This window comes from Lysinibacillus sp. BNK-21, assembly GCF_048684915.1.
GTDB lineage: Bacteria > Bacillota > Bacilli > Bacillales_A > Planococcaceae > Lysinibacillus > Lysinibacillus capsici.
The window spans coordinates 2,758,236-2,988,921 of the sequence record NZ_JBLQTS010000001.1 but is presented as its reverse complement, the minus strand read 5'-3'; the positions used below and the strand labels follow the sequence as shown (position 1 = coordinate 2,988,921).

General features: G+C 38.7%; 216 protein-coding genes, 1 other RNA gene, 1 pseudogene and 3 riboswitches (2 of these 221 only partly in view). Of the genes and pseudogenes, 155 read left to right on the top strand and 63 right to left on the bottom strand.

What is annotated here, in order from left to right:
• Positions 1-1,342, top strand: the 3' end of a protein-coding gene (dinG, locus tag ACMGGO_RS15340; RefSeq protein WP_259950041.1) for an ATP-dependent DNA helicase DinG. It extends 1,430 nt beyond the left edge of the window; only the last 1,342 of its 2,772 coding nucleotides appear in the window; its start codon lies beyond the left edge, outside the window; the stop codon is at positions 1,340-1,342.
• Positions 1,343-1,424: 82 nt separating this feature from the next.
• Here dinG and ACMGGO_RS15335 read toward each other — a convergent pair whose 3' ends face one another.
• On the bottom strand, positions 1,425-2,075 hold the full coding sequence (locus ACMGGO_RS15335; RefSeq protein ID WP_054550961.1) for a TetR/AcrR family transcriptional regulator: 651 nt from the start codon (positions 2,073-2,075) through the stop codon (positions 1,425-1,427).
• 323 nt (positions 2,076-2,398) lie between these two features.
• Between ACMGGO_RS15335 and ACMGGO_RS15330 the strand changes: the two genes are divergently transcribed.
• Both ACMGGO_RS15330 and ACMGGO_RS15325 read left to right on the top strand, forming a co-directional pair.
• Positions 2,399-4,432 carry a CocE/NonD family hydrolase gene (locus ACMGGO_RS15330; protein WP_420282022.1) on the top strand — a complete coding sequence of 678 codons (2,034 nt, stop codon included), beginning with the start codon at positions 2,399-2,401 and terminating at the stop codon, positions 4,430-4,432.
• Between the two features lie 22 nt (positions 4,433-4,454).
• Positions 4,455-5,753, top strand: coding sequence for an MFS transporter (locus ACMGGO_RS15325; RefSeq protein WP_279494477.1), 1,299 nt, complete (start codon positions 4,455-4,457; stop codon positions 5,751-5,753).
• A gap of 146 nt (positions 5,754-5,899) precedes the next feature.
• Here the strand turns inward: ACMGGO_RS15325 and ACMGGO_RS15320 are convergent, their stop codons facing one another.
• Entirely contained in the window at positions 5,900-6,037 is a 138-nt protein-coding gene (locus ACMGGO_RS15320; protein WP_404804231.1) for a hypothetical protein, read from the bottom strand.
• 469 nt (positions 6,038-6,506) lie between these two features.
• On the opposite strand from ACMGGO_RS15320, the gene ACMGGO_RS15315 reads away from it, so the two are divergent.
• The 5 genes from ACMGGO_RS15315 to ACMGGO_RS15295 all read left to right on the top strand — a co-directional run bounded on the left by ACMGGO_RS15315 (position 6,507) and on the right by ACMGGO_RS15295 (position 9,758).
• On the top strand, positions 6,507-7,274 hold the full coding sequence (locus ACMGGO_RS15315; protein ID WP_048389871.1) for an isocitrate lyase/PEP mutase family protein: 768 nt from the start codon (positions 6,507-6,509) through the stop codon (positions 7,272-7,274).
• 25 nt (positions 7,275-7,299) lie between these two features.
• Positions 7,300-7,875, top strand: coding sequence for a bifunctional transcriptional activator/DNA repair enzyme AdaA (locus tag ACMGGO_RS15310; protein ID WP_420282021.1), 576 nt, complete (start codon positions 7,300-7,302; stop codon positions 7,873-7,875).
• Positions 7,872-8,786: a DNA-3-methyladenine glycosylase gene (locus tag ACMGGO_RS15305; protein WP_319840126.1), complete on the top strand. Its 915-nt coding sequence runs from the start codon at positions 7,872-7,874 to the stop codon at positions 8,784-8,786. Before ACMGGO_RS15310 ends, ACMGGO_RS15305 begins: the two co-directional genes overlap by 4 nt.
• On the top strand, positions 8,773-9,258 hold the full coding sequence (locus tag ACMGGO_RS15300; protein WP_420282020.1) for a methylated-DNA--[protein]-cysteine S-methyltransferase: 486 nt from the start codon (positions 8,773-8,775) through the stop codon (positions 9,256-9,258). Before ACMGGO_RS15305 ends, ACMGGO_RS15300 begins: the two co-directional genes overlap by 14 nt.
• Before the next feature lie 182 nt (positions 9,259-9,440).
• Positions 9,441-9,758: a DUF378 domain-containing protein gene (locus tag ACMGGO_RS15295; RefSeq protein ID WP_048389879.1), complete on the top strand. Its 318-nt coding sequence runs from the start codon at positions 9,441-9,443 to the stop codon at positions 9,756-9,758.
• Between the two features lie 92 nt (positions 9,759-9,850).
• Here ACMGGO_RS15295 and ACMGGO_RS15290 read toward each other — a convergent pair whose 3' ends face one another.
• From ACMGGO_RS15290 to ACMGGO_RS15280, 3 genes are all read right to left on the bottom strand, one after another.
• On the bottom strand, positions 9,851-11,371 hold the full coding sequence (locus ACMGGO_RS15290) for a CoA-acylating methylmalonate-semialdehyde dehydrogenase (RefSeq protein WP_420282019.1): 1,521 nt from the start codon (positions 11,369-11,371) through the stop codon (positions 9,851-9,853).
• 13 nt (positions 11,372-11,384) lie between these two features.
• Positions 11,385-12,746, bottom strand: a complete 1,362-nt coding sequence (locus ACMGGO_RS15285) for an aspartate aminotransferase family protein (protein ID WP_279494481.1) — start codon at positions 12,744-12,746, stop codon at positions 11,385-11,387.
• 172 nt (positions 12,747-12,918) lie between these two features.
• Positions 12,919-14,088 carry a PucR family transcriptional regulator gene (locus ACMGGO_RS15280; RefSeq protein WP_048389885.1) on the bottom strand — a complete coding sequence of 390 codons (1,170 nt, stop codon included), beginning with the start codon at positions 14,086-14,088 and terminating at the stop codon, positions 12,919-12,921.
• A gap of 140 nt (positions 14,089-14,228) precedes the next feature.
• Here ACMGGO_RS15280 and ACMGGO_RS15275 point away from each other — a divergent pair, with 140 nt between their 5' ends.
• From ACMGGO_RS15275 to ACMGGO_RS15230, 10 genes are all read left to right on the top strand, one after another.
• Positions 14,229-15,473: a Zn-dependent hydrolase gene (locus tag ACMGGO_RS15275; protein WP_259419173.1), complete on the top strand. Its 1,245-nt coding sequence runs from the start codon at positions 14,229-14,231 to the stop codon at positions 15,471-15,473.
• A gap of 44 nt (positions 15,474-15,517) precedes the next feature.
• Positions 15,518-16,921 carry a dihydropyrimidinase gene (hydA, locus tag ACMGGO_RS15270; RefSeq protein ID WP_279494484.1) on the top strand — a complete coding sequence of 468 codons (1,404 nt, stop codon included), beginning with the start codon at positions 15,518-15,520 and terminating at the stop codon, positions 16,919-16,921.
• A gap of 99 nt (positions 16,922-17,020) precedes the next feature.
• Complete coding sequence (locus ACMGGO_RS15265) at positions 17,021-18,388, top strand: NAD(P)-dependent oxidoreductase (protein ID WP_259950056.1); 1,368 nt, start codon at positions 17,021-17,023, stop codon at positions 18,386-18,388.
• Between the two features lie 193 nt (positions 18,389-18,581).
• Positions 18,582-19,844 (top strand): NAD-dependent dihydropyrimidine dehydrogenase subunit PreA, encoded by a 1,263-nt coding sequence (gene preA, locus ACMGGO_RS15260; protein ID WP_048389894.1) that lies wholly within the window; start codon positions 18,582-18,584, stop codon positions 19,842-19,844.
• Between the two features lie 124 nt (positions 19,845-19,968).
• On the top strand, positions 19,969-21,483 hold the full coding sequence (locus tag ACMGGO_RS15255) for an NCS1 family transporter (RefSeq protein ID WP_319840132.1): 1,515 nt from the start codon (positions 19,969-19,971) through the stop codon (positions 21,481-21,483).
• 45 nt (positions 21,484-21,528) lie between these two features.
• The gene (locus ACMGGO_RS15250) at positions 21,529-21,738 is read left to right on the top strand and encodes a hypothetical protein (protein ID WP_016995612.1); all 210 of its coding nucleotides are present in this window, start codon (positions 21,529-21,531) and stop codon (positions 21,736-21,738) included.
• Between the two features lie 256 nt (positions 21,739-21,994).
• The gene (locus ACMGGO_RS15245) at positions 21,995-23,368 is read left to right on the top strand and encodes an amino acid permease (protein WP_257961404.1); all 1,374 of its coding nucleotides are present in this window, start codon (positions 21,995-21,997) and stop codon (positions 23,366-23,368) included.
• Positions 23,369-23,521: 153 nt separating this feature from the next.
• Complete coding sequence (locus tag ACMGGO_RS15240) at positions 23,522-24,916, top strand: spore germination protein (RefSeq protein WP_053075663.1); 1,395 nt, start codon at positions 23,522-23,524, stop codon at positions 24,914-24,916.
• 28 nt (positions 24,917-24,944) lie between these two features.
• Entirely contained in the window at positions 24,945-26,027 is a 1,083-nt protein-coding gene (locus ACMGGO_RS15235) for a GerAB/ArcD/ProY family transporter (protein ID WP_054550732.1), read from the top strand.
• A complete protein-coding gene (locus tag ACMGGO_RS15230; protein ID WP_420282018.1) occupies positions 26,024-27,136 on the top strand; it encodes a Ger(x)C family spore germination protein in 1,113 nt (370 codons plus the stop codon). The genes ACMGGO_RS15235 and ACMGGO_RS15230 overlap by 4 nt, the downstream gene beginning before the upstream one ends.
• A gap of 36 nt (positions 27,137-27,172) precedes the next feature.
• Here ACMGGO_RS15230 and pgeF read toward each other — a convergent pair whose 3' ends face one another.
• Positions 27,173-27,937, bottom strand: coding sequence for a peptidoglycan editing factor PgeF (gene pgeF / locus ACMGGO_RS15225; protein ID WP_048389906.1), 765 nt, complete (start codon positions 27,935-27,937; stop codon positions 27,173-27,175).
• A 157-nt stretch (positions 27,938-28,094) separates the two neighbouring features.
• Here pgeF and ACMGGO_RS15220 point away from each other — a divergent pair, with 157 nt between their 5' ends.
• The 4 genes from ACMGGO_RS15220 (at position 28,095) to ACMGGO_RS15205 (ending at position 31,768) form a co-directional block, all read left to right on the top strand.
• Positions 28,095-28,724 (top strand): hypothetical protein, encoded by a 630-nt coding sequence (locus tag ACMGGO_RS15220; protein ID WP_016995451.1) that lies wholly within the window; start codon positions 28,095-28,097, stop codon positions 28,722-28,724.
• A 231-nt stretch (positions 28,725-28,955) separates the two neighbouring features.
• On the top strand, positions 28,956-29,564 hold the full coding sequence (locus ACMGGO_RS15215) for a CAP domain-containing protein (protein WP_281216728.1): 609 nt from the start codon (positions 28,956-28,958) through the stop codon (positions 29,562-29,564).
• Positions 29,565-29,864: 300 nt separating this feature from the next.
• Positions 29,865-30,845, top strand: a complete 981-nt coding sequence (locus ACMGGO_RS15210; RefSeq protein WP_112117692.1) for a VanW family protein — start codon at positions 29,865-29,867, stop codon at positions 30,843-30,845.
• A 98-nt stretch (positions 30,846-30,943) separates the two neighbouring features.
• On the top strand, positions 30,944-31,768 hold the full coding sequence (locus tag ACMGGO_RS15205; protein ID WP_048389914.1) for a methyl-accepting chemotaxis protein: 825 nt from the start codon (positions 30,944-30,946) through the stop codon (positions 31,766-31,768).
• A 46-nt stretch (positions 31,769-31,814) separates the two neighbouring features.
• On the opposite strand, the gene ACMGGO_RS15200 is transcribed toward ACMGGO_RS15205, so the two are convergent.
• The 3 genes from ACMGGO_RS15200 to ACMGGO_RS15190 form a co-directional block, all read right to left on the bottom strand.
• Complete coding sequence (locus tag ACMGGO_RS15200) at positions 31,815-32,432, bottom strand: HAD-IA family hydrolase (RefSeq protein WP_420282017.1); 618 nt, start codon at positions 32,430-32,432, stop codon at positions 31,815-31,817.
• 241 nt (positions 32,433-32,673) lie between these two features.
• Entirely contained in the window at positions 32,674-33,450 is a 777-nt protein-coding gene (locus ACMGGO_RS15195) for a YibE/F family protein (RefSeq protein ID WP_054550737.1), read from the bottom strand.
• Positions 33,447-34,571, bottom strand: a complete 1,125-nt coding sequence (locus ACMGGO_RS15190) for a YibE/F family protein (RefSeq protein ID WP_054550738.1) — start codon at positions 34,569-34,571, stop codon at positions 33,447-33,449. The genes ACMGGO_RS15195 and ACMGGO_RS15190 overlap by 4 nt, the downstream gene beginning before the upstream one ends.
• Positions 34,572-34,791: 220 nt before the next feature.
• A riboswitch (FMN riboswitch) is annotated at positions 34,792-34,917 on the top strand.
• Between the two features lie 116 nt (positions 34,918-35,033).
• A riboswitch (FMN riboswitch) is annotated at positions 35,034-35,159 on the top strand.
• Between the two features lie 199 nt (positions 35,160-35,358).
• On the opposite strand from ACMGGO_RS15190, the gene ribE (ACMGGO_RS15185) reads away from it, so the two are divergent.
• The 4 genes from ribE (ACMGGO_RS15185) (at position 35,359) to ACMGGO_RS15170 (ending at position 38,727) form a co-directional block, all read left to right on the top strand.
• The gene (gene ribE, locus ACMGGO_RS15185) at positions 35,359-35,997 is read left to right on the top strand and encodes a riboflavin synthase (RefSeq protein WP_257961396.1); all 639 of its coding nucleotides are present in this window, start codon (positions 35,359-35,361) and stop codon (positions 35,995-35,997) included.
• Positions 35,998-36,021: 24 nt separating this feature from the next.
• On the top strand, positions 36,022-36,651 hold the full coding sequence (gene ribB / locus ACMGGO_RS15180) for a 3,4-dihydroxy-2-butanone-4-phosphate synthase (protein WP_420282016.1): 630 nt from the start codon (positions 36,022-36,024) through the stop codon (positions 36,649-36,651).
• 15 nt (positions 36,652-36,666) lie between these two features.
• A complete protein-coding gene (gene ribE, locus ACMGGO_RS15175) occupies positions 36,667-37,149 on the top strand; it encodes a 6,7-dimethyl-8-ribityllumazine synthase (protein ID WP_131519707.1) in 483 nt (160 codons plus the stop codon).
• Between the two features lie 138 nt (positions 37,150-37,287).
• On the top strand, positions 37,288-38,727 hold the full coding sequence (locus tag ACMGGO_RS15170) for a spore germination protein (protein WP_066037652.1): 1,440 nt from the start codon (positions 37,288-37,290) through the stop codon (positions 38,725-38,727).
• 169 nt (positions 38,728-38,896) lie between these two features.
• Here ACMGGO_RS15170 and ACMGGO_RS15165 read toward each other — a convergent pair whose 3' ends face one another.
• Positions 38,897-40,246 (bottom strand): IS1182 family transposase, encoded by a 1,350-nt coding sequence (locus ACMGGO_RS15165; protein WP_420281576.1) that lies wholly within the window; start codon positions 40,244-40,246, stop codon positions 38,897-38,899.
• A gap of 561 nt (positions 40,247-40,807) precedes the next feature.
• Here ACMGGO_RS15165 and ACMGGO_RS15160 point away from each other — a divergent pair.
• From ACMGGO_RS15160 to ACMGGO_RS15150, 3 genes are all read left to right on the top strand, one after another.
• Positions 40,808-42,115: an ATP-binding protein gene (locus tag ACMGGO_RS15160; RefSeq protein ID WP_420282015.1), complete on the top strand. Its 1,308-nt coding sequence runs from the start codon at positions 40,808-40,810 to the stop codon at positions 42,113-42,115.
• Between the two features lie 99 nt (positions 42,116-42,214).
• On the top strand, positions 42,215-42,763 hold the full coding sequence (locus ACMGGO_RS15155; RefSeq protein ID WP_420282014.1) for a histidine phosphatase family protein: 549 nt from the start codon (positions 42,215-42,217) through the stop codon (positions 42,761-42,763).
• Positions 42,764-42,776: 13 nt separating this feature from the next.
• On the top strand, positions 42,777-43,622 hold the full coding sequence (locus ACMGGO_RS15150; protein WP_420282013.1) for a GNAT family N-acetyltransferase: 846 nt from the start codon (positions 42,777-42,779) through the stop codon (positions 43,620-43,622).
• Positions 43,623-43,798: 176 nt separating this feature from the next.
• Here the strand turns inward: ACMGGO_RS15150 and ACMGGO_RS15145 are convergent, their stop codons facing one another.
• The gene (locus ACMGGO_RS15145; protein ID WP_420282012.1) at positions 43,799-46,900 is read right to left on the bottom strand and encodes a copper amine oxidase N-terminal domain-containing protein; all 3,102 of its coding nucleotides are present in this window, start codon (positions 46,898-46,900) and stop codon (positions 43,799-43,801) included.
• A gap of 371 nt (positions 46,901-47,271) precedes the next feature.
• On the opposite strand from ACMGGO_RS15145, the gene ACMGGO_RS15140 reads away from it, so the two are divergent.
• Together ACMGGO_RS15140 and splB are read left to right on the top strand one after the other, a co-directional pair.
• Entirely contained in the window at positions 47,272-47,496 is a 225-nt protein-coding gene (locus ACMGGO_RS15140) for a transcriptional regulator SplA domain-containing protein (RefSeq protein ID WP_004232790.1), read from the top strand.
• A gap of 12 nt (positions 47,497-47,508) precedes the next feature.
• A complete protein-coding gene (splB, locus tag ACMGGO_RS15135; RefSeq protein WP_048389930.1) occupies positions 47,509-48,537 on the top strand; it encodes a spore photoproduct lyase in 1,029 nt (342 codons plus the stop codon).
• Between the two features lie 30 nt (positions 48,538-48,567).
• On the opposite strand, the gene ACMGGO_RS15130 is transcribed toward splB, so the two are convergent.
• Positions 48,568-49,011 carry an NUDIX hydrolase gene (locus ACMGGO_RS15130; RefSeq protein WP_103117744.1) on the bottom strand — a complete coding sequence of 148 codons (444 nt, stop codon included), beginning with the start codon at positions 49,009-49,011 and terminating at the stop codon, positions 48,568-48,570.
• Between the two features lie 123 nt (positions 49,012-49,134).
• Between ACMGGO_RS15130 and ACMGGO_RS15125 the strand changes: the two genes are divergently transcribed.
• Complete coding sequence (locus tag ACMGGO_RS15125) at positions 49,135-50,070, top strand: arginine deiminase family protein (RefSeq protein WP_048389934.1); 936 nt, start codon at positions 49,135-49,137, stop codon at positions 50,068-50,070.
• 17 nt (positions 50,071-50,087) lie between these two features.
• The gene (locus ACMGGO_RS15120; RefSeq protein ID WP_420282011.1) at positions 50,088-51,401 is read left to right on the top strand and encodes an amino acid permease; all 1,314 of its coding nucleotides are present in this window, start codon (positions 50,088-50,090) and stop codon (positions 51,399-51,401) included.
• On the opposite strand, the gene ACMGGO_RS15115 is transcribed toward ACMGGO_RS15120, so the two are convergent.
• Both ACMGGO_RS15115 and ACMGGO_RS15110 read right to left on the bottom strand, forming a co-directional pair.
• Entirely contained in the window at positions 51,348-52,151 is an 804-nt protein-coding gene (locus ACMGGO_RS15115) for a YqcI/YcgG family protein (protein WP_420282010.1), read from the bottom strand. The two genes, ACMGGO_RS15120 and ACMGGO_RS15115, sit on opposite strands and share 54 nt — an antisense overlap.
• A gap of 524 nt (positions 52,152-52,675) precedes the next feature.
• Positions 52,676-53,113 (bottom strand): MarR family winged helix-turn-helix transcriptional regulator, encoded by a 438-nt coding sequence (locus ACMGGO_RS15110; RefSeq protein WP_016994314.1) that lies wholly within the window; start codon positions 53,111-53,113, stop codon positions 52,676-52,678.
• A gap of 121 nt (positions 53,114-53,234) precedes the next feature.
• Between ACMGGO_RS15110 and ACMGGO_RS15105 the strand changes: the two genes are divergently transcribed.
• A complete protein-coding gene (locus ACMGGO_RS15105) occupies positions 53,235-53,822 on the top strand; it encodes an NAD(P)H-dependent oxidoreductase (RefSeq protein WP_054550751.1) in 588 nt (195 codons plus the stop codon).
• Between the two features lie 24 nt (positions 53,823-53,846).
• Here ACMGGO_RS15105 and ACMGGO_RS15100 read toward each other — a convergent pair whose 3' ends face one another.
• From ACMGGO_RS15100 to ACMGGO_RS15085, 4 genes are all read right to left on the bottom strand, one after another.
• A complete protein-coding gene (locus tag ACMGGO_RS15100; RefSeq protein ID WP_420282009.1) occupies positions 53,847-54,920 on the bottom strand; it encodes a sensor histidine kinase in 1,074 nt (357 codons plus the stop codon).
• Positions 54,917-55,594: a response regulator transcription factor gene (locus ACMGGO_RS15095; protein WP_420282008.1), complete on the bottom strand. Its 678-nt coding sequence runs from the start codon at positions 55,592-55,594 to the stop codon at positions 54,917-54,919. The genes ACMGGO_RS15100 and ACMGGO_RS15095 overlap by 4 nt, the downstream gene beginning before the upstream one ends.
• A 14-nt stretch (positions 55,595-55,608) precedes the next feature.
• Positions 55,609-57,366 (bottom strand): ABC transporter ATP-binding protein, encoded by a 1,758-nt coding sequence (locus ACMGGO_RS15090; protein WP_115673419.1) that lies wholly within the window; start codon positions 57,364-57,366, stop codon positions 55,609-55,611.
• A gap of 131 nt (positions 57,367-57,497) precedes the next feature.
• Complete coding sequence (locus ACMGGO_RS15085) at positions 57,498-59,216, bottom strand: PucR family transcriptional regulator (protein ID WP_054550754.1); 1,719 nt, start codon at positions 59,214-59,216, stop codon at positions 57,498-57,500.
• A gap of 214 nt (positions 59,217-59,430) precedes the next feature.
• Between ACMGGO_RS15085 and ACMGGO_RS15080 the strand changes: the two genes are divergently transcribed.
• The 8 genes from ACMGGO_RS15080 (at position 59,431) to ACMGGO_RS15045 (ending at position 68,263) form a co-directional block, all read left to right on the top strand.
• On the top strand, positions 59,431-60,039 hold the full coding sequence (locus tag ACMGGO_RS15080; RefSeq protein WP_081011059.1) for an ankyrin repeat domain-containing protein: 609 nt from the start codon (positions 59,431-59,433) through the stop codon (positions 60,037-60,039).
• Between the two features lie 31 nt (positions 60,040-60,070).
• Entirely contained in the window at positions 60,071-60,946 is an 876-nt protein-coding gene (locus ACMGGO_RS15075) for a DUF2877 domain-containing protein (protein ID WP_420282007.1), read from the top strand.
• Between the two features lie 2 nt (positions 60,947-60,948).
• Positions 60,949-62,502, top strand: a complete 1,554-nt coding sequence (gene fdrA, locus ACMGGO_RS15070) for an acyl-CoA synthetase FdrA (RefSeq protein WP_416141504.1) — start codon at positions 60,949-60,951, stop codon at positions 62,500-62,502.
• Positions 62,495-63,922, top strand: a complete 1,428-nt coding sequence (locus ACMGGO_RS15065; RefSeq protein WP_328011998.1) for a DUF1116 domain-containing protein — start codon at positions 62,495-62,497, stop codon at positions 63,920-63,922. Before fdrA ends, ACMGGO_RS15065 begins: the two co-directional genes overlap by 8 nt.
• A gap of 31 nt (positions 63,923-63,953) precedes the next feature.
• Complete coding sequence (locus tag ACMGGO_RS15060) at positions 63,954-65,432, top strand: cytosine permease (protein WP_054550758.1); 1,479 nt, start codon at positions 63,954-63,956, stop codon at positions 65,430-65,432.
• A 2-nt stretch (positions 65,433-65,434) separates the two neighbouring features.
• Positions 65,435-66,385, top strand: a complete 951-nt coding sequence (arcC, locus tag ACMGGO_RS15055; protein WP_048389956.1) for a carbamate kinase — start codon at positions 65,435-65,437, stop codon at positions 66,383-66,385.
• A 13-nt stretch (positions 66,386-66,398) separates the two neighbouring features.
• On the top strand, positions 66,399-66,857 hold the full coding sequence (locus tag ACMGGO_RS15050) for a nucleoside deaminase (RefSeq protein WP_054550759.1): 459 nt from the start codon (positions 66,399-66,401) through the stop codon (positions 66,855-66,857).
• 170 nt (positions 66,858-67,027) lie between these two features.
• Positions 67,028-68,263 carry a Zn-dependent hydrolase gene (locus tag ACMGGO_RS15045; protein WP_420282006.1) on the top strand — a complete coding sequence of 412 codons (1,236 nt, stop codon included), beginning with the start codon at positions 67,028-67,030 and terminating at the stop codon, positions 68,261-68,263.
• 108 nt (positions 68,264-68,371) lie between these two features.
• On the opposite strand, the gene ACMGGO_RS15040 is transcribed toward ACMGGO_RS15045, so the two are convergent.
• Entirely contained in the window at positions 68,372-69,574 is a 1,203-nt protein-coding gene (locus ACMGGO_RS15040) for a CynX/NimT family MFS transporter (protein ID WP_115673415.1), read from the bottom strand.
• A gap of 129 nt (positions 69,575-69,703) precedes the next feature.
• On the opposite strand from ACMGGO_RS15040, the gene ACMGGO_RS15035 reads away from it, so the two are divergent.
• Together ACMGGO_RS15035 and ACMGGO_RS15030 are read left to right on the top strand one after the other, a co-directional pair.
• Positions 69,704-70,585, top strand: a complete 882-nt coding sequence (locus ACMGGO_RS15035) for a LysR family transcriptional regulator (protein WP_048389964.1) — start codon at positions 69,704-69,706, stop codon at positions 70,583-70,585.
• Between the two features lie 178 nt (positions 70,586-70,763).
• Positions 70,764-72,014 carry an MFS transporter gene (locus ACMGGO_RS15030; protein WP_319840148.1) on the top strand — a complete coding sequence of 417 codons (1,251 nt, stop codon included), beginning with the start codon at positions 70,764-70,766 and terminating at the stop codon, positions 72,012-72,014.
• Positions 72,015-72,074: 60 nt separating this feature from the next.
• Here the strand turns inward: ACMGGO_RS15030 and ACMGGO_RS15025 are convergent, their stop codons facing one another.
• Positions 72,075-73,922, bottom strand: a complete 1,848-nt coding sequence (locus tag ACMGGO_RS15025; protein ID WP_326140566.1) for a multicopper oxidase — start codon at positions 73,920-73,922, stop codon at positions 72,075-72,077.
• A 322-nt stretch (positions 73,923-74,244) separates the two neighbouring features.
• On the opposite strand from ACMGGO_RS15025, the gene ACMGGO_RS15020 reads away from it, so the two are divergent.
• The 7 genes from ACMGGO_RS15020 (at position 74,245) to ACMGGO_RS14990 (ending at position 80,795) form a co-directional block, all read left to right on the top strand.
• Complete coding sequence (locus ACMGGO_RS15020; RefSeq protein WP_420282005.1) at positions 74,245-75,669, top strand: GGDEF domain-containing protein; 1,425 nt, start codon at positions 74,245-74,247, stop codon at positions 75,667-75,669.
• 317 nt (positions 75,670-75,986) lie between these two features.
• The gene (locus ACMGGO_RS15015; RefSeq protein ID WP_048389969.1) at positions 75,987-76,469 is read left to right on the top strand and encodes a DUF5590 domain-containing protein; all 483 of its coding nucleotides are present in this window, start codon (positions 75,987-75,989) and stop codon (positions 76,467-76,469) included.
• Positions 76,470-76,485: 16 nt separating this feature from the next.
• Complete coding sequence (locus tag ACMGGO_RS15010) at positions 76,486-77,679, top strand: pyridoxal phosphate-dependent aminotransferase (protein WP_048389971.1); 1,194 nt, start codon at positions 76,486-76,488, stop codon at positions 77,677-77,679.
• A gap of 28 nt (positions 77,680-77,707) precedes the next feature.
• On the top strand, positions 77,708-79,003 hold the full coding sequence (gene asnS, locus ACMGGO_RS15005) for an asparagine--tRNA ligase (RefSeq protein WP_420282004.1): 1,296 nt from the start codon (positions 77,708-77,710) through the stop codon (positions 79,001-79,003).
• A gap of 77 nt (positions 79,004-79,080) precedes the next feature.
• Positions 79,081-79,809: a DnaD domain-containing protein gene (locus ACMGGO_RS15000; protein ID WP_016994290.1), complete on the top strand. Its 729-nt coding sequence runs from the start codon at positions 79,081-79,083 to the stop codon at positions 79,807-79,809.
• A 12-nt stretch (positions 79,810-79,821) separates the two neighbouring features.
• A complete protein-coding gene (nth, locus tag ACMGGO_RS14995) occupies positions 79,822-80,484 on the top strand; it encodes an endonuclease III (RefSeq protein ID WP_048389975.1) in 663 nt (220 codons plus the stop codon).
• The gene (locus tag ACMGGO_RS14990) at positions 80,481-80,795 is read left to right on the top strand and encodes a YpoC family protein (RefSeq protein ID WP_066037666.1); all 315 of its coding nucleotides are present in this window, start codon (positions 80,481-80,483) and stop codon (positions 80,793-80,795) included. Before nth ends, ACMGGO_RS14990 begins: the two co-directional genes overlap by 4 nt.
• Before the next feature lie 184 nt (positions 80,796-80,979).
• Here ACMGGO_RS14990 and ACMGGO_RS14985 read toward each other — a convergent pair whose 3' ends face one another.
• Positions 80,980-83,658, bottom strand: coding sequence for a penicillin-binding protein 1A (locus ACMGGO_RS14985; RefSeq protein WP_288583722.1), 2,679 nt, complete (start codon positions 83,656-83,658; stop codon positions 80,980-80,982).
• A gap of 2 nt (positions 83,659-83,660) precedes the next feature.
• Positions 83,661-84,305: a Holliday junction resolvase RecU gene (gene recU / locus ACMGGO_RS14980; RefSeq protein ID WP_048389981.1), complete on the bottom strand. Its 645-nt coding sequence runs from the start codon at positions 84,303-84,305 to the stop codon at positions 83,661-83,663.
• Between the two features lie 380 nt (positions 84,306-84,685).
• On the opposite strand from recU, the gene ACMGGO_RS14975 reads away from it, so the two are divergent.
• The 28 genes from ACMGGO_RS14975 to ACMGGO_RS14840 all read left to right on the top strand — a co-directional run bounded on the left by ACMGGO_RS14975 (position 84,686) and on the right by ACMGGO_RS14840 (position 112,900).
• Entirely contained in the window at positions 84,686-84,883 is a 198-nt protein-coding gene (locus ACMGGO_RS14975; RefSeq protein ID WP_004225568.1) for a hypothetical protein, read from the top strand.
• Positions 84,884-85,090: 207 nt separating this feature from the next.
• Complete coding sequence (locus ACMGGO_RS14970; protein ID WP_054550767.1) at positions 85,091-85,474, top strand: YppE family protein; 384 nt, start codon at positions 85,091-85,093, stop codon at positions 85,472-85,474.
• A complete protein-coding gene (locus tag ACMGGO_RS14965; protein WP_257961385.1) occupies positions 85,449-87,716 on the top strand; it encodes a DEAD/DEAH box helicase in 2,268 nt (755 codons plus the stop codon). Before ACMGGO_RS14970 ends, ACMGGO_RS14965 begins: the two co-directional genes overlap by 26 nt.
• Positions 87,717-87,873: 157 nt before the next feature.
• Entirely contained in the window at positions 87,874-89,121 is a 1,248-nt protein-coding gene (locus tag ACMGGO_RS14960) for a ribonuclease H-like domain-containing protein (RefSeq protein WP_420282003.1), read from the top strand.
• Positions 89,122-89,242: 121 nt separating this feature from the next.
• On the top strand, positions 89,243-89,539 hold the full coding sequence (gene gpsB, locus ACMGGO_RS14955; RefSeq protein ID WP_004269307.1) for a cell division regulator GpsB: 297 nt from the start codon (positions 89,243-89,245) through the stop codon (positions 89,537-89,539).
• 60 nt (positions 89,540-89,599) lie between these two features.
• An RNA gene (gene rnpB / locus ACMGGO_RS14950) (RNase P RNA component class B) lies at positions 89,600-89,980 on the top strand.
• A 483-nt stretch (positions 89,981-90,463) separates the two neighbouring features.
• Positions 90,464-92,209, top strand: coding sequence for a GGDEF domain-containing phosphodiesterase (locus ACMGGO_RS14945; RefSeq protein ID WP_054550770.1), 1,746 nt, complete (start codon positions 90,464-90,466; stop codon positions 92,207-92,209).
• Between the two features lie 3 nt (positions 92,210-92,212).
• Positions 92,213-93,349 (top strand): THUMP domain-containing class I SAM-dependent RNA methyltransferase, encoded by a 1,137-nt coding sequence (locus ACMGGO_RS14940; RefSeq protein ID WP_048389991.1) that lies wholly within the window; start codon positions 92,213-92,215, stop codon positions 93,347-93,349.
• Between the two features lie 85 nt (positions 93,350-93,434).
• Positions 93,435-95,342: an ATP-dependent DNA helicase gene (locus ACMGGO_RS14935; protein ID WP_066037672.1), complete on the top strand. Its 1,908-nt coding sequence runs from the start codon at positions 93,435-93,437 to the stop codon at positions 95,340-95,342.
• A 226-nt stretch (positions 95,343-95,568) separates the two neighbouring features.
• On the top strand, positions 95,569-97,029 hold the full coding sequence (locus ACMGGO_RS14930; protein WP_026023345.1) for a sensor histidine kinase: 1,461 nt from the start codon (positions 95,569-95,571) through the stop codon (positions 97,027-97,029).
• Positions 97,022-97,600: an ANTAR domain-containing response regulator gene (locus ACMGGO_RS14925; protein ID WP_004269312.1), complete on the top strand. Its 579-nt coding sequence runs from the start codon at positions 97,022-97,024 to the stop codon at positions 97,598-97,600. The genes ACMGGO_RS14930 and ACMGGO_RS14925 overlap by 8 nt, the downstream gene beginning before the upstream one ends.
• A gap of 83 nt (positions 97,601-97,683) precedes the next feature.
• On the top strand, positions 97,684-98,928 hold the full coding sequence (gene eutH / locus ACMGGO_RS14920; RefSeq protein ID WP_054550774.1) for an ethanolamine utilization protein EutH: 1,245 nt from the start codon (positions 97,684-97,686) through the stop codon (positions 98,926-98,928).
• Between the two features lie 26 nt (positions 98,929-98,954).
• A complete protein-coding gene (gene eutS / locus ACMGGO_RS14915; RefSeq protein WP_004269314.1) occupies positions 98,955-99,296 on the top strand; it encodes an ethanolamine utilization microcompartment protein EutS in 342 nt (113 codons plus the stop codon).
• A gap of 10 nt (positions 99,297-99,306) precedes the next feature.
• Positions 99,307-99,807 (top strand): EutP/PduV family microcompartment system protein, encoded by a 501-nt coding sequence (locus ACMGGO_RS14910; protein ID WP_048389997.1) that lies wholly within the window; start codon positions 99,307-99,309, stop codon positions 99,805-99,807.
• Between the two features lie 17 nt (positions 99,808-99,824).
• Complete coding sequence (locus ACMGGO_RS14905) at positions 99,825-101,246, top strand: ethanolamine ammonia-lyase reactivating factor EutA (RefSeq protein WP_281216700.1); 1,422 nt, start codon at positions 99,825-99,827, stop codon at positions 101,244-101,246.
• Positions 101,247-101,251: 5 nt separating this feature from the next.
• Positions 101,252-102,622 carry an ethanolamine ammonia-lyase subunit EutB gene (locus ACMGGO_RS14900; protein ID WP_008176446.1) on the top strand — a complete coding sequence of 457 codons (1,371 nt, stop codon included), beginning with the start codon at positions 101,252-101,254 and terminating at the stop codon, positions 102,620-102,622.
• A 9-nt stretch (positions 102,623-102,631) separates the two neighbouring features.
• Entirely contained in the window at positions 102,632-103,642 is a 1,011-nt protein-coding gene (gene eutC, locus ACMGGO_RS14895) for an ethanolamine ammonia-lyase subunit EutC (RefSeq protein WP_054550777.1), read from the top strand.
• Positions 103,643-103,653: 11 nt separating this feature from the next.
• A complete protein-coding gene (eutL, locus tag ACMGGO_RS14890) occupies positions 103,654-104,304 on the top strand; it encodes an ethanolamine utilization microcompartment protein EutL (RefSeq protein ID WP_420282002.1) in 651 nt (216 codons plus the stop codon).
• A 15-nt stretch (positions 104,305-104,319) separates the two neighbouring features.
• Positions 104,320-105,810 (top strand): aldehyde dehydrogenase family protein, encoded by a 1,491-nt coding sequence (locus ACMGGO_RS14885; RefSeq protein WP_420282001.1) that lies wholly within the window; start codon positions 104,320-104,322, stop codon positions 105,808-105,810.
• Positions 105,811-105,830: 20 nt separating this feature from the next.
• Complete coding sequence (locus ACMGGO_RS14880) at positions 105,831-106,109, top strand: BMC domain-containing protein (protein WP_004269321.1); 279 nt, start codon at positions 105,831-105,833, stop codon at positions 106,107-106,109.
• Positions 106,110-106,237: 128 nt separating this feature from the next.
• Positions 106,238-106,828, top strand: a complete 591-nt coding sequence (locus tag ACMGGO_RS14875; protein ID WP_420282000.1) for a phosphate propanoyltransferase — start codon at positions 106,238-106,240, stop codon at positions 106,826-106,828.
• Between the two features lie 12 nt (positions 106,829-106,840).
• Positions 106,841-107,710: a phosphate propanoyltransferase gene (locus tag ACMGGO_RS14870; RefSeq protein WP_131519737.1), complete on the top strand. Its 870-nt coding sequence runs from the start codon at positions 106,841-106,843 to the stop codon at positions 107,708-107,710.
• 36 nt (positions 107,711-107,746) lie between these two features.
• Positions 107,747-108,031: a EutN/CcmL family microcompartment protein gene (locus ACMGGO_RS14865; protein WP_054550780.1), complete on the top strand. Its 285-nt coding sequence runs from the start codon at positions 107,747-107,749 to the stop codon at positions 108,029-108,031.
• A complete protein-coding gene (locus ACMGGO_RS14860) occupies positions 108,024-108,392 on the top strand; it encodes a BMC domain-containing protein (protein ID WP_016991930.1) in 369 nt (122 codons plus the stop codon). The genes ACMGGO_RS14865 and ACMGGO_RS14860 overlap by 8 nt, the downstream gene beginning before the upstream one ends.
• Entirely contained in the window at positions 108,392-109,339 is a 948-nt protein-coding gene (gene mdh, locus ACMGGO_RS14855) for a malate dehydrogenase (protein WP_016991928.1), read from the top strand. The genes ACMGGO_RS14860 and mdh overlap by 1 nt, the downstream gene beginning before the upstream one ends.
• Positions 109,340-109,604: 265 nt before the next feature.
• Complete coding sequence (locus tag ACMGGO_RS14850) at positions 109,605-110,699, top strand: helix-turn-helix domain-containing protein (RefSeq protein ID WP_420281999.1); 1,095 nt, start codon at positions 109,605-109,607, stop codon at positions 110,697-110,699.
• Positions 110,700-110,775: 76 nt separating this feature from the next.
• The gene (locus ACMGGO_RS14845) at positions 110,776-112,272 is read left to right on the top strand and encodes a carboxypeptidase M32 (protein WP_420281998.1); all 1,497 of its coding nucleotides are present in this window, start codon (positions 110,776-110,778) and stop codon (positions 112,270-112,272) included.
• A 361-nt stretch (positions 112,273-112,633) separates the two neighbouring features.
• Positions 112,634-112,900: a hypothetical protein gene (locus ACMGGO_RS14840; protein ID WP_054550783.1), complete on the top strand. Its 267-nt coding sequence runs from the start codon at positions 112,634-112,636 to the stop codon at positions 112,898-112,900.
• A 174-nt stretch (positions 112,901-113,074) separates the two neighbouring features.
• Here ACMGGO_RS14840 and ACMGGO_RS14835 read toward each other — a convergent pair whose 3' ends face one another.
• From ACMGGO_RS14835 to ACMGGO_RS14820, 4 genes are all read right to left on the bottom strand, one after another.
• Positions 113,075-114,736, bottom strand: a complete 1,662-nt coding sequence (locus ACMGGO_RS14835; RefSeq protein ID WP_048390013.1) for a b(o/a)3-type cytochrome-c oxidase subunit 1 — start codon at positions 114,734-114,736, stop codon at positions 113,075-113,077.
• A complete protein-coding gene (locus ACMGGO_RS14830) occupies positions 114,723-115,214 on the bottom strand; it encodes a cytochrome b5 (RefSeq protein WP_004269330.1) in 492 nt (163 codons plus the stop codon). Before ACMGGO_RS14830 ends, ACMGGO_RS14835 begins: the two co-directional genes overlap by 14 nt.
• 24 nt (positions 115,215-115,238) lie before the next feature.
• Positions 115,239-115,361: a hypothetical protein gene (locus tag ACMGGO_RS14825; RefSeq protein ID WP_009370491.1), complete on the bottom strand. Its 123-nt coding sequence runs from the start codon at positions 115,359-115,361 to the stop codon at positions 115,239-115,241.
• 320 nt (positions 115,362-115,681) lie between these two features.
• Entirely contained in the window at positions 115,682-116,140 is a 459-nt protein-coding gene (locus tag ACMGGO_RS14820; RefSeq protein ID WP_259948590.1) for a chemotaxis protein CheX, read from the bottom strand.
• 622 nt (positions 116,141-116,762) lie between these two features.
• Between ACMGGO_RS14820 and pcp the strand changes: the two genes are divergently transcribed.
• Genes pcp through ACMGGO_RS14800 form a run of 4 tightly spaced genes read left to right on the top strand, consistent with a single transcriptional unit; the run spans position 116,763 to position 119,657 of the window.
• Complete coding sequence (gene pcp / locus ACMGGO_RS14815) at positions 116,763-117,377, top strand: pyroglutamyl-peptidase I (protein WP_054550784.1); 615 nt, start codon at positions 116,763-116,765, stop codon at positions 117,375-117,377.
• The gene (pxpB, locus tag ACMGGO_RS14810; RefSeq protein ID WP_420281997.1) at positions 117,361-118,056 is read left to right on the top strand and encodes a 5-oxoprolinase subunit PxpB; all 696 of its coding nucleotides are present in this window, start codon (positions 117,361-117,363) and stop codon (positions 118,054-118,056) included. Before pcp ends, pxpB begins: the two co-directional genes overlap by 17 nt.
• A 3-nt stretch (positions 118,057-118,059) precedes the next feature.
• Positions 118,060-118,923 carry a biotin-dependent carboxyltransferase family protein gene (locus tag ACMGGO_RS14805; protein ID WP_420281996.1) on the top strand — a complete coding sequence of 288 codons (864 nt, stop codon included), beginning with the start codon at positions 118,060-118,062 and terminating at the stop codon, positions 118,921-118,923.
• A complete protein-coding gene (locus ACMGGO_RS14800; RefSeq protein WP_103117770.1) occupies positions 118,923-119,657 on the top strand; it encodes a 5-oxoprolinase subunit PxpA in 735 nt (244 codons plus the stop codon). The genes ACMGGO_RS14805 and ACMGGO_RS14800 overlap by 1 nt, the downstream gene beginning before the upstream one ends.
• Positions 119,658-119,697: 40 nt before the next feature.
• On the opposite strand, the gene ACMGGO_RS14795 is transcribed toward ACMGGO_RS14800, so the two are convergent.
• Entirely contained in the window at positions 119,698-120,018 is a 321-nt protein-coding gene (locus tag ACMGGO_RS14795; RefSeq protein WP_048390025.1) for a DUF4183 domain-containing protein, read from the bottom strand.
• A 24-nt stretch (positions 120,019-120,042) separates the two neighbouring features.
• Positions 120,043-120,465, bottom strand: a complete 423-nt coding sequence (locus ACMGGO_RS14790) for a DUF4183 domain-containing protein (RefSeq protein ID WP_420281995.1) — start codon at positions 120,463-120,465, stop codon at positions 120,043-120,045.
• 242 nt (positions 120,466-120,707) lie between these two features.
• Here ACMGGO_RS14790 and ACMGGO_RS14785 point away from each other — a divergent pair, with 242 nt between their 5' ends.
• The 9 genes from ACMGGO_RS14785 to ACMGGO_RS14745 all read left to right on the top strand — a co-directional run bounded on the left by ACMGGO_RS14785 (position 120,708) and on the right by ACMGGO_RS14745 (position 132,095).
• The gene (locus ACMGGO_RS14785; RefSeq protein ID WP_420281994.1) at positions 120,708-124,319 is read left to right on the top strand and encodes a dynamin family protein; all 3,612 of its coding nucleotides are present in this window, start codon (positions 120,708-120,710) and stop codon (positions 124,317-124,319) included.
• A gap of 10 nt (positions 124,320-124,329) precedes the next feature.
• Positions 124,330-125,139, top strand: coding sequence for a sulfurtransferase (locus ACMGGO_RS14780; protein WP_103117771.1), 810 nt, complete (start codon positions 124,330-124,332; stop codon positions 125,137-125,139).
• 401 nt (positions 125,140-125,540) lie between these two features.
• Positions 125,541-125,912, top strand: a complete 372-nt coding sequence (locus ACMGGO_RS14775; RefSeq protein WP_259949169.1) for an RNA polymerase sigma factor — start codon at positions 125,541-125,543, stop codon at positions 125,910-125,912.
• Between the two features lie 37 nt (positions 125,913-125,949).
• On the top strand, positions 125,950-127,068 hold the full coding sequence (locus ACMGGO_RS14770; protein ID WP_259948609.1) for a hypothetical protein: 1,119 nt from the start codon (positions 125,950-125,952) through the stop codon (positions 127,066-127,068).
• On the top strand, positions 127,061-127,615 hold the full coding sequence (locus ACMGGO_RS14765) for a hypothetical protein (RefSeq protein ID WP_066037692.1): 555 nt from the start codon (positions 127,061-127,063) through the stop codon (positions 127,613-127,615). The genes ACMGGO_RS14770 and ACMGGO_RS14765 overlap by 8 nt, the downstream gene beginning before the upstream one ends.
• 54 nt (positions 127,616-127,669) lie before the next feature.
• Positions 127,670-127,855 (top strand): hypothetical protein, encoded by a 186-nt coding sequence (locus tag ACMGGO_RS14760; protein ID WP_420281993.1) that lies wholly within the window; start codon positions 127,670-127,672, stop codon positions 127,853-127,855.
• 5 nt (positions 127,856-127,860) lie between these two features.
• A complete protein-coding gene (locus tag ACMGGO_RS14755) occupies positions 127,861-128,499 on the top strand; it encodes an MBL fold metallo-hydrolase (protein WP_420281992.1) in 639 nt (212 codons plus the stop codon).
• A gap of 406 nt (positions 128,500-128,905) precedes the next feature.
• Positions 128,906-130,108: an NAD(P)-dependent malic enzyme gene (locus ACMGGO_RS14750; RefSeq protein ID WP_048390037.1), complete on the top strand. Its 1,203-nt coding sequence runs from the start codon at positions 128,906-128,908 to the stop codon at positions 130,106-130,108.
• A 238-nt stretch (positions 130,109-130,346) separates the two neighbouring features.
• On the top strand, positions 130,347-132,095 hold the full coding sequence (locus ACMGGO_RS14745; RefSeq protein WP_259948616.1) for a methyl-accepting chemotaxis protein: 1,749 nt from the start codon (positions 130,347-130,349) through the stop codon (positions 132,093-132,095).
• A 40-nt stretch (positions 132,096-132,135) separates the two neighbouring features.
• Here the strand turns inward: ACMGGO_RS14745 and ACMGGO_RS14740 are convergent, their stop codons facing one another.
• The 3 genes from ACMGGO_RS14740 to gdhA all read right to left on the bottom strand — a co-directional run bounded on the left by ACMGGO_RS14740 (position 132,136) and on the right by gdhA (position 135,213).
• On the bottom strand, positions 132,136-132,789 hold the full coding sequence (locus tag ACMGGO_RS14740; RefSeq protein WP_112117739.1) for a YIP1 family protein: 654 nt from the start codon (positions 132,787-132,789) through the stop codon (positions 132,136-132,138).
• A gap of 146 nt (positions 132,790-132,935) precedes the next feature.
• Positions 132,936-133,622, bottom strand: coding sequence for a phosphoribosylaminoimidazolesuccinocarboxamide synthase (locus ACMGGO_RS14735; RefSeq protein ID WP_004269355.1), 687 nt, complete (start codon positions 133,620-133,622; stop codon positions 132,936-132,938).
• Positions 133,623-133,839: 217 nt separating this feature from the next.
• Positions 133,840-135,213 (bottom strand): NADP-specific glutamate dehydrogenase, encoded by a 1,374-nt coding sequence (gene gdhA, locus ACMGGO_RS14730; protein ID WP_004269356.1) that lies wholly within the window; start codon positions 135,211-135,213, stop codon positions 133,840-133,842.
• A gap of 175 nt (positions 135,214-135,388) precedes the next feature.
• Between gdhA and ACMGGO_RS14725 the strand changes: the two genes are divergently transcribed.
• A complete protein-coding gene (locus ACMGGO_RS14725) occupies positions 135,389-135,862 on the top strand; it encodes a YaiI/YqxD family protein (protein WP_004269357.1) in 474 nt (157 codons plus the stop codon).
• Entirely contained in the window at positions 135,852-137,180 is a 1,329-nt protein-coding gene (locus tag ACMGGO_RS14720; protein WP_066037695.1) for a D-serine ammonia-lyase, read from the top strand. The genes ACMGGO_RS14725 and ACMGGO_RS14720 overlap by 11 nt, the downstream gene beginning before the upstream one ends.
• 284 nt (positions 137,181-137,464) lie before the next feature.
• Here ACMGGO_RS14720 and ACMGGO_RS14715 read toward each other — a convergent pair whose 3' ends face one another.
• Positions 137,465-138,634 (bottom strand): pyridoxal-phosphate-dependent aminotransferase family protein, encoded by a 1,170-nt coding sequence (locus ACMGGO_RS14715; protein WP_066037696.1) that lies wholly within the window; start codon positions 138,632-138,634, stop codon positions 137,465-137,467.
• Between the two features lie 141 nt (positions 138,635-138,775).
• On the opposite strand from ACMGGO_RS14715, the gene ACMGGO_RS14710 reads away from it, so the two are divergent.
• Positions 138,776-139,720: a DUF1835 domain-containing protein gene (locus tag ACMGGO_RS14710; RefSeq protein ID WP_420281991.1), complete on the top strand. Its 945-nt coding sequence runs from the start codon at positions 138,776-138,778 to the stop codon at positions 139,718-139,720.
• On the top strand, positions 139,666-139,824 hold the full coding sequence (locus tag ACMGGO_RS14705; protein ID WP_420282328.1) for a DUF3658 domain-containing protein: 159 nt from the start codon (positions 139,666-139,668) through the stop codon (positions 139,822-139,824). The genes ACMGGO_RS14710 and ACMGGO_RS14705 overlap by 55 nt, the downstream gene beginning before the upstream one ends.
• 28 nt (positions 139,825-139,852) lie before the next feature.
• Here ACMGGO_RS14705 and ACMGGO_RS14700 read toward each other — a convergent pair whose 3' ends face one another.
• Both ACMGGO_RS14700 and ACMGGO_RS14695 read right to left on the bottom strand, forming a co-directional pair.
• Positions 139,853-140,350, bottom strand: coding sequence for a hypothetical protein (locus tag ACMGGO_RS14700; protein ID WP_004269361.1), 498 nt, complete (start codon positions 140,348-140,350; stop codon positions 139,853-139,855).
• Positions 140,351-140,700: 350 nt separating this feature from the next.
• The gene (locus ACMGGO_RS14695) at positions 140,701-141,327 is read right to left on the bottom strand and encodes a nitroreductase family protein (RefSeq protein ID WP_016992492.1); all 627 of its coding nucleotides are present in this window, start codon (positions 141,325-141,327) and stop codon (positions 140,701-140,703) included.
• Positions 141,328-141,521: 194 nt separating this feature from the next.
• Between ACMGGO_RS14695 and ACMGGO_RS14690 the strand changes: the two genes are divergently transcribed.
• Positions 141,522-143,552: a methyl-accepting chemotaxis protein gene (locus ACMGGO_RS14690; RefSeq protein ID WP_420281990.1), complete on the top strand. Its 2,031-nt coding sequence runs from the start codon at positions 141,522-141,524 to the stop codon at positions 143,550-143,552.
• Between the two features lie 36 nt (positions 143,553-143,588).
• Here the strand turns inward: ACMGGO_RS14690 and ACMGGO_RS14685 are convergent, their stop codons facing one another.
• Positions 143,589-144,821 (bottom strand): ferric reductase-like transmembrane domain-containing protein, encoded by a 1,233-nt coding sequence (locus tag ACMGGO_RS14685; protein WP_420281989.1) that lies wholly within the window; start codon positions 144,819-144,821, stop codon positions 143,589-143,591.
• Between the two features lie 156 nt (positions 144,822-144,977).
• On the opposite strand from ACMGGO_RS14685, the gene ACMGGO_RS14680 reads away from it, so the two are divergent.
• Complete coding sequence (locus tag ACMGGO_RS14680) at positions 144,978-145,466, top strand: metal-dependent hydrolase (RefSeq protein WP_420281988.1); 489 nt, start codon at positions 144,978-144,980, stop codon at positions 145,464-145,466.
• 41 nt (positions 145,467-145,507) lie between these two features.
• On the opposite strand, the gene ACMGGO_RS14675 is transcribed toward ACMGGO_RS14680, so the two are convergent.
• Positions 145,508-146,329, bottom strand: coding sequence for a squalene/phytoene synthase family protein (locus ACMGGO_RS14675; RefSeq protein WP_081977460.1), 822 nt, complete (start codon positions 146,327-146,329; stop codon positions 145,508-145,510).
• A gap of 214 nt (positions 146,330-146,543) precedes the next feature.
• Here ACMGGO_RS14675 and ACMGGO_RS14670 point away from each other — a divergent pair, with 214 nt between their 5' ends.
• The 5 genes from ACMGGO_RS14670 (at position 146,544) to ACMGGO_RS14650 (ending at position 149,639) form a co-directional block, all read left to right on the top strand.
• Positions 146,544-147,278 carry an SDR family NAD(P)-dependent oxidoreductase gene (locus ACMGGO_RS14670; protein ID WP_420281987.1) on the top strand — a complete coding sequence of 245 codons (735 nt, stop codon included), beginning with the start codon at positions 146,544-146,546 and terminating at the stop codon, positions 147,276-147,278.
• Between the two features lie 642 nt (positions 147,279-147,920).
• Entirely contained in the window at positions 147,921-148,757 is an 837-nt protein-coding gene (coaW, locus tag ACMGGO_RS14665; protein WP_036076313.1) for a type II pantothenate kinase, read from the top strand.
• Positions 148,758-148,883: 126 nt separating this feature from the next.
• Positions 148,884-149,108, top strand: a complete 225-nt coding sequence (locus tag ACMGGO_RS14660) for a hypothetical protein (protein WP_004269369.1) — start codon at positions 148,884-148,886, stop codon at positions 149,106-149,108.
• A gap of 14 nt (positions 149,109-149,122) precedes the next feature.
• A complete protein-coding gene (locus ACMGGO_RS14655) occupies positions 149,123-149,254 on the top strand; it encodes a hypothetical protein (RefSeq protein WP_004269370.1) in 132 nt (43 codons plus the stop codon).
• 55 nt (positions 149,255-149,309) lie between these two features.
• Entirely contained in the window at positions 149,310-149,639 is a 330-nt protein-coding gene (locus tag ACMGGO_RS14650; RefSeq protein WP_054550802.1) for a DUF3889 domain-containing protein, read from the top strand.
• A 35-nt stretch (positions 149,640-149,674) separates the two neighbouring features.
• On the opposite strand, the gene ACMGGO_RS14645 is transcribed toward ACMGGO_RS14650, so the two are convergent.
• A complete protein-coding gene (locus ACMGGO_RS14645) occupies positions 149,675-150,229 on the bottom strand; it encodes a DJ-1/PfpI family protein (protein ID WP_054550803.1) in 555 nt (184 codons plus the stop codon).
• Between the two features lie 167 nt (positions 150,230-150,396).
• Between ACMGGO_RS14645 and ACMGGO_RS14640 the strand changes: the two genes are divergently transcribed.
• From ACMGGO_RS14640 to ACMGGO_RS14620, 5 genes and pseudogenes are all read left to right on the top strand, one after another.
• Positions 150,397-150,795 (top strand): MarR family winged helix-turn-helix transcriptional regulator, encoded by a 399-nt coding sequence (locus tag ACMGGO_RS14640; protein WP_004269373.1) that lies wholly within the window; start codon positions 150,397-150,399, stop codon positions 150,793-150,795.
• A gap of 5 nt (positions 150,796-150,800) precedes the next feature.
• The gene (locus tag ACMGGO_RS14635; RefSeq protein WP_373275171.1) at positions 150,801-151,991 is read left to right on the top strand and encodes an MFS transporter; all 1,191 of its coding nucleotides are present in this window, start codon (positions 150,801-150,803) and stop codon (positions 151,989-151,991) included.
• Between the two features lie 495 nt (positions 151,992-152,486).
• Positions 152,487-153,104 (top strand): annotated as a pseudogene (locus ACMGGO_RS14630) (NUDIX hydrolase).
• A 254-nt stretch (positions 153,105-153,358) separates the two neighbouring features.
• Positions 153,359-154,054 (top strand): response regulator transcription factor, encoded by a 696-nt coding sequence (locus ACMGGO_RS14625; RefSeq protein ID WP_048390068.1) that lies wholly within the window; start codon positions 153,359-153,361, stop codon positions 154,052-154,054.
• Complete coding sequence (locus ACMGGO_RS14620; protein ID WP_420281986.1) at positions 154,032-156,092, top strand: HAMP domain-containing sensor histidine kinase; 2,061 nt, start codon at positions 154,032-154,034, stop codon at positions 156,090-156,092. The genes ACMGGO_RS14625 and ACMGGO_RS14620 overlap by 23 nt, the downstream gene beginning before the upstream one ends.
• A 95-nt stretch (positions 156,093-156,187) precedes the next feature.
• On the opposite strand, the gene ACMGGO_RS14615 is transcribed toward ACMGGO_RS14620, so the two are convergent.
• The 4 genes from ACMGGO_RS14615 to ACMGGO_RS14600 all read right to left on the bottom strand — a co-directional run bounded on the left by ACMGGO_RS14615 (position 156,188) and on the right by ACMGGO_RS14600 (position 159,092).
• A complete protein-coding gene (locus ACMGGO_RS14615) occupies positions 156,188-156,934 on the bottom strand; it encodes an amino acid ABC transporter ATP-binding protein (protein WP_369580509.1) in 747 nt (248 codons plus the stop codon).
• 11 nt (positions 156,935-156,945) lie between these two features.
• Positions 156,946-157,602, bottom strand: a complete 657-nt coding sequence (locus ACMGGO_RS14610; RefSeq protein ID WP_066037703.1) for an amino acid ABC transporter permease — start codon at positions 157,600-157,602, stop codon at positions 156,946-156,948.
• Between the two features lie 67 nt (positions 157,603-157,669).
• Complete coding sequence (locus tag ACMGGO_RS14605) at positions 157,670-158,467, bottom strand: amino acid ABC transporter substrate-binding protein (protein ID WP_054550807.1); 798 nt, start codon at positions 158,465-158,467, stop codon at positions 157,670-157,672.
• 232 nt (positions 158,468-158,699) lie between these two features.
• Positions 158,700-159,092, bottom strand: a complete 393-nt coding sequence (locus tag ACMGGO_RS14600; RefSeq protein WP_420281985.1) for a ribonuclease HI family protein — start codon at positions 159,090-159,092, stop codon at positions 158,700-158,702.
• A 187-nt stretch (positions 159,093-159,279) separates the two neighbouring features.
• Between ACMGGO_RS14600 and ACMGGO_RS14595 the strand changes: the two genes are divergently transcribed.
• The gene (locus ACMGGO_RS14595; protein ID WP_004269383.1) at positions 159,280-159,471 is read left to right on the top strand and encodes a zinc-finger domain-containing protein; all 192 of its coding nucleotides are present in this window, start codon (positions 159,280-159,282) and stop codon (positions 159,469-159,471) included.
• 66 nt (positions 159,472-159,537) lie between these two features.
• Here ACMGGO_RS14595 and ACMGGO_RS14590 read toward each other — a convergent pair whose 3' ends face one another.
• Positions 159,538-160,521: an SEC-C domain-containing protein gene (locus ACMGGO_RS14590; protein WP_004269384.1), complete on the bottom strand. Its 984-nt coding sequence runs from the start codon at positions 160,519-160,521 to the stop codon at positions 159,538-159,540.
• A gap of 227 nt (positions 160,522-160,748) precedes the next feature.
• The gene (gene pepF / locus ACMGGO_RS14585) at positions 160,749-162,563 is read right to left on the bottom strand and encodes an oligoendopeptidase F (protein WP_259948656.1); all 1,815 of its coding nucleotides are present in this window, start codon (positions 162,561-162,563) and stop codon (positions 160,749-160,751) included.
• A gap of 217 nt (positions 162,564-162,780) precedes the next feature.
• On the opposite strand from pepF, the gene ACMGGO_RS14580 reads away from it, so the two are divergent.
• Both ACMGGO_RS14580 and ACMGGO_RS14575 read left to right on the top strand, forming a co-directional pair.
• A complete protein-coding gene (locus ACMGGO_RS14580; RefSeq protein WP_054550810.1) occupies positions 162,781-163,221 on the top strand; it encodes a Dps family protein in 441 nt (146 codons plus the stop codon).
• A 190-nt stretch (positions 163,222-163,411) separates the two neighbouring features.
• Positions 163,412-163,849: a general stress protein gene (locus ACMGGO_RS14575; protein ID WP_048390084.1), complete on the top strand. Its 438-nt coding sequence runs from the start codon at positions 163,412-163,414 to the stop codon at positions 163,847-163,849.
• 115 nt (positions 163,850-163,964) lie between these two features.
• Here ACMGGO_RS14575 and ACMGGO_RS14570 read toward each other — a convergent pair whose 3' ends face one another.
• Together ACMGGO_RS14570 and ACMGGO_RS14565 are read right to left on the bottom strand one after the other, a co-directional pair.
• The gene (locus tag ACMGGO_RS14570; protein WP_420281984.1) at positions 163,965-164,111 is read right to left on the bottom strand and encodes a hypothetical protein; all 147 of its coding nucleotides are present in this window, start codon (positions 164,109-164,111) and stop codon (positions 163,965-163,967) included.
• 345 nt (positions 164,112-164,456) lie between these two features.
• A complete protein-coding gene (locus tag ACMGGO_RS14565) occupies positions 164,457-165,356 on the bottom strand; it encodes a DMT family transporter (protein WP_004269389.1) in 900 nt (299 codons plus the stop codon).
• A 133-nt stretch (positions 165,357-165,489) separates the two neighbouring features.
• Between ACMGGO_RS14565 and ACMGGO_RS14560 the strand changes: the two genes are divergently transcribed.
• From ACMGGO_RS14560 to ACMGGO_RS14540, 5 genes are all read left to right on the top strand, one after another.
• Entirely contained in the window at positions 165,490-166,371 is an 882-nt protein-coding gene (locus tag ACMGGO_RS14560; RefSeq protein ID WP_048390089.1) for a LysR family transcriptional regulator, read from the top strand.
• 71 nt (positions 166,372-166,442) lie between these two features.
• Entirely contained in the window at positions 166,443-167,117 is a 675-nt protein-coding gene (locus tag ACMGGO_RS14555; RefSeq protein ID WP_048390090.1) for a phosphopantothenoylcysteine decarboxylase, read from the top strand.
• Positions 167,118-167,219: 102 nt separating this feature from the next.
• Positions 167,220-167,822 carry a TetR/AcrR family transcriptional regulator gene (locus tag ACMGGO_RS14550; RefSeq protein WP_420281983.1) on the top strand — a complete coding sequence of 201 codons (603 nt, stop codon included), beginning with the start codon at positions 167,220-167,222 and terminating at the stop codon, positions 167,820-167,822.
• On the top strand, positions 167,806-168,900 hold the full coding sequence (locus ACMGGO_RS14545; protein WP_420281982.1) for a DUF418 domain-containing protein: 1,095 nt from the start codon (positions 167,806-167,808) through the stop codon (positions 168,898-168,900). Before ACMGGO_RS14550 ends, ACMGGO_RS14545 begins: the two co-directional genes overlap by 17 nt.
• A gap of 170 nt (positions 168,901-169,070) precedes the next feature.
• Positions 169,071-169,166, top strand: a riboswitch (SAM riboswitch).
• 70 nt (positions 169,167-169,236) lie between these two features.
• Positions 169,237-169,392, top strand: coding sequence for a YezD family protein (locus ACMGGO_RS14540; protein ID WP_004269393.1), 156 nt, complete (start codon positions 169,237-169,239; stop codon positions 169,390-169,392).
• Between the two features lie 90 nt (positions 169,393-169,482).
• On the opposite strand, the gene ACMGGO_RS14535 is transcribed toward ACMGGO_RS14540, so the two are convergent.
• Entirely contained in the window at positions 169,483-169,968 is a 486-nt protein-coding gene (locus ACMGGO_RS14535) for a flavin reductase family protein (protein WP_048390098.1), read from the bottom strand.
• A gap of 149 nt (positions 169,969-170,117) precedes the next feature.
• Between ACMGGO_RS14535 and ACMGGO_RS14530 the strand changes: the two genes are divergently transcribed.
• Positions 170,118-170,903, top strand: a complete 786-nt coding sequence (locus ACMGGO_RS14530) for a VOC family protein (protein ID WP_048390099.1) — start codon at positions 170,118-170,120, stop codon at positions 170,901-170,903.
• Positions 170,904-171,275: 372 nt separating this feature from the next.
• On the opposite strand, the gene ACMGGO_RS14525 is transcribed toward ACMGGO_RS14530, so the two are convergent.
• Together ACMGGO_RS14525 and ACMGGO_RS14520 are read right to left on the bottom strand one after the other, a co-directional pair.
• Positions 171,276-171,554, bottom strand: coding sequence for an amphi-Trp domain-containing protein (locus tag ACMGGO_RS14525; RefSeq protein WP_048390101.1), 279 nt, complete (start codon positions 171,552-171,554; stop codon positions 171,276-171,278).
• A gap of 145 nt (positions 171,555-171,699) precedes the next feature.
• Positions 171,700-171,900 carry a cold-shock protein gene (locus ACMGGO_RS14520; RefSeq protein WP_004269397.1) on the bottom strand — a complete coding sequence of 67 codons (201 nt, stop codon included), beginning with the start codon at positions 171,898-171,900 and terminating at the stop codon, positions 171,700-171,702.
• Positions 171,901-172,113: 213 nt separating this feature from the next.
• Here ACMGGO_RS14520 and ACMGGO_RS14515 point away from each other — a divergent pair, with 213 nt between their 5' ends.
• The 7 genes from ACMGGO_RS14515 to ACMGGO_RS14485 all read left to right on the top strand — a co-directional run bounded on the left by ACMGGO_RS14515 (position 172,114) and on the right by ACMGGO_RS14485 (position 182,703).
• Positions 172,114-173,793: a formate--tetrahydrofolate ligase gene (locus ACMGGO_RS14515; RefSeq protein ID WP_048390103.1), complete on the top strand. Its 1,680-nt coding sequence runs from the start codon at positions 172,114-172,116 to the stop codon at positions 173,791-173,793.
• A gap of 450 nt (positions 173,794-174,243) precedes the next feature.
• Positions 174,244-176,280 carry a hydantoinase/oxoprolinase family protein gene (locus ACMGGO_RS14510; RefSeq protein ID WP_103117789.1) on the top strand — a complete coding sequence of 679 codons (2,037 nt, stop codon included), beginning with the start codon at positions 174,244-174,246 and terminating at the stop codon, positions 176,278-176,280.
• Positions 176,281-176,283: 3 nt separating this feature from the next.
• The gene (locus tag ACMGGO_RS14505) at positions 176,284-177,963 is read left to right on the top strand and encodes a hydantoinase B/oxoprolinase family protein (protein ID WP_066037711.1); all 1,680 of its coding nucleotides are present in this window, start codon (positions 176,284-176,286) and stop codon (positions 177,961-177,963) included.
• 12 nt (positions 177,964-177,975) lie between these two features.
• The gene (locus ACMGGO_RS14500; protein WP_054550817.1) at positions 177,976-178,728 is read left to right on the top strand and encodes an IclR family transcriptional regulator; all 753 of its coding nucleotides are present in this window, start codon (positions 177,976-177,978) and stop codon (positions 178,726-178,728) included.
• A gap of 22 nt (positions 178,729-178,750) precedes the next feature.
• Positions 178,751-180,325, top strand: coding sequence for an OPT/YSL family transporter (locus ACMGGO_RS14495; RefSeq protein ID WP_048390111.1), 1,575 nt, complete (start codon positions 178,751-178,753; stop codon positions 180,323-180,325).
• Between the two features lie 16 nt (positions 180,326-180,341).
• Positions 180,342-181,385 carry a DUF917 family protein gene (locus ACMGGO_RS14490; protein ID WP_066037712.1) on the top strand — a complete coding sequence of 348 codons (1,044 nt, stop codon included), beginning with the start codon at positions 180,342-180,344 and terminating at the stop codon, positions 181,383-181,385.
• Between the two features lie 703 nt (positions 181,386-182,088).
• The gene (locus ACMGGO_RS14485) at positions 182,089-182,703 is read left to right on the top strand and encodes an HD domain-containing protein (protein WP_420281981.1); all 615 of its coding nucleotides are present in this window, start codon (positions 182,089-182,091) and stop codon (positions 182,701-182,703) included.
• A gap of 193 nt (positions 182,704-182,896) precedes the next feature.
• Here ACMGGO_RS14485 and ACMGGO_RS14480 read toward each other — a convergent pair whose 3' ends face one another.
• Complete coding sequence (locus ACMGGO_RS14480) at positions 182,897-184,300, bottom strand: pyridoxal phosphate-dependent decarboxylase family protein (RefSeq protein WP_420281980.1); 1,404 nt, start codon at positions 184,298-184,300, stop codon at positions 182,897-182,899.
• Positions 184,301-184,404: 104 nt separating this feature from the next.
• On the opposite strand from ACMGGO_RS14480, the gene ACMGGO_RS14475 reads away from it, so the two are divergent.
• From ACMGGO_RS14475 to ACMGGO_RS14415, 13 genes are all read left to right on the top strand, one after another.
• Complete coding sequence (locus ACMGGO_RS14475; RefSeq protein ID WP_420281979.1) at positions 184,405-185,868, top strand: PLP-dependent aminotransferase family protein; 1,464 nt, start codon at positions 184,405-184,407, stop codon at positions 185,866-185,868.
• Between the two features lie 124 nt (positions 185,869-185,992).
• Positions 185,993-187,879 (top strand): ABC-F family ATP-binding cassette domain-containing protein, encoded by a 1,887-nt coding sequence (locus tag ACMGGO_RS14470; RefSeq protein ID WP_103117794.1) that lies wholly within the window; start codon positions 185,993-185,995, stop codon positions 187,877-187,879.
• A 12-nt stretch (positions 187,880-187,891) separates the two neighbouring features.
• Complete coding sequence (locus ACMGGO_RS14465; RefSeq protein ID WP_328023258.1) at positions 187,892-189,019, top strand: conserved virulence factor C family protein; 1,128 nt, start codon at positions 187,892-187,894, stop codon at positions 189,017-189,019.
• Between the two features lie 461 nt (positions 189,020-189,480).
• The gene (locus ACMGGO_RS14460) at positions 189,481-190,713 is read left to right on the top strand and encodes a M20 family metallopeptidase (RefSeq protein ID WP_279494549.1); all 1,233 of its coding nucleotides are present in this window, start codon (positions 189,481-189,483) and stop codon (positions 190,711-190,713) included.
• Complete coding sequence (locus ACMGGO_RS14455; RefSeq protein WP_004229600.1) at positions 190,710-191,798, top strand: tartrate dehydrogenase; 1,089 nt, start codon at positions 190,710-190,712, stop codon at positions 191,796-191,798. Before ACMGGO_RS14460 ends, ACMGGO_RS14455 begins: the two co-directional genes overlap by 4 nt.
• Position 191,799: 1 nt before the next feature.
• Positions 191,800-192,546 carry an SDR family NAD(P)-dependent oxidoreductase gene (locus tag ACMGGO_RS14450; protein WP_221680754.1) on the top strand — a complete coding sequence of 249 codons (747 nt, stop codon included), beginning with the start codon at positions 191,800-191,802 and terminating at the stop codon, positions 192,544-192,546.
• 10 nt (positions 192,547-192,556) lie between these two features.
• Positions 192,557-194,011: an aldehyde dehydrogenase family protein gene (locus ACMGGO_RS14445; protein ID WP_066037718.1), complete on the top strand. Its 1,455-nt coding sequence runs from the start codon at positions 192,557-192,559 to the stop codon at positions 194,009-194,011.
• Between the two features lie 15 nt (positions 194,012-194,026).
• A complete protein-coding gene (locus tag ACMGGO_RS14440; protein ID WP_004229594.1) occupies positions 194,027-195,061 on the top strand; it encodes an ABC transporter ATP-binding protein in 1,035 nt (344 codons plus the stop codon).
• Positions 195,030-196,043, top strand: coding sequence for an ABC transporter ATP-binding protein (locus ACMGGO_RS14435; RefSeq protein ID WP_066037719.1), 1,014 nt, complete (start codon positions 195,030-195,032; stop codon positions 196,041-196,043). The genes ACMGGO_RS14440 and ACMGGO_RS14435 overlap by 32 nt, the downstream gene beginning before the upstream one ends.
• Before the next feature lie 3 nt (positions 196,044-196,046).
• The gene (locus ACMGGO_RS14430; protein ID WP_279494554.1) at positions 196,047-197,018 is read left to right on the top strand and encodes a P1 family peptidase; all 972 of its coding nucleotides are present in this window, start codon (positions 196,047-196,049) and stop codon (positions 197,016-197,018) included.
• A gap of 17 nt (positions 197,019-197,035) precedes the next feature.
• Positions 197,036-198,592 (top strand): ABC transporter substrate-binding protein, encoded by a 1,557-nt coding sequence (locus ACMGGO_RS14425; protein ID WP_009374229.1) that lies wholly within the window; start codon positions 197,036-197,038, stop codon positions 198,590-198,592.
• A 16-nt stretch (positions 198,593-198,608) separates the two neighbouring features.
• Positions 198,609-199,550, top strand: a complete 942-nt coding sequence (locus ACMGGO_RS14420; protein WP_009374228.1) for an ABC transporter permease — start codon at positions 198,609-198,611, stop codon at positions 199,548-199,550.
• Positions 199,551-199,562: 12 nt separating this feature from the next.
• Positions 199,563-200,390 (top strand): ABC transporter permease, encoded by an 828-nt coding sequence (locus ACMGGO_RS14415; RefSeq protein ID WP_004229583.1) that lies wholly within the window; start codon positions 199,563-199,565, stop codon positions 200,388-200,390.
• Here ACMGGO_RS14415 and ACMGGO_RS14410 read toward each other — a convergent pair.
• Positions 200,379-202,016: a PucR family transcriptional regulator gene (locus ACMGGO_RS14410; RefSeq protein WP_004229580.1), complete on the bottom strand. Its 1,638-nt coding sequence runs from the start codon at positions 202,014-202,016 to the stop codon at positions 200,379-200,381. The two genes, ACMGGO_RS14415 and ACMGGO_RS14410, sit on opposite strands and share 12 nt — an antisense overlap.
• Before the next feature lie 140 nt (positions 202,017-202,156).
• Between ACMGGO_RS14410 and ACMGGO_RS14405 the strand changes: the two genes are divergently transcribed.
• The gene (locus tag ACMGGO_RS14405) at positions 202,157-203,512 is read left to right on the top strand and encodes an aspartate aminotransferase family protein (protein WP_420281978.1); all 1,356 of its coding nucleotides are present in this window, start codon (positions 202,157-202,159) and stop codon (positions 203,510-203,512) included.
• Between the two features lie 43 nt (positions 203,513-203,555).
• On the opposite strand, the gene ACMGGO_RS14400 is transcribed toward ACMGGO_RS14405, so the two are convergent.
• Entirely contained in the window at positions 203,556-204,008 is a 453-nt protein-coding gene (locus ACMGGO_RS14400; protein WP_004229576.1) for a MarR family winged helix-turn-helix transcriptional regulator, read from the bottom strand.
• Positions 204,009-204,133: 125 nt separating this feature from the next.
• On the opposite strand from ACMGGO_RS14400, the gene ACMGGO_RS14395 reads away from it, so the two are divergent.
• Together ACMGGO_RS14395 and ACMGGO_RS14390 are read left to right on the top strand one after the other, a co-directional pair.
• Positions 204,134-204,565, top strand: coding sequence for a GNAT family N-acetyltransferase (locus ACMGGO_RS14395; protein ID WP_066037722.1), 432 nt, complete (start codon positions 204,134-204,136; stop codon positions 204,563-204,565).
• Between the two features lie 100 nt (positions 204,566-204,665).
• Entirely contained in the window at positions 204,666-205,343 is a 678-nt protein-coding gene (locus ACMGGO_RS14390; protein WP_328011923.1) for a hypothetical protein, read from the top strand.
• A 129-nt stretch (positions 205,344-205,472) separates the two neighbouring features.
• On the opposite strand, the gene ACMGGO_RS14385 is transcribed toward ACMGGO_RS14390, so the two are convergent.
• The 6 genes from ACMGGO_RS14385 to ACMGGO_RS14360 all read right to left on the bottom strand — a co-directional run bounded on the left by ACMGGO_RS14385 (position 205,473) and on the right by ACMGGO_RS14360 (position 210,939).
• Positions 205,473-205,862 carry an RDD family protein gene (locus ACMGGO_RS14385; RefSeq protein ID WP_112117780.1) on the bottom strand — a complete coding sequence of 130 codons (390 nt, stop codon included), beginning with the start codon at positions 205,860-205,862 and terminating at the stop codon, positions 205,473-205,475.
• A 63-nt stretch (positions 205,863-205,925) separates the two neighbouring features.
• Positions 205,926-206,888: a carbohydrate kinase family protein gene (locus tag ACMGGO_RS14380; protein WP_420281977.1), complete on the bottom strand. Its 963-nt coding sequence runs from the start codon at positions 206,886-206,888 to the stop codon at positions 205,926-205,928.
• Positions 206,888-207,772, bottom strand: a complete 885-nt coding sequence (locus ACMGGO_RS14375; protein WP_420281976.1) for a DMT family transporter — start codon at positions 207,770-207,772, stop codon at positions 206,888-206,890. The genes ACMGGO_RS14380 and ACMGGO_RS14375 overlap by 1 nt, the downstream gene beginning before the upstream one ends.
• 39 nt (positions 207,773-207,811) lie before the next feature.
• Complete coding sequence (locus tag ACMGGO_RS14370; RefSeq protein WP_054550833.1) at positions 207,812-209,062, bottom strand: glutamate-5-semialdehyde dehydrogenase; 1,251 nt, start codon at positions 209,060-209,062, stop codon at positions 207,812-207,814.
• 13 nt (positions 209,063-209,075) lie between these two features.
• Positions 209,076-210,170: a glutamate 5-kinase gene (proB, locus tag ACMGGO_RS14365; RefSeq protein WP_420281975.1), complete on the bottom strand. Its 1,095-nt coding sequence runs from the start codon at positions 210,168-210,170 to the stop codon at positions 209,076-209,078.
• 385 nt (positions 210,171-210,555) lie between these two features.
• The gene (locus ACMGGO_RS14360) at positions 210,556-210,939 is read right to left on the bottom strand and encodes a hypothetical protein (RefSeq protein ID WP_004229554.1); all 384 of its coding nucleotides are present in this window, start codon (positions 210,937-210,939) and stop codon (positions 210,556-210,558) included.
• 215 nt (positions 210,940-211,154) lie between these two features.
• Here ACMGGO_RS14360 and ACMGGO_RS14355 point away from each other — a divergent pair, with 215 nt between their 5' ends.
• Together ACMGGO_RS14355 and ACMGGO_RS14350 are read left to right on the top strand one after the other, a co-directional pair.
• Positions 211,155-211,778: a LysE family translocator gene (locus ACMGGO_RS14355; RefSeq protein WP_279494566.1), complete on the top strand. Its 624-nt coding sequence runs from the start codon at positions 211,155-211,157 to the stop codon at positions 211,776-211,778.
• Between the two features lie 12 nt (positions 211,779-211,790).
• The gene (locus ACMGGO_RS14350; RefSeq protein WP_279494567.1) at positions 211,791-212,579 is read left to right on the top strand and encodes a DUF1835 domain-containing protein; all 789 of its coding nucleotides are present in this window, start codon (positions 211,791-211,793) and stop codon (positions 212,577-212,579) included.
• A gap of 141 nt (positions 212,580-212,720) precedes the next feature.
• Here the strand turns inward: ACMGGO_RS14350 and ACMGGO_RS14345 are convergent, their stop codons facing one another.
• Both ACMGGO_RS14345 and ACMGGO_RS14340 read right to left on the bottom strand, forming a co-directional pair.
• Positions 212,721-213,287, bottom strand: coding sequence for a DUF5412 family protein (locus ACMGGO_RS14345; RefSeq protein ID WP_054550836.1), 567 nt, complete (start codon positions 213,285-213,287; stop codon positions 212,721-212,723).
• A gap of 90 nt (positions 213,288-213,377) precedes the next feature.
• Positions 213,378-214,259 carry a LysR family transcriptional regulator gene (locus ACMGGO_RS14340; protein WP_048390154.1) on the bottom strand — a complete coding sequence of 294 codons (882 nt, stop codon included), beginning with the start codon at positions 214,257-214,259 and terminating at the stop codon, positions 213,378-213,380.
• Positions 214,260-214,544: 285 nt separating this feature from the next.
• Here ACMGGO_RS14340 and ACMGGO_RS14335 point away from each other — a divergent pair, with 285 nt between their 5' ends.
• Together ACMGGO_RS14335 and brnQ are read left to right on the top strand one after the other, a co-directional pair.
• Positions 214,545-215,297 (top strand): alpha/beta hydrolase, encoded by a 753-nt coding sequence (locus tag ACMGGO_RS14335; RefSeq protein WP_048390156.1) that lies wholly within the window; start codon positions 214,545-214,547, stop codon positions 215,295-215,297.
• Between the two features lie 166 nt (positions 215,298-215,463).
• Positions 215,464-216,804 (top strand): branched-chain amino acid transport system II carrier protein, encoded by a 1,341-nt coding sequence (gene brnQ / locus ACMGGO_RS14330; RefSeq protein ID WP_054550837.1) that lies wholly within the window; start codon positions 215,464-215,466, stop codon positions 216,802-216,804.
• Between the two features lie 48 nt (positions 216,805-216,852).
• Here the strand turns inward: brnQ and ACMGGO_RS14325 are convergent, their stop codons facing one another.
• Positions 216,853-217,611, bottom strand: coding sequence for an SDR family oxidoreductase (locus tag ACMGGO_RS14325; protein WP_066037728.1), 759 nt, complete (start codon positions 217,609-217,611; stop codon positions 216,853-216,855).
• 155 nt (positions 217,612-217,766) lie between these two features.
• Between ACMGGO_RS14325 and ACMGGO_RS14320 the strand changes: the two genes are divergently transcribed.
• On the top strand, positions 217,767-218,348 hold the full coding sequence (locus tag ACMGGO_RS14320) for a TetR/AcrR family transcriptional regulator (protein WP_048390162.1): 582 nt from the start codon (positions 217,767-217,769) through the stop codon (positions 218,346-218,348).
• 383 nt (positions 218,349-218,731) lie between these two features.
• Here the strand turns inward: ACMGGO_RS14320 and ACMGGO_RS14315 are convergent, their stop codons facing one another.
• Positions 218,732-219,904 carry a YhgE/Pip domain-containing protein gene (locus ACMGGO_RS14315; RefSeq protein WP_259948706.1) on the bottom strand — a complete coding sequence of 391 codons (1,173 nt, stop codon included), beginning with the start codon at positions 219,902-219,904 and terminating at the stop codon, positions 218,732-218,734.
• A 58-nt stretch (positions 219,905-219,962) separates the two neighbouring features.
• Positions 219,963-220,550 (bottom strand): TetR/AcrR family transcriptional regulator, encoded by a 588-nt coding sequence (locus tag ACMGGO_RS14310; RefSeq protein WP_244205671.1) that lies wholly within the window; start codon positions 220,548-220,550, stop codon positions 219,963-219,965.
• A 153-nt stretch (positions 220,551-220,703) separates the two neighbouring features.
• Between ACMGGO_RS14310 and ACMGGO_RS14305 the strand changes: the two genes are divergently transcribed.
• The 10 genes from ACMGGO_RS14305 to ACMGGO_RS14260 all read left to right on the top strand — a co-directional run bounded on the left by ACMGGO_RS14305 (position 220,704) and on the right by ACMGGO_RS14260 (position 230,455).
• Positions 220,704-221,018, top strand: a complete 315-nt coding sequence (locus ACMGGO_RS14305) for a PadR family transcriptional regulator (RefSeq protein WP_326141523.1) — start codon at positions 220,704-220,706, stop codon at positions 221,016-221,018.
• A 1-nt stretch (position 221,019) separates the two neighbouring features.
• Positions 221,020-221,556 carry a DUF2812 domain-containing protein gene (locus ACMGGO_RS14300; RefSeq protein ID WP_374806214.1) on the top strand — a complete coding sequence of 179 codons (537 nt, stop codon included), beginning with the start codon at positions 221,020-221,022 and terminating at the stop codon, positions 221,554-221,556.
• Positions 221,557-221,633: 77 nt separating this feature from the next.
• Positions 221,634-222,164, top strand: a complete 531-nt coding sequence (locus tag ACMGGO_RS14295; protein ID WP_066037731.1) for a DUF2812 domain-containing protein — start codon at positions 221,634-221,636, stop codon at positions 222,162-222,164.
• Positions 222,165-222,177: 13 nt separating this feature from the next.
• Positions 222,178-223,083, top strand: coding sequence for an ABC transporter ATP-binding protein (locus ACMGGO_RS14290; protein ID WP_048390175.1), 906 nt, complete (start codon positions 222,178-222,180; stop codon positions 223,081-223,083).
• Positions 223,067-224,311 (top strand): ABC transporter permease, encoded by a 1,245-nt coding sequence (locus tag ACMGGO_RS14285; protein ID WP_081011063.1) that lies wholly within the window; start codon positions 223,067-223,069, stop codon positions 224,309-224,311. Before ACMGGO_RS14290 ends, ACMGGO_RS14285 begins: the two co-directional genes overlap by 17 nt.
• 139 nt (positions 224,312-224,450) lie before the next feature.
• Complete coding sequence (locus ACMGGO_RS14280; protein WP_048390179.1) at positions 224,451-224,708, top strand: hypothetical protein; 258 nt, start codon at positions 224,451-224,453, stop codon at positions 224,706-224,708.
• A 67-nt stretch (positions 224,709-224,775) separates the two neighbouring features.
• Positions 224,776-225,945: a toxic anion resistance protein gene (locus tag ACMGGO_RS14275; protein ID WP_048390185.1), complete on the top strand. Its 1,170-nt coding sequence runs from the start codon at positions 224,776-224,778 to the stop codon at positions 225,943-225,945.
• 223 nt (positions 225,946-226,168) lie between these two features.
• A complete protein-coding gene (locus ACMGGO_RS14270) occupies positions 226,169-226,705 on the top strand; it encodes a hypothetical protein (protein ID WP_048390186.1) in 537 nt (178 codons plus the stop codon).
• Between the two features lie 134 nt (positions 226,706-226,839).
• A complete protein-coding gene (gene rarD, locus ACMGGO_RS14265) occupies positions 226,840-227,748 on the top strand; it encodes an EamA family transporter RarD (RefSeq protein ID WP_048390187.1) in 909 nt (302 codons plus the stop codon).
• Positions 227,749-228,550: 802 nt separating this feature from the next.
• Positions 228,551-230,455, top strand: coding sequence for an endonuclease MutS2 (locus ACMGGO_RS14260; RefSeq protein WP_420281974.1), 1,905 nt, complete (start codon positions 228,551-228,553; stop codon positions 230,453-230,455).
• Positions 230,456-230,495: 40 nt separating this feature from the next.
• On the opposite strand, the gene ACMGGO_RS14255 is transcribed toward ACMGGO_RS14260, so the two are convergent.
• Positions 230,496-230,686 carry the final stretch of a helix-turn-helix domain-containing protein gene (locus tag ACMGGO_RS14255; protein ID WP_103117812.1) on the bottom strand. It continues 1,063 nt past the right edge of the window, so only the last 191 of its 1,254 coding nucleotides appear in the window; its start codon lies off the right edge, out of view; its stop codon occupies positions 230,496-230,498.

The window sequence follows — 230,686 nt, the reverse complement described above, 5'->3', positions numbered from 1 at the left end:
ACAATGGAAGTATATTTTTGGACAAATTGGTACGATGGAGGACACGGCTCTATTTCAACAGTTTTGCCAGGCAGCGAAGAAAAAACAGCGAGTAGCCATGCAAAATTTACAGCATCTTGATGCACAATTCATACGTTTGCAGCGGACATTTGATGAAACAATCCAGAGAACTATTCAAAAATTGCAACAGCAAATGAAAGGGAAACAAGCAGGTAGTAAATGTACCTTGTTTTTAGAGGATGTTTCATTTGCGAAAGAAACGTTTGCACAAGTAAGCAAACTAACCCAGCAATGGCTGGATCTCGCTACTAGCATTACACAGTCGTTCGAAAATGCGATTGAGCAGCTAGATAAAAACGATCAATATGTATTATCTGAATGGCAATATTGGATTCGAGAAGTGAAGATAAAAATTGCTGAATGGGACGATATTTTTCTGTCACCACAGGAAGGCAATTCTGTTTGGTTAGAATTTGATGTACGGAGTGTCCCTGGCAGTCTCCATGTTTTTAAGAAGCCTGTCAATGTGACGCCGATAATTGAACAAGTATTAGCACCATTACGTCAGCAAGCAAGTATTGTTTGGACATCAGGCACATTAACGGTACCAGGCAATGAGCGCTTTGTTACACGCCAGTTAGGCATTTCTGATAATGTTGAAGTCTTGAAACTACAAGCTCCACCAGCCTACTATGCTGGGGCTAAGGCATTTATCGTCACCGATATGCCAGATATTCAGCATGTCAGCCAAGAAGAATACATTGAGGCTGTTGCCCATGCAATTACGCGGACTGTTCGAATGACAGAAGGGCGTTGCTTTGTACTCTTTACAGCACAGGATATGCTACGAAAAACAGTTGAGCTTATCCAAGATAGTGAACTATTAGATGATTACATGCTATTTGCACAAGGTGTTACAGGCGGTAGCCGTATGCGCATTCTAAAATCCTTCCAAAAATTTAGTCATGCCGTTCTATTTGGCACAAACAGTTTTTGGGAGGGGGTAGATGTTCCAGGAGATGCACTTGCCTCTGTTATTGTCGTACGATTACCATTTTCTTCACCAGAAGAGCCTGTTTTTAAGGCGAGGGCAAAGCATCTAACTACTCTAGGCCGCAATTCCTTTACGGAGCTTTCCTTACCAGAAGCGATCATGAGGTTTAAGCAAGGCTTTGGTCGATTAATACGTTCTTCGCAGGATAAAGGAGCTTTTATTGTCCTAGACCGACGAATTACTAGTAAGTCATATGGGAAAGAGTTTATTAAGGCATTACCACCTATCGATGTAAAGAAATTGCAGCTACCCGAATTGTTAAAGGAACTAAATCATTGGCAAAAATAGCAGAAACCCCTTTTAGCATTGCTAGAAGGGGTTTTTACGTATTGTATAAGCGTTTAAAGAAAGGCAATTGCTAGTATGATTCTCATTGCTTGTTTTTAGTTTGCTCATCAAAAAGGTTAGCATTACGAACGATTTCTGTAATATATTTCATAGTGATTGCCGTTGCTTGGTTGGCATCATAACTTTTGCGATTATTCAATAGGTTTGTAAACATACCTTGCCAAATTAATAGTGTAATTTCATTGATGGCATCAACATTGCCTTCAGTTAAGTAGCCTTCTTTTAAAGCGATCTCTAACATAGAACGCCCTCGTTTCGTTAGGCTGTGTTGAAATAAAATGGTCTTTAAATCATCAGGGATATTGATTAAATCATTGGGGTAAAAATTATAATAATTTTCCAATAGTGCTTCTGGTGTTTCCCCTAAATCCATGATAAAGACTGCGTGAAAAATCTGAGGTTGTTTGAAGGAATATTGACAAAAGCACTCCCAAGCCAATAAGTATTTTTCAATAGGATCTTTGCCTCTTTCTATGTAGCGAGCAACTTCGTTGGTATAGTCTTGCATGCATCTCATCGATGCAAAAAATAGAAGATGCGAGACTTCTGAAAAATAATTGTAGATAGTAGCACTGTTGTAACCTGCTTTATCAGCAACCTTTCGGATTGTGACATTTTCCAGCCCTTCTTCTTCGATGATTTCCGCAGTGGCATCTACAAAGTATTTCCACATACGACTCCTTTGTATTTCCTTTTTCTTCAAAGTAATATCCCCCTAACAAACAATTAATTACTGTAAAATCATTAATTAAATGTATATATTTACCTTCTTGTAGCTAATTTAAACTTATTATAGCATAGCAATTTTATTTATCTTCTTTCATTATAGCATTAGCTTTTGTCATTTTCAGAGTTGTGCATTAGAATTTCAGGTGATATACTAATCACAATTATTTTATAATCATGATTACTAAATAATCAAGATTCGGAATAATTAGACGAAGAGGATGTTATAACTAGGAGTCTTGCACTTAGACACAAGGGGAGGATTATACAATGAGTAAAAAAATTGTGACACAATTTGAGTGTACATATGAAACGATTGAAAACACATGGATCGAGTTAGCAGACGGCACAAGGCTTTCAAGTCGTATCTGGCTACCAAATGTAAAATTGGGAGAGAAAGTACCAGCCATTTTAGAGTATATTCCTTATCGTAAAACAGATGGGACAAGAGCAAGAGATGAGCCTATGCACGGTTATTTTGCAGGACATGGTTATGCTGTTGTGCGAGTGGATATGCGAGGTTCAGGTGAGTCAGATGGTTTATTAAAGGACGAATATCTAAAGCAAGAGCAGGATGATGCCCTTGAAGTCATTGAATGGATTGCTAACCAAAGCTGGTGTGATGGCAATATCGGGATGATGGGGAAATCGTGGGGCGGATTTAATTCTCTACAAGTAGCAGCTCGTCGACCAAAGGCGTTAAAGGCGATTATTACCGTAGGCTTCACGGATGATCGCTATAACAATGACATTCACTATAAGGGTGGTTGTTTATTAAATGATAACTTCTGGTGGGGCGCTATTATGTTAGCCTACCAGTTACGTCCAATTGATCCACATATTGTTGGCGATAGCTGGCGTGATAAGTGGATGGAACGATTAGAAAATATGCCTTTATGGATGGCACAATGGATGGAGCATCAAACAAGAGACGATTATTGGAAACATGGTTCAGTTTGTGAGAATTATCAAGACATAGAAATCCCAGTTTTTGCGCTAGATGGCTGGGAAGATTCCTATACAAACACAGTCTTAAGTTTAATGGAAGGGCTTTCTGTTCCGAGAAAAGGCATCATTGGCCCATGGGCACATGTTTATCCCCACGATGGAGTGCCGGGTCCAGCAATGGGCTTTCTACAAGAAGCTGTGAAATGGTGGGATCATTGGTTAAAAGGAATAGACAACGATGTAATGGATGGACCAATGGTGAATGTCTGGGTAGAAGAGAGCATGGAGCCATCCGTTAAGAAACCAATCAGCAAAGGCTATTGGGTTGGTTTAGAATCGTGGCCAGCAGCGGAATCGATACAAACTAAGGTGTATCAACTGACACATGGAAAACTAGTAGAAAACCGCAGTGAGCAACAAGAGCAAGTCCTACTAAAAACTCCTCAAAATCATGGACTTTTATCTGGTGAATGGATGGGCGCTGGCGTACTAGGTGAAAGTCCAGCAGACCAACGATTAGATGATGGAATGGCCATGGTTTTTGAAACGGATAGGCTAGAGAAAGCCTTAGAGATTGTGGGCTATCCAAAATTTGAAGTGGAATTAATGAGTGACAAACCACATGCAATGCTATTTGCACAGCTATCAGACGTAGCACCCGATGGAGCTGTCACTCGTGTATCCTATGGCGTGATGAACCTGACACACTTAAATGGGCATGATCATGTTGACCTGTTAACACCTGGTGAAAAAGTGAAGGCCTTTGTTCAGTTAGATTGCTGTGGCCATCAATTTAAAGCGGGGCATCGTTTACGCCTATCCTTAGCTACAACGTTTTGGCCGATGTTTTGGCCAATGCCAGAAGACGCTACATTGACATTAAATCTAGAAACGGCTACCTTATCATTGCCAACCTTCCATGGTCAGCAGGTAGTAGGACCTAATATGAATGCTGAAAGTGCACCATTAACGCCAATCACAACACTGCAAGAAGGCAGAGTCGATCGTTCGATATCCTATGATATTTTAACAGATACATGGACATGTATTACAGATGGGGTTGGAGGCGTATTTGGAGAAGGTATTTATCGCTTTGATGATATTGATGTTACTGTAGAACATAATTTAAAACGAGAATTAACCTTAACGAATGCTGATCCACTGTCAGCTCAGTATACAATCTATCAAAAAATGAAAATTGGTCGTGAAGGCTGGTGGATTGACGCTGATATTACGGTTACCAAAACATCCGATCAGGAAAACTTCCAAATTGTTGGGGAAATGGCCATCAAAGAAAATGACAAACAAGTCTTCCATAAGGAATGGAATCAAAAAATTAAACGTCATGGCTTGTAAATAACATATAAGGGGTAAACATATGGAGGCTAAGTTAAAAAAGAATACAGCTACTTTAGTTATTTTAGCTGTTTCAGGTGCATTAATTTACGCATTGCCTTATTTTAGAAACTACTATTATGATGTCTTTCTGGATGCATTTCATTTAACCAATACACAAATGGGGACACTTGGTAGTGCGTATGGTGTTTGTTGTTTAATTTCCTATATTTTTGGAGGATTTTGTGCAGATCGTTGGAAAACGAAATATTTATTAACCATTTCTTTAGTAGCCACAGGATTATTAGGGTTTACATTATTATTGTATCCACCCTATCCAGTTCTTCTACTGATTCATGCTGCTTGGGGAATCACGTCCATTATGACGTTCTGGGGAGCATTAGTAAAAGCGGTTCGTTCTTTAGGCTCTGAAAATGAACAAGGAAAAGCTTTTGGATTTTTTGAAGGCGGACGTGGTGTAACCAACATTATTCAATCTGCTGTGATTTTAGGGATCTTTGCTTTTTTTGCAAAACATATGAGTGATAAAATGGCTCTTTCAGCAGTTATTACGGTGTATTCTGTGATTTGTCTTTTGTTGGGCCTCATGATTATGATGCTGTATAAAGATCCAGATCAAGCAACTGTCAGTCCAGAAGATAGAGAGAGCAGTAAAACGTTTGATTGGGCAGTCCTTTGGAAAGTGTTGAAGATGCCAACTACCTGGCTTGCGACTATACTTATCTTTACGTCCTACGCGATGATTATTAGCTATTATTACATTACACCTTATGCAACGGCCGCATTTGGTGCGTCTACGTTAATTGCTGCGGCTTTGGGCTACTTCTCGCAATATTGTCGTCCAATTGGTAGTTTTAGTGCAGGAATCATAGGAGACCGGATTGGTGTGTCGAATATGGTGTTAATCGGCTATATTTTATTAGCACTTGGTTTAGTAGGGCTCATTTTATTACCAGGAAAAGCTTCTTTTATCCTTATGCTTTTAGTGTTCATTGGGATTATCTATACATCTATGTATGCTTTGCAAGCGATGCATTTTGCAATTCTAGTAGAAGGCGATTATCCAGTAGAATCAACAGGAACTGTGTCCATGCCACTGATGATAATTGGTTATAGTGGTGAAATCTTTATGCCAATTATTGCAGGTGCTTGTTTAGATTACTGGGGTGGCACAGCGGGCTATAAAGTATTCTTTGGTATTTTATTAGGCTTAGCTATTATTGGATTCATTACAGTAGTCATTTGGCAGCGTGTGACGAAAGAAAAACGCCGAGAAATTGCTTTACAACGAAAGCTTTCCAAGGAACAGGCACTTACTTAATTTAGTTTAGAACTAACATTGGTTTCTTCCAAAGCCAGCTTTTTTTAAACATAATGATGAATAGCTAAAAAGGCTGCGAATAGTTTTTTACTATTTATACAAGTTGATTATTCACAAATCAATATGTAAACAGGGAAACAGAGGCGTCAAGATAATGACGCCTCTATTTTCGTCTCCGGTTTTGTATGATCCAGTAAAAATTCCACACGATTTCTACCATGGTGTTTGGCCTGATATAAAGCCTTGTCACATCTAGATAATAAGGAATGAATTGTATCGCCCATCACAAAGCAAGTCACTCCAATAATGATATACATATCAATGCTATCTAGTTTATCTGTTACCTCTAGCCAATGGGATTCATTTTTATCTATTCAAATATTATCCATGGTTAAACGTAACCAAATAGTATCTCTCGTATGCCAGAAGAATGGATACGATTGATTTCTAGCCACAAAAGAATGATCATGGACATCACTCAATATATCTTCGATGGAGACCATTTTGGAATTAAATGCTGTCCTAACACAATAGGATCTAGCAGCTTATCTGTTGGGCTATTGCGCTAACAGGGGGGATGAGAGCGAACATAACTAGGATAATAAGTGTGAATAAATTTATTTTTCTGACTATTGTATTTTCCATGTTATTTGCTAAAACATTATTATAGACCATAATAGCAAGATTGAGGACGAAATAAAAGGATAGTTCCTGATAATATAAGGTCTAACAAACAGCATGGAGGCTTATATTATGTCAAAAATTCAGCAATTTTATGATTTACATTTTTCACAAGAGCTATTATTTATTGGGAATGCTTGGGATGTTATATCAGCATTAACATTAGAAAAGGCAGGCTTTCAAGCAATCGGTACAACAAGCTGGGGCATAGCGAACTCACTTGGCTATGCAGACGGTGAACAAATCGATTTTCAACGACATCTAACAATTATTCAATCCATTACAGAGCAAGTCAAGATACCCGTATCAGCAGATATAGAAGCGGGGTATGGCCATGATGAACAAAGTATTATCGACAATGTTTTGAGAACGGCAGATGTAGGAGTAGCAGGGATTAACATTGAAGATTCCCTTAAACATCAAACAGGCTTAAGGAGCATAATTGAACACTGTTATTTATTAACAAACATGAGGAAAGAATTAGATAATCATGGCTATAAAGATTTCTTTATTAATGCTCGAACAGATACGTATTTTCAATTAGAGCAACCATTTGAAGAAACAATAACAAGAGCAAAAGCTTATATTGAGAGCGGAGCAAGTGGTATATTTATCCCAGGCTTAACAGATGCCAATGAAATAAGCGCGATGACTCGTAATATAAATGCGCCCATTAATCTTCTTTCATTACCTAGTTTAACGAATGTCAAGCTACTAAAAGAATTAGGGGTGAAACGCTTTAGCTTTGGAAATGCACTTTCAGATAAAATAATTGCGCATTTAACACAGCATGCTGCACAATTATTAAAAGACCAAGATACTTCTGCGTTATATATATAGTCGATGGGAATGGGGTGAGATAATCGTGGACAATGCCATCAATTTATCTTTTGAGGAAAAGTGGGGAAAGATTATAACATGTGATCAAACCTATGATGGGCTTTTTTATACAGCGGTTAAAACTACTAAGATTTATTGCCGTCCTTCCTGTAAATCCAGAAAGCCGAAAAAGATGAATGTTGAATTTTATGAAGATATCCAAAAGGTAGAGGCGGCTGGCTATCGGGCATGTAAACGATGTCAGCCTGAAATCGAACATTCCCCACACACGCAATTGATTAAAAATGTCACGACTTTTATTATGAACGCATATAAACAAAGAGTGACTTTACAGGATATGGCGGAGCATGTTGGCCTCAGTCCCTTTCACCTTGAACGACTATTTAAACAAGAGACTGCTGAGACGCCTCGAACGTATTTAGAGAAAATCAGAATTGATAAGGCTGCCCATCTATTAAAACATACCGACTTTACAAATTTAGAAATATGTTATGAAGCTGGCTTTCAAAGCCCATCTAATTTTTATAAAGTTTTTCGACGGCTGAAAAATTGTTCGCCTACAGAATACCGTAACCTATCGTTGCAGGGGGACATGATATGAAATGGACAAACGATGTTGGCTATTTAGTTATCGAGTTACCACAAGCATTTAATTATAGAGAGTGTTTGCAGTTCTTAAAGCGCTCACATCACGAAATACTTCACCATATAAAGGATGATGTGCTCTACAAATTATTGAAGATTGATGAACAATTTATTTTATGTGAAATAACTGAACAAGCACATAAAATAATAGTAATATTTCCAATGCAACAGCCAGCTAGCCATGAACAGGCGATCATCGCACAATATATCGCAGAGTGGTTTGATTTAACAAAGGATTTGCAGGGGTATTACCAGATGGCTGAAAACGATCAAATCCTAAAGCCACTTGTGAAGAAATATAACGGATTACGGTTAATCGGGATTCCTGATTTATTTGAAGCATTAGTTTGGGCAATTATTGGTCAACAAATAAATTTAACTTTTGCCTATATGTTAAAAAAGAGATTTGTCGAGCATTTTGGAGAATATGTTTACTTTGAGGGGCAAAGCTACTGGCTGTTTCCAACGCCAGAGAGAATAGCCGTTATTGAGGTAGATGATTTAATCCACCTCCAATTTACACGGAGGAAATCAGAATACATTATTGAAATTGCCAAAATTATCGCAAGCGGACAATTGACAAAAAATTTGCTGTGGCAACAAGAGGACTACGAAGCCATGAAAAAACGATTAATGGACATTCGAGGAATTGGTGCATGGACAGCAGATTATGTGCTTATGAAATGTCTGCAACAACCGACAGCATTTCCTATAGCAGATGTAGGTCTACATAATGCTTTAAAAATACAACTAGCATTAGAACGAAAACCAACAATTGAAGAATTAAAGAACTATGCGGAACATTGGCAAGGCTGGCAAGCTTATGCCACCTTTTATTTATGGAGGTCACTGTATGAAACGGTATAAATTAGATTATTCATCACCAATTGGGATTATAGAAGTTGAGGGAAGTGATACAGCAATTGATACCATTAACTTTGCAGAGCGAGCGCAGGTCGTCAATGCTCCTCAGCAAGACACACCTGAAGTTTTACTAGAATGTGTTAAGCAATTGCATGAGTATTTTCTAGGTGATCGTCAGGAGTTCTCGTTTCCTTATGTTTTTCGAGGTACAGATTTTCAACAAGCTGTTTGGCATGTTTTACCGAGTGTAGGATTTGGTGAAACGGCTTCATACAAGGATATCGCCATTGCTATTAACAATGAAAAAGCTGTAAGGGCTGTTGGTAGTGCGAATGGTAAAAATAATATCAGCATTGTTGTGCCATGTCATCGAATTATCGGCTCCAATGGAACGCTGACAGGTTATGGAGGCGGGATGTGGCGCAAAGAATGGCTGCTTCAGCATGAGCAGACACATAAAAATTTATCCAAGTAACGCCATTCATCAGAGTACGTCATTTCGCCATTTGTACACAGTATAAAAAAGAGGTTATTGCAAAAAATAAGACCGTCAAAATGGCGGTTGTAATGACTAGTCTTTGTCATTTTATCGCTTCTTATGACACCTCCCTGCTAAGAAATATAGCTTGGAGTATTGAAAATAAAGGAGGTGTACACATGAGCGTGCTTTATAGAATCGCCTTAGTACTAGTTATTATAGGTGCAATCAACTGGGGACTCATTGGATTCTTTAGATTTGATTTAGTGGCTTATTTATTTGGTGGACAAACGGCGGTCTTATCTCGTTGGGTTTATGCACTCGTTGGTCTTGCTGGGCTAATTTCGATTCCAATTCTTGTAAAGCGATTTGAAGACGAGGATGATGTAGATACATTTACTCGTATGGATAGAAATCCTAGCTATGGCATGGAGGCTGGAGAAGAAACAGATTTCTCAGAAGTAAGAAAAACGGAAGAGAAAAAAGAGAACAAATAGTTAAACTGTAAAAACTAGTGACCATGTTTTTGCGTCAGTTTTTTCAAAATATTCGCGTAGCTATTGACTACGCGAATATTTATTTTTTAGGATTAGTCCTGATTACTTGGAAATGCAAAGGAAGAGGTAACGTCATTCCCTTGTTCTATCCATTTTTCTGAAATGGTTTTCGCTTTTGTGAAGAAACGTACTTGGTCAGGTCCAAACATATGCCCCTCACCAAATCTTGAACGTTTCCAGCCACCAAAGTTATGATAGCCTACTGGAATAGGAATGGGTACATTGACACCTACCATACCTACTTCAATTTCAGTGGTAAACTTTCGAGCTGCTGCACCATTGTTCGTAAAGATGGTTACACCATTTCCTAATTCATGGGCATTAATAAGGGCTATAGCTTCCTCTAATGATGCCACGCGGACGACATTACGTGCAGGTCCAAAAACCTCTTGTTCATAAATTTCCATTCCAGGCTTTACATGATCGAGTAATGTAGGTCCAAGATAGAAACCGTTCGATTGTTTGGAAATTTCCGGATTTCGCCCATCGCAGACCAGTGTTGCGCCTTCTTCTAGGCTACGATCGATATAGCCAATGATGGCATCCTTTGATTGCTGAGTAATGACTGGTCCAAAATCAACTTCGGCATCTGTATAGGGACCCACTTTTAATTTGGCAATTTTATCGGCAAGAATACCCACTAATTTATTGGCTGTATCCTCCCCAACAGGAATAATGGTTGACAGTGCCATACAACGCTGGGAGGCAGCTCCATAGGCAGCACCTAAAAAGGCATTTGCTACATGCTCTAGGTCAGCATCTGGCATAACCACCATATTATTTTTACCTCCCCCAAGTGCTGTAACACGCTTCCCATGTTTAGAGGCTGTAGCATAAATGGCTTCTGCAACTGGCGTAGAGCCTACAAAGGAAATCGCTTCAATGGCAGGATGGCATAACAGCTCATTAACAGCATCTTTGTCTCCATTAATAACAGTCCAAACCCCATCTGGTAAGCCTGCCTCTTTCCACAGCTCTGATAAAAATAATGCTGAGCAAGGAACCCGCTCTGACGGCTTGAGAATCACACAGTTTCCTACAGCCACCGCCATACTTGTAATTGCTAGCGGTACCATGACAGGGAAATTAAATGGTGAAATAGCCGCTACAATGCCTAATGGTTCTTTCAGAGAGTAGGCATTGATATGACCACCAACATTCACCGAATACTCTCCTTTAAGTAAATGGGGGGCATTGATAGCTAAATCAACAGATTCTAAACCGCGAGTAATTTCGCCCTTGGCATCCTCAATCGTTTTGCCACTCTCTGTACAAATCATATCAATTAGTTCATCGATATTTTCTGTTATGAGTTGGCGGAATCTAAGGATAATTTCAGCTCGTTTACCAACTGATAAGGCACGCCAAGCAGGAAAAGCCGCTTGGGCAGCAGCAATCGCTTCCTGTACCTCTTGTTTTGTTGCTAAAGGTACACGAGCAATGACAGTACCTGTGCTTGGATTGTAAACATCTGAAAACTGACCGCTTTTCCCTAGAACTGTTTGTCCATTGATAAAATGACCTAAATCCTGTATGTCTGTATTTGTTACCATCTAGCTATTCCTCCTACAGTTTAATAGAATGTAAGGCTTGTACAAATTTTTCAACAATGAAATTCTTCTCGTCTGAGGAAATAATCAGAGGAGGAGATAAGGTTAACACATTATTGAAACCTGCCACGGTTACCCCATTTTTCCCAATGAGTAACCCTTGTTCCTTACATTGTGTGATCACTTTGTTCACAAGTGTAATGTCGAGGGGTGTTTTGCTATCTTTATCTTGTACTAGCTCTACGCCAATTAATAAGCCTTTCCCACGAATATCCCCAACATTCGGGTGCTCCTTTAATTGCTCCTGTAATGTAGTGAGTAATGTAGCACCTAGTGCAGCCGAGTGGGCAAATAAATTTTCCTTTTCCATTATTTCAATATTTTTTAATGCGACGGCACATGCTGCTGGTGATCCACCGAATGTGTTGACATGACGGAAAAAGTCATATTCCTCAGTTCCAGCAAACGCCTCATAAATTTCACGACGAACAGCTGTAGCAGACAGTGGCATATAAGCGCTGGTTAAGCCTTTTGCCATAGTCACAATATCAGGCTGGATGCCGTAGTTTTGGAATCCAAAAGCTTTGCCTGTACGACCAAAACCACAAATGACTTCATCGACAATGAGTAGTGCGCCATGCTTCTCACAAACAGCTTTAACTCCCTGTAAGTAGCTGTCGTGGGGCATAATTACACCACCGCCAGTAATAATAGGCTCCATAATGACTGCTGCTATGGAATCTGACATTTCCCAAGTCATGACATGATCGATTGCTTGGACGGATGGTAATGCACAAGGGTCCTTACTTTGAATATGGTCTTCATTGGCACGATAAGCGTCAGGTGGAGAGACATGTAAAAAACCTGGTGCCAGTGGCTCATATTTATACTTTCGTTGAGCTTGTCCAGTTGCTGCAAGAGCACCCATCGAGCTACCATGATAGGCCCGGTAACGAGAAATAATTTTCGTTCGATTGACGTGACCTTTTTGTTGATGATATTGTCTAGCTATTTTGAAGGCTGCCTCATTTGCCTCGGAGCCACTATTGGAGAAGAAGACGACATAATCATCCCCTAAAAGCTCATTAATTTTTTCACTTAATTGAATAGCAGGGATATGCCCAACAGATAATGGGGTATACGTATTTTCTAGCAATTGCTCATAGGCAGCTTTGGCAATCTCCTCACGTCCATAGCCAACGTTCACACACCATAAACCTGCCATTGCATCTAAATAACGCTTGCCTTCAATGTCAGTAATCCATGCCCCTTTAGAGGATTGGACGATCATTGTTGCATTTGGATTGTAGGGCTTCATAGAATGCCATACGAATTGTTCATCTTTTACTTGCCAATTGGGACTTGTTACATTTGTCACGAAGCTTCACTCCTTCTAAACAGGTAGTTGATTAGCATGCATATGTTTTCCTCAGATGTGGACAACAAAAATGCGCAGTCGCCCCCATTTGTACTTTATATGTATGCTTCAAGAATTTTAGAAGGAGTATTTAATGAGAAAGATAATTCAGTTAATTTAATGTTGTGACAGGCTATTGATGCATTAAGACATCCTCAATTAAAAAGGCAATATACAAATTAGTCTTCGTAAAGGGATTGCTTAAGTCCATATCTAATAGCATTTCAATTTTCTTAATTTTATAGAGGACGGTGTTTCGATGTATAAATTGACGTTCACTAATCCTGCTTGTACTGCCATTTTCCTCAACAAAAATACGTAAAAAAGGTACATAGTCTGTCCCATGTAGTTCATCATAGCGGTAAAGTTGTCCTAAAATATCCTGACTAAACGATTTCATTAGGGGCTGATTTTTCACAGCCATCAATATTTTATAGGCACCGATTTCTTTGTATTTATACAAATAACGATTGTTATGAAGCTGTGCTAAATGGATGACGGTTAAAGACTCATCATAGCTTTGGCGAACATTTTCTAGCTCTTTATGAAAGTTACCTTTACCGATAATAATATCCAAGTAACCATTTTTTAGCGTGATTTTTTCATAGATTTCTTCCACAACTTTTGAGAAGGGTATATTAGGTGTATTGATTTGTGCTTTATCAATTAAAAAGATGAGGTGATTTTTATGCTTTAATTTTAAGAAGCGTTGATAGCGATTTTGAAAAGCGAATTGGATCATGACCTCATAACGGTCAATAGCTGCTTTGGAGCCAATGGTTGTACAAGTTATGATCGCTAATTCTCTTCCTTGAGGAAATCCTAGCTGTGCTAGTTGATCTTTCATTGTGTTAGTGTTTTGTTTGTAATGAAATAGTAGATTGAAAAGAACCTTTTCTTCGATAGAAAGCTCTTGATGGTGATTGGCAATAAATTGAAAGGTAGTTTTTAATAGATCAGCAATGCGATAATTCCATGGCATTTGAAAAATTGGGAAATCATGTTGATTGGCAAAAGAGATGACGGCTTCTGGAATGCTAGGAATGAATGGTCCTGTATTAATGATAAAGCCAGCTACTTTTTTCGTGTATGCCTGTTTGACAAGATGTTCCAAGGAGTCTTGCTGCGCATCTAAATTAATACCTGTTGTGACGACTAATTCATTGGGTCTACAAAACATGATTAAATCACTGCTTTCCACAACATTAATACCAGTAACTCTGCGATACGTACCACTATGTCCAGCGACTAATGTGAGCATTGGGAAATGAACTCCCTCTACAATTTTACGAATCGTCCCCATACGTTCCCCCCTTAATTATGAACATAACTTACCATATATGATGTGCAGTTGCACATATTTTTTTAGTTTACTATCCATATCTCACAAATTTTATCTATTTTAGAATGTTTATTAACTACTGTGAAAGAGAGGACTTGCATATGTATAAATGTAATAGTAGACGATTGCAAGAGTTAATTGAACAATTTAGTCAATTTGGGGCCACCGAAAATGGTGGTGTCACACGTTTGTCTCTTTCGAATGAGGATGTATTAGCAAGAAACTATTTTTGTGAGTGTTGCAAAGCGTTAGGAATGGATATTCAGGTGGACGATATGGGCAACATTTACGCCACTCTTCCTGGTAAAAAGAATGTGCCACCCATTGTCATGGGTTCCCATCTAGATTCAGTAGAAAAAGGTGGAAGATTTGATGGTGTGTTAGGTGTACTAACAGCGATCGAGGCCATTCGAACAATAAAGGAAAATGATATCGAAGTGGACATTCCTCTTACGATTATCAATTTCACGAATGAAGAAGGGGCACGTTTTGATCCAGCCATGATGAGTTCAGGCGTCATTACCTCAAAATTTGACAAAGAAAAAATGCTCCAATCTACGGATAAAAACGGCATTCGTTTTCAACAAGCTTTACAAGCAAGTGGCTATGAGGGAGAGCAAACCAATCGTCTGAAGGAGGCACTTGCTTATATCGAATTGCATATTGAACAAGGGCCAGTATTAGAAGCAAAACAGCAGGAAATTGGTGTGGTTGAAGGTGTGCTAGGCATGGTCTGCTATGAAATTACAATTAGTGGGCAATCAAACCATGCAGGTACAACCCCAATGTCAATGCGTAAAGACCCAATGATTGTGGCATCAACCATCATTAAAGAGCTATATGAACAATTAGGAAAAATTGACGAACAACTTGTTTTTACTTTTGGTCGTATGAATGTTTCCCCGAATATTCATACCGTTATCCCAAATAAGGTGACATTTACAATTGATTCACGTCATCAAAAGCCAGAGGTCATGCAACAGGTTGAGGATATTCTCAACGCGCTTCCTGAGACAGCGGGCGGATGCCATATTCAGCCTGTCAAGTTATGGGGCAGAGATACCGTGTATTTTGATAGTGCGATTTGCAATGAAGTAGAAAGAGCTTGTCAAAGCTTTGGCTATTCATCTCATCGTATGTTTAGTGGCGCTGGGCATGATGCACAGTATATGGCAAGTATGGTTCCTTCCGCGATGATTTTTGTTCCAAGCATTCAAGGCAAGAGTCATTGTGAAGAAGAGGAAACAGCCTTTGAAGATTGTGCAAAGGGCGCAGATATTTTATTGGAAACGGTGTTAACGCTACAAACGAAGTTTAGTATGGGCGAAACATATACACTGCATTAACTATCAAGCATTCTCTAATTTTGTGATGAAGGGTGAGAGGCATAGTGAAAAAAATTATTAAAGGTGGACGAGTAGCAACTGCTGCTGATGTATTTGAGGCAGATATTTTAATTGAGAACGGTAAAATTGTTCAAATTGGACAAAATTTAACGGATGCTGGCGCTGAAATAATTGATGCTACAGGCAAGTACGTATTGCCTGGTGGCATTGATCCCCATACGCATTTAGACATGCCATTCAATAACACGGTGACGGATGATGACTGGAAATCAGGCACTATTGCAGCGGCTTTTGGTGGGACAACTACTATTTTAGATTTCTGTTTAACAGCAGGAGAAGAAAAATTATCGACAGCCGTAGAGAAATGGCACGACAAGGCAAAAGGAAAGTCTGCTATTGACTATGGCTTCCACTTGATGATTGGTGATCTAACACCTGAAACCGAAGCTGAATTACCACAATTATTAGAGCAAGAGGGCATTACTTCTGTCAAGGTCTTCATGGCTTATGCAAAAGAATTCCAAGCGACAGATCGTACACTATTTAAAGCCTTTAAAATCGCTAAGGATCTTGGTGCGATAGTGATGGTCCATTGTGAAAATGGCTCTGTTATAGATGAGCTAGTAGAGGAGGCAAGACGTGCTGGACATAAGGAACCGATCTATCATGCACTAACTCGTCCAGCGGAATTGGAAGGAGAGGCAACAAAGCGTGCTATCGAATTAGCGCATATAGCTGGTGCGAAGCTCTATGTGGTGCATGTGACATGTAAAGAAGCGGTAGATGAAATTATTGCCGCTCGTGAAAAGGGCTATGATGTTTATGGTGAAACTTGTCCACCGTATTTAACGCTCGATCAATCCGCATTATCGCAACCAGGCTTTGAAGGAGCCAAATATGTTTGGTCACCGCCACTTCGTCCTAAATATCATCAAGAACATTTATGGAATGCCTTAAAGGCAAAACAGCTACAGACGATTGGCTCAGACCAATGCTCCTTTAGCTTTAAAGGTAAAAAGCAATTAGGCTTAAATGATTTCTCGAAAATTCCAAATGGCGGACCATTCATTGAAGACCGCTTCAGTATTTTATACTCTGAGGGCGTGGCAAAAGGCAGAATTTCCATCAATGAATTTGTTGATATGATCTCTACTAGTGCCGCAAAAATATTTGGCTTATTCCCGCAAAAAGGAACGATTGCAATTGGTTCAGATGCGGATATCGTCATTTTTGACCCAGAGGCGCAGCGTCAAATTTCAGCTAAAACACATCATATGAATGTGGACTATAACCCATATGAAGGCTGGGAGGTAACAGGTGAGCCTGTTAGTGTACTCGTACGTGGGGAATATGTCATTAAAAATAAAGAATTTGTAGGTGTACTTGGCAGTGGACGATACATTAAACGTCCATTAAAAACAGTAACTGCGGAAGCTCTAAACATTTAGCTTCCTACAGGATAGGACCGATTGTTTTGACTGGAGAGCAAAACAATCGGTTTCGTAATTAGGGTACGGAAAAAATGAACACATGAGGGGGATGTGGAAATGGTTCCGATTCAAGAAAATGCAATGACCGTGCAGCTTAGACGTAATTTTGTGGAATTAAAAGGTAAGATGACAAAGAATGAGGCTATTGAGGAAGCCAATCGTTGTTTGTATTGCTATGACGCACCATGTATTAAAGCATGTCCAACAAGTATTCAAATACCAAATTTCATAAAAAAAATTGCATCTGGTAATATGAAGGGTTCTGCTACGACTATATTAGAAGCAAACCCAATTGGTGCAAGCTGTGCAAGAGTTTGTCCAACGGAAGAACTGTGTGAAGGGGCGTGTGTCTTAAATTCTTCAACAAAGCCAATTAAAATTGGTGAGTTACAACGTTATGCAACGGATTGGGCAATGGAAACCAATGCTCAGCTATTTAAGGCAGGTCCACATAATGGACAGAAAATAGCCATTGTAGGGGCAGGTCCTGCTGGTTTGTCGGCAGCTCGTGAGCTCAGTCGTTTAGGCTATCAAGTAACTATTTATGAGGCTGAAGCGAAGGCAGGGGGCTTAGGAAGCTATGGGATTGTAGCATTCCGATTACCAAATGATGTCGTAGATTGGGAAGTAGAGCAGATTGAACAGCTCGGTGTGGACATTCAAACGAATACAGCTGTAGGTGTGGATATTTCTGCTGATGAAATTTTGGCTCAGTATGACAGTGTGATTTTAGCTGTCGGTATGGGTGCTGTCCCAAATTTGGGCATTGATGGGGAAGAATTAGAAGGGGTACATGATGCTATTGAGTTTATTCGAAAAACAAAAATGGGACCGCTTACAAATGATATTGTAGGGAAACGAGTAGCCGTAATCGGTGCTGGAAACACGGCGATAGACGGTGCTACAAGTGCGGTGCGTTTAGGCGCAGATAATGTACAAATTCTCTATCGTAGAACAGAAAAAGAAATGACAGCATACAAATTTGAATATGAATTTGCCAAGCAGGATGGTGTGGAATTTAAATGGCTAACTGCACCTAAAAAAATTATTGGCAATGAAGCAGGAAAGGTGACAGGCATTGAATGTGTGAAAATGAAGCTTGGTGAGGCAGGTCCTGATGGTCGACAACGCCCTGAAGAAGTAAAGGGCTCCAATTTTATCATTGAAGTGGATGCTGTTATTAAAGCCATCGGGCAAACTCGTTTTGTATCGTTAATTGAAGCCTTTGGTTTAGCTCATACAAATGGTGTCGTAGACATTGATGAGACAACAATGCAAACGTCCAATGACAAAGTATTTGCATGTGGAGATGTTGTCTTTGGTAATGGACAGGGTGAAGCGATGGTAGTGACCGCTGTACAGCAAGGAAAAGATGCAGCATATAAGATTCATGAACGTTTAAGAAAACCAAGTGAGATTGCATAAAGTGAACCTTCAATCAGTGGAGGCTCTTTCTCCACTGATTGTTAGATTCACCAATCGGGTTTATACAGGCTGTTAATCCCCCATCTGAATATTACATTAGCCTATGTTTTGAAATGGTGGTCATACAGCCTGTATCTGGCACTATGCTTTCAGTTGACAAAAGATTGTTAGTACGGATAGAGGGGGAACTTATATGGCAGACTTACGCATTAATTTAGCGGGCATCAAATCGCCGAATCCATTTTGGCTAGCATCTGCTCCACCAACGAATTCAGGCTATCAAGTCCAACGTGCATTTGAAGCGGGCTGGGGTGGCGCAGTTTGGAAAACGTTAGGAGAACCGATTTTAAATGTGTCTTCCCGTTTTGCGGCAGTTAGCTATAATGGCCAACGTGTGGCAGGCTTTAACAATATTGAATTAATTACGGATCGACCATTAGAAGTGAATTTACAAGAAATTTATGAGACGAAAAAGAAATTTCCTAATCACGCAATTATTGCCTCGTTAATGGTGGAACCAAAGCAAGAAAAATGGCATGAAATTGTGAAACGAGTAGAAGATGTGGGGGTTGATGGTCTTGAGCTTAACTTTGGTTGTCCACATGGGATGGCAGAACGAGGCATGGGTTCTGCCTCTGGTCAAGTCCCTGAATTGGTGGAAAAACAAACGTACTGGGTAAAGGAAGCGGCGCGTACACCTGTTATTGTTAAACTAACGCCCAACATTACGGATATTACCGTGACGGCGGAAGCGGCAACACGAGGTGGAGCAGATGCTGTGAGTATGATTAATACGATTAACAGTTTAGCTGGTGTTGATTTAGATTCTTGGAATACAGTACCACATGTGGCTGGAAAAGGAGCTCATGGGGGCTATTGTGGTCCAGCAGTTAAACCAATTGCACTGAACATGGTTGCAGAATGTGCTCGTAATCCATTAGTCAATGTACCGATTTCGGGCATTGGGGGGATCTCCAATTGGCAAGATGCAGCGGAATTTATTTTAATGGGTGCGACAGGCGTACAGGTATGTACAGCAGCAATGCATCATGGCTTTAGTATTGTGGAGGATATGATTGATGGGCTGAATAACTACTTAGATGATAAAGGTTTAGCTTCAGTCATGGATTTAGTTGGTCGCTCTGTACAAAGGTATTCAAACTGGGGTGATTTAGATTTAAATTATAAAATTGTCGCAGAAATTAATAATGATGTTTGTATTAATTGCAATAAGTGTCATATTGCTTGCGAGGATACATCCCATCAATGTATTGACCTTTATACGGAGGATGGTCGCCCAATGCTAAAGGTTCGTGAGGAAGACTGCGTAGGCTGTAATTTATGCTCAATTGTTTGTCCTGTCGATGGAGCCATTTCAATGGTTGAACGCCCATCTACAATTCCGCCAATGACATGGAATGAACGCCAATCACTTCTTAGCAGTCTATCAAAATAAAGGACCGTTGTTCATTTTTGAATAAAGATTAAAATCGAAATTCCACCTTCCTTCAGCATTTTGGGTGAAGGAAGGCACTTCAAGTAGGTTGTCACGGAAATTAGAAAAAAAGGAGAGAAACATTATGGAACGTGAAGGGAATTATTTAAAATCCCCAGATTTACTTCCAGTGACACATCAACAAAGAAATATTGGAACATTTGGTTTTGCGGTGATTTGGATAGGAATGGCAATTGTATTAGCGGCTTTTGCCATTGGTGGTTCGGCTATCATGAATTTATCCTTACCAATGGTGATTGTGGCAACATTGGTAGGTTCTTGTTTAATTGGCGTCTTTATGACGTTAATTGGTGACATCGGAATAGAGCATGGATTATCTTTCCCTGTTTATATGCGTGCACCATTTGGCACATTCGGTACTCATATACCTTCTCTTGTACGTGGTGTTACAGCTGCCTGTTGGTTTGGTTTGAATACGTATTTTGGTGCATTAGCGATAAACGGAATTTTAAATTTATTGTTTGGCTTTGATAATTGGTTTATCTGCTTCCTTGTGTTTGCAGCGCTTCAACTCTTTAATACATCTCTTGGTATTAAATCCATTGAGCGTTTTGCTGATTTAGCAGCCCCTGTCATTATTTTAATTTCTTGTTGGATGTATTACACATTGGCAGATAATGCAACATCTCAGGGAAAAAATATTTGGACGTGGGTGGAAACCCCAACAACAGGCTTCGCTGCTTTTACCGCCTTTATGGTAGTGGTGATGGCAAATATGGGCTTTTGGGCAACCTTAGCAGCAGATATGCCATCCTTGTCCCGTTTCTTTAAAGCACCCAAAAATGAGCGTAATTGGTTCAAGCGTAATAAAACACAGCTTGTAGGCTCTTTAATTGTCATGCCCATTACAAACACATTCATTGTTACGATTGGTGCAGTTTGCTATATGGCAGTTGCCTCGGCAGACCCAATTAATGCCTTACAGCAAAGTGCAAGCGGCTTTATTCTTGGGATTCTATTGCTGATGATTGTATTAGCACAATGGTCGACAAATACCTCTGCCAACGTTGTACCAGCAGCTACTATTTTCTCTAATATCGGTGGACCGAAAGTGCCATTCTGGGTAGGGGTAGTTATTGCAGGGATTATTGGTATTCTTGCACAGCCTTGGAGTCTATTTGATGTCATGGTCAATGTCCTATTAATCATTGGCGGTATTTTAACAGCGATTGTAGGTATTTTATTTGCTGATTACTACCTGATTCGTAAACGGCGCGTACATGTAAAAGAGCTTTATGAATTAGATGGGCAATTTAAATATTATAAGGGCTTTAATATGGCTGGGTTAATCGCCTGGGTAATCGGTGGTGCAGTTGCCAATATATTTTCAACTTACTCTTCTTTAGTAGGGTTCGCTGTAGGCGCGATTGTATATTATGTATTAGCGAAGTATTGGTGGTTTAAAAAGTATCCTCAAGCTGAGCTAGATGATCCAAGTGATGCCAAATATTTAGGTATTACTGTCGGACATAATTTAGACGAAATATTTGGCCAAACAACAGCTCCAACGGCGACTCCGGATGAAGATGAACTGGTGGAGCAACCAGATCCTCTGTTAGAGATGAAGGGTGCCGAGTAAGTGAGACAACATCAAGACATTTTCAAAAGAAGGTGAGGTGATGGCATGTCTGAATTCCAACAAAGCACAGAGGAAATTCAAAAAGTAGATCATTATTTAGATAGTGGCTTTAAAATCAAATATGTCTACGAGAATTTAAGTGGGATGTTTGTAGAATTTGCTCGTCAAGAAGAAGTGACTTTGCTACAAATTCTAACAGCAGATGCACGTAAATACTTCTCTGCAAAATTACAGGAACAAACTTTATTACAATAACGAAGTAAACTCTATTCCTTTCGACTTGAACGGAATAGAGTTTTTTTGAATTTTCTGATTTAAATTATGTTGAAGTAACATCATATTTCGTACAAACATCAATTAAATCGTCGTTATTACCTATTTTTGTTATTCTATTAAAATAGCAATATTTTTTGTTTTTCCTAAAAATACATTTGTCTTTTTTAGAAAAATTGATTATTATTTTAAAGTAAAAACATCGTAGAAAGAACAACAGGAAAAGAGGCGTTATGGAGTGGCCAATAAGGAATTGAAAAGAGGATTAGAAGCACGTCATATTCAAATGATTGCACTTGGCGGTACGATTGGTGTTGGGCTATTTATGGGCTCAGCAAGTGCTATTCAATGGACAGGACCTTCTGTACTCCTTGCCTATGGTATTGCAGGTATTTTTATTTTTTTCATTATGAGGGCAATGGGTGAGATGCTTTATATGGAGCCAAGTACAGGCTCTTTTGCCACATTTGGCTATAAATATATTCATCCTTTAGCAGGGTATTTAACAGCGTGGAGTAACTGGTTCCAATGGGTTATTGTTGGGATGTCTGAAATTATAGCAGTAGGAACGTATATGCAATATTGGTATCCAGAATTACCAGCTTGGATACCTGGTCTAATTGCAATGGTGATTTTGGGTGTGGCAAACTTCATTTCTGTCAAATCGTTTGGAGAATTTGAATTCTGGTTTGCGATGATTAAAATTGTTACGATTATTTTAATGATTATTGCAGGGGTCGGACTCATCTTCTTTGGCTTTGGCAATGATGGAATAGCAATCGGCTTATCCAATCTTTGGAGTCACGGTGGCTTCTTTACAGGTGGCTGGACAGGATTTTTCTTTGCCTTATCTTTAGTCGTTGCTGCCTATCAAGGGGTGGAGCTCATTGGGATTACAGCAGGAGAAGCAAAAAATCCTCAACAAACGATTACGAATGCCATCCAAAGCATTATTTGGCGTATTTTAATTTTCTATATCGGTGCAATCTTTGTCATTGTTACAGTGTATCCTTGGGATGAGCTTGGCACAATTGGTAGTCCTTTCGTTGCGACATTTGCTAAGGTAGGTATCACAGCTGCTGCAGGTATTATTAATTTCGTCGTCATCACAGCTGCAATGTCAGGGTGTAACAGTGGAATCTATAGTGCTGGACGTATGTTATATACACTTGCTATGAATGGACAAGCACCAAAATTTTTCGCAAAGCTTTCTAGTAATGGTGTGCCTTTATTTGGAACAGCGGGCGTATTAGTTGGCTTAGTCGTTGGTGTTATTCTAAGTTATATTGCCCCTGAAAACTTATTTGTTTATGTGTATAGTGCAAGTGTTTTACCAGGGATGATTCCATGGTTTATCATTTTAATCAGTCAAATTCGTTTTAGAAAAGTAAAGGGAGCGCAGCTAGCAAAGCATCCTTTTAAAATGCCGTTCGCACCGATTACAAACTATGTAACAATCATCTTTTTAATCATGGTACTAGTCGGCATGTGGTTCAATGATGATACACGCGTGTCATTAATAGTGGGCATTATTTTCTTGATCCTCGTAACCATTAGCTACTACGTATTTGGTATTGGTAAAAACCGATACAGCAAAGATTCTATAGAATAACCTTTAAGGATGTATCTCTAATTGGGATGCATCCTTTTTGTATGGCTATTTTTGCTAGCACAATTTTTACATAATTAAATGAAAAAAAGACAAACTACTAAAAAATGAATGATATGGACTGGTATTTATCGGAACAAAAGGGGTGGAGCAAAAATGAACGAGATACCCGAGCAGATTGTCGCTAAATTAAAGCAGGAGATTAACGAAGTCGATGACGTAAAACTGAAAATGATCGCTACAGAAGAAGGGGATGTGACGGTCATTTATTTCTCCTCACTCATCGAAAAAATGACCTTACAAACCATGGTGACGATTCCACTAGCTAATAATTTGAAACAAATTCATCAAATGGCTCAATATGTGGACCCGAAAGATGTGAAAGGTGTCGTTAAAAAATTGAATGCTGGGCAAACCCTTCTTTTTTTTCACGAAACCAACGCCTTATTAAGTGTCGATACGTATAGTGCGCCTACAAGGGCCATTACGGATACGGAAACAGAGTCGACTGTAATTGGTCCACAAGATGCATTTACAGAATCACTGGAAACGAATATATCGTTAGTGAGAAGACGGATTCAAAGCTCCATGCTAAAAAATGAAAACCGAATTGTTGGGTCAGAAGCCAATATTAAAATATCGATTATGTATATGGATAATATCGTGAGCCATGAAAATTTAGATGATTTAAGAAACCGTATTGACCAGGTAGATTATCCGTTATTTACGGATATATCCGTGTTGAAGCAATTAATTGAGGATAATCCATTATCGCCCTTTCCTCAATATTACATGACAGTCCGTCCAGATAGTATTTGCCGTTATCTTCTGGATGGTAGAATCGTCGTTTTTATGGATAATAGTCAACTAGCCATTGTCTGTCCCACTTCTTTTTTTGAAATGTTCGTGTCGATTGAGGATTACTACAACCGTTGGACAACAGCATCTTTATTAAGGATGCTGCGCTTTTTTGGTTTTTTCTTAACGATCATGATTACACCCATGTATATATCAGCCTTAACCTTTCATCCAGAAATTTTGCCATACGAATTATTACTAAATCTTCAAGAATCAAGAAGTAAGGTACCATTTCCACCACTGATTGAGGTATTATTTATCGAGCTTATTATTGAAGTGTTGCGAGAAGCGGGCTCTCGAATGCCTGCCAAAGTCGGACAAACAATTGGTATCGTAGGAGGTATTGTAATTGGTACAGCGGCCGTAGAAGCTGGATTACTCAGTAATATACTCATTGTATTAGTCGCTACCTCAGCACTACTTTCCTTCTTACCGCCCATTTTCTTAATGAGTAATACTAGCCGATTTATCCGTTATATTTTTATCTTATCAGCAGGTTTATTTGGCTTGTTTGGACAGATGCTCGCCTTTGCGTGGTTAATCCACCATTTATTAAGTCTCAAATCTTTAGGAACGCATTATATGACACCTGCTATTCCAAGAAAGCCAAGCGATTTATTGGATAGTGTCATCCGATTTCCAACTAAATATATAAGAAGTAAGACTGGTATTTCAAAAGTACAGAAAAAATAGTGTCAGAATGAGAATGAGGTGGTTAACTTTGAATACAACAAAAGGAAAGGTGTTAAATCGTTATCATGTCATCTTCTTAGCGCAAAGTATTATGATTGGTACCGGTATCCTTTCGCTCCCTCAGAAATTAAGTCCTATGGGCTACACACAATCATTTATGCCTCTTCTCTTTGGTGTGATTGCTAGCCTGACACTATTTGCGATGGTATGGCTTTGTTCGAAGTTTCCCAATGATGATTTATTTCGAATGAATGAAATATTATTGGGAAAATGGCTCGGAAAATTTATAAATCTACTCGTCATTATTCAATTTATTGTTTTTAGTGCAGGGATTATTAGTAATTATATGCACTTAATTCAAAGTACTGCATTGCAGGAACAAACCATCACCATGCCTGTCCTTTGCTTTTTACTGCTACTTATTTATATTGTAAGTGGGGGTATTAAATCTATTGCACGATTTTGTATAATGACATTTTTTATTACCATTGGATTATTCTATTTTACGCGCTGGGCCATTGAAAAAGGTGATCCAAGTCATTTTTTGCCTCTCTTTAATTTTACGCCTAAGGAATTTTATGAAGCGTTAAAGCAAGGATATTTTTCTATCCTTGGTTACGAATTAATTCTATTTTATTTTCCATATATCATCGATCAAAAAAAGGCATTTCGTCATTCCTTAATCGGTATTTGGATTAGTATATTTTTATGCTTTATCACAACAGCTATTAGCGTCATGTATTATTCAGAGTGGCAATTAAAAAATGTAGAGTTTTCAGTATTAAACCTATTTAAGGCAGGAGAATTTACCTTTATTGAGCGAATCGATATCATTGGCATTACGCTTTGGGTTTTTCTAATCTTATCCTCGATTACAGCCTATGTATGGTGTGCAAAAAGGGGTATGGATACCTTCCTTAAAAAGAAAAAGCAAAGTTATCAGTTGTATATCATCGCCTTGATTATTTTCTTTATTGTAAAAATGCCCTTTTCGCGTGAATTCCAAGAAAAATTATTTATGGCAAGTAACTATGTAGGCTATGTGCTGGTAAGCTGGCCAGTGTTTTTAATCCTGATATATGTTATTCGAAAAAAGCAGGTGCAGGTATGAAAAATAAACATCTATGCATCATTTCTTTTTTGATTTTCGTTTTACTTACAGGCTGTTCTAAAAAAGAAATAAAAGTTCCTCTAGAAGATGTTGGGATGGTAGACTCGATGGCTTTTGACTATATCGATGAGAACCAGATGAGGCTCACAGTAGCGATCCCCCAATATTCTCCAGACGCAGAAAAAGACACACAAACTTTTTCTATCACAACAGATTTAGTATCAAGCGGCATCGTGGAAATAGAAAAGCAATCCGATAAGAAAATAGTCTTCAATCAATTGCGAGTTGTCTTAGTAAACGAAGATTTTGCGCGGAAAGGGAATGTTCGAAAAATTGTTCAGCACTTATATCGCAATGCGGAAGTAGGTAATAAAGTATTGATAGCTGTTGTGAAGGATAATGCGGAAGCGATTTTAAAAGGAGATTATCCTGATAAGCCAAGTATTAATTTTTATTTGAACAATCTATTAGAGCCGAGTATCAATACTGCTTTTAACCCCAATACCAATATTCATGATTTTATGTACTCGATTACAAATCCTGTAGTGGATACAGTATTACCCTATGTTGAAAAACGAGGGGAGAAATTAGAGATTAAAGGCGTTGCCATATTTAAAGGGAATCAGATGCATGAATTAATTAAACCTGAGGAAGCACTAGTTATTCAAGCTTTAAGTGGACAGAAAAATCTTGCTCCTTTGCACCTTGATTTAAATGCGGGACATGGAGAAGAAAAGGTAATGATTGATTTAATCGAGAGCAGTGTGAAAAAAGAGAGTAATAAAAATATGGAATCACCCAAATTAACGATTTTCTTAAAAATAAAGGGTACTTTAAGCGAATATAAGGGAGAAAGAGAATCACATTTATTTACAGTTGAAAGTATAAGTGATTTGGAAAAAGATGTGAATAAACAGCTGGAACAGGATATTAGTGAATTTTTAGCGCGATTAAATAAAACAGAGGTAGATCCAGCTGGCTTAAGTGAAGAATTTAGAATGTATCATCATGGAAAATGGACATCGAAAAAAACAAGAGAGCTTATTAGAAAATTAGACGTGAAGGTCCATGTAGAAACGTCCATTATTAGTACAGGTACTTTAAAATAACAGCAAAGACCCATTCGATAAGAAGGGTCTTTGCTGTTATTGTGTTTTTCGCATAATAAAGCTTAAATGTCTTCCAGCTTGTTTATCTTGACGATAAGAAAAGCCATCGGGACTAAGGAATGTACAGGTTTCATCAATTTGTATTTGATTCACTGGAATACCCGCAAGCTCACATTGCTTTTTGACTGTCTGCTGATTATCAATATGGTATTTTTTCGTTTCTGCATTGTAATACATAAATTCTTCGGCATAACCAAGACTGTGGAATTTTTCATATACATCTGCGTCTACCTCAAATTTCTGCTGACTCAGTGCCATACCGATTTGAACATGAAAGTCCTCAGGTCGACACTGTTCTTCATTCATAAGATGCTGAAACAGTTTGGGTGTTATTTCTTTGACTGTTCCTTGCCATCCCGAATGAATCACACCGACGAGTCCATTCACAGCATTATAAAAAATAACGGGCACGCAATCTGCTGTAAAACTACATAATAGTAAGTTAGGCTCAAGTGTATAAAGCGCGTCTGTATTCTTCACCGCTGTATCCATTTGCGCAGCTCCTCGTCCTTGATCGGCTAATGTGACTTTATGAAAGTTCGCACTATGTGTTTGCTCTGTACAAATAAAATTTTGTAAATCACAGTTCAATGTCGCAGCTAAATGCTGACGATTGTTAATGATAGCTTGAACATCATGGCAACTATGCAAAGCCATATTATTGTGTTCAATCTCCATCTCATCTTTTAAGGTCGTTCCTGCGATAAATTGCTCATTATCTATATACATTTTTATTTTCATTTAATCACCTCGTTTTACTATATAGGATCGCTTGTGGAATGTATAGGTTGCCGTTTTTTACTATTTAGCTACTCCTTTACCCGTCTATCAAACTTTTAGACATAAAGAATCGATTTCCTCATATAGTAGAAGGAATGCTAGAAAGGGGGGAGCGTGAATGTTGAGTGAACAAGACATATTATTAATTTGCCAAGTAGGAATGGGTCTTTTTTGGATTTTTACATATATACTTGTTATTTACAAAGGATGGCAAGATAAAACCTATGGCATGCCTATGGTCGCTATTTGTGCCAATATTTCATGGGAATTTATCTTTGCCTTTTTCTACCCACAAAATGACCTGCAACGCTATATTACGCTGATTTGGTTTGTATTGGATGTCTTTATTTTGATGCAATTTTTACGTTATGCTCCAAATGAATATCGAAAGATGCTATCAAAAAAGCTATTGTATTTCTCCTTTTTGATCACGTTAATCTTTAGCATGCTGATCATTTTAGGTATAGTCTATGAATTTCAAGATTTCGAAGGAAAGTACGTAGCATTCTTTCAAAATCTTATGATGTCAGGTCTATTTATTGCTTTACTCTTGCAAAGAGGGAATTTAGCTGGTCAATCCATGGGGATTGCAGTTTGTAAGATGGTGGGTACATTATTTGCAGCGGTTGGCTTTTATCTATACTTCCGCACACCTTTAATTACCATTATTTCTGTAGCAACGCTCTTTTATGATTGGCTCTATATTCTCTTAATTTATCGATTACAGCGTAAGCAATTAGCAAAATAGGATATTTTGTGCAGCAATTGATCACTGAATCTATTAGTAATGTATGCCAATTACAAACATATTGCAACTTGATGACAATTCCAATGGGAAAGAATAGCGAGAGAAAGGGCTTTAACTAAACATATGGCGAGCTTGTCATACAATTGTAAAAATCCTTCCAAATATTTTGTGATGATTATGGCTCAGAAACTATTTACGATAATGGTAGAGCAATTAGGAAGGGTGATTAACATGTTTAAAAAAATAAAAAAAGTAGCACTAGCTTCAGTAGTAGCAACTTCATTATTAGTGCCAGTTGCGGCACTGGCCGCCGAATCCTATACAGTGACATCTGGTGATACTCTATGGAAAATAGCATTAAAAACAGAAACGGGTGTACAGGAATTAATTGATGCCAACCCACAACTCGCTAACCCAAATCAAATTTCTCCAGGTCAAAAAATTAACGTCCCTGTAAAAGAACAGGCAACAGTTGAACAAGAGGTTGTGAAACTTGTCAATGCAGAACGGGCAAAAGCAGGTCTTCCAGCATTGCAAGAAGATTGGGAGCTATCAAGGGTTGCTAAATATAAGTCGCAAGATATGCAGGATAAAAATTACTTTGACCACACAAGTCCAACATATGGTACACCTTTTACCATGATGAAAAACTTCGGTATTACGTATAAATCTGCTGGTGAAAATATCGCGAAGGGCCAACGCTCTGCACAGGAAGTTGTAACGGCCTGGATGAACAGTGAAGGACACCGTGCCAATATCCTTAATAAAAGCTACACACATATTGGTGTAGGCTATGTACAGGAAGGTAATTACTGGACACAAATGTTTATTCAAAAATAAAAAAGAAAGAGTATCTATTGGCTTTTGTGATAGCTAGTAGATGCTCTTTTTCGCGTTAAATTCTAAAGTATACCGTATTGGAAGCGTATATTACTTCTTCTAGAATTAATCCCCCTAAATCATTAAAAGGTTAATTAAGTACAAGAATACACATCAAACTATCTTTAGATATGTCAGGCTAAGGATAATGTAGCGTGTTTTTGCTATCTTGACAAATAAAAATAACCAAAAAACAACACACTATGAGCAATAGACGAATAAGATGTCTCTGTAGTATGAAGATAGAGGTGGTGTTTATGGTTGAAAAAGAAGTGGTTAGCTACATGTTGCGTTATCTGTATGACGGGTCTCGTAGGTTGTGAAAAAACAGCAGTCCCTGATAACAAGCTAGAACAAGAAATTCAACAACGTGAGGAAATACAGCAACCTGTTACATATGAACAAGAACAAATGATTGATCCTATTGTAGAGGTTGTTGATCCAACTACGAGTAAGGTATTTAAAACAATATCTCCAAAGGAATTTGGCTTCGATACGGACCCACAAGCCTATCAAAAGCATATCGAACAATTAGCAAGGGAATGGGCGAGAGGAACGGACACATCAAATGGCTATGATCAGCGTATGATGCTTGATCGATTGGATGAAAACGGGCAAGTGATCAAAGGGAAGCCGCAAATCATTTTAAAGGAAAGTGAGCTAGTGGAGCGTATTATCGAAGCTTCTGCGACTGGCGGTCAGGTAGAAATGCCGCTCTATATAACAGAAAGTGGCTATTATTTTGAGGATCTTCCTTTATTAGAGGAAGTGGTTGTTGCATCTTATACAACTTATTTCAATCGTGCTGATTTAGGAAGAAATAAAAATATTGAGCTCTCTGCTAGAGCCATTCATAATGTGATTGTAGGCAGTGGCGATTATTTTTCTTTTAATACAATTGTAGGTCCAAGAGATGAGGCAAATGGCTATCAACCCGCACCTGAAATTATTAATAAGAAGGTAGTCATGGGAATTGGTGGTGGAATTTGTCAAACTTCTTCAACCTTGTTTAATGCAGTAGACCAAATTCCCGTCAAATATGTTGAGCGCCATCATCATTCGTTAGATGTAGGATATGTCCCAAAAGGAAGAGATGCTACGGTTTCTTATGATACGTTAGATTTTAGGTTTCAAAACTCAAATGATGTACCATTTTTAATTAAGGCAAGTTATGGAGAGAATTCTCTAACAATTGAAATTCGAACGGCAGAAAAATATGTAGAATTATTGAAAAAATCATAATGTTGTAAGGAGACACCACTGGACGTTGGTGTCTTTTTTCGGATCGCATGCTATAGTTAAATTGATACAGTTCAGAAAATTTTAGGGGGAAAAAGACAATGCATCCTAAACTACAAGCAACTATTGATTCGATTGATTTATACCAAGCAACTTACCCAGAGGATGCTTGTGTCATCGTGGCAGATACGGAAAAAGTGCTTGCCTACAAACCAGGAAAAAAGGTTGACTTAAAAGTTGGGGTTGGTGACCCAGTACATAAATATCGAGGTACAGCAACAGAAATAGCGTTAAGTTCAGGGAAATTTGTGAAAGAGGAGCGTAGCGCAGAAGGTTTTGGTATGGCCTATATCGCCTCTGCCCAGCCTATTTTTGAAGGAGGACGTATTATTGGCGTAGTAAGTGCCATTATTTCCAACGAAAAAATGGATAGTATGCGTCTATTGGCAACTGAGCTTTCGAGTGCTGTAGAAGAAATGACAGCTACAAATGAAGGATTAGCCACTGCCAGTAAGGATGTATCCAATCGTTTGGAAGAGCTATCTAATTTCGCGGAATCGATGACAGGCGATATTGAACAAATTAATGTGATTGTCCATTTAGTAAAAGATTTAGCTATGAAATCGAGAATTCTTGGTCTAAACGCATCGATAGAAGCAGCACGTTCAGGTGAGCATGGGCGTGGCTTTGCGGTGGTCGCTTCTGAAATACAAAAAATGTCCCAGAGTAGTACAGAAAGTGCTGATAGCATAACTGTGCAACTAGAAAATATTAAACAATCCATCGATCAGGTCAATGCATCAACAAATCAAATTGCTGCGTTTACACAGCAGTTTGCTGCGAGTATGCATGAATTAACAGATGCCTACAAAGGGGTTAATAGTACAGCAGAAAAGCTAATGCAAATTAGTGACATCAAAGGATAGGCATATAAAAAGGATAATAGACAAGTGCTATTATCCTTTTTCATGATTAAATGATCTCTAAAATTTCCTGTGGTGTTGAGACACTGTATTCAGGTTCGTCATTTTGCACGACTTCTTTGGCATCATAACCCCATTCCACCCAAATAATTGGTATACCGGCTTTCTTACAAGCAACAATATCCCTTTGCTCGTCTCCAATGTATACGACGTTAGACGAGTCGACATTTGCTTCCTTTAAAAACTTTTTCATTACTTTGTCCTTACCAAAAATGCGGTTGGAGCAAAGTACATCTGTTACACAATAAATACCGTTCATTTTAAGAAATTCTAAAATATTCTCTTTAGAGTTTGAGGAAATAATCAGGATTTTATAGCCTCTTTTATCAATCTCTATTAATAGTTCCTTCATTCCTTCAAAAAGATGAACATCATTTAATGATTGACGATACAATTTATAAAATTGCGGTAAAATCATAGGCAACTTATACATTGGAAAGTCGAATAATTTACTGCGTTCTGAAATTGATAATTTTTTTAATGTATCAATTTCCTTTAATTCAATGCCTTTAAATTTATATTTTTGGGCTAAAGTATTCCATGCTGAGGCAAACACAGCAGTAGAATCTGCAAGCGTCCCATCAAAATCAAAGATAATATGCTTCATTGCAAACTTTCTCCTTTTTCATCTCGTTGTATTGACGTTCTATGCTAAAAAAATGTTACATGGAATGGGCATCTAGTATTCTTGAAATAACAACCATTTTGAGCGTACGTAAACATCTTATGGTAAATATTATCAGAAAATACGGCGATTGCAATGAAAATAGTACAACAAAAGGAGGTGTCTCAAAAATCCATTGAGACACCTCGACATTATTGTGTTTTATGATAGGTACTGGTAATTTTTATAAAAGTTTTTCTGTTTTTTCGCGTGTTCGAATTAAATAAAAGGCATTGATGCAGGCGGCAATCGGAATAATCAATGCAATGCCGATTCCTGCACAAAAAATGGTTGTCATTTCGGCACTAAAAACCTTGGAGTTAACAATTTCCCCAATCGAATAGGAGAGGTCCTTGAACCAGATTAATAAGCTTAAATAGCCACCAAAGAAAGCAAAAAATAACGTATTGGTATCGGTTCCTAATATATCTCTTCCTATGCTTAAGCCAGCTGTAAATAATTTTTTTCTACTAATCGAAGGATTGCGATAAAAAATCTCATGCATAGAGGTAGCGATGGAAATGGCTACATCCATAATGGCACCTATCGTACTCATAATGATGACTGATGCACCAATCTGCACAAAATTAACACCAATGTAGAGAGAAAAGATGCTGATTTCTTCAGTTGATTCTTCGCCAAACCCTTGGATCATCGACTTTTCCGTTACAAAGGTAATAAAGAGTAGTAACACACCTATCGTCACCATCGTCGAGATAAAGGCTGTAATGGTTTTACTGTTTGTTTTATTGATATAGAAAAGACTAATACAGCTAATGACCGTACAGGCAATAAACGTCAAGATGATGGGGCTATTTTTAGGGTTTGTCATTAAAAAAATGGTGACAAAGAGCACACCAAAGTTTAGGAATAAAGAAAGAAATGAGCGTATCCCCTGTCTACCGCCGACAAGTACCATTAACACGAATAATATAACTGCTAATAAGACGACAACATTCATCCTTGAACCCTCTTTCGATTAATGAAAAATATAGCGGTATACTGACTGATAGGAATCGTAAGGACAACACCAATACCCCCTGCTAAGGCACGGGCTAATTCTAAAGAAAGATTTAAGGACAATGTAAGCCCTAATGTGGAAGAATTTTTTAAATAGAGAATAATCATAGGTATGGAGCCGCAAAGGTAGGCAAAGAATAAGATACTTGTAATGGTACCCATAATATCTTTACCGATTTCATGTCCCGAAGATTTCAGAGCCTTGACAGAGATTGTAGGATCTTGCTCGTATAAAGCAAAAATTGAGGAAGCCATTGTAATAGAAACATCCATTACTGCCCCAAGTGAGCCAATAAATAAACCTGCCATAAAGACAGTACGATAAGGACGTGTTAAAAATTGCATTTCTTCATAACGAAGACCATTTTCACCTGTCAACCACATTACAATAGAGCTTATGATAAGCGCTATAACAGTGCCTAAAAGTGTGGACACGATGGCTACATATGTTTTTGTATGCAATCCACTAATAAGTAGTAGCGAAATAATCGTAAATAGCAGGGCGCAAATGCCGCTGACTAATAACAGGCTTACGCCCCCATGCTTCACATAAAGATCTAATGCGAATGATAAAATCACAGCATTGACACTCAAACTAATGATAGAAAATAAGCCTTGTCTTTTACCTACAATAAGTAGGGCAAAAATAAAAATCCATGCAATCATTACCATGGTTTGATCTCGTTTTAAATCGAGAATGGTTCCTGTTAAAACAGATTGTGTTGTGCGATCATCTAGCGTGACAAAGATTTCATTGCCTACATGGTATTCTTGATCAAAAGCACCAGACGAAGAATAGTCATTCGTCAAATGAATGGATTGCCCCTTATGCTGACCATTTTTGATAATGGCCATAATCTCCTGTGTAAACAAAAAATCCTCATTTTCATACATATCTGTCATCGGTTCTGATGCTGTTACATCCACTTGCGTTATTTCCGCTATCGGTCGATCATAAAATTGTTCGTTATGATGTACGAAAACGATCGAAACCCCACAACAGAGTGCTAATAGGGCATAGAAAATAGCTTGTTTAAAAGGTATATTTTTAAAAAATGTCAAGTAAATGACCTCCAAACTGCTAGACTGAATAGTCACTTGTAAAGGAACGTTTTTTTGATTAAGAAGTTCCATAAACAGGTTAAATGTCATCATTTTAATAACATCTTTTACATTTTTCAAGTCGAGTCAAAGCTGTTTAAAATTTATGCTTCGAAAAAAATTTAAAAAGAAGGATGGATAATATAATAAAATAGTGTTATCGTAAGATTAGCTAAATAAAAATATTCTTCGGGGTAGGGTGAAATTCCCGATCGGCGGTGATGAAGCAATTCAAAGTCCGTGAGCGCAAGCTGATTTGGTGCAAATCCAAAACCGACAGTTACAGTCTGGATGGGAGAAGGGTAAAAATGCGAACTTTTTAAATTGATTCTAATTTAGAAGGTTTATTTGACTATGCATTTATTACAAAACTTCCCAATCATCTTGTGGGAAGTTTTTTTATTTAGCCACAATCGAATAGAAGATGTTCTTCGGGGTAGGGTGAAATTCCCAATCGGCGGTGATGAAGCAATTCAAAGTCCGTGAGCGCAAGCTGATTTGGTGCAAATCCAAAACCGACAGTGATAGTCTGGATGGGAGAAGAACGAGTGAGATGACAGTCTATGAAAAAATTGTTTTCAAATAGGCTTATTTGTTGATGTCTTATACTCCCAAAACCCCTTTGATGTAAAGGGGTTTTTATTTTTTATTGCTAACGAGAGAAGGGAGAAGGATAAGGCACAAAAACAGGTGGATCAACTTTAAAAGTTAAGGATAGAAGTGCTAATAAAGTAGAGTAGGTGATGGAATGTTTACAGGACTTGTAGAGGATATTGGTATCATAAAAGCCGTGCAAAGCGATCGGGACAGTATGAAAATTACGGTTCAATCAGCCAAGATAACGGAGGATGTCAAGCTTGGTGACAGTATAGCGGTCAATGGAGTTTGTTTAACGGTGACAAATTTCACACAACAGCAGCTTACGATGGATGTTATGCCTGAAACAGTCAAAGCAACAAATCTACAGCAGCTGGCAATAGGCGATTCTGTTAATTTGGAGCGTGCCATGCCTGCTAATGGACGATTTGGTGGCCATTTTGTTGCTGGTCATGTTGATGGAGTCGGCAAAATTTTGCGAAAACGTCCAGTAGCAAACGCCGTTTATATTGATATCGAAATGTCAGAGGAACTAACCAACTTTTGTATTCCAAAGGGTTCCATAACAATTGATGGCACAAGCTTAACCCTTTTTCATGTTGAAGCCAAGAGTGTCACAATTTCACTTATTCCTCATACTTACAAAGAAACCGTTTTAGGTATGAAGAGGGTTGGAGCAATCGTTAATATCGAAACCGATTTAGTTGGAAAATACATTATAGGGCAATTAAAAAAGGGGCAAACAACGCCAGCTATTACAAGAGATTATTTAGCACAACATGGTTTTTAAATCACAGAATAGGAGTTGATCATCGTGCTACATTCAATTGAAGAAGCCATAGAGGATTTAAGGCAGGGCAATATGATTGTGGTGGTTGATGATGAGGATCGAGAAAATGAAGGAGATCTTCTGGCACTCGCTGAATTCATCACACCAGCAACAATCAACTTTATGGCAACCAATGGTAGAGGTTTAATTTGTACGCCGATTTCGCAGCAGCTTGCACAAAAGCTAGATTTATATCCAATGGTTCAGCACAATACAGATAACCATCAAACCGCATTTACGGTAAGTATCGATCATGTAGAAACAACGACAGGGATTAGCGCCTTTGAGCGTGCGCTAACGATACAAAGAATGATAGAAAAGCAAGCTAAGCCAACTGATTTTCGTCGACCAGGCCATATTTTTCCGTTGATTGCGAAAGAGCAAGGCGTGCTGGAACGGAGAGGGCACACGGAGGCCACTATTGATCTAGCGAAGCTTTGTCATAGCGTACCTGCAGGTGTTATTTGCGAAATTATGGGTGATGATGGGCACATGCTTCGGTTTGAAGAACTAACAAAGTTTGCTGCACATCATGGCTTAAAAATGATCTCGATAGAAGCATTGGTTGCTTATCGTAAACAATTATCCACTAATAAAACTAAAATTTCTATGTAAAAAGGAGAAGGAACAATGGGTCAAACATTTGAAGCACAATTAATTGGAACGGATTTGAAAATTGCAGTAGTAGTGGGTCGTTTTAATGAGTTTATTACTAGCAAATTATTGGATGGGGCAATGGATGGTTTAACTCGTCATGGGGTTAATTCTGCATCTATTGATGTTGCATGGGTGCCAGGAGCTTTTGAAGTTCCTTTTATAGCCAAACAACTGGCAGAAACGAAGAAATATGATGCTATTATTGGTTTAGGTACTGTTATTCGTGGCTCTACAACACACTATGACTATGTTTGTAATGAATCGGCAAAAGGCATTGCCAATGTGTCATTGTCAACGAATGTACCTGTTATTTTTGGAATTGTTACTACTGAAAATATTGAACAGGCAATTGAACGTGCAGGAACAAAATCTGGTAATAAAGGCTATGATGCGGCAATGTCTGCAATTGAGATGGCAAATCTAAAGAAAATGATTGGATCAGGACAATTTGAATAGTCTTCACAACATTTGTTTCTTTGAATATTTTGAACAACCATGGGAAAAATATGCTTAAGTGTATTTATTGAAGGTGATTGTTTTCATAAATGTACTAATCTTGAGCTGGCTCAGTAGGAGATGAGAAGTATTTCATCAATGGAACAAATTAATTTGAAAATGTTGAAATCACTATTTCAACGCTCTGCTGATGTGATTTTCCAACAATATAATTTTCAGCAATATACAGTACATTTGATAACTTGTGATGCAATGGTCAATGAGCAAATACTTCAAACTGTGGTTGTTCAACGTGTTCAATCTTTGTTAAGCAATGTCACTGAGGACATGCTAGAGAAAGAAATTGAACAGCATTTACACATTCCCTATTTACAAAAGATTTTATCGAAAGAGGATGCGGTAACTAGGGTCTATAAAGGCCATGTTTTACTGTATTTTGAAGAAAATCAATTACTTTATTCTAGTGATATTTCAAAAAGACCCAATCGAGAGCCTGGGGAAACAACATTAGAACTAGTAGTAAAGGGACCTAGAGATGACTTTATTGAAGATGTTTTTACTAATATTGCTTTATTAAGAAAACGATTACCGACTAATTCTTTTAGTGTAGAGACATTAGAAATTGGTAAGCGTTCTAAAACAACCGTAGCCATACTATATATGGAAGACATTGTGAATTTAAATATGCTAGAACAAATTCGACTTCAATTACAAAAAATTGATACGGATATTGTTATCAATGGCGACTTATTAATGGAAAAAATTGAAAAGACAGCGACAATTCTTCCAAGACATGATTATACAGGAAGACCTGATTTTGCTATGCAGGCGTTAATTAGAGGAAGAATACTCTTAATGATTGATGGTGTGTCCTATGCCATAATTACACCTACAAATATTATGTTGCTCTTTAAATCGGCAGAGGATAATGAGTACCCACTCATTGTTAGCTCGATGGAACGATTACTCAGAATTGTCGGTATATTAATAAGTATGCTACTGCCAGGTTTTTGGCTTGCATTGACGACTTATCATCAAGAGCAGCTTCCGTTTCTTCTACTTGCTACGGTTGTAGAATCGAGGTCAGGATTGCCCTTTCCAACCATTCTAGAAATTTTAATGATGCTATTTATGTTTGAATTGTTTCGAGAGGCTAACTTGCGCCTTCCTAGTGCAATCAGTGGCTCAGTTAGTGTGGTAGGGGGACTAATTATTGGGGATGCAGCGATTAAAGCAGGTGTTACAAGCCCCTCAATGATTGTTGTGATTGCCATTTCCAGTATCGCTGCATTTACATTGGTCAATCAATCCTTTGTGACGGCTATGAGTATTTTTCGATTAATCATTATTATGGCTTCGGCGTTTTTTGGTTTATTTGGTTTTTTTATATCCGTGTTTTTCATCCTTTTATACACTGCGAATATGAGAGTCTTGGGAGTGCCATACGTAAACTTTAGTGCCGATTTTGAAAAGGGCAATATACGTAAGTCCCTATTGCGACTATCTCCAAAGGGCTATAGTAAACGACCTACCTTTCTTAAGCCGCAAGATCAAACACGGACTTCAAGTAAAAAATAAGCATATTGTGATGAGATCAGGTATTGTTGATACCTGATCTCAGACTGTAGACAAAAGCCATCGAGAGGTTCACTCTCGATGGGCTTTTGTCATTTTTCTTCCTATTTTATCTTTAACATTTGATAATATACTACCAAATTCAACATACTCTTCGAGCATAGCTACCTTCTTAAGCTGCCTGCCACGTCCAAGTAGCCAGTTTCTTTAAATTCATGGCAGCAAAAGTAAGCATCGCCTGCATGGACAATTTTTTTAGACCTCTTAAGGTTGTCCATCGCATACCATGCTTTTCTTTTGCATCCGCAAATACACGCTCAATCGTTTCTTTGCGCTTTGCATAAATCTGTTTGATGTCATAGGAATGGCGTAAATGTTCAGCTTCCTCCACATACGACTCCCAAATATGGCGTTGAATGAGTTTTTGATGATGCTTACTTTCTGTACATTGGGAAAGGCTTGGACACTTCGCACAAATCAAAGGATTCGATTTATATTGCCGATATCCTTCTTTCGTCGTTGTTGCATACTTCAATATCTGCCCTTGTGGGCAAAGATAACAATTATAGTGCTCATCATATATATACTCATGCTTTCGGAAGAATCCATCTTTCGTTTTAGGACGTGTATAAGGAAGAACAGGCAACATTTGATTCTCTAATAAAAAATTCGTAATCGCTGGTGTTTTATAGGCTGCATCTGCCGCAACAGCTAATGGTTTTTGAACGTTTTCAATGACTTTTTCCACAAGTGGCTGTAATACATGACTATCGTGCACATTTCCCGGAGTTACAATGGCACCCAAGACAAAGCCCTTTTCATCTGTCGCTGCATGAAAAGAATACGCAAACTGCTTCGTACGTTCATCCTTCACGTAATAGCCACTTTCAGGATCTGTCGTGCTTTCCTTTATTTCTTTCCATTCTTCCTTTTCAAACTTCTCCGGGGGAAAGGGCTTTTTTCCGTGTTCCTCACGATCAATATTTAACTCTAATTGAAGTTTCTCTTCATAAGCCCGTGTTTCTTTTCGCACAACTTTTTTATCATACTTTCGTTTATTCGCACTCGCTTTCACATGCGTAGAATCGATAAATAAATGGTCTGCATGGAGGAGTCCTTGATGCATAATCTCTTTTAATATACGATAGAATATCTGCTCAAATATATCAGTGTCTTGAAAGCGACGGACATAATTTTTACCGAAGGTAGAGAAATGCGGGACTTCTGTATGGAAGCCAAACCCTAAAAACCAACGATACGCCATATTCGTTTCAATTTCTTTGATGGTTTGACGCATGGACCGTATACCAAAAACGTACTGAATAAACGTCATTTTAAAGAGAACAACAGGATCAATACTAGGGCGTCCTTTAGCAGAGTAGAGGTTTTCTACTAAAGGATAGATAAATGAAAAATCAATAGCCGCCTCTAGTTTTCGTACTAAATGATCTTGGGGAACTAATTGATCAATCGTTAGCATTTCTAATTGTTCACGTTCATTGATTTGATTTTTCGTCATCATGGTTGATCACCTCGAAAGTGTACTTTTTATCAATAATTCTTTATGTAGAAGTTGATTGGAACGAAGGGTGGCGACTCCTGCGGGAAAAGCGGGAAAGTCGAGATCCTGGACTGAGCGAAGCGAGGGAAGCAGCTCGACCCCGCCCGCGGAAAGCGTCCGCCCGTAGTGGAAATCAACGGCTTTACTTTATTTTATTGTAAAAGAAAAAAGACTGTAGGCAAACTCAAAATTCATTGAGTTTGTCTACAGTCTGAGATCAGGTATTGTTGATACCTGATCTTTTTTTGATACCTTTGCTTTAGTGGTTTTTTCAATTTTCCATTTAAATAGGAAATGAGACATAAAAAGTTATTACTTATCTTTTTAGTTTACTTTCTTGTCAAGGATTATTAAACTATTTGTTACAGTGTGTAATTTTGGGTATGAATAAAATAAAAATTGATTTTGTGTTTTAATTTATGTAGGATATACAAGCAATGTTTGCTTTACAAACAAAAAATAGAGTTAATTATAATATAATAATATTCTAGAATATTTATAGATGAGGAAGTACCGTTTTTTATGAAAAATAGAAAAATAAAACTAATATTAATTCTATCAACGATTTTATTATGTTTGTTTACAAGTTTAAACATCTTTACATCCTATGTAAAAATAAAAAAGACCGTTGAAGAGTCGATTGCCAATCAAAGCTTAGAGGCAGCCCATTCTATTGCTGCATCCATAGATACTTATGCCTATCAGCAATTTTTAAATAATCCACAGGAAAATGATTATTATTGGAAAGTAAGAAATTATTTAAACGATGCAAGGATAAAATTAGGTGCACTATTTGTTTACACCTTAAAGGTGGATAATCCTGAAGTATCTATAGCCATGATTACAGGGATGCCAAAAGAAATGAAAGAGGGCTTCGGTATTGGCGTGGTTTGTACTGTCCCTGCAAAGCATGTTGAAAAGGCCTATAATGGTGAAACCTATGTTACAGAGGTAATTCATGATTCTGAACATGGGTCTTATTTATCTGTTGGTGCACCCATCAAAGATGATAATGGAACAATTATCGGGTATTTAGGCATTGACATTAGTGCAGATACGCTAAATGGTATTAAGGGTAAAGTCATTGAAGACAACCTATTTAATTTTATTTTTAATGGTGTACTTATTTTAATTGTCATCGGTTCTTTTTTATTTTTACAAAGATGGTATCAAAAAGAGGTAGCGAAGGAAGTTGGCGCTACAGAGGACACATATCTAGCAGAAATCAAAACATTGATTACTTCGGTGTCGTCCCTACGTCATGATTTTACGAACCATATCCAAGTGTTACATGGTTTATTACAATTAGAAAAAACAGATCAGGCGAGACAATATTTATCCTCACTATCAAAAGAAGTTCAGGCGATCAAGTCATTAAAATTAAATATTGATCATCCAGGTTTGTCCATCTTATTGCAAACGAAGAAATTAACGGCTCAAAATCATCATATTGATATGGATTTTACGCTTTCTCAAAATGACTTTAATAAGATTAAAACGACAGATTTAATCAAGATTCTATCCAATTTAATTGATAATGCGATTGATGCTGCTGTTGAATTACCTGAGGGAAAACGTAAGATTAAGATTTGCTGTACAGCAGATGAATCTCAGTATGAATTTAAAATTACCAATACTGGGCCAAATATTGCGAATCCCGATCACATATTCAAACAAGGATTTTCAACGAAAAAACATGAGAATGGTAGACTAAGAGGGCAAGGCTTATTTATTGTCAAAGAAATTGTCACTAAATATAATGGTCATATTTCAATTGATTCATCAAAACATTTAGAAACGACTGCTATTGTCAGAATTCCAATAAAATAACAGAAAAAAGCTTCCTACAAAAAGTTGTGGGGAGCTTTTTTCTATGTACAGTACATACATTACAAAGTAGAAAGTGATATGATGAAGGAGATGAAGAAAATGGAAAAGGGTCTCCTAGCGTTATTGAGAAAAGGTGGGCTAACTTTATATGCAAGACACGGAACAGCAACTATTGGTGTAGATCAAGCATATGGTACATTTCAAAGTTGTCAAAATCAACGGAATTTATCCGATCAAGGTCGTAGGGAGGCAATTTATTATGGTCAAATGCTACGCTATTGGCAAATTCCCATCCTTTCCACCATCACTACCAGTCCTTTTTGTAGGACCATTGAAACAGCACGTTTGGCATTTCCCAACAGCAATCTCCAAATTGACCCCTTCTTGTTTGAAATCTTTATGTTAGGTGGCAATCTTCCTACAGTAGTGCAAAGCAGTATATTAACGATTTCTACATCGATGCTGGAAATCATTCCACCTGAGGACATAAACAACATAATCATTGGGCATAGCTTTCCAAGAAATGTGGGGCTGGGCATCATTTCGAATATGGGGACGGTTGTCATAAAACCTAAAGGTCAAGGACATGGTTATGAGATTGTGAGAAAACTAACCTTAGAAAATCTAGCAGCATTAGATTCCATTTGAAAAGAGTGATTGTATGAAGATTAAAACAGTTGCACAATGTACATTAGATGAAGTATTGAAAGCATGGAACAAAGGCTTTGAAGGTTATTTTATTGAAATTAATATGACAGCAGAAATGTTTTTACAGCGACTAGTGGGGGAAGGCTTATCTTCTGAGCATTCTATTGTCGTTTTTGATCAAGAGGAACCGATTGCCATTGTGATGAATGGCTTTCGTACCATCGATGGCCAAAAAACAGCTTGGAATGGTGGGACTGGTATTTCTCCAGCATATCGTGGTAAGGGTGTCTCGCGCATATTAATGGAGGAAACCCTAGCTATCTATAAGCGAGAAAATGTAGAATTGGGTACGTTAGAAGCCATTAAGGAAAATCAGGTAGCCATTGCCTTGTATGAAAAATATGGCTATGTGGTTGCCAATCAATTACTATTTTTAAGCGGCGAGTATGAAGCCAAGGTAACATCTACAGTAGCCCTTCATATAGCGACCATTCGCCCAGAGCAGCTAGCACATCTATCTTTCTATCGGGAAAATGTTCCTTGGCAGTGTAACTGGCAGAGCGTGAAGCATGGGGAAGCAAAGGTGTTTTATAATGATAACCATGAATCACTTGGCTATATGCTATACAAAACATTGTGGAATGAATATGGTGAGGTGGAGCGTATTCTACTTTATCAAATGGTGATACTAGAGGAAAGTAATGTAGAGTTAATAACACAGTTTTTAGCAAGTATTACAACACATAAAGTCCATTTGACGACAGTGAATTTCTTAGCGAGCAATCCAGCAACGAGCTATTTGTTAAAGCATGGATTAAAGGTGACAACAGAGCAGGTACAGATGACAAAGCAACTATAAGCTTGGTTGTCGTTCAGTATACGAAGTGATAAAAAAGTGGAAATAGAGCAATGAAGTATATAATGCAATCGGACCATGTTTTAAACAGAGAAAAGTAATCTATTATTATAAAACAAGAAGGTACTCTTTATGGTGATGTATACACCATAGGAGTACCTGCTATAAAAGTAATGGACCTATTGATTAGTTTGAGGGTCTTGGGACGCCCCATTATTATTGTTATTTTCAGGATATTTCTGGAGTTGCACCGAATTAATTGATGTGTTCGATAGCGAATAAGTTCCTTTCGCCAAAATCAGAACCTTAGCAACATATTCTGTAGATGAATCAAGTTGATTACCAAATGCATCTACTGGTTTGCTTAGCGCTTGGCTAACGTTGGAGAGAGGATTCGGTTGAATTCTGGTGCTATTTGGATTGCTAATAGCATCCCCCAATTTGAAACTTTCTGCTTTATCCTTCGGCAACATAAACACTCTATACTCCGTTACGCTTTGACCATTTTTGACATCGAAACTAATGTTAATATCGTTATATTTATATCCCTTATTCAAGAGACTAAGTGTCACTTTCTCCACTGATCCAGCGGCTGAAAGGTCTTCCAAAACAATGTAGGAAGATGGGTAGGATAAGCTATACATTTCCTTAGAATTTCCACCACCTACAGACAAGATATATACGCGATATTCTTCGCCATTCGTTATAAGTCTTCCGTCTGTATCTCTACTAGTAGCTCCCAATTCCATACTATATTGGCCTTTACCCCAACTTGTATAATTAGTTGCTCTAATAGCTGTATTCAGATCAAAGTCATTTGCCTTTGATGCAGGTACAACTAGAATACGGTAACTATCTATATTTGATTCATCAGAAGGTTTTGTAAACGAAATCTGTAGATCTCGACCATCTCCATAATCACCAACATCGCTAACATTAATATTGCTTACTGCCTGAACAGCTTTGCTTTTACTAATTGTAATCACAGGTGAAGGAGAGGATAGAGCGTAGGCATTTAAAGAGTTACCATTTGCAACAGTCAGTACATAGACGCGATAGCTAGTTCCTTCTGTAATAAAATTACCTCGTACATCCCTAATCCCATCCAATGTTCTATTTGCTGCTAAATTTCCACCTTTGCTTTCTGTGATGTAATAAGAGCTACTATTGGCTTGTGAAAGATTAAAGCTACTGTAATATGCAGTTGGTACCATTAAAATCCGATAATGATTAACATTCGATTCATCTGTAGGCTTCGTGAATGTTACTTGCACATCACGGCCATCCCCTTTATCATCGATATCTGCAACATTCAAATTAGTTACAGCTTGCACAGTGAAGTTCTTAGTTAGTGTAACTGTAGACGTTGCGGCAGTTAGCGCATTGTTTCCTAATGTATTTCCATTGGCAACAGTCAGTACATAGATACGGTAGTTCGTACCTTCTTTAATAGTATTTCCGCGCACATCCCGAGTATTTTCAGATAACGCTTGCTCATATGTGGATTTCCCAGATTTATTAACAGTTGTGTAATTGCTGCTGGATACGCTATTAGCATCCGTCAGACTAAAATTATTGTAATTTGCTGTTGGTACCACCATAATTCGATAGTGATTAATAGGTGCCTCATCAACAGCTTTATTGAATGACACAAAGAGGTCACGACCGTTACCATTATCACTCACATCGCTGGCAATGATATTCGACACTGCACCCACATTGTTGCTTAGCAGCGAAATCATATTGGAGGCTGAAGAAAGCACATTATTTGCAGAGTTATTAGTTACTGCCATAATAAATACACGGTAGCTAACGCCATTTTGAATGGCATAACCGTCAGTATCTTTTGCTCCTGCAGAGAGCACCTGAGTAATATTGTTGCCTGTTTTGTTCACTTGTGTGTAATAAGTGCTAGGTAAACTGTTGGCTTTTGTCAATGTAAAGTTCGTATAGTTGTTAGCTCTTACAACAAAAATTCGGTAAGAGTTAACATTAGATTCGTCAGACACTTTGTTGAAGCTAACTCTCAAATCGCGTCCATCGCCAAAATCATTAACATCATCTACTTGTGTAATAGTTGGAGTAGATACAGTAAGCGTTACTGCTAATGAAGCAGGCGAGAGTTTATTCATGCCAGAATTCGTATTACTTACAGACATAACGAACGCTGTGTAGGATTCGTTATTCTTTATAAAGTCACCTGAAGTATCTCGTGTTGAGGAAGACAGAGTTGCTATCAACGTACTGCCGTTGCTTCCTGATTTGTCCACTGTTGTATAATAATTGCTGGATAAATTATTCGCAGTGGTAAGACTAAAGTTGTTAGCATCCTTGGTCTTTACTATAAACACACGGTAATTGGAAGTATTGCTATCATTTTGTGGACGAGTAAAGCTAACTGAGACATCACGTCCATCGCCAAAATCGTTAATATCGCTAATCTTCACATTTGTTACTGCGGTAACAGTAGACATGTTTGTTAGAGTAATCTTCGGAGAAGAAGTTGATAGTACGCTAGAATAAGAACCTTTGCCAATGGCAAGTATATAAACCACATAAGACTGATCATTTTTTATGTAGTCTCCGTCCACATCTCGCGAGTTTTGCGATAAAGTTATGGCACGATTCGCATTTGAAGTCGATACCACCGAATAATTAGAAGAGGAGACTTTAAGAGCTGATGACAAATTAAAACTTTTAGAAGCCTTCACAACCATAACCCGATAATGATCTACATATGATTCTGTAGACGATTTAGAGAAGCTAACCTCAAGATCACGCCCATCTCCCTGATCATTCACATCTCGAACTGACACATTGCTCGCTGGAGCAATACTGATATTACTTGGAGTGTCAGATTTAATAGATACTTGCTGTTTTTCCGAGTTCCAATCAACATCCTGCCCAAGTGCTTCACTGACGAAGCGTACTGGTACCATTGTTCTACCTTTTAATACCTGTGCTGGTACATCAAGCGTTACTGTCTGGTTATTAATAGTAGCTGTCTTTGATTTAATCTTGAGAACTACCGTTGTATCACCTTTTATCCCTGTGACTGTTTGAGTCTTTTGGTCCCAGTTTACGCTTGCATTCAATGCTTCAAAGATCGCTCTAAGTGGTAGCATAACACGTCCTTGAATCATCGCTGGTGGCTGATCGGTTTTTAATTGCACCCCATCCACATTAATTGTGATGGCTTTTGCCGCTTGTGCGGTTGCCGGCTGTAATACTAACGGTACAATAAGTATCACAGCAAAAAGTAAAGTCCATATTTTTTTCATAAATTCCACCCTTCTTCATGCCATTTGATTGACTTAGCATGACATCTAATTTAACGTATGAGCAGCCTAAAAGTTTCACCCTTTTACCTTTTGAAGAAAATTTAACCATCATGCAGTTTTGATACGTATTCTGGCTTACTTTCCTTACAAGAGGATTGAAAAGAGTAAGGGAATTTTGAGTGGATAACCTCACACTATTCGACGTAGGAGAATTGAATAAAGCAGGTTAAATTGAAGTGTTACAATTTACGGGAAGTGCAATTTTCTTAAAATAACCGCACGACTGTATGTATATTACCAACTAAATTTTTTATGACATATTTTTTGTACACTTTCACCAAACTAAGGGAAAGGCAGAGGAAGGTGAAGAGATGCAACAACCATTTGATGTGGGTGATATTGTTTATATTTTTTACCGCAATCCACATATTCAAGATGTAACGAATATACAGGAAGCGGCAGTCGTTTATCATCCAGAAAAACCAGAGGAGCTAGCTCTATTTTTATTTGAAACCTATTATCCAATCACGAATGACATGGTGATTTTTGCAAGCGAGATGGCGGCTGAACAGGCCTATCACCAGTATTTTCATTAAGGGAGGACTCATATGATAAAGCCATTTACCCCTCAGCTTGTTTATTTTGAGCCAGATGCCCTCCAGTATCCATTAGGTCAGGAGCTAAAAGAGAAGTTTGAGCAGATGGGAATTGAAATTCGCTATACAACTTCCCATAATCAAGTGAGAAACCTTCCTGGAGACAATGATTTTCAAAAGTATCGGGTAGCAAAATCGACCTTAGTAGTGGGTATTCGAAAAACATTAAAGTTTGATACATCTAAGCCCTCAGCGGAATATGCCATCCCATTTGCGACTGGCTGTATGGGACATTGTCATTATTGCTATTTACAAACAACTATGGGCAGCAAACCTTATATTCGGACGTATGTCAATGTCGATGAAATCCTAGAACAGGCCGATCACTATATGGCTGAACGAGCACCTGACATCACTCGCTTTGAGGCATCCTGTACTTCTGATATTGTAGGAATTGATCATCTTACGCATACCTTAAAGCGAGCCATTGAGCATTTTGGACAAAGTGAGCTAGGTCAGTTACGATTTGTAACGAAATTCCATCATGTGGATCATTTATTAGATGCCAAGCATAATGGTCGTACAAGGTTTCGTTTTAGTGTCAATGCTGATTATGTGATTAAGCACTTTGAGCCAGGTACATCACCATTGGAAAAGCGCATTGAGGCAGCGGGGAAAGTGGCAAGAGCTGGATACCCACTCGGATTTATTGTTGCGCCAATCTATCTTCATGATGGCTGGCAGGAGGGCTATTATCATATGTTTGAGCGATTGGACGCTGAATTGCCAAAGGATGTGCGCGATGACATCACCTTTGAATTTATTCAACATCGCTTTACAAAGCCTGCAAAACGAGTGATTGAAAAAAATTATCCAATGACAAAGCTAGAGCTCGACGAGACGGTAAGACGGTATAAATGGGGCAAATATGGCATAGGTAAATATATTTATCAAAAAGAGGAAGAGGAAGACATTAAGGAACATTTGTATCGCTATATGCAGAAATTTTTCCCTCAAGCAAAATTAGAATATTTTACATGATAATTAGAGAGAGAACGGCTTGTTTTCTCTCTAAATTAATTGTGCGATATAAGGTTCAATATATCGACGATCTTTTAAATCGTTTGGTAAATGGTAAAGAGAGAAATATTGCATTGTCTCTGATTCATTGTAATCAATCACTAAATTACCAAGCACATTTCTTGTATAGAAGACTGCTGTAACGGCGTATAATTCGTCCCCATTCGAAACTTGAAGGTAACAATCCGGACCAGAAAAAACACCTAGTAACTGTAAATCTGTGATGGCTAGTCCTGTCTCTTCTTGTACCTCTCTTTTGGCAGTATCCTCTAAGCTCTCTCCTAATTCCATTAAGCCTCCAGGGAGCCCCCAACCGCCATCATATCTTTTTTGTAGTAATATTTCGTTTTCAGTATTAAGAATGAGAACCACCGAACCAGGTAAAATAATTGGTTGGTGTCCTACATACTGTCTTAAAAATTTATAGTATTCCATAATGACACCTCTTTCTCTAAATAATTATAATTGGTAAATTCTTCTTAATTATGGTCTTTGTATAATCTGAAAGTCAATGGTAACGCTAACATAGATTGTTGTGAAGAAGGAGAGAATACTTGAATGGATTCATTTCAACTAAATTGTTGGTCAGAACATGGAGAACTGAAAGTAGTGATGCTTTGTGCACCTTCACTCGTAGATGTAACGGATTTAACAATAGCAGAGCAGGTTGGTTGGAGTGATACGGTCAACCATCAGAAGGCGATGGATAATTTCATGGCATTAAAGACAACATTCGAAAACGCAGGGGTACATGTACTTGATTATGCAAGAGAACTAGCCCACGATCAGCAGCTATTAAGTGAGCAGCTCCTCAATCGTTATTTTGTGCGTGACCTAGCCTGTGTCATTGGGAATCGGCTTTTACTTGGAAATGCTGGAACCTCACTTAGAAAACCAGAGTACCCTCTTGCACATTCACTATTAGAAAAATGGTTTCCACAACAATGGAAAGCTAATTTGCAGCCGCTTCATTCCTTCGAATGTGGAGATTTGTTAATTTTAAATAAAGATGCTGTACTTATTAATCTTGGAATGAGAACTTCGATAGAAGCTATCGAAAGCTTAAAGGAAGGCATTTTTCAAGAGGGGTTTTCTGAAATTGCCATAATTGATTTACCGAAAAGCAATGATACACTGCATTTAGATATGAATTGTAATGTTGTAAATGCGAATCTGGTTGTTGCTAAAAGCTTTGTACGCCATTTTCCTATTCAGGTGTTAACAGCTCAAAGCAGTCGTTTTGATATGGTAGAGTCATTTTTAAAGCGTCATGGTTTGGATGTTTACTGGCTGAACTCGTATAAGACCATTCCAGACATCAACTTTATTAACCTGAATCCAGAAACACTGTTGATAAGCAAGCAGGCAACACAACAACAATTATTAGCGCATCCACTGCTGAAGAATAAAAACTTGCTTGAAGTTGATGTCACGGAGCTTGAAAAAGGCGGTGGTGGCATTCGATGTATGACATTGCCATTGGTAAGAACGTAACGAAGGGTTGAGAACAAATGACTTCAAAATCAGCTAAAGGAAGTATGGCCTGGTGGCAGCTTTCGCTTCTTGGTATCGGTTGTACTTTGGGCACTGGCTTTTTTCTTGGGACAAGTATGGCCATTCATAAAAGTGGGCCTGCGGTATTAATACCTTTTTTATTAGCGGCCATTTGTACGTATATCGTGTATGATGCACTTGTTAAAATGTCTGTGGAAAATCCAGATAAAGGCTCTTTTCGTACCTATGCCAAGCAAGCCTTTGGACGCTGGGCAGGATTTAGCAATGGCTGGGTGTACTTGATTTCTGAGCTATTAATCATGGGAAGCCAGCTGATGGCGCTCGGCATTTTTACGAAATTTTGGTTTCCGGCACTGCCCCTGTGGATTGCTGCATCGATTTATGCTGCTATTGGTTTAGTCGTTATTCTCACAGGCATGAAGGGCTTTGAAAATTTCCAAAATATCTTCGGTGCCTTAAAGGCAGCTGCCATCATTATGTTCATTATTGTAGCAGTGGTCATCATCATGAAAGGTACACCATCTACTACAATGGCTTCACTTCAAGCTAATTATGAAGCATTTTTTTCACAAGGACTAAAAGGTATTTGGCTCGGATTACTTTATGCCTTTTATGCCTACGGAGGAATTGAAGTGATGGGTTTAATGGTCATCGATTTGAAAAATCCAAAAGAGGCGCCAAAAGCGGGGAGAATTATGCTGATCGTGATTACCGTTATTTTTATCATGGCCATCGCCCTTGCATTAGTACTCGTTTCATGGAAAGACTTTTCGATTGATGAAAGTCCTTTTATTACAGCGCTTCAAGGACACCATATCCCTTTTGTGGCAGATATCTTTAATGGTGTGCTAATCATTGCTGGTTTTTCAACGATGGTGGCCTCGCTTTACGCGGTGATCACCATTCTCACTACACTTGCAGAGGATCATGATGCACCGGCAGTCCTTGCAAAGAAAGGAAAAATGAAAGTTCCTTTTCCAGCCTTTTTATTTTTAACGAGTGGGCTAGTAATTACGATTGTAATTGGTTTTTTGATGCCAGAAAAAATCTTTGAATATTTGATTACAGCGGCGGGTTTAATGTTGATCTATAATTGGCTTTTTATTTTAGTGACCTACTGGAAGCTCATGGAGTTAACTAAGTGGGGGCATGCAAAGAATGCTATGGGGATGTTGCTCATTGCTGTGACGGTATCTGGAACTTTAGGTGAAAAAACAAGCAGACTCGGTTTTTATGTGAGCCTGCTCTTTATAGCCTTAATCAGTGTGGCGACCTGGATTGTTGTGAAAAGGCAAAAAAACATTACGTAATGAACCGTTTTCCTGAGACATCCTTAAAAAAGGACATTTGGATGGACTATGGTTATCATCACTTAAGAAGTACTGCTTCCATTCATAACTATCTTCTTGCCCATACCATTTCAAATCTGGATGTCCTGGGACTGTGTCGTAGTCTGCAATCCGCTGACGAATGAGCTTTTTGATTTTTCGCCCAAAGGCTGTGGTGTCGTTTATATCATCGAATATCCAACGGGGTTGAATGGCCATTAATAAAGTGGAAAAATGACGACTCTTTCGCAATTTATGGGCTGGTGTTGCACAAGAGATAAAATAGGGTTCACCATGAAAGCAAAACTCCCATTCATGGTGAGTAGGCTCCATTGGTATTCCTTCAGGCCAATTCATCTCATCCAATTTGGTTAAATTATTTAATATGGACCAAAATAACTGCTGATAATCTGCTACCTCAAAGCTATCTTGCATATCGTGAGGGGTATGAAAGAACACAGTAAGAGTTGTATACTTCCCGAAAGTTCGTGATGCTTTCGTATAGTCCTTTAAGCATTGTGCTAACATTTTAATCGATTGCTCTTCCCGTGGATCCCCGACAAAACTATAGCGCAAATGGTTTGATAAAAAGCCCATTCTTGCTGGTATACACGGAAACGTATTTGCTTCATCCGCAATCGTGGCAGCAAAATCTGTATAGGCTGACCGTTGCCATAATGGAAGTGTATCAAACTGTTCTTCAATCCACTCCCGATTAAACACTACTTCCACTTGAGACTCCTCCTTCTACTCACCTTTATACTATTAAAGAAAAGACAAAGTGGTTACGAATCTGTGGTGCGTGACACTAAAGATTTTTAATGATTCAAGTCAAATTATGGCTAACCTTTTTGCGTGTAAGATGAATAATTCCATAAAGAAGAATAAGCAGTTTCGGTTTAGAAGTGATCACTCCGAGCAAGGAGATGAGCAATTTGAAGTAAAAGAGAGCGCTTCGAACCAAGGAAAGAGCGGCTTTGCATGAAAAGAGAGTGCTTCAAGCCAATAAAAGAGCGGCTTTGAATCAGAAGCGAGCACTTTAAACCAAAGAAAGAGCGGTAGCGATTGAAAAGTGATCACTTAGAGCAAAGGAAAGAGAGGTTTTGAACAAAAAATAATCACTTCGAGCAAAGAAAAGATCGGTTTTGAAAAAAATGATCACTTCAAACCAAAGCAAGAGCAATTTCAGTCAAAAAAGATCTCGCCTCCTGCTTCTCCAATAGTAGCGATCACCACACCCGAAAAGCAGCATGTTCTTAGCCGTTTTGCTGTAAAACCTTTTCCTCTAAAATGGTTAGAGCATGTTGGATGTCCTTTAGATCATCCTGTGTTGCGTGTTGAATAAGCTGTAAAAAGCGTTCTTCGATACAGGCAAATGCCTCCTCCATCATTTTTTCACCCTCTTTGGATAAACGGACATACTGCTTTCTGCGGTCGGCTGTGTCGTTAAATTTTTCGATTAGCTGCCGTTCCTGCAATTTCCGAAGTTCACGGCTTGTGTTGGGTAGGGACATATGCTGACATTCACTGATTTCCGTTGGTGTGACAGGTTGGCTTACTTTAATATATTCAAGAATTTTATATTGTAGCGGTGTGATATTCGCAGTGTTAACATTTTGTGTGAGATCATGTGTCACTTGATGGATTGTGGCTGTAAATGCTACAAACTGATGAAATAAAGCGCTTTTATTCAATGGGATCACCTCTTACTGTCAAGATAACAAATAACTTGTCCTAAAACAATTATCATTTGACAACTAAAATGAAATGAATTATTATTTTGTTATCAAATGATAAGTAATGAGGAGGCGCACAATGAAAACGTTAATTGTTTATACATATCCCAACCATAAAAGTTTAAATTATGCTTTTTTACAAGAAGTGATAAAGGGGTGTCGAGAGAATCCTACCATCGAGGAGATTCAGATACTAGATTTATATGAAGAAGAGTTCGATCCACGCTTAATTTTCCATGAACATAAACGACGTCGTGATATGTATCGGGATCCGAAAATGGAAAAATACCGCCAACAGCTCTCTTGGGCAGATCAAATTGTATTTGTTTATCCGATCTGGTGGGGGAGACCGCCAGCCATGCTGTTAGGATATATCGACCAATTATTTGCAGCAAATTTTGCTTATCGAGATACAAAGGGTTTATTTCCAGAGGGTCTTTTAAAAGGGAAATCTGTAGTCTGTGTGTCCACGATGAAGGGGCCAACCAATTATCCATTTTTATGGTTGAACAATGCACATAAAATTTTAATGAAAAGGGCGTTGTTTAAATTTGTTGGAATGAAAAAAGTGAAGTTTTTTGAGTTTGGTAATATGGAAAGTAAAAAGGGGAAGCAACAGCAAAAACTAAATAAAGTATATCGATACTTTAGTAAAGTAGCATACTAGAAAAAATAACTCATGCAGACGGGGTTAGTCGTTTGCATGAGTTGGCGTACTGTCGATGGGGACAGTAATCAAAAATCTTGTATATTCTGCTATTTTGCTTTCTACAGCAATGGTTCCATGATGCATCTCAATTATTTTTTTGACAATGGCTAGCCCTAATCCGCTACCGCCATTTCCAGCAGTTCGCGATTGATCGGCCTTATAAAACCTTTCGAAAATATGCTTTTGTTGTTCTTCGGTTAAGCCTATGCCAGTATCTTGAACCCGAACGGTTATCGTGTCGAACTGCTTTTTCATAGATAATGAGATGGTTCCATTGGTAGGTGTAAACTTAATACTGTTTGTCAGTAAATTCATCCAGACTTGATTCATCAAATCCTCATCTGCAGTGATGCTCAGGTTATCAAGATCGAGATCAAAGTCAATCTGTTTGGCTAACCAATTCGGTTCTAGTGCCAGCACAACATTGCGTAATTGTTTATCGAGTCGATAAGTTATAGGTTCAAATGGATGGTGCTGCGATTCTAAGGAAGTTAGCTTGAGCAAATTGTCGCTAATTTTTGATAAACGATTACTTTCTAATTCAATTATAGCTAAATAATGCTGACGTTTTTCTTCAGGTAGGTTAATATTTTTCAAAGCCTTGGCAAAGCCATTAATAGACGTTAAAGGTGATTGAATTTCATGGGAGACATTGGAAATGAACTCCTGACGCATTCTTTCCAGTTCACCTAACTCAACAGCCATATGATTAATACCATGAATCAATTGCCCAAATTGATCCTCCTCATCTGCTCTCAAATCCAGCTGAACATCAAAATCACCTTTTGCCATGCGGCTTAATGCATCTACAATCGTATCCCAATAGTTACGTTGTCGATTTAGTCCGATTAAAAAGATAATGGCAGCTGAACAGGCAAAGAGTGCAAACACCCCAATCACTGTTGCTAGTTGTAGCCAAAATCCATGAGGCTCAGTTCCTAACCGTCCATACAGCCATGAAGTTACATGATAGGAAATAAAAGCGAAAACGGTGTTTGCAATCAGAAACAGGCAAAAGACCAGCGCTAATCTTAACAAGAATCTTCGTTTTCTCATGTGCCTAGTTCCAAGCGGTAACCAAGACCACGAATGGTGCGAATGACAAAGCCACTCGTCTCCTGTGGAAAGCGTTCTCGTATTCTTTTGATATGGACATCAACTGTTCGTTCATCTCCCTCATAGTCGTAGCCCCAGATTTCTTCGATCAACTGTTCACGGGAAAAGGTTTTGCCAACATAGCTTGCAAGTGTAAATAATAGCTCGAACTCCTTCAAACGAAGGAGAATCGTCTCGCCGTTCATTTCCACTTCATGTGTATGGCGATTTAATTTGACATTTCCAGCTTCTACAACTTGAGAAAGGGAGATACGATATCTTTTTAAAATAGACTTAACACGTACGATTAGTTCGGCAGGCTCGAATGGCTTCACAAGATAATCATCTGTCCCTAAATGAAAGCCCTTGATTTTTTGAGAGGTTTCTCCTTTAGCTGTTAGCATAAGGATTGGTAGATCTGTATTCAATGAACGTATTTCCTCACATAATGCCCAGCCATCCATGTTGGGCATCATAATATCCATCACGACCATATCGACTTTCTCAGTGTCTAATTTAGACAGTGCATCGACGCCATCGATAGCTTCTATTACTTCTAAGCCCTCGTTTTGCAGAAACACTTTCACCAATTCGCGAATATGTGCATCATCATCCACGACTAATAGTTTTGTCATCTCAACAAACCCCTTTATTCTACGTCTTTAATGCGTAATTGCTGCATGGCAAACTCACGATACATAGCATGTGTTTCAAAGAGTGTTTCGTGTGTACCACAGCCTGTAATATGCCCTTTCTCAATAAACAATATTTGATCGGCATCTACCACTGTCGATAAACGGTGCGCAATGACTAGTGTTGTGCGTCCTTGCATTAAGTTGTCTAATGCTTTTTGTACATAAATTTCTGAATTACTATCTAAGCTTGATGTTGCCTCATCCAGCATTAATATTTGCGGATTACGTAAGAGCGCTCTTGCGATAGAGATACGCTGACGTTGTCCTCCTGAAAGCTTGATGCCTCGTTCTCCAACTTCAGTATCGAACTTATCTGGAAGCTCGTTAATAAATTGATCTGCATAGGCCATTTTAGCCACTTTTTCTAGCTCATCATCTTGCACTTCACGGTCTATACCATAGCAAATGTTTTCTCGAATCGTACCTGAGAGCAGGGCACTTTCCTGCGCTACATAGCCGATTTGACTGCGCCAAGAGTGGAGTGAAAAAGTTTCGATTGGTGTATCTCCTAGTGTGATACTGCCGTTCGTTGGCTGATAATATCGTTCTAGCAGTGAAAATGTAGTTGTTTTACCGCCACCACTTGGTCCAACGATGGCTGTTACTTTGCCTGGCTCAATTGTGAAGTTAATATCGGATAAAATGGGCTCCTCACCATAAGAAAAATCAACATTTTTAAGATAAATGGGTTGATCTATTTTTTCTACTGTTAAGCCTTCTTCAATATGTTCTTCCTCGTATTCAAGCAATGCACTAATTCGTTCTGTAGCACCCATGGCTTTTTGGAGCTGGGTAAAGAACATCGTTAATTGCGTCATTGGCATAATGATTTGGATTAAATATAAAATAAATGCCACCATATCGCCAGCCGTCAGCTCTCCAGAGGAAACACGGACACCACCATAGCCAATAATAGCTACAAGCACAGACATCAGAACGAATGAAATCAGCGGGGAAATCAGTGCATGAATTTTTGCTTCTTTTAAGCCAAATGTAAAGAGATTCGTAATGCCCTTTTTTCCACGCTCATATTCAATTTGCTCAGCATTTGAAGCCTTGACTAGGCGCGTTTCAGGTAAAACTTGATTTAATACAGACGTAAATTTTGCTGTTTCATCTTGCATCCCTTTTGAAATCACAAACATGCGTCGCCCTAACAACATTAAGATCACCATAGCCAGTGGTACGGCAATCAGCATGACTAATGTCATTTTCCAATCTAAAAATAGAAGAATGATGATAGAACCTATAATGGAAATAACGCCAGATAAACAGTTTGCTAAATGCTCTGTTATAAGCTCTTTCACAACCCCTGTGTCATTCGTAACACGGCTCAATGTTTCGCCTGTATCATGTTCATCATAATAGGGGATTGGTAAATGCAACAGCTTTCGCCATAGCTGGTCACGTAATTTTGCCACAACATGATGTCCAACTCGATTTAAATAATAGATGGATAAGCCACTGGCAATAGCCTGTGCGATAAAGGCAATACCTAGTACAATAATTTGCCAATAATTAAGCGATTCTAACGAAAAGCCATCCACTAATTGTTTTGTAAATAATGGAACAATAAACCCTACACCTGTCGTTGCTAAACTCATCACTAAAGCGATGACAAGTAGCCATATCGGTGGTTCGGCACGTTTTACTAACTGTATAAAACGGCGCCAATCTTTTTGTTTAGACATATCATTTGATGTTTCTTGCAAAGAAATAAGCCTCCTTCATTGTCTGAAAACAATGTATTTCGTTTCTATGGCTTTACTATAGCATGCGTTTATGAACTGAATATGAAATGAATGGTCATCAAAAAAGGTGATGCGATCACCACCTTTTGATACTAGTCTGCAAATTCATCGTGGTATAAAGACTTACCAAGCAAGCGATAGATTCTTAAGGCTAGCTGGATTTGTAACAGCTCCTCATAGCTTTTTAAATCTGTTTTTAAAATTTCTTTAATCTTTTCAATCCGATAAATTAACGTATTGCGATGGATAAACATTTCCTTGGCTGTTTCACTTATATTCATATGATTGATAAAGTAATTTTCTAATGTAAGTAGATAGCTTGTCCCATGTAATAGATCATGCTCAAAGACAGAACCCAAGCTTTCTAAGAAAAAGTCCTTTAGCTGCACTTCATTAATATTCGAATCTAAAAAATGATAAATGGAGTGATCCGCATAATGAGCCACTGCTCCACGCTCTTCGAAGCGGTGCATAAGACGGAGAGCTTCATGTGCCTCTGCAAAGCTTTTATGGACAAAACGTATATGTTTATATTCTTTGCCAATTCCCATTAAGAAAGAGCTTTGCGTATGTTGCTGTACTAATAATTGGAGAATGTTTTCTGCGTATTGCTTTGTTTCATTGATCGTGAAATCTTGTTTGCTGTCTTGCTGTCCAACTAATATAATGATTTGATTGTTGCGATAAAGGCATGTAATTTCTCCATTAATTGTGCTAGAGTGCTCATAAATTAAATTCATACATTTTTTTGCAATATTATCGGTTTCGTATTTTCTAGAAATTAAATCATGCTGGTTTTGCAAATTTTCATGGCTAATAGAGATGACGATGCAATAATATTTATGGTTGATCTTTAAGCCGTGGAGATCGCATAGTGTTTGTAGCGTTTCAAGCGAAGTGATTTTTCCAGTCAATAAATCATCAAAAAACTCTTGTTTAATCTTTAGACGTACACCCTCAATTTCCTTCTGTTTTATCCTTTCTAGTGCCACAATCGTGGAGGCTTGCTCTAAAACGATGAAATCAAACTCATTCAGATCCCGTACAGTTTGCCAAATGACAATATAGCCATAAATATAGTTGGCTACTGCAACAGGAAGAATTCTACATTTTACGGCTAGATCTTCTAATTGATAGATTCGTGTAATGGATTTTTGCATTTCATTGAGATCATTCGGAATGGTATTTATAAAATCCTTTGAAAATGTTGGACGATTCTTCTTTAAATTAATGCCATAGGCAAGGGGCACAGGATTCGTATCAAGATCTGTATAATGCAGTAAATTCCAGTCATTATCTAAAAAAATAATCGGGTTATTAATTGTTTCAGCTAACTTAGAGGAAATAGATTCGATGCCTCCTCCTTCAAGCGCCACCTTAAATAGCGTATTGTGCATGTCCAAAGATTTTCTATTTAATAGATCATAACGGCCAGATGCCTTTTCATTGATAATCGAGATGACCTTGGAAAGGGTGTAATTATAAGGTAACTCTAATAACGGCAATCCATGCTGATTGGCAATATCGATCATGTTTTGAGGCGTCTTTTGTAAATAGCGTCTCATTTTAATAACAAGGCCTGCACAATTGATTTTAGAGATTTCTTGGATAATTTTATTTTGTAAGGCTTCGTCATCTTGGAAGATGTAACCAGTCGTTAACAGTAATTCATTCGGTGTCAGCCAATCAAATGCATCGGGATTTTCGATAATATTCACAAGTGCAATTTCATTGTGAATTCCTTGCTCTCCAGCAACAATTTTAATTCCTTCAAGTGCCTTTATCTCTAATATATCTTTAATTGTTAGCAAATGATTTCACTCCTTCGCCATAATCTTATCACAAAACATTGTACATATTGCCTAAATGATCTTCATTCTTTTTGGTTTTGCTAAACAATGATATCTACGGCATAAGAGAATAAAATAAAGCTTGTAAGACGGAAATGTGAAAGTAGTAACATTCTCGCGGTTTATTTCTTTTTAGTTGAAATGAACAATAGGTCAGAGAAATGGAGGAATGAAATTGGTAGATATGAATGTGGTCTCAGAATTTTTAACTGCAGCTGAAGCAGGTGATAATAACGCTCTGAAAGGTTATTTACAACAAGGTGTGGATATTAATTCTCAAAATAAGCGCAAACGTACAGCAATTTTACTTGCTGCGATGAATGATCAATTAGAAACAGTAAAATTTTTAATTCAGGAAGGGGCAGATATTGACCTTCAAGATCAAATTTGTTTAAACCCATTTTTGTATGGATGTATAAATGGAAAGTTAGAGCTTGTGAAAATAATGCTACAAGCAAACACAGATTTAGAGCGTTTAACACGCTTTGGCGGTGTAGGGATTCATCCAGCAAGTGAGAAGGGCTTTGTTGAGGTAGTTCGTGAACTTGTAACGACTACAGACATCAATGTCAACCATACAAATATTTGTGGATGGACACCATTGATTGAAGCCATTCTCCTCAATGATGGGGGAGAAAAGCAACAAGAAATAGTTCGTCTATTAGTAGAACATGGAGCAGATACACAATTAGTGGATCAATATGGTGTGACACCATTAACAATGGCTAAAGAAAAAGGATTTACTGAAATTGAAAAAATTCTACTAGAAGCAGGAGCGAAATAGTAGTACTCCTACGACATAAAGAGGTGTACATATGATACATGCCAAATTGGGTGATGATTATTTCCTGCAGCAAATAGTGGCGACGTTTACGGGAACGGTTCATAGCGTGTTTAAACATGCCTTAAATATACGGAGTGATGGTAAGGATGAAATTTTTACACTTGCTACGAAGGCAATGGATCGGGCACCCAATACACTTGTCATTGATCTTGGTACATTGGATCACCTGGGCATTCAGCAACATGACAGGGTATCGGTTCGCCATAATCAACTATTAATAGAAGAAAAATTAATAATAGCGATCCCTACCGCCTCTCGTTGGCAATGTCAGCTACCTATTTATCCAGCAAATTGTACACGCTTAAAAATGAATATGATTCGTGTTAAACAATTCATTGATTTACATGGGAAAGGCGGCGGCATAAAACGTAATGATTCTCCCGTCAGTGAATTTGAAGCGGAGACATCGAGATTATTACAGCAGCGTACAATTTTACTTTATGAGGAAATATTGAATCAACGTTTGGATCGTTTTCAGGCATATGCAGCTGATTTAGTAGGCTTGGGGCCAGGGCTAACACCATCAGGGGATGATTTTTTAGTAGGCTTATTTGCTATCATTCACTTACAAAATAGCCCGTGTTCTATGTATAAACCTTTGTGTGAAAGCGTCATCAAAGTGATTCAGCCTTTGACCAATGAGATTAGCTTTACAACATTGAAGAAGGCAGCATATGGACAAGTAAGGGAGTCCATCTGTTCATTCATACACGCCATTTTATATGGCACAGAAGTGGAATCCATTGAGGCTCTGAGAAAGGTGCTTGCTATTGGCTCTTCCTCAGGAACAGATATTGCCTTAGGGCTGATAAGTGGCTTAGAAGCCAATATAAAATTAGGAGGATAATGATGAGTATTAAAGTCGTAATTAAGCGCAACACATATTTTGATTCAGTGTCATTGATGTCACTATCTACAAAAGCGAATCAAATTGAAGGCGTCGAGCAAGCAATTATTGGTATGGGTACGGAGATGAACAAAGGAGTCATTCGTAACGTTGGTTTGATGACGCCAGAAGTGGAGGAAGCAACAGCAGGGGACTTAATGATTATTGTTAAAACTGCTAATGCGGATCAAATAGAAAGCGCTTACCTAGCAGTGGAAGAATTACTAACAAATAAAGATAAAGCACAAGCAAAAAGTGATATTAAATATGCAACGATTGATTCAGCTGCACAAGGAATTCCTGATGCAAACTTTGCGGTCATTTCTGTCAATGGGGCATTTGCTGTTCGCGAAGCACGCAAAGCACTTGAAAATGATCTACACGTGATGCTTTTCAGTGATAATGTGAGCGTTGAAGACGAAGTAGAATTAAAAACTTTAGCACATGAAAAAGGCTTATTAATGATGGGACCAGACTGTGGTACCGCTATTATTGGTAATACAGGACTTTGCTTTGCAAACGCTGTAAGAAAAGGCAATATCGGTATCGTAGCGGCATCTGGTACAGGTAGCCAAGAAGTAAGTGTTCGCATTCATGACTTCGGTGGTGGTATCACACAACTGATTGGTACTGGCGGAAGAGATTTAAGTAAAGAAGTGGGCGGTATGATGATGCTTGATGGAATCAAAGCACTAGAAGCCGATGAAGCCACTAAAGTGATTGTACTTGTATCGAAGCCACCTGAAGCAAGTGTTGAGAAAAAAGTACTCGCACAAATTAAAGAATGCAGCAAACCGGTAGTGGTTTATTTTATAGGTGGTAATGAAGAGGCTGTAGTGGCAGCTGGTGGACAATTTGCTAAAACATCGAAAGAAGCAGCCTTAAAGGCAGTCTTACTAGCAGGTATTGATGAAGCAGGTATTAACAAACGTGCGCTTAACATTCCATTAGTTGAAGAGGTTCGTGCAAAATTAGCGCCAGAGCAAAAATACATTCGTGGGTTATTCTGTGGCGGTACGCTTTGTGATGAATCTATGTATCTAGCTATGGAAAAATTAGATAATATTTACAGTAACATCCAAAAGAATCCTGATTTCTTATTGAAAGATATCAATGTGAGTCAGGAACATACATTCATTGACTTCGGTGATGATGATTTTACAAATGGTAAACCACATCCAATGATCGATCCGTCTTCTCGCATTGAGCGCTTCTTACAAGAAGCAAAAGATCCGACAGTTGGTGTCATTGTGATGGACTTCGTATTAGGCTTTGGCTCTCATGAAGACCCAGTAGGTGTTATGCTTCCCGCCATCATTGAAGCTAAACAATTTGCTGAAAAAGAAGGTAGACATTTAGAGATCATTGGGTATGTCCTTGGAACAGACTTAGATACGCCAAACATAGATGAGCAAGTGGAAAAATTAGTCGATGCAGGTGTTACACATGCAAGCAGTAGTACAAATGCAGGGTTACTTGCTAGAGAAATGGTGTTGAAAGGAGAAAATCATGAGTAAGATTAATGAACTTTTCACAAGTAAAATTAACGTAATTAACGTAGGTATTGAACTTTTTAAGGATGATATATTAGCACAAAATGCAAGTGCTACACACCTAGAGTGGTCACCACCGGGAGGAGGTAAGCCAGAAATTATTGCAGCACTAAACAAAATCGATAAAGCAGAACTTGCTGAAAAAATCGAAGCAGCAAATCGTCTTGCGGTGGAAAAAATTGTGAACTCTCAACCCGTGTTGATTGGTTTCGATCAAGCCATCAATGTTGTACCTGGCATGACGAAAAAAACAATTTTACACGCAGGACCACCCATTACTTGGGAAGATATGAATGGCCCAATGAAGGGCGCTGTGATGGGTGCTCTTGTATTCGAAGGATTAGCAAAAGATTTAGAAGAAGCAGCAGAGGTAGCGGCGTCTGGAGATATTACATTCTCACCTTGCCATGAGCATAATGCAGTTGGTTCAATGGCTGGGGTAACATCTGCTTCGATGTTTATGCACATCGTTGAAAATAAAACGTATGGCAATATCGCCTATACAAATTTAAGTGAGCAAATGGCAAAAATCTTGCGTATGGGTGCCAACGATGACAGCGTTGTCGAGCGATTAATATGGATGCGTGATGTGTTAGGACCAATTTTACGTGATGCAATGAAATTAAATAAAGACGGCATCGATCTACGATTAATGCTTGCACAAGCGCTCCACATGGGTGACGAATGTCATAACCGTAATAATGCAGGTACAAGCTTATTAATTCAAGCATTGACACCATATATCTTAGAAACAGATTATCCTGTTGAACAGAAGCGAGCAGTATTTGATTTCGTTGCAAGTAGTGATTATTTTTCAGGTCCTACATGGATGGCATGCTGTAAATGTGCATTAGATGCTGCACATGGAATCGAATATAGTACTGTCGTGACAACAATGGCACGTAACGGTGTAGAATTTGGTGTTCGTATTAGTGGCATGTCAGGTAATACATGGTTTACTGGCCCAGCACAAAAAGTAATCGGACCGATGTTTGCTGGCTACAAACCAGAGGATTCAGGTCTTGATATAGGGGATAGTGCTATTACAGAAACTTACGGTATTGGTGGTTTCGCAATGGCTACTGCACCAGCAATCGTTGCTTTAGTAGGTGGAACAGTGGATGAAGCAATTGGTTATTCTCGTAAAATGAAAGAAATTACGACGACAGAAAACCAAAATATTACCATTCCATTATTAAACTTCATGGGAATTCCTACTGGTATTGATATTCGCAAAGTCATCCAATCAGGTATTCTTCCAATTATTAATACAGCTATCGCACATAAAGAGGCTGGAATCGGTATGATTGGTGCTGGTATTACAAATCCTCCAATGGAAGCTTTTGAAAAAGCATTAATTACAATTAGTGAGAAGTGGGCTTAAGCCCACTTCCTATAAGTAGGAGGAGCTTTCTATGGAACACGCAAAAATTGAACAGTCCAATCAAGATTATAGAGCACTTGGCTATTCGGAAGAACTTTTACCAAAAGGTCCTCAGGAAAGAGACTGGGGAATCTTTAACTACATTACCGTGTGGATGGGTGCAGTTCACAATATTATGTCTTATATGACGGTTGCAGGGTTTTTTGTCTTAGGATTATCAGTTAATCAAGTTTTCTTAGCCATTATGCTTTCAGCAGTAATCGTCTCAGCAGGCTATTGCTTAAATGGATATTCCGCCTCTAAATATGGCATTCCGTTTGCCATATTACTAAGAGATTCATTTGGAGTAAAAGGCTCTATTATTCCGGCGTTATGTCGAGGGTTGATTGCTGGGGTTGTATTCTTTGGTACGACGACCGTTGTGGGCGCTCAATCCCTTAATGTATTATTTGCAAGATTCATTCCGAACTATATGTCTATTGGTGGAGACTTCACTATTTTTGGCTTAGATGTTCCGACTATGATTTCTTATATTATTTTATGGGTAATTACAGTTTTACTTTTTTTAGGTGGCATGGATATGCTAACAGTCTTCGGTAAATACTCATCACCGATTGTTTATATTTTCATTATTGGCGCAGCGATTTGGGCAATTAATATTGCTGGAGGAATTGGACCAATTTTAGAATATAAGCCTTCTACAACGATGGAAAGTCCATTGGTCTTTATTGCATGTGTTAGCGCATTGGTGTCTAACTGGGCTGGTCCAATTGTAAATATTGCAGATTTTACGCATAGAGCTAAATCGCCAAAAGCAATGATCTATGGCTTATCCATCGGTATGATCGGCTCGTATCTATTATTTGCGATTACTTGTATTAGTTTAATAGCAGGGACAGAAATTGCTTTTGGGCAACCAATTTTTAATATTGTAGATGCTATTGATAAAATTCAAAATCCCTTTTCAGTAATTGTATTAATTTTAGCTTTAAATGTAGGCGCAACAGCTTTTGTAGTTTTTGGTAATTTATTACCATCTGGATTGCAAATGACAACTTTATTCCCTAAAGTATTTACGGTCAAAACAGCAGGTATTTTAACAGCGATTATTGGCACAGTCATTTTGCCTTGGAAACTAGTATCGAGTACAGAAACGTTATTTTTCTTTTATAGTTTTATAGGCTCTATGTTTGGACCGATTGCAGGTATTATGTTGTCTAGCTTCTTTATCGAGCGTAAAAGGCGTTTAGATTTATCTATGATTTATGTGGAAGAAGGTCATAATGGAGCTTATAAATCTGGCTATAACATCGTAGCATGTATCGTTCTATTAATAAGCTTCCTCTTACCAATGTCAGGTGCTTTCCTGAAAAGTGTGCCGTTTTTAGTACAGCTAAATAACTTTGCTTTCTTTAGCGGACTGATCGTGTCATTCATTTTATATACGCTGTTATATAAATTTAATCAGCAAAATGTTCAAAATAGTGTAGAAAAAGAAGTAGGGGTGTAGTTGTGAATAAATTAGTAATTGTAGCAATCGGCGGTAACTCGTTGGTAAAGGATAGTGGAAGTGAATCTATTCAAAGTCAGCAAGAGGCAGTTGCTCAAACTGTCGAGCATATCGCGGATATGATTCAGGAAGGTTATAAAGTGGTTGTCACACACGGCAATGGTCCACAAGTTGGTTTCACTTTACAAAGAAGTGAAATTGCTAATGAAGTATCAGGCATGCCAGCAATTCCGTTAGTAAACTGTGTGGCTGACACACAAGGTGGAATTGGCTATTTAATTCAACAAGCATTAATTAACGAACTGACTAAACGTCAAATTAATAAAAAGGTAGTTAGTGTGATTACACAAGTTGAAATCAATGAACATGATCCCAACTTTATTAACCCTACAAAGCCAGTTGGTTCATTCTTTACAAAGGAGCAAGCGGAGGCGATGCTAGTAGAGCATCCAGATTGGAAAATGGTAGAGGATTCTGGCCGTGGCTACCGTCGCGTTGTGCCTTCACCAAAACCAATCGATATCGTGGAAAAAGAGGCGATTAAATCATTAATTGATAATGATTATGTCGTGATCGCTGTAGGCGGTGGTGGAATTCCAGTTGTGAAAAAAGAAAACAATGTCTATGAGGGTGTAGATGCAGTCATTGACAAAGACTTTGCAACAAGTCTATTAGCGGCACAAGTAAATGCGGATTCATTAATTATTACAACGGGTGTTCCGCGTGTGTTTATTAACTTTGGAAAACCTGAACAACAAGCACTTGAAGAAATTACTGTTGAGGAAACAAAGCAGCATGTTCAAGATAATCAGTTCCCGCCAGGAAGTATGCTACCAAAAATCGAAGCCAGCTTAAGCTTCTTAGAAAATGGTGGTCATCGAGTAATTATTACAAACCCTGAAAGTCTGAAAGAAGCGATCAATAATCAGGCTGGTACTCATATTATTAACTAGGAGGAATCACGGTATGGATTATATTCAACTAGCTGTTGACAAAACAAAAGAAGGCATCGATCAAAATATTGGTGGACCATTTGGTGCAACCATTGTAAGAGGTGATGAAATCATCGCTGTTGTTGGCAATACAATGATGCGTGATACAGACATCACTGCACATGCAGAAATAGTAGCCATTCGTGAAGCCTCTAAAAAGCTTGGCACAATGGATTTATCCGATTGTGTCATCTACGCTACTTGCGAACCATGTCCAATGTGTGTGGGCGCTATTATTTGGTCGGGTATTAAAGAAGTTCATTATTGTAATACAGCAGAAGATGCTCATGTACATGGCTTCTCTGATATGCATCTACGTGATTACTTAACGGGTAAAGATAAAAGTGTCCTGAACATGCAAAAAATTGAAACGACTGAAGAATGTGATGCATTGTTCCATCATTTCAATGACAAAATGGCTAATAGTAAATAGATTAGAGCAGTCATATACTGCTTAAGTCTTTCCAGTGAATTAGAGTAGGGATCTCGTTATGGAGAATCCCTTTTCTAATTTTCAACCAAAAAGGTGTAAAATAGATACTATGACAAGCGTACATTTGGTCTGATTTTCATCTTCGTAATTCTTCAAAAGGAGCTGTTTACATGATCTATAAAGAACGTTATCAACAATTACTAGATAAAATGAATCAATATAATTCAGGCGAAAAAGGGATTACGAGAGTTGCCTATACGAATGAAGAACAGGCTTGTTTACATGCCTTTATTCGTTTATGTAAAGATGAAAATCTTCAAATTCATATTGACCATTGTGGAAATCTTATTGCTCGAAGAGAAGGCAGTGTGCCAGGATTGCAGCCTGTTGTCATGGGATCTCATTTAGATACTGTCTATCAAGGCGGTAAATATGATGGCGTTGTAGGGGTAACCGCTGCCCTTGAGGTCATCAAGCGATTAAACGAGCGATCTATTGTGACAGAGCATCCAATTGAAATTATCGCCTTTGCCTGTGAGGAGTCTTCAAGATTTGGTGTGTCAACAGTAGGCAGTAAAGCAATGGCAGGATTAATTGATAAAGAAAAGTATCGCCATTTAGTCGATCGAGATGGTATTACGATGGAGCAGGCTTTTGCTCATTGTGGACTTGATTTTAGTAGTGTTGATCAAGCGACAAGAGTAGAGGAAGGATTCCATGCCTTTTTCGAATTGCATATTGAACAGGGACCACTGCTAATTAACTATGAAAAGAAAATTGGTATTGTCACAGGGGTAGCAGCACCAGTTCGCTTATTAATGAAGTTAAATGGAAAAGCGTCCCATTCAGGCACGACTCCAATGAATATGAGAAAGGACGCTCTTTTAGGAGCATCCGAATTGGCATTAGAATTAGAAAAAGCGGCGATAGCAGAGCAGGAGTTTGGCACTGTGGCAACTGTTGGAATACTAGAGGTTGTGGCAGGCTCGATGAACGTAGTTCCAGGTGAAGTGGAGTTAACTGTAGATATCCGATCATCCTTTGTGGAATCGAGAGAACGTGTGCTTCAGCATTTTTATACGGTTATTGCAAACGTTCAACAAAAGAGGCAGCTTGCGATTGAATACAATGTCATTAGCTCAGAGGATCCTGTCCTGCTTTCTCCAAAGCTAATGCAAGATTTAGAAACAATTTGTGTAGAGAAGAAACTATCCTATCAATATATGCAAAGTGGAGCAGGTCACGATTCTATGAATATGACAAGGCTCGGACCAGTTGGCCTTATTTTTATTCCTTCAGTGGATGGTTTAAGTCACCATCCAGATGAACATACGGAGCTTGAAGATATATTAATAGGAATCGATGTTTTAGAGGCAGTTGTGCTAAGATATGCTTCAGTCAGCTAATTAGAAATCATCAGTTGAAGACGCTACATATATGGCCAGTGTCATCCCGTGAAGGCAATACAACAAAGGCTCAAAATCGATTCCATCATTAAAAGACGACCTTCCTTGTTAGAAAGTCGTCTTTTTCATGTGAATATGATGCATTTGCGGTTGCTTTTGGTTTCCAATTTTTAGTTGAATCAGAATCATCACAAGGACGATGATGATCATGCCAATAATAGCAGTTGTAAAATTGCCTGTGAAATCTCGAACAAGACCGACAAAGAAGGGGCCCAATGCAGCAAATACAAAGCCAACTGATTGTGTCATAGCAGCTAAGAAGCTAGCCTCGTGAATATCTTTGGCCTCATCAATTGGTAATGTTAGCCCTAATGAGAAAAGCCCACCTGCACCAAGGCCAATCAGAATACTGCTCAGCCAAGGATTATAAGAAAACAGTAGCATCAATAAACCAATTAATTCTAATGATGAACTACCTACTAGCCATACGGCTCGATGCTGAAAACGGTTATTTAATATAGGCACTAAAAATGTAGCTGGCATTTGGGCAATTGTTAATAGTGTCAACATCATTCCAGCGTCGTGTTTGCTATAGCCTAAATTTTCTGCGATGGGAGGTAACCAAGCCATGATGGTATAAAACATGAAGGCCATTAACCCAAAAAAGCCTGTTAAAAGCCAAGCCTTTTGATTCATTAACATTTGCTTCACACTGTTGCTCTTACTAGGTGAATTTGTGACTGATGCAGTAACTGCTTTTTGTTCAATTGGCTTCCACCAAAAGAATAAAGCGATTAAAGCAAGAATAGCCCAGGAGGCAGAAGAAGCTTGCCATGAATGAAAAAAATTGCTTAGTGGAATAGAAAGCCCAGAGCCAAGTGCAGCTCCTACTACAAGTGCTAGCGAGTATATCCCCACTACACGGGAAGGGTTCGCAAATTTCTCCTTAATATAGCCCGATAACAGTGGTCCTACGATGGCAATGCCAATGCCTGATAACAAGGCTGTTACTAGCATGACCCAGGCAGTATTAGCAAAATATCTGGTAGCTGTTGCTAGTCCAATAAGAATAAGAGCGTAAGCGATAGTTCGCTCGATGCTCCAACGATTAGCTAGTTTGATTGCGAAAGGTGCAAATAAGCCCATACATAGCACAGCTAAAGAAGTTAGCAAACTAGCAGTAGCTGCGCTCATATGTAAAGTCTGGCGAATAGTTCCTAATAAGGGGGACACCGAAGTAATGACAGGCCGTAAATTAAAAGAAGCTAAAATAATAGCGATAATTGGTACGATTTTGTGTTTTATATTCATTGTCTTTCCTCTCCGTCCTATCAAATAAATAGTAAGCCTAAATTGAAGTCTATCTGAATTAGAATGATTGAACAATACTATTATTACTATTACAATGATAGTTAGAAACTATGATAGGGCGTGGTCTATGTGGAAATACGGCATCTGCATTATTTTATGGCAGTCTATGAGGAGCTACATTTTACAAAAGCTGCTGAGAAACTTGGCATCTCTCAGCCAACGTTAAGCCAGCAAATACGTGTGCTGGAGGATGAGCTAGGAATGCCATTGTTCGATCGTATTGGCAAAAAAATTGTTGTGACTGAGGCAGGCTCTCTTTTGTTTAGCTATACAACAGAGGTATTTAATACATTACAAAATGTTAAAGATTCGATTAAAGATTTACAGGGGCTACAAGGGGGACAAATAAGTATTGGCATCATGCCATCTGATCTTGATTATCGGATTACACAGCTTGTTATTGATTTCCATCAAAAATTTCCAAAGGTAAAATTAAAGATACTTGCTTCCATCGATATTATGCGGCAGGTTCTCGAAAATGAAGTGGATATCGGTATTGGGACGAATGTAGAATCAGATGATCGATTGGTCATTATTCCTTTATGTAGAGAGGAATATGTACTGACCGTTTCAAAGGAGCATCCATTGGCACAGCAAACAGTGATCCCAATTGCTGAATTAGAAGGACTTCCTATGGTGATGTATCCAGAAGGTTTTCTTGGTAGAGAGATAGTAGAAGAGGCTGTAAAAAAGCATGGTTTTCACATTCATTCTATTCTTGAAACAAGCTCTGTCACGTCCATTATGAATCTCGTTCGAGCCAATATTGGTGTAACGGTGCAACCCTATCCTTTGCTCCAACAAATGAATGATCCTAGTTTGTGTAGTATACGAATTTCAAATGGTGCTCCAAGCCGAAGCCTATCCATTATTTTCCGCGTAGATCGCTATGTTAGTCAGGCAACTACTGCTATGATTGAGCAAATTAAACATTACTTTAAAAGTAAATAGGGTTAACAAAAAGGAAGATATAAAAATATGTTCCTTTTTTTGGGGAGTTCACATATACTATTTATAAACCGACAGTCAGTCTAATTTGTAGGGCAAGTCCTAGAAGCTTGTGCCTACAATTTTTTAACATATTAAATGACTGACTGTCGGTCTAAAAATAATAAGGGGTGTTTTTTATATGGAAATGCTAGTCAAAGAAAAAGGCTTTTCGAAAGATTTTATCATTATGGTAGCTGGGCAGATTATTTCTATTTTAGGCTCTGCGCTTTTAAGATTTGCTCTTTCACTTTTTGTTTTAGATATAACAGGACGGGCAGATCTTTTTGCTGTGCTTTTCGCTATTTCAAGCCTTCCTGTTTTACTTACACCATTTGGTGGCGCTATAGCAGATCGTTTTAATCGGCGAAATTTAATGGTCCTATTTGATTTTATCAGTAGTGGCATTGTATTGATTTTTTTTATTGTATTACTAACAGACAATCATTCTGTGCTATGGATTGGGTTGGTTATGGTGCTTCTTTCATTCATTAGTGCCATGTACACGCCAGCTGTAATGGCTAGTATTCCGCTATTAGTTAGCGAACAAAAGCTTGAGCAGGCTAATGGGATCGTCAATGGGGTCCAGGCATTAGCAGGAGTGACAGCACCTGTGCTAGGGGGGATACTATATGGAATGCTTGGCCTCAAACTTCTCGTCATAGTAAGTGGTTTATTATTTTTCTTTACGGCTATTGTAGAAATGTTTATGACAATCCCATTTGTGAAACGTAGCTATGATGGTCATTTGATGCCGACCTTAATCAAAGACATGAAAGAAGGTTTTACTTATGTGGTGAAGCAAACTTTTATTTTAAAATGTACGCTACTTGCTGCTTTATTGAATTTACTATTGACTCCACTTTTTATCGTTGGTGTGCCTATTATTCTTCGTGTCACGATGAAAAGTAGTGATACATTGTATGGAATAGGAATGGGGATTATTGATTTTGCGACGATTTTAGGCGCGTTAACGATGGGGTACTTTGCAAAAAAGCTGCGTATTCACACCCTCTATATTTGGGTATTGATGTCAGCCTTTTTGGTAATTCCCATGGCTATGTCTGTGCTACCTCGCGCCCTTCAAATTGGCTATTATCCATCGTATAGCTTATTTATTGGTTGTGCTCTTATCATTGCGATGATGATGACGATTATCTCCATTTACGTAATGACCCTTGTCCAAAAAGAAACACCAAATGAACAATTAGGGAAAGTCATGGCAATTATGATGGCAGTATCACAGTGTATGGCACCACTTGGGCAGATGGGGTATGGGTTGCTATTTGAGTTCTTTCAAGCCAACATCTATATACCAGTCTTTATAATCTCTGTGTGTGTATTATTATTAGCTTTCGTAACGAGAAGAATATGGCGATTGGAGGTCAAATAAATTGCTGGAACAAAGAAAACCACCTTTTCATGGGTAGTTTTCTTTGTAAAGCGTACTTAGCTAAAATCTTCGGGTTCTTTGACGAGGCCTATGCCTGCTGGTAGGAGTATTGGTAGGAAGGGTTGGAAACAGTAGCGTTGGCATATGTTGTGTATTATCTCCTATATGAATAGTAATGGATTCTTCTTCTTGAGGTGAGACTACCTTTTCTTCCTCAAGTTGTGAATGTTCTACCTCATTTAATAGTGGTGCTGAAGATTCACTATGATGGGTAGTACTTGTAGGATTTGAAGGATTTGTGGGAGCTGTTGATTCTTGATGTGTTACAGGATGTTCTACTGCTGCATGAGGCTGCTGAACAGCATGGACGTCTTTCATAACGAGAATGGGTCGCATCATATCATGATCCTCATGCTCAAGGAAATGACAATGCCACATATAATTCCCGACATGATCTTTCCAATGCATAATAATTTTTGTCACCTTTCCAGCGTCAGCCTTCACCGTGTCCTTCCAACCTCGCTCATAGTCTCTTGGTTCTTCAGGCGGCCCTGTAAATTGTACGATGCCTTCATTTTGATAGATTTCTAAATCAAACGGCCTTCGTTCCAGAATTTTAAATTGAATGAGGTGCAGGTGAATAGGATGGATAAAGGGTGTAGCATTAATAAAGTTCCAGATTTCCACACTATCTAAAGAAGGTTTTTCCGTTGCTGGATCATGGTACATTCGATCATTTAACAGCAACATAGGTCGACCAAACTCATCGGTAGTCGCCGTCAATGGTAGTTGTCTTTCAATATGTGCATGGTGTGGATGTAGATCCATAGAAACGGCAAGTCTTTCTGGAATCTCACTTGTATCTTCACATTTCAAAGGTAAAGTTACTCGAAACTGCATAATCACGTTTGTGTGTTCATCACTGAAATCGGTATCAGTATTAAGTAAGGTAATCTCCTGTCCAGCACAGCTTGAAAAATCGATAATGACATCCGTGCGTTCAGCTGGCAGCAACTCGACAGATTGGATAAGTTGTGGTGCTGATAAGAAACCGCCATCTGTACCAATTTGAAACATTGGTTGATCATTGGAAAGACTGATGACATAGCCTCGTCGATTAGAGCCATTTAGTAAACGAAATCTATATTTACGTGGCTCAACATCTAAAAAAGGCCATAGTTTTCCGTTAACCACTATCGTATTGCCAACAAAGCCTGGTGTGATAGAGGGATGAACAGGCACGGGAAAGGGTGGTTCGTCAGGATAAAACAATGAGCCATCCTCATTAAACGTTTTATCTTGAATTAAAATCGGATATTCATAGTCTCCACATGGTAAATTAGAGCGTTCCTCAAGGGCATCCCTCAGTAAATAAAAGCCTGCTAATCCTGCATATACATTTAAACGTGTTAAAGCCATGGCATGGTCATGATACCACATGGTAGTGCCAGGTTGATGATTCGTATATTCATGTATTTCCTTATTAAACTTTGGACCAGTATGCCGATAGTCTCTTGTGTACCATGCTTCAGGATGGCCATCACTCTGCCAATCCACATTGGCACCATGTAAGTGAGTAACTGTTCTTACTTCTTGTGAATCGTTTGCAGCATGAAGCGTAAAATCTACTGGTAAAAAGTGCTGTAAGGGCAGCTGGTTTTTGTATTTCACATAGATAGTTTTATCTTTAGAAGCTTCTATGGTTGGCCCTGGGTAAAGCCCATTGTAGCCCCAAATTAATGAGTTTGGAAAATGCTTATGAAAACGATGCTGGCCCTCCATCATGACCAATTCGTAATAATCATTCTTCTGTTGCCCTCTGCTGTATTTTGGTTTAGCAATCATTGGTTTTGGAAGTTCATCTACAAATTTTGGAATCGTTGCTGGATCAGAAGGGTTAATTTGCATACTCACAACATCACGTCCCTTTTCGATACTAAAAAAGCTAATTAACTCATCATATGGGTAAAAACAACAGGTAACGAGGACAAAAATGGAGAAAAATGTGTAAAGACATAAAAAAATTACCTACATATTATGATGGGATAAGATGATTCACTTTCAAGCAAACAGATGTAAGATTTTAAAACAATCATCACAAAAGATTTTTGCGTTGTAGGTAATAGTTGGTATCATACGAAAAAGGCGGACTAAGTGAATACATATGTCTTATAATTGAGAAAGCACAAAGTAAACTGGATGATATGGGGTATGGAGAAGTGGTGAGACGGTGGAATTAACATTAGAAGAATTAAATAAAACGATAATGGAGATGCGCACAAAGGGGTATTTAACGAAAGCACTAAAGCTTGCTGATCAAGGTCTTTTAGTCACATTAGAGAGCAATAACTATCCATATGTCATGGATTTGTACTATCAAAAAATATTAGTTCATCATTCTTTAGGTGACACATTAAGCATGGTTAATCTTATTCATGATTATGAGGCCATTTGTCAAAATTATGGTACGACAAAAGATTTAATGCATTATCATTTAGTAATGTCATTAATCTATGATTTAGTTGGCATCCGTGAAAAAACGGTGGAGATGACGAAAAAATCTATCGCCTATGCACAGGAGCTTCAAGATCCTGTCATGCTTGTTCGCTGTCATAATAATCTGTGCTATTTAGAGGTAGAGAAGGGCTGTACAAAGGAAGCACTTCAAGCAGGGCTATTAGCTAGAGAATATAATAAATCTCTTGCTAGAACAATGCCTGATCTAGCAAAATTACATGATATTCGTATTAATAATAATTTAGCAGATGTGTATATTTTAGAAGGGGATTTTAAAAAGGGGAAGGCATTGCTGGACAGTACGTTATCCTCTACTATTATTCATCATCATAAACGAGAAAAAGTAGCGGCATTGTTTGGCTACGGTTTTTTATTTGAAAAACAGCAAAAGCTTGAAGAAGCTGTATTTTATTATAAACAAGCCATAGATCTTGCCCGATCTTATGGAGATAAGCCAATTACAAAAAAAGTGATGCGCTTACTGTTAAATGTATTGTATCAATTGGATTGGCGAGATGAAATTTTTGATGTACAGCGTGAATATATTGATCTCTCGGAAAAAATGAGTGTTGCAAATTTATTACAACAAGTAATGAACTTAGAATTTAAGCGTCAAAAGGAAAAGCTTGAGAAAAAAGCACATTATGATCCATTAACAGGCGTTTTAAATCGACATTTTTTAGACTATGAGCTACAGGAATGGCTCAATGCAGCCGAAATAACGCAATCCTATGTATGTATTACGGTTTTGGATGTCGATTATTTTAAACTATTTAACGACACGCATGGTCATTTATTTGGAGATATGATTTTACAGCTTTTAGCTAACAGCTTGAAGGATTTTTTACAGGATGAAGATGTGGAGATTATTCGTTATGGCGGAGATGAATTCATCCTTTGTTTTAGGCATTCTCAGAAGGACTATATCAAAACATTGGTCCATAACACACATGCCTATTTGCTCTCACTAAAGCTCGAACAGGAACAGCAAAGTTATCCCTTAAGGGTCAGTATGGGTGCTTGCGTGAATAATCAGAAAAACTATCAATACAAGGAGCTATTTGAGCAAGCAGATAGCGGTTTATACCAAGCAAAGGCGAATGGCCGTGCTAGCTGTGTGCTATACGAATTATCATAATGACAGGTTCCTATTTACATAGTTAAATAGGAATTTTTCTTGTGATAGGACCATGTTTTTATGCCCAAAACGAGGCTTCTATGAGGTGAAATGAAATTTACTGTAGTCATTGTTTGAAAACGTTGTTCTAGCAACGTACAATATATGAAATTAAGAAACACGACAGCACAAAATTGTTGTATAATGTTGTGGTATGAGGAAAGAAAGCAGGTTGACAAAATGGAAAGCAAAATGAATGGTTACACAGTTATAGACACACACATGCATCAGCTATGTGTTATGCCAAAACAGCTCGATGTGAAACATAAGGTGAATAGATGAAAAACTGGTTAATTTTCATTTCTGTCTTTATTGTTTCGTTGTCACTTGTCATTAGTATTTTAGTACTCTGGAAAGCCGAGGCTCCGTTCCGTTCAATTGAAGAGCAGGCTGAACAGTTGGCACTCGATGCCAAAGCCCTCGCAATTGTATCGGAGTCCTACACATATAATGGCAAACATTCGTATGTTACTGTGTTCGGGGTAGACGAATACGGTGATAAAAAAGCTGTCTTTGTTCCGACGAATCTAGACGAGGATTCCATTCAGGAAGTGATATTAGAAGATGGTATTACGGAAAAGCAAGCATTATCGGTTTTTAAAAATGAAGGAAATGTACAAAAAGTCCTCCACATGAAATTAGGCTATGAGGAGCCTGGCGCAGTTTGGGAAATTACATATCTGAACGACCACGACCAGCTCAACTATGTCTATATTCTGTTTAAGGATGGCGACTGGTGGAAGCGCATTACGAATTTATAAGAGGAGTAGATCCCGAATGAAAAATTTATTAGCAACACGTGTAAAAACTTTAACACCATCTTCAACATTAGCGATTACTGCAAAAGCAAAAGCATTGAAAGAGCAAGGTATTGATGTGATTGGTCTTGGAGCTGGTGAACCAGACTTTAATACACCTCAAAATATTTTAAATGCTGCCATTGATTCAATGGAGAAAGGGTATACAAAATATACACCTGCTGGCGGACTTCCAGTTCTGAAAAAAGCCATTATTGATAAGCTTCAACGCGACAATAACCTTACCTATCAGCCAAATGAAATCATTGTTGGTGTAGGGGCAAAGCATATTTTATACACGCTATTCCAAGTGATTTTAAATGAAGGTGACGAGGTTATTATTCCAATTCCTTATTGGGTGTCTTATCCAGAACAAGTGAAATTAGCTGGCGGCGTACCAGTTTATGTTGAAGGTACACGTGAACAAAGCTATAAAATTACAGCGGATCAACTGAGAGCAGCTGTGACAGACAAGACAAAAGCAGTGATTATCAATTCTCCTAGCAACCCATCAGGCATGATTTATTCTCGTGAAGAGCTAGCAGAACTTGCTGCTGTTGCAGAAGAAAAAGATATTTTAATCGTGTCAGATGAAATTTATGAGAAGCTTGTATACAATGGTATTGAGCATTTTTCAATTGCACAACTTTCTGATGCAGTGAAAGCACGTACAATCGTCGTTAATGGTGTGGCAAAATCTCACTCTATGACAGGCTGGCGTATTGGATATGCTGCAGGTGACACAGACATTATTAAAGCAATGACTGACCTTGCATCACACTCAACATCTAATGCGACAACAACAGCACAATATGCAACTGTGGAGGCGTATAATGGCTCCCAGGATGCGGTAGAGGAAATGCGTCAGGCATTTGAATCTCGTCTTGAAAAAATTTACCCACAGTTAAGTGCTATTCCTGGCTTCCATGTATTAAAGCCACAGGGTGCATTCTACCTATTACCAGACGTAGCAGAAGCTATGGCTCACACTGGCTATGATTCAGTAGATGCATTTGCTGCGGATATTTTAACAGAAGCAAACGTAGCAGTGATTCCAGGCTCTGGCTTCGGTACACCAACTACTATGCGATTATCTTATGCTACATCTTTAGACTTATTAGAAGAGGCAGTCCGTCGTATTGATACATTCGTAAAATCAAAATGGCAAGACTAATCCTTCTAGTCAACTTTGGAGGATTTCTATGAAAAAAATTATGATTAAAGATATGCCACAGCATATCGGTGAAACAGTCAAAATTGGCACTTGGTTAGCCAATAAACGTTCAAGCGGAAAAATCGCGTTCTTACAGCTACGTGATGGCTCTGGCTTTGTACAGGGCGTTGTAGTGAAAGAAGAAGTAGGCGAAGAAATTTTTGCTACGGCAAAAGGGATGACGCAAGAAACTTCTATGTATGTGATTGGTGAGGTGAAAGCTGACGAACGTTCAAGCTTTGGCTGTGAGCTTGCTATAACTGATATCGAGGTACTACATGCAGCAACTGATTTCCCAATCACACCAAAAGAACATGGTCCAGAATTTTTAATGGATAACCGTCATTTATGGCTGCGCTCTCGTAAACAACATGCCATTATGAAAATTCGTAATGAAATTATTCGCGCTACATACGAATTTTTCAACAACAACGGTTTTACAAAAATGGACCCACCAATTTTAACAGGTTCTGCGCCTGAAGGTACTTCAGAGCTGTTCCATACAAAATATTTTGATGAAGATGCTTATCTATCTCAATCTGGTCAGCTTTACATGGAAGCTGCTGCGATGGCTTTAGGAAAAGTATTCTCATTCGGTCCAACTTTCCGTGCTGAAAAATCTAAGACTCGTCGTCATTTAATCGAGTTTTGGATGATTGAGCCTGAAATGGCATTCGTAGAATTTGAAGAAAATTTAGAAGTACAAGAGCAATATGTAGCGCACATCGTACAATCTGTACTTGCAAACTGCAAATTAGATCTAGAGCGACTTGGCCGTGATACATCAACACTTGAAAACATTAAAGCGCCATTCCCTCGAATTTCTTATGATGATGCGATTAAGCTTTTACACGAACAAGGCTTCGACGATATTGAGTGGGGCGATGATTTTGGTGCGCCTCATGAAACAGCGATTGCGAATTCATTTGACAAACCAGTATTTATTACTTGTTACCCAGTAGGTATTAAACCGTTCTATATGCAACCACACCCAGATCGCGATGATGTTGTATTATGTGCTGATTTAATTGCACCAGAGGGTTACGGAGAAATTATTGGTGGTTCAGAGCGAATCCATGACTACGATTTATTAAAATCACGTCTGGAAGAGCATAACCTATCATTAGATGCCTATGCTTGGTATTTAGAGCTTCGCAAACATGGCTCTGTCCCACATTCAGGTTTTGGTCTAGGGTTAGAGCGAACTGTAGCATGGATTTCAGGCACAGAGCATATCCGTGAAACAATTCCATTCCCACGTTTACTAAACCGCTTATATCCATAAGCTAATCAATTTAAAAGTCGCGTAGTGAACTATCTACGCGGCTTTTCTACTTACTTAAAGAAGGAGTCTGGAGAATAATGAACGTAAATAATCATCGACTCCGTACATGGACTGAGCAGAGAATGATTCCCATTCCACAGCTTTTTTTTCAGTTTTATAAGGAGTTAAACATGGAGGATGAAGAGGCACTTATTGTCATGCACTTATTGGCCTTTCATATGGAGGAGAATGACTTCCCAACACCTAATGATCTAAAAAATCGTCTCACAATGTCTGATAATGACATCACATCCCGTTTACAGCGATTAATGCAGAAGGGTTTTCTTGAAATTACACGAGATGTCGACGCGGGTGGCAAGCTATATGAAAAGTATTCCGTATACCCGCTATGGGAGCGCATTTTACAGATGATTGATATGAAAGAGCAGCAACAAACGGCAGTGACACTTCAGCAAGAAGAAGGGGAGATATTCCGTCTTTTTGAAGAGGAAATGGGGCGTCTTTTATCTCCTTTAGAACTTGAAAAAATTGGATGCTGGCTTGATGAGGACAAGCATAGTCCCGCACTCATCAAAGAGGCGCTAAAGGAGGCTGTCTTTGCTGGGAAATTGAGTATTCGCTATATTGATCGCATTTTATTAGAATGGAAAAAGAAAAATATTACGACACCTCAAGCCGCACAAAAGCAAAGTGAACAGTTCCGTGAGAAACAGACATTTAACAGAGCACCAGCTCGAACAGTTCAACAAGAAACGCAATCAACGGGTAGAGTTCCTTTTTATAATTGGTTGGAAGAAAGAGAATAGGGGGCATCCAGTTTGTTAACGAAAAAACAGTGGGAGCATTGTCTAGAAGAAATGGATCGAATGTTTCCCGACGCACATTGTGAGCTCGTCCATGACAATGCTTTTGAGCTAACGATTGCCACATTATTATCTGCACAATGTACAGATGTACTAGTCAATAAAGTAACGAAAACCTTATTTCAAAAATATAAAACACCAGAAGATTATTTAGCTGTTTCCATAGAGGAATTGCAACAGGATATTCGCTCTATTGGCCTTTATCGCAATAAGGCGAAGAACATTCAGGCTCTATGTCAACGTTTACTAGATGAGTACGGTGGCGAAATCCCTGCAACACGTGAAGCATTGGTGACATTACCAGGCGTAGGTCGAAAAACGGCCAATGTTGTGCTTTCAGTAGCCTTCGATATTCCAGCACTTGCAGTGGATACCCATGTGGAGCGAGTATCCAAACGCCTAGGGCTCTGTCGATGGAAAGATTCGGTGCTTGAAGTGGAAGAAACGATTATGAAGAAAACGCCAATGGACAAATGGTCAAAAACGCATCACCAATTAATTTTCTTTGGACGTTATCATTGTAAGGCACAAAATCCTGGATGTGGTACTTGCCCTTTACTCGACGATTGTCGTGAAGGGCAAAAGCGTTTAAAGAAAGGCATGGTGAAGGAAGCATGAATAGTGAAGCCATTGCAAAAGAAAAAGTAGATGCATGGTTTGCCCAATGGACTTCACTACAAGCCGCTATCCATACAGCACATGATGCAAGAAATGGACTGGCAAAAGGGCTAATGGAAGATGCCATCGAGCTATTTGAACAACTTGTGCAAGCTGCAGGCGATGAAGTGCTACCGATTAATGGGGTTGAGCGATTAGCCTTTATTAAAGCTAAGCCAGGTCAATATGCATGCTATCGTCAACTAGATGAGCTATTTAAAGAAACGAAAAAGCGCACAGCACGACTGCGGATTCAAGCTAGTAAAAGTTAGAGTGGATGGATAGAGTATAAAAAGTGGATAGGACAGATAAAGTGAAGGATAGGACGCGAAAAGTGGCGGATAGACCTTGTAGAGTGAAGGATAGACCTTCAAAACTGACGGATAGCCTCCTCAGAGCCCTTCATCAATAAAAAAACCGAGAAGCAGTGAATGAACTGCTTCTCGGTTTTTTTCTTTATTCTGAGCTTTGGTCTTCTTCATTTGGGTTGGTAGGCTCGGTAGGAGGTGTTGGCTGCTGATTTCCATCATTATTGCCATTGTTTCCACCATTGCCGTTATTTCCATGCCCATTACCATTTCCATGCCCGTTATTACCATTATTATTGTTGTTATTACCGTTGTTGCCATTACCATTATTGTTATTACCTTGATCATTATCCTCTTGACCAGGATCAATCGGTAAATCAATATCTGGTTCATCTGGATCTTCCGTTTCCAAATCTTCCTCAGGGGTAGTTGTGATCTGGAAGGTAGTTGTCCCAGGCTCACTGCGTGTGCCATCTACAATGGCTACGACAGAGATTGTATAGTTACCATCTTCAAGTGTGTTAGCAACAGTTAGGCCTTTCGTGTCTGCTGTGCCAAGGACAACCGTTTCTCCACCTTCACGTGTGGCAGAAACTTCAAATGAAGTTGGTAATGGTTCATCGGTTTCTGGATTTAGGATGGCATCATGTTCCCAAGAAATATTGATCGACTGTGCTCCTAAATCTAAGTTTGCTGAAACATTATAAGGTGTAGATAGCTCTGGCGCCTCATAGACCTCAGAAACCTCTGTTGGTTCAGTCCCGCGAACGAATAACTCGGTTTGACGTAGTTCGCTAGGTGTATAGTCACTTGCCAATCTTAAAGGTTTAGAGCCTACTTCCACCGTTGCTTCTACAACAGTACTTGGCTTTTTGAAGCTAGCTGTCTCAACATTCGCTGAAATTTCTTGCATAATCGTCTTAAATAAGTTTTGTGGTAATCGACGTTCTTCCCACGTTGTAATTGGATCAAAGTGTTTTTCATAGCCACTCCATATAGCGATGGAATAGTTAGTTGTGTAACCAGCAAACCATGAATCTGGCACACTTGTATTCGGTAAATTATATTTGTTAAAGTCTTCTGCTGAATAGTTAGTTGTACCTGTTTTACCTGCGATATCCAAGCCAGGCACATTGGCTGCAGTTCCTGAGGCATCAGGCTTATTGCCGACTACATCACGTAGCATGTCTGTTACCATGTAAGCCGTATAATCATTCATAGCCACTTTAGACTCAGGTGTATAGTTTTTAGACGTTTTACCATCTCGATAGACAATTTTTGTAATCGAATGTGGATCTGTATAGACCCCATTATTACCGAAAGCAGCATAGGAAGCTGCCATTTGAATAGGAGAGATAGTAATAGCACCACCGCCAATTGCATCGGACTCATAGAGGTTTTCTGTTTCAATTCCTAAACGTCCAACAAATTCCTTGGCTTTTTCTGTGCCAACCTCCTGTAATGCTTTGACAGCTGGAACGTTCCGTGAAGCATATAATGCTTTACGTGCAGTCATGGCACCCATATATCTGCCATCCCAGTTTGTGATTGTTTGCTTTGTACCTGTATAGTTCATTGGTTCGTCGACAAGTGTTTGACCTGTAGACCATTTTAAATATTCAATTGCTGGCCCATAGTCGACTAATGGTTTCATTGTGGAACCTGGTTGATTATTTGTTAAGTCCTCGGCATAATTCCAGCCACGTTCTGCACCATATTTACGACCGCCACCAACGGCTTGAATGGCACCTGTTTTTGTATCAACGACCGCCACACCTGACTGAATATCTTCAGTTGGGAAATTACTATCATCATTCATCACATTTTCTACAACTTGTTGAGCATTTGGATCAAGCGTCGTATAGACTTTGATTCCTTCTGCCATTGCCGAACCGTCACCATTATTTTCTAATTCATTAATAACAATATCCAGGAAGGCATCATATTTGGAACCTGCAAATGATTGGCGTGTTGCATCATCCGCTAAACCTGATTGAACTTCTGCTTTTTTGGCTTCTTCCATTTCGGCTTTAGAAATTTTTCCGTGTTGATACATTAATCCTAAAACGGTATTACGTCGTTTTTTTGCAAGCTCAGGGTTTTTTAATGGATTATACGCATTTGGTCGTTGCACTAGCCCTGCTAATAGTGCTTCTTCATCTAAAGTTAAATCTTTTAATTCTTTACCATAGAAGTATTGTGAGGCTGTACCGAAGCCATAGATACGACCTGACATAAGCATTTTGTTGAAGTACATTTCAAAAATTTCTTCTTTCGTATACTTACGCTCTAATTGGAAGGCAAGCCATGCTTCCTGTGCTTTACGCTTTAATTTCTTCTCGTTTTGTAAAAATGAGTTTTTGACTACTTGTTGTGTTAAAGTTGATGCACCTTGCGCACCAAAGCCATCACGGAAGTTTGCAAGGATTGCACCGCCTAGACGATAAAAATCCATACCATGATGCTCAAAAAAGCGTACATCTTCTGTAGCCAGAATAGCATTGATCATATCTTCAGGTATATCTTCATATTTTATATATTTACGGTTTTCAGCACCGATTGTTGCAAATAATTCACCGTTTTTATCGTAGAACTCTGAAGAAACAGGATCTTTCAATAATTCTTCATCGAGCTCAGGAGCCGTGCTTGCATAGAAGGCAAATAATGCACCTCCTCCAATTAAGCCTGCTACACCGATGGCTAAGACAGTTAAGAAAATGCGTTTAAACCATGTCTTAGCGGATGAGGCTGGTTTCGTTTTTTTCTTTTTATTTTTTTCAGCGAGAGCTTTTTGATGCTCTCCACGTGTTCGACGACGTTCAGTCATTCTTATTTCTCCTCACTTTCAGACCCGTAGCATTTTGCATCAATCAATTGTTGGATGATAGGTAAATAATCGATACGCGGATAATAGCTCGTGGGAATTTCATATGCCTCTTCTTCGATGATCGAAAAGGGTATCGATTTACGATTGCCATTTTCCATTGCTTGCCAGGCCTTTTGTAAAACTTTGTATGGCACAATAAAATATCGTTCAAAAGCAGAAAAACGAACGATAATAAAAGCCACACCATTTTGTTCCGTCACTTGCTGCATATGTGTCATTTGATGCTCATGAATATTTTTTAAGGGGAAACTTGTTTTGGAAGCAGTTTCCTTTGCATCAAAATCTATATAATGCCCATTCCAAACACCATTGTAGTCGGTTGTAGAGGGTGTTCGAAAATAAGCTTCACGAATGACAGCAGCACTTCGTGAAGGGTACTCTACTTTGACGATTTGCACAGGAACAGGTTTCTTATGAATGATAGCAAGTCGCCTTTTTATATAATAGTCGTTTGCTTCATTAATTTCATCTTCTAGCGTCTTCCCGCGATTACTAAAAGATAAATCTTTGCTTTTGCTCTTTTTTTCTGTTTTCTGTACAGAAGCATTTGGGGTATACAATTTCCCGTTTGGATAACGAATTGTCATTAAACTCACCCTTTACCTTACTGCTTTTCTATCCACTAGTTTACCATGATATAATAGCTGTTCTCTACCTCCATCATTCATGAAATTGTTACTAGAATAGTAGAAAACAAATGGTACGTATGAATAATTTGCGTCGAAAAATCGCCAGCTTTATTATTACTAGAATCGTCAAAATAACTGATAAATTTAAATAGGTCATTGGGATGAAAATATACTCACACAGCAACCTTTCATTCATGACGATTTTTTTGGTCAGAGGTTCACTATTAAAATTTTATCGAAAATCTTCTTCTTTCAGCTAACTTACGCTTATTTTGTCACGCCTGAAGGTAATTCTATACATACGAGGAATACTAAAGTAAAGCAAAGGAGGCGTTATTTTGAACAAGTTAGAACAATTAGTTGCGCAGTTAGATCTGGTCAATCAATTACTTTTCACGAGAGTGTCATTGGAAAACAATGCTCATAGTTTGCATTTTTTTATGCAACTTAAAGCGGTTAGCCAGAAAGTAAGCTTAGCAGAAAAGAACTGGCAAGTAAAGAATGCTTGTTCGCCTATTAGTAGTGAAAAATCATAGACTTTGGTACACTTATCTTATAAGCAATTGAACTAACGCAATAGCATGAAGATTGATACATTATTTTCCATAAAGGTGTGGTAAATAGGTGTCATAAACAGTGATATTTCCATAGATGACGAGCTGAACAAAACATACTCAGCATGTATATGCCGTCACTACGAAATATATTTGCTATGTATAATTGTTGAGAGATGAGGTGCAAAATTGTTAGTTATCCAGCAAACATCCAAATTAATAGATGAATGTGATCAGTGCGTTTCACGTTTTTGGCAAATGCGTGAGGAAGATCGAACACCTGATTTTTTTCAAGAGGTAAAGCCACATGCAGATGAAATTCATCAACTTTTAAAGGTATGGCAGCAAGAAGCCAATAAATGGATTCAAAAAAATCGACCAAAATACATGCATACGCAACAAATTGCTTCAGTCGTTGAATCGATGGAGCAATTTGTTGTGCAATCTTTTTATAAAGAAACAAGTAAAAAACGTTTTTTAGATGCCATACATTCTACTTCCTATACTTTGAAAATATTTGAACGATTAGTTAAGGAGGGAGAAAAGGATGCTATCGAAGAAACGAACGATTAGTGAGCTTTTACATGAGTGGAGATATGATGAAGAACTTAAAGAGCGTATCCTGCACTGGCAAACATTAGAGGGGCGTCCAGCGAACTATGCACCATTTCCTAGGAATTTACATCCTTCTTTAGTGAAAGCCTTACAGACAAGAGGGATTGAGCAGCTTTATACACATCAGCGAGAGGCATTTGATTTGGCACAGAGTGGTACATCTTTTACAGCGGTTACGCCAACTGCTTCAGGTAAATCCTATTGCTATCATCTGCCAGTGCTACAAAAAATAATGGAGGATAAAAATGCACGTGCCATTTATTTATTTCCAACAAAGGCACTGGCACAGGACCAGAAAAATGATTTGAATGAGCTCATTGAGCAAAGCGGTGAGGAGATTTTAAGCTATACCTATGATGGAGATACGGCTCCAGGCATTCGCCAAAAGGTTCGTAAGGCAGGGCATATCGTGATGACGAATCCTGATATGCTTCATTCGGGGATTTTGCCGCATCATACAAAATGGGTTTCACTTTTTGAGAATCTACAATATATTGTGATTGATGAATTGCATACATACAAAGGTGTGTTTGGTTCCCATGTGGCGCATGTTATTCGGAGATTAAAAAGAATTTGTGAATTTTATGGGAGTAAACCAGTGTTTATTTGTACATCGGCTACCATAAAAAATCCTAAAGAGCTTGCTGAGCTACTAACGAATGAATCTCACATGCTCATTGCTGATTCGGGTGCTCCAGTTGGTAAGAAAACCTTTCTTTTTTACAATCCGCCAATTATTCATAAAACATTTGGCGTGCGTAGAAGTGCTGTATTAGAGGTAAGTGATTTAGCTAAGAGGTTGTACACGGCTGGCATTCAATCCATTATTTTTGCCAAAAGTAGGGTACGAGTAGAAATGATTGTAACCTATTTAAAGGAACTTACACGTAATAAGCTGCTCGATGAATCTGTACGTGGCTATCGAGGTGGGTATCTGCCATCTGAACGACGTGTCATCGAAAAAGGCTTACGTGATGGGACAATCCAGACAGTAGTTAGCACCAATGCATTAGAATTAGGTGTCGATATTGGTCAATTACAAGCATGTATTATGACAGGTTACCCAGGAAATATTGCGAGTGCTTGGCAGCAAGCAGGACGTGCAGGGAGACGTCAGGATGAGGCATTGATTATTTATGTTGCGCAATCTTCCGCATTGGACCAGTATGTAGTCAATCATCCACTATTTTTACTAGGCAGTACACCAGAGGAAGCACGTATTTATCCAGAAAATATGCTGATTTTAATGGATCATTTGAAATGTGCTGCCTTCGAGCTACCTTTTTCAACAGGCGATACGTATGGAGAATATGACATACAAGAATTGCTGGAGTATTTAGCAGAAGAAGGGGTAGTTTTTAAGACGAGTGATAAATGGCATTGGATGAGTGATCGTTTCCCGGCGCATGATATTAGCTTACGTTCAGCGTCACAAGAAAATGTAGTCATTATTGATCTTACCATTCCTGCACAGACAAAGGTTATTGGTGAAATGGATCGTCATAGTGCCATGACACTCTTGCATGAAGAAGCCATTTACTTGCACCAAGGCATTCAGTTCCAAGTAGAGAAGCTTGACTGGGAAGAAAAGAAAGCCTACGTACGTGAAGTAGATGTTGATTACTATACAGATGCCAATCTAGCAGTTGAAATGAAAGTTTTAGAGGAAGATCGTAACCGTTCATATGCAGGTGGTACAATCTGCTTTGGCGATGTTGGCTTAGTTGCACAAGCAACGATTTTCAAGAAAATACGCTTCGGCACACATGACAATATTGGCTCAGGACCTATACATTTACCACCTGATGAAATGCATACAAGTGCTTCGTGGCTATCGTTTACAGCACCTGATAAATGGACAGAGGAAGAGCTAACAGATGCTATGACTGGGGTAGCCTACGCGATGAATGCCTTCATTCCTTTGTTTATTCAATGTGATAGTAGTGATGTAGCCGTTGTACCACAGGTGAAGGCCACACATAATGAGCGGCCAACGTTTTTTGTCTATGATAAGTATCCTGGTGGCATCGGCTTAAGTGAAAAGGTATATGAACTATGGGAAGAGCTAATCATGAAAACATATGAGCATGTTACAAATTGTGCATGTGAATCGGGCTGTCCTTCCTGTATTGGGGCACAAGAATCATTGCTTCAATCAAAAGGAAAGGTAGCTAAATTACTGCAACAATTAATGGCATAGTAAACAGAGGGTGAGGAACGCCAATATGTTCTTTCACCCTCTTGTTTGTATTCATGGTAAATCGATTTCATCGAAGAATATTTTGAATGAGGTTAACAATCATGTTACTCTTGCAAGAGAGATGTCTTATACAATAAGCAGAAAATGAGTGAAATTCATGTCTTACGAAAATAAAATATTACAAATGAAAAAAATGCTGGGAAAAAAACCGATGTCCGCTAAAAAGGTTGAAGAACCAGCGTTCCAAAAGCCTGCTAGGCCAAGCTATACAGAGCAATGGAAACAGGCGGGACTAACGGTTGTTGAAAATGATTTCGGCATCGTATTTAAGCGTCAAGTAAGCTATCCGTTTAGCTATCAGCATGGACATTATCAACTGCAATCATTCTTTGAAGCCCTGAAAAAATGGCAAGATGCTGAGTTTGATCATCCTTATGCGTTAGATATGGAAGAGTCCGTCTTATTTTTTGACACGGAAACAACAGGTTTAAAGGGTGTTGGGACCCATATTTTTTTGCTTGGATTTTTAGAAGTAGCTGAAGAATCCTTTATCCTCACACAATATATTATGGCAGATCCTGCACATGAAGCAGCCTTCTTATTTGAATCCAAGCTTTGGCAAAAGTCAGCTACTGTGATTACCTATAATGGGAAAAGCTTTGATTGGCCACAGCTTGAAACACGATGGACATTGCATCAAAAAACCTTACCAAAATTACGCTCTCAGCGACAGATCGATTTGTTGCATAGTTCGAAGCGTTTATGGAAAAATGATATGGAGCGCTTAAAATTAAAATCTGTCGAGGAAGAAAAGCTTGGTTTTTCGCGTAAAGAGGATATTCCAGGCCATCTCGCACCTATTATTTATTTGGATGCAGTAAAAAGTGGCATTCCAGATGCTCTTATAAAGGTTTTGCATCATAATGAGTGGGATTTACTATCACTTATCACACTGTATAGTCATTCTACGTATTTATTGTTCGAGCAGGACTATGAAGAATCAGCAAAAACTTTCACCAACATTGGGAAATGGTATGGTGATTTAAGAGAAAGCACACAAAGTGTGAAGATTTTAGAAAAGGTGACATCAAAATTTGATGCGCTAGAAGCGGGCAATGCTCAATATTATTTAGCTTTACAGCACAAGAAGAATAAACGCTATAGTGAAGCTATTGACTCATTCGTGGCATCCCTTCATTTTGTTGAAGCAAGAACAAAGTTACATGCCCTTGAGCAGCTAGCCATACTTTATGAGCACCAAATGAAGGATTATGAGCAGGCCCTTTATTATACGCAAGAAGGCATACGTCTCATTCGGAATAATGGGCAATGGAGAGCAGAACAAAAACAAAAATGGGAAATTTCTTGGGAAAAGAGACTACACAGATTAGGAAATAAGAAATAAATTCGTGGGTAAGCGCGTGAAACGACAAGTTTAGCCTTACAATTAGTATTTTCAGACGATATAATGTGATGAAGTATGCTATAATGTATTCGTGTATGTAGTGTGAGGAAGGGCGATGTGAATGGACATTAAATTAACGTCAAAAATGATCCTTGAAAAGGAATTTAAAAAGAACTTTAAAGGCTACAATGTAGAAGAAGTAGATTCTTTTCTTGATGAAATTATTCAAGACTATGAAACGTTTGAAAAAGTGGTGGCCCAACTACGTGAAGAAAATAGACAGTTAAAAGAAGAAATTGAAAGCACACCTAAGAGACAACCGGTTGCTTCAGCGGCAGCTGGTACAACGAATTTTGATATTTTAAAACGTCTTTCTAATTTAGAAAAACATGTATTTGGTAGCAAGCTGTACGAATAAATTTAGTCAATTATATTGTATTTAACATAAAACTCTAGTATAATCTTTCGTATCATCACGAAATTCTGGTAATCGCTGCGGCGCTAGACGTCGTAGAGGAAAGTCCATGCTCGCACGGTTCTGAGATGACCGTAGTGTTCGTGCTTACTGAAAAAATAAGGTAAGGCAGCTATTAAGGCTGACGGCGGAAGGAAAACCTAAGTCCTCTGGATATGGTTGACACTTCCTGAAAGTGCCACAGTGACGAAGCTTGCTTGGAAACTTGCAAGGTGGAACGAGGTAAACCCCACGAGTGAGAAACCCAAATTATGGTAGGGGCACTCTCTAGAAGGAATTGAACGGATAGAGGGACAGAGTTTGCTCTGTAGATAGATGATTACCACCTGATCGTACGAGGCGCAAGCTGTTTGAGTACTCGGGAACAAAACATGGCTTATGGAATTTTTTGATGCTTATCTACGAAATAACAAGCGCTCTCCAATTCGGTGGAGAGCTTTTATTTTGAATTCATGAGGAAAAAGTAACCTTGTTAATCAAGTCTTGGTATGCGCTATACGTTTGAGAAGTATCGCTACCGCTTCTAAGTCACAACATCTGAAAACGGTTATAGCATCAATGTGATGTATTGATCTTGACTGCTCACATACTTGTATTGTAAGCAAACGCCAGGTATAACAACCACCTCTATAAATGGTTTATCAGTTTAGGTGTATGGTTACCTGTTTATCAAGAGAATGCCTTCGGCGATTGTCATAGATTTACTTGAGGCGCTTTTCGAGCAAATTCGAAAAATCTGGACGCATTCATTGCACGAAAGAGAAGCGTCAGTGACAATTACACCGAGCGTAATAGATTACATAGTGGTTGGCCTGACGTAAATGCCCTTCTGAGAGGGAGTATAGAGAGATAGGATGGAGCGGAAACATGAACGGAGTAAACAATTGGGAAAGTACGGATAAACTGAAACTGATATCTAAATATCCGACTTCCTTAATACTTAAAATCTTCGAAAATGTATCTGAAGGTATCATGATTACTGATGAATACAAAAAAATAGTAATGGTTAATCCTGCCTTTGAATTTGTGACAGGCTATACATGTGATGATGTGGTTGGAAAAACGCCAGCCGTTTTACAATCTGGTGTACATGAATTGCCGTTCTATTTAGAGATGTGGGAGCAGATACGACAAGAAGGCATTTGGCAAGGTGAGATATGGAATCGTCGTAAAACTGGAGACGTATATCCTGAATGGTTAACAATTGTTTGTGTAACCAACGATGAGGGTGAGGTTACAAATTACTGTGGTATTTTCACAGATTTGTCTGAAAGAAAAATAGTAGAAAATGAATTAGAAAAGCGTTTGCTCACGGATTCATTAACAGATGTATCCAATCGTTTTGCCTATATCGAAAGAATGGATAATCTCTTGGAATCGACTTCTGCTATTTCTCATTCAGTGCAGCATGCGATCTATTTCTTAGATTTGGATCGATTTAAGCAAATTAATGATACATTAGGCCATGCTGTTGGAGATTCAATTTTAATAGAAGTAGCAAATCGACTAAAAAAATTACTGAAAAATAAAGATATTATTGCAAGATATGGCGGAGATGAATTCGTCATTACATTAACCAATGTGAAAAATGTGAAAGAGGCTGCAAAATTTGCTGAACAAATTATTAGTAGTATTGAACAGCCAATGATGATAAATGATCAGGAAGTTTTTATTTCTACAAGTATTGGTATTAGCGTTTATCCAGTTGATAGTAAAAACACAGAAGAACTGATCAATTGTGCAGATAGAGCGATGACTTATTCAAAAAAGAATGAATTAAACGGCTATTCCTTCTATTTTGATGAACTGCAAACCGACGCACAACGAGTGCTATTGCTAGATTCTGAGTTAAGAAGAGCAATAGAAAACCGTGAATTTGAGCTACATTTTCAGCCAAAGATTTCTATGGAAAATGAGCAGATTCAAGGTTTAGAAGCACTAGTCCGCTGGAATAGCGAGAGGCTAGGCTTTGTTTCGCCTGCTGAGTTTATCACTTATGCGGAGGATACAGGTCTAATCATTCCATTAAGTGAGCTTATTATCGAAAAAGCATGTGAGGCAGTCATTCAAATGCAACAATATGGTTGGAAAACACCTGTCGCCATTAATATCTCGAGCATTCACTTTAAACAGCAGAATTTTTTGGAGTCGATACAAACAATATTAGAGCGCTATAATATGCCAGCTAACAATTTTGAAATAGAAGTGACAGAGCGAACGGTGATGAACAGTGCCAATGAGACAGTTAGTAAATTGGTTCGTTTAAAACAATTAGGCTTTAAAATCTCAATCGATGATTTTGGGACTGGCTATTCATCCTTAAGCTATTTGGTTCGCTTCCCATTAGATTGTTTAAAAATTGATCGTAGCTTTATCCAGCATATTGGATCACTCGATGAAAAACAGGCAGTTGTAGATGCGATTATTCAAATGTCCCATCGCTTAAAAATGAAAGTTGTTGCTGAAGGTGTAGAACAAGCACAACAAGTGGATATACTACGTAAAATGAACTGTGATATTATCCAAGGCTATTATTACAGCAAACCACTCCCGTTAAACGAATTGATGGAGTTTATGGAGTATTGGGAAATTGAGCATCAAGGAAGGAAATAATCTATGGCAAACTATCAATTAGTAGCTACGTCAGCAATGGGCTTAGAAGCTATTGTGGCACAAGAAGTAAAAGCACTTGGCTATGAAACAACCGTTGACAATGGCAAAGTATATTTTGAAGGCGATGAAACGGCGATTGCACGTACCAATCTATGGCTACGTGTAGCGGATCGTGTAAAGATTGTTGTTGGGCAATTCCCAGCAAAATCGTTCGAACAATTATTTGAAAGTGTAAAGGCACTCCCTTGGGAGAAGTATTTACCAGTGGACGCTGCTTTTCCTGTTTCAGGAAAGTCCGTAAAATCGAAATTATTTAGTGTACCTGATTGTCAAGCCATTACCAAAAAAGCAATCGTTGAGCGAATGAAACAGCATTATAAGCGACTTGGCTTTTTAGATGAATCTGGAGCGACTTACAAAATTGAGGTTTCAATTTTGAAAGATGTGGCGACACTAACGATTGATACATCTGGTGCTGGCCTACATAAGCGTGGCTATCGTCAGGCTCAAGGTGAGGCACCATTAAAAGAAACATTAGCAGCTGCACTTGTACAAATTTCAAAATGGAATCCAAATCGCCCGTTTGTTGACCCATTCTGTGGCTCTGGTACTATTGCATTGGAAGCGGCGATGTTTGGACAAAATATAGCTCCAGGCTATAACCGAGAATTTATTTCTGAGGAATGGCCATGGATGAAAGCTGCAATCTGGGATACGGTTCGTGATGAAGCAGATAGTTTAGCGAACTATGATCAGCCTTTAGAAATTATTGGTTCCGATATTGATCACCGTATGGTCAGCATTGCGCAAGAAAACGCAATGGAAGCAGGCTTTGGAGAGTTAATCACGTTTAAGCAAATGCAAGCACGTGATTTTACAACACAGTTAACGGATGGTGTCATGATTGGGAACCCGCCGTACGGAGAGCGTATTGGTGATGTGGAAGTCGTGGAACAGGTGATTCGCGATGTTGGGAAGGTCATGAAAAACTATCCAACTTGGTCTGTATATATGCTATCCTCCATGAAGAATTTTGAAGAATTATATGGACGCCAAGCGACGAAAAAACGTAAATTATTTAATGGTTTTATTGAAACAAATTATTATCAGTTCTGGGGTCAAAAGTCTAAAAGAGATTAACGAATAGTAACGGAAGATAAGATTTTTTCTTATCTTCCGTTTCGTCGCGTATAATAGCACCAGATAGTTAGAGGGGGAACATTAATTGCGTAAATCTTTACCATTTGCATTATCAAAGGACCGTTCATTTTTCGATTCATTAGGTGACTGGATGGGCGATGTTCTTTATGATGAATTACCAGAAAAGGGCTTTGAATGCCGTGATGAGCAAATCTTTATGGCTTATCAAATAGAACAAGCACTAAAAGAAAAAAATGTTCTCTTTGCAGAGGCAGGAGTGGGAACTGGCAAAACGATCGCTTATTTGCTTCCAGCTATTTCCTACGCACGTTACACAGGGAAACCTGCGTTGATTGCTTGTGCAGATGAAACATTAATCGACCAACTTGTAAAAGAGGGGGGCGATATTTATAAACTCCAAAAAACGTTAGGACTTGATATTGATGTTCGACTAGCAAAATCGAGAGATCAGTATTTATGCTTAAAACGCTTTGAGGAAGCAGAGAAAGTGGAGTCGGATGAATGGATTGATGATATTTCCTTTTCTATCCCTGATGGTGTTTATGCACAAGGTTCGATGATTGCTGTTCATCCATATGGGGAACGCAGTGATTATCCAACAGTCAGTGATGAGGATTGGCAAAAGGTTAATTACAATTCGATTATGCAATGTTCGGTTTGTGACCTTCGTAATCGCTGTGGGCAAACATTGCATCGCTCTCATTATCGAAAATCAACCGATCTTGTTATTTGTTCACAAGATTTTCTAATGGAGCATTTAGCTACAAAGGAATCTCGTGAGCGTGAAGGTCAGTTAGCATTACTGCCTGAGGTATCAATGATGGTGCTGGATGAAGGACATTTATTGGAGTATGCTGCGCAAAAAGCGATGACCTATAAAGTACAGGCGACGACTATCGTGCAATTACTGGAGCGCTTAATGGTAGATGGTGTACGCGAGCGCACACTGTATGCAATGGAGAAATTACAGGATGATCATGAACTATTTTTTGATCAGCTTCGTGATGATATCGTTGCTTCTAATGAAGATCGCAAACGCATAAACAAATCAAAAACATTGCTTGCTTATGGGAAGCAATTAATAGATGATGTAGAAACATTGATGGAAGAATTCGTTTTTGAATCAGAAATGTACATGATTCCTGAATATGAGCTAAATATGGCGGAAGAATATTTAGAACAATATGAGGCTTCGTTGCGTATTTTCATCGCACAGGGAGATGCAGTAGATTGGTTAGAGGAAACAGATGGTGAAGAAACGCTCGTCATTATGCCTCGTTTAATCACAGAAGTTTTAGCAGAAAAATTATTCTCTAAAAAGCTTCCAATCGTCTTTTCTTCTGCCACTCTATCGGTCAATAAAGACTTTTCTTATATTGCCTATAGTTTAGGAATTCGAGATTACCAATCATTTTCTGTACCATCCCCATTCGACTATGAAGAGGTTATGAAAATCTATTTACATGAGCTTACACAACGAGACAAAACAGCGCGTGTTCAGCAGTTGCTGCGTGATGATGAGCAAACGTTGATTCTGTTTAAATCGAAGCAAGCCATGCTAAACTTCAAGGCAGAATTACCGCTAATGGAACGTATGTATGTAGCATTTGAGGGAGATCGAGAGCTATCAGCCATTGTTCGAGACTTCCAGCAAGGAACAGTTAAAACATTATGTTCATATCATTTATGGGAGGGGTTAGATTTGCCTGAGGAAGCATTAACACGTGTGATTATTTATGATTTACCATTTCCTCCACAGGACCCATTATTTGATGCGAAACGTACATTTGCCGAAAACCCATTTGAGGAAGTGGAATTACCTTTCATGCAATTACGCTTGCAGCAAGGGATGGGGCGCTTAATTCGTACATCGAATGACCATGGTGATATTCACATTTTATTAAATGAAGATGAACAAAAGCAGCGCGCAGCCTTTGAAAATATAGTAGCAGTTGTACCAGAAATAAAATAGAAAGAAGCGAGTTTACCCAAACGGTAAGCTCGTTTTTTGTTATATCGAAATAACATTATGTGTGTAGTTAAATTATGGATCTTTAAAAAACTGTTGAATATTTCTCTTTTAAGCTATATAGTTCTTTGTAATGCAACGAAATCTTGTGAAAGAATATATTTTTTATATTGAAAATAATTTCACAAAAGGTTTATAATAATGACAAAGATTTTTAAGAATAGTCAAATTGCTTGCTGACTATTCCTTGATAGGGGGCTTAAACCTGTCGAACATTCAATCATTGTGTAGAAAATATACAAATCTATCGGCAACGGATATTGACAAGTTAATAGAAATAGAGGCTACGCTAACGTATTATGCTGAGTTGACTGATTGTTACATGTTCATAGATTGCCTGTTGGAGAATTTACCACATGCAATTGTTGTGGCAGAGGCATTCCCGAAGAAAGAGATTGGTTTATACGAAAAATCAGTTATCGGAAAATTCGTATTTGAAAGTTTTGAACCAGCCGTATTTGCTGCGTTTAAACATAAAGAAAAATCATCCATTTCCAGAGCAATTACGCAGGAAGGCATAACGGTGGAGCAAAATGTCATTCCCATTTTTAATGAGCAGCAGCAAGTAATTGCTGTGTTGATTCAGGAAAAAATGGTGAAGATGCAAACGACACCGAAGGATGATTTTCAAAATATGCCGTTTGCATTAATTGAGCATATTGTCGAACCTAATTCTCAACCAATTCCAGTTGTTTCTGATTTACTCGTAGAGTCGATTATTCTCACAAATCACGAAAATAAAGTGATTTATAGTAATCCAGCAGGCTATCATTTTATTTCGGAGCTATCTGGATTAGAAAATTTTGACAATATAGCGTTGGATAAAATCTTACCTTTTTTACAGGAGGTCTATGATAAAGGCGACGATGTCTTTTTCCTAGAAATTACGATTGATCGTAAGTCCTTTATTGTGAAGAAGATTCCTATTCGCAGTCATAACGAGAAAGTCACGCTACTCATTATTCATGATCTAACAGAGCTTAAGCTGAAAGAAAATGAGCTAATGATGAAAACATTTGCGATACGAGAAATTCACCACCGCGTGAAAAACAATCTTCAGACAGTGACAAGTCTATTACGTTTACAAATGCGAAATGATCTGTCTGCTTCAAATGCAAGTGCGTTTCAAGAGGCATTAAATCGAATCTATAGTATTTCATCGGTGTATGAGCTGATTTTAGAAAATGAAGATAACGCTGAAGAAAGAGTAGACGTTATCGCATTAGCTAAAAAAATTGGTCATAAAATGATTGGTACGTCTAATACAGCAACTATTCAACTAGCCTTTCATCATGAAAATTTGCAGCTGTTCTGCCATTCAAAAAAGGCAGTCTCTTTAGCACTCATTATTTGTGAGCTACTGCAAAATGCATTAAAGTATGCGTTTATCGGACGTGATGAAGGAGTTATCGATATTCAATTCATTCAGGAAGATTCTACAATTTCGCTTCATATTTCTGACAACGGCGTTGGAATGCAAGAGGTGAAGGCATCTTTTGGTATGGAGATTATCACAAGGCTTGTAGAATATGATTTAGCTGGCTCATTTTCAATTATCCCTAGTAATGAAGGTACACATACTCAAATTCAGTTCCCTGTAAGTGAGGAGGTATTTATCGTAAATGACTAGGAAAGTTATGATTGTCGAAGATGAATCACTGATTGCGATTGATTTGAAGTTTATGTTAGAAGATAACGGCTACGAAGTTGTAGCTCAAGCGAACAATGGGGAAACAGCCATTGAATTAGCCTTTTTACATAAACCACAGTTAATCTTAATGGACATTAAAATGCCTAAACTTGACGGTTTAAAGGCAAGTAAAATTATTGAACAACAGCTTGGTATACCCGTTCTTTTCATCTCGGCCTATAGTGAAAAAGAATTGTTGCTATACATGAAGCAGGATAATATATTAGGATATGTAATGAAACCGTTTTCTGAAAAAAATGTGTTGCCTGTGCTTGAGGTTGCTTTTCATCAAATTGATAAATTCAACCGTCTCAATGGGGAGATCTTACATAAGCAAACACAATTAGATAAGCGAAAAGTCATTGAACGAGCGAAGGGCTTGCTGATGCAGGCTGAAAATATAAGCGAGGACGAGGCTTACCGTAAGATTCGCAATGAAAGCATGCAAACACAACAGGAAATGGTGCATATTGCACAGCAAATTATTAACAACTTACAAGTCAATAGTTGAAGCAAAGGCGCTTTAAAGAGATTTCTTCTTTAAAGTGCCTTTTTTTATATAAATTTATAAATAAAAAAGGGGTGATGAGTAAGATGGCAATGATAGGAACGGTTATCGTTTATATTATTATGATTTGTGCTGTTTTAGGGGCAATCGGAGCTATCCGAGATGCTGAGTATGGAATTGGGAAAGAATTTATGAATGGGATCCATACGGTTGGTCATATTTTTGTCCCAGCAGCAGGGATCATGGCAGCTATACCTTACTTAACATGGTTTATTAGTCATTTTATTAGTCCGATTTTTGAGTTAATTGGTGCAGATCCTGCGATTGCAGCGACTACGATTTTAGCCTCGGACATGGGTGGTTATCAATTAGCCAATGCATTAAAGGAGTCTTATGAGGGATGGGTAATGGCTCTTGTTGTTGGTTTTATGTCAGGTGCTACTATCGTATTCTCAATTCCAATGGGCCTTGCGATGTTGGATAAGCGTGATCATAAATACATGGCGCTAGGAATTATGGCTGGCGTTTTAACAATTCCGATTGGTGCATTTATTTCTTCGATCATGATTGTGCTATTCAACACAGAAGTACGTGAAGTCATTAGTACAACAGAGGCTCCTACATATGTATTTGCCATTTCTGTTTTACAAATATTAATTAACTTACTACCTTTATTCATTTTCGTTATCTTAATCGCACTAGGCTTAAAGCTTATTCCAAACGGCATGATTACTGGCTTCATGGTATTCGGTCGTGTAATGGATGCGGGAATTAAATTGGTGTTAGTGTTCTCTATTGTTGAGATTTTTACAGGTATTTTTACAAAGATTTTTGGCGCGTGGGGCTTCGATCCAATCATGGCTGATGAAATCGATCAGTTCCGAGCATTAGAAACAGCCGGTTATATCGGGATTATGCTAGCGGGTGCCTTCCCAATGGTGTATCTAATTCGAAAGTATGCTTCCAAGCCACTTGAAGCAGCTGGTAAAAAATTAGGCTTATCCTCTGTAGGAAGTGCTGGGATTTTAGCAACGATTGCGAATATTTTAGCGATGTTTACACTAATTCGCCATATGCCACCAAAAGACAAAGTAATTAACATTGCATTTGGTGTATGTTCCGCCTTTTTATTAGGTGATCACTTATCATTCACGGCGAACTTCCAGCCAACCATTATTTTACCTGTTATTGCAGGGAAGTTTTTAGCGGGAGTTATTGCGATAATTTTAGCCTATAAGCTTTCAGTACCAACTGCATTAAGGTTGGAAATTGAAGATCGTAAGGCTGGCATTATCAAAGAAGGCGAATATTTAACAGATCAACAATCTTAATTGATTAAAAAGTGAGGTGATGACGTGTGAGTGAAGAGAAAAAACGATTTATTCAGGAGTTTGTGCCGGGTAAACAGCTAACATTGAGTCACCTTATTGCCAATCCTGATCCAGAAATGTTTCAAAAGCTAGGTATTCAAGAAGCAGGTGCCCTTGGCATTATGACTTGTACGCCAAGTGAAACGGTAATTATTGCAGGAGACTTAGCAACAAAGGCTGCCAATGTCAAACTAGGATTTTTAGATCGTTTTACAGGTAGTCTCGTTATTGTTGGTAGTGTGTCAGAGGTAGAAATGGCGATGTTAGAAATCAATCGTTTTTTATCCGAGGTATTAGGTTATACACCATCAAAAATAACAAAATCATAGGATGTGTCATATGAAAAATCGAGTAATGATAATAGGCGGTGTGCAAGCAGGAAAGTCAACATTGATGAATACATTGTTGGGCAAAGAAAGCAGTGCCAACAAAACACAAGCACTCGTTTATGATGACTGGATTGTTGATACACCAGGTGAATATGTTGAAAATCCAATGTATTACAGAAATATTATGGCAACATCTTTGGAAGTAACCCATGTGATTTACTTGCAGGATGCCACATCAGCAAGGAGTGTATTCCCTCCGCAATTCAGCTTAGGGATTCCCAAAATACAAATAGGGGTTATTACCAAGATTGATGCCCCTGATGCAGATGTAGAAAGGGCTACCGCCTTATTAAAAAATGTTATGACGCAGGGCCCTATCGTGAAAACCTCTTCATGGCAAAAGCTTGGCATTGAATTGATTGAACCATTGATTCAACTCAAGACAAATGAAGAAATTCAACAATTTGTTAAGGAAAGCGATAGTCCGTATCTCATGTATTGCTCACAGTAGCGAGAGGGAGGTGTAGGGTGAAAACTGAAAAAATATTTAGTGCAGGCATTGATATTGGGACAAGTACCACAAAAATGGTTGTCAGTAGTTTTCTGTTAAAGAATGTGGCTGGCGTAACACATGTGCCAAGGATTGAAATTATTGAGAAAACGGTGTTGCATCAAAGTCCAATTATTAGAACCCCTTTTATCAATAAAGACATCATTGATATGAAAAAGATAGAGGAATTTATTTCTCAACAGTATCAATTGGCACAAATTGCTCCATCTGATATTGCAACAGGGGCCATCATCATTACTGGTGAATCAGCCACGAAGGAAAATGCAAGTGAGGTTGTCCATACCATTGCAGATGGCGCAGGTCATTTTTTAGTTGCTACCGCAGGTCCTGATTTAGAGGGCATCATTGCTGCCAAAGGGGCAGGTACTTTACAGCAATCAAAGAATTCATCCAAAGTCATCGCCAATATCGATATTGGTGGAGGGACAGCGAATATTGCTGTTATGCAATTTGGAGAGGTCATTGGTACATGTACCTTACATGTTGGTGGTAGATTGATTGAGTTTAAGGATGGCAAGATTCAATCAATTTCTCCGCCACTCATGCGATTGATGGAACGATGGACTAATCCGTTAGCGGTCGGTGATGCGGCCGAAGATATTCGAGTGACACATTGTATTGAAGAAATGGTGCAAACACTTGCCATGATTCTTCATGGGCAAGGCAGAGATGAAAAGCATCCATTATTACTAGGGCATTTACCAAACTGGCATAAACCTGTGGATGCCATCGTTTTTACGGGTGGTGTGGCCTCTTGTATTTATGAAAATGAATGTACCCAGCGTCAATATGATGATATTGGTGAAAAATTAGCGAAAATGCTACTTCAGCATGAACAGCTACAATCATTTTTATGGTTACGACCAGAGGAAACAGCACGTGCAACAGTGACTGGTGCTGGTACACAAACCACTGAAATCAGTGGGGCAACCATTCAGGTGGATGCCCAAGTATTACCACTAAAAAATGTACCTGTCTTCAATTGTCATATAGATTCTTCAACAGATTTTAACTCGACGGTGAAGACAGCAGTAGAGAGAGCAAATGATTTATTTTCTATACAGGACAATCGTTCGCCATTTGCCCTCTATTTTAGTGAATTGCCATATTTAAGCTTTCAGGATGTACATGCATTGTGTCAGGCCATTTTGTTACATTTGGCGACAAGATGCTCTAAGGACATACCAATTATCATAGTCATTCAATCAGATTATGCAAAGATTATTGGACAGACCATACAAGCCATAAATGCGACAGTACCAATTATTTGCATCGATCAAATTAAAGTGGAAACGGGCGATTACATCGACATTGGAGAGGTTCTGCCATCTGGCGTCGTTCCTGTTGTGGTGAAGACCCTTGCCTTCCATTCAAAGTAAGGAGGATGAATGTGAACTTATCGGTGATATTTGGTGGAGAAAAATATAATTTTAAATCATTAAAAGATGTTATGGCTAAGGCCAATGAAGAAAAATCAGGCGATCAGCTAGCAGGTATTGCCGCTGAGACGGTTCAACAACGGATCGCAGCAAAGGCAGTATTAAGTGAGCTTTTAGTTAAAGATATCCGCGAAAACCCATTAGTGCCACAAGAAAATGATGAGGTTTCACGCATTATTGAGGGCGATATTAATGAGCAAATATATGGAGAAATCAAAAACTGGAGCATCGAGCAGCTGCGTGAATACATTTTATCAAATGACACGGGTGATCGTGAATTAAAGCGTTTAAGTAAAGGGATGAATTCCGAGATTATTGCCGCTGTTACAAAACTAATGTCCAATTTAGATCTTGTACATGCAGCCAATAAAGTTGAAATACTTTCAACGTGTAATATTACGATTGGTCAAAAAGGGACGCTGTCATCTCGTCTACAGCCAAATCATCCGACAGATAATATTGATGGCATCATCGCCTCTCTAAAAGAAGGACTGTCCTATGGTATTGGGGATGCTGTTATCGGCATTAATCCTGTAGATGATTCAGTTGAAAGTGTCAAAAAAGTGCTTACAGCTACAAAGGAATTCATCAATGATTGGTCCATTCCTACGCAAAACTGTGTATTAGCTCATATTACAACACAGATGAAGGCAATTAAACAAGGCGCCCCAGCAGATATGATTTTCCAAAGTATCGCAGGGACAGAAATTGCTAACCGTTCGTTCGGTATTTCTGCTGATTTAATACGAGAAGCAGAGGAGCTCATTAAAAAACAAGGAACAGGTACTGGTCCAAATTTATTCTACTTTGAAACAGGTCAAGGCTCAGAGCTATCGGCAGAGGCACATATGGGTATTGACCAAGTAACACTGGAATCGCGCAATTATGGATTTGCTAGACATTTTAATCCTTATATTGTGAACACTGTAGTTGGCTTTATTGGCCCAGAGTATTTATACAACAATAAACAAGTAATTCGAGCAGGTCTCGAAGATCATTTCATGGGCAAAATGCATGGTATTCCTATGGGGGTAGATATTTGCTATACCAACCATATTAAGGCAGACCAAAATGATGTGGAAGATTTGAGTGTATTGCTGACAGCTGCTGGTGTTAACTTTATTATTGCTGCGCCAATGGGCGATGACGTGATGCTCAACTATCAATCGATGAGCTTCCATGATGTGGCTACATTACTCCAAACATTTGGTAAAAAACCAGCACCAGAGTATTTAGCATGGTTAGAGAAAATGGGCATTTATGAAAATGGTCGACTGTCAGCAAGAGCTGGCGATTTATCCATTTTTGAAAGGTAGGTGAGTCAAGTGAATGATCAATTAGTTTCTATGATTACACAGCTTGTCATGGAGAAGATGGAGAAAAGTACAGGTAGCCAAACACCTGAAATAGCAGCTACTCCAACAGAACAACCACTTATTAAATTTTATGATACAGTAGAAAATCGTTCTTCAGGAACAACAGAAGCTATAGCAACATCACAGGAGCCATTAATTCAGCTGTATCAGCATGGAGCTCCACAGCAAGTAACGACGGTTACTTCTGCTACTTTCGAACAACCAGTAAATGACGCTGTGCCAATCAAGCCCTTTCAGTTTGAGGCGGGCTCGTTAAGTGAAAGTGTGCAGGCTGCTAAGAAACATACACCTGCTCGTATTGGTGTAGGAAGAGCGGGGACAAGACCGAAAACGAAAACCTGGTTAAAATTCCGACTTGATCATGCTGCTGCGGTAGATGCTGTATATGGCGAAGTGACAGAAGATCTTTTACAAAAGCTTGATGTCTTTCAGGTCACAACGAAAGTCACAGATAAAGAGGAATACATTACAAGACCTGACTTAGGGCGTCGTTTATCAGAAGAATCAAAGGCATTGATTCAGCAAAAATGTAAACCACAGCCAAAGGTACAGATTATTATCTCGAATGGCTTGAGTGCAAGTGCGATTGAGGAGAATGTTCAAGATGTTTACTTAGCCCTTCAGCAAAGTCTTAGCAATTTAAATATTGACATTGGTACTACGTTCTATATCGATAAAGGGCGTGTTGCTTTAATGGATGAGATTGGTGAGCTGCTACAGGCAGAGGTTATTGTTTATCTAATTGGTGAGCGTCCAGGGCTCGTATCGGCAGAATCGATGAGTGCATATTTATGCTACAAGCCAAGAATTGGGACAGTGGAAGCGGAACGTATGGTAATTTCAAATATCCATAAGGGTGGTATCCCACCATTAGAAGCGGGAGCTTATCTTGGCACAGTCGTAGAAAAAATCCTGCGTTATCAGGCAAGTGGCGTAGAGCTTGTCGCAAAAGAAGGTTAGGAGGCTGAAATATGTATCCTCAAAAAATTATGGCGCAAATCTTGGCGATGCAAACCATTCCAAGAGTCAACAGTGAACTAGCAGAGCAGTTAGATTTAAAGCCACATCATCATAGCATTGGGCTTGTCACACTGACAATCGACGATGTTGGCTATGTTGCCTTAGATGAGGCGACGAAAAAGGCAGATGTCGATGTTGTTTATGCAAAAAGCTTTTATGCTGGAGCGGCACATGCGTCTGGTCCATTGTCAGGTGAAGTAATTGGCATTATTGCTGGAAGCTCACCTGATGAAATTCGTAGTGGTCTTGATGCCATTCAACAAAAAATTGAATTTGATACGTATTTTGAATCCATTAATAATAATGACAATCATGCCTTGTTTGCCCATACCGTGGCAAGCTGTGGGACGTATCTTGCTGAGCTTGCAGATGTAAAGGTTGGCACCCCACTTGCTTATTTAATCGCACCGCCACTTGAGGCAGTTGTTGGATTAGATGCAGCATTGAAGGCTGCAGATGTTGAGCTAAAGGTTTTCTTTGGTCCTCCATCTGAAACCAATTTTGGGGGCGGCTTATTAACTGGCAGTCAATCTTCATGCGAGGCTGCGGCACATGCATTCAGAGAAGCTATTGAAAATATAGCTAGAAACCCAGTGATTTAGAAAGGAGGCGGCTTTATGGCCACATTAGACAAAGACTTATTAGCGATTCAGGAAATGAGAGATGCCGTTAAACATGCTAATACAGCACAGGCTGCCTATATGCAATTTTCTCAGCAACAAGTAGACAACATTGTAAAGGCTGTCGCGGATGCTGCCTTTAAGGAAGCAGACCGTTTAGCAAAAATGGCTGTGCAAGAAACAGGAATGGGTATTCCTAATCATAAAAAGATGAAAAATGAAGTAGCTTCACGAGATGTCTATGAAGATATTAAAGAATTAAAAACAGTTGGTATTGTGGGCTATGATCGGATGAAAAAAGTAGCCGAAATTGCAAGTCCTTTCGGTGTCATTGCTGGTATCGTACCAACAACAAATCCAACCTCTACAGCGATCTTTAAGACACTTATTTCTTTAAAAACGAGAAATGGTTTAGTGCTTAGTCCACACCCATATGCAGTGAAATGTACAAAAGAGGCTTTAGATATTTGTCGAGTAGCTGCTGAAAAAGCAGGTGCGCCAGAAGGATTACTACAATGTTTAACAATGTCCTCCATGGAGGCAACACAGCAGCTAATGAAGCACCCAAACATTCATTTAATTTTAGCTACGGGTGGTGGTGCATTGGTCAAGGCGGCCTATAGCTCTGGCAAACCTGCCTATGGGGTTGGGCCAGGAAATGTACCAGCTTATATTGAAAAATCGGCTAATATTCAAAAATCTGTACGTCAATTGGTGCAAAGTAAATCGTTCGATAATGGCACAATCTGTGCAACAGAGCAAGCCATTATTGTGGATAAGGTGATTGCAGAGCAAGTGCAAACAGAATTAAAGAAAAATGGTGCCTATCTATTAAATGCCGAAGAAAAAGCTAAAATGGAAAAATTGATCTCGCCAGTTCCTGGGAAAGTAAATCCCCAGATTGTCGGTAAATCAGCTACTTGCCTAGCAGATTCTGTCGGTATTACGGTACCAGACGATACAAAAGTTCTTGTGGGCTTCGAAACAATGATTGGTAAAAATATTCCATTTTCTCTTGAAAAACTATCACCAATCTTTGCGCTTTATGTTGTTGAAAACAGTACAGAAGCCAAGCAGGTGATGATTGACCTGCTCAATATTGGAGGACGCGGACATACATGCTCAATTCACACTGAAAATGCAGCATTAGCAGAGCAATTTTCTGTCGAATTGCCAGTATCACGAATTGTGGTTAATACATTATCCTCAATTGGTGCAGTAGGTGGCACAACGGGCTTAGCACCATCCTTTACATTAGGCTGTGGGACATTTGGCGGCAATATTACGTCAGACAACATTACAGCAAGACATTTATTAAATATCAAACGTATGGCGTATGGCATTAAAGATGTCGAAGTGCCAAAACCAGAATTCGAAGTACAGTCCGTTGTTGAATCGGTAGTTTTACAAGAACCTACTCTTGATACAACGATGGTTCAACAAATTGTCGATCAAGTATTAAAACAAATCACATTACAAAATAAATAAATTATTTGGAGGAATGACAAATGAGTACAGCATTAGGAATGGTAGAAACAAAAGGTTTAGTAGGAGCAATTGAAGCAGCAGACGCAATGGTAAAGGCAGCAAGCGTTAATTTAGTAGGCAAAGTACATGTAGGTGGCGGGATCGTAACAGTTCTTGTACGTGGTGATGTAGGTGCAGTAAAAGCAGCAACAGATGCAGGGGCAGCAGCAGCACAACGTGTAGGAGAGCTATTATCTGTCCATGTAATTCCACGTCCACACCACGAATTAGAAATGATTTTACCAAAAGCAGAAGCATAATTTCATGTTCTTTCAAACGCTATAGATGGAAAAATAACTACCATTTATAGAAGAGAGCTGGATCTAACTTTAGAACAGCTCTCACCTTGTCCTGATAAAATAATCAACAAAATAAAGAGGTGGCTAACATGACAACAGCAACAAAAACTTTTCCAGTGGCCATTTCGGCTCGTCATATCCATCTAAGTGAAGCGGATTTACAAGCACTTTTTGGTCCAAATGCAACCCTAACGAAAGATTTCGACTTATCACAGCCAGGGCAATTTGCTGCAAAAGAGCGCGTCTCTATTGAGGGACCTAAAGGCGTTATTCATAATGTCCGTGTCCTTGGACCTGTAAGACCAGCAACCCAAGTAGAGGTAAGCCGCACTGATGCCATGAAGCTAGGAGTGACACCACCTTTACGCCAATCAGGTGATATAGACAATTCTGCGGGCATTAAAATACTTTCTCAAGACAACGAAATAGAGATCCAGCAGGGAGTCATCATTGCGCAAGCGCATATTCATATGACTGAGGAAGATGCCAAAGCATTGGAAGTACGCAATAATGAAATAGTTTCAGTAGAAGTTGTAAGTGATCGACCTGTCACTTTCCGAGGTGTCGTTGTACGTGTTTCAAATGATTTTAGTCTGGAAATGCACATTGATACGGATGAAGCAAATGCTGGTTTTATCGAACAGCAGGCACAGGGTAAATTAATAAAAGTATCATCGTAAGGAGGAGGCAAGATGCAAGAAAATTTAGTGCAAAAAATTGTGGAAGAAGTTCTGCAACAGGTCTTAAAAAATCAATCTTCCCCTCCACATGACGGTAAAATTCCGATTGGTGTATCTGCCCGCCATGTCCATCTTGCACAAGCAGAAGTTGAACAGCTCTTTGGTGAAAATTATCAGCTCACACCGAAATTCGAGCTTTCACAGCCAGGGCAATTTGCTGCGGAGGAAACTGTAGTAATTGCAGGTCCAAAAGGGTCAATTGAGCGCGTGCGTATTCTTGGTCCCGCTCGTTCCTTATCGCAAGTGGAAGTAAGCTGGACAGATGCTATGAAATTAGGTCTGAAGCCACCATTAAGAATTTCTGGTGATATTCAAGGTTCCAGTCCTGTTACATTAATTGGTCCAAAGGGAAGTGTTGTGTTAAATGAAGGCCTCATTATTGCACAGGCACATATTCATATGTCCCCAGCGGATAGTGCGAGATTCCAAGTCGTAGATGGGCAATCTGTCCAAATTAAGGTAGAAGGTATTCGCCCGATTATTTTATCGAATGTGGTTATCCGTGTTTCAGAGCGCTATCGCTTAGAAATGCATATTGATACAGATGAAGCAAATGCAGGGTTAATTCAACAAGGAACGCTTGCGGAAATCGTGCATCATCAAGTAAGTGAACCTATGATCACTGTGAAAGAGCAGTCGCCAGTCGTACAGAAACTAGAGCAACCGTCCGTCTATCATTATGACAAAAAGCTACTTTCACAAATAGAAGTGCTCGATATCGATGCACAAGAAATTGTCGTTCCAAAGAAAACCATTGTGACAGCATTGGCTTATGATAAGCTGCGAGAGTTAAATAAAACATTAACGATTCGTTCAGATTAGTTAGACAATGTGTGTCGCATAAAGAGGGTGAAGTTCATGCAAATGGGAAGAGTGATAGGCAGTGTATGGGCAACACGCAAGGAAGAGGGACTGAATGGTTTAAAGCTACTAATCATTCAACCTATTGATTCCAATCAACAGCCGATTCGCACAGAAATGGTTGCAGCTGATCGTATAGGAGCGGGTATTGGTGATGATGTCCTGATTACAAGTGGTGGGTCATCTCGCTATATCATGAAAGATAATCCGTTACCGATTGATGCAGTTGTCATTGGTATTATTGATTCTACGGAAGTAATGAGAGGTGAGGGCAATGAGTAGCGCAATTGGAATGATCGAAACAAAAGGATTAGTAGGCTCTTATGAAGCTGCTGATGCGATGATTAAAGCGTCAGACGTCACAATCGTCAAACAAGAGTTTGTGGATGGTGGCATCGTGACGATTGTCGTGAAGGGTGACGTAGGTTCTGTACAAGCCGCAGTAGAGGCTGGAAAAGCAGCCGCTATGCGTGTTGGTGAATTATTAGGCGCTCACGTCATTCCGAGACCTGATGAAGATGTCTTTAAAATGATTAAAGGACCAGAGGCACCAAAGAAAAAGGCTGTCTCTGCACCAGCAGCAACGCGTGCTAAAAAAACAACAGAAACAACATCAGCGACAGATAATCGAGGTGAGGCATAATGGCATTTCGTAAAAATAAAATCGCTGTTATTGGAGCAGGCCACACCGGTTCCACACTGAGTTTATTTTTAGCACAGAAAGAATTAGGCGATGTAGTGCTTGTTGATATTCCAGAGGCCGAGAACCCGACAAAAGGGAAAGCTTTGGATTTGCTACAAACAGGCCCAATCGAAAAATTCAATGTGTCCATTAAAGGCACGAGTCAATATGAAGATATCGCAGGTGCGGATATTGTTGTCATTACAGCAGGTATTCCACGTAAACCAGGGATGAGTCGTGATGACTTAGTCACAACAAATGCTAAAATTATTCAACAGGTTTCAAGACAAATTAAACACTATGCTCCAAATAGTATTGTTGTTGTGTTGAGTAATCCTGTTGATGCCATGACGTATGTGTGTCATAAGGAAACAGGCTTTGCCAAAAATCGTATCATCGGTCAATCTGGTGTGTTAGATACAGCTCGCTTCAACACGTTTGTGGCGCAGGAGCTTCACATTGCACCAGAGGATGTATCAGGCTTCGTCCTAGGAGGACATGGCGATGAAATGGTTCCATTAATCCGTTATTCCTATGCAGGCGGCATTCCATTAGAGAAACTAATTCCTCAGGAACGACTACAGCAAATCGTGGAGCGTACGCGTAAAGGCGGCGGTGAAATTGTTGGCTTACTAGGTAATGGTAGTGCCTACTATGCTCCAGCCGCAGCGTGTGCCCAAATGGTTGAAATTATTATCAAAGATCAACGAAAAATTATCCCTTCTATTGCCCTATTAGAAGGAGAATATGGGTACCACGATCTCTTTTTAGGGGTACCAACTATTTTAGGTGGCAATGGCATCGAATCTGTCATCGAATTGCACCTAACAAATGAAGAACAAACAGCCCTTCAGCACTCTGCAGAGGCTGTGAAACAGGTAATTGCTATTTGCCAAAACATTGAATAGAGTATACAGACTCTATTTTTCAATGGATCGAAAGGATCCCCAACTTTCTTTCCAATAAAACTTCATGATAGCTCAAAAAATGTTTGATTGGAAACCGAACATGACTTGAAGGCTAGTATAAATCCCCAATTATATAGAAAGCTCTCCTCTAGTTATGGGAGCAGAAACTGTAGCAGACTTAAAGTTTGCTACAGTTTTTTTATTCACAACTTATATCATAAAAAAAATTATCGCCTCTACTATAATGAAATTAGGAGGGATGTGGATGAACAACATTGTACAGGAGATGATTGATTGGATTGAGCGTCATCTATTAGAAGGATCTTCATTAGAGCAATTAGGAAAGGATATAGGTTATTCTCCTTATTACTGTTCTTTTAAATTCCATCAGACGACAGGGATGACGATTAAAAAATATAGATCACTACGTAAAATTTATCTTTCTACTATTGCATTAAAAGATCCCCAAAAGAAAATAATCGACATCGCCTTTCACTACGGCTTTTCATCGCAGGAATCCTTTTCTAGAGCTTTTAAAAGGTATTTTGGTATAAGTCCGAATGATTACAGAAAGTCTCCTCAACCTTTACAAACCTTTGTAAAGTTGAGATTACAGGATGATGGAGGATGGTTGACGATGGATATTTCTCAGAAATTAAAAATTGAAGCATTACAAGAGAAGATGAATGTGCAATACGATCAAGAGCTATTGAATGTATTAAATGGTCAAATGATGTATGAGGAGTTCGCAAAACAACAATTAATGGGCAACAGTGATTACGTTCCTTTCAATGAAGCGATGTGTGCGAATCCAACGATTAGTCCGATTTTCAGTGAAGAATTTAATAAACTGCGTGCTATAGGGCATGAGGTGTCTTTACAGCAATATGAGCAGGTGACATTGAACCCGTTGAAGCCATTGTTAACAAATGACTATAAATGTATTGTTTTATGGTTTGGAGATGATATGTTTTGTCAGATGAATTTATTGACCGTCCTTGCTTTCCTAGAGCAACAAAGGTATCAAGGCAAAGTCTATTATTATATGGTCAAGGAAATGACCTATGATGTGGAAGAAACAGAGATAGAACTTGGACCGTATGGGGAGGTCTATCAAAAGGTCTTAATGCACCATCGTCTACCCAAGACAACGCTTATACCTGTCATGTATCAGGGAATTCAATTATTTTTCAGCTATTTAAATGAAGAGAATGAGATCACTACGTATATAAAAAAACACCTCAATCTATCTCAAAATGACCTGTTAAAGCAATTGTTTTCCCTATTTCCACACTATGGATTAGGGGATAGACAATACATCAAAATAATAGAGAAGATAAAAAAGGAATATTCTGAATAATTATCCTAGAAAGTCCGCAATATACAAAATTTTCGAAAATATGATAAACTTATAACGAGAAAAGGAGGATGAATGCATGACTGTTCAACAATTTACAGACTATGTGAAGAAAATGCAGCATTATGAGGAAGCGCTCAATGTGATTTATTGGGATATGCGGACGGGTGCACCGAAAAAGGGGTTAGCACAACGTTCTGAGGTAATTGGTACATTATCAGCCTCCTTATTTGATATGCAGACGAGTGAAGAACTAGGAGAGCTTCTAGCAGCATTAGAGGCACAAAAAGCTGATCTTGACTATGTAACACTACGTTTAGTAGAAGAAGTAAGAAAGAATTACGATCAAAATAAAAAAATCCCTGCGAATGAATATAAAGAATTCGTCATTCTTCAATCGAAGGCAGAAACGGCTTGGGAAGAAGCGAAGGCGACGAATAATTTTGCTCTATTCCTACCATACCTAGAAGAAATCATACAATGGCAGAAAAAATTCATTCAATATTGGGGCATTAAAAATGGATCTCCATACAATACATTACTAGATTTATATGAGCCAGATATGACAACAGATGTCGTAGATCAAGTATTTGGTGAATTACGAGAGTCTATTGTGATGCTTGTTCAAAAAATTGCTCATTCATCGAATAAACCCGATCCTACCATGTTATTTAAACATTTCCCGCGTGAGGCACAGCGTGAATTATCGTTAGAATTGCTTGCTCAGCTCGGCTATGACTTCGATGCTGGTCGCTTGGATGAAAGTGTCCATCCATTCATGATTGGCTTAAACTATGGTGATGCGCGTATTACGACGAAATATGATGAAAATGATTTCCGTTCAGCTATTTTTGGCACAATTCATGAATGTGGACATGCGATGTATGAGCAAAATATTGATGAGAAACTTGCTGGTCTACCATTAGCGACTGGTACATCGATGGGGATTCATGAATCACAATCATTATTTTATGAAAACTTTGTCGGCAGAAATGAAAAGTTCTGGGAGCATAACTACGGACGTCTTCAGCATTTTTCACCTGCACAGTTTGGAGATGTGGCATTAGCTGATTTCTTACGTGCTATTAATATGGTTGAACCATCTTTCATTCGTATTGAAGCGGACGAACTAACATATCCACTACATATCATGATTCGCTATGAAATTGAACGTGACTTATTCAATGGGGATTTACAAGCGAAAGATCTGCCGCAAGTATGGAATGATAAATATGAGGAGTATTTAGGCATTCGCCCTGAGACTGATGCACAAGGTGTTCTACAAGACATGCATTGGTCAGGCGGTATGTTTGGCTATTTCCCATCCTATGCATTGGGGATGATTTATGCAGCACAGTGGAAGCATGCGATGGACAAGGATATTCCTAATTTTGATGAATTACTAGAAAAGGGAGAGCTACTACCTATTCGTGAGTGGCTAACTGATAAAGTTCATCAATATGGAGCATTGAAAAAGCCATTTGAATTGCTGAAAGAAGCGACAGGGGAAGGCTTAAATGCCAAGTATCTGGCAGACTACTTACAAGAAAAATATACAAAGCTATATCAGTTATAAAAAACAAGCGATTTCTCTACTAATGAGAAATCGCTTGTTGCTTTGAAAATATTCTTACCAAAGCTTAAAGCCTTTGAGCCCGCTGGTGAATTTGAAATAATTTCGAAGATTGGAATTGTGTAAGCTAATATAAATAAGGCTACTAAAATTACAAGTCAAGATTTAAAGTAAGCTACATTTCATGTTACATCAATATTTTTTATATAATGTTCAACATTATAAAGAGTCATTTTTAAATTGAACTATTGTGTTAAACAATCTGGCCAGATTGTTGAGTAAATATTTATTTGTGTAGCTTATGTATGATGAACCGTATATAGTTTTTACTTTTTGACCAATTAAAAATTTAGGGGTGATTATGGTGACACTTAAATGGTTGTGGATATTGGTTATTGCATTTTGCGTACTAGAATGGATTTCAATCCCATTCATAAGTGCATTTACAGGAAAATTGTATCAAGTAGTTGATGGTGTATTAATAATTACTTTTATTATTTATCCATTATTTTTCTTGACTACTCTTTTACTATTACAAAAGGGGAATAAAAAAATTGGTGCAGTAATTTTGCTTATTCCACTAATTGTGTATGCCCCCGTGTTAATAAGTCTTCAAACGTTGGTTAAATAATGTATTACTAATTGAGTTAACGAGGTGCTTTGTAAAACAAGAGTTTCAAAAATTATCGAACTTTAAAAATTTAATCGATGCCATTCAATAAGAGCAAGCTTTGATTATAAAGTGAAAAAAGCGATTTCTCGTTACAGAGAAATCGCTTTTTTATAGGAAGATGCGTTTGGATGCTTACCACAATTGATAGCCTTTAGAGCCGGCTGGTGAGTTTGAAATAATATCGATAATTGGTACTGTGTAAGCGAATAAAATTAAGGCTACTAAAATAACAAGCCATATTTTAAAGTTTTCTAAAATCGCTGGTGTTGGACCGCTAAGCTCATGTACATCACCTACAGGGAATTCTTCGTCACCTTTAGGTGCGAACCAAGCTAATTTCACGACGATATAAATGATCACTAGGATGGCGATAAAGAGGATTGTTCCACCCACAGCTTGCGCGATTTGATAAGGAATCCAATCGTAAGCCTGCTGAGCGCCACCATATTCTGAGTAATCTGAGCGACGAGGCGCACCAATTAGACCAGCAATATGCATTGCAGAAGACATAATCGTCATACCAGTAGCCCATAAGATACCAGCGAAATTACTAAGATTATTTAAAGACTTCGAAAGTGTACGACCTGTTAAATGTGGAATTAACCAGAACGCCGCACCGAAGTAAGTTAAAACAACAGCTGTTGCAATCGTTAAATGGAAATGCCCTGTAACCCAAATGGTATTATGAATTAATTGGTTCATTTGATAAGAGGCATTGACAATACCGCCTGCACCCCCTGGAATAAATGACACCATACCGATAAATGGTACGAAGAAACGAGCATCCTTCCAAGGTAATTTTTTAAACCAACCAAATAGTCCTTTGCCACCCAATTCACGTCCGCGTAACTCGAACATGGCAAACATCGAGAAGGCTGTCATGAGAGAAGGTACGATAACAGCAAATGTTAAAACAACTTGAATGAACTTCCATGTACCATCAATACCAGGCTCTGTTAACTGATGGTGAATCCCAACAGGAATAGAGAAGAGTAAGAATAGCATAAACGAAAGTCTTGCTAAAGAATCGGAGAAAATTTTTCCGCCAATTACTTTTGGAATAATAACGTACCAAACCATATAGGCAGGTAATAACCAGAAGTATACGAGTGCATGACCAAAATACCAGAAAAGGGTACGTGATAATGCCACATCGACACGTTCAATTAAACCTAAGGACCATGGTAATAATTGAATTAAAACAGAAGCTGCAACACCAAGAGTTGCCACGAACCACATTAAATTATTAACAACTACCATAAATGATAGTAACGGGCTGCGTTGTCCACTCGCTTTATTTTCTTTGCGCCATTGGACATAACGTAAAATTTGACCTGCGCCGCCAACCCAAGAACCAACTACGACTAATGTAAGACCTAAATAGAAAATCCAATGTGCCTTTAATGGTGCATAGAAGGTATAAAGAACAGTTGCTTTATTCAATAACACCATCGTTGCGGCAGCAGCTGTACCAATCGTCATTAACCAGAAACCAATCCAGCCAAGTCTTCTCTGAGTATCAGTGAACGTACCAGATGTTCGACTTACACTTGCAATTTGGAAGCCGTAAATAAAGAATGTAGTTAATATAAGACCGAGTAATACACCATGAACTGTTAATACTTGATAATAACCAATGCCTGCTGGTAATGTAAATTGACCAGAACGTACAAAAACCTGTAATAAACCTGCAAGACCACCTAATAACAATGCGATAAATGCCACGTAAATATGTGCCATTGCTAGCTTTGCATCTCGACGATCCACTTTTGTCATTGAATTAGTGTGACTCATTTGAATCCACCACCTTTAGCATAGAGTGCATCATCGTATGTCCTGTACCACAATACTCATTACATACGATTAAAAACTCGCCAACCTTATTGACTTCTGTCACATATTCCGAAATATAGCCAGGCTCAAGCATCATATTGATATTCGTACCTGCAACCTCAAAACCATGCATAACATCCTCGCTTGTCGCGATAAATTTCACTTTTGCACCAAGTGGAACCTCAATTTGTGGAGGATTATAATTGAATGCAGAAGCAACTACTACCACTTCGTAATCCCAATCTTTACCTTCAACCTTATGGACACCTGGATTATCAAAAGGCGCTGTCTCTTTCACTTTCTCGTAATCTAGTGTTTTTTTACCATTGTTTGGATGGGAGCCTTGATGAAATGCTCCGATACCGAGAATGATCAGGAATGCCACTAAAGTGGTAACTCCAAACACAAGCCAGTATTTCTCATACTTATGTATGTGCATATATTTCTGTCCCTTCTTCGTAGATTAAAACCGTCCAATGAACAAATCGAAGCAGTACACCCAAAGTAAAATGATGATAATACCTACTCCAAAAACTGCATAGAGTGAACCTTTTAAATTTTCATCTGACTTCTTTTTATTTGCCATTTTTGCTCCTCCTACGCTTTTTATTGTTGTGTTTCTTACAGTCATCATATAAAAATCCCCTGCATTTTGATGTGAAAAAAATCACACTTCTAGAGGAATTATGTGAAAAAAGTGTGAAGAATTACGAAGAAAAAAAACAAGCTATCTCAAAAGTCATTGAGATAGCTTGTCACCGTACTATATTTTGCTTAATTTTAGTAAAAATAAAAGATTGGTAGGAAAGTACATTCTTTTTTTGTGCGAATGATAAATCTTTTGCATGTGTGCTGTTTGTTTGAGCATACAATGTCTTATTTGGAACATTCCTCAAATCTTGTTTTCTATTCTTCTTCCTCAATCGTTAATAGAACTGTTAGGGAACCGACGCTTGGGACCGAAACTGGGAGAGCAAATGCCTTTTCAAAGCCATATAATTTTGTATTGCCCACCATCACCGTTGGCGGAGTGATATCAATTTCTAAGCTTTCTTGCCCAACAGCTGTACATAAATTTCCTGCAATCATGTTACCAAATTCCCCTGTAAAGGATTCTAGCATTTCTCCTTCAAGCGGCATACCGAACATGGTACTACCGATCCCGCTGAACACTTCGGGAGAGGAGTCAATGATGACGCGTCCCTTTAAATCTCCGATTAAGCCAATTAATACGCCCATTTGTTGTTGTTGAAAGGGTTCAGAAATAATACTAGGCGACTTTACTTCTATATCCATAGGAAGAATGGTTTTTAAAGCGTGAATTGTCCCGTTTAAAATAGTTTGAAAGTACTTCGAATTACTCATCATTACCGCATCCTTTTTCCGACTTTTCTACATCTTACCATGTAAAAAGGGTAAGATGAAAGTATGTCTTGACGAATTCACATGAAATTTATAATATATTAATGAGAATGATTTTCAAATTCAATGTAAACGTCTGAAAACTTAACGAAAAATAACTAAGAAGGAGCGGTTCGCAATGACATTCGTATTGATTGGAGCAGCTGTAGTGATCTATATTGGAGTTGGAAAATACGTCATGAACCAGGCAACTGCACATTTGAAATAAGAGCTAAACAAAAGGGTATGAAGCTGCTATGCTTCATACTCTTTTTCATGTTGTTAAAAAAGAAAATAGCACGTGCAGAAAAGGGCTTTAGCAAGGCGAGAGGTGATTCCTGTTACGCCAGTGTCCATTTTAACTTACCCTCTAGAATCTGATCAGTAACACTAATCTCCTAGGAATGACGCTGTCTCCGCTTCAATTAATTAGGCTACAAAATTTTCTTCCATATTACCAATAGTGTAGGGAAAGAATCTCCTCTTTTTTACATGTTTTTGTTCGCAGGAAATATTTGTTTTTTCAGAAATCTATTGTAAAATGAAGCAAACCTTTAAGGTTATTTAAAGAAATCAGGTGACAAATATGACAAAAATATTAGTAACAGGGTTTGAGCCATTTCTTGATTATAAAATAAATCCAACGATGCAAATTGTGGAAGAATTAAACGGAAAGAAAATAGATTGCTATGATATCGTCGGACGAATTCTATCTGTAGATTTTCAGCAATCAGCGGAGCAATTAAAACAACATATAGAAGAAGTGAAACCACAAATCATTATTTCATTAGGATTGGCTGGAGGACGTTTTAAAGTAACACCAGAGCGCATTGCTATTAATGTGAAAGACGGAGAGCCTGATAATAATGGCTATACACCAGTTGATGAGCGTATCCATGAGGAGGGGGCAGATGCTTATCTAACAAACTTACCAATTCGCAGTATGGTAAATCGTTTGCAGGCAGAAGGATATCCAGCGGAAATCTCTAATACAGCGGGTACATACTTATGTAATAACATTATGTATGAGGGGCTCGCTTATGCACAGCAACATGAAGGGGTTCGTGCTGGCTTTATTCATATTCCAGCATCATTTGAGCTGTCAATCCAACATGGCAAAATTCCCGGCTGGAGTATTAGAGATTTAGTAGCTGCGGTACAGCTTTGTATTGAGGAGACGGCACGTGCAACCAATCATTGATTTTCCTCATTCAATGTGGATTAGTCAACATACTATTCGTTTTGCATTCAAAGAGGAAATTTCTCACTCAAACTTTCACGCGGTCCAAGCGTTCAATCGGTTTCTGAAACAGCAGCTACAGCATCACCTAATTGAAAGTGTTGCAAGCTACCATACAGTAACAGCTTATATTAAACAAAAAATAGATATTGAACGTTTAAGGACGCAGTGGCTTGAGATGCAAGCCTCCACAACAATTGATAAAGGAACGAATCGACTTTTAAAAATACCCGTCTGCTATGATGAGGAATTTGCTTTAGATCAAAAGCGTGTCATGGATTTCACAGGTTTACCTTTTGAGGATATTAAAACTTTGCATATGTCCAAAAGCTATTATGTTTATTTAATCGGCTTTTTACCAGGCTTTCCTTACTTAGGTGAGCTTGATGCTAAATTATTTGTGCCCCGCTTACAGAAACCAAGGGCATCTGTATCAGCGAGTTCAGTTGGGGTTGGTGGTGGACAAACAGGCATCTATCCTGTTGATTCACCTGGAGGCTGGAATATTATAGGGAAAACACCTTTGGATTTATTTCATGTTCATGGCAAAGAGCCATTTTTATTTGAACTTGGTGATGAAGTTCAATTTTATGAAATAACCAAACAGCAATTTTGGGAAATGAAAAGCAAAGGAGTGTAGCAATTGAAGCCACTTCTGCTCGTAACAAAACTAGGGGTGTATGGTAGCTTACAAGACAAAGGAAGGTTCGGCTATCGGGCATTTGGTATTCCGCTATCTGGACCAATGGATTACCGTTCGTATCAAGCAGCTCAAAGAATTTTACAGCATCATCATGATCAAACGTCTTTTGAAATGTTTGTGGGTGGTTTTGAATTTGAGGCGCTTGCTGATGGTGTTTATGTATTAACAGGGGGGCATAGTACATGCTTGGTTAATCATGTACCAATCGAAATGTGGAAAACATTCTATTTAACAAAGGGAGATAGATTATCTATCAAGAGTGTTCATCAGGGCTCTATTGTTTACTTAACCCCGTTAGGAGGTTTTCGTACAAATGATGAGCTTGGTAGCCAATCCTACCTTCCACTTGGGAATTTGGGAACATGCATTACAAAAGGAAGTATTTTATATGGGCAGGTATCAGCATCTTTAAAATATAATAGAGGGCTATATGCACCCTATCGTCCGCGTTTTGACAGTTCGATTACGGTTCGACTGTTTAAAGGGCCGCATTTCCATTTATTTGCTGAGGAGAGTCAGCGACAATTTTTACAAGATCCTTTTCAATTTATCGGCGGCAATCGTATGGGCTACTACATCAAAGGACCTACCTTACAATTTCAGGAGATGAAGGATATTCTATCAGAAGCTACACAGTTCGGAACAATCCAAGTGCCTCAAAGTGGTAATCCCATTATCCTAATGGCTGATGCTCAAACAGTAGGAGGCTATCCTATTATTGCAACAGTTCATGAAGAAGATTTACATAAAGTAGCGCAAATGCGTATGTTTAACACAATTCACTTTGTACTGGAGGAACCATGATGTCAATTGATATCAATTGTGATCTGGGTGAAAGCTATGATGCTTTTATCGCGGGTAAGGACGAAGAACTATTAGACTATGTAACTTCCATCAACATTGCATGTGGCTATCATGCGGGTCATCATTCAATCATGCATCAAATTGTACGCAGCGCCATTCGTAAAAATGTTCACATTGGTGCACATCCAGGCTATCCCGATCGAGAGGGATTTGGTCGCCGTAACATGGAATGTAGCCCAGCTGAAATTTACGATATGATGGTTTATCAAATTGGTGCCTTACAAGCATTTGTACAGATTGAAAATGGTATGCTTCATCATGTTAAACCACATGGCGCACTCTATAATCAATGCGCGAATGATCGTGAAAAAGCGTTAGCTGTAGTCAATGCAGTGTATGATCTTAATCCGCAGCTTATTTTATATGGCTTATCTGGTAGCCTCATCGTAGAGATTGCTAGAGACCAAGGGCTTCAAGTATATGAGGAGGTTTTTTCGGATCGACGCTATAACGAAGATGGCACATTAGTGAACAGACAGGTGCCAAATGCCTTCATACAATCGGAAGAGGAAATGCTAGTGCATGTAAAAGGAATTTTGACTGCGAATGAAGTGATGTCGGTCCAGTCCAAAAAAATTAAAGTGGCAGTCCAAACCTTATGTATACATGGAGATGGCCCACATGCGCTAGACTATGCGAAAAAAATTGCAGGTCTTAGAAAGCAATTACAATAAAATGTAAGAATGGATGCCCTAAATAAGGCATCCATTTTATTTAGATTGTTGTCACTAGCTCCACAGCTTCTAGCACAATTGGCGTACCAGCAGAAAGTGTACCTGTGACAGTATTGAACGTTATTTCAGTTGTAGAAACTGTATAGGCACCACCCTCCTGAAGAACACCATTGATATATAAGTTATAGTAACCATTTGCGACTTCTGGGAATGCTGTTGCGGCTGTACCGCTATCATTTAAAAACGTTGTTGCAGCGACTGTCGTGCCATCTGCAATGACAAGGGGTGCAGCTAAGACGTTAAAAAACCTTGTAGAACTACCTGTAACATTGACGTGAATATTAATAATGGAAAGTGCCACCCAATTCACCTCCTTTCTTTTCCTTTATTTTGTTGTAAAGCCTAGCGATTCAATAATGATGGGTGTTCCTCTATACAATGTGGCATTATAGGGTACGATTGTCAGGGAGGCTGGGGTTACCGTATAAATACCGCCTTCCTGCATCACTGCATTAATATAAAGGTTAACGTAACCATTGGGTGAAAAAATTGTAAACTCAGTAACAGCATTTGCTTCATCATTCCAAAAGAGATCGGCTGGAAGAGTTGCCCCATTCGATAGATCAAGATCAGCTGTAACGATATAAAAATATCGGTGGATTGTTGGTATAATCATACCTTCAGGGACTACTTCAGGAGGATTAATGGGTATTCCGTTTGTTGCTTTTATACGGGGCCAGATAAATCGATCCTCACAGTTACATGAACAATATTTTTCAATGATTTGATGAGACTTAGGATTTATCATATGGCATCACACTCCCTTCATAAAAAATAACTTTGCCCCGAATATGCTTACTATAAAATATGAGGAAAAAATAAAAAGAACTAGTTGACCATCTATCATTTAGCATAGATTTTTTGTATAAACATGTTTTTCTAAGGATGGAAACGTTGGCATATATGCTTTAAATTAGTGTTATACTTTGCTAGTTGAATAAGGTAGAATACTAATTATGAATAATTAATGAAAAAGGGGTTACTGGTTTCATGAAAGATTTTGAACAACAATTGGAGGGGCTATTAAAGCAAGCCTCTTTGCAATACATAATTTATCAGCATAATGGTGATACAGAGCGCATGGATAAAACATCACTTTTTGCTCGAAAAATTCAGCAAAAAGAGTATGTGATTGGCTTTGCAGGCCATTTCTCTGCAGGGAAGTCCAGTATGATTAATGCGCTGTCTGGTGAAAATCTACTGGCATCTAGTCCTATTCCAACAAGTGCGAACATCGTAAAAGTTCATAAATCAGAGGAAGACTATGCGATTGTTTATATGCACAATGAAAAGCCTGTAAAATTTGAGGCTGGCTATGATTTTAAAACAGTAAAAGAGCTAAGTAAAAATGGGGATTTGGTGTCACAAATTGAGATTGGACACAGTGCCTCTACACTACCACTAGGTGTCACTGTAATGGATACGCCAGGGGTAGACTCCACAGATGATGCACACCGCATGTCAACGGAATCAGCACTACATATTGCCGATATCGTATTTTATACAATGGACTACAACCATGTGCAGTCGGAATTAAATTTCCAATTCACAAAGCAATTAATGAAATATAATCCAAATGTTTATTTAATTGTCAATATGATTGATAAGCATAAGGATAATGAATTGAGCTTCGAGGAATTTAAAGCAACTGTTCATCAGTCCTTTGCAGCATGGGGTGTTGTACCGAAGGGTGTTTTCTTTACATCATTAAGAGAGCCAGAGCATCCACATAATGATTTTGAGGCAGTAAAGAAAATCGTGATGGACAGTATGAATGACTGGCAGGAGCAGCTTGTACAAACAGCTACGAATACATTGCGTTTATTGCAAAGCGAGCATGACAATTATTTAATGGAAGAAAGACAGGATCGTTTAGCAATTGATGAAGAAATTTTAAGTGCGGATGACTGGGCACACCATCAAGATATATTAGAGCAATACAATAAATTAAATCGTCAGGTTGAATTATTTTCAGTAGAAGCTTGGAACGAAACGTTTGAGGAGCAACGTAAGGATTTACTCGCGAATGCTGCAATTATGCCAGCTGATTTACGCGATCACTTACGCCTTTATTTAGAAAGCATGCAGGAAGGCTTTAAAGTTGGAGGGCTCTTTACTGCAAAGAAAAAAACAGAGGAAGAGCGAAACAGACGTAAAGAAAATGCGTATAGTGCCTATCAGAATGTGGTCCATGCACAAATCACGGGGCATTTAAAAGGTCTTATGAAAAAGGCATTGAAGGACGTTGGTGCATTAAATGAGGAACGTGCCTCTGCTATTGATGCCTATGTATTTGACTTACCTTTTTCATTGATTGAGCAGCAAGTTCAAACAGGCGCTATTTTAACAGGTGATGCTGTGTTAAACTTCGCTAACCGTATCGCAGAAGCAACAAAGCGCTACTTCATTCAGGAGACAGATAGCTGGAAAAATGCGCAAGCGACAACTCTTGAAGCTGTAGCAACAGAAACTGCCGCACCATCAAAATTAAAAATGGCGGGTATGCAGGACAAAGTAGATGCCATTAATGCGGTCCTTGAAATTGAAGGCTATCAGCAATATAGTGCAAGCACTATGCATCAAGCGAGCAATGAAATTCGTAAAGTTGCCAATCAACAGCTTACAAATTGGGAACAATCATTTAAGCAAGATTTAGCAGAAATTCGTCTATTTGACGAGTCCATGTTGCAGCCAAAAGAGCAAATCATCCAACAAGAGGAAGCTCAGCAAGCTACTAGTGCAACGACTCTACCAATCGATGGTGTGATTAACCGTGCACTCCATACTGCCAATGCAGTCAAAGAGGTGCAAGGCTTTGCCGAAGTAGCCCAATACCTTGAAAATAAAGTAGAACGACTACAGAAAAAGGATTTTACCATTGCATTGTTTGGCGCATTTAGTGCTGGGAAATCTTCCTTCTCAAACGCTTTAATGGGAGCCAAGGTGTTACCTGTATCACCAAACCCAACAACTGCGGCCATCAATAAAATTCGTCCAGTTACACCTGAACACCCACATGAAACAGCGGATGTACAGCTTAAAACTGCGGAACAAATGCTAGAGGATATTCAAGGCTCCTATGCGGCGATTGGTTTGTCTGTATCGACATTGGAGGAAGCCTATAATCGTGCTGATGAAGGGCTTGCAGTGCAGTTAACGGACGAACGCTTAAATGTTCATAAATCATTTATTCGTGCCTATAAAGAAGGCTACCCAACCTTTAAGTCTGAATTTGGTTCTATCCTCCGCGTAGACCGTGAAGAGTTTGAAAAATTTGTAGCACAAGAAAATAAATCTTGCTTTGTTGACAATATCGACTTCTATTATGATAGTCCATTAACACGTATGGGCGTGACACTTGTTGACACGCCAGGAGCGGACTCTATTAATGCCCGCCATACAGGCGTAGCATTTGAATATATTCGTAATGCTGATGCCATCCTATTTATTACGTACTATAACCATGCCTTTGCCAAAGCTGACCGAGAGTTTTTAATTCAACTTGGTCGTGTGAAGGATGCATTTGAGCTAGATAAAATGTTCTTTATTGTCAATGCAATTGATTTGGCAACAACGGATGAAGAACAGGAAGATGTAAAAGGCTATGTACGCTCAGAGTTACAACGCTTTGGCATTCGCTTCCCAAGACTATATGGGGTATCTAGTCTTTTAGCATTGAAGGAAAAGGTAGAAGGTGCCGATTTAACATCAGGGATGCCACCATTTGAAAAAGACTTCCATACATTCTTAAATGATGAATTGAGTGCATTAGCCGTTCAAGCTCTTGCAGAGGAAGTTGATAAAACAGAGCAACGTTTGGCGGATTTAATTGCCCAAACAGAGGAAAACTTAAAACGTAAAGATGAGCGACTAGAGGAATTAGCAACACTTGAACAACATATTCAATCGAAGTTCAGTGTGCTGAATACGAGCATGTTAGAGAGTGAAACAAAGCAGGAGCTTGATGAGCTACTCTATTATGTTCTTCAGCGTGTTTATTATCGTTACCCTGAGTTCTTTAAGGAAGGCTACAATCCTTCTACCTTTGCTGCAATGCCCGCACAACAAGCATTGGAGCATGCATTAAAAGAAGTGATGCAAAGCTTGCGTTTTGATTTTACTCAAGAAATGCGTGTAACAAACTTCCGTTTATCGCAATTCATTAGCAAAAAGATGCAACAACGTTTTAAAGATGAAGTGCGCGAATTGAAAGAGTTAAATCGAAGCTTCTCATTCCTAGCCTTTGAATCCTCTGAGCCAAATTTATTGGATTTTGAAGGACCGTTTGCGGATATTTCCAAATATGCTAGCGTAAAATCTCATTTCCGCAATCAAAAAGCCTTCTTTGAAAAGAATGAAAAAGTGAAGCTAAGTGAGGCACTAGAAGCTGTAACAAAGCCAGATGCACAAGACTATTTAGATGCACAGAAAGTTTCTCTCATGACATGGGCGATTACGTTTATAGCAGAGGAAGCCGAAAAATTACGTTACTATATTTATCATCAAGCGCTTGAACAAATTGACACAGAAAGATTAGCCTTACAAGAAGAGAGTCGTTTAGCTTCTTGGAAAGCGATTTACGCACAATTACAATACGCATGAGGTGATTCTAATGGGAAAAGTATTCAAATCAGTGGATGAAATTCAGTATGATGGCGTCCGTTTTATCGATGCTCGTTTCGATCTTCAGGACAAAGAGGCTGGCAAAAAAGCATTCGAGGAAGGTCATGCTACTGGTGCTATCTATATTGATTTAGAACAGCAGTTATCGGATATGGACAGCAAAGAAGGTCGTCATCCAATGCCAAGCAAAGAAAAATTGGCATCCGTTTTTCAAGAACTAGGATTACGGTATGAAGATCAGATTGTAGTTTATGACCAAGGAGCAGCTCCATTTGCCCCACGCGCCTGGTGGATGCTAACATATGCTGGTTTCCCAAATGTAGTGATTGTCAACGGAGGTGCCCCAGCGCTAGAGGCAAAAATTCCTTTTACCAAGGATATTATTAAATATCCTCCAACTATCATTGAGTTTGATTGGAAAGATGAGCTTTATGCACCACGCCAAGCCGTAAAAGCCATTGTAGATGGAGAGGTAAAAGCTACTTTACTCGATGCCCGCGCGGCTGAAAGGTATCGAGGAGAAGTAGAGCCTTTGGATAAAGTAGCAGGTCATATCCCAACTGCGAAAAACTTTGACTGGGAGCAATTGAAGTCAAATGGTCAACTAAAGGCAAACGATGCATTACGTCAAAAAGTTGCAGCTGATGAACCGGTTGTGGTTTACTGTGGCAGCGGCGTAACTGCCTCTCCACTTTATGCCGTATTAGCAGATGAAGGTTATGACAACATCCAATTATATGTAGGTAGCTTCAGTGATTGGATTACAGAATATGACGTGGAAAAAGGCACAAACGAATAAAAAGAAACGCTCACTTCGGTGGGCGTTTTTTTATAGTGCGGTGGATAGAGCGTAAAGTAGAGGTTAGAATTTGATGTAGCGGATAACCTGTTCAAAGTGGCGGATAAGAAAGAAAAAGTGGAGGATAGAACGTTCAAAGTGACGGATAAAATTTAATGTAGCGGCTAACCTCTTCAGATTGACGGATAAAAATGAAAAAGTGGAGGATAGAACGTTCAAAGTGACGGATAAAATTTAATGTAGCGGATAACCTGTTCAGATTGGCGGATAAGAAAGAAAAAGTGGAGGATAGAACGTTCAAAGTGACGGATAAAATTTAATGTAGCGGCTAACCTGCTCAAAGTGGCGGATAAAAATGAAAAAGTGAAGGATACCCCTTTTAAAGTAGGGGATAGAATTTTATACTTGATCAAAAGGTAGATGCACTCGATGTCGTACAGGAAGTCGCTTACCGTAGCTTTAAATACATACATTCTCTTCAAAATTCATCCTATTTAAAAACATGGTTAATAAGGATGGTCATAAACTGTGCAATAAATTTACTAAATAAGCGTGAACCGATCGTCGAGTTTGAGCTGGAGTCAGAACTAGGTGAAGAACCGCATGAAGAACTTCCTGAGAGGTGGGCGTTGGAAGATGTGATGACAAAGCTCACAAAGGAGGAAAAGGATATTATTTTGTTGAGATTCTATCATGATTATACATTGTCTCAGGTGGCTCAGGTATTGCAGCTTAAATTAGGGACGACGAAAATCATTTTGATCGTGCATTAAAAAAATTAAAGCAGGCACTGGAACAGGAGGGATAAGGGTGAACGATCTAAAAAAGCAGATGGATCAAATAGACATTCCAGAATCGTTACATCAACGTAGTCTACAAGGTATTGAACAAGCAACAAAAGAGCAGCATAAGCCTTTGCACTGGGTACCTAAAGGCTTGACTGTTGCTGTAACACTTGCAACGGGTGGATTTGTGGCATTCATGGTGGGGGAACAACACGTAGATAATGATCGGGCTAGTGCGTTAATGTCACAATTAGATCATTTATCTTCGCCAATATACTGGATTTTGGCTATTTTGTGCGTATGCATCATACTGTACATCTCTAGGAAAAAGCTTAAAGTTGGCGCTGATCAGAAAAAGACGATTGGTGTTGCCATAGTTTTGATTTTACTGATCGGTAACAGTACGATTTTTTTACAACATCAATTCATAAAACCGATAGTGGTTCCTGCTGCAATTGAAGTTACAGATAGCTTACAGAATGCTTTAGAGGTACGCTATATTACAAACAAAGATGACCATCGATATGTGAAATATTTACAGGCAGAAGACGTGCAATTACCAACAGTATATGATCAAACAGAGCAAGCAAATCTAGTCAATGGCTTTTATTATCCATTGGATACTTCTCAAGATTTACGCTATCAAAATATTCGATTAGCTTTTTTTCAGTTTGATTTAAACACGATGAAAAAAGTGATGGCAAGTAAAACTATTTATCTTGTATTAAATGACGGGGTGAAATTACCTGCCCCAATTCATTTTACGAGGGAAACCTTCATTGATGAAAATCAGATCATGAATAATAGCTATAGTCAGTCACAAAATGATTCGGAACAAATCATATCATTTACCCTTCAGCAGGATGCAGTTTTTGATGCATTTTATGTTCCAGCTACATTAGAGGATAAAATACTGTTGAAAGAATGGCGATTAAACGATCAGCGCTACACAGCAAGTGATTTCCCTTTTTCAGTGACGAAAGGTCAACGCTTGGAGCTGACTATTCAATTGAAGGAAGCTCCTTTAGATATCAATACGTCCATAGGTTTTAGTGGCCCCGATGGTTATTTAACTAAAAGAGTATATTCGCAAGCGTATTTTACGTCGAATTTGGTGAAAAAGGTGCGTGAAAACAATGAGTGAATCTAAACAACAGGTAAAACTTTTACAATGGTTTGCAGTGGCGCTCTTTTTTCAATTTATCTATTTAAATGTTTTTAAATACGCTAATCTTCTACAAGATATCCTTGTTTATGGGGCCTATTTAAAAAGTCTTTCATTCTATAAAGAAAAAACACCTATCAGCAAATATATGGCTTGCGCTATGATTCTTGCCTTGATGAGTACTTTCTTTTCTTCACATCTTCTCTTCTATTGGAGTACGGTTTTAATTCAAGGAATTAAATTGCTGATCATAATGGAATTTGGAAAAATTTTATTAAGCATTGAACAAAAACACGATATACAGGGTTCCACTACAAGAGTGATGAAAAAATATATAGCGATTACCTTTGCTGTCATTATAAGTTGGACGCTGTTAATGAATGTTACAAATGATTGGCAGATGGGATTATTGTTCCTAGGCGCATTGCTTTTATTGGCTGTAAATATACGATTATTTCTTCATGTGTTAGCACTTCGTAAACATGTAAAAAACAAATCCTTTGTTGTTACCTACTTACAAAAATGACTCACCATTCATTTTATGCTACACTTTTTGTACAAGGGGCAAAGGGGGAGCAGGATGTTTAAACGGGAGAAAAGTATCGAGATTCAGCATCATCGCGGTGTACAATGTGCGCATGGGAAAGTTGCGGTGCAGGGGGTTGGTATGAGTGTGTACAGTTTTTTTGTGGATGGGTTACTAATTGATACAGGTTCCTACTCACTATCGCAGGAATTTCAATCCTTTTTTAAGGGTATACTATAGAGCAATTGGCATTAACGCATTCACATGAGGATCATGCAGGAAATGCAGCGTGGATTCAACATCATAAGAATGTACCTATTTATATTCATCGTGATTCAGTCAATCTTTGTGCTGAAGATGGAGACTATCCACTCTATCGTCAGGCATTGTGGGGGGAACGACCCGCGTTTGTTGCCCAACCATTTGGGCAAACCTTACAAACGAACGCAGCAACATGGGATGTTATTGAAACACCTGGGCATACTACAGATCATCTTTCTTTTTACAATCGGGAAACAGGCGCTATGTTTACAGGTGATTTGTTTATCCAGCCAAAGACAAAGGTTGTGCTTGATGAAGAAAACATTGTCCATACCTTGGCGTCTTTAAGGAAAATAGTAAACTATGATTTCGATGTCGTCTATTGCTGTCATGCAGGCTTTATAGTGGATGGTCGAACGAAAATACAAGAAAAAATTGCTTATTTGGAAGACATGCAAGGAAAAGTGAAGCAATTATTTATGCAAGGTTATTCTGTTGAGGAAATCACCAAAACAATTTTTCCTCGTGATTATCCGATTACAAAAGTTTCGGGAGAGCAATGGTCTTCCAAGCATATCATCACGGCCTTTATTAATCATTTTACCGAAGAGTCCTTTATATAGGGCTCTTTTTTATCTTGTTAAGAATTTCACAAATACTTTGATCTGTATAATAAAAAACTTTGTGAAAAAATGTGAATAAATTGTGACGAAGTCAATCAGGGCAATGGATGCGCTTACAAAAGTTTGTGAAATAATTCTCATTTACATAAGAAAAATACTATGTGAAAAGTTGAACAGGCTAAATGGCTCTATGTGTACACTTTTTAATGTGTTAACAATCGCATTAATTATCTTAAAATAATTGATTGTGAAATGTTTAATTTGACAGAAAAATGTAATGAAAGTCATTAAACATTGAATTTTTGAAGTTTAAAATAAATTGACAGAAAATTCGTTGACTATATTTTCACAAAGTATTATGATTCTGAAATATAATAAAAAATCAAAGGGAAAAGGATGGGATGGAATGGACGTAATGAAAAAGGCTTTAGAAATGCATGCACACTATAGCGGGAAATTAGAGGTGAGCTCAAAGGTACCTGTACAAGATTCCTATGATCTTAGCTTGGCTTATTCACCGGGGGTAGCAGCGCCATGTGTGGAGATTGAGAAAAATCCTTCGCTTGTGTACGACTATACAATGAAGGGTAATATGGTAGCTGTTGTGTCGGATGGGACAGCGGTTTTAGGGTTAGGAGATATCGGACCGAAAGCGGCATTACCTGTAATGGAAGGGAAGGCGATTTTACTAAAGCGTTTTGCCAATGTTGATGCTTTTCCAATATGCTTAGATACAAAAAATACGGATGAAATCGTCAGCATTGTGAAGGCGCTTGCCCCGACATTTGGTGCGGTAAACTTAGAGGATATTTCAGCACCAAGATGCTTTGAAATTGAAGATCGCCTACGTCAAGAATGTGATATTCCAGTTTTTCATGATGATCAACATGGAACAGCAATTGTTGTAGGAGCAGCGATGATTAATGCCAATCGTATTGTGAAAAAGGATATTGCAACGATGAAGGTTGTGATTAACGGTGCTGGTGCTGCAGGCATTGCGATCTTACGTATACTTGTACAAATGGGCTATAAGAATATTTATATGTGCGATACAAAGGGTATTATTTATGAGGGTCGTACAGAGGGGATGAATCCGATTAAAGAAGCGGTTGCTCATTTGACGAATCCAGAGAAGCAACATGGTACACTAGAGGATGCACTAACAGGTGCAGATGTCTTTATTGGAGTTTCTGTAGCCAATCTATTAACAGAGGCACATATTGCGTCCATGAATGAAAATCCAGTTGTCTTTGCCTTAGCCAATCCAAATCCAGAGATCACGTATGAAAATGCCAAAGCATGGGGGGTACGTGTTATGGGAACTGGCCGTTCAGATTATCCAAATCAAATTAATAATGTTCTTGCATTCCCTGGTATTTTCCGGGGAGCTTTAGATGTGCGTGCTACGGATATTAATGAGTCGATGAAGCTAGCTGCTGTAGAAGCCATTGCCTCCCTTGTGAGTGATAAAGAACTAAAGGAAGAATATATTGTGCCTAAATCTTTGGACGAACGCGTTGTGGCAATCGTCTCACGCGCAGTAAGTGGGGCAGCTGTAGAATCTGGCGTATCTGAGCTATTCCAGCAAAGTACAGCACTATCTGTTTAATAAAATTGAATAGGGAATTAGAACAGATAGGGAAAAGTGTATTGCTTTTTCTCTATCTGTTTTTTATCAAATATGCTCGAAATTTGTTGTTTTTTTGGTGTTTTATGTAATAAAATGATTAAGTAAAATGGAATGTTTTACATAGTTGATTGAAGAGAAGAAATACTTATTGATGACAGATTTAGGTTAAAAAATAAGTCTTAAGTCCATTTAAAATTGAAAGAAGTGATGAGGGAAAATGACATCAATCGTACAATTTCGATCTATTAAAACGAAGCTAATCGCTTTTTCATTGCTGCTTTTAATGATTCCGTTACTTATCTTAGGTTTTATAAGCTATCAGCAAAGTAAATCAAACCTAGAAACAGTAGGGAAAGAAAATCTAAAAAATAGTGTCGAAATGACGATTGCTATGATTGAGCAATTCAATCAAGAGGTAGAAGCAGGCAATTTATCATTAGAGGAAGCTCAGGAAAAAGTAAAGATTGCTATTTTAGGAGAAAAGGATAGTGAAGGAAAGCGACCGATTAATAAGGACATTAAACTTGGCGACAATGGTTATATTTTTGTTGTTGACCAAAAAGGGATGTCCGTTGCCCATCCAAATATAGAGGGTACGAGTGTTTGGGATGAAGAGGATGATAAAGGCGTTAAGTACATACAAGAAATCATTGCTAAAGGGAATGAAGGTGGTGGATTTGTTTCATATTCGTGGCCGTTACCCAATTCAGGTCAATTAGAGGACAAAGGGGTTTATGCAGAAACAGATCCATATTGGGGTTGGGTCATTGGTGCGAGCACCTATTTAATGGACTTCAATAAACCAGCACAAAGTATTCTTAAGATAACACTTATAGTAATTGGCTTGGCCATTATGGTGGGGATATTGATCATTTGGCAATATGCGAGTAGTATGACAAAGCCTATTAACCAAGCGGCTCAAGCGATGGAGCGTTTTGCAGAGGGAGATTTATCTCAAGAAAGTATGGCTATACGTTCAAAAGATGAAATTGGAAAACTGGCAAACGCCATGAATCAAATGCAAATAAGGTTGAAGGATATGATTCATAATATTGCCCAAGCATCAGACTTAATTAATACATCTAGTAAAGAGCTAACGCATTCAGCAAATGAAGTCAATATGGGAGCGGAGCAAGTTGCGATTACGATGCATGAATTAGCATCGGGTGCTGAGGGACAAGCTCACCATTCTAGTGCATTAACTTCATTAATGGAGCGCTTTACAGCAGATTTACAGGAAACGAATCAGCATGGTGCACATATTCATCAATCTTCAGTAGAAGTTTTAACATTAACGAATGAAGGAAGTCAGCTAATGACATCCTCTAATTCTCAAATGGAAAAGATTGATAGCATCGTGCAAAATGCCGTTGAGAAAGTGAAAAAATTAGATGCTCAAGCACAGGAAATCTCTAAATTGGTCGTGGTCATTAAGGATATTGCAGATCAAACGAACCTGTTGGCTTTAAATGCTGCGATTGAAGCGGCAAGAGCGGGAGAGCATGGCAAAGGATTTGCTGTAGTGGCAGATGAAGTACGTAAGCTTGCCGAACAAGTAGCCTTTTCAGTAAACGATATTACATCCATCGTCACGAATATTCAGCAAGATTTTGATGTTGTCACGAACTCTTTAGAGGATGGTTACCAAGAAGTAAAAGAGGGAACGAATCAAATAAAAGCTACTACTGAAACATTTAACACGATTAGCCACTCCATTAATGATGTAGTGGAGAGTGTCCAATTAATTTCAACGAATTTATCGAAAGTTACAGAAGATGGCCATAAAATGAATAACTCTATTCAAGAAATTGCTGCGGTGGCAGAGGAATCTGCTGCAGGGGTCGAGCAAACAACAGCTACGACAGAAGAGACAAGTAGCTCAATGGAGAATATGGCTGGAAAGTCTGCTCAACTATCGGAATTAGCATTACAATTGAAAGCTCTCATTGCTCAATTCAAACTATAAAAAACATCTCCCACTCTCTTAAATGAGAGGGGAGATGTTTTTACATCATGCCAACACCAATAATTCCGATGAGTATGACAAAGAAAAGAACAAATAATACGATGAAGATAATAATGGCTGGAATAAAGATGGTGAAGAAAGCCATCCAGTTAGAAATTTGATGTGCTTCAGCGACTACACCTACAGAAATAACAAATGACCAAATCGTCACAATGATGCTTACTAAAATAGTTGGCCAAAAAATCCACGGTAATGAACCCATAAAATTAGGATCCAATAATGAATCGGGTGAAGTCATTAACCAAATAATATAAAGCGGAATCAGTATGATATATGGGATTGCTGTTAAGCTTAACCCCTTAAATAAGTCCGAGTAAGTCCCAGTACCTTTAAATAATTTCCCGAATAGCCAAGAGATGAGTGCAGAAATAGCTGTGCCAATCATACCTGCGATAGGAGCAAAAATGACACATAATAGGACTAAAAGCCATGGCGAAAAATCAGGAAGAAATTCTGAATCAATTAATCCAGACATAAGGGAGCCAATATAACCAATAGACAAAACCAAAATTGCAAAGCCGATAGATTTTTCATTAATCATATAACGAGTCGTTTGCTTTGGATGCATCCAAACCGATAAAAATGGATTTAGTTTTGACCTTTCTTCTTTTGATGTCTCATTCAAGTTTTCCATCAAACTACCTCCAAAATAATAGAATAATTGCTTGTTACATATAGTTAATATACGAGTGAAGTAAAGAAAAGTTTCATGGAAAATAAAAATAAGCCCACACATAAAAAAAGAGTCGTAATTGTCGACTCTTTTTAGGGTTGTTTCTATTATTCAGCTAACATAATTTTCTCAAGTTCTAACGGCTCAATATACTGATCACCTTTGTAAGCACGCATATTACCGCCTGAAATTTCATCGATTAATAAAATTTCATTCGTTTTCGCATCGCGGCCGAATTCTAATTTAATGTCATAAAGCGTTAAGCCTTTTTTAGCAAGCTCTGCCGCTACAAATTTGGAAATTTCAATTGTACGTTGTTTTAAAATGGCGTATTCTTCATGAGTTAACAGGTTTAACATCGCTAAAGCATCTTCAGAAATTGGAGGATCTAAACGATCATCATCTTTGATTGTTACTTCTACAAAGGAGTCTAAATCTTGTCCTTCCTTTACATAGGCACCATAACGGCGTAGGAATGAACCAACTGCCTTAAAGCGGCAAATCACTTCTAAACCGTTACCGAAAACAGTTGCCGGTTTTACTGTCATTGTTGCATCTTCAAAGTTAGCATCAACGAAATGAGTAGGAACCCCTTGTTCGTTTAATTTTGAATAAAAATAAGAAGTTAAACGTAAACCAGCCAAGCCAGCCCCATCAATTGTTAAACCAACAGTATTTGCACCTGGATCAAACACGCCGTTTTCTCCTGTAACATCGTCTTTAAATTTTAGTAAATAATGACCATCTTCTAATTTGAACACATTTTTTGTTTTACCTGTATACAATAATTCCACAAAAAACCCTCCAATATTTTTCATAGTACTCTAAAATTATAACACGAATGTTCTAAATATTTAATGATAAAAATGTTCGTTTAAAACGTTTATTTTGATGTTTTATAACGGAATTGCAAATAAAAAATAAGGTGATAACGAATGTTCGTTACCACCTTGGTTGAAAATAAGAATATTCCGAAATCAAATTCTAGGAAACATTGAAAATAGAAGGTTATTAATAGACGCCTTCAGTAAGCATTCCATCTGCTACTTTGATAAAGCCAGCAATGTTTGCACCAACTACTAGGTTACCTGGGAAGCCATATTTTTCTGCTGCCGCTTTGCTGTCTGTATAAATATTTTTCATAATTTGATGAAGTTTCGCATCTACTTCTTCAAATGACCAAAATACGCGACTAGAATCTTGTGCCATTTCAAGAGCAGATACCGCAACTCCACCAGCATTCGCTGCTTTTGCTGGACCAAATAATACGCCTGCCTCTAGGAATTCATTGATTGCTTCAAGGTCTGATGGCATATTAGCACCTTCACCAATTGCTTTCACACCATTCGAAATTAATGTACGAGCTGACTCACCGTTAATTTCATTTTGCGTAGCACATGGTAGGGCAATATCACAAGGAATCGTCCAAATTCCTGTACAACCTTCTGTAAAAGTAGCATTTGGTCGGTAATTAACGTAAGTTGAGATACGGTCACCTTTTACTTCTTTAATTTCTTTGATAGCATCTAAATCTAAGCCCTCTGGATCATAGATATAGCCTGAAGAGTCCGAGCAAGCAACCACTTTGGCACCATACTGTTGCGCTTTTTCAATCGCATACGTAGACACATTACCAGATCCAGAAACAACTACTGTTTTTCCTTCGAATGAGTCATTTGCATCCTTTAGCATTTCGTTCACAAAGTAAACAGTACCGTAACCAGTTGCTTCTTTACGTGCTAAAGAGCCACCGTAGCCAGGAGTCTTACCAGTTAATACACCTGATTCATTTGCTTTTGTTAAACGCTTATATTGACCCCATAAATAACCTACTTCACGAGCACCTACGCCAATATCACCAGCAGGAACATCGACATCTGGACCAATATGACGGTATAATTCAGTCATGAATGCTTGGCAGAAACGCATAATTTCTGAATCTGATTTACCTTTCGGGTCAAAGTTTGAACCACCTTTACCACCACCGATAGGTTGCCCTGTTAAAGCATTTTTAAAGATTTGCTCAAAGCCTAGGAACTTAATGATGGATTCATTTACGGAAGGATGGAAGCGAAGACCGCCTTTATATGGGCCCATGACATTGCTGTATTGTACACGATAGCCACGATTCACTTGCACTTGATTGTTATCATCTTGCCATGCTACACGGAAAGAAATAATACGATCTGGCTCCACAATACGAGATAAAATATTGGCCTTAATATATTCAGGATGTTGCGCGAATACAGGTACTAATGAGATGAAAATTTCTTCAGCTGCTTGTAAAAATTCCGCTTGATGACTATTCTGTTGTTTAAGTTGCTCAAATACGCCATCTACGTATTCTTTTGCTAATTGTTCATTGCTAACAGTTGTAATTGTCATAAATAAAACCCCCATTTAGTTGATAGATGTATCGTATATCTATTTTTCAAACTATTCAATAAAATACTTTTAAAGTTTGTGAAAAATTGAGCAAGAGAGGTTGTTTTAAAATTATATTAAAATAATTTAGTTCTAAGTGATTCATCTAATTACGAGAAAGGAATGATGCCTTATTGTGAAGGTTCTTATAGACGCTGATGCCTGTCCAGTAGTGGATTTAGCGCTATCTATATCATCTGAGTTTGAGATAGAAACTATCTTGTTTTGCGATACATCACATCGTGTTGAACGTGATAATGTAATAACAATTATTGTACCCAAAGGTCCAGATTCGGTTGATTTTACGCTAGTGAACGCGCTTTCAAAACACGATATTGTTATTACACAGGATTACGGATTAGCAGCCATGGTTTTAGCACGAGGAGGGTATCCGATTGATCAAAATGGACGAGAAATGTCTAATGAAAACATCGAACGTTTGCTCGATATGCGGCATGTTGGTCAAAAAATTAGAAGGGCAGGTGGACGAACAAAGGGACCTAAAAAAAGAACACAAGAAAACAATATTTCGTTTGAAATGAAATTTCGACAAATTTGTGAACGAGCAATTTTAGCCCATAAACTGGAGGAATCTACAGGTGAAAAATGAACATAAACACGAACTATTCGAACAATATCCGCAGTTGAACGAACTAGCAAAAAAGGCTACTGTATTGTGGGAAAATACAAATTGGATGAAAAATCCTGAAACAACGCTCTTTACTATGGCTGAAGTGGATGATGCTGAAGCAACATTACAACGTTTTTCTTCTTATTTAAAAGTAGCATTTCCAGAGCTTCTAGAAAGTGATGGTTTAATTGAATCAACGATTAAGGAAATTCCTGCAATGAAAAGTGCTATTGAACAAGCATATGGTGTGGCGATTCCCGGCCAATTGCTTTTAAAATGTGATCATGAATTACCGATCTCTGGCTCGATCAAAGCACGTGGAGGAATTTATGAGGTATTAAAACATGCAGAAAGACTAGCTTTGGCAAGTGGAAGACTTAAAGAAGTGGATGATTATGCAATTTTAGCAACAGAAGAATTTCAGTCGTTCTTCCAACAATATACGATTGCAGTAGGCTCTACGGGGAATTTAGGATTAAGTATCGGCATTATGGGCAAGAAGCTCGGCTTTAATGTCGTTGTACATATGTCGAGTGATGCCAAGGAGTGGAAAAAAGCCTTACTGCGTGAAAAGGGTGCGACAGTGATTGAATATGAAGCTGATTACAGTGTAGCTGTTGAGCAGGGGCGACAAGAAGCTGAGCAAGATCCAAAATGTCATTTTATTGATGATGAAAATTCAAAGGATTTATTTGCTGGCTATGCCGTAGCTGCCAAGCGTTTGAAGGAACAGCTAGAAAGGACGAATATTTCAGTGGATGAAGCACATCCATTGTTCGTCTATTTACCATGTGGCGTAGGTGGAGGACCAGGTGGTGTTGCCTATGGATTAAAAGAAATTTACGGTGAGCATGTGCATATTTTCTTTGCAGAACCTGTCGCTTCTCCTTGTATGACGATCGGGCTGATGACAGGCTTACATGATGCAATTAGTGTAGAAGATATTGGCCTTGACAATCGAACAGAAGCGGATGGGTTAGCCGTTGGTCGTGCCTCCAAATTTGTAGGAAAAGTGATGGAGACGTATATAAGTGGTTGCTATACTGTATCAGATGAAGAGCTGTTTACATCTCTGGGATTAGCGATGGAAAGTGAAGGTTTATTTTTAGAGCCATCTGCACACGCAGGAATGTATGGAGCCATTCGTTTATTACAACAAGGTCAATCCTATCTAGAAAAGAACGCATTAGTAAACCATCTACCACAAGCCACACATCTTGTATGGGCAACTGGCGGTAGTATGGTCCCACCTACGATGCGAGCTGCTTATTTAGCAAAGGCCAAGGAATTTAATTAAAGACGATGTGAAGCTATGTTTGGATGGAAGCTCGACCTCTATTAGTGATATCCCGCTCGAGCATGCAGTAAAGCATTCGAATAGTGAGATGACCCGCTCCAATAGGAGACCAAAGCGCTCACAAAATGTGTGGATCCGCTCAAACAGGGGTCTTAAGCTCTCAAAAAGTGAAGCAACCCGCTTAGATTAGCGTCCACAAACGCGCAACGCAATTTCAAGTTTAGTAGAAACAAAATCAAATTAAAAAACAGGTGGAGTCATTTTTCTCCACCTGTTTTTGCTGTTTAACGTTGTAGTGCTTTACGTTGTGCGACTAAGTATACTTCTTGTGCGGCAAGGACGCCTGCTCCTGGTTCGAAATCATAGGAGAAATCTTGTAGGGCAGCCTCAAGTAGGGAAACGGCTTGTAAAATGTCACTTGGGAAACAATAGCCCATATGGCCGAATCTAAAAATTTTACCCTGTAGTTGACCTAGACCGCCTGCGAAATCTAAATGATAGTGTTGCTTAAGATGCGTCAAAAATTCACCAAGATCAATTCCTTGAGGTGTTTTAATTGCTGTAATAGTTGGAGAAGCGTATTGATCTTCAGTTAATAGCTCAATGTGTAATGCTTTCATTGCATTTCGCACCATGTTTTTCATGAGGTCATGTCGGGCAACTGTTTGCGTAAAGCCACCTTCCTGTTCGATTAATTTACACACCTCATGCAGTCCATAAATCAGTGTGATAGCAGGTGTATTAGGAGTCATGCCCTTTTCCGCCCAGCTACGATAGCTTTGAAGATTTAAGTAATAAGCAGGTGTTTGATTTTCTTCAATGACTTCCCAAGCTCTTTCGCTTACGCTGACAAGAGAGAGTCCAGGTGGGAGCATCATGGCTTTTTGAGAGCCTGTCACCAGAATATCAATGCCCCAAGCATCCATTTCAGCAGGAACGCCACCAATACAGCTTACACCATCAACGATAACGAGGGCATCTGTTTCTTCACGGATCACCTGAGCTAGTTCAGCAACAGGGTTTAAAATACCTGTGGATGTTTCATTGTACGTCACAAAAACGGCTTTAATAGTTTGTAATGGCTGTAAAAATGCTCGAAGTTCTTCGGCTGTACAAGCCTGTCCCCATTCTTTTTCGAGCTTATGTACATGGAAGCCATATTGCTCACAGATTGAAACGAAATAGTCGCCAAAAGCTCCAACTGTGATGACGACAACCTCTTCACCAGCAGATACAGTATTAACAGCTGCAGCCTCAAGCGCGGCTGTCCCACCCGAAGGTAAAAGTAAGATGTCCTGTGTCGTACCGAAAACAGGCTTTACTAATTCAATTGTTTCTCGGTATAATTCTACAAATTCCTGACTACGATGACTAAAAATATCCTGATTCATCGCAAGCTGTACCTTTTTTGGAATCGGTGTTGGCCCCGGATGTCTTAAAATATTTTCATACATATTCATTTATCCCCTTTGCTAGAAATTCAAAATTTTCTAACTATAATAATAGCATATTTATGGTGCTAGCTAACTACTTTTTTGAAAAATGATGGAAGAGATTGTCATTGTGGTACAATTTTTAAAAAGGAGGCAGTGCGAATGGAAACATCCATGCATTATCCATTTATCTATTTCTTCTTCGACACAAACCAGGTGCTAGTATATAGAATTCAAGCGTTAGAGTATATCACAATAGCAGAGGTGATGAGGGAGGGGGAATGGCAGGGGTATGAGCTTGAGCCATCTGAATCTTTTACAGCATTTCATCATGAACAAAGCATACCTCAGCAGGGATGGTCTTTCTTTATGGGGCAGGAAGAGCTCTATCAGTTGGTAGAAATTATTAATGATTATATTCAACAGGTCATAACTACTACTTCAGCACAGATGGCACATATTGTTTGCTCGGAATCTGCAGCAGGCTCCTTACGAGCGACACTTGCTCCACCGAAATATGTGATCGGGTTTCCAGAGGATTTGTCGATTGGACCTTTGTGGAAACTCGATGAAAAAAGAGGACAGGCATTCCGTGATGAGTGGCTAAGAGAAAATATTAATGATGGAATGGATGATTTTGTAAACCGAAATAAATTAATGAACACAATCAGAGAGATACAGGATATTCCAAGCAACCTGCAGATTTACATTTGGTGTGGGTACAATGCAGAAGAACAGTGTGGTATTAGATTTCTACTCTATTTATTACGTGATAAAGCCAATGAAGTTGTTCTTATCAACACAGGTGAACAGCGGGCTATCAACCATCAATGGAACATGGAAATGTATGATATAAAGCGAATGTCCGCAAAGGAGCGTCTAATTTTTCAGCAACAGTGGGAAAGTTTAGCACAGACAAAGGATGTTTGTCGTCTATGGCTACATCGACAAATTGAAGCAGTTCAAGAGAACTATTATGATAATTTGATTATGTCAACGATTGAACAACTTCATAAGGAGCAATGGGGTACTGATTTTATACAAACAGGTGAATTCATCTCAGAGCTATTAACAAGAATGGATGCCCCCCAAATATCTTCTTTTTAGAATATAGAATTCGCTATTTAGTATATAGCGGGGTTTTTGAATTAAAGGGAATTCCTAAATCCATGCACCATTACTCTGTGAAATTACGTAAAAAACCTCTTTAGCCTAAGGGCATAAAGAGGTTTTAAACAATTAAGCAACGAAAGGTCTGTTCATACGCATTAAGCCGTAGATGGCAAAGAACAATCCACCTGTTATTACCATTAAGATTGTGTATAATACTGCCTTACCTGTTTCGCCACACCAGCGGTAGAATAGGCGATACGTGAAATACAGTGTAAAGCCTGCCGCTCCTAAAGAAGCCAGAATACCGATAAATGGAATAAACGAAACAATGATCAAGCCTGCATAAATAAGCGTATTTTTTAAAGCTGTTGCACGTATTGTTTCTCGAGTATCCCCACCAGCTGTCAGCAGGAAGAGACTATATACATTAATAATGGGAATCCAAGCAATATAGGCTACATCTCCAAAACCATTTGTTTTAGATGTCATAAAATAAATAAGTGCACTAATAATGTAGGCAATTAAACCAATAGCAAGAGCGGCTAGTATAAAGATAAAAAATAAACCACCCATGGCTGCATCTAAATCTGAGTAATAATAAGAATCATTATAGTCATAATTCATCAGAAAAACCTCCCTTCATATGAAAATACCTCCTAATCATAACAATCCTCAAATGTTAAAGCTACAACAATTTAGATGTAATATTTAGTAGAAATCGCACAAATGTACTAGAATGAAGTTGATTATTTAAGACTTTAATGATGATTTTTTGAGTGCCTTGTGATAAAAATGCAAAAAATATCCTTGGGAACATTATTATGCTAGTTTTTGAGAATCATTTTCCGTTTTATTAATTTCAAAAATTACGTACAAAAACATTACTATCCTATGATGGTAGATGCACAAGAAATGCCACAAAAAATAAAAATAGCCATCTTAACTACATTGTAAGATGACTATTTTCACGTGTATTAAATGAATTTGGCGATGTGCTCAAGTTCAATGCGGGAAGAATTGTAAGCAGGTGCGGCTGCCTTACCAATGGCAATTAAAATAACTGGGACGATATGGTCAGCTAATTCAAAGCGTTGAGCAAAGGCTTCTTTATTAAATCCACCCATTGGCACTGTATCATAGCCCATGTCTTTAGCTAGTAGCATGATTTGCATGGAAATTAGACCAGCATCAAATGTAACGATATTTTTTAACACTTCTTGGGGAAGTTGAGAATATAGATTGATTGAGTTGTTAATCATTAAATCTTTTGTTGCCTCATTGATATAGCCAAGATCGAAGTTCTTTGTATAGACAGCCTCGGCATTTTCGTACATCTTTGTATCACCTAAAACGGCAATAATTGCTGAGGAAGTTTCTACTTGTTCTTGGTTATTGGCAATAGCACGTAGCTCTTTTTTGACCGCTTCATCCTGAATTACTAAAAAGCGCCAAGGCTGTAGGTTACTAGACGATGGAGCAGACGTTGCTTCTACAAGTAATTCTTCTAATTGTTGCTGCGGGATTTTAAAGTTTTCATCGTATTTACGAACGGATTTACGCTCGTGCATAACTTTAGTTAAAGAACTTTTTGTCACTGTCATTATTTTGTCTCCTTCATGGTATGATGCGTTTTTTACTATACGATAAATGAATTCATTTTCCAAGTAAATTGCTCGAATTAAAGAGTCTTGAATCTAGGATTTAAAAGTTACAAAAAAAACATATTTTTGTAGGTATAATCCATTTATACTAGAGATGGAATAGAGCAATAATAATAGATATGGAGTGAAGGTGAATGAAAAAGCTATTAGGAAATTTAAATATTATGGCAAAAATCGCAATGCTTATTCCTGTCATCACTGTTTTTTTAGGTGGTATGACCTTCCTTAACTATTTGAACGTATCCAATGAACTTGAAAGCTCTATTGAAAATGAAATGTCTATACTAGCGGATGATGTTGCAGGTTCCGTTGAGAGCAAATTGCATGCACACATTCAGCTCATAAATAGTGCAAAGACAACAATAGAATCGGCTGACAGTATGATGACCAGAGAGCAATTTATTCGCTACGTACAGCAGCTATTGCCTTTCAATAAGGAAACGTATGGTATGGGATTATGGCTAGAGGAGGATGTGGCAAAAGGAGAAATTTTCGGGCCTTATGCCTATAAGGAAGAAGAAAAAATTGTCTCTACGGATGCTTATGAAGATCCTGCCTATCATTTTCACGAGCAAGAATGGTATCGCAATAGTATCCAATCTAGTAAGGTAGTTCATACTGCACCTTATTTTGATGAAGCTCTTGGGGAAATGTTTATCTCATTTGGTACACAAATTGTCAAAGATTCTAAGCCCATTGGCGTTATTACAGGGGATTATGTATTAGATTCAATTCAATCCATTGTTTCTGACGTGAAAATTCGAGAGAGTGGTTATGCATTTTTAATTGATGATAGTGGCAAAATTTTAACGCACCCTGATGTAAATAAAGTGAATAAAGAAACGATCCAGCAGTTATTGAACATGCCTGTGGAGCAGATTTCTGAGCAAAAAAAGTTAATACATACAAGCAGTCAGGGTAGTGATTTTACCTTACAATTTATGCAAATACAAGATATGCCGTGGAAGTTAGTTTTACTGGTTCCGACAACTGAGCTTTACGGCGAAATACAGGCAATGCTTCAACAGCAAATCGTGATCAGTGTCGTTCTAATTTTACTTATCGCAATTAGTATTTATTTCCTTGCTCGTTATATCCGTGGGGAAGTGAAAACAATGAATACTCATTTAGGCTATCTTGCTACAGGTGATTTAACGCAACAAATGGCCGTTCATACGAAGGACGAATTTGGTGAAATGGCGCAGTATTATAATGACTCTGTGGAAGCATTAGGTTCGATGATGCAGCGCATTGTAGCTGAAACCGAGACAGTTGCTTCTACTGCAGAGGAATTAACGGCAAGTGTGCAAGAGGTCAATAAAACTGTCACAGAAGTTGCGATTTCTATGCAAGAGGTGGCAGAAAATACGAGTTCACAACAACAGGTGAGTGGGGAGTTAGAGGGTGTAACAACACAACTAGGTGGGGATATGAAGACCGCCATGGACGATTTACATGAAGCTGTCCAACAATCACAAAAAACCTCTGAACTCGCTACTGGCGGATCACAAAAAATACATGGTTTCGTGAATGATATTGTCCACCTACATGCACAGGTTGACAGTAGTGCTAATCTGGTGAATGGCTTGAAGGAGCATTCGATTCAAATAGAGCAGATGAGTCAGCTCATTTCGGCTATTACCGACCAAACTAATTTACTATCACTTAATGCTGCCATTGAGGCAGCACGAGCAGGGGAAGCAGGGAAAGGCTTTGCCGTTGTTGCAGGAGAGGTTAAAGCACTGGCTGAACAAACTAGCCGTGCTTCGTTAGATATTGCAAAGGTTGTGCAGACGATTCAGGAACAAATGAATGACGCGGTAGAGATGATGGAGCAAAGTCGAAAAATAGCTCATCAAGGCATTGGCTCTGTTCAACAGGCAGGCATGACCTTCGATACAATTGCCAGTGCAACTGAAGGTCTCCAAAACACCATGCAAAAGACAAGCAAAACGACATCTGATGCTTTTGAAAAGTTGCAGGCAGTAACCGAAAAAGTACAGGCAATTAGCAAACAGGCACTTGCAACAAATGATCATACATTAAATGTATCGGCCATCACGGAGGAGCAGGCATCGACAATGAATGAGATGTCTGTAGCCTCTGAGCAGTTAGCACAACTTGCTCAAAATCTGCAAGAAGAAGCAACTAAATTCACGATTTAGTGCAAGGTGTACATCTAGATTTAGGTGTACACCTTTTTAAGATCTAAATGAAAAAGCTTCCCATTTTACATTTTTCTTAGGTGCAGCCGATTTGAAATGCTTGATCATTTTTTCTGGTCCACATATATAAATACTAGTTTGTGGAGAAACGGATAACTCATCAACAGAGAGTCTATTGCGCTGTGTTGTATCAATAAATGTGACAGTAAAATGGTCATTTGCTTGTGCATAATCCTCTAAAAAATCTTTGCAGATGACATTGTCTTGCCCGTGAAAAGAATAATATAAGTCAATTTTCTTATCAGGCTGCGTGTGTAAATAGGCAAGAAATGGGGTGATGCCCATACCACCTGCAATCCATAGCTGCTGTGCATTCCCGTTGCCGAAGTCAAAATGACCATAGGGGCCATCTACAGCAACCTCTGTATGAACCTGAATAAGGTTGTAGACCTGTTTGGTATGATCTCCAATAGCTTTCATTGTAAGATTGATTTGTTGTCCACACCCTCCAGAAATAGAGAAAGGATGTGGTGCTTTTTCGATACCCTCTTGAAAGACTTTCAGAAAGAGAAATTGTCCTGGTCGATAATCCAGCTGTTTTGTAAGCTTCAACTTAATTTCCAATATCTCAGGAGTCAGCCTTTGAATGGATGAAATCTGACCTTTATAGGGAAAGAACATATCCTGATACATTGTCAGCATATAAAGGGCTGACATAAATCCAATTGTAGTTGTTAATGCTGTAAAAATCCCTAAAGCTGAGGGCTGTAATAAATCATAGTGGCTAGAAAAATAAGCATGATAAATACCCAATGTATAGGGCACAAGTAATAAGCGATGAAGCCAGCGCCAATGCTCGTACTTCAGGAATTTTGAAATAAAGGCAAGAATGATTAGGAAGATAAAGCCGTATTGAGCAAGCTCGCCAAGATCTTTTGCGAATTCGTTGAGTGGTGTTTGTTGTGTTAGCTCTTCATCAGGAATCATTTTTTGTAATTGCCCGTGAATAAGAATCAATACAAGTGAAAGGATTGCTAGTAATTTATGATAAAAATAGACATGCTCAAGACCACTAAACCATCGCTCTAACATTTTTATTCGTGTAGCTAATAAGAATACAAGAAATAAACAAGTTATGGCTAAGCCACCAATGACATGACTAAGTGTGTTCAATGGATGAATCGGTGCCATCGGTTTGCTAAAATACCAAAGCAAAGCACTACCACACAAAATGATGAAAATAAAAAGTATTCCTTTATAGGCTCTCATATTTAACCTCCATCACTATGTTTATCCATAATTTAACTAGCTATACAATCAGAGTGGAAAAAGTTTCGAGCGTACGTTCGGAATGTATGTTCCCTTTTGTCTCGAATTATGTTACATTAAGAAGGAAAAATAAGAGAAAAGGAGTGGAAGTAATTTATGCAAGGGAATACCCATATCGTTGGGGGCATTACAGCAAGTCTTGCCTTTGCGCAGTTTTCAAATGATAACCCACTTGTCTTAGTTGGTGCGGGGGTTATTGGTGCATTACTTCCAGATATTTGTCATAGAGGTAGTAAAATAGGTCGAACATTTCCCCTCATCGCGAAGCTAGTGACTACAGTATTTGGACATCGTTCCTTTACACATAGTTTGTTGTTTTTAATAAGCATGATGGTTTTATTACATATGTTGATTCCCTATCGAGCGATATCTATTGGAATAATTATCGGGATGGCTAGTCATATCATACTTGATATGTGTACAAAAAAAGGGGTTAAACTATTTTTCCCTGCGACTGTCTCCATTCGTTTTCCACTTACAACGAAAACTGGTAGCAAGGTAGAAGGTGTCGTACTGATTTTGTTATCGATGCTATCCATCTATTTCAGCTATGAATTAATTGTAAGATTTATTGATGCGATATAAATAAGAAAAGCCCCAGTAATCGTTTACTGGGGCTTTTCATGTTAGTCTGCCTGTACCTCTTCAACAGTTTGCTCTACCTCAGCACGAGTCATTTTTTCTCGTCCTTCTTGCATTGCCTTTAGTGTTTTGTGCGCTAAGGCAAGTGGTAGGCGACAGAATAGCTGAATAGTACGTTTATTGATATCCTTCATATATAAATCTGCTTTGGCTAAATTTTCTTCTGCATACGCAAATAAATCCTCGCGTGTCCATCCCTCTGGTACGAAACTTACACCACGTTCATCTAAATCCTCATGCTGATTACGTAAGATGTTGACAGCCTGCAATCCACGGCCATAGCCTATTGCTAGCTCGCGATCCGTTTGAACGCCTGCACCCCATGCCCAAAGCTCAGACAGCATCGTCCCTACAAGCCCAGCCACGTAGTATGTATAATCGTCTAAATCCTCACGTGTGCGGACCTGCCAATTCGCCTTTGCCCATTTTGCCATCCCAAAAGCCATTTCACTTGTGGAAGCCTGTACAATTTTTCTGGATTCCTCAGGGCAAAATGTCAGCCAATCTGCTAAACGAAGGGATACTTCAGGTAATAGCTCTGCATAAGGTGCAAGTAATGACTGATAGGCTTCGTTATTGAAATTGTCCTTTAGTAATTCACTCGTTGCTGACAGTAATTCAAATTTTACATCATTAGAAAGTTCTTCATGGTCTTCAATTTCATCAATGGCACGCATTGCTAAATAGGCTGCAGCCACTGATATCTTTAAATCATTTTTTAAAAATGTAATAGGTATATAAAACGTGCGGCTTGTATCTTTCAAAACCTGCATCGCTTCTTTGTAAAGTCTTTTTTGCTCGTTCACTTGTATTCCTCCGTTCAAATGGTTCCACATCTATAGTATATCGTATCGTAAAAATAGGGAAAGATAAAACAGATTGTTCATATTTAGAGAGATATTCTTTGAAAACGTTTCCTAAAAGTGATATAGTTTAATAGTAAACTATTTAAACCTATACTTTCATTGTGGACGAAAGTATAAGTTAAACCACATTACAGAAGAGAGGAAGTTTAGAAAAATGGGACGTTTAGATAACAAAATTGCGATGATTACTGGTGGCGCATCTGGTATGGGTGCAGCAATGGCGAAATTGTTTGCCCAAGAGGGTGCTACGGTAATTGCAGCTGATATTAATGAAGATAACCTAGCAAAAATTTCTGAGCTTGACCATGTAGAGGGGATGAAATTAGATGTTTCCTCTGACGAAAACTGGGCAGAAGTGACGAAAGCCATTGTGGAGAAATATGGTCGCATTGATATTTTAATTAACAATGCTGGTATTTCATCCGAAAAAGGGCAAGATCAAATTACACAAGCGGATTGGTCAATCATGCATAATATCAATGCCTTTGGACCTTTCCTGGGCATTAAACATGCCTCTAACTATATGAAAGAAGCTGGGAAAGGCTCTATCGTTAATACATCCTCTTACACAGCAATTATTGGCGCTGGCTTTAATGCCTATACAGCCTCTAAAGGATCTTTACGTGCGATTGCTCGTGCAGCGGCATCCGAGCTTGGTGCTTTCAATGTTCGTGTCAATACAGTATTCCCTGGTGTCATTGAAACACCAATGACTGCTAAATTATCAGAAGCAAAAGAAGCAATGGATATGTTAGTAAGAGCAACACCAATGGGTCGCCTTGGTCAACCAGAAGAAGTAGCGAATGCTATTTTATTTTTAGCATCTGATGAAGCTTCTTACATTACAGGTGCCGAGCTTGTCATTGATGGTGGCTATTCAGCACGCTAATTAATCGTTTTAGGAAAGTGAAAGTGAAAGTGCCTGTTCAAGCAGTGCATTTTCACTTTTTTTTACATTTCAAGATTTAAATAGTGGAACGTCCGATTTGGACTCTCCCATCACTATTTCATGAACCACCCAAAGCGCCTTAATATGATAGGCATCGTGCATAGCTAATCTCTTCATTTCAAGCACTAATGAGTGCTCTCCTGGAATCTGTTTATATAAATCTTCATATTCCGCTTTAGAATATTCGTTAAATTTCAAAAACAGCATTATGCTTTAACAAAGCTTTATTTTTTTAGTAGAATGATAATAAAGCTTTAGAAATGCATTAAAATTCAGCTATCATATAGAAAAAATTTGATATTTTCCATGATTTTTTCATGAAAGTTTACGAAGTTATTGCACAATCATTTCAACAGCGTTAAAGTTTAGAAAGGGCGAAAATGTCATTACACAATTTGGGGGATTGTACTGAGCGTTTAGCTTTTGTACGAACAAATTAATTGGTCAGGATTTTGGCACACAAAACTCCTTGCAAAATCCTTCGTACCAATGAGGGCATGTACTTTAATAGTTGCCTTAATCTTCGCGTAAACTGCAATCATTATATGACAAAGTTGCGTAATAAAAACAAAGGAGAATTGTATGCCAAAGGCTATAGGTATTGATGCAGGCGGCACATTGACAAAGGTTGCTTATTTAGATCAACACAATGAACTTGTTTTAACAACCTTTCCGTCTAATGATCTGCAATCTGTAAAAAAATGGATTATCGATCATCCAGATATTGAGGATATTGGTGTTACGGGGGGACGTACAGAGCAATTACTTGATGTCATTAAAACAATGAAATCGATTCATTATATAGTGGAATTTGAAGCAACATTAAAGGGTGTCCGATTTTTACTAAATAAAGAAGGCTACTTTTTTGAGCGTAGCATGATTACCAATATCGGGACAGGCACTTCCATTCATTACATGGAGGGCAATACCCATATTCGCGTTGGCGGGACAGGCGTTGGTGGTGGGACGTTAATTGGATTGTCAGCGCTTACAACAGGGATTACAGATTACAATGAAATACGAGAAATGGCTGACAAGGGCCATCGTGAGAGCATTGATTTATTAGTTAAGGACATTTATCAGGGCATGGATACACCTATTGATGGTCATTTAACTGCAAGTAATTTTGGGAAAGTAGGCATTACCCAGTCCATGAAACATCCTGCAGAGGATATTATAGCGACGGTTCAGGGTCTAGTAGGTGAAGTTATTACCACGCTTAGCATTCAATATGCGGAAGAAAAAAAGGCTCAGCATATTGTCTATATTGGATCAACTCTCAGCAATAATGCTCATCTTGCCCGTGTGATTGCAAATTATACACGTACGAAAAAGCATACACCTGTCTTTATTAACGATCATGGTTTTTCAGGCGCTGTCGGAGCATTGCTCAACATTACAGAATATACAATTGTCTAGGGACGAAATATGAATGAACATGACTAATACATATTAGTCATGTTCATTTTTTTACAATTAGCGAAGAAACTGACCTACATAGTAACGCCTCAATTTGAACAAATTATGTGCAGGAGGTGATGTTACGTGGGGAAACGTAATAATCGAAATAACAGTAAAACCATGAATATGCGAACGCATAATCCTTTTGGTACTTACAAAAGTAAGGATCTTGATCGAAGTAATAGCAATAACAACAATCCGAATGACAACTTAAACGAAGAATTCGCAGCAGAATTTGATGCAAAAGCTAAAAATAAAAACAATAAAACGAATCATGATAAAAACCAGCAGTCCAATAAAACGAAATAACGGAGGTACAAATCATGGCAAAAAAGAGAAAAACAAGCTTTAAAAAGAAAAAGAAGGAAGATACACATAAAAAGAATGATCGTGAGGAGTACTCAGCAGAGTTTAACCAAGTCATTCATAATAACCCTCAACAGCCAAAGCAATAAAGACAAGCTGCTCCAAATCTTTTTGGAGCGCTTATTTTTTAAAGGAGTGATTCAAGTGAGGAAGTTATATTTACTTGGGATTGTGCTTGTTTGTCTTACTGTGTTCATACAAACAGCAATGGTTGCAAATGCACAACAAGAAGCACCTCCAGCCTATGCCAAATGGGGACAAATGGCCATCAAAGAGGTAAAGGCAAAATATCCTTCAGCCAAAATTATCGATTATTTGCATGAGGGTAAAGAAGTACATGGGGCGTCAACAATCGAAAAGTTTAAGCTCTGGCTCAAGCAACCCGATAAGGAATTTGGTGTCTATGTAAGAATTAGTTATCAAAGTGCAACACAAAAGGTAGAAAAAATTGAATTACAAGAAAGTACGTCATGAAAAAAAGGATGCCCAGAAAAGGCATCCTCATTCATTTAACTTTCAAGCTTTTGAATAAACGCACGCATCAAGCCTGGTAAATCAGGCCAGGCATGTCCACTTACTAAATTGCCATCTGTATGAAGATTGGCATCAATATAAGTAGCGCCAGCCACTTGCACCTCTGGCTTGCAAGCAATATAGGCTGTCAGCTCACGTCCTTTTAGCACTTCAGGAATCGTTGCGAAAATTTGTGCCGCATGACAAACGGCTGCAATCGGTTTATTCGCTTCGAAAAAGTGGGATACGAGTGTTGGCACATGCTCATTTAAACGAATGTATTCTGGCGCACGACCACCAGGAATAATCAATCCATCAAAATGGGTTGGATCAACATCAGCAAAAGAAGCATGTGCCTCTAAACCATAGGCAGGTCGCTCGATGTATGTATCGACGCCATCTACAAAATCGTGTAGTACAGTTTGTAATTTCTTAGCTGATGGTGCTGCAATTGTGACATCATAGCCTGCCTCAAGACAACGATAATAAGGATAAAAAATCTCTAAAGCCTCTACGGCATCTCCTGCAAGTATTAAAACTTTTTTCCCCACGATTCCATCTCCTTTACATTGTAAGTTTATTAACTTTTATTCGACACATGCAAAAAATTTCCTGCTGCTGGTCAAGCCATCTTGGCAAATTACTTTCTTTACAAAGAAAAAAATGAAGCGTATAGTATTTATTTAGCTAGGTAAATAATTTTAGGAGGTTGATAGTGATGAATCCAATTTTCCATGCTTTATTCCAAAAAAATCGCTATTTAACTAATTGCTTAAATGAAGTGCTGAAGCAGCATCATTTATATAGTTCTCAGTGGACCATTTTATATTGCTTACATAAAAATGGACCGATGACATTGACGCAAATTTGGAAATATTTAAATGTGGAAGCGCCAAGTATCACCAGGGCGATTACAAGGCTTGAGGCATTGGGCTGGGTACAACGATTAGATGGTGAGGATAAACGAGAAAAGATAGTGACTTTATCCACACAAGCAGAGGAGCGCCTACCAGCCATTACAGCGACTATTCGAGCGTTTGAGGAGGAAATGGTAGGTTCTTTAACTGCTGAAGAACAAGAGCAATTTCTGAAGCTATTGGAAAAAATGAAAGGTTGATGGACATGCAGCAAGAAGAGAATACACAAATATGGACGAAGCGTTTCATTAGTCTATTTTTAACGAATATCTCAGTTTTTTTTGTATTTTATGGACTTGTAACGACTTTGCCGCTTTATGCAATAGGGGAGCTACATCAGACAGATAAGGAGGCAGGGCTTCTATTGTCTGGCTTTTTATTGTCAGCTATCATTGTACGCCCGTTTTCAGGAAAACTGTTGGATGTATTTGGTAAGAAAAAACTGTTAGTCCTCTCAATCGGGGGCTATTTTATATGTACCGTCTTATATTTATTTATTCATCCATTCGGCCTTTTACTTGGTCTACGTTTTATACAAGGGATTTTCTTTAGTATTATTACAACAGCTGCAGGATCTTTAGCGGCTGATATCGTTCCAGCTAAACGAAAAGGAGCAGGCCTTGGCTATTTCACGATGTCTACAAATCTAGCTGTCGTTATTGGTCCATTTATCGGACTATTATTAATACAATATAGTACCTTTAACGTATTGTTCATCGTTATGAGTATCTGTATTCTAGCAGGAGGAATTCTAGCGTTAACGGTCAATACTGATGATTTACCGAAACCTGCACATGAAGGAAAACTAACCTTTAAATTTGATGATCTGTTTGAGCGAAAAGCGTTACCTGTTGCTGCGATTGCTAGTTTAGTAGCCTTTTCGTATGCCAGTGTTTTATCCTTTTTATCGGTCTATGCACAGCAAAAGGATTTAATGGCTGTGGCCAGTCTTTTTTATGCGGTGTTTGCTGCATCCATGTTAATTACGCGTCCGTACACAGGTAAACTTTATGATACGAAGGGACCACAATTTGTTATTATTCCCGGCATTATCTCCTTCGCCATCGGGCTCGTTATGCTCGCTTTTGTAGAGGGGCCCGTATTATTTTTGAGTGCTGCTATTTTTGTAGGTTTCGGCTATGGTGCTGTGACGACAAGCTTGCAAGCATTAGCCGTTCAATCCACAGCCATCCAGCGAAGTGGCTATGCTACAGCAACCTATTTTACGATGTTTGACCTTGGAATCGCACTAGGTTCTTATATTTTAGGAATGGTAGCCGTGCAGGCAGGCTATGCTTCAGTTTACTTGTCAGGTGCAGGCTTACTAGGGGTTGTCTTTATTATTTATCTATTACGACTTGCAAAGATGAAACCGAAAAAAATAGTGAATATATAGTAAAACAGTTGGGCCTGTCCCAACTGTTTTTATGATTATAGGCAATCATGTAGCGTGGCCGTTTTAGACCAAAATATGGTATAATAAGAGAGTAACTAGATAGAGGTTTCATGGGCGGTTGGCACAATATTAACCTATCTCATTCAACTTATGGAAGAGAAAGGAGTTGATGCCTTTGACTATTTTTGAAGCAATAATGGTTGCGATAAGTCTTTCAACACTTATTGTTTCTGTACTTGCATTGTCATTTACTTTTACACAAAAAAAGTAAACCGCCCCTGCCTCGCCAGCATGTGAGATGGTTTACTTTCATCACTTTGCAAATCGCCTTTGAAGCGATTCATCTTGTTACTAGGACCATTGGTGTTCCAGCACCAATGGTCTTATTTACTTATATACATCTTCACTAAGAATTATAACATGGATAAACGGTTTTTTTCAAATAATGTAAATTTAATTGTCATTGATTACAATAATTTTTGGGAAACAAAATATATGGAACCTAAATGGCTTGAGTGGGCAAAACAGCCACAATCAATTGCACAGGCAGGACTAACTTATTCGAAGGATATTTATGACTTGGAAAGGGTTTGAATCATTAAGAGAAATAAGCGTTGACATTATAGCACACCATACAGATATCGATAAGACAGTTATACGTGATTTATTTGCTAATGAGACGGGTTATGCGACCCCCAAAATAGATATTCGGGCGGTGGTTTTTAGGGACAATAAAATATGAATGGTTAAAGAAAAAATGGATGGTGATTGGTCATTACCAGGTGGCTGGGGCGACATCGGCTTTACACCTAGTGAAGTAGCCATCAAAGAAACGAAAGAAGAATCGGGATTTGATGTAAAAGCAATCAAACTCATAAGTGTATTTGATAAGAAGTGCCACCCTCAGCCACCATCTCTCTACCATGTCTATAAAATGTTTATCCAATGTGAAATCATTGGAGGACGTGCAGAAGAAGGCATGGAAACTAACGCTGTTGCGTTCTTAGCTGAAAATGAACGCCCTCTCTATCAATGGCTAGAAATACCGAATCACAAGTAAAATTAGCTTTTCGTCATTTAAATAATCTACATTTACCTACCTATTTTGATTGAAATCTCAAGCTGAATAATATGAATTGTATATTTGACGATTAAAGGAGAGCCGCTCAAACCAGCTCTCCATTTTTTATTGTATTCGTCGATTTTTTCGAATTTGTATTTGACATAAAGTGTGCATAAAGGAAAACACTAAGAAAATCTTAAGAATTGATGTCTGAGTTTGTTAAGATTTAATTAGTATTATATCCTTATACGAATCCTATAGGGGTGATTGACATGAACCTAAAGCGGTGGAGGAGTGAATGTAGTTGAACATTTTGATTTGTGATGATGATAAAGAAATTGTTAGGGCGATTAGCATTTATTTAGAAAATGAGGGCTATCAAGTATTCAAAGCTTACAATGGGATAGAGGCAATCGATCTTATTCGAGATCACATTATTCATCTTATTATTATGGATATTATGATGCCCAAAATGGATGGGATTACGGCGACGATGAAGATTCGGCAAGATAATATGATTCCGTTAATTATGCTTTCTGCTAAATCAGAGGATTATGATAAAATACTGGGATTAAATATCGGAGCAGATGATTATATGGCCAAGCCGTTTAATCCATTAGAACTTGTGGCTAGAGTGAAATCGCAGCTCAGAAGGTATACGACCTTTGGAAGTCTTGAGAGGAGTAGTGCTGTATTTCAAACGGGTGGTCTTGTGATTGATGATGAACAGAAAATCATTACTGTTGATAAACAAGAGGTTCATTTGACACCAGTGCAATATAAAATCTTAAAGCTTCTCACAGCCAATGCTGGAAGAGTATTCACGATTGAAGAAATTTATGAAAAGGTATGGAATGTCAGGGCTATTAATCCTGAAAATACGGTTTCGGTTCATATTCGAAAGATTCGAGAAAAAATTGAAATTAATCCAAAAGAGCCGAAGTATTTAAAAGTTGTATGGGGAGTTGGGTATAAGGTTGAGAAAGTTGAGAAGTATTAGTCATGCACTTATTACGAAAGTAGTTGTGTTTCTAATTGCTGTCGCTTGTTTAACTGGTATAGCGAGAGTAATGATTAACATGGAATTTAATGAGATTCATCTTAGTAGTATAAATCAAGATAACTATTTTGAAAGTCGAGCATTCGCAGATGAAAGTTACAGCATTATTGCTCCTTTAGCGCAATTAATCGGAAAATACAAAAGTGAAGAATATATTTTAAGTGGGAAGACACTAACAGAAGAGGATAATAGAAGAATCGAAGAGGAATTATATTATGATTTTCGCAATTCTTACAGATATAATCCTAATTTGAGTGAAGAGGAAAATAAGCACATCTATCAGGAAAAATATGCAAAAGACATTGCTAGAACAAAAGATGAAAGTATGACAGAACAGGTAAGAAATTTTTATCAATTACGCAGTTCGCTCGAAGCCTATGAAGGAATTGTGTTTTATGCGAGTGACGGTGAACATAAGTTCTCCAATAGTGATCTCACTAAGAAAGAGCAATTTGAATCCTTTGATGCCTATATGTTATTTGAAGATTATCAACAAAAGCTTTACCCAAATGAAGTGAAAGAAAGTCAATACTTGGATTACTTTACACACGAAATTAACATGTTGAACCCACAAACAGATGTTATTTATGTGGCCTTTAAAGATTCTTACCTACAGCAAAAAATATCAGAATGGGAAAAAGATAAAGCAGCTGCCCAAGGTTTTCTGAATGAATGGATAGTATTTCTAGCAGGGTTTATTTTATGTTTTGTGTATTTAATCATAGTTATTGGAAGAACGCCATTTGATGAAGAAGAAATTCATTTCCATGTCATAGATAAACTTTATAATGATCTTAATATTGTGCTTATCGGTTGCTTAACAGCGATGTGGATCGCCATGATTGTTGAAGTCTTCCGTGATATGTACATGTTCTTCACCGTGCCTATTTTTATCATTGGCTTACTATTGATTTTATCACTCGTAAAGCATATTAAAAATAGAACGTTATTTCAGCATACACTCCTCTATCAACTTTTCAAAAAGCTATTTATTTTGCTGAAACATGTTTTTGACAGTGGCAGTACAGGCGTCAAAATTGTGCTGCTAATTATTGGCTATCCATTAGTAGTGGCTGCTACGTTTTTCATGTTTCCTATTACGATGGGGATTGCTGCCTGGTTGGCAATGAGAAAGGTGAAGTCGTTTAACCGCATTAAAGAGGGCGTAGAGCAAATTAAAAATGGAGATCTTCATCATCGAATTGAAGTTGACGGAAAAGGGGAGTTTAATCAACTTGCAGAAAATATTAACCGTATTACAGATGGGTTAAAAAAGGCAGTGGATAGTGAAATCAAGAGTGAGCGTTTAAAAACAGAACTTATTACGAATGTTTCGCATGATATTAGAACGCCTTTAACGTCAATTATTACGTATGTTGATTTATTGAAATTAGAAAACGATCCTAAAATGATTGAAGAATATGTAGATGTGTTAGATCAAAAATCGAAAAGACTCAAGCTTTTAACGGATGATTTATTTGAAGCGGCTAAAGCATCAAGTGGTAGTATACCTGTTCAGTTAGAACGGATTGATATCGTCTCATTACTAACGCAAGGAATTGGAGAAATGGATGAAAAAATTGAAGCCTCGTCATTAGATTTTAAGTTAGCCCATCCAACAGAAAAAGTGTATGTGAAGGCTGATGGTAAACTCCTATGGCGTTCCATCGAAAACTTATTCTCAAATATTTTTAAATACGCACTGCCTACATCAAGGGTATATATTGGTGTTGAAGATGTAGGGAATGAAATACTTGTGACATTTAAAAATATTTCAGCATATGAATTAAATATTTCAGTTGATGAGTTAATGGAACGCTTTAAACGAGGTGACGAATCAAGATCAAGTCAAGGTAGCGGATTAGGGTTGTCGATTGCTGAAAGCCTTATTCACATCCAGAATGGCAAATTCTTAGTTCAAGTAGATGGTGATTTATTTAAGGTCATGATTTATCTACCGAAATTTCCAAATGAATAATGTAATAAAGGAATAGGATACATGCGAGTCCTATTCCTTTTGTGTACGTAAAGAAGATAAAAAAAGAGAGCGGCATAAGCCAACTCTCCCTTAACTTAGTTAAGATTCTTTTGTAAAAATGCCTTTGTACGGTCGTTTTGAGGGTTTGTAAAGAAGTTGTCTGGATGATCAGATTCGATAATTTGACCACCATCCATAAAGACGACCTTATTTGCTACCTCTCGTGCAAAGCCCATTTCGTGTGTTACCACAATCATCGTCATCTGATCCTCTGCTAGGCTTTTCATAACCTTTAATACTTCGCCTGTCAGCTCAGGATCTAAGGCAGAGGTAGGCTCATCAAATAATAAAATTTGAGGATTCATCATAAGGGCACGTGCAATTGCTACCCGCTGTTTTTGGCCGCCAGAAAGATTAGCTGGATAAGCCTTGGCCTTGTCGGCAAGACCAATTTTTTGTAGTAGATCTTGACAGCGTTTTGTAATGGCTTCTGCCGATTCTGCTTTTAATAAGCTTGGTGCCATTTCAAGGTTTTGCTGAACGGTTAAGTGGGGGAACAGGTTAAAGTGTTGAAAGACCATTCCCATTTTAGCTGTGATTGCTTTGATGTCTTGTGGCTTTGTATATCGACCATCTTGCACTAAATAATCGCCATCTACTACAATACTGCCACCATCGATTTCTTCTAAATGTATTAAGCTTCGAAGCATTGTACTTTTCCCAGATCCAGAGGGACCGATAACTGCAATGACATCATTCTTCTCTACTGAAAATGTAATTTGTTTCAGAACCTCCACCTGATCGAAAGATTTCTTCAAATTTGTTACTTCCATTAATGCCATATGTGTCACCTCTATTCGAATTTAAAGCGTTTTTCTAGCCATTTAAAGAACACCGTCAAGACAAGGGTCATGACTAAGTAAATTGCACCAGCAATAAAGAACGGTGTAATTGTGAAGTCACGATTGACAGCTGTTTGCGCAAAATGTAGTAATTCTGGAACAGCAACTGCATAAAGTAGGGCTGTATCCTTAATTAGTGTAACGGATTCATTTGATAAAGCGGGTAAGGCGACACGAAACATTTGTGGCAAAATAACACGTGTCGTCGTTTGCCATTTGGATAAGCCGAGTACCTGGGCTGCCTCATATTGTCCTTTATCGATGGCAAGAAGACCACCACGGAATATTTCTGCAAAGTAGGCAGCATAATTTAAAATAAAGCCAAGACATGCAGCTACAAAACGATCCAATACTAAATATTCACCGATTACTGGCAGCATAGGTAGACCAAAGCAAATTAATAATAATTGTAGTAATAGTGGTGTACCACGCATGATATAAATATACGTATGTGCAAGCCAAGCGAGTGGTTTTATCCGACTTTTTACGGTGAGTGTTAGTAAAAAGCCAAATGGAATCGATACCAGAATGGCAATGAAGAACAGTAAAACTGTCATTTTTGCTCCTTCTAGCATCGGTAATATCATAGTTTGCCAGTAATCCGCCATAACGATGTCCCTCCAAAAAGAGTAAGAGTTCCGCTAAGGAAACTCTTACAGTTGATGTATCCTGTCATTATTTTAATACTTTATCTTCACCGAACCATTTTGTTGAAATGTCAGCCGCAGTACCGTCTTCATTCATTTTGTCTAACGCGGCTTGTAGTTTTTCTAATAAGGCTTCATTTCCTGGTTTCACACCAATACCGTATTGCTCAGGTGCGAGTGATTCCTCTAATAATTTGAATGTGTCAGGCTCTTGTGTCATGTAATATTCTGCAACTACAGCATCAATTACCACAGCATCAACACGGCCTGTTTTTAAGTCTGATAATGCTAAAACATTATCCGCAAATTCTGTAATTTTTTTCACTTCTTTGTGAATTGGATTACCGTTTAATGCATCGGCTGCAGAAGAAAGGGATTGAATACCTACTTCTTGTCCAGCTAAATCACTTAGCTTCGTAATCTTTGAATCTGCCTTTGTTATTACAACTTGAGAGTTTTCAAGATAAGGCTTTGTAAATAAAACTTTTTCCTTACGTTCATCTGTAATGGTATAACCGTTCCATATTAAATCAATACGTCCACTTAATAATTCAGCCTCTTTTGTTTTCCAATCGATTGGCTGGAATTCTGCTTCAACGCCCATATGCTCTGCTGCAGCGCGAGCTAAATCAATATCGAATCCAACGATGTCATTTTTATCATCGCGGAAGCCCATTGGTGCAAATTTATCGTCAATTCCAATAATAATTTTTTCTTGATCTGCTGCTGTTTCGTCTTTTTCTGCTGTCTTTTCTTTTGAAGTACCGCATGCTGCTAAAACGATGACAGCTGTCAGCATCATAAATAAAGTCAATACACGTTTCATTTTAGTTTCCCCCTATAATCTAACGCTTTCGCTTGCTAAACTACTAATGTGTTAAAGGATAACATCGTACTCTAACAATGTCAATATCGTTTTGGATTAATCAGAAAATGAGCGGCGTTATCTAGCATTTTTTTGAATATCATAAAATTATGAAATTGGGGGAAAGTAAGTAACTGAAGAATAGGGAAAAGAAAAAGGGACTGCTCCAATAGAACAGTCCTGTGAAATGAGGCTAGCCATTTTTGCTTTGGATTGCTTTTCGTGCCAAGGCATCAGCCGCTTTATTTTGTGAGTCGGGCACCCATTTGATAAAGAATAAATCAAAGCTAGTGGCAAGCGCTAAAGCTTTTTCTAAATAAGGTTTAAATTCCTCATTTTTCACATATTCTTTTTCCATAGAAGCAACAACGATTTTGGAATCTGAACGCACCGAGACAAGAGGGGAGCCTAGCTTTTGTGCTTCTTCAAGACCACGAACCAATGCCGAAAATTCAGCAATATGGTTGTTTGTTTCACCAATATACTCGCTGATTTGGATCTGGTGACCTTCACCTTTAATAAATATTCCTATACCACTTGGCCCGGGATTTCCTGCACTGGCAGCATCTATATAAACCACTAACATATCATCCCTACTTTGCGTTTTGACTTCTCTATAATTGTACAACAAGGCTATGGGCAAAGCATCCTTGTGGGGCAATTCGTGTTTGAAAAAAATACGTTGGAAGTAAACAAAATAGTTGCTTGTTGAAATTGAACGCTTCATAATAGTAGGAAGTGAATTTTGGACGTGAAAGGAGCGAGAGTTCAACATGGATAAAGTGACGGTTATGAAGGATATTGATGAACTGCATGATACGTATTGTTCGGATTGCTTAGTGATTAAGCAATTACGTAAAGAACGTGGTAAACCAGGGGCTCATCGTTTCTGCATTGAAGCCTGTTCAGTTGGAGAAAAGCTACAGTTCCTAGGGGAAGAACTTTTAAAAGTTTATAGCAAATAAACACATGAGAAAAAGCTACATGTATTAGCAAAACGCTAGTACATGTAGCTTCTTTAATTGTCAAGATTATTTCGTTTCAGCATAGCTGCTTAGATCTTGGTAATACTTTGTAAGAGAGGAAGCCGAAATATCGAATGTCGCAGCGATTTCTTTTACCGTCATAGAAAGGGACTCAAACAGCTCCTTTTCCTGACCGTAACGAATAGCACCAGCTGCAATGGCCGCTTCTTTACGCGCAGTCGGTTGACCTTCAATTAAATAGTCTTCTAAAAGCTCAAGCATCGGTGCTGTTTCACGCTCATTTTGCTCTAGGAAGTCTTTTACTTGTGTCAGGACATTGCTCTCAAAGTTTGAAAATTCCTCACCTTTATAGCCATTTGATACTAATAACTCCCAAAATGCTAGGTGCTCTTCTTTTAAGAAGGAGCCAACCTTCTTCTCTGAAGCCTCAAAGCGCTTCTTAAATTCTTCAAAGACCTTCGCATGATCCTCTGGGAAGAAAATCAGTGTAGACACAGCTAAATAATGAGCCGATTTCTTCGTGCCATCTGGTAAAATGAAGGCAAATACATGCATACCTTCAGGAATCGGTTTGTTATTTTCACGTCGAATATAAAGTTCATCATTTGTAAGTATATGATTAGCCTTGAAATATTTTTCCTCAACAACAGACACCGTACCAATAAATAAAGTAGGCTGAGACCAATCTTCAAGTACTTTGACTGTAGAAGGTCTTACCGCTTTTTTCTTCGTTTTCTTCAAATAATTTTTCCAAATAGATGGCTCTTGATGGAAGAAAAAGTCGTCTAAAGCGATGGCTTCAATAAGCTCTCGCTGTAAAACGCTCTCTAATTTAGGCTGCCATGTGCCCACATGCTCAATATAGGCACGAACATCTTTACGTTCTGGATATTCTAAGTAAAATGTTTGTAGCACACGCTCTAATTCTTCGATTTGTACTGCTTCCACTGTTACTTGTTGTTTGCCTTCACAACATTTTTTATATTTTTTGCCGCTACCGCATGGGCATGGATCATTACGTTTTACCATAATTAGAACACTTCCTTTAATCATTGTTAATCGTATATTGCTAAATAATTTGCGTACTCTTAATAATAACGGTACTTTTGTATGAAGAAAAATGATTGTCTATTTTGAAATATCTAAAAAATATAGAGGGACGCCCTGATTCTAGTATATGTACGTATTTTTATACTTAGAACTAAAAAAAGAAAACGATCTATACCTTGAATAGGCAGGACCGTTTTCTAGTTAAATTATTGCTGAACCGCTTCGATTTCCACTGTTAGACGTTCAAGCTCATCAATTAAATGGCCAATGTAGGCAATTGTATCACGAAGTGGTTGGTCAGTCGTAATATCAACACCAGCCATTTGCGCTAACTCCACTGGTGATTTTGTACCGCCAGCCCGAAGAACTGCTAGCCAATCTTCAACAGCTGGAGCGCCCTCTTTTAAAATACGTTGAGACACTTGTGTGGAGATGGTTAACCCTGCACTATATGTGTATGGATAAAGGCCCATATAATAGTGCGGCTGACGCATCCATGTGAGTTCAGCACCTTCAGAAATAGCGACTGTATCGCCCCAGAAATCTTCCAACACGGAACGTTTTAATTGATTGAGGATGGTTGCATTAACTGCTTCTCCAGCATCAATTAATTCATATACTTTGCGTTGATAGGCAGCTTCTAGTAAATGTGTAACAAAGTTATGATAATATGTTTTCGCTACAATATTGGAAATTACCCAACGTTTAAAGCGCAGATCTTCATTATGTGTTAGTAAATAATTCGCTAACAGCATTTCATTCATTGTCGATGGCGCTTCAATAAAGTATAGAGATGGTCGACTATTAAGATAAGATTGATGCTCATACGTATTTGCAAAATGTCCAGCATGACCAAGCTCATGAATAAGTGTAAAGACTTCATTCATTTGTTCATTCCAAGACATTAAAATATAAGGATGGCTTCCATACGGACTTGAACAAAATGCCCCTGTAGATTTTCCTTTGTTTGGCGCATAGTCAATCCAGCGTTCATTAAAAGCTCTCTCCATTAATTGATTATAGTCTTCACCCATAACGGCTAATGCCTTTTCAACATATTCTTTTGCCTCAGCCATTGATAATCTTGGATCATACTCAGGATCCAGCGCAATTTTTAAATCTGCAAATGTCATTTGGTCGATTCCGTTGGCTTTTTGAATTAACGTTGCATAGCGACGCATATGCGGGGCAAGCTCTTTTGTAATTAAATCAATTTGACGATTATAGAGCGAACGATCGACATCTTGATCAAATAATAAATAATCAATGACAGAATTAAAGCCTCTTAGGTCAGCCATTGTTTTTTCTTGTTGAATATGTGTGTTATATACTTGTGCCGTTGTATGCTGGTAATCGCGTAGCTTGCTTGAAAAAGCTTGAAAGGCAGCACGGCGTACATCTGTATTTGCTTCAAACTCCCAGTCATTTTCGTACAGCACAAAGCTAAGAGGATGCTTTTCGCCATTGGCTTCAAATTCGCCAAAATCCATGTCCACTAATTTCGTCGTATTGTACGTTTTATATGGCGCGTCAAATGTGGCACTGAAGGCTGCCAGCGCTTTTTCCACTTCAGGATGGAGCTGGTGAGGTTTTCGTTTTAATAATTCCTCTAGATATCGTTTGTAAAGAGGGCTTAATGTCGCTGCTTCTTGTAAAACAGCTTCATCCAATGCCAGTAACTCGCTGCGCACGAAGGATAGTGCACTGCTGACTTTTCCTATAGCTGTACCAAACTTTGCCGCACGCATTTGTGCTACATCATTTGTGCGATCTGTCTCAAGATTTAAGCTTGCATATGTGCCAATCGGAACAAACTTTTTTTGTAGCTCTTCAAAGGCTGTTAACACGTCGATTACTTTTTGTGCATTTGTAATCGTACCTTTGTATTGTTGCTCGAAGCTAAGTGCATCTTCCACTAATTGTGCTAAGGTAGGTTCAAAATCAGCCTCATTGCTCAATAAATCTGTTAAATCCCAAGTTTCCTCTACTGCAACATCTTTTCGTAATGGTAAAACTTTCATTTATGGACACCCCTTTACATATAAGTGATTTCATTATAACGAAACTATTTCGGAAAGTGAAATAATTTCATAGAATAGTTGAAATATTCTTACTCTAAATCGTTTCTCATGAAGGATGTTTGAAATATTGTCGGTCGGGAACAATGAGTGTATAGCCAACATCTTTTATTACTCATACTAATGGCTAGAACAAGACATATTGGAGGAGAAATTGATTATGACACAAAACTTAAACAAACAATTAAATAAGCTAGTGGCGACATGGTCTGTGCTTTATACAAAGCTACACAATTATCATTGGTATGTCACAGGTCCAGCCTTCTTTACACTGCATGCAAAATTTGAAGAGCTATATAATGAAACAACATTGAATTTAGATGAAATAGCAGAGCGTATTTTATCAAAGGATGGCAAGCCAGTGGCAACATTAAAAGAGCATCTAGAGCTATCCTATGTAGATGAAGCAACAGGTGAAGAAACGACAGAGGACATGGTTGCAACGACAATCTCAGATTTCCAAAAGCTGATGAAAGCTTTAAATTCTACAATGGAGCTAGCCGCAGAAGAAGGAGACGACCGTACAGAGGATTTACTCAATGCCATGTATCAGTCTCTTGAAAAGCATACATGGATGTTAAAGGCCTTTCTTGACAAGTAAAAATTGACAATTTGCATGCTGAAGAAGAAATTCTCTCCAGCATGCTTTTTTTCTGCCCTGAACTTATTATGTCAAATCAGCAACGTAGTTTAAGGCAATTTAACAATTATTACAGTTTAGTAAAATGGGTTTGTTTGTGTGTAGTGCGGGTAATTACCTAGTAAGCCATACAACATAGGAGGAATTGAACATGATGAATGAACAAAATCCAAAAATTGAGGTGGCCCATACAAGGGATGAAATGCTTCACATTTTAGAGAATATGCGAATGGAAGGTTATCACCAAGACGATATTCATATTATTGCGAGAGATCCCCAACAGTTTGAGGATGTAAAATGGGATGCCGATGTGCAAACGCATGAGGCTGGAAATTGGGTAGATCAATTTAAATCTTGGTTTACAGGCGACTCAGCCGTTACAGAGGGTTTAAAACGATTTAATCTGTCAGAGGGACAAATCGCTTACTATGCGCATCTTGTAGAACAAGGAAGTATTGTCTTATATGCAGAACATGAGGATGACGTCGATACACTCCAAACATATCCAGAGACTGCTGAAGAGCAAGAGGAGCGTTTAAGAAATCAACAGCGTATGGCAGAAGCAGAGCAATATAGAAGATTTTTATAATGAATCAAACTAACGAGATATGACTATTCCTTGCTAGTTTGAATATAGACAAAGTCGATTGTTTCGACTTTGTCTATTATTTTATCTAGCATTTCTTGAAAAGAAGGGCTATTTTTTAAATGCCATCTTTATATTTAGAAATGTTATTTTTCGTATTTAGTATTGAGAGAATAGGATCACTTGTTTTCTTTTTAAAAGGTTGCGAAAGCAGGTCTTGTAAATTAGTAGATTCTCTAATATCAAGGCTTTGTTTGGTTTCCATGAGGAGAACCCTTTGTCCTGTTGGTTTGACAAGGTATTGACGTACATAGCCATTTTCGTATCTGACCTCAATTTTCGATTTGTTCTTTTTTCGTCTTCCTCTTCACGGCCACCGACATGTCTCATTAAATCCAGTAGGTTTTGTGTTTGAATTGGTTGATTATCCTTGGTTGGTAAATAATATGACGTATGTAAGGTTTGAATTTGCATGTATGAATCTCCTTTATTTTCGTCCCTGTAAAAATTATACTATTTTACATGTAATCGTGCTATAAATTCAATACATAGTAGAAAAGGAAGCTTGAGAAATAACTCTCAGCTTCCTTTTTTATTCATATGCACTATATTATTGTATGACTTTTTCCTGTGCATCCTTTTTCATAAAACGTAATACATGGAAATGCTCTAATTGTGCTACTAAATTCCCTATAAGAATGAAGCTGCCACCAATCATTAATTTCATTGTTATGCCTTCTCCGATAAACATCATGGCAAACATAGCGGCAAAAATTGGTTCTAAGGAGAATATAAGACCTGTATGTGTAGCAGAAGTATACTGTTGTGCAACAGTTTGACCCACAAAGCAAAACGCACTACAGATGATGCCAAGCCCTAAAATTGCAATCCAGGATATTGCTGAATTTGGCATTGTCGGTGTTTCGAATAGAAAGGTTAACACAAGTGCATAAATACCAGCAAAGCCAAGCTGATAAATTCCGTATGAAATGGACTCTACATTTCGTGTGAATGAGCTATTTAAAAGTAAATAAATTGAATAACATAACGCAGCAATTGCTACTAATAAATCACCTTTATGGAATGTGAATGAGCCGTGTGCTGTTAAGACGGTAATACCAATCATGGTACAAATGATTGCAAAGCTAACTGCTCGAGAAGGTAATTTTTTTTCAATAAAGCTGCTGAAAATCGGCACTAACACGACCGTTAGGCTTAAGATGAAGCCAGCATTTGAAACAGAAGTAGATTGTAAACCAAATAAACTTAACGCGAACACAATGAATAATAAAAATCCTTGAATAGCCGCATATTTTAATGTTTTACCATTTACTTTGATCATCCGTTTGTAAAAAATAAGTCCTGCTACGAAAAATGCGATGATACAACGTAATGCCACCACATTATAAACTGCCAACGTTTCTAGCCCCATGACCATAAAGGTATAAGAGAGCCCCCAAAACATTGTGACAATAACCATCAATACATTTGCTTTTCCTTGGATACTCATTATGTTCACCTACCATCTGTGTACTAAAACAGTTTTATACTAAAAATTACTATATATCTTGTGTTGTGATTAGTAAAACGAATGTTTATAATGAATAGGATTAAAAAAATTCATGTATATAGAGGGATTGCGGATGAGCTTAGTGAAATATGAGATTTTAACAAAGGTGGCAGAGGTGGCAAGCTTTACAAAAGCAGCTGATGCGCTAGGGTTAACACAATCTGCTGTGAGTCATGCCGTGTCGAGTTTAGAAAAAGAGTTTGGCTTTGCGCTCATTCATCGAAGTCGTGTGGGTGTGACATTAACGAGTGAGGGACAAACAATGCTAAGGGCAATGCGTCAGGTTTTGGATGCTCAGGAATTATTGCAACAGGAAGCAGCTCACATTCATGGCGTGACACGAGGTAAGGTTCGAATTGGTGTGATATCGAGTATTTCTTCAAATTGGATGCCAGAGATTGTTCGAATTATGGATAATCAATTTCCAGGGATACAGGTGGAGTTACGAGAGGGAGATTACTATGAAATTGAACAATGGCTTTTAAGTGGTGAAGTAGAAGCAGGATTTTTGAATGGTCAAAAGTCAGAGCAATATCAGTTCACTGAGCTCCAACAAGACCCATTATTATGTATTGTTTCGGATAAAAGTCCATTGTTTGATAAGACAGAAATTGATATCGTAGATTTAGAGGATATGCCATTTATTATGACTTCCTATAAAGGAACAAATGATGTCAAGGTGCTATTAGAGCAATATCATGTTAAGCCGAATATCCGCTTTGAGCTTTCCGAGGAGGTAGGGATTCTTTCCATGATTTCTCATCATTTAGGGATCAGTATTTTACCTCAGTTGGTTATTCAAAATTTACCGCCAACATTGAGAGCGATTCCGTTAAAGCAAGGTGGCTACCGAACGATTGGTATTGCCATGAAACACCATGCTTCGCCCGTCACAAAGAAATTTGCAGAGATATTAAGTGCTTGGCTAAAAGAACAAAACAGCTCCCTAAAATAGTGGCTATTGAAGCCTATCCTTACATTACGTTAAAATAGTATTTGTATATATTTCAGAAAATAGGTGAGTGTATGGGGACATTACAGGGCAAAACCGTACTCATTACAAGTGGGGGAACACTTGAAAAATGGGATCGTGTACGAGGTCATACGAATTTATCAAAAGGCACAATGGGGTGTTATTTAGCAGAGGCGGCGCTGGCTGCTGGCGCTAACGTAGTATACATGCATGGTTACTTTGCACAGCTCCCAGAAAACCAAAATGATATGACATTGATACAATTTGAAGGCATAGAGGATTTAGGACAAAAGGTGCGTCATGCAGTTCAACAACAACATGTCGATATCGTTATTATGGCGGCTGCGGGCTCTGATTGGGTCATTGACAAAGTATATGATCAATCAGGTAATTTAATGGAGGAAACGGGGAAAATGCCTTCTGACGAACCACCTATTATTCATTTTAAAAAAGCACCAAAAGTATTAGGTCAAATTAAGGGATGGCAACCGAATGTAACGTTAGTAGGCTTTAAGCTCGAAGCAACGAATGATGAGGAATTCTTGTTAGCTCGTGCCAGACTGCGTATGGAAACAGCCAATGCACAATTTATGGTAGCAAATAGCTCTCAGTCTTTATATGGGGGGGATGAACCTCATTGGATTGTACCTGCTGATGGACAGCCTCTTAAAGTAATGGGCAAGCAAAAAACAGCAGAAGCTTTAATGATGTATTTACAAAATCAATAAATGTGAACTGTGTAGAGAAATATTTCTACACAGTTTTTTCTTGTCTAAAAGGTTAGCATCCTATAATATTTACTTAACGGTCGGTAAAAAAGGAGGGTAATAATGGGAAATAAAGAACAAACTTTTCGCAAGATTATAGAAATTGCTTATGTGATGTTTGCGGAAAATGGATTTGAAAAAACAAGCTTAGCAATGATTGCTACAGAGGTCGGTATTTCAAAACCAGCCATTTACTATTATTTTCAATCAAAAGATCAATTAATCGCTTTCATATTTGATGAATTGTATAAAGAAATTCAACATGATGTCGCTGTGGATTATAAAGAGCTTTCTTCTGCTAATTTTAAGGAGGAATTACTTAAGCTAGGCTATAAATCTATTGAGGCACAGGACAAGGACCCTTATTTTAATAAAATATTTAATCAATATGTACTATTAGCGGCCCGCGATGAAAACTATAAAAGACAATTAGTAGAGCTAGAAACCAGCTTTTTAACGAGCTTTGTTGCTATCCTACGATATGGCGTACAGCTAGGCGTGCTAGAGGATACTCCACATATAGAAGCGAAGGCACAGATGCTAGCCCTCGTCTATGATAATATCGGTAATTTCATGTTAACAGGCAACCAATTGAACTATAGGGCTATTTGGAAGGAGGCAGTGAATAGCGTTATCCAAGGGGGCAAAGATGACAAAAAGAAATGATGATCGGCGCATTGAAGGTCTTGATTTTGCAAGAGCTCTCGCTATGCTAGGTATGTTTATTGTCAATTTTGGTGTCGTAACGGGTTCTACAACGAATGGGTCAACATGGTTGATTGCCTTACAAAATATGTTTGAGGGGCGTGCCTCGGCCGTATTTGTCATGCTAGCAGGAATAGGGACAGCCTTAATGACTCGTCAGGCTAGAGAGAGTAAGGACCCAATCCTTCTTCGTCAAAATCGACTTACTTTGTGGAAGAGGGCGCTTTTGTTATTTACGATAGGGATAATATTATATGCAATCGGCTGGACAGGAGATATCTTACATTATTATGGCGTGTATATGTTTGTTGCTGCTTGGTTGATTGCCCAATCCAAGAAAATGATGATCTTCATAATCGGTGCCATCCTTATCCTTTCACAATGGCTTCAAATTCAATTTAGTTACCTTGCTGGTTGGCATCCAACATATGTGCTACTAGAGTATCTTGATTTTTGGACACCAGCAGGATTTATAAGAAATTTGATGTTTAATGGCTATCATCCACTATTCCCCTGGATTTGCTTCTTTCTGATAGGTATGGTAATGGGCACATTAGATTTAACAAATCATACATTAAGAAAAAACTTACTGGTGATAGGTTTATTGTTAGTCATCATGACTGAGACTTGTTCAACGTTATTCATTAAGATGACAACCATTCATTTATTAGATGTAGAGAGTGCATTGTACTTATTTGATACAGGACCGATTCCACCGAATATGATGTATGTCCTATCTAATTCGGCTTCGGCTATTGTCATCATTGTTAGCTCCATCTATCTTGTAGAGACATGTAAAAATAAAGTTATTCAATCTTTCATATTAACAGGACAAATGTCTTTAACGCATTATGTTGGCCATGTTGTTATAGGCATTGGAATACTAATTATTTGCCAAAAGCTGGAGAACCAAACACTTGCTTTTTCCATGCTGTATGCCTGCTGTTATTTTTTAGGATGTGTCGTTGTTTCTGTATGGTGGAGGACTAAACATCATCGAGGCCCACTTGAATTCATGATGAGGAAATGGAGCTTGTAATAAATTAATGGATTGCCATCTATTTCTCACTGACTAGGCATAAAATACTTTAGGTTTAGGGAGTCTTTTAATCTAAACGACATATTGCATAGTATTCAACTAGGTTTTCTAATATTTTGTATTGACATTCCTATAGCAGAATTATAGAATTATTTTCAAGAAACGCAGTACTCTTATCAAGAGAGGTGGAGGGACTTGGCCCAATGAAGCCTCGGCAACCGAACAACAGGTGCCAAATCCAACAGATGGTGTCTGAGAGATAGGAGGGGCTATCAATCAGTTTGATGCGTTGGCCTCTTTATGAACAATAAGGATAAAAAAGAAGGGGTGTATCGTATGGCTCAGTCAGTAAAAGTAGATGATAAGAAACTAGAGGCAATTGCGAAGGCGATTCAAAATCTTGAATTTGGTGAAGTGCATATTACGATTCAAGATGGTGTGATTGTGCAAATTAATAGGCTTGAAAAGCAGAGATTTCCGCAGAAAAAATAACAATGATTTCAGTAGAACTTATGTCAAACGGCCACCTATAAGCATGAAGGATTTCCTATGCTTACAAGTGGCCCTTTTTTTGTGTAAAGACTAGCTATAAAAGCTTTTTGGTATGGGACCGATATGACGGCGATGATAAAGCAAAGGCTCTTTTTGAGCATTTGTAATGTCTACGACCTGCCCAATAAAAATGGTATGGTCGCCAGCATCGATTTGCTGAAATGTTTTACATTGTAAATTAGCTGCTGTATCATGTAAAATCGGTAGTCCTAAAGAGGAAGTTGACCATTTTGCTTGTGCAAAGCGATCAGGGATTTTACTGGCAAATAGTGTACATAAATGCTCTTGATCACTCGCTAAAATATTGACCGCAAAATTTGGCGCAGTCGTGAAATAAGGATGGAGCTGAGATTTTTTATCGAGTGACCACAAAATAAGGAGCGGGTCGATTGAAACAGATGCAAAGGAATTGACGGTTAAGCCAATCGGTTTTGTGTCATGACATGTCGTGACAACTGTTACGCCTGTAGGATAATTACCTAATGCCAATTTAAAAGCAGCTACTAAATCTGTCATTCAAATCACCTCTTTATGAAATTAGTGAACGGAGTTTGTAGGTAAACGAAACTTTTTTTCATATCCTACTAGTAACTCCTTTTCTTGAGTAAATTTTAAACTAATCAAACATACAGGTAAAGGTAATGGGGAAAGAAAGGGGAATGGCCATGACTTTATATTTTGATCATTTGGTTCATCAAGTGGAATCACCAGAAAATATAAAGGTTTTCTTCAATAAACGAAATGTCCATACAGTGAATGGTGGGCAGCACACGATGTGGGGGACTTATAATACGTTAAGCTACTTTGGCTTAAGCTATATTGAACAAATTGCTATCTATGATCGTGATTTATTTGAGCAAGCGGCACAATACCCATATTCCCTACATTATACGTTTAAACGTGATCAAGAGCGCCAGGGATTTTCTCGAATTGCTCTGCGCACAAAAAATATTGAGGAAGAGGGTCGACGCTTGCGAGCATTGGGCTATGAAGTATATGGACCAGATGCATGTAGCAGAACAAGACCAGATGGCACTGTGGTAGAATGGAAGCTACTGCATTTTGGTAAGCCAGATCTGCCAATTGATTTTCCATTTTTGATTGAATGGGCGGAGGAAGATGAAGAACGTTTGGTTCAATTAAAGGCAAGTGGTGCCATTGATGTCAAACAGGCTATAACGATGGAATCCGTCCAATTCTACGTCAAGGACATGCAGGCAACAGTTAAGCTGTGGCAAGAGGTGTTACAGCTACCAGTGCCTACGCAATATGAGCAGTATTTGTCACTACAGCTACCGAATATGCGCTTAGATTTCTATGAGGAAGAGAGCGCGATGACAATGACACTTGGTCATGTCAAAGAGGGACCATTTGGTGTGACATTAAAGGATCCTAAACGAACAAAGGAAACTTTAGTTTGCCCTGGTGCTTTTTATTGGATAAATCGATAAGGAGAAAAGGCTGGGCCATAACTAACTGGGACCTTCATTAAGCCGAATAATCTTTAAATTAACAAACATGATAACTAGAAAAACCGAACTATTCCGAAACACTTCGTAAGCGTTTTAGTGGATAGCTCGGTATTTTTATGGGCTGAAACACTTTTGCTTCCGCCTTTTTACATAAGTATTGAAAAACAAAACCATCAATAGAATTTCTGATGCTGGCTACTTGCTTTCCTGTGGATTTAGCGTTACAGAGGAGACCCTGGAGCGAAATCACCTCCTCACCTTGCTAGAAAGTTTTAGCTAGTGACATGATCTTTAATTCAACAATATGGAAAAATCCACTTCATCAGAGAAGTGGATTTTCGTTGCCAATTATTATTCAATTGTCATTTTTTTCGGTGTTTCTGTACCTGTATACCAATCAAATTCAATTTCAAATGAATGCTTGTCGCCCTTTTTTGTATAGGAGTATTCGATTTTGAGCTGTTCACTTGGGCTGACAACTGTTGGCTCTGTGTCTTGAACAAAAGTGAATTCACCATTTTCTTTAAGCTTTTTTGCAATCGTTTCCAGTGTTGCTGCAAATTCTGCTACACTTTGTCGTTCTTTATGCTTCAAAATAACTTCAGTCATGGGTTTATTTTGTTTTTGCATCGAAATCCCTCCTTACGTATTGTTACTTCTATTATAACATGGAGGGGGCATTCAGCTTATAAAACAATACAAAAAGCGGATGAAGGAAACGATGCATTTCCTAATCCGCTGCTAATCTGGAACTACACGGATAGTCCCCTTACGCTTATAGTTTTACAACATTTGATGCTTGGGGTCCACGATTGCCTTCCACAACATCAAATGAAACCTTTTGACCTTCTTCAAGTGTACGGAAGCCTTCCTCCTGGATGCCCGTAAAATGAACAAATACATCTTCGCCATCATCACATTCAATAAAGCCATAACCTTTTTCATTATTGAACCACTTTACGATCCCCTGTTGCATAAGCATTCGCCTCCAATGCGCTTGAATGTAAAATAAAGTTAAATAAATGGTGCACTCATTGAGAAAATGTGAAAAAATTGCATTTTCTCTTAGAACATACAGGAATTGAACAAATAAGTCAATTGATTGACGAAATGCTTGCATATCTGGCTTTCTTTTTTTTCACAATTAAGACTATAATGGAAATGAACAACATAGAAAGTAGGATGCCAAATGACAACGAAAAATCAACCATTATCAGATTTAGAAATCGCTAGTCAAGCAGTGATCAAACCTATTACGGAAATTGCCAATGCTGCGGGTATTCCAGAGGATGCTCTTGAGCAGTATGGACGCTACAAAGCAAAGATCGACCCATTAAAAATTACTGCTCAGGGCGAGGATGCAAAGGTAGTATTAGTATCAGCTATTAGTCCAACCCCAGCTGGTGAAGGAAAGTCGACTGTGACTGTTGGACTAGCAGATGCCCTTCATCAATTAGATAAGAAGGTGATGGTCGCATTACGTGAACCATCATTAGGTCCAGTTATGGGCGTAAAAGGTGGCGCAACTGGCGGAGGTTACGCACAAGTTATACCAATGGAGGATATTAATTTACATTTTACTGGCGACCTTCATGCGATTACAACAGCTAACAATGCTTTATCCGCATTTATTGATAATCATATCCACCAAGGTAATACACTTAACATTGATCCACGACGCATTATTTGGAAGCGTGTCATGGACTTAAATGATCGTGCCCTTCGTAAGGTAGTGGTGGGATTAGGTGGTCCTGTTCAAGGCATGCCGCGTGAGGATGGCTTTGATATTACGGTTGCCTCTGAAATTATGGCAGTATTCTGTTTAGCCACAAGCATTGAGGATTTACGTGAGCGCATCGCTAGTATTGTGATTGGCTATACTTTCGAGCGTGAGCCTGTCTTTGTGCGTGATTTACAGGTAGAGGGTGCCTTAACACTATTATTAAAAGATGCCTTTAAGCCAAACCTAGTTCAAACATTAGAGGGAACACCTGCTATTATCCATGGTGGTCCATTTGCGAATATTGCCCACGGCTGTAATTCTATTATGGCGACACAAACCGCTCGTAAGCTAGCTGATATTGTGGTGACAGAAGCGGGCTTCGGCTCTGATTTAGGTGCTGAAAAATTCATGAACATTAAAGCTCGTAAGGGAGGCTTTAAACCAAGCGCAGTTGTCATTGTAGCGACAATTCGTGCATTAAAAATGCATGGTGGTGTACCGAAAACAGCGCTTGTAGGTGAAAATGTGGAAGCACTCCTACAAGGAATTGAAAACTTAGCTAAACATGTAGATACAGTTCGTACATTTGGCGTTGAACCAATTATTGCCTTAAATCGTTTTATCACGGACACAGAGGCTGAACTAGAAGCCGTTCTGAACTGGTGTCAAGAAAATCATGTTCGCATTGCCCGTACGAATGTCTGGGAAGAGGGCGGTAAAGGTGGTCTAGCCTTAGCTGAGCAAGTACTAGCTGTGCTAGAGGAAGAAAACAACTTCTCTCCTTTATATGATGTAACAGAGTCAATTGAAGAAAAGGTACGTACGATTGTGCAAAAGGTATATGGCGGGAAAGATGTACAATTTACAGACCAAGCCAAAAAACAAATTGCCCAAATCGAAAAATTTGGTTGGGACTCCCTTCCAATTTGTATGGCGAAAACCCAGTATTCTTTATCAGACCAACCAAGTTTACTTGGTCGTCCAGAAGGCTTTACCATCACAATTCGCGAAGTTATTCCAAAGCTTGGTGCAGGCTTCTTAGTTTGTCTAACTGGCGATATTATGACAATGCCAGGACTTCCAAAAGCACCAGCTGCGCTACGCATGAATGTCGATAACGAAGGACATGCGGTAGGATTGTTCTAACAGAATATTAAAAGCTGCCTACTTAAATGGGCAGCTTTTTTATTGATAATGGGTAAACATGGTTCGTAGGAAGTGACCCAATTCAACGTCTATCTACAATGCAAATATGGTATAAAAGTAAAATTTCGGATGATTCCTTCATCCACCTCTTGAGTAAAAATTCATAAAAATTAATTTTTTTAAAACGATTTTAAGATTCTAGTGAAAACTAGGATCTTTTTTATGTTGCACAAAAATCACGAGAACTTTCCTTATATAAATGTGTTTGGTATTTTTTATCAATAGTTCTCTGATATTGGAAAGATAGAGCGGGTTTTTACAACGAAGGACAATTGTCAAATGAATTTTTATTTAAAAAATACATTGAATTTTCTTTTTCTTTTAAATATAATTTATTTAATTCTAATTCGGAACGCTGTACCGATAATAGGAACATGGAGGGATGAAGTCTTGAAAATCGCAACAGATATTGGCGGTACTTTTACTGACCTAGTTTTCACAGATGAAAAAGGAAATCTTCATTTTGATAAGGGACATACGACACCTGGTCACTTTGAGGATGGCATACTAAATGTATTAGGACGACATGTAACGGAAGATTCTTTCATTGAATCATTTATTCATGGATCGACGGTTATCATCAATACATTAACGGAAAGAAAAGGGGGCGTAGTTGGGTTAATTACAACAAAGGGTTTCCGTGATGTTATAGAAATTGCTCGTGGAAATCGACCAGACTTATATAACTTTAAATATAAAAAGCCAGAACCATTTGTAGAGCGTTATTTACGTCAAGAAATTGATGAGCGAATTGATTTTAAAGGAAATATTATGAAAGCGCTTAATACCGAGGAAGTTGACGAGATCGTTTATAAATTTAAGGAATTAGGTGTTGAGGCGATTGCCATTTCCTTAATACACGGCTATAAAAATCCAATTCATGAACAACAGTTAAAAGAAGCCATTTTAAAAATTTGGCCGGAAGTATATATCACACTTTCAAGTGAAACGATTAAAGAATACCGTGAGTATGAAAGAACAAACACAACAGTCCTTAATTCTTATGTAAAGCCAATTGCACATGCCTACTTAAAAAGCCTAAAAGAGAAATTAAGCACAATTGGCATTACAGACCATTTAAAAATTATGCAATCGAATGGCGGGACTACAAGCTTTGATAAAGCAATGGAGCTACCAATCAACCTCGTTGAATCTGGACCTGTAGCAGGGATGTTTGGGGCAGCTAAATTAGGCCAACTTTTAAATGAATCGAATATCATAGCTTTTGATGTTGGTGGGACGACAGCAAAATGTTCGCTTATTACAGATGGCAAAGTCAATGTCACAACAGATTACTATATTGAAAGAAATGAAAAATTTGCGGGCTATCCTATTAAAACACCTGTAGTGGATATTGTGGAAATCGGAAATGGTGGTGGCTCTATCGCACGTGTAGATCAGTTTGGCTCATTAAAGGTTGGACCAGATTCTGCTGGGGCAAAGCCAGGGCCTGTAGCATATGGCTTAGGGAATACACAGCCAACAATTACAGATGCCAATGTTTATTTAGGAAGATTATCCTTAGAAAACTTTGATAACCCAGTATCCATTGACAAAGTGGAGGAGGCTCTTGTTGAAGCAATTGCGAAACCATTTAATGTGTCAGCAGAAGAAGCAGCACAGGGTATTTTAGATATTGCAAACTCCAATATGTTAAATGCACTGAAGCTGATCTCTATTCGTAAAGGCTATGATCCTGAAGACTTTACAATGGTGGCATTTGGTGGCGGTGGTCCACTACATGCGATTAATTTAGCAGAAGAGCTTGGTATGAAAAAAGTCATTATTCCTTATGGCTCATCCGTCTTCTCAGCATTAGGAATGATGATGACCGAATATCGACAAGATTACATTCAAACAAGTTTAATGAACTTTGACAAAGACCATCTTGCGGCTATTCAAGAAAATATTGATCAAGTCATTGCTAATGCCTATGCAGATGCACCATTATCAAAGGATCATTATTATTTTGAAATTAATTATGATTTACGCTACAAAGGTCAAGAGCATGCCGTTAAATTAAATGCATCAGCTATTACGCTTGATGAAGAGGGGCTACTTGCATTAGCAGAAGCCTTCCATATCAAACATAAACAAGAGTTTTCTTTTGATTTACCAGCTACACCAATTGAGTTAGTCAACTTACATCTTACAATCTACGGGAAAGATGAGGCGGTTCAATTTAAAGAGCTAGACTTCTCTCATATCGACAATTCTACATGTATCAAGGCACAACGCAATTTATATGTGAAGGGAACAGGTTGGGTAGAGGTCAATGTCTATGACCAACAAAAATTAGTACCTGGCTATGTCATTACAGGTCCTGCAATTGTGGAAAATCCAACATCTACGGTCGTAATCAATAATAATCAATCAATTGAAATTGATAAATACGGCAATTTGATAGTAGAGATGGAGGGGAAATAAAACATGAAAAAAGATGTTTTTGCAGTAGAAATTATTCAAGATTCATTGCTAGCTATAGGCGATGAGATGTTTATAGCTCTAGCACGCTCTTCTATGAGTCCAGTAATCTATGAAGTATTAGACTATGCTTGTGGTTTAACAGATGCCAAGGGTAATTTAATTAGTCAAGGAAACGGTGTAACGAGCTTTATTGGGATGTTAAGTCCAATGGTACAGCGTGTAATAGAGAAGTTTGATAATGGGAAAAAACTACATGAAGGTGATGTCATTATTATCAATGACCCTTATGTTGGAGGTGGATCGCATTTATCGGATGTGGGCTTAGTTCTCCCAATTTTCTACAACGGTGAAATTATTGCGTACTCTGCCAATAAAGCACACTGGACAGAGGTAGGGGGCATGGACCCTGGTTCATTTACAAGTAATTCTAATGAAATCTATCAGGAAGGTTTACAGCTACCAGGTGTCAAACTTTATCATCAAGGTGAGTTGAACGATGCAGTCTATGAAATCATTTCTACGAATGTTCGTTTACCAGAGCTTTCAATCGGTGATATGTTTGCACAAGTAGCCGCCTTAAAAACAGGTGAAAAACGAATCTCAGAGCTTTGTCAGAAGTTTGGTGCGGAATCGGTGAAATTGTCCATTCAAAAATTATTGGACAAAGGTGAGAAAATTGTAGAGTATGAGCTTCAACACCTACCTAAAGGTGAATTTTATGCGGAGGACTTTATTGAAGGGGACCCATTAAAGGGTGGACCTTATCCAATAAAAGTGAAAGTCACAATTAGTGATGAGGCGTTTATTTGTGACTTCAGAGGCTCACATCCTGCAGTCAATGTGCCAATGAACTGTTCTCAGTTTGGTTTAATGGCAAGTGTGCGCGTTATGTTCTTAGCATTACTTGGCGATATTGACGTAATTAACGAAGGTGTCTTTAAACGCTTAACGATTATCACAGATGACAATTCGATTGTTTCAGCTAAACGTCCACATCCTGTGTCTATGAATTTTGAGGCACGTATTGGGGCAGCTGATCTAATTTGGAAAGCTCTTGCGCCGCATTTACCAGAACGCTTATCGGCAGGGCATTTACAATCTGTTTGTACGTTTATTCTCACTGGGAAAAATCCTGAAAATGATGAGTCATTCCTAATTGTTGAGCCATCTGTTGGTGGCTGGGGAGCGGCGAATGATGAGGATGGGCAAAGCGGGCAATACTGTATGGGAGATGGCGAAACATATAATCTTCCAGTTGAAATTGCCGAAACAAAATACGGTATTCAAATTGATGAATATAGCTTAAATTGTGACGGTGCTGGTGCTGGTCAATTTAGAGGTGGCTTAGGTGTTCGTCGCGTTTATACAGTCAATCATGATGGTCAAAAGGTTTCTGTGAACTTAGGTAGACATCAATTCGCGCCATTCGGCTTAAATGGTGGTGGAGAAGGCTCTCACAACTATTTAATCATTCATAAAAAGGATGGAACGAAAATTGGACCAGTGGGCGTACTTGCCAATTATGAATTGCAAAAAGGCGACCGTATTGAGCTTGTGACTGCTACTGGCGGTGGTTATGGTCCTCCACACGAACGAAGCTCAGAGGCCATTGAACGTGACCTATTAAATGAATATATTTCTGTAGATGTAGCGAAAGAGCGATACGGTTATCAAAACGCTTAAAGGGAGAAATAGATGACTGTCAAGACATTAAAAAACTCATTGGATATACTAGAATGCTTTGCAACGACAGAAAATGCATTAGGTGTTCGTGAAATTTCACGCATGATGAAACTGCCGACAAGTGTCGTGCAAAGAACCATTAATACATTTACAGAAGCGGGTTATTTAATACAGGATGAACACACGAAAAAATATAAATTAGGTTATAAAATGTACCTTTTTTATGATGTGTTATCGAATTCAAAAGACCCTCACTCGACCATTTATGAATTGATGCAAAATCTTGCCAGTGAAATCAATGAATCAGTATTTCTTACTTATATGGACAATGAATACGGTGTCACAACGAAAATAGCCGAAAGCAATAAAAATGTAAAGTATGCGGTGTCTTTAGGAACAAAGACACCCCTTTACATCGGTGCTTCCTGTAAGGTCATGTTTGCTTATTTAGACGAGGACAGGCAACTGGAATTAATGGCCTTCTTTCATGAGGAACAATCGAAGGAAGAGCAGGTTTCTTTCCTAGCGTCATTAAAGGAAGAGCTGCAACAAATTCGCCAAAACAACTGGTGTGTTACCATCGGGGAGTATAATGAACATGCATTTGGCATTAGTGTACCGTTATTTAACTATAAAAAGGAAATCACTGCATCTCTTACAATTTCTGGGTTAGTATATGATTTAGATGATCAAAGGGAGAAAAATATGCTTGAACAGTTAGTGAAAGTAGCTCAGCAAATACAATCACACATTTCAAAATTATAACAACAATAGGGGAGCTGACACTATGAATAATAAAGTATTACATCCAAGGGCTTTAGAGCCTGTAACTCTACTAATGATCGTCTTAACATCTGTTGTGGGGGCAATTATTGGGATACAGCTAATTACGACTTTAGGGATTTCTGCCAATACATCAATCGTTGGGGCAATATTTGCGATGATTCTTGGAAGAATACCGATTGGCAAGCTAATTGCCTTTAAATCTGTACACAGACAAAATATTATTCAAACTGCCATTTCGGCAGCAACGTTCAGTGCAGCAAGTAGTTTAATGTTGCCAATTGGTATTCCATATGTATTAGGCTATGAAAATTTAGTATTACCATTGTTTATCGGTGTTATTTTAGCGATGTTTGTTGATGCTTTATTATTATATAAATTTTTCGATACAAAGATTTTCCCAGCAGCAGGTACTTGGCCACCAGGGATTGCAACAGCTGAAGCCATTAAGGCGGGCGATAAAGGCGGTAAGAATGCAAAGGTATTAATTGGTGGTGTGTTAATTGGTATCGTGGGATCTGTTTTGAAAATTCCAATGTCAGCTTTTGGGGTAGCGTTCATCGGTAATATTTGGGCACTGACGATGTTTGGGATTGGGCTTTTATTAAGAGGCTATTCTGTTCAATTATTTAATGTTGACTTAAATGCTTACTATATTCCACATGGCGTTATGATTGGTGCTGGGATTGTAGCACTTTTCCAAGTAGCTTTTGCCTTATTGAATAAAAAGTCGGCTAAAAAGTCAGAAGAGTTAAGCTATTCAAAAGATGCAAAAGAAATTCGACAAGCATTTGGTGTTGGGTTTATAGCATATTTAGCCATTGCTCTATTAATCGCTATTTTAGGCGGTATTATTTCACACATGTCTTTCGGTATGTTAATAGGATTCATCATCTTTGCAACGATTGCTGCATTTGTCCATGAGCTAATTGTAGGTATCGCAGCGATGCATGCGGGTTGGTTCCCTGCATTTGCAGTGGCATTTATTACACTGATTGTTGGTATTTTAATTGGTTTCCCAGCTCCAGCACTTGCATTACTAGCAGGGTATAGTGCTGCTACAGGGGTAGCATTTGCGGATATGGGCTATGACTTAAAAACTGGTTTCATTTTACGTGGTAATGGTAGTGATGTTGCATTAGAAAAAGAAGGTCGCAAGCAACAATTGATTGCTGGTATGCTAGCTTTTGCAATTTCCGCAGTTGTAGTATTGCTATCCTATAAATCTTATTTTGCACAGGATTTAGTAGCACCTGTTAACCATGTGTATGCAGCAACAATTCAATCAGGCGTTACAGGCGATGTAGCGAAACAATTAATGATTTGGGCGATTCCAGGTGCATTAATTCAGCTAATTGGTGGTTCAAAACGTCAAATGGGTATCTTATTCGCAACAGGTTTATTACTTGTCAATCCAATTGCTGGCTGGGCTGTATTAGTTGGTATCATACTTCGTGTTATTTTCACATATGTGACGAAAGGTAAGAGAGAATCTGAAATGACGGTCTTTGCAGCAGGTGTCATCGCTGGAGATGCGCTATATAGCTTCTTCTCTTCCATTCTAAAAATAGGGAAATAGAAAGGAGTCATGCTGAATGGCGAAAGGATTATCGTATGAGGATGGGATTGCTGCCGTTTATGGAGGAGCAATCCTTGGCGGAGGCGGCGGTGGTCTCCTAGAGGAAGGACTCAAGCTAGTGGAGGAAATCTTTGCAGCAGGCGAACCTCAAATGGTGGATATTACTGAATTAGACCAAGAAGATTTAGTTGCCTGTGTGGCAATGGTAGGTGCGCCATCAGCGGCCGATCAATATATTTCAAATGAACAGCTTTGTTGGAGCTATCGTAGTATGAACAACTATATCAATCGACGTCTAAAGGGCATCATTACCAATGAAAATGGTGCCATCACGACGATCAATGGCTGGTTGCAGTCAGTCTTATTAAATGTACCTGTTGTGGATGCTCCCTGTAATGGACGAGCACATCCAACGGGAATCATGGGTTCTTTAAATCTCCATGAACAACAAGAATATCAATCCGTACAATTTTATGCAGGAGGAAAAGGTGACTTCGCCGTTCAAGGCTTTGTGGAAGGGAATTTACACAGCACCGCAAAGACAGCACGCCAAGCTTCTATTTTAGCAGGCGGGCTAGTCGGGGTCACTCGAAATCCTGTGACGATTGACTATTTACAAAAACATGGCGCACCAAATGCGATTACCATGGCCATAGAGCTTGGCTATTGCTTCTTAAATGGGCAAACCTTTGAAGAAAAGCTAGCCCATGTGTTGCAGTATTTGAATGGGGTGCACATCGTATCAGGCGCTGTCACAAATTATTCGTTAACAAAGGAAAATGGCTTCGATGTAGGGGAATTATCAGTGGGTGATTACCATCTGACGTTCTGGAATGAATATATGACATTATCGAAGGAAGGGCAGGTACAATCCAAATTCCCAGATCTCATTATGACGTTCGATACAGAGAAAATGATGCCAGTTCCAAGTGCAAGTATTGAAGAAGGAATGCATGTCGCAGTGATTCATGTAGACCAATCTAACTTAAAATTAAGTACAACCATGCAAAACGAAGCACTATTGCGGGAAATTGATGAAGTGATCAAAGGCGTTCTATAAAGTAAGAAAATAAAACAGTAAAAGCTGCCATCATCTACTTGAATGTAAGATGGGCAGCTTTTATTTGTCCTTCAGCGGGATGGTAATACATTTTATCACAATCGTTCCTACTTCCTTTTTCACTTCATACATTGATGGCTTAAATGAATTTCTTACTGATTTGCACAACTCATCGAACGTGGTATTCACAAGCTGTAAGCAATTATCGTGTACGATTTTCATTAAAGGGAGGAGCTACGTTCATACATAATCAAGGTATTGACCAGAAGAAGGTAACAACCAGTAATGAAAAAACAATGCACTTCTGCTACAACTGGCGAAATCCTTTTGGTCATGCAACAAACTAACTTGTTGTTCACATTTTCGGCATGTACATCTGGCTATGCGGGTTAAACAAAGAATTTCTAAGGGAAAGTGTTCACTTTTATTTGTTTAGATGATAGGTTTTCAATACGCACGTCATCTTTTAAACAGGTTATTCAATTGTAAGCCCGCTGAAGTTAATGTTAAATCTGTTAAACACACAGCTGTTGTACATTGCTGAAAAATATGAGGTACAGAACAAATAGCTGTTCTGTACGTTTATCATACAATATTCTGAAAAATTAGTCAATTGAAATGGATTTGATTTTTAATTTTTCTAGATTACCTCTTATGTAATAAAATACAGTATAATTTTGTAGGAAAGGAATGAGTGAAGACTATGAATCATTTAATGAATAAAGTACGTGAAATATATGATCAATTTGATGCTAGTCATGATTTTCAACATATTGAACGTGTCTATCAAAATGCATTAGCTATCCTACATAGCGAGCCAACAGCAGATGAAGAAGTTGTGAAAATAGCGGTACTTTTACATGATGTCAGTGACAAAAAGTATACCGATAGCAAGGAAAAGGAAGAACAGCTTATTGCGGAATTACCTGTTAGTGAAGGTAAAAAGCAGCATATTCGAGATTGCATTGCTCAAGTGTCATTTAATGGTGGGAATGAGCTAGAAGCAACATCATTGGAAGCAAAAATCGTCCGAGATGCAGATCGTTTAGATGCGATTGGTGCTATTGGCATTGCCAGAACATTTGCTTATGGTGGCGCAAAAGGTCGCAAGCTTTATGATAAGGAAGAAGAAGCACGCACAAATATGTCAGAGTCAGAATATCGTCAGAAAAATACCTCGTCTGTTACTCATTTTTATGAGAAATTATTACTGCTAAAAGATTTAATGGTGACGGAAAAGGGCAAGCAAATGGCACTTGAACGTCATCAATTTATGGAAAGTTTTTTAAAGCAACTAAAGCACGAAATCGGTCAGTAGCACATAGCACAAAAACTGCCTTTCAATTTGAAGGGCGGTTTTTGTGCTTCATTCGGCTATGGTCTTCGTAGTACAAAAATAATGAAGCGTGCATTTCCTATGGCAAGTAGCATTTTAGTTTTGTAGTGAATTATTGAAGGCGCAACAAGTGAGGAATCCTTCATCATGTGTTACTCCATTACCTTTTAATAGCTTAGATGGATTCATTAAAATAGGAGGATATCGCTGTTGTTAATGCTTCCCAAATGATTGTCAGGTCTGCTTGGGAAGTACGCCAATTACTGAAAGCCGCACGAATAGCTGGCATATCTTTGTAGACAGTTGGCGTCATGTATACTTTGCCTTGTTGATTTAAAGTAGTTAAAAATTGTTGGTTCATTTCAGCTGTCAGTGCCTCATTATTGACGGCGAAGCACACGATATTCAGTCGAACAGGTGCTAGCAATGTAAAGTAGGGACTGTCATCTATTTTTTGACCAAGCTGTTGTGCGAGTAATACATTTTCTTCTATTAATTGTTGGTAGCCCAATTTACCATAGGCCTGTAAAGAAAACCAAGCAGGTAGCGCACGAAAACGACGTGAATTTTCAGGTGTAAGATCACAGAAATCTGGATTTTCAAGGGAACTACCAAGATAGGCAGCATTATTTTGAAAAACGGTTGCTTGCAACGATTGATGACGGGTAAATTGCATAGCGGCATCATAAGGGACGTTCAGCCATTTATGTGCGTCAATTGTAATAGAATCTGCATAATTCATGCCCTCAACAAAGTGACGATACTTTGGTGAACAGGCTGCAAAGCCACCAAAGGCCGCATCGATATGAAGCCAGAAAGGGTATCGCTTTTTTAGCTCGCCAATTGCTTGCAAATCATCAAAGTCAACCGTATTGACAGTTCCCGCATTTGCTACAACTATACAAGGTTCATGTAGGTTTTCTTCAAGAAACTGCTGTAATTTTGTGATATCAATGGCTTCTCGCTGTTCTAGGCATAGCATAGTATGAATGGAATTTCTCCCCATGCCAAGCATAGAGGTTGCTTTGATTATACTTGAGTGGGGCGTTCCGCTAACAATCTTTATTGGAGGGATACCATATAGACCATCCAGAGCAGTGTTTTTTCCATAGTATTGTGCAATCCATTCCCTTGCTTGAGCAAGTCCTACAAAATTAGCCATCGTAGCCCCACTGACAAATGTTCCTCGATAATCATCGCTTAATAGCAATAACTCCTTTAGCATGTCAATTGTCGCAAGCTCCATTGAACCTGCAATAGAGCCCTTAGAATGGGATAAATTTTGATCGTAAATACTTACTAACCAATCTCCGACAATCGAAGCAGGGGTAGATCCACCTGTGACAAAACCCAAGTATCTTGAGCCTACACTACTATTTAAGCCTTCAGCAAATTGCTTTGTAAAATATTGAAGTGTTGCCTGAGCACCCTCACCCACTTCTGGAAGTGTCGGAGTAGGAACACTAGAGGAATGGTTCGTTACAGCTCTATGCTCCAGATTAGTAAAAAAATTGGCTGCATGGTCAACTACATCCATTAAAAGCGTTTTTATTTTTTCCTGTTCTTGCTTCATATTCATCATGTGTCATCATTTCCCTTCATTTTAACTTAGCTATTTCTGCCTCTACACTATATAGTGATATATATAACAGTCAAATGAAGACTATAACAGTTGGAGGTCCAATGGAAATAAAGCTGAATCGTCAGTCCGATCAATCTTTAATTACTCAGATTTCAACTATCCTTGCAGAAAAAATAAGGTCAGAATTTTTACAGGAAGGGAGCCAATTACCTTCTATTCGGAGCTTTTCAAAAGAAAATCAAGTGAGTCCTGTCACGGTCAGTAAGGCATATGCCTTATTAGAAAGAAATGGTTATATTGAAGTGATACATGGCAAGGGGGCGTTTGTTCGAAACAAAGAACAAAGAAGCTCAAATGAGAGCGGTAGTGATTATAATTGGCAACTAACCATTCCTGATTACATTCAACGTTCACAATCTATGTTAAATAAAAGAAAGGAATATGCGATGAAATTCTCCAGTGCGACCATCCACCCTGGATTATTACCCTCTGTTTATTTGGTGAATGAAATTGTGGCGATATTACAGGCAGATCCTCAGATTGTGGCTCGTTATGGAACGGTACAGGGGGATGAAGATGCACGAAAGGCAATCCGAGACTATGTCAAAACATATAGTAATATTGCCACAACACCACAGGAAATTATTGTGACAAACGGTGTACAACAAGGTATAGATTTAGTGGCTAAAACATTTATTGGACCTGGAGATATTGTCATTACCGAAGCCCCTACATATACAGCAGCAATCGATGTCTTTAGAAATCGTGGGGCCCACATTATTCCCATACCAGTAGACGAGGAAGGAATGCAGACAGCTCTTCTAGCGACACTCTGCCTAAGCAAACAGCCAAAGCTTATCTATACAAATCCTACCTTCCATAATCCTACAGGCACAGTTTTAAGTGAAGCAAGAAGGAGAGAATTACTGGATCTTGCCCAACAATATGGCTTTCTTATTGTAGAGGACGATTCATGGAATGAAATTTATTTTGACGATAACCCACCACCACCACCTCTGAAAGCTTTAGATACAAGTGGTCATGTTATTTATTTAAAAGGCTTTAGTAAGACGTTGGCCCCAAGCTGTAGAATCGGCGCTATCCTTTCAAAAGGTACCGTTCATCAACGACTTTTATCTGCCAAATCCAGTGCCGATTCGGGTAACCCCTTATTAACACAAAAGGCACTGATTCCATTTTTACGTTCAGACCGAATGCATGCCCATTTAGAAAAACTGCGCATTGCACTTGAGATAAGAAGGGATCAGACCATTGCATTGTTGAATAAGCATGCACCAAAGGGCGTTACGTGGATCGAGCCAAAAGGTGGACTTAATATTTGGGTGTCTTTACCTAGTAATGGCAATACGGATGAGCTTTTATGGAAGGCTCAACAAGCCCAAATTACCTTTTTACCAAGCTCAGCTTGTTATCCAGGAGAGCCACAATATCACCATCTAAGAATTAGTTACTCTTATCCTGAACCTCACGACTTAACACAAGGAATCATCAAGCTTTGTCAGCTTATGGAATCCTATTTACAGGACATGCCACCAGTTCGTTGATAGTTTGTTGTTCTTTGTTTACCTGCGGTTTGATGTTATGATGAATAGTGGATATCAATAATCGTCTACATAAAAATCGTGTGGGCATGAACAATACCTAACATGAAAGAGATGGAATAGTGGAATGAGTCATTTAATTGTACAAAATTTAACCAAAACAGTGGGCGATAAAACGCTTTTTCAAAATATTGAATTTACCATTTATGAGGGAGAGCGGGCAGGCTTAATCGGTATAAATGGAACGGGAAAATCAACCCTGTTATCCATTTTAGCTGGGGACATGGAAGCGGATTCGATGACAGTAGATCGCCCGAATAAATACCGTGTCGCTTATTTACCACAGGAGCCTACATTTCAGGCAGGTGAAACAGTTTTACAAGCTGTCTTTTCAGGCGATTCGCCCATTTTACAGCTGAATCGTCAATATGAGGAAACGGTTGCTGCACTAGCAAGTAACCCAACATCCGAAAGTTTACAAAAGACGTTATTTAGTCTGCAACAGCGCATGGATGAAGAGCAGGCATGGGATGTCAATGCCCTTGCAAAGACGGCCTTAACAAAGCTTGGGATTGAAACTTTTGAAAAAGAGGTACTAACGCTATCAGGCGGTCAGCAAAAACGTGTAGCATTAGCGAAGGTGTTAATTGAACCAGCGGATCTTTACTTATTGGATGAGCCCACCAACCATTTAGATGTACAGTCTACAGAATGGCTTCAAGAGATGGTCTTACGATTAAAGGGTGCAGTGATTTTCATCACCCACGATCGTTATTTCTTAGATGAATTATCAACACATATTTACGAGTTAGCAAATCAAACCTTGTATCGTCATACAGGGAATTACGGTGATTATTTAGAGGCCCGAGCTATTCGTGAGGAGATGCAAGCTGCTTCTGCACAGAAGGATCGCAATCGTTATCGTTCAGAATTAAAATGGATACGTCGTGGTGCGAAGGCGCGTTCAACTAAGCAAAAGGCTCGTATTCAACGCTTTGAAAAGCTAGAAGAAAACCTAGAACGCAAAACAGAAGATGTTTCCTTGGATATGGGACTTGCGACAACACGTCTTGGACGTAAAGTGCTGGAGGCTGAGAAAATTTCGAAAGCCTTTGGCCAGCAAAAAATCCTTGAAAACTTCTCATTTCTACTACAGCAAGGTGATCGAATTGGCATTATCGGCGCGAACGGTGTAGGAAAATCAACTTTGTTGAACATGCTAGCAGGAGAGCTGACACCCGATCAAGGTGAAATTCTTGTTGGGTCAACGGTCAAGCTGGCACATTTCAAGCAAACATTGCCGAAAATGAATGAAAATGAGCGCATGATTGAATATATACGTGAGGCTTCAAATGATATTACCGATGCAGAGGGTGTCCGTTACTCAGCTGCTCAAATGCTGGAGCGCTTTTTATTCCCGTTGCATGCTCATGGTACTCCAATTGGAAAATTATCGGGCGGTGAGCGCAAGCGTCTTCATTTATTACGTTTATTGATGGAGCAACCAAACGTCTTATTATTGGACGAGCCAACGAATGATTTAGATATTGAAACATTAGGTGTGCTAGAGGATTTCATCGAGCATTTCCCAGGCGTGGTTATCACGATTTCCCATGATCGTTTCTTCCTCGACCGTATTGCGAAAAAGCTATGGATACTAGATGGTCAGGGACAAGTAGAGGAAACACTGGATCTATACAGTGAGTATCTGGAGAAACGTGAGCAGACAGCTACTGTCAAAGTAGAAACGTCAAAAGTTGAAAAGCCAAAATCAGAAAAGCCAAAATCAGACAAAAAAAAGCTATCGTTTAAAGAGCAAAAAGAATGGGAAACGATTGCAGACGAGATAGAGAAAACAGAAACTGCTATTATGGAGACCGAAGAAGGAATCGCCAATGCAGGCTCAGATTTTACCAAGCTACAGGAATTAACAGCTAAGTTGGATGAGCTAAATGCACAGTATGAGCATCTAATTGAAAGATGGTCGTATTTAGATGAAATAGTTAACGGATAAGGAGCGATAGACATGAAGATTATTACCATTGAACCGACGCCAAGTCCCAATTCTATGAAGATTGTTGTTGATACAGAGCTACCATTCGGGAAGAGCTATAATTTTACAAAGGATAATAAAGACGAAGCAACAGGCGAGGCGGCTGCTATTTTAGCGATTGAGGGAGTAAAGGGCGTTTACCATGTAGCCGATTTCTTTGCTGTTGAGCGTAATGCTAAATATGCATGGGAAGGCATTCTAGCAAGTATTCGTCAAGTGTTAGGGGAAGATGTCCAAACACAAGAAGAAACGGTTGTGGCCAATGAATTTTATGGAGAGGTTTATGTCCATGTACAATTTTACAAGCAGGTGCCTTTACAAGTAAAAGTTTTTGATAACCAACGTGAATATCGTATTAGCTGCGGAGACCGTTTTGTCGATGCTTTTAATCAAATTATTGAGTCAGCAGTAGATGAAAACTATATTTTCCAACGTAAGTGGATTGATTATGGGGTTCGCTACGGTGAGCTTGAGGAAATTGCTGAAACAATCAAACAGGAGATTGATGTCACTTATTCTGCAGACCGTTTAGCAGAAATTGTCACAGCTATCAATAATGATGGTGAAAAAGCCGTTGTGAAAACGGACAAACTCAAAGTGACAGTAGAACAGTTCAAGCAACCTGAATGGGAGAAACGCTTCCAACTGCTCGATCAAATGGCTGATCCTGAGCTAGACGATCTACCGCTATTAGATTTAGCCTTACAGGATGAACAAATGTCTATCCGTCGACTAGCGACGGTGTACTTAGGCATGATTGAGGATGTGGCAGTTGTCCCTTATTTAGAAAGAGCCCTACAAGATAAAAGTGCAGCAGTACGTCGAACAGCAGGTGACTGCATGAGTGACCTTGGCTTTGTAGAATTTGAAGAAGCCATGCTGCAAGCCTTACAGGACAAAAACAAATTGGTTCGCTGGCGCGCAGCCATGTATTTATATGAGGTCGGCACAGAACAGTCCTTACCAGCATTGAAGGCTGCCGAAGATGACAAAGAATTCGAAGTGAAGCTACAAGTGAAAATGGCCATTGCCCGTATCGAACAAGGCGAGGAAGCAAAAGGCTCGGTTTGGAAGCAAATGACCGAATCCCGTCAACAATAATCAGGAAAAACCAGCAAATGCTGGTTTTTTTCTATTTTGTAATGGTTGGCATTCGCCCTAATAAATGGGTAAGGTGCTTCTAAATGGTGATAGGTCCTCTCCAAGAGTGAGCGAACCACTCCAAAGAAGTGTGGACCAGCTCTTAAAAAGGGTGAACCGCTCCAAAGAACCAAAAACTTCTTTCTCCAAATTAAAGAAATCCCGCTCAGAAAAGTGCTCCCTCTTCCAAACTATAATTATCTAACCACCTGAAAATCAAAAACAATACTCTCTTGCATTCGATGAATTGATCGAAAAACCGTATAAAACAGAAAAAAATGTTGTTTTCTAGTGATTCATTGCTAAACAAAAAGTTAAAGGCGTTCTTTGAATCATTAACATATTGTCTAGTTTCATAGAGAAAGGACAATGTTAAAATAACATAAATTCAGAATATTCTTTAAAAATAGGAGGTCCTTTGCATGACAGTAACTAGTTTAAAGACAACAAAATCGTATGTGCGAGATCGTGAGACGGTCATTGCCTTAACACAGAAGCTCGTGCGCATTGAAAGCGTTTACCGTGAGAACGATCCGAAGGGCAATGAGCAAGAGGTGGCAACTTTTGTAGCGGCATATTTACGAGATATTGGCATCGAGACGCATATCGAGGAGGTTGTGCCAGGGCGACCAAATGTCATTGGTATTATTGATTCGGGCAAGCCTGGGAAAACATTACTTTTCGAAGGACATACGGATGTGGTGACAGAGGGCAATCGAGAGGCTTGGGCCTATGATCCATTTGGAGCAGAAATTGTAGATGGGCGTATGTATGGCAGGGGAACGAATGATACAAAAGGGAATCTTGCTTGTATGATTACAGCTTGTCAGTCATTGCTACTAGATCAAGAGGCGTTTACGGGCAAAATTATTTTATGTATTCCATGTGATGAAGAAGGGCTTATGCTAGGCATTAAGCATTTTATTAAGAATGGCTGGGCCGATGGTGTGGATGGTGCGATTATCTGTGAGCCACAGGAAAATAATGTGTGTATTGCACAACGCGGGGCTATTCGTTTACAGGTAGATATTTTCGGTAAAATGGCGCATGGTGCGATTTCGTGGAGTGGTATCAATCCTAACTGGCGTATGGCACGTTTCATCGTAGAGCTTGAAAAATTGGAAAAAGAGGAGCAAGCACGATTAGGGCGTGATCCAATGCTGAATTGGCCATCTATTACACCAACGATTTTACGAGCGCCTGTAAAGGGAGATGCGCAAATCAATGTCATTCCTGATCACTGTATGACAACACTCGATATTCGCACGGTGCCTGCGCAGGACCATGATGAACTACTGGGCAAGATTGAAGGGATTATTAAACGATTACAAGCAGATGATCCTGATTTCAAAATAGAACTGACGGTTCTTGATAACCGACCTGCAACAGCAACAGCGAAGGAAGACCCTGTTGTACAGGCAATATATGAGGCTGTGGCAGAGGTAACAGAGAAGGAACCAAAATATAATGGTGTTCCAGGCGCGACAGATGGGACGTTTCTTCATGTGCATGGTATTCCAATTGTAACGGTTGGAGCAGGAGATCGAGAAATTCCTCATCAAATCAATGAGTATGTGGACATTGAAGAATTGGCAGAAACAACGGCCATTTACCGTTTAGCAGCATTAAAATTTTTGGCGGGTGATGCACAATGACAGCTATCAAAATAGCAGTAATACCAGGAGATGGCATAGGAAAAGAGGTTATGCAGGAAGCGTTAAAAGTTTTAAATTGTTTGCAAGAACAACATAGCTCCTTACAAATTGAAACAACCATCTTTCCTTGGAGCTCCGATTACTACGTGCAGCATGGCTGTATGATGCCTAATGATGCACTAGCAACACTTCAAACATATGATGCGATTTTATTTGGAGCTATTGGCGATGCTCGTGTACCCGATGATGTTACCGTTTGGGAATTAATTATGCCCATTCGAAAGCATTTCCAGCAATATGTGAATTTCCGTCCTATTAAATCACTACCTGGGATAGCGTCGCCCTTGGCTAACGGCAAAGAAATTGATTTTGTGATCTTCCGTGAAAATGCAGAGGGTGAATATTCGGACAGTGGTGGTCGACTGTACCAACAGCAGCCGCAGGAAATGACGATTCAAAATACAATCATGACGCGCATTGGGATTGAAAAGATTGTCCATGCTGCCTGTGAATATGCGAAGCAACACGGTAAAACCAAAATAACAAGTGCGACAAAATCGAATGCCATTATTCATTCGATGAAATTCTGGGACGAGCATACAAGCAAAGCGGTGAAGCAAAGTTCACCAGCACTACAGCTCGAATCCATTTATATCGATGCACTCGTCGCCTATTTCGTAGAACGACCACAGAATTTTGAAGTGGTGGTAGCGTCCAATTTGTTTGGCGATATTTTATCCGATTTAGGCTCTGCTATTGTCGGAGGACTTGGTCTATCACCATCAGCCAACCTGAACCCCGAAAAGGATTTTCCATCGATGTTTGAGCCTGTTCATGGCTCAGCACCAGATATTGCAGGCAAGGGCATTGCCAATCCAATCGCTCAAATTTGGTCGCTTGCCTTACTGCTTGGCCATCAAGGCAGACCAGATTTAGAACAGCTCATTGTTAAAGCCATTACAGCTGTGCTGCAGGAAGGCGTTGTGAAAACAGCAGATATTGGTGGACAAGCGACAACAGCACAAATGGGCGATGCGATTTGTCAGGAAATTATTAATAGAACTTTAACAGCAGGAGGTGTTTAGCATGGCAGTTGAGCAAAAGGTGATTGTGGTTACTGGTGCAGGAGGCGGTATGGGAAAGGCTATTATTCACGAGCAATTAAAGCAGGGCAATCGAGTTATTGGACTTGATCTATCCATAGATGCCTTATCAGATATTACACAGGATGCCCTTCAATGCTTTGAGGTCAATGTGTTACAGGAGGAACGTGTGCAAGACATCTGCCAGCAGGTTTTTGATAAGTATGGCAGAATAGATGGTCTTGTTAATGCACTGGGAATTGCCCAGTCAGCTACGCCGATTGAAGAGGTCACAATGGATGAATGGAATCGTTTAATGGATGTTAATGTGAAAAGTTTATTTATCACGACAAAGGCAGTTGTCCCTTTTATGAAAAAACAGCAAAGGGGTTCTATTATTACAATTGCCTCGATTTCAGCAGTGCGACCAAGACCGGGCTTACAGGCTTATATTGCATCGAAGGGTGCAGCAGAGAGCTTTACGAGAGGACTAGCAATTGAACTAGCATCTAGTCAAATTCGGGTTAATACGATTCATCCAGGACCAGCAGACACACAAATGCTTGGTCAATTTGCCGCACAGGGTGCAGACGTAGAGCAGACGAAGCAAAGTGTCTTTGTGCAATCTGTGCCATTAGGACGATTAGTGAAGCCAGCAGATATAGCAGGAGCTGTTAGTTATTTACTATCAGATGCAGCAAGTATGGTCACAGGAACGACATTACATGTAGATGGTGGCCGTGGATTATAGGAGGGGTACAATGAAAAAAATTCCTATGTTGATAGATGGTGAGTGGGTTCACGGTGATGCTCAGACATACCTTGATGTTAAGAATCCCTCAACGGGTGAAGTGATTGCACAAATTAGCAACGCGAGTAAAGAACATGTAGAAGAGGCAGTACGTGCAGCCCGTGTAGCCTTTGAACGTGAGGACTGGCGTCAATGGAAAGCCTATGAACGTGGGCAGTTATTGATCGAATTTGCTCATTATATTCGTAAGCATGCAGAGGAATGGAGTTTGCTAGAATGTCGGGATGTAGGAAAGCCCTTATCACAGGCAAGAGCAGATATTGAAGCAGCGGCACGCTATTTTGAATTTTATGGTGGTGCAGCGGATAAGGTGATGGGAGATACAATTCCGATTGAGGATGGGCTTTTAAATGCAGTAGTGCTAGAGCCAGTGGGCATTACGGTACATATTGTGCCATGGAATTATCCGATTCAAATTACGGCAAGAAGTGTAGCAGCTGCTATAGCAACTGGTAATGCAGTCATTGTGAAAAGTGCGGAGGATACACCGCTAACAACACATGCCATTGCAGAATGGTTAGCCGATAAGTTGCCGAAAGGGATTTTCCAGCATATTACGGGCTTGGGACGAGAAGTTGGTCCTTATTTAACTTCACATCCCGATATTAATCATATTACGTTTACAGGTTCTGTTCCCACAGGAATTGCGGTGATGAAGGCGGCTGCTGAAAATGTTGTGCCTGTGACATTAGAGCTTGGTGGTAAATCTCCTAATATTGTTTTTGCGGATGCTAACATGGAGCAGGCATTAGAGGGAGTTGTACGTGCGATTATTCAAAATGCTGGTCAAACTTGTTCAGCAGGGGCACGTTTACTCATTGAGGAACGAATAAAAGAGTCCTTTATTTCCCGATTAGCCCAAAGGTTCCAAGTGATCCAAGTAGGACCAGGTGAAGCAGATATGGAGATGGGACCGTTACTGAATGAACAACAATATACAAAAATCACTGCATTATTACAGCAAGCAAAGGTAGATGGCTATGTTGTGACGGGTGGGGAACCATTGACATTGGCAGGCTATGAGAACGGCTTTTATGTTCAGCCAACTATACTTGATGGTGTTGATCCAAATGATCCATTAGCTCAGGAGGAAATTTTCGGTCCAGTGTTAACCGTCTTGACATTTTCGACTGTAGAGGAGGCCATCGCATTAGCCAATAGTACGGACTATGGCCTAGTGGCGGGCATTTGGTCACAAAATATCGATACGGCTCACTATGTGGCAAGTCGTGTGCAGGCGGGACAAGTATTTGTCAATAATTATGGGGCTGCTGGAGGCATTCAAATGCCATTTGGAGGCTATAAAAAAAGCGGAATTGGTCGAGAGAAGGGCTTTGTTGCACTGCGAAACTATACGCAAATGAAAAATATCGCTATACGCTATGCACCACCTAATCAACACTGAGATGGAGGGACGCATATGGAACAGCCAAAAGAAAAAGATGTGCTTTTAGAGGTCAATCACTTATCAATTAAATTCCATTTAAAAAATGGCAAAGAGGCAAAAGTTGTGGAAGATGTGAATTTTACTATTCATAAAGGAGAAACCGTTGCACTGGTTGGTGAATCGGGAAGTGGCAAAAGTATTACATCCTTAGCCATTATGCGGTTGCTGCCTATACCTCCAGGAGAAATTACGTCAGGTTCTATCACTTTAAACGGTAAAAATCTACTTACCTATAAAAATAAAGAAATGAGCCGTATACGAGGCAATGAAATTAGTATGATTTTTCAAGAGCCCATGACCTCTTTAGATCCCGTTTTTACGATTGGCAATCAAATGATTGAAGGCATACGAAGACACCAAAAGGTATCGAAAAAAGAGGCATGGAATAAAGCGCTACAGCTTTTAAAAGAAGTCGGGATTGCGAATGCAGAAAAGGTCATTGCGGAATATCCTCACCAACTATCAGGCGGGATGCGACAACGCGTTATGATTGCCATCGCAATGTCGAATAATCCGCAGCTATTGATTGCGGATGAGCCAACTACTGCACTTGATGTCACGGTTCAGGCACAGATTTTAAAGCTGATGCTAAAAATGAAGGAAGAGCATCGATCAGCCATTTTATTCATTACCCATGATATGAGCGTTGTTGCAGAGACAGCTGACCGCGTTATGGTGATGTATGCGGGACAGATTGTCGAGGAGGCCCCAGTAAGAGAGCTCTTTTTAAATCCACAGCATCCTTATACCACAGCGCTTTTAAAGACGATGCCAAGCCTTGAAACAGATGTCAAAAGGCTACCATCGATTCCTGGTACTGTGCCACCTGCGTATGCATTACCTGACGGCTGTCGCTTTGCGCCACGTTGTCCCCATGCGCTGGCACATTGTCATCAGGAGCAACCTGCTGTTCATCACATTCAGGAGGCACATAAGGTACGCTGTCATTTATTCACGGAGAAAGGAGAGCTGGCTCATGACAGAGAAAGAAGTTTTGCTGGAAATTAATCATTTAAAAGCCTACTTTCCTGTGAAGCGTAAATCGATGAAGGAAGAGAAAAAGGTCATAAAAGCGGTTGATGATATTTCGATTGAGATTTATAGAGGGGAAACACTTGGAATTGTTGGTGAATCAGGCTCAGGAAAATCCACCTTTGGGCGAACAATTTTAAAGCTCGTTGAACCAACAGCAGGCGAAGTGCTATATAAAGGACAACCCATCCAGCATTTAAAGGGGAATAAGCTACAAAGTTACCGCAATCAAATGCAAATGATTTTTCAAGATCCCTTTGCCTCTCTCAATCCTCGGATGCGAATCGGTTCTATAATCGAAGAGCCGATGAAGCTACAATTAACCTTGACGAAGGAGCAACGCAAAGAGCGTGTGAAGGAGCTATTACAAAAGGTAGGGCTACCTGAGGATGCCATGCATAAATTTCCACATGAATTTTCTGGTGGGCAGCGGCAGCGTATTGGGATTGCACGGGCATTAGCGATTCATCCAGAATTCATTATAGCCGATGAGCCCGTTTCAGCATTGGATGTGTCGGTGCAATCACAAGTGCTCAATCTCATGATGGATTTACAGGATGAATTTCAATTAACCTATTTATTTATCTCACATGATTTAAGCGTTGTGAAGCATATTAGTGACCGTGTGGCAGTGCTGTATTTAGGTAGAGTAGTGGAGATTGGGACAAAGAAGGAGCTATATGCCAATCCGTTGCATCCCTATACACAAGCATTACTATCTGCAATACCAGTTGTTAATTTTGATGAGCCTAAGCAAGAAATACTTTTACAGGGCGAGTTACCAAGTCCGATGAATCCACCTGTTGGCTGTGTCTTTCATACACGTTGCCCGCATGTGATGGAAAGATGCCATCAGGAGAGACCGAAGCTTCACAATGAAAATGATCACCAACGAGTAGCCTGTTTTTTATATGATAAAAAATCAGAAAATTACAATTATTTAAAAAGTGAGGTGTGAAGAATGTTTGGCAATATAACGGATGTGCCAGGTGTTAAGGTAGGACATCGCGAGAACAAGGAGGGCATCACAGGCTGTACGGTGCTAGTAGTGGAAAAAGGAGCAGTTTGTGGAGTGGATGTTCGAGGCTCTGCACCAGGTACTCGTGAAACAGATGCGTTAGATCCCATCAATGAAATTGACCGAGTTCATGCTATTTGTTTAGCTGGGGGTAGTGCGTTTGGGTTAGATGCTGCTACAGGCGTTATGCAATTTTTAGAGGAGCAAGGGATTGGGGTAGATGCAGGAGTAGCGAAAATACCGATTGTACCAAGTGCTGTACTCTTTGACTTGTTTATCGGTGATCCACATGCACGACCTACAGCACTAATGGGCTATGAAGCGGCACAAGCGGCACAAGTTGGCTCATTTCCAAATGGCAATGTAGGCGCAGGCTACGGAGCAACTGTAGGCAAATTAGCTGGTCCAGAATTTGCAATGAAGGGTGGGCTTGGTAGTGCTTCCTATGCGGGAAAAGATGGTCTTGTAGCAGGTTCTATCGTGGCTGTCAATGCAGTTGGAGATGTCAAGGACCCGACAACGAGGAAAATTTTAGCTGGAGCAAGAGATACGCATTCTGGTCAATGGGTGGATTGCTGTGCCTATTTAGAGCAACATGCACAATCAGAGGCTTTAGCGGGAACTAATACAACCATTGGTGTTGTGGCAATGAATGCCAAGCTAACGAAGGCGGAGGCTAAAAAGATTGCGCAGCTTACGCAAAATGCCTTAGCACGCACGATTTATCCTGTTCATACGATGCTGGATGGCGATACGATTTTTGTGCTTGGTACAGGGGATCAATCCTATGCACTTGATTATTTAGGCCAGCTAGCGACAAAGGTGATGGAGGAAGCAATTCTAGCTGGCATTAAAGCCGCTGAACGATTGGCGGATGTTGAGAGTTATACAAGCATTCAAAAGACAAGCACTTAGAAAAAGGGGGAACAGCCATGCAATGGAAAAAAAGCGGATTGATACTACTAACAGTGTTAATGGCAATCGTTATGGCAGCGTGTTCAAGTGATGGAGAGAAAACGACGACTACTTCAGGTACTACAGATGGTCAAGCGGCAACAGATGCTCCACAGGAAATTGTTGTACGTGTGAATGATGATCCAGATTTTTTAGATCCACATAAAGCGACAGCGTCCATTTCTTATCAAATGATTCTAAATATCTTTGAGGGGCTAATGGCTCCTGAAACGGATGGCTCCTTAAAAGAGGGACTTGCTGAAAGCTATGAAATTTCTGAGGACGGCTTAACCTATACGTTTAAAATTCGCCAAGGTGTGAAGTTTCATAATGGTGATGATTTAACGATGGAGGATATTCAATATTCCTTTGACCGTTTAATGGGGAAAAATGGTGGAGAAAAAATGTCCAATAGCTTTGATAATGTAGCATCTACAGAGGCGCCTGATGCAAGTACATTTGTGATTAAGCTAAAAGAGCCAAATTCAAATTTCTTGTATTCATTAACAGGCAGACAATCAGCTATTATTCCAAAGAGCAATGATGGGAAGCATAATGAAAATCCAATTGGTACAGGTCCATTTGCCTTTGTGAAATATGCACCAGGTACAAATTTAGAGCTTAAGAAAAATGAACAGTATTGGCAAGAAGGATTACCTTATTTGAATAAAGTAACCTTTGCCTTCCAATCAGATGATCAGGCAGCCATTATGAGCTTAATGGCAAACGAAGTTGATTTAACGAGTGTTCCTTGGCACCGTGTGAGCGAGGTAGAGGGAAGCTATAATTTATCACACCAAAATAATAACTCTTCTCTTATTGTTACATTTAACGAAACAAAGGCACCATTTGACAATGTGAAGGTTCGTCAAGCAATCAATTACGCAATTAGTAAAGCCGATATTATTGACTCTGTGTTTGCAGGCTATGCTGTGCCACTTGGCTCTAATATGAGTCCAGCGATGGGCGATTTCCAAAAGAAGGGCTTAGAAAGCATGTATGAGCGAGATGTGGAAAAAGCGAAGGCGTTATTAGCAGAAGCAGGATATCCGGATGGCTTTAAAACAAAAATTACAGTGTCTTCACACAATGATATTTACTCAAATATTGCACAAATTGTCGTAGCTAATCTACAAGAGATCGGAATTGATGTAGAAATTGAAGTAGTGGAATGGGGAATTTGGCTAGATCGCGTTTACTTTGGTCGTGACTATGCAATGACAACGATTGACTTAACAGGTCGTGCATCTGCTTTTGAAGTGTTGAATGATTACATTTCTACAAACGATAGTGAAAACTTCTTCTTATTTAAAAATGAAGAATACGACAAAATTATGGCTGATGTTTTAAAGGAAACCGACCAAGCCAAGCAAATAGAGTACTATCATCGTGCACAGGAAATATTAGCTGAGCAGGCAACAGCAGTGTATATTGCGGATTATCAAATCGTTTGGGGATCTGACAAACAGGTGACGGGGCTCAAGAGCTATCCATTCTGGTTCCACGATATGTCAGAGGTCAAGTTTTCAAACTAGAAAGGGATGAGTGCTTATGATGTATATCCTACGTCGAATCATCCTGTTAATAACAACCATCCTTCTAGTATCCATTATTACATTTGGTGTTTTTCAAATTTTACCTGGTGATCCAGTTCGCACAATGCTAGGAACAGAGGCGGATCCCACTCAAATTGAAAATTTACGATCTGAGCTTGGCTTGGATCGTCCTCTTTATGAACAATATGTGGATTGGATGAAGGGCTTATTGACAGGGCAATTAGGGAATTCCATTCGATTTTCCATGCCAGTAAAAGAATTACTATTTGATCGACTTCCTGTCACCATGTCATTAGCAGGACTCACCCTTATCATTGTCTTAATCATCTCATTACCTTTAGGGATGTTTGCAGCAAGAAGACAAAATAAATTAAGTGATGTGTCATTATCGACTGTAACCCAGATCGGTATGGCAGTGCCTTCCTTTTGGCTAGGGATGATGCTTATTCTTTACATTGGCCTACAGTTCAGCTTTTTTAAAATAAGTGGCTATATACCTTGGACACAAAGTGTAGCAGGGGCGCTCAGTACCCTAATACTTCCAGCCTTAACGATTGCGATTCCGCAAATTGCGGTGAATTTTCGTTATGTTCGTACAGCCATTTTGGAGCAGGTCCAGCTCGATTATGTCCGTACGATACGCAGTAAAGGGATGTCTGAACAAAATGTAATGTATAAGCATGTTTTGAAAAATTCCATGATTCCGATATTGACGGTTTTTGGGTTGATTATGGCGGAGGTTGTGGCAGGAACGATTATTGTGGAGCAGGTGTTTTCATTGCCAGGGATTGGTCAGTTATTGATTACGGCTATCAGTAATCGTGATTTTCCACTCGTACAAGGGATCGTTATGTATATTACAGTAGCTGTCGTCATGATTAATTTTATCGTCGATGTTTTATATTCTGTGTTAGACCCTAGAATCCGATTACGTTAAGAGGTGACTACCATGAAACAATTACAGCGCTATACTAAAAAAATCAATTTAGTCATTGGTCTCCTCGTCATTGTTGGCTTTCTGCTCGTCATGATTGTTAGCTTTTTTTATACACCCCATGATGTCAACGCGATGAATATACCTGAAAAATTGCGTGGTCCAGGTGGTGCCTATATGTTTGGAACAGATGAATTTGGGCGAGATATTTTTAGTCGCATTATGAAGGGGACACAAACAGCCTTTGCCGTGGGTCTATTAACGGTTGCGATTGGAACGATATTTGGTATTCTCATAGGCGGAATTGCAGGCTATGTTGGTGGCTGGGTCGATGAAATATTTATGCGTACGATGGACGCTTTAATGGCCTTTCCAGGAATCATCTTAGCATTAATGCTTGTAGCAGTATTCGGCCCAGGAATAACGAATACTGCGATAGCGCTGGGGATTATCGCGATACCTGCTATTGCGAGGATTGCCCGCAGTGGCTTTGTGCAACAACGTGACTCGGAATATGTGCTGGCAGCGAAATTAATTGGTGTTAAGCCTTATAGCATCATGTTTCGTCATATTTTGCCAAACATTTCGTCGCAAATTATTGTGGCAGCAACCGTGACTTTTGCGACAGCCATGTTAGCCGAGGCAGCACTGAGCTATTTAGGGCTTGGGGTACAGCCACCAAACCCTAGCTGGGGTAGAATGTTAAAAGATTCACAAGCCTATTTAATCGGTGCCCCTTGGTATACGTATGCCCCTGGAGGAGCCATTACGATTCTTGTTTTAGGCTTATATATGCTCAGTAATGCTTTACGAGATTTTATGGACCCGCGTTCAAAATCGTAATAGATCAGGTGCTGTCTTTTGCAACAGTTCATATGCCTTAACAGCCATCTCAATATTGAGGCGATGGGGAGCTTGTAAAAAATCAGCACCTAGTATACTTTCTAAGCGTTCTATTCGTTTGTAAAGTGTTTGACGGACAATAAACAGCTGTTCTGCTGTATCATTTTTAGCTCCATTACAGGACAGATAAACAGCTAATGTTTGAAATAAATCATGGCTACTTTTTTGATCTAATACTAAAATTTCCTGTAAATAATCTTTTACAAATTGTAGGAGAGCTGTTTGATCCTGCTGTAATAACAATCGATAAACACCTAAATCTTTATAATAGATGGAGCTCGTCAATTGATGATGCTGCATTTGGATGGCTGATTTGGCTTCCTTATAGCCCAGATGAACACTTTCGATCGTTTGATAGACATTGCTAATACCACAGCTAAGGGTAAGTTGCTCAAAAAATTGTGCTGCTTTTCTTGCAATGATTTGTGAAATTGCTTGATCAAAAGCGTCGCGATTGTCTTTCATATAATCTGCGGCAATGAAAAAGGCTAAAATAATTATCTCGTGCTGTCTTACTGAAACAGTAGGGAAAAATCCAAGCTTTTTCAGAATCGAACGAACATACATGGCATTTTGTAGCTGGATTTCCTGCCATTCTTCTTCAGGTACAGTATTGGCTTCATCATGTAGATTGAACACGACGACTCGGTAAAATAAATTACGACTTTCGATTGGTAAATAGCTTTGGTAGTATTGAATATCTACTGGCTGACCTTGAATTAAGGCTAGTATGAATTCATCTTCCCGGCTTTGCTGTCGCTCCTGAAGCATGCGGTTACGCATTAAAATATGGGCAATCGACATAGTTGCTCGTTCAAGATTTAACAAGGTGTAATCACTCTGCTTTGGCAGTTCAGAATGCATACATAAATAGCCCCACACTTGTCCAAGTCCATTAACAGGAATAATGACAAAATGGTCTTTACCCAAGGATAGAAGGTGCAAGGGCTCTTGTAGTTCTAACTGCTGACAATGCTCCTCCATGACACGTAAGTATTTTTTAGCCTCCATAGGATAATAAAAGCTTTTTGTATCTTCTGAAACAAATAGAAAAGGAGCATTTGTATCTTGATGGAGCACTTGTAATATTTTTAAAATACCATTTGGCATTAATGATAATTCCATAAAAGTTTTGGATAGTGTATCTAGCTGTGTAAGTGCCTGCTGGTGTTGATTAATTATGTACGTGTGCAAATCTTGCGTAATATCAATAAATCGTACAATTTCCTCAAAGATGATGATAGGGAAATGATGGGCATTTGCCATGGCAATCAATTCTACGGGAACATGGTCAAAATAGTCGCCAATTTCTATACAAAGACCAGCTGCCTCATTACGAATAAGGTTTTGTAAGTAGGCTATTTGTGTTTCTCGTTCTAGCTGTAAACCGACACCCGTGGTTAAAATTAATTCACCACCATTGATTAAGGTTTCAAAATCTTTAATTTCTAATATATGTGTCCACAATACTTGGCGATCTAGGCCGTGCTGCCCTGCAATAAGCTTCGCCGATTCAAAATGCTTGCGCTTGAGGACATCACGTACGAGTAGAGGATGTTTCGACATCAATTAGCACCTGCCCTTCGAATGTACAATGTCTATTTCATTATGTTAGAGAAATCAGAAAATTTCAATATTAACTAGCTTAATAGGGAAAATGGTGATAGACAAAAAGACACCGATGATACACGATTGGAGGTCATGATATGGAGCGAAACGATCAGTTTACACATACTTTACAGCAAAAAGATCATGAAAACATTTGGCATCACATGTCTATCTATAACGACAAAGCACCTCCCATTATTGAACAGGGAGAAGGGGCATGGATTACAGATAGTTTAGGCAATCGCTTTTTAGATGGCATGTCAGGCTTATGGGCAGTGAATGTAGGGTATGGGCGTGAGCGTCTTGCTAGGGTTGCGTATGAGCAGCTAAAAAAGCTTTGCTATGCTCCTTTAACACAAAGCCATGAACCTGCCATCAGGCTCGCTGAAAAAATAAACAGCTTACTTGATGATGACTATATGATGTTTTATTCCACTAGTGGCTCAGATGCGAATGAAGTAGCGTTTAAGTTAATACGTCAATACCATCAACAAAATGGGGAAGGGAACCGCTACAAAATCATTGCTCGTTATCGGGGCTATCATGGCAGTTCACTTGGGGCATTAGCAGCTACAGGTCAGGCATTACGTAAATTTAAGTACGAGCCGCTGACACCGGGCTTCTTACATGTTGCTCCACCTGATTACTATCGTCGTCCAAAAGGGCAGTCAATTGAGGCATACAGTCTAGCACTTGCCCGAGAAATGGAAGAAAAAATTATTTGGGAGCAAAAAGAAACCATTGCGGCTGTCATTATGGAGCCACTCATCACGGGTGGTGGAGTGCTTATTCCACATCCAACTTATGTCAAAGAAGTCGAGCGCATTTGTAGAAAGCATGGAGTATTACTCATCATGGATGAAGTCATTTGTGGCTTCGGACGGACAGGTAAGCTATTTGGCCATCAGCATTTTGATATTCGACCAGATGTCATTACCATGGCGAAAGGATTAACGAGTGCCTACCTACCACTATCCATTACAGCTATACGGAAAGACATTTATGAAAAATTTAAAGAGACGGACGGCTATAGTCATTTTCGCCATATCAATACGTTTGGGGGCAATCCAGCAGCTTGTGCAGTGGCCTTAGAAAATATAAAAATCATGGAGGAGGAAGGACTTGTGCAGCGAGCAAGAGATTTGGGTATTCAATTCCTACATGATTTGCAAGACCTATTAGAGCTGCCTTTCGTTGGCGATATTCGTGGGCTGGGGTTACTCATTGGCATCGAGCTGGTTGAAGATAAACAATCTCAAACACCTGCTAAGCCTGAGCTAATCGCGAAAATCATGGCTGATTGTCAAGCAAATGGCTTAATTATTGGAAGAAATGGTGATACAGTTGAAGGCTTCAATAATATCATTACGTTAAGTCCACCGCTGTGCTGTACAGACGAGGACTTTGATTTTATGGTTGCTGTATTAAAACGAGTATTTGCAGCCAATGTCTAGCCTAAGGCGATTCCAAATGTGCGAAAAACACGAGGAATCGCCTTTAATACTGTCGTTTATGCCCTTTCTTCACCTCTTCCCAGTCAATTTCGATGTTATGCAACACACGTGTTAGAAGACTGTGAATGCAGTTAATCTCCTCATTAGAAAACCCCTCAAGCGCACGAGCATTGGAATATTCGCCCTCCCGTTTTAAAAAAGGGTAGATGTCCATGCTTTTAGCTGTAGGAAAAAGTAATTTATTTTTCTTATTACCTTGTTCAATTCGTTTTTCAATAAAGCCTTTGGTCTCCAATTTTTGAATAGCTCGTGAAGCCGTTGTACGGTCTACCTTCAATAGCTCTGCGACTTTCTCTTGAATAATACCTGGATGTTCACAAATACGGATGACATATAAATATTGCCCCTTTGTCAAATCCAATTCCTTGAATTCAATATTGCTTATCGAGTCTAATGCCCGTGCTATGGCACCTATTTCACGTAAGATTTCTTTCATGTTCGATCCTCCTGAGATTTTTGTTGTAATTGCAATAAAAATCATTCTATACTAATACTATCATCTTCAAAGTGAAATTGCACCTAGAGAAGATGATAAGGCAGGAGAAACTAGGGGGAATAGTAATGACTATAAAAAAAGTGACAACTGAAGCAGAATTACAAACAGCGTTTGATTTTAGACGAAGCGTTTTTATTGAAGAGCAGCAAGTCCCTGAGGAAGAAGAATATGATGAATTTGATGCACTGGATGCTCCATGCGATCATATTTTGGTGTATTACAATGAGCAACCTGTTGGAACAGGGAGACTTCGAGTTGTAGAGGACTATGGCAAATTGGAGCGTATTTGTATATTAGAAGAATACCGCAAATATGGCCTTGGTAAGGAAGTTATTGTGGGCCTAGAGCAAATTGCTCGAGATAAAGGGCTAACAAAAGCAAAATTAAATGCTCAGTCCTATGCAGAAGGCTTTTATGAAAAATTAGGCTATCAGCGTGAAGGTGAAGAATTTATGGATTGTGGCATCCCCCATATTTTAATGAAGAAATACTGGTAACAGACGAAATTCACACGATTATAGAACATGCCAGACTTAGCGTCATACTTTGTAACTTTTTAATCGTTGCTTGGGTCTACTGCTGAAAGGGGGGATGTTGTTGAAGAAATGGATATGCCTTTGTTTCATGTGTTTGTTGTTACTGACTGCTTGCGGTAGTCAAGTCATCATCGAATGGGTTGATTTAATTAAATGGGATGGTGAGCAATATGAAGCTGTATATGAAGTAGCGTTAGCCGATCGTTCATTCATCGATAAGGAAATAGGGGAAGTTGATTTTAAAGTGGCAGATCATATCAAAAGAACTTCCTATCGCTTTAAGGATGGCGATGCAGCCTTCCATGAGAAGGGAACAAAGCTTTATGCGATAAAGGGTCTTGACGATGCCATTGCGGTAGAGGATCAGTCGGTTATTAATGGCTATCGAATTTATATGATAAGAGCTGAAGCTCCGCCGCGACGGAATTTTGATCAGGTTCCATTAGAAGAAGTGAAGAAAATAGAATTCTACTCATCTACGGAAGAAGGCAATCGGAAAACGGCTAGCTATACAAACCAGTCTGACATGGCAGCTATAAAGGCAATTTTAGTCAATAGTAAACCAGCCCCATCCTTTGAGCCAAATGGAGATACGAACCGTTATGATGTACTCCTTTATACAGACGATGCCATTGCTTTTCAATATGGCATACAATTTGATGGTACTACTTATTTTTGGTTTCCGTCAGAAAACGCGATTTTATCGAATGATATACAGCAGTTTATTTCCAAAGATTAGCGTACTTCTCGAAAGAGGCTTATATTGAAGGATAATGCCATGCTACCTTCTATAATGGTTCAGTCGGATTATCACTTTAGCAAAATGCGCCAATTTAAGAAAGCTGCCTAAACATAAGGCAGCTTTCCTTTATTTTTGCTTTACAACCGTACCTGCAAAGCTATCATGAGGAAGACGTTGACCATGCTGCTGCTCGAAGGCTTGGCGATCTTTTAGATAATCGAACGTACTGATAGTGTCTCGATAAGCCATGCGTTTAATAATTTGACATTCTGATAATGGACGACCATCTTCATTTTCGAGTGTCAATCCCATTGCTTTGTAGCCAATCGTTTGTCCGTTTTTACGGAGTTGTGCATATTCTAGCGCCCACAATACCACGGTTGGCGTAACGAGTGCATGAACAGCCTCATTTTTTACTTTTTTTCGTAGGAAGTATTCAACCCCAAACGTGACAGCTGTTGAAACAGCTGTATCGATTAAAAATGCAGCTGTGCGTTTTTTTGTCATCGATTCCATATAAGCCCTCCTTTAATGACCTGTCACTAGTACATACGAACAATAAGGACAAAAAGTTTCGATTTATCCTAGATTCATATCTAATGAAAGTACAGGATAGGATGGAATCGCCCCATGCTTTGTTGTTGAAATGCCCGCATATCCGTTTGCAAAAGATAGCAGAGACATTGCATACTGTTCACAATGAGCTACCACTTGATCTACTGTTAGTTGATGATGAAGAAATTGACTTAAAATCGCGCCAATAAAAGCATCACCAGCCCCAGTTGTATCAACGGTTTGTACCTTGTTAGCAGGAGCCTTCACATGATACTTTTTCGTATATAAGGTAGCCCCAGCAGCACCATGTGTAATGATGATAACTTCTACATATCCCTTGAATAACGTTTGAACAGCTTCCTGTTCATCTTCTAGAGTTGTTAAAAACAACAGTTCTTCCTCTGAAAGCTTGACAATATGGGCTTTTGGTAAAAAGGCTAAAATAGTTTCACCACACGCCGTCTTATCCTGCCATAAAGGAAGGCGCACATTCGGATCGAAGGATATAAGGCTTCCTGCTTGATGTGCCTGTTCAATAAGGGCAAGATGTGCTTGTTTCATAGGACTCTCTACAAGATTAACAGAGCAAAAGTGAACGATATCGTGCGCTGTTAATAGCTGCGAGGGGAGGTATTCCTGTTTGTATAAGAGATCTGCAGCATGTCGGCGATAAAATTGAAAATCTCGTTCGCCATGTTCATTTAATGAAACAAAGGCAAGACTTGTTTCACCATCCGTTGATTGACGAATAAACTGTGTATCTACACCTGCTTGCTGCAACGTTTTGATTAGGAAGTCACCAAAGGCATCCTGACCGACTTGTGTAAGAAGGGCCACCTGCTGTCCTAGCTTTGCACAGACAGCGGCTACATTGGCAGGTGCCCCTCCTGCATGTTTAGTAAAATGCTCAATGTTGGCTAGGGAGCCGTGCTGCTGTGTCGGTGTAAAGTCAATTAATAATTCTCCAATTGTGAAGAGCTTGCCCATTATGAGACCTCCTGTGGTAGTCGCTTTTTCTTAGGAACATAAATGGTATAAAAAATACCAGCGAAAATGAGAAGGATCCCCATCGTTTGCGTAAAGCTTGGCATAAAATCAAGCAATAGCATATCCAGTAAAATGGCGACAACAGGGTCGACAAAAACCAATACAGAGACAAGAATCGTAGACAGGCTACGAATACTATCAAAAAATAAATAGTAAACAAATCCTGTATGAATAAAGCCTGTGCCGAGTATATAAAACCAATTGGTTGACGTTAATCCATCAAACAGCGAGAAGTTGATAAAAGGCAGTAGTATCACGATTCCAACTGTTGTTTGAATATAGGTTAACGCATACGAGCTAAGCTTCGTGATCGTTTTGCTTGTTAGCATTGTAAGGGCATAAAATACTGCTGACAGTAATGCCCAGATAAAGCCAGATTGCATAAATTCTGAGAACGACACAAAATTATTGAGACCGATGATAAAAATACTACCGATAAAGCAAGTAATTGTTGCGACAAGTGCCTGAATGGTCATTTTTTCCTTCAAAAAGATAGCGCCTAAAATTAACACAAATATGGGGGCTAAATTATAGATGGAAATGGCAATTGAAATGGACATTTCCTCAAAGGCTTTAAATAAAAATACCCAGTTTAACACAATAAAGACACCGCAAATAAGCGTTTGAAAAATTTCTTTCTTATCCCATACCTCTGTTTTATGTCCACCAGTGATGAGCCACATACCACCTAGAAAGAGGGTTGCGCAAATGCATCTAACAAAGACAAGCTCTGTAGCGGGAACACCAGTGTGAAAGGTAAAAAAGCCGATGGAACCAAACAGTGCCATGGAGACTGTTAGTTTAATGATTGCTGAGATGTTCATACGAAACCTTCCTTCTATTATTTTATGAAACTATAAGAACTATTCACGAATTTGGCCGTTGCCATGAATAACATATTTTGTTGATGTTAATGCAGGCAAGCCCATTGGTCCACGGGCATGTAGCTTTTGTGTACTAATACCGATTTCTGCACCATAGCCAAATTCAAAGCCGTCTGTGAAGCGGGTGGAGGCATTATGATACACTGCTGCTGCATCAACATTGTTTAAGAACGTCTCGGCGGTTAATTGATCTTCTGTAATGATGGCCTCAGAATGATTTGTGCCAAAGTATTGAATATGCTCAATCGCTTCATAGACATTTTCCACCAATTTAACGCTTATTTTTAAATCAAGGAACTCTGTCGCATAATCTTCCGCCGTAGCTGGAAGGGCAGCTGCAAATTGCTGACATACTTGCTCATCACCGATGATGGCTACACCTGCATGATGAAGGGACGTTAAAAGCTGGACGCCATGTTCTTGAAACCAAGTAGGATGAATGAGTAAGCTTTCTGCTGCATTACAAACAGAAGGACGCTGTGTTTTAGCATTCAGACAGATTTTTTCTGCTTTTATGTAATCCGCCATTTCATCCACGTAAATGTGACAGTTGCCTGCACCTGTTTCCAGTACAGGAACAGTCGCTTCATTGACAACTAAATCGATCAGGGCTTTGCCACCGCGAGGAATGAGCACATCTAAGTACTCTTTTAAATGGAAGAGTTCTTTGGCTGTTTCGCGGCTTGTATCCTCAATTAATTGAACAGCATCTGTAGGGATGGATGTTTTAGCAAGCGCGCGATGAATACTTGCAACAAGAGCCATATTAGAAAACTTAGCAGAGGAGCTTCCACGCAAAATAACTGCATTGCCCGTTTTTAGGGAAAGTGTTGCTGCATCGATCGTGACATTTGGTCGAGCTTCATAGATCATACCAATAACACCAAGTGGCACAATTCGTTTTTCAATGCGCAGCCCATTGTCTTTTTCAATGCGTTCAACAATTGTACCTACTGGATCGTTTAAGGAGATGAGTAAATGAATGGCATCGGCCATTGCCGCAATCCGTTCTTCATTGAGCATGATACGATCTAACGTAGACGCAGGAATACCTTGCTGCTCACCCTGTGCCAAATCCTTTGCATTTTCAGCCATGATATCAGGTTGATCGATTAATAGCTGTTCTGCAATTTTTTTCAGTGCCTCATTTTTCTCGCAGGTTGTTTTAATATTTAACATGTAGCTTGCGGCTTTTGCGCGTTGTCCTTTTTCTTGAATTTCACTTGTCATTTGTCATTCCTCCTTAATTCGTTTGAATTTTCAGCCATTTGTCTCGGTGAATTACCTCAATAGGGCTTTTCAGCAATGTATCAGTCCGTTTTCCCATGGCAGAGATAAGCTCTTGGGATGAGTACAGTACTTCGCCGCGTCCTAGTAAGTCCTTCTCGCTATAGACTTCAACAACATCACCATTTACAAAATCACCTTCTACACGATAGACGCCAGCAGGTAATAGACTTTTCCCATTATTCATTAAAGCCTGTTCAGCACCACTATCTATAAAAATTTTACCAGAAATTTCCGTAAGTGCAATCCACTGTTTATGATTTGTTAACACAGCAAGCTCGTCATGCTCCACATAAGTGCCATCACCATGTCCTGCTAAAATATCGACGAGCTTCTGTGCACCATGACCTGTTCCAATAAATACCTTCACTCCTGCACGGAGCGCTGTTCGTGCAGCCAGAAGCTTGGAGGCCATGCCACCTGTGCCAACCTTTGATCCTGTACCATCCGCAAAGCTTAGCAGATCATCTGTAATAGCCGCTAATCGATCAATGCGCTCTGCCTGAGGGTTTTTATTGGGATTGGCATTATAAAGGCCATTGATATCAGTTAAAATGATGAGCTGATCTGCATGGACAAGCCCACTTACGAGTGCAGACAGCATATCATTATCACCAAAGGTTAACTCACTAATAGACACAGTATCGTTTTCATTAATAATCGGTAGCATTGATCGTTCTAATAATTCCTCGAAAGTGGCATAGGCATTTTTATAGCATTCTTTTTTAGAAAAATCCGTGCGTGTCAGTAAAATCTGGGCAGGCATGATATCGTAAATACTAAATAAAGCACTATACGTTTGAATGAGTAGGCTCTGTCCTACAGCAGCAGCTGCCTGCTTTCCTTTCACCGTCACAGGACGAGCAGGGTAGCCAAGTTGTTTAAAACCTGCCGCTACGGCACCTGATGAGACAAGTAAAACTTCATGTCCCAGTTTTTTTAATTCAGCGATTGCCTGTACATGGTCCATTAAGCGAACTTTATCGATTTCACCTTTTGCGTTCGTTAAAGAGCTACTGCCAATTTTAACAACGATCCTTTTTCTCTCCATTTCACTACCTCCATCATTACTGAATCAAAAAAAGCCTTTTCATCCTAAAAATTAGGACGAAAAGACTTGCCTTCCGTGGTACCACCTACATTGAATATCATGCGACATTCCACTTTTCTCATAACGCTAGAGACTGCGCCTAGTTTGGCTAGGACGATTCACGAAGTAGGTTTCATCAGTCTTTCTTGTACAATGCCTTGCAGCCGATGGGCATCGCTCTCTTTTCAAGCAGTGGCTAACTACTGATCTTCGTTCGTTTTCTCATCTATTGACTAAAGGATGCACTACTTCTAGTAGTCTGTCAAGCTGAATGGATAAATTACTTGAAAGTTTTGATAAATTAAGAAAGGGATGCGCTAAAACGCTAAAGAGGTCGCTTATTCAATTATTTAAACCACCAAATCGCAATGAAAAGGGGAAGCATAGCCAGTACAATGACAAAGAAACTCCAAATGACTTGTTTCCCCGAAGACATATTTTTGGGTTTAATGCTCATTTGTTCATACAGCTGGTTAATGGCCCGTTGCTCTTTCGCATAAAGCATTGCTTGAAATTCTTCGTAATCTTGTATATAGCTAGATGGGGCACGTGGACTGAAGCGTAAATTTCGAATGGAATCTGTAATCTCTTTGTCAGCCATCCAATACGTGATGACAGGTGCTAAGCCTGCGTTTTGTGTGGCCTTTACCTCAATGTCATGGGATTTCATTTTATAGTAAACCTGTCCATGCTCATCCTCATATTGCGTGACAATATCACTTACTGCCATTATCAATCACCTCTTATGGAAGTTATCTGGTTTATCATGAGTTTCTACTATTATAATGGATTAGGGAAGAAAAGTATCGCTTGAGCGAGCATAAATTGTGAAACCAAAATTTAAAAAAAGTTTTGGATAAAGTCATAAACTTACATCTAGTGAGAACAACGTCATGTAGTATAATGTATATAGTTTTTTAAAAGAAGTTGAAGGAAGGGAAAGTTTTGGACATCTCAACGTTATTTGCGTTTTTAGGGGCTGCGATGATTTTAACCATTATGCCAGGGCCCGATAATTTATTTGTGCTTGCCCAAAGTATTACACAAGATAAAAAAGCGGGTATTGCCACATCTTTTGGATTGTGTACAGGGCTACTTGTTCATATTAGTGCAGCAGTACTTGGTATTTCTGCGATAATTTATCAATCGACCATTATTTTTACCATCGTCAAATTTGCAGGAGCAGCGTATTTATTATATCTAGCTTGGCAATCATTTCGTGCTAAAGGAGACCCTTTTACGTTGCAACAGCAAAATACGCAAGCCTATATTAAATTATATAAAAAAGGAATATTAATGAATATTTTAAATCCAAAAGTATCGTTATTTTTCCTAGCGCTGTTACCACAGTTTGTTAATCCATCGCAAGGACATGTGGCGTTTCAAATGCTTATTTTGGGTATTGTATTTTTAATACAAGCGCTTGTATTATTTTCATTGTTTAGTATATTTGCAGGGAAAGTTAGACAAGTCATTATTGGTAAACCTGCGATTGCTAAACGACTAAATACAGTTCAAGGTATTCTATTCACATTTATCGGGATACAGATTGCCATCAGCAAACAGTAGGGAGGAATGGACATGGCTATTTTACATATTACCTTTAGCTTAGCAACGCAGGGTTCTATGAAACTTGCAATTCGTCAACATCGTTTGCAGCGAAATGAATCAGTTCTAAGTGTCCATGATGATCTCTCGATTGGACCTCTTCAAAACTTTGAAGAACGTAAAACTTGGTTAGCCACGCATATTTTAGATGATGATGACCAGCAATTGTATGATGAGATGTATGAAAACTGGAGGAAAAAAATCGCTAATTTACCTTGTGATGTGGATGTGTGGATTTGGTATAGTCACAACACACATGAACAGATAGGACTGCGCTATGTGATGAGTGAGTTAATTCATAAATGCAGTATGGTGTATGGTATTGATGCAACGGAGAATCTGAAGAGTATTCACCCCAATTTAGACATTCGCCATACAGGCGAGCTTTCCTCGGAAATGCTAATGAAGCTTCGCCCTAGTGCAAAACGATTCTCTGTGCAAGAATGTCAGCAACTCGCTAAGGAATGGGAAAACATTAAAGAACAGCCAAGTACATTACGGTTATGGAAAAGTGAACTATTGCATGTAGAGGAAGATGCAATGGATGCACACATTATCGCCAGTGCAAAAAATTTGCATTTACAGCAAAATGAAGAGTGGCTAATGCCTACGCATATTTTGGCACAGACATTTGAAACATTTGTCCATTATGTAGGAAATGATTTTGTAGAGTATCGCTTACTGACGCTCGTCGAACAGGGAGTATTTGCAATGAAAGGCGATACAACGGATATTTTTTCCTATCAGGTTAAATTACTTTAATACATTTAAGAGAATGAACAGTAAAAATCATGCGAGCAAAGCCTGATTTTTTATTGTGCCAAATGCTTGAAGCCGTTTGTATTAGTAGTGCTCAAAGTCAGTCGTTTCAACATAATGATTCAGCACAGTAACTTAACCTTTTTAATTTTGATAACACTTTTCATATTCATCTTTCATTAACAAACTTTGACAAGCCAAGCCATTTTCATGATAAATCTCTTTATCAATACTTAATACTATACTTCTATTTGAATTGGTATAATTAGGCTCTTTATTAACAATGGATAATTTTTCTTCGTCTAGCCATTCCATCGAGAATTGACTTTTTGCCTCTGCATAATAGACGATTTTGTTTGTGTGAGCATTATTATTTAAAATTTCTATCCATACATGAACACCACCACTTGGACCTGCACCACCATATGGTTCATAATAAGCGTGCGCTGTATATTCCCCTGTAGGAGATGACACAGATTCGGGCACCTTTTGCGTATCTTTTTTATCTAAAGTACTAAACGTAAAAAAATATTGGATATATATAAATATTCCCAAAAACAGTACTAAACCTGTCAATAGTGCTGTTAGTGTTTTTTTAGGGAAGTTTTTCTGTTTAAAAAAGAAAATCATTAATTTGATTACAAAAATGAACAATACGATCAAGGTAAATAAAAATACAAAGAAACCTAATGTATTAAGTAATAAATTCAAATTATTACCTCCCTAGTATGGTAAAACAGTGCCTTTTAGAAAATAAAGCGAGTAACAAGGACATCTAGATGATGTTGTTACTCGCTCTTTCTATTTATTGTCATAAAAATCAAAGACAAATTGTTTAAACTGACGTGCAGATGGCGATAAATAACGATTTTCTATCCAAGCCATGCCTATAATTCGTTCACATACCATATCCTCAACATGAATTTTAACGATTTTTTTGGGGTTTAAATCCTCATCATCGGGTAGTAAGGAAACGCCAAGCCCCGCACCAACAAATCCAGCGATTGTCGATACTTCATCACCTTCATAAGAAATTTTAGGCTTAATGCCCGCAGCATTTAATAAGCGATCAGCTGAGCGGCGTAATGCATAGCCTTTTTTCATTAAGACAAAACTTTCATGCTCCAATTCTTTCATTTTGATGCTTTTACGATGGGCTAATGGATGGTCAATTGGGACCATTATAAAGAGCTCATCTCGCCATAATTCCTTCCAACAAACTGGCGGCTCTGTATCAATCGCGGCTAGTAGGCACAAGTCTAACTCACCTGCCAGTAATTGTTTTAACTGTGAATGGGAGTAGTTTTGTGTGAAATGAAAACGGATATGGGGATGTTTTTGACGGAAGGCACGAATCAAGTCGGGTACAATACTCGTTCCAAGTGTATGTAAAAAACCGAGTGATACATCTCCAAGTTCTGGATTATTAAGCTCCTGTAATTCTAAAACAGCCTTTTCATATTCTTTACGCATGCGCTGGACACGATATAAAAATAGCTCTCCATATCGGTTTAGCATAATCGAGCGCCCTTGTCTGTCGAAAAGCGGTACACCTAATTCTTCCTCCAGCTTTGAAATTGAACGACTAAGTGCTGGCTGTGAAATCGCTAATGCTTCGGCAGCCCGTGTCATATGCTCTAACTTTGCAACGGTTACAAAATATTCTAATTGTTGCCACTCCATTTTTTTCACCTCTTTTCTTGTGATTTTTAAGTTATCTGCATTATAACGGGAAACAGACGGGAAGTATAGGTAACAAAAAATTTTTAAAAGGACGTTGCAATTATTTAGCAGAAAGGAAAAGTTAAGTAGCAGAAAGTGTGATAGTACAGCCGTTAAGTTGACATCATTCATGCACAATAAACATTGATTTGATAAAAACTATAAATTGTACATTATGAATAAAGGGTGATAAGATAGACACATAAAATACACAATTATTAATTTCCGTGAAGGGGATATCATAAAATGAAGTTAACAAAGCCACAACCTCTAACAATCGAGGGAGGCAAAAAAGCCGTACTATTACTGCATGGATTCACAGGTAGCACAAAAGATGTGAAAAAGCTAGGAGAATTTTTATCTCAACGAGGTTACACTGTGCATGCACCAATTTATAGTGGGCATGGCGTAGAACCAGAAGCATTATTAGAAACAAAACCAGAAGATTGGTGGAACGATGTAGTAGAAGGTTATAACTTCCTACAAAAGAAAGGCTATGAAGAAATCGCTGTTGTTGGGATTTCACTTGGAGGCGTCTTTTCGTTAAAGGTCGCAGAGACATTCCCAGTGAAAGCATGTGTAGCGATGTGTGCACCGATTACACGTGATAATTCAAAAGGCTTATTTACACGTTTGTACCACTATGCTCGTTTATATAAACACTTTGAAAATAAATCAAAAGATCAAATTATTTCAGAATTACATGAATTACGTATTTCACCGAAGGATTCATTGGACGGCGTAACACGTTTAACAACAGAAACGCGTGAAGAATTATCAACGATCAAAGCACCAACTCTTGTGTTACAAGGCTCACTAGATGATGACCTATATCAAGAAAGCGCACCTTTTATTTTAAATACTGTGGAAACAGACGACAAAGAAATCATTTGGTATGAAAACTCTGGCCACATTATTACATTGGACAAAGAACGCGATAAAGTGTATGAAGATGTTTATAAATTTTTAGATCATATTGAATGGTCAGTTGCAAACTAAGAAGGGGCTGTCAGTAGACAGCTCTTTTTTTGTTGAATCTCACTGGATAAACGAAAAAACTATTGTAATTATAATAAATGCTTGATAACATGATGAAATTGTAGTGAAAAATCATTCGATTAAAATAATTTGCTATAGTCTAAAACTACTAAGGAGCACATCAATTATGCAACAAAAAATACCTTTTTCAACTTACGCAGTCATTGGTACCATGTTATTTGGACTGTATTTTGGAGCAGGGAACCTAATTTTTCCTATTCAAATGGGTCAATTTGCTGGGACTAATTTTTGGTTTGGATTAATCGGATTTTTAGTGACTGCTATCGGCTTACCATTCCTCGGAATTTTGGCAATTGGCTTATCAGGTAGTAATGGTTTACGTGATCTAGCCAATCGTGTTCATCCTATATTTGGTATTATTTTTTCATTGGCACTGTACTTAACAATCGGACCATTCTTTGCCATCCCACGTACAGCAACTGTACCTTTTGTAGTAGGGTTTGAGCCATATATTCAAGCACAGCATGCAACACTGCTACTTGCTGTATTTAGCTTTATATTTTTTGCCATTGTCTACTATTTTTCTTTAAATCCAGCGAAAATAATGGATTATATCGGTAAATATTTAACGCCTGCATTTTTAGTTGTTTTATTTATTTTAATTATTACAAGCATTACGAAGCCAATGGGCCATTTCCAGCAGCCAATTGGTGAATATATGGATGCCGCCTTTATGACAGGCTTTAAAGAAGGCTATAATACGATGGACGCCCTTGCCTCACTAGCCTTCGGGATTGTTGTCATTAATGCAATTAAAAGTGCAGGGATTACAGATCGTAAGGAAATTGCCAAGGCTACATGGACATCAGGTATTTTTGCGATGGCTTTAATGACGCTGATTTATGGTCTCATAACATATATGGGCGCTTCCAGTATTAATGCTGTCGGGACTTTTGATAATGGTGGTTTAATCTTTGCGGCAGTGGCCGATCATTATTTCGGCTCATTTGGAGCTATTTTATTGGCGGTCATCATCGTTCTCGCTTGCTTAAAAACAAGTATCGGCTTAATTACATCTTGTAGTGAGTTTTTCCATGAGGTATTTCCAAAAATTAGTTACAAATGGTTTGTGTTTCTGTTGTGTGCTGTATCCTTTACGATTGCGAATTTTGGTTTAAACAATATTATCAAATATGCTATTCCAGTTTTAATGTTCTTATATCCATTAGCGATCGTCCTAATCTTGCTCGCTCTAAGCTCATCCTTCTTTAAGAATAAGCAAACAGTGTATGCCATAGCGATGATTTTTACATTTTTCATTAGCCTGATTGATGGCTATAAAGCTCTGGTAGAAAGTGTGCCAGATGCGAAGTTAGGTATATTGGATGCAGTAGAGAAATACTATTCTGCGATGCTTCCTTTTTATGATATTGGCTTAGGATGGATACTGCCAGCGTTAATAGGGGCAGTAATTGGAAGCATGATTCCGTCTCGAAAAGTTATATAATGAAAGAAACACGCACAGAAAATGTCTCTGTGCGTGTTTCTTTATGGATTAGTAAGCTGTCCAGCCACCATCAACAGCAATAACTTGTCCATTCACAAAGCTAGCCTCATCTGAGCCTAGGAAGATCGCTAATTGAGCGATTTCTTCTGGCTGACCAGCCCGCGGATTGATGGATAGTCCTAGTGCTTGTCGTGCAGCACCTGTTTGGCTCATATTTGTCATAGAAGAGGCGATATTGGTCATCACTGCTCCTGGCGCAATACCATTACAGCGAATATTTTTATCAGCATACATAAAGGCTGTATTTTTTGTTAAACCAACTACCGCATGTTTTGAAGCTGTATAAGCAGCCCCAGCCCGTGCACCATATAAGCCACCTGCAGAAATATTATTGACAAAGACACCGTGACCTTGTGCAAGGAAAATTTCGGTAGCCATACGCATAGAGCGCATAATAGCTGTTGTATTCACTGCAAATACTTTTTCCCATCGTTCATCAGAAATTTCTCCAACTGGCTCCATACCATCCATAATACCTGCATTGTTGACTAATATATCTAATTGACCATAGTTCGTTTTTGTTTCATCAAATAAGCGTTGTAAGTCTTCTGTTGATGCGACATTGGTTTGAATGGCAAATGCTGTTCCTCCAGCCGCTTGAATACCTTCCACAACCGCTTGGGCACCCTCTAAATTTAAGTCTGAAACGGCAACCTTAGCGCCTTCTTTTGCATATCCTTCTGCAATGGCTTTCCCCATACCTGAAGCTGCACCTGTCACAATGGCTACTTTACCTTCTAATCTCATCTCAAAGACCTCCTCATAGTAATATCTTTACTTATTGAACATCTGTTCATTAAAATCATATAATAAAGATGAAAGCGATTTCAATATGCAAAAAAATGGGATGTGTTGAGTAATCAACACATTTGGACAATCTGTTTATTAAGGAGTTGAAAAAATTGCGTACTACGGATTTACGGATTATTAAAACGAAGCAAGCTCTCCACGATGCTTTATTGACATTGCTTAGCCAAAAACCATTGGAGCAAATCTCCATTGCTGAAATTTGTAGAGAAGCAAAGGTCAATAGAGGAACCTTCTATTTACACTACGAGCAAAAAGAGGGGCTCTTTGAAGAATATTTTCAGGAGATAATGGAGGATTTATATCAATCCTATGAAGAACCCTATCGTGCCGTCACGACATTGGACACAAATCAATTAGATCCCAATACTATCCGTATTTTTCATCATATTGAACGCTTTAAAATGTTTTACCGTATCGTCTTTTCTAAAAATGTCCCGCTGACCTACTATTACATGCTATTTGATGGGATTTATTCCCTGCTAAAACGCGATATTACCACACAGCACATACATCAAATGGAGGATCATATCTCGATCGACTATTATAGTGCCTATCAAGCAAACGCCATCATCGGACTCATCATCCAATGGTATCGCGGCGATTTCAGCGATAGCGTGACCATGTTAAATCAACAGCTAGCAGCTATTTTAAAGAATGTGAGGAGTGGGGGATAGAACGCTTGAATTGAAGGATAGAAGAGAAAAAGTGGCGGATAGAACGCTCAATTTGAAGGATAGAGTAAGAAGCAGTGGATAGGACGCCAAAATTGAAGGATAGTATTGGAAAAGTAGCGGATAGAACGCTCAATTTGAAGGATAGAGTAAGAAGCAGTGGATAGGACGCCCGAATTGAAGGATAGAAGAGAAAAAGTGGCGGATAGAACGCCCAATTTGAAGGATAGAGTAAGAAGCAGTGGATAGGACGCCCGAATTGAAGGATAGAAGAGAAAAAGTAGCGGATAGCCAGCTCAAAGTGAAGGATAGAAGAGAAAGAGTAGCGAATAACCACTCAAAGAGAAGGTCTACATCAACTTGTAGACCTTCTCTTTTCTATTAAATCATCGGACTGGAGCTGGCTTAAATGTGACGATCAACGTAGCAATGGCTAGTGTCACAAAGATGATGATGGCCAATGAGCTACTGTTTTGCAGGAGATTATCAGAACTACCACCAAAGATGATTGTGTAGTAGCCATCTGCTCCATACGAGGCAGGTAGCATGGCAGCGACCTGTTTGTATCCTTCAGATAGCATGGTTTTTGGAACAAGTACACCTGATGTTACTAATTGGAGTGAGAGAGCACAAATATTAAATATCATCCCCATATTCCCAAAGGCAATTACAAATACTTGGGCCAAGCTAAGGAAAGCAAGATACATTACAGATTGGAAGAGATAAATCGACAGCAGGCTTTCTTGACTATCGATATTAAAAAGGTGCATCAAGCCAATTGTTATGAATGGCAATGTAAAGGCTACGCCCACATTGAGTAGCTGTCGTGCGAGAAACAATTGCCATTTTGATAGGCTGTCTTGAACGAGCTGTGCTGCTTGCTGGTGTTGCATAATCATAACCATCGCTCCCACAAAGGAGGAGATGATGACCATAAGTGGGACAAAGTTTGCAGCAAATCCCTTTACATCATTGGTTTTTACAATCGTACCATCGACGGGATGGTCTTTGACATTCATTACAGTCGTTTTGACAGAAGTGGTAATTTGTTGGGCAGTGTGTTGCTCGAAGGGAAGCTGAGCAAATTGTTGAGCAAAGACTGCAACCGCTTGATTTTGTTGCATTGGATAGAGGGCTTGATTGATTTCTTCTGTTAATTGCTTTGCTACACCCTCCATCATATTTTTCGCTACACTTGCATTGGCTTGATTAATCGCATAAATAATTTCAGCCTCTTTCCCTGCTTGAATTTGATTTGTAAAATCGGATGGAATTTGCATAATCATATTAATTTGTCGTTCGTTTAATGCGCGCTCAGCTTCCTTCATCGAAGAATAGTCCTTCATTCCAAAGGGGATGGAGCCTTTGATGTTCTGTGCTACCTGTTGACCCATTACAGAATCTTCCACAACAATACCAATGCTTAACTGTTCCGCTCTTTCATTGACACCATCATAGGCAGTCATCCAAATTGTAAAGAATATTAATTGGAAGGCAATGGTTGCAACAATGCCGATATAGGTTTCACGAACTCGCAATAGTGCTTGTAAACCTGTCATTTTTTATTCCCCCTAAAATTAAGTAAGTACTTACTTGCATTGATTAGAAAAATTTTTTCTAGGAAACGAGTCCCCTAGAAAAAATAGCAACACTAGTTTGTAAAAGTTCTTCAGTTGGTAAGTCAGACACGATAGTTCCAAGGCGAGCACGTGACATAAAATGACCAAAATTCAAAGCTATAAGCGATAACGCTGCTGCTTCAAAATCAACTTCTCTTATTTTTCCTTGTTGATGCATCTCTTGAAAATAGAGAATGAGCTCCTTTTTTATGAGGAGCGGGAGATTGGCGATTTCCTCACTAATTTCAGGAAATTGAATAGATTCCTTAAAGCCGATCATGACAAAATCTTTAATCGACATTAAAAAATGAAAATGCTTCAGTGAGAAATTCAATAAATCCTTTTCTAATTCCCACGTTACATTTTGATTGATCTCCTGCTGTAGAAGAGGATAATAAGAAAATTGCTCAATAATGGCTTTTAATAAACCACGTTTGTTGCCAAAGTGACGAAAAAGAGTGACCTCATTGACACCTGCTAATTCTGCAATGGTTTTGGTAGTTGCAGCTGTATAGCCTTTTTCACTAATCAATTGTAGAGCAGCTTCGATAATTCGTTGCGCAGTTCCTTTCGTTGTCAAGAACATACTTCCTTCCATGCAAGTAATTACTTACATCCTAGCATAGTGTACGAGGATCTGCAACACTGTGAATGAGCGTTGACAATTATATCGACTGCTGATATATTTTGAATATATCGACTGGCGATATATTGATAGACGATATAAAGGAGGATTTGTATGACACAGGAGCATCCGCCATTAACAGAGGGCGTTTATTATATTTTATTAGCATTATATGAGTCGAGGCATGGCTATGGCATTATGCAATTGGTGGAAGAAATGAGCAATGGAAGAGTGCGCTTAGGGGCCGGAACCATATATGGTGCGATTAAAACATTGTTGGAACGAGGATGGATAGAGGCACTTGATGGAGATGGCAGAAAGAAAGAATATATTATTACTGAAACTGGAAAAACAGTGGTGGAATATGAAATTTTACGATTAAGGGAACTTTTTGACAATGGTATCCGTATAACGAGAGGAGTTGAATAATATGCATAAATATCGATTGATGATTAATCCCTATGCAATAGAGAAGTGGGTCAATGACATGGCTAGTCAGGGCTGGCACTTAAAAAAATTTACATGGATTCGTTTTACGTTTGAGCGTGGAGAACCAAATAGCTATATTTATCGCCATGATGAATTAGAGCGATTCGGTATGCACTATGAAGAGGAATTTCTCGAATTTCTCAAATCCTCTGGCATTGAACAAGTAGACCGCTCTGGAAATTTTGTATTTTTTAGAAAAGCAGCACAGGAAGGTCCATTTGAGCTGTATACAGATAAAAAAACGAAAATTGGTAACCTGTCAAAAAAGATGAGGATCCTGCTTTCTCTTATTCTACTTAATTTGTTCATTGGACTGATCGGTTTAATTGGCGATTTTTCGGAGCAAACAACAGACTGGGTTGGTTTTGCGTTAAATACGCTGAATCTTGTGGTTGTTGTATTATTTGCCCTCCCATTCTATAAGCTTATGCGTATACGTAATCGATTAAAGAGAGAATTAAATGTATTTTCGGATTAACGAAGCGTCTATTATTTTCCGGGAAATCAGAAAATAATGAAAAAGGAAGCATGATTTTATAGTAGGAGTGATGCAAAATGAAAAAAAGAATGTATCGTTTTTTTATTGATTACGAAAAGGAAGAGCGATGGGTCAATGACATGGCAGATCGGGGGTGGAATCTTAAAAAGACGGTAGTAGGCTACTTTGTTTTTGAAAAAGGGACACCAGGTCAATATATTTATCGAAATGAATTTATCAATAGAAAGTCGAAGGATTATTTTGAGTTTCTAGACGAAATGCATATCGAGTGTGTGTCTAAGTTTGGTGGGTGGGCCTATTATCGAAAACCAAAATCGGAGGGCCCTTTTGAGATATTTTCAGATGCTTCCTCGAAAATAAACTATATTAAATCCATGAATCGCATTTTTATATTCGTGCTACTGTTAAATTTAATCATTGGTATTTATAATCTATCCCTTGGTTTACGGGAATTCGTTGTAGGATCTATGAATACAAGTGTGGGGTGCATGAATTTGATTGTCGCCTTACTGCTATTCATTCCTATAGTAAAAAATGAAAATCGTAAAAAGGGCTTGAAACAAGACTTACATATATTTGAAGGATAAGGAGGAAGACAACATGACATTACAGTTACAGCATGTCACAAAGAAATACAAGGATTTTACAGCTGTAGATGATTTAAATTTTACCATTGAAAAAGGGGAAATTTTCGGTCTAATTGGTCAAAATGGTGCAGGAAAAACAACGACATTCCGAATGATTTTAGATTTACAGGAGACGACAGCGGGGACGATTACTTGGGATGGGCAGCCAGTTAATGCCATTAACCGAGATGTCCTTGGTTATTTACCAGAGGAGCGTGGTATTTTCCCAACAATGAAGGTAGAGGAGCAGCTTTACTTTTTTGGTGAGCTACGTGGCATGAAACGAGCAGAGCTGAAAAAGGAAATAGATTTTTGGATTCAACGCTTTGAACTGGAGGAAAAACGCAAGGATAAGGCAGAAACACTGTCAAAGGGGAATCAGCAAAAGGTACAGCTAATTGCCAGCTTTATCCATAAACCTGCGTTTTTAATTTTAGATGAGCCGTTCAGTGGGCTAGATCCCGTCAATAAAGATTTACTAAAGGATGCTATTTTACTATTGAAAGAGCAAGGCACGACGATTTTGTTCTCCAGTCACCAAATGGACAATGTCGAGGAGCTTTGTGATCATTTGTGTTTATTAAAACGAGGTGTTTCTTTATTTTCTGGAAGCTTACTAGATTTAAAGAAACAATATGGTAAAACAAAGCTTGCTGTCCGTACGGATTGGTCAACAACACAATTATTGGCACTTGAGGGTGTCAAGGATGTGCGTGTAGAGAAGGAGCAAACAGTGCTTACATTAGTGGACGAAAGCTTTGCTCAAGGTATCTTTGAGCAGCTATCCAATGGGAAGTATATTGAAAAATTCAGCTTAGATTATTTATCGTTAGATGAAATCTTTAAAGATAAGGTAGGTGGCCATGTTGTCGAAGTTTAGTTTATTAATGAAGCAATTATATAAAGCTAAAATTAAATCAAAATCCTTTATCTTAATGACTTGTTTATATGTAATTGTCATGTCAGTGGCTGTCTTCTGGTCAGAAATTAAGGAATTATTCACAGGTGATGATGAAGCACAGCAAATCGCGATTATTAATAAAACCTCTGCTGATCTAAGTGGTATTTTTGTCTCGAATGGAGATATGAATTTTATTCAAGATGAGCAAGATGTATCGACCCTTGAAAAAAGAGTAAAGGACGGCAAGCTGGATGCGATTGTGACGATTAACGACCAAAATGGTCAATTACATGCGGAAATTGCTACGTTTACACCACTGAAATTAAACGATCAATCTACATTATCATCCTTATTACAATATGCAGGACAACACTATGCCGTACAACAATTATCGCTTTCACCTGAGCAAGCGGCACAAATCATGGCAGCTCAAACAACAATTTCCACGAAAAACTTAAATGAGGCATCAACAGGTGGAAAAAGTGAAGAAGAAAAGCAATCAGGGCTAGTAGTTTCTTATGCGGTAGGAATTTTAATCTATTTCTTCATTTCTACATTTCTATCGATGATTACGACTGAAATAGCCTCTGAAAAAGGCTCACGCGCAATGGAAATGCTGTTAGTTAGTGTCAAACCTGGGACACATTTTAAAGCAAAAATCGCTGGAGTTTTATTGCTCGCTTTAACACAGATGGGTATTATTGCGATCGTGTTCCTTATCTATGCGAAGTTTATCAAAGGTGGAATGGTTTGGGATGCAGCTGCTAGCATTGTCAAGGAATTGTCCGTTGGCTATGTCATCTATGCTATCGTATTCCTACTGTTAACAGTTATCCTTTATCTTATTATCGGTGCATTATTTGGCTCTTTAGTATCGAAAGTAGAAGAGGCGGGTCAAGTATTAATGCCTGCGATGATTATTACGATTATTGGCTTCTATGTTATGCTGACAGGCATGGGGAATCCAGATACAATTATCATTAAAATATTCTCTTATATCCCACTAACTTCTGGAATGATTATGCCAATGCGTATTGGCGCTACAGATATCGGTGGCATTGTACCATTACTTTCTTTAGGAATTTTAGTCGTAACGATTGTTGTCGTATACCTATTCAGTTTATCGTTCTATAAACGTAGTGTATTGACATATAGCTCTGGCGGCGTCATTCAAAAAATTAAAACGGTATTAAAGGTAACAACATAACATAATGGCAGCTACATGGATAATGTAGCTGCTTTTTTGGTGTCATGGTGCCATTGTTAGCAAACAATGTAAAGGAATTTACGGAATCAGTCGAATTTTGGCTAGAAAGAAGCTATAATTTATAAAAGGGGATGAGATGATGTTAGCTAAATCAGAGGTGGAGGCAATTCTTGACCGATCATCAAATCAGCGTTTAGCAACAATCGAAGAAAAAGCGCAGCTCTTTCAAAAGCTTCAACAGCTGTGTCCTACTAGTAAAGAAATAGCAGAAATTCTTCACTATTGCACTGAAGTGGAAATTTTTGTTGATAATGCTCACCCTAATCAATATAGTTTGCAATATAAGGTACATCAGAATGGCTATTGTATAGCAGATTCGTATTTTTTCATCCTATAGAAAATGAAACTTTTTTACATGGTAATCGTAAGTAATTAGTAGAGATAAATTGCAGGGGGTAAAACATATGTCTGAATTCAACAATGATCTTTTAAAATCCAAGGACCCATTCGCTTCAGAAAATCCTTTATTACAGCCAAATCCACTTTTACAGCAAACGGCTGAGCAAAAGCCAGTACTTGTATCTGAGCAGGAACTATCACAAATCGCTCAAAACCAGCTAATGTTAAAGCAGGATCCAGAGGTTCATACACTTGCACAAAAAATTGATGTCAAAGATCAAATTGCCATGCTAGAGCTCGGTAAAGAAACGGCAAGTGGCATTTCAACCTTTTCTGATAAAATGCTCGCAACGATGAAAGCTAGTAAGCTTGAAGAATCGAGTGTGCTTTTAAATAACCTGAATAAAATTATGGATAAATTTGATCCACAGGATTTTGCGGAAGAGAAAAAGGGCGGTTTCATCTCCAAGCTCTTTAACAAAGGAAAAGAGCAATTGGAAAGGTTCTTATCTAAGTATGACAGCATGAATAAAGAAGTGGATGTCATTTACCGTGAAATCCAAAAATATGAAGGGGAAATGAAGCGTAATACCATTGACCTTGAAAATTTGTATGATCAAAACTTAAACTACTTCCAATCATTAAGTAAATTTGTTGCAGCTATTGAAGTGAAAACAGAAGAGGTTCGTGCGTCTTTACCAGCACTTGAACAAAAGGCTCAAAGTGGTGATCAATTGGCAGCTATGGAATATGAAACAATGCTACGCGCTGTGGAATTATTAGAGCAACGTCGCTATGATTTAGAAATGGCACAACAAGTATCATTCCAATCAGCACCACAAATTCGCTTAATGCAGCAAGGGAACAATCATCTAATTGCCAAGATTAATTCTGCCTTTGTCACAACGATTCCGATCTTTAAGCAGGGGCTTATTCACGCAGTGACATTAAAGCGTCAAAAGTTGATTTCTGATTCTATGGTGGAACTAGATCGCCGTACGAATGAAATGCTTGTGCGTAATGCAGAAAATATTAGTAAGAACAGTGTGAATATTGCTCGTCAAGCTGGTAGCCCAAGCATTAAAATCGAAACCATTGAAACAACATGGCAAACAATTATGGCTGGTATTCAAGAAACAAAGCAAATTCAAGCAGAAACAGCAAGAAACCGTGAAGAAGGTCGTAAACGTATTGAGCGTTTGCAATTGGAGTATGAGAAACTGAAAAAAATGTAAGGCTAAAGCTTCTTGCAGCTATTGTTGCAAGAGGCTTTTTTTATGGAAAGGGTAGGCAGATAGAGGCTCCTTCCACACAAGGGAAATGATCTTTGACAAAAAGCAAAATAGTGATTATGATAATATTAAATGAGAATGATTATCAAATAGAAAAGGAAGCGGAAAGATGCTACACAAAGGTATTCGATTACATGTAATTATTCGTGGAGGAGTGAAAAAATAAATGGCAAATAAAATAAATCCCTCTACATTGTCGTATGAGCCGTTTAAAGATGGAACGCTTGCTCTATACACGACAGATAGCTTAATGATTGTACCGCAAAGTCGCTATCTAGAGCTTTTGCATATGGAAGAGTTATATAATGCTATGTATAAGGATTTAGATAACAAGCAAAATGGTTTAGAACGAGAACGAAAAATGCTAAAAAAACAAAATGCACAGCTAACAGAGGATCTACAAAAGTTAAAGCAGCAAAACACGGTCTTGCAGAAAAAGGTCACTGAATATAATTGTGTGGTGGAGGAGATGAAGGTGCTCCGTCAACAAAATACAGACCTTCTCATTGAACTAAGTAAATATACAGCGATGTCAAGAGAGTCATTGACGGGGCCCTTGAAGTCGATGATTCGAGATATGCGTGAGCAAGGGGTTGGAATTAAAGAAATCCATATTCGCATCAAGCGCCAAATCAATCCAGAGATTAGCTATAGTACTGTACGCAAGTATATTTCTGAGCTAGAGTCGGAACAAAAAGGTTAACAGCTTATAAAAGGAACTAGAAATTTGGCATTTACAGCAGCTACTCAAAGTCCTATAATGAGTCTATTCTTTAACTAGTTTAAGATTATAGGAAATCGTTAACCGATTTCAGTAAGAGTAGGAGCGTTAATATCATGTCAAATGAGAAAAAAGGAGTTTTGGCAGCCTTTTTTGCCTATGCCTTTTGGGGAGCATTCCCTCTATATTGGAAATTACTTGAGCATGTACCAAGTATGGAGATTTTATTATCCCGTGTCATTTGGTCCTTTGTCTTTACGGTGCTGGCAGTACTCGTATTTCGAATGCGTCAGGATCTCGTAGCAGATTTAAAATATTTATGGTCACATCAAAAGCATTTCTGGCAGCTTGCGGGTGCATCCTTTGTCATTTCAATGAACTGGTATTTATATATTTGGGCAGTGACGCATAATCATCTCATTGAAACGAGCTTAGGTTATTATATTAATCCGCTATTGTCTGTAATTTTCGGGGTGATTTTCTTTAAAGAATCGCTGAGTCGTGCACAATGGGTAGCAACAGGAATTGCTTTTATTGCGGTGATTATTTTAACGATCAATTACGGCTCAGTACCTTGGGTAGCTTTATTGATTGCGCTATCTTTTGCTATTTATGGTGTGCTGAAAAAGAAAATTACACTGGATGCTACAAGAGGCCTAGCCATTGAAACGTTATTGATTTTACCCTTTGCATTAGGCTATTATGTCTATCTTTTTGCTACACATCAAGCCTCGTTTTTACATGTCGATGTTAAAACAGATATTTTGATGATCTTTAGTGGTTTAGTAACAGCCGTCCCGCTTATTTTATTTGCGAAGGGGGCACAAAATATTCCTTTATATTTACTAGGGTTTATCCAATATGTATCGCCAACAATTGTCTTGATTTTAGGTATCGTGCTATACAAAGAGCCATTTAGTCAGGTTGAGCTCCTTGCATTCAGCATTATTTGGGCAGCTTTACTTTTATTTTCTGGTTCGAAAATTATAGAAACAAGAAAAGCCCATCATAAATCAGTTTCGTAAAAGACTTGTAGATTTTTCTACAGGTCTTTTTTTGTAACTTTTACCACTTCGCTTTGTAATGCACAAAACTTTTTTATTCCTTATCGGATTGGGCTGCTAGATTGTCTGCTATTTTGTTTAATCGTATCTTAAAGATCGATGAGGCTAACAATGAATAACTCATTCACCGCTGCTTTATATTGCGCTAAATGCAAGACTGCATAATGAAAGCCCATAGCGTTTATTTCACCACTCACAGTTGATGTGGCAGAGACTGTAGGGATTATAAAAATAAATAAGAAAATGAATGTAAACAGGCAATGGGTAGTCTTTTGTTGTATTTGGGTACTCCCTCCAAATAGAATCTTTTTGATAGATTCTACAAAATAGGAGAAAACCTTTTGAAGGTAGGTACCTTTACTTTCCTGTTAGCATATAGTAAAATGTCAATAATTAGATAACAATGATCAATTAATGAGAGGTGCTTTTTGTGAGTGCGGTAGGTTCTAACTAGGTAAAAATTGAATGAAATAGTGGCGATGACGACAGCAGGGGATACATGTTATGAAAACCCCTTATTTTGTCATGGATCTATTTCAACAACCTATGTAGATACCTACAATACTTTATTAAGCGTGGCAGATAGGATAGAAACTTCAATTAGCTGAAGTTTTATTTGTGATGCCAGGAAAATGCGCCTTTTAAAGATAGAGCTGTGGGGATTCCTCACAGCTTTTTTATTTTGTTTAAACCATCATTGCTATCTATTATTGGGTAGGTATCTTCATGTATGATAAAACATTACAATGAGGAGCAAAAAGAAATGAATAATACTACACTTGAAAAATTACAATATCATGAATTAAAGGACATCGTTAAATCCTATTGTGTCAGCGGGTTAGGAAAACAGCTTTTAGATAAATTAATGCCAAGCTCAAACTTAACAGTGGTAAAAAATCGGTTGAATGAAACAACAGAAGCTCGTGCAATATTGGATGCAGAGGGGCATGTTCCGTTTTTAGGGGTATCGAATATTGAGCATATTATGACAAAGCTTGAAAAGGGAATGCTTCTAGATCCCAGTGAGCTAGTGAGTATCTCTGATTTTTTAAGAGGCTGCCGCAACATCAAAAAATTTATGTTAGATAAGGCATTTTTTGCGCCTGTTCTTTCCTCTTACGCTCATTCTATGGCTGAATTTAAAAGCGTGGAGGAAGAAATTAATTTTGCGATCAAAGCCAATCGTGTAGATTCGGCTGCTAGTCGTGAATTAAAACGCATCCGACATCATATGGAAACGACAGAGGAAAAAATTAAAGAACGTTTAACGAAATTTTTAAATAACAGTGCCAATAAACCGTATATTCAGGAATTTTTTATTAGTCAAAAGGATGATCGCTATACGATTCCGATTAAGGCGACCTATAAAAATCATGTACAGGGTACGGTCGTTGAAATTTCCTCAAAAGGGGCAACCGTTTTTATGGAGCCAAGTGTTGTCGCTAAATTAAATGTAGAATTAGCTACCTTAAAGGCAGAGGAAGCCGTGGAGGAATACCAGATTTTAGCGTCTTTATCAGGGCTATTGATGGAACATCTTCATGCCATCACCATTAACATGGAGTTGATTAGTCAATACGATATGGTTTTTGCCAAAGCGAAGTTCAGTAGACAAATTGGTGGTAGGGAGCCACGTATAAATGATTACGGTTATATTCAACTAATCAATGGTAAGCATCCATTACTACCAGGAAATGCGGTACCCCTTCAATTTTCCATCACGAAAGACTACCGTAGCTTAATTATTACAGGTCCAAACGCTGGTGGGAAAACAGTTGTGTTGAAAACCATTGGCCTTTTAACATTAGCTACGATGTCGGGCTTCCATATTGTAGCGGACGAAGGAACGGAAATGGCTGTATTTGATCATATCTTTGTTGATATTGGCGATAATCAAAGTATAGAAAATGCACTTAGTACGTTTTCTTCTCATATGAAAAATCTTTCCGATATTATGAGAGCTGCTAATAATCATACACTCTTACTATTTGATGAAATTGGCAGTGGAACAGAGCCAAATGAAGGAGCTGCACTAGCCATTGCGCTATTAGAAGAATTTTATCAAATGGGCTGTATAACTGTGGCAACTACACATTATGGTGAAATTAAACGATTTTCTGAAATGCATCCTGATTTTATGAATGCGGCAATGCGCTTCCATGCTGATACATTAGAGCCTTTGTACCAATTACTCATCGGCACCTCTGGAGAAAGCAATGCCTTATGGATTTCTAAAAAAATGAATGTCCGCGAAGCGGTTTTACAAAGAGCAAAGGATTATATAAATAATAAACAATATCAACTGACGATCGTTCAGGACAGTAAAATTCGAAAGCCTAAAGAAGAGAAAAAAAGCTTGGCAGCAGCTTATACATTTGCAAAGGGGGATCGTGTGAAATTATTGGACTATGATGATGTGGGATTGGTATATGAAGAAATGAATCCGTACAATAATGTTAGCGTATTCTATCAGGGGCAAATACTAGAGGTCAATGTAAAGAGGCTTGCCCTTGAATTACCTGCAACAGAGTTATACCCTGAAGGATATGATTTAGAGACATTATTTGTAGACTATCAGGATCGGAAGCTTCAGCACGATATCGAACGTGGGTCGAAAAAAGCGTTACGCAAGATCCATAAGCAAATAAAGAGTGATCGTCAGCAATAAAAACAAGGGATTGCACAGCCTCGTGCAATCCCTTTACTAATTAAGTTATGGAATCAATCTGTGCCTTAATCGTTCGATAGACTTCCTCAATTTTTCGTTTATAGGGCAAATCCACTAAATCCAGTGAATCTGTATAGGCCATTTTTGCAATTTCATAGGCTGTTGTTAGCTCACCAAAATGTGCATAGCAAAGGGCTTTATAGGAAAAGCATTCATTTAAGCTTAAAATAT

Excerpts from the sequence above, each read along its gene's own strand:
- fdrA (WP_416141504.1), top strand. The coding sequence starts at position 60,949 with ATGAGTATTAAAGTCGTAATTAAGCGCAACACATATTTTGATTCAGTG.
- ACMGGO_RS14790 (WP_420281995.1), bottom strand. The coding sequence starts at position 120,465 with ATGATAAATCCTAAGTCTCATCAAATCATTGAAAAATATTGTTCATGT.
- ACMGGO_RS14295 (WP_066037731.1), top strand. The coding sequence starts at position 221,634 with ATGAAAAAAAGAATGTATCGTTTTTTTATTGATTACGAAAAGGAAGAG.
- ACMGGO_RS14270 (WP_048390186.1), top strand. The coding sequence starts at position 226,169 with ATGGCAAATAAAATAAATCCCTCTACATTGTCGTATGAGCCGTTTAAA.
- ACMGGO_RS15130 (WP_103117744.1), bottom strand. The coding sequence starts at position 49,011 with ATGGAATACTATAAATTTTTAAGACAGTATGTAGGACACCAACCAATT.
- ACMGGO_RS14435 (WP_066037719.1), top strand. The coding sequence starts at position 195,030 with ATGACAGAGAAAGAAGTTTTGCTGGAAATTAATCATTTAAAAGCCTAC.
- ACMGGO_RS14350 (WP_279494567.1), top strand. The coding sequence starts at position 211,791 with ATGGCTATTTTACATATTACCTTTAGCTTAGCAACGCAGGGTTCTATG.
- ACMGGO_RS15145 (WP_420282012.1), bottom strand. The coding sequence starts at position 46,900 with ATGAAAAAAATATGGACTTTACTTTTTGCTGTGATACTTATTGTACCG.
- eutH (WP_054550774.1), top strand. The coding sequence starts at position 97,684 with ATGGCAATGATAGGAACGGTTATCGTTTATATTATTATGATTTGTGCT.
- ACMGGO_RS14440 (WP_004229594.1), top strand. The coding sequence starts at position 194,027 with ATGGAACAGCCAAAAGAAAAAGATGTGCTTTTAGAGGTCAATCACTTA.
- ACMGGO_RS14760 (WP_420281993.1), top strand. The coding sequence starts at position 127,670 with ATGTTTAAACGGGAGAAAAGTATCGAGATTCAGCATCATCGCGGTGTA.
- ACMGGO_RS15025 (WP_326140566.1), bottom strand. The coding sequence starts at position 73,922 with ATGCAAATTAACCCTTCTGATCCAGCAACGATTCCAAAATTTGTAGAT.
- ACMGGO_RS14375 (WP_420281976.1), bottom strand. The coding sequence starts at position 207,772 with ATGAACATCTCAGCAATCATTAAACTAACAGTCTCCATGGCACTGTTT.
- ACMGGO_RS15300 (WP_420282020.1), top strand. The coding sequence starts at position 8,773 with ATGAAACGGTATAAATTAGATTATTCATCACCAATTGGGATTATAGAA.
- ACMGGO_RS14925 (WP_004269312.1), top strand. The coding sequence starts at position 97,022 with ATGACTAGGAAAGTTATGATTGTCGAAGATGAATCACTGATTGCGATT.
- ACMGGO_RS14655 (WP_004269370.1), top strand. The coding sequence starts at position 149,123 with ATGGCAAAAAAGAGAAAAACAAGCTTTAAAAAGAAAAAGAAGGAAGAT.
- ACMGGO_RS15125 (WP_048389934.1), top strand. The coding sequence starts at position 49,135 with ATGGATTCATTTCAACTAAATTGTTGGTCAGAACATGGAGAACTGAAA.
- pepF (WP_259948656.1), bottom strand. The coding sequence starts at position 162,563 with ATGAAAGTTTTACCATTACGAAAAGATGTTGCAGTAGAGGAAACTTGG.
- pgeF (WP_048389906.1), bottom strand. The coding sequence starts at position 27,937 with ATGAAAATAAAAATGTATATAGATAATGAGCAATTTATCGCAGGAACG.
- ACMGGO_RS15200 (WP_420282017.1), bottom strand. The coding sequence starts at position 32,432 with ATGAAGCATATTATCTTTGATTTTGATGGGACGCTTGCAGATTCTACT.
- ACMGGO_RS15255 (WP_319840132.1), top strand. The coding sequence starts at position 19,969 with ATGGAACGTGAAGGGAATTATTTAAAATCCCCAGATTTACTTCCAGTG.
- ACMGGO_RS14315 (WP_259948706.1), bottom strand. The coding sequence starts at position 219,904 with ATGACAGGTTTACAAGCACTATTGCGAGTTCGTGAAACCTATATCGGC.
- ACMGGO_RS14525 (WP_048390101.1), bottom strand. The coding sequence starts at position 171,554 with ATGCAAAAACAAAATAAACCCATGACTGAAGTTATTTTGAAGCATAAA.
- ACMGGO_RS14750 (WP_048390037.1), top strand. The coding sequence starts at position 128,906 with ATGGACGTAATGAAAAAGGCTTTAGAAATGCATGCACACTATAGCGGG.
- ACMGGO_RS14395 (WP_066037722.1), top strand. The coding sequence starts at position 204,134 with ATGACTATAAAAAAAGTGACAACTGAAGCAGAATTACAAACAGCGTTT.
- ACMGGO_RS15205 (WP_048389914.1), top strand. The coding sequence starts at position 30,944 with ATGCATCCTAAACTACAAGCAACTATTGATTCGATTGATTTATACCAA.
- ACMGGO_RS15335 (WP_054550961.1), bottom strand. The coding sequence starts at position 2,075 with ATGTGGAAATACTTTGTAGATGCCACTGCGGAAATCATCGAAGAAGAA.
- ACMGGO_RS15010 (WP_048389971.1), top strand. The coding sequence starts at position 76,486 with ATGAAAAATTTATTAGCAACACGTGTAAAAACTTTAACACCATCTTCA.
- ACMGGO_RS14360 (WP_004229554.1), bottom strand. The coding sequence starts at position 210,939 with ATGGCAGTAAGTGATATTGTCACGCAATATGAGGATGAGCATGGACAG.
- ACMGGO_RS14600 (WP_420281985.1), bottom strand. The coding sequence starts at position 159,092 with ATGTTAGTGGTTTATATAGATGCTGCCAGTGCAGGAAATCCCGGGCCA.
- gdhA (WP_004269356.1), bottom strand. The coding sequence starts at position 135,213 with ATGACAATTACAACTGTTAGCAATGAACAATTAGCAAAAGAATACGTA.
- ACMGGO_RS15220 (WP_016995451.1), top strand. The coding sequence starts at position 28,095 with ATGTTGAGTGAACAAGACATATTATTAATTTGCCAAGTAGGAATGGGT.
- ACMGGO_RS14575 (WP_048390084.1), top strand. The coding sequence starts at position 163,412 with ATGATGAATGAACAAAATCCAAAAATTGAGGTGGCCCATACAAGGGAT.
- ACMGGO_RS14515 (WP_048390103.1), top strand. The coding sequence starts at position 172,114 with ATGACAACGAAAAATCAACCATTATCAGATTTAGAAATCGCTAGTCAA.
- ACMGGO_RS14610 (WP_066037703.1), bottom strand. The coding sequence starts at position 157,602 with ATGGCGGATTACTGGCAAACTATGATATTACCGATGCTAGAAGGAGCA.
- ACMGGO_RS14545 (WP_420281982.1), top strand. The coding sequence starts at position 167,806 with ATGACAAAAAGAAATGATGATCGGCGCATTGAAGGTCTTGATTTTGCA.
- ACMGGO_RS14415 (WP_004229583.1), top strand. The coding sequence starts at position 199,563 with ATGAAACAATTACAGCGCTATACTAAAAAAATCAATTTAGTCATTGGT.
- ACMGGO_RS15295 (WP_048389879.1), top strand. The coding sequence starts at position 9,441 with ATGAGCGTGCTTTATAGAATCGCCTTAGTACTAGTTATTATAGGTGCA.
- ACMGGO_RS14680 (WP_420281988.1), top strand. The coding sequence starts at position 144,978 with ATGCAAGGGAATACCCATATCGTTGGGGGCATTACAGCAAGTCTTGCC.
- coaW (WP_036076313.1), top strand. The coding sequence starts at position 147,921 with ATGCCAAAGGCTATAGGTATTGATGCAGGCGGCACATTGACAAAGGTT.
- ACMGGO_RS14550 (WP_420281983.1), top strand. The coding sequence starts at position 167,220 with ATGGGAAATAAAGAACAAACTTTTCGCAAGATTATAGAAATTGCTTAT.
- ACMGGO_RS15015 (WP_048389969.1), top strand. The coding sequence starts at position 75,987 with ATGAAAAACTGGTTAATTTTCATTTCTGTCTTTATTGTTTCGTTGTCA.
- ACMGGO_RS15315 (WP_048389871.1), top strand. The coding sequence starts at position 6,507 with ATGTCAAAAATTCAGCAATTTTATGATTTACATTTTTCACAAGAGCTA.
- ACMGGO_RS14340 (WP_048390154.1), bottom strand. The coding sequence starts at position 214,259 with ATGGAGTGGCAACAATTAGAATATTTTGTAACCGTTGCAAAGTTAGAG.
- ACMGGO_RS15065 (WP_328011998.1), top strand. The coding sequence starts at position 62,495 with ATGAGTAAGATTAATGAACTTTTCACAAGTAAAATTAACGTAATTAAC.
- ACMGGO_RS14640 (WP_004269373.1), top strand. The coding sequence starts at position 150,397 with ATGAATCCAATTTTCCATGCTTTATTCCAAAAAAATCGCTATTTAACT.
- ACMGGO_RS15330 (WP_420282022.1), top strand. The coding sequence starts at position 2,399 with ATGAGTAAAAAAATTGTGACACAATTTGAGTGTACATATGAAACGATT.
- ACMGGO_RS14420 (WP_009374228.1), top strand. The coding sequence starts at position 198,609 with ATGATGTATATCCTACGTCGAATCATCCTGTTAATAACAACCATCCTT.
- ACMGGO_RS15160 (WP_420282015.1), top strand. The coding sequence starts at position 40,808 with ATGAAAAATAGAAAAATAAAACTAATATTAATTCTATCAACGATTTTA.
- ACMGGO_RS14465 (WP_328023258.1), top strand. The coding sequence starts at position 187,892 with ATGAAGATTATTACCATTGAACCGACGCCAAGTCCCAATTCTATGAAG.
- ACMGGO_RS14455 (WP_004229600.1), top strand. The coding sequence starts at position 190,710 with ATGACAGCTATCAAAATAGCAGTAATACCAGGAGATGGCATAGGAAAA.
- ACMGGO_RS14700 (WP_004269361.1), bottom strand. The coding sequence starts at position 140,350 with ATGAATTATGACTATAATGATTCTTATTATTACTCAGATTTAGATGCA.
- ACMGGO_RS14535 (WP_048390098.1), bottom strand. The coding sequence starts at position 169,968 with ATGACAGATTTAGTAGCTGCTTTTAAATTGGCATTAGGTAATTATCCT.
- ACMGGO_RS15165 (WP_420281576.1), bottom strand. The coding sequence starts at position 40,246 with ATGATGACGAAAAATCAAATCAATGAACGTGAACAATTAGAAATGCTA.
- ACMGGO_RS14285 (WP_081011063.1), top strand. The coding sequence starts at position 223,067 with ATGTTGTCGAAGTTTAGTTTATTAATGAAGCAATTATATAAAGCTAAA.
- ACMGGO_RS15040 (WP_115673415.1), bottom strand. The coding sequence starts at position 69,574 with ATGAATATAAAACACAAAATCGTACCAATTATCGCTATTATTTTAGCT.
- ACMGGO_RS14570 (WP_420281984.1), bottom strand. The coding sequence starts at position 164,111 with ATGGAAACCAAACAAAGCCTTGATATTAGAGAATCTACTAATTTACAA.
- ACMGGO_RS14290 (WP_048390175.1), top strand. The coding sequence starts at position 222,178 with ATGACATTACAGTTACAGCATGTCACAAAGAAATACAAGGATTTTACA.
- ACMGGO_RS15100 (WP_420282009.1), bottom strand. The coding sequence starts at position 54,920 with ATGAGAAAACGAAGATTCTTGTTAAGATTAGCGCTGGTCTTTTGCCTG.
- ACMGGO_RS15280 (WP_048389885.1), bottom strand. The coding sequence starts at position 14,088 with ATGGGGACGATTCGTAAAATTGTAGAGGGAGTTCATTTCCCAATGCTC.
- ACMGGO_RS15105 (WP_054550751.1), top strand. The coding sequence starts at position 53,235 with ATGAAAACGTTAATTGTTTATACATATCCCAACCATAAAAGTTTAAAT.
- ACMGGO_RS14500 (WP_054550817.1), top strand. The coding sequence starts at position 177,976 with ATGACTGTCAAGACATTAAAAAACTCATTGGATATACTAGAATGCTTT.
- ACMGGO_RS14685 (WP_420281989.1), bottom strand. The coding sequence starts at position 144,821 with ATGAGAGCCTATAAAGGAATACTTTTTATTTTCATCATTTTGTGTGGT.
- ACMGGO_RS14410 (WP_004229580.1), bottom strand. The coding sequence starts at position 202,016 with ATGTCGAAACATCCTCTACTCGTACGTGATGTCCTCAAGCGCAAGCAT.
- ACMGGO_RS14445 (WP_066037718.1), top strand. The coding sequence starts at position 192,557 with ATGAAAAAAATTCCTATGTTGATAGATGGTGAGTGGGTTCACGGTGAT.
- ACMGGO_RS15305 (WP_319840126.1), top strand. The coding sequence starts at position 7,872 with ATGAAATGGACAAACGATGTTGGCTATTTAGTTATCGAGTTACCACAA.
- mdh (WP_016991928.1), top strand. The coding sequence starts at position 108,392 with ATGGCATTTCGTAAAAATAAAATCGCTGTTATTGGAGCAGGCCACACC.
- ribE (WP_257961396.1), top strand. The coding sequence starts at position 35,359 with ATGTTTACAGGACTTGTAGAGGATATTGGTATCATAAAAGCCGTGCAA.
- ACMGGO_RS15170 (WP_066037652.1), top strand. The coding sequence starts at position 37,288 with ATGGAACAAATTAATTTGAAAATGTTGAAATCACTATTTCAACGCTCT.
- ACMGGO_RS14490 (WP_066037712.1), top strand. The coding sequence starts at position 180,342 with ATGGCGAAAGGATTATCGTATGAGGATGGGATTGCTGCCGTTTATGGA.
- ACMGGO_RS14740 (WP_112117739.1), bottom strand. The coding sequence starts at position 132,789 with ATGGAAAACTTGAATGAGACATCAAAAGAAGAAAGGTCAAAACTAAAT.
- ACMGGO_RS14910 (WP_048389997.1), top strand. The coding sequence starts at position 99,307 with ATGAAAAATCGAGTAATGATAATAGGCGGTGTGCAAGCAGGAAAGTCA.
- ACMGGO_RS14820 (WP_259948590.1), bottom strand. The coding sequence starts at position 116,140 with ATGAGTAATTCGAAGTACTTTCAAACTATTTTAAACGGGACAATTCAC.
- ACMGGO_RS14985 (WP_288583722.1), bottom strand. The coding sequence starts at position 83,658 with ATGACTGAACGTCGTCGAACACGTGGAGAGCATCAAAAAGCTCTCGCT.
- ACMGGO_RS14860 (WP_016991930.1), top strand. The coding sequence starts at position 108,024 with ATGAGTAGCGCAATTGGAATGATCGAAACAAAAGGATTAGTAGGCTCT.
- ACMGGO_RS14380 (WP_420281977.1), bottom strand. The coding sequence starts at position 206,888 with ATGGGCAAGCTCTTCACAATTGGAGAATTATTAATTGACTTTACACCG.
- ACMGGO_RS14530 (WP_048390099.1), top strand. The coding sequence starts at position 170,118 with ATGACTTTATATTTTGATCATTTGGTTCATCAAGTGGAATCACCAGAA.
- ACMGGO_RS14870 (WP_131519737.1), top strand. The coding sequence starts at position 106,841 with ATGCAAGAAAATTTAGTGCAAAAAATTGTGGAAGAAGTTCTGCAACAG.
- ACMGGO_RS14715 (WP_066037696.1), bottom strand. The coding sequence starts at position 138,634 with ATGTATGAAAATATTTTAAGACATCCGGGGCCAACACCGATTCCAAAA.
- ACMGGO_RS15275 (WP_259419173.1), top strand. The coding sequence starts at position 14,229 with ATGTATAAATGTAATAGTAGACGATTGCAAGAGTTAATTGAACAATTT.
- ACMGGO_RS14560 (WP_048390089.1), top strand. The coding sequence starts at position 165,490 with ATGAGCTTAGTGAAATATGAGATTTTAACAAAGGTGGCAGAGGTGGCA.
- ACMGGO_RS15240 (WP_053075663.1), top strand. The coding sequence starts at position 23,522 with ATGAACGAGATACCCGAGCAGATTGTCGCTAAATTAAAGCAGGAGATT.
- ACMGGO_RS14260 (WP_420281974.1), top strand. The coding sequence starts at position 228,551 with ATGAATAATACTACACTTGAAAAATTACAATATCATGAATTAAAGGAC.
- ACMGGO_RS14780 (WP_103117771.1), top strand. The coding sequence starts at position 124,330 with ATGGGAAAAGTATTCAAATCAGTGGATGAAATTCAGTATGATGGCGTC.
- ACMGGO_RS14835 (WP_048390013.1), bottom strand. The coding sequence starts at position 114,736 with ATGAGTCACACTAATTCAATGACAAAAGTGGATCGTCGAGATGCAAAG.
- ACMGGO_RS14555 (WP_048390090.1), top strand. The coding sequence starts at position 166,443 with ATGGGGACATTACAGGGCAAAACCGTACTCATTACAAGTGGGGGAACA.
- ACMGGO_RS14965 (WP_257961385.1), top strand. The coding sequence starts at position 85,449 with ATGCTATCGAAGAAACGAACGATTAGTGAGCTTTTACATGAGTGGAGA.
- ACMGGO_RS14830 (WP_004269330.1), bottom strand. The coding sequence starts at position 115,214 with ATGCACATACATAAGTATGAGAAATACTGGCTTGTGTTTGGAGTTACC.
- ACMGGO_RS14670 (WP_420281987.1), top strand. The coding sequence starts at position 146,544 with ATGGGACGTTTAGATAACAAAATTGCGATGATTACTGGTGGCGCATCT.
- ACMGGO_RS14475 (WP_420281979.1), top strand. The coding sequence starts at position 184,405 with ATGGAAATAAAGCTGAATCGTCAGTCCGATCAATCTTTAATTACTCAG.
- ACMGGO_RS15230 (WP_420282018.1), top strand. The coding sequence starts at position 26,024 with ATGAAAAATAAACATCTATGCATCATTTCTTTTTTGATTTTCGTTTTA.
- ACMGGO_RS14710 (WP_420281991.1), top strand. The coding sequence starts at position 138,776 with ATGGAAACATCCATGCATTATCCATTTATCTATTTCTTCTTCGACACA.
- ACMGGO_RS14800 (WP_103117770.1), top strand. The coding sequence starts at position 118,923 with ATGTCAATTGATATCAATTGTGATCTGGGTGAAAGCTATGATGCTTTT.
- recU (WP_048389981.1), bottom strand. The coding sequence starts at position 84,305 with ATGACAATTCGTTATCCAAACGGGAAATTGTATACCCCAAATGCTTCT.
- ACMGGO_RS14945 (WP_054550770.1), top strand. The coding sequence starts at position 90,464 with ATGAACGGAGTAAACAATTGGGAAAGTACGGATAAACTGAAACTGATA.
- pcp (WP_054550784.1), top strand. The coding sequence starts at position 116,763 with ATGACAAAAATATTAGTAACAGGGTTTGAGCCATTTCTTGATTATAAA.
- ACMGGO_RS14430 (WP_279494554.1), top strand. The coding sequence starts at position 196,047 with ATGTTTGGCAATATAACGGATGTGCCAGGTGTTAAGGTAGGACATCGC.
- ACMGGO_RS14765 (WP_066037692.1), top strand. The coding sequence starts at position 127,061 with ATGAGTGAATCTAAACAACAGGTAAAACTTTTACAATGGTTTGCAGTG.
- ACMGGO_RS14385 (WP_112117780.1), bottom strand. The coding sequence starts at position 205,862 with ATGGAATCGATGACAAAAAAACGCACAGCTGCATTTTTAATCGATACA.
- ACMGGO_RS14280 (WP_048390179.1), top strand. The coding sequence starts at position 224,451 with ATGTTAGCTAAATCAGAGGTGGAGGCAATTCTTGACCGATCATCAAAT.
- ACMGGO_RS14325 (WP_066037728.1), bottom strand. The coding sequence starts at position 217,611 with ATGAGATTAGAAGGTAAAGTAGCCATTGTGACAGGTGCAGCTTCAGGT.
- ACMGGO_RS14825 (WP_009370491.1), bottom strand. The coding sequence starts at position 115,361 with ATGGCAAATAAAAAGAAGTCAGATGAAAATTTAAAAGGTTCACTCTAT.
- ACMGGO_RS14565 (WP_004269389.1), bottom strand. The coding sequence starts at position 165,356 with ATGAGTATCCAAGGAAAAGCAAATGTATTGATGGTTATTGTCACAATG.
- ACMGGO_RS14520 (WP_004269397.1), bottom strand. The coding sequence starts at position 171,900 with ATGCAACAGGGGATCGTAAAGTGGTTCAATAATGAAAAAGGTTATGGC.
- ACMGGO_RS15140 (WP_004232790.1), top strand. The coding sequence starts at position 47,272 with ATGCAACAACCATTTGATGTGGGTGATATTGTTTATATTTTTTACCGC.
- ACMGGO_RS14745 (WP_259948616.1), top strand. The coding sequence starts at position 130,347 with ATGACATCAATCGTACAATTTCGATCTATTAAAACGAAGCTAATCGCT.
- gpsB (WP_004269307.1), top strand. The coding sequence starts at position 89,243 with ATGGACATTAAATTAACGTCAAAAATGATCCTTGAAAAGGAATTTAAA.
- brnQ (WP_054550837.1), top strand. The coding sequence starts at position 215,464 with ATGCAACAAAAAATACCTTTTTCAACTTACGCAGTCATTGGTACCATG.
- ACMGGO_RS14300 (WP_374806214.1), top strand. The coding sequence starts at position 221,020 with ATGCATAAATATCGATTGATGATTAATCCCTATGCAATAGAGAAGTGG.
- ACMGGO_RS14400 (WP_004229576.1), bottom strand. The coding sequence starts at position 204,008 with ATGAAAGAAATCTTACGTGAAATAGGTGCCATAGCACGGGCATTAGAC.
- ACMGGO_RS14310 (WP_244205671.1), bottom strand. The coding sequence starts at position 220,550 with ATGTTCTTGACAACGAAAGGAACTGCGCAACGAATTATCGAAGCTGCT.
- ACMGGO_RS14590 (WP_004269384.1), bottom strand. The coding sequence starts at position 160,521 with ATGGTAAAACGTAATGATCCATGCCCATGCGGTAGCGGCAAAAAATAT.
- ACMGGO_RS14275 (WP_048390185.1), top strand. The coding sequence starts at position 224,776 with ATGTCTGAATTCAACAATGATCTTTTAAAATCCAAGGACCCATTCGCT.
- eutL (WP_420282002.1), top strand. The coding sequence starts at position 103,654 with ATGTATCCTCAAAAAATTATGGCGCAAATCTTGGCGATGCAAACCATT.
- ACMGGO_RS14990 (WP_066037666.1), top strand. The coding sequence starts at position 80,481 with ATGAATAGTGAAGCCATTGCAAAAGAAAAAGTAGATGCATGGTTTGCC.
- rarD (WP_048390187.1), top strand. The coding sequence starts at position 226,840 with ATGTCAAATGAGAAAAAAGGAGTTTTGGCAGCCTTTTTTGCCTATGCC.
- ACMGGO_RS15045 (WP_420282006.1), top strand. The coding sequence starts at position 67,028 with ATGATCTATAAAGAACGTTATCAACAATTACTAGATAAAATGAATCAA.
- preA (WP_048389894.1), top strand. The coding sequence starts at position 18,582 with ATGGCAGACTTACGCATTAATTTAGCGGGCATCAAATCGCCGAATCCA.
- ACMGGO_RS14495 (WP_048390111.1), top strand. The coding sequence starts at position 178,751 with ATGAATAATAAAGTATTACATCCAAGGGCTTTAGAGCCTGTAACTCTA.
- ACMGGO_RS14480 (WP_420281980.1), bottom strand. The coding sequence starts at position 184,300 with ATGAATATGAAGCAAGAACAGGAAAAAATAAAAACGCTTTTAATGGAT.
- ACMGGO_RS15120 (WP_420282011.1), top strand. The coding sequence starts at position 50,088 with ATGACTTCAAAATCAGCTAAAGGAAGTATGGCCTGGTGGCAGCTTTCG.
- ACMGGO_RS15250 (WP_016995612.1), top strand. The coding sequence starts at position 21,529 with ATGTCTGAATTCCAACAAAGCACAGAGGAAATTCAAAAAGTAGATCAT.
- ACMGGO_RS14875 (WP_420282000.1), top strand. The coding sequence starts at position 106,238 with ATGACAACAGCAACAAAAACTTTTCCAGTGGCCATTTCGGCTCGTCAT.
- ACMGGO_RS15000 (WP_016994290.1), top strand. The coding sequence starts at position 79,081 with ATGAACGTAAATAATCATCGACTCCGTACATGGACTGAGCAGAGAATG.
- ACMGGO_RS14425 (WP_009374229.1), top strand. The coding sequence starts at position 197,036 with ATGCAATGGAAAAAAAGCGGATTGATACTACTAACAGTGTTAATGGCA.
- ACMGGO_RS15325 (WP_279494477.1), top strand. The coding sequence starts at position 4,455 with ATGGAGGCTAAGTTAAAAAAGAATACAGCTACTTTAGTTATTTTAGCT.
- ACMGGO_RS14460 (WP_279494549.1), top strand. The coding sequence starts at position 189,481 with ATGACAGTAACTAGTTTAAAGACAACAAAATCGTATGTGCGAGATCGT.
- ACMGGO_RS14580 (WP_054550810.1), top strand. The coding sequence starts at position 162,781 with ATGACACAAAACTTAAACAAACAATTAAATAAGCTAGTGGCGACATGG.
- ribE (WP_131519707.1), top strand. The coding sequence starts at position 36,667 with ATGGGTCAAACATTTGAAGCACAATTAATTGGAACGGATTTGAAAATT.
- ACMGGO_RS14695 (WP_016992492.1), bottom strand. The coding sequence starts at position 141,327 with ATGACAGTGACAAAAAGTTCTTTAACTAAAGTTATGCACGAGCGTAAA.
- ACMGGO_RS15265 (WP_259950056.1), top strand. The coding sequence starts at position 17,021 with ATGGTTCCGATTCAAGAAAATGCAATGACCGTGCAGCTTAGACGTAAT.
- ACMGGO_RS14505 (WP_066037711.1), top strand. The coding sequence starts at position 176,284 with ATGAAAAAAGATGTTTTTGCAGTAGAAATTATTCAAGATTCATTGCTA.
- ACMGGO_RS15030 (WP_319840148.1), top strand. The coding sequence starts at position 70,764 with ATGGAAATGCTAGTCAAAGAAAAAGGCTTTTCGAAAGATTTTATCATT.
- ACMGGO_RS15320 (WP_404804231.1), bottom strand. The coding sequence starts at position 6,037 with ATGGGCGATACAATTCATTCCTTATTATCTAGATGTGACAAGGCTTTA.
- ACMGGO_RS14880 (WP_004269321.1), top strand. The coding sequence starts at position 105,831 with ATGAGTACAGCATTAGGAATGGTAGAAACAAAAGGTTTAGTAGGAGCA.
- ACMGGO_RS15060 (WP_054550758.1), top strand. The coding sequence starts at position 63,954 with ATGGAACACGCAAAAATTGAACAGTCCAATCAAGATTATAGAGCACTT.
- asnS (WP_420282004.1), top strand. The coding sequence starts at position 77,708 with ATGAAAAAAATTATGATTAAAGATATGCCACAGCATATCGGTGAAACA.
- ACMGGO_RS14690 (WP_420281990.1), top strand. The coding sequence starts at position 141,522 with ATGAAAAAGCTATTAGGAAATTTAAATATTATGGCAAAAATCGCAATG.
- ACMGGO_RS14540 (WP_004269393.1), top strand. The coding sequence starts at position 169,237 with ATGGCTCAGTCAGTAAAAGTAGATGATAAGAAACTAGAGGCAATTGCG.
- ACMGGO_RS14845 (WP_420281998.1), top strand. The coding sequence starts at position 110,776 with ATGACTGTTCAACAATTTACAGACTATGTGAAGAAAATGCAGCATTAT.
- ACMGGO_RS14405 (WP_420281978.1), top strand. The coding sequence starts at position 202,157 with ATGGAGCGAAACGATCAGTTTACACATACTTTACAGCAAAAAGATCAT.
- ACMGGO_RS15075 (WP_420282007.1), top strand. The coding sequence starts at position 60,071 with ATGATACATGCCAAATTGGGTGATGATTATTTCCTGCAGCAAATAGTG.
- ACMGGO_RS15290 (WP_420282019.1), bottom strand. The coding sequence starts at position 11,371 with ATGGTAACAAATACAGACATACAGGATTTAGGTCATTTTATCAATGGA.
- ACMGGO_RS14595 (WP_004269383.1), top strand. The coding sequence starts at position 159,280 with ATGGATAAAGTGACGGTTATGAAGGATATTGATGAACTGCATGATACG.
- ACMGGO_RS14370 (WP_054550833.1), bottom strand. The coding sequence starts at position 209,062 with ATGACAAGTGAAATTCAAGAAAAAGGACAACGCGCAAAAGCCGCAAGC.
- ACMGGO_RS14615 (WP_369580509.1), bottom strand. The coding sequence starts at position 156,934 with ATGGCATTAATGGAAGTAACAAATTTGAAGAAATCTTTCGATCAGGTG.
- ACMGGO_RS14850 (WP_420281999.1), top strand. The coding sequence starts at position 109,605 with ATGAACAACATTGTACAGGAGATGATTGATTGGATTGAGCGTCATCTA.
- ACMGGO_RS14450 (WP_221680754.1), top strand. The coding sequence starts at position 191,800 with ATGGCAGTTGAGCAAAAGGTGATTGTGGTTACTGGTGCAGGAGGCGGT.
- ACMGGO_RS14785 (WP_420281994.1), top strand. The coding sequence starts at position 120,708 with ATGAAAGATTTTGAACAACAATTGGAGGGGCTATTAAAGCAAGCCTCT.
- ACMGGO_RS15050 (WP_054550759.1), top strand. The coding sequence starts at position 66,399 with ATGGATTATATTCAACTAGCTGTTGACAAAACAAAAGAAGGCATCGAT.
- ACMGGO_RS14900 (WP_008176446.1), top strand. The coding sequence starts at position 101,252 with ATGAATGTGAACTTATCGGTGATATTTGGTGGAGAAAAATATAATTTT.
- ACMGGO_RS14335 (WP_048390156.1), top strand. The coding sequence starts at position 214,545 with ATGAAGTTAACAAAGCCACAACCTCTAACAATCGAGGGAGGCAAAAAA.
- ACMGGO_RS14635 (WP_373275171.1), top strand. The coding sequence starts at position 150,801 with ATGCAGCAAGAAGAGAATACACAAATATGGACGAAGCGTTTCATTAGT.
- ACMGGO_RS14885 (WP_420282001.1), top strand. The coding sequence starts at position 104,320 with ATGGCCACATTAGACAAAGACTTATTAGCGATTCAGGAAATGAGAGAT.
- ACMGGO_RS14485 (WP_420281981.1), top strand. The coding sequence starts at position 182,089 with ATGAATCATTTAATGAATAAAGTACGTGAAATATATGATCAATTTGAT.
- splB (WP_048389930.1), top strand. The coding sequence starts at position 47,509 with ATGATAAAGCCATTTACCCCTCAGCTTGTTTATTTTGAGCCAGATGCC.
- ACMGGO_RS14940 (WP_048389991.1), top strand. The coding sequence starts at position 92,213 with ATGGCAAACTATCAATTAGTAGCTACGTCAGCAATGGGCTTAGAAGCT.
- ACMGGO_RS14605 (WP_054550807.1), bottom strand. The coding sequence starts at position 158,467 with ATGAAACGTGTATTGACTTTATTTATGATGCTGACAGCTGTCATCGTT.
- ACMGGO_RS14865 (WP_054550780.1), top strand. The coding sequence starts at position 107,747 with ATGCAAATGGGAAGAGTGATAGGCAGTGTATGGGCAACACGCAAGGAA.
- ACMGGO_RS15215 (WP_281216728.1), top strand. The coding sequence starts at position 28,956 with ATGTTTAAAAAAATAAAAAAAGTAGCACTAGCTTCAGTAGTAGCAACT.
- ACMGGO_RS14470 (WP_103117794.1), top strand. The coding sequence starts at position 185,993 with ATGAGTCATTTAATTGTACAAAATTTAACCAAAACAGTGGGCGATAAA.
- ACMGGO_RS15155 (WP_420282014.1), top strand. The coding sequence starts at position 42,215 with ATGGAAAAGGGTCTCCTAGCGTTATTGAGAAAAGGTGGGCTAACTTTA.
- proB (WP_420281975.1), bottom strand. The coding sequence starts at position 210,170 with ATGGAGAGAAAAAGGATCGTTGTTAAAATTGGCAGTAGCTCTTTAACG.
- ACMGGO_RS14960 (WP_420282003.1), top strand. The coding sequence starts at position 87,874 with ATGTCTTACGAAAATAAAATATTACAAATGAAAAAAATGCTGGGAAAA.
- ACMGGO_RS15095 (WP_420282008.1), bottom strand. The coding sequence starts at position 55,594 with ATGACAAAACTATTAGTCGTGGATGATGATGCACATATTCGCGAATTG.
- ACMGGO_RS15195 (WP_054550737.1), bottom strand. The coding sequence starts at position 33,450 with ATGAATGTTGTCGTCTTATTAGCAGTTATATTATTCGTGTTAATGGTA.
- ACMGGO_RS14305 (WP_326141523.1), top strand. The coding sequence starts at position 220,704 with ATGACACAGGAGCATCCGCCATTAACAGAGGGCGTTTATTATATTTTA.
- ACMGGO_RS15150 (WP_420282013.1), top strand. The coding sequence starts at position 42,777 with ATGAAGATTAAAACAGTTGCACAATGTACATTAGATGAAGTATTGAAA.